We start from the raw sequence: 227,392 nt of genomic DNA on the forward strand, positions 1-227,392 counted from the left end.
GCGGCACGGGATGACGACGGTTCCGGTCAGGCACTTGGTGCGCACGGCGGAGTCGTCGGTGACGAGCTTGGCCTCGCCGACCAGCTGGCCGCGGCCCCGGAAGCGGGTGATGGTGGGCACGTTCTCGCCCGCGCCCAGCGGGAAGCGGTCCTGGCGTACGACGCCGTCCCAGATGATGTACACGTCCTGGTCGGCCGGTCCGATGGGCAGGTGCTCGTCGCGCGCGAAGGCACGGGGGCGCAGGCCGGCCCGCAGCAGCGCGCGCCACTCCTTGTCCGCCAGCCAGCGCAGGAAGCTTCCCTCGGGCTGGTCCCCGTGCTCCAGGAGGAGGTCGGGAGGGCGGGCGGTGTCGACGGTCGAGGACACGTTCACTCCCCCGCTCCGGCGTGCGGGCCCTGCGGTACGCGCGCTCCGGCGTACACGCGCCGCGTTGCACGCCGCGGTACGCGCTGGTGACGAGGTATCACGGTACGCATGGGGTCTGAAATCCCTTTCCCTGTTTCTCTGTTCTGTCGGGACTCCGGAACGCCGCTGGTCGGCGAGGTTCCGGAGTGACGGGTCCGGCCTCCCTCTCCGGGAGGTGCGGCAATCGCCCGGTTGGTGAGGCCGGGCGGAGCGGAAACAGCAGCCGGACAGACCGTACCGCTCGTCGCGAGAGATAAGCCAGTCGCGATTCCGAAGGCACCGGGACGGTTAGCGATCATGGTCGAAACTCCCTCGCAACGGGGTTTTCCGACGGGAGAACACACTCAATCCGAGGGGAAAAGCCGCCGAAAAGTGGCCACCCATTGCGCAATTACCAAACCGCTTATCCCCGTTGTCCGCGTCCCGCCGAAGACGCGGCGGGGAGCTTCTCCGGCGAGCGCCATATGGCGTCCGCACAAACGGGCGGCAAAGACGAGAGGCCCCGGGGCACCACCCCCAGGACCTCCCGGAAAGGTCCGGACCCGTCAGGATCAGACCGCTGCCCAGTAAACACCACGGACCCACTTTGGGTCACTCCCCATCAGGCGGAAAGCCGCCGTCGACGCCGGACGGCGGACCCACATCCCCCATCGCGGGGACGTCACCGACAGCGCACCGCCCCGCACGCGCCGTCGAGACATCTCACCCGGCCGCACTCTTTATCCCTTTTGCCGGTGCGCGAGCGAGTCCGCCCCTATCCCGACCGGGACGGGACGTCCCACTAATCCGACAGCAACCGATCAGGACCAAACAGATTCCGCCAACACACCCCGGCCCGACCGACACTCGAATCGGCCGCGGGCGCGACCGCCGAATAAACCGGACAGCCTCTCGGCAATTGATTTCCGAGAGGCTGTACCGGCTATACCTGGCGGCGATGAATGTCGTACATCCGGGCCGGAAACGGATTCCGGGTCGTGATCTTCCACGGCCGTTCACGGGAATTCATGGCCGTTCATGAATCAACGGTTCACCACAGCACATCGCCAAACATCGACTAATGGACACGGGCATCACTTCTCGACTCGCGTCGCGCCACCCCTCCCCCGCTCCTCCTCGTCCGGCCCCGCCCCGCTCCGCCGCGAAAACGGAGTGTCCAGTACAGAAGTGGTGATTACGTCACACTTCCCCGCCCCGCTCCGACGCCGTCCGCCCCGGCAGCGCGAACATCAGCAGGAAGATCACGCCCAGCACCGCGGCCACCCAACCCAGCGCGTTCTGGAAGGCGTTGACGAACGCCGGGCCCACCTCGGCCAGGGTCAGCCGGTCGCCGATCGAGCCGAAGAAGACCACCGAGACCAGCCCGAGCCCCAGCGCGTTGCCCATCTGCTGCACGGTGTTGATGAGCCCGGACGCCGAACCCGCGTACTCGCGCGGCACCTCGGAGAGGATCGTGTCGGTCAGCGGGGCGAAGATCAGGCCCATGCCGGCGCCCATCACGGCCAGCGGGAGCGCCATCTGCCAGGAGGCGATGGCCAGTTGGTACCGGTCGGCCTCCCAGAGGTAGAGCAGCACGCCCACCACCATCACCAGCGCACCGGCCTGGAGCACATTGCGTCCGCCGAGACGCGGCACCAGTTTCTGCACGGACATGCCGGCCGCCGCCGAGCAGGCGATCGAGAACGGTACGCCGGTCAGCCCCGCCCGCAGCGGGCTCCAGCCCAGGCCGATCTGCATGTACAGCGTCCAGACCAGGAAGAAGATGCCGAGCCCGACGCCGAAGACGGTCTGCACGGCGATGCCGGCCGCGAAGCTCTTCACCTTGAACAGGGAGAGTTCGACCAGCGGCGAACCGTCCCGCTCGGTCTTCCGCTTCTCGTGGGCCACGAGTGCGCAGAAGACGCCGATCGAACCGGACATCGACACGAACCCCCAGGCGGGCCAGCCCAGTTCGTCGCCCCGGGTGAGCGGGTAGAGCAGCATCAGCAGTCCGAGGGTGACCAGGGCGACGCCGACGAGGTCCAGCTTCAGGGCGCGCGGGGCCTTCGACTCGGTGATGAAGCGGCTGCCGAGGATCAGGCCGGCGATGCCGACGGGCAGGTTGATCAGGAAGATCGGGCGCCATTCGAGGCCGAAGAGGTTCCACTCGGTGAGCAGGGCGCCGAGCAGCGGTCCGGAGACCGCGCCGAGGCCGACGATCGCGCCGAACAGCCCGAAGACCTTGCCGCGTTCGTGCGCCGGGAAGGTGGCGTGCACGATCGACAGCACCTGCGGCACCATCATCGCGGCCATCCCGCCCTGGAGGACGCGCGAGGCGACCAGCATCTCCGGGTCGGCGGCGAAACCGCACAGCGCGGAGGCGAGCGTGAAGCCGCCGATCCCGAGCAGGAACAGCCGCTTGCGGCCGTAGATGTCGCCGAGCCGTCCGCCGGTGATGAGTCCGGCGGCGAAGGCGAGCGCGTAACCGGCCGTTATCCACTGGATCTGGCTGAACGAGGCGCCCGCGTCCCGCTGGATCGAGGGGATCGCGACATTGACGATCGTGACGTCGACGAGGTCCATGAAGGCCGCCGTCATCACGATCGCGAGGGCGAACCAGCGCCGCCGGTCGGCCGCCGCGGAGGCGGCGGGGGCCGGGCTTTCCACAAGGGTTTCGGTGGAGGTCATGTCCTGAAAGCTATGCCCCCACTAGGTCAGATCGTGTCCTAGTTCTACGGCATCCTCGAACTCATGACGACGACCGAGAACCCATGACGGGAACCGAGAACTCATGACCACGGACACTCCTGCCCGGCTGCTCCAGCTGCTCTCCCTCCTCCAGACGCCCCGCGAGTGGCCCGGCGGCGAGCTGGCCGACCGGCTCGGGGTCTCCCGGCGCACGGTCCGGCGGGACATCGACCGGCTGCGCGAGCTGGGCTACCCGGTGCAGGCGACCCTGGGCGCCGACGGCGGCTACCGGCTCGTCGCGGGCAAGGCGATGCCGCCACTCGTCCTCGACGACGAGGAGGCGGTCGCCATCGCGGTCGGGCTGCGCGCGGGCGCCGGCCACGCGGTCGAGGGCGTGGACGAGGCCTCCGTACGGGCCCTGGCCAAGCTCGAACAGGTCCTGCCCGCGCGGCTACGGCACCGGGTCGCCACCCTCCAGGCCGCCACCACCCCGCTGACCAGTGGCGACGGGGCGAGCATCGCGCCCGAGACGCTGACCGTGATGGCCTCGACGGTGGCCGGCCACGAGCGGCTGCGGTTCGCCTACCGCGCGGGCGACGGCACCGAGTCGCGCCGCCTGACGGAGCCGTACCGGCTCGTCTCGACCGGCCGGCGCTGGTACCTCGTGGCCTACGACCTCGACCGCGCCGACTGGCGGACGTTCCGGGTCGACCGGGTGAGCGAGCCGTTCGCCACCGGGGCGCGGTTCGCGCCGCGCGAGCTGCCGACGGGGAGTGCGGCGGAGTATCTGCGGCAGTCGATGTACCGGCGGCAGGAGGCCTACGAGTACACCGTGACCTTCGCCGCGCCCGCCGACGTCGTCGCCGCCCGCATCCCGGCCTGGCTGGGCGCACCCGAACCGCTCGACGGGCACAGCTGCCGCCTGCGCGCCACGACCGGCGACGAGGTGCGCTGGCTGGCCGCCCGGCTGGCCCTGCTGGAGTTCGAGTTCACGGTCCAGGAACCGGAGGAACTGGTGCGCTGCGTAAGGGAGTTGGGGGAACGCCTGACCAGGGCGGCAACGGGCGGCCCGCCACGGCGGGAGTGAACCGACCGCAGGCCACCCACCCCTTGGCCTCCGGCGTGCCTCACCCCACCCCCCGAGCCGCCCCGATCTCCCCCCAGGGAAAGTCCCGCAGCGCCCGCAGATTCCGCAGCGCCGACTCCGCCGGACCGGCGCCCGTACCCGGGTGCTCCGTTCCGTGCGCCCACCCCTCTACGGCCGTCCGTACGGCGGCGCTCGCGACGGCCGCGGCGAAGCGCAGCTCCGGGGACGTCACGCCCGGGACGGGCGCGGCGAGGGACGGGTCGGCGTACCGGGGGTCGGCGGGCCGGGGATCGGCGGGCCCAAGGCCGACCGTCGTCGCGGGCTCGGCGGTCGTGCGGACGCCGTAGGTGACACGTTCCAACAGGACCTCGCCCAGGGTCCGTTCCGATGTCTGGCAGACCTCCGCCCATACCCTGCGCAGGCCGGGGCTGGACTCCGCCATGCCGATCAGGGTGCGCGCCAGGGTCCAGGAGCTCAGGGAGACACCGGCCCCTGGGGTCAGGGTGTGGCGCACCCCGTGTTCCAGGGCCTGGGGCACCGACAGTGCGGGTGGGGCCGCGCGTACCGCGTCCGCCCAGCGTTGGGCGCCGGCCGCGTAGAGCGGGGCGACGGCCTCCTCCTTGGTGGCGAAGTAGCGGTAGAAGGTGCGCGGTGCGACACCGGCGCGCTGGGCGATGTCCTCGGCGCGGGTGGCCCGCAGCCCGTGCCGGGCGAAGAGTCCGGCCGCCGCCCGGGCGATCTGCATCCGGGTCTCGGCCTTGCGCCGCTCGGTCAGCGAGAGCGGTTCGGCGGGAGGGGCGGGGCGGCGATCCGGCGCCGGGGTGGGGCTGCTCACACCGGCAGGCTATGCCGCTGTGGCACAATCTGCCATTCGGCGGGCCACCCCGGAGTTCAGGTACGGGGTGCCCCGCCGTCCCGGCGTATCCGCAGCTCATCCGCGCCGCACCCGCACTTCGCCCGCCGTGCCGCGCGCGATTGAGGACACGGGACGGCAGGAGATGACGTGGCGTGACGTGACATGCCGTGAGATGACGTGAGACGGCAGAAGAAGAGCCGGGCTCCGGTGCCTGGGGGGACAGGCACCGGAGCCCGGCTCGGGAGAGTCCCGGCGCCGGGGGGGATGTGCGTCGGGACTTGGCTCGGGGGTCACGGGAGGGCGCCCAGGGCCCGAACTCCTGGGCCCTGAAGTCTTGTTCCCACGACCTCGCAGGTTGAAGCGGCGTCGTACGGCCATGTTTGCGCGGTCTCCCGCCACCCGGCGTACGCGGCCGGGCGCGCGCCGTGGTCGTCCGCGCCCCGGTGTCGCCGGGCCGGGTGCCGGAGGCTCGCGCCTCCGGCTCGACTCCCGTCGCGCTCGCGGCGGTTGGGCCGTCGCGCCGTTACGCCGCCGCGTCGAAGCCGGTCTGGCTGGCCAGCTTCTTCAGTTCCAGCAGGGCGTGCTTCTCGATCTGGCGGATGCGCTCGCGGGTGAGGCCGTGCTCCTTGCCGACCTCGGTGAGCGTGCGCTCCCGGCCGTCCTCCATGCCGTACCGCATCTTGATGATGGAGGCCGTGCGCTGGTCGAGGCGGCCGATCAGGTCGTCCAGTTCCTCGCTGCGCAGCAGGGTCATCACGGACTGCTCGGGCGAGACCGCGGAGGTGTCCTCCAGGAGGTCACCGAACTGGGTGTCGCCGTCGTCGTCCACCGACATGTTCAGCGAGACCGGGTCGCGCGCCCAGTCCAGGACGTTCGTCACGCGCTCGGGCGTCGAGTCCAGCTCGGCGGCGATCTCCTCGTGCTCGGGGTCCCGGCCGTTCTTCCGGTTGAACTCGCGCTGCACGCGGCGGATCCGGCCCAGCTCCTCCACGAGGTGGACGGGGAGCCGGATGGTGCGGGACTGGTCGGCGATCGAGCGGGTGATGGCCTGGCGGATCCACCAGGTCGCGTACGTCGAGAACTTGAAGCCCTTGCGGTAGTCGAACTTCTCGACCGCGCGGACCAGGCCCGCGTTGCCCTCCTGGATCAGGTCCAGCAGGGGCAGGCCGCTACGGGGGTAGCGGCGGGCCACGGCCACGACCAGGCGGAGGTTGGACCGGATGAAGACGTCCTTGGCACGCTCCCCCTCGGCGACCAGGGCCTCCAGCTCTTCGCGGGTGGCGTCCGCCTGGGACTCCTCCTCGCCGTCGAGGACCTGGCGCGCGAACACGCCCGCTTCGATGGTCTGTGACAGCTCGACTTCCTTGGCGGCGTCGAGCAGCGGTGTGCGCGCGATTTCGTCGAGGTACATGCCGACCAGGTCGCGGTCGGCGATCTCGCCGCCATGGGCGCGAACACTGCGTGCCGCGTCGGAGGTCTCGCCGGTGGCGGACGTACGACGGGCGACGGCACGGGTTGCCATGCGTGCTCCCTTGCGATGGTGGGTCAGCAGGTGTTCGTCGGATGCTTGGCGCTCTTCGTATGTCGCTGTTCTCGCGACTCTTCTCGTGTGCCCTGCATCTGATGGAAACAACGACTGGAATCCGGACAGAATTCCCGACCCGCTCCCCTATTTTTCTGATCTTGCAGTACCCTGTCCGGCCACAAGGGAGGCATGATGCCGTCGGAACGTACAGAGGTGCAGGTCAGGCCGGGAGTCGAGGACGACCTCGATGCCCTCACCGACATCTACAACCACTACGTACGCGAGACCCCGATCACCTTCGACACCGCCGCCTTCACGCCGGAGGAGCGCCGCTCTTGGCTGCTCTCCCACCCTGAAGACGGTCCATACCGGCTGAAGGTTGCCGCGGACGGGATCTTCCAAGGAAACTCACAGCGAATCCTCGGCTACGCCACATCCAGCCCTTACCGGGCGAAGCCCGCCTACTCGACCTCGGTCGAGGTCACGGTCTATCTCGCCCCGGACGCCGGGGGCCGCGGGATCGGCACGCTGCTCTACAAGGCCCTGTTCGCGGACCTGGCGGCCGAGGACGTGCACCGGGCGTACGCGGGCATCGCACAGCCCAACGAAGCGTCCACGCGGCTGCATGAACGCTTCGGTTTCCGGCCGGTGGGGGTCTACCGGGAGGTGGGCCGCAAGTTCGGCCGCTACTGGGATGTCGCCTGGTACGAGAAGGAGTTGTAGACCGCGCGAGGAGCGGCCGCAGTCCGCGCGGGGACCATGCCGGTCAGCCGAACTGCACCGACCGCTTCGCCATCCCCATCCAGAACCCGTCGATCACCGAGTGCTGCGCGTCCAGTTCGCCGGCGGCCTCGGCCGCGCCCATGGTGACGAACAGCGGGGCGAAGTGCTCGGTGCGCGGGTGGGCGTAGCGCCCGGCCGGCGCCTTGTGCAGGAAGTCGAGCAGGCCGTCCCAGTCCCGTGCCTCCAGTGCCCGGCGGCCCCAGTCGTCGAACTCGGAGGACCAGGTGGGCACTCCGCCGCCGGTGTGGCGCAGGGCGGCGAGGTTGTGGGTGAAGAAGCCGGAGCCGACGATCAGGACGCCCTCGTCGCGCAGCGGGGCCAGCTTGCGCCCGATGTCCATCAGCTTCGCCGGGTCGAGGGTCGGCATGGACACCTGGAGGACGGGGATGTCGGCGGCCGGGAACATCTCGACGAGCGGGACGTACGCCCCGTGGTCGAGGCCGCGGTCGGGGACGTCCTGCACGGGGATGCCCGGGGCGCGCAGCAACTTCCGTACGGACTCGGCGAGTTCGGGGGCGCCGGGAGCGTCGTAGCGGACCTGGTAGTAGTGCTCGGGGAAGCCCCAGAAGTCGTAGACGAGGGGGACGGGGTCGGTGGCGCCGAGGGCGAGGGGGGCCTCCTCCCAGTGGGCGGAGACCATGAGGATCGCCTTGGGGCGGGGGAGGTCGGCGGACCAGGCGGCGAGTTCGCCGGGCCAGATCGGGTCGTCCGCGAGGGGTGGCGCGCCGTGGCTGAGATAGAGGGCGGGCATGCGCTCCGGTGCGGCGGTGGACATGACGGTCACTCCCCAGGGTCGTACTCGATGCTTGAAGTCTCAACGTGTCCTGGTACGAGCTTACGCCTCACTTGTTTAACATTCAAGGAGACCTCTCGTAGACTGGAGCCCATGAACACGGCATCCGCATCCCCGGAACCCCGCTGGCTCACCCCCGAGGAGCAGCGCGTCTGGCGCTTCTACATGCAGGCCAGCACCCTCCTGGAGGACCATCTCGACCGCCAGCTCCAGCGGGACGCGGGCATGCCGCACATCTACTACGGCCTCCTCGTCAAGCTCGCCGACGCCCCGGAGAGCCGGCTGCGGATGACCGAGCTGGCCATGTACGCGAAGATCACCCGCTCCCGGCTCTCGCACGCGGTCGCGCGGCTGGAGAAGAACGGGTGGGTGCGCCGCGAGGACTGCCCCTCCGACAAGCGCGGCCAGTTCGCGGTGCTGACCGAGGAGGGCCACGCGGTGCTCCGCCGGACCGCGCCGGGTCATGTGAGCGCCGTACGGCAGGCGCTGTTCGAGCGGCTGAGCCCGGAACAGCAGAAGTCCCTCGGCGAGATCATGGAGATCGTCGCCGAGGGACTTCAGCCGACCGGAGCGGGCGCGGATCTGCCCTGGCTCCGCTGAGCCGCTCGACTCACGCGGAGGCCAGGGCAGTTCCTGGGAGTCGTACGTACGGGGCGTCCCCTTCCCCGTACGTACGGATGGTGCGAAGGGGGTACGACCGGGTCGGGTGCCGTCAGTGGGCGACGACCGGGACCCTGAACTCGTCCTCGACCCCGTCACCGTCGCCGGAGGCCACCGGGTCGGAACCCTGCTTGCCCGCGTTGACGAGGACCCCGACGATGACCGCGGCCGTCACCAGCATGCCGACGGCGAACCAGATGGCGTTGGTGTAGCCGTGCACCTGGCCCTGGAGCTGGATCAGCTGCTGCTGGGTCTTGGAGGTGCCCGCGGCGGCGATGTGGTCCTTGATGTACGCGGTCGTCGCGGACGCGGCGATCGTGTTCAGCAGGGCCGTACCGATGGCGCCGCCCACCTGCTGCGAGGTGTTGACCATCGCGGAGGCGACCCCCGCGTCCCGGGGCTCGACGCCCAGGGTGGCCAGGGACATGGCCGGCATGAACGCCGTACCCATGCCGAGGCCGAGCAGCAGCATCGCGGGCAGGATGATCGAGGCGTACGACGAGCCGATCTCCAGCTGGGTCATCAGCAGCATGCCGACCGCGGCGACCAGGAAGCCGGGGCCCATCAGCAGGCGGGCCGGCAGGCGGGTCATCAGGCGGGTGCCGATCTGGGTCGAGCCGACCATCATGCCGACGATCATCGGCATGAAGGCGAAGCCGGTCTTGATCGGCGAGAAGCCCTTGACGACCTGGAGGTAGTAGGTGAGGAAGAGGAACGTGCCGAACATCGCGATGATGGCGATGCCGAGCGAGAGGTAGATACCGCCGCGGTTGCGGTCGGTGACCACGCGCAGCGGCAGCAGCGGCGCCTTGACCCTGGACTCGACGACGACGAACGAGACCAGCAGGACGGCCGACGCGATGAACAGCGCGATGGTCGAGGAGTCGCCCCAGCCGTCGGACTCGGCGCGGGTGAAGCCGTAGACGAGCGAGACCAGGCCGAGGGTGGAGAGCAGGACGCCGGGGATGTCGAGCGGGTTGCGGTTGCGTCCGCCCTCCGGCTCCCGGATGACGAAGTACGCGCCGAGCGCGGCGACGATCGCGAACGGGATGTTCACGAAGAACGTCCAGCGCCAGTCGAGGTACTCGGTGAGCACACCGCCGAGGATGAAGCCGACGGCGCCGCCGCCACCGGCGATCGCGCCGTAGATGCCGAACGCCTTGGCGCGCTCCTTGGCGTCCGTGAACATCACGGCGAGCAGGGAGAGCGCGGCGGGCGCGAGCAGCGCGCCGAAGGCGCCCTGGAGGGCGCGGGCGCCGAACATCATGGCGCCGGTGGTGGCCACACCGCCGAGCGCGGACGCGGCGGCGAAGCCGGTCAGGCCGACGACGAAGGCGCGCTTGCGGCCCCACAGGTCGGCTATCCGGCCGCCGAAGAGGAGGAGTCCGCCGAAGGCCAGCGCGTAGGCCGTGACGACCCACTGCCGGTTGCCGTCGGAGATGCCCAGGTCGGTCTGGGCGGACGGGAGGGCGATGTTCACGATGGTCGCGTCCAGCACGACCATCAGCTGGGCGAGCGCGATGAACGCGAGCGCCTTCCAGCGGTTGGAATGGGCCTCGTGCTCGGCGGCGGCGGCCTCGGCCGCCTTGTCGCCCTTGTCGAGAGCGCCGGGGGCGCTTCGAGCTGTTTCAGACATGGTGGTACCCACTTCGGGACTTCGTGACGGAAAAATTCGGAAGAAGGACGTGATCGGGGACGGCTCGTCGGCGCGCGACACTCCGTGGTCGCCACGGCGGCGAGAGCCGGACGGCTTGCTGTTGAGACGGGCGTGGCGCCCCGGACTGATCGGTCAGGGCTGCCGGAGATCCTCCATCGTCGCGGCGGTGCCGGGCAGGACCGAGCGGGCCGGGGCCCGCAGTCCGTCCAGGAACAGTTGCAGGTGTCGGTGTACGAAGCGGTCGGCGCTGAGGCAGCCGGTGCCGGCCGGGGGCCTGCTGAGCTGGGCCACGGCGACCATCACGTCGCCGACGCCCACGTCGGTGCGGAGCTGTCCGGAGCGCCGCGCCCGGTCCATGACCTCGTCGATCAGCTGCTCGACCCGCTCCCGCGCGGCTTCCAGATCCGGGTGGAACTGGTCGAACGTGCTGGAGATCATCGGGCAGAGCGCGCCGATCCGCTCGTCGGCGGCCACGTGCACGAAGCGCTCCAGCGCGGCGAAGGCGTCGCCGGTCTCCTTGAGCGCCCCTTCGGCGGCCTCGGACGTACTGTCCATGACCGAGACGACCACCTCGCGAACGAGGGCGTCACGGTCGGGGAAGTTGCGGTACAGCGTGGCGTTGCCGACGCCGGCCCGGCGGGCGATCTCGTCGAGCGGCACCTCGGCGCCGAACTCGACGAACATCTCGCGGGCGGCGGTGACGATCCGCTCCCGGTTGCGCAAAGCGTCGGCGCGCGGCCGGGGCACCTTTCGCTCTACGGGGGTCGCGGTCGTCACGGCGTGCTCCTGAGGTTCTGAGGGTCCTGGACCGGAGGTCCCGGACTGCGGTGGCGATCCGGGGAAGCACTCCCCGTTTCGCTCGGACACATGACCAAACGGGGAAACGGTCCCCGGTTATTTCCCACTCACTGGGACTTTTCCTGTGACCTGGGTCACATCCCGTTTGGGTCCGTTTTCCCGCCGCACCACACGGTCGGTCTCCTCCAGCGCGCGCCCGCGCACCGCACGACACAGGGTGATCGAAAGGGTGCAGCCGGAGACCGGCGGCTGCCGTGGCGCGAAGGGTCTCCCTGTATGCAGCCCAGCCGTCGGATACGCCCGCGCCGCGTGGCCGCCCTAGCGTCCGTGACCGTCCTGACCCTCGCGGTCAGCACCTCGGCCGGCACCGGACACCTCACCCCGGGCGCCACGACGGCGGCGGGCCCGGTCGCGCTCGCCCGCACCTCCGCACTCGGCGCCTGCATGATCAACGGCCCCCTCGACACCCAGATGTCCGAGGGCATCCCCACCCCGGGCGGCTACTCCCGCTCCACCGGCACGGTCCACGCCCTGACCCTGATGGTCGACTTCTCCGACGCCCCCGGCCAGGGCACCGCCATGGACCGTTACCACGAGTTCTTCCCGCAGACCCAGGAGTGGTTCCGCACCAGTTCCTACGGCCGCCTCGACTACCGCCCCGAGACCCCGGTCGACCACTGGCTGCGCATGCCCAAGCCCTTCAGGTCCTACGGCATAGAGCGCGGCGCGCCCTTCGACCCCGGGTACCGGCAGCTCGTCCAGGACATCGTGGCCGCGGCCGACCCGACCGTGGACTTCCGCGCCTACGACCTCCTGAACGTCCTGGTCACCCCGAACGCGGGCCCCTCCGCCCTGGACACGGTCCTGTCGGTGACGTTCGCCGGCAACACGGAGGCCCCGGTCGCGGACGGCGTCCCGGTCTCCAACGCGTCCTTCGTCTACTCCCGCCAGGACGACGGCTCCGGCTCCTACGCCCGCACCGGCTACCGCGTCCTGCCGCACGAGAACGGCCATGTCTTCGGCCTGCCGGACCTCTACACCCAGGAGGGCGGGGGCGCGGTCGGACACTGGGACATCATGAGCGAGGACTGGGGCGCCGACAACGACCTCCTGGGCTGGCACAAGTGGAAGCTCGGCTGGCTCGACCCCTCCCAGGTCGACTGCGCGATGAACAAGGGCACTGCGGAGTACACCCTGACCCCGCTGGAACGACCGGGCCTCGACGGCACTCGCCTGGTCTTCGTCCCGCTCTCCCGGCGCACGGGCTACGCCCTGGAACTGCGCACCCGCGAGGGCAACGACGAGGCGGTGTGCCGCCCCGGGATCCTCATCTACAAGGTGGAGGCGGACGTCGACACCGGGATGGGGCCGGTGAAGGTGTACGACGCGCATCGGGACAGCGGGGGGTGCACCCGGAGCCCCAATGTGCACGCCGAGCTGTCGGACGCGCCGTTCGGCGCGGGGGAATCGTTCAACGATCCTCGCCGGGGGGTTCGGGTGACGGTCGCGGGGGCGGACGCGGCGGGCAACTACCGGGTGACGGTCACCCGGACGCGGTAGGGACGCGACGGAACCACGGGACCGCGACAGGGACGACGGAACCACGGGACGACGGAACGACGGGACGACGGGACGGCGACAGGGACCGCGTCACCGGCGACGGGGACGTGGCTCAGGACATGGACTGCGCTACGGCTCGGCGCTCGGCCCCGGCTCGCGCGGGCTTACCGTAGGGCTGCCGAGACCGCCGTACCGGAGAGCCGATGCCCGCTGAGACCACGCTGGACGACCGTGCCGGAGCCGTGCCCGCCGAGGCGGTCGCGCCGTTGATCCGGGGCGTCGCCGTGGTGCGGCAACTCACCGAGGCGGGCGGCACGTTGAGCCTCAGCGCGCTGGAGCGGGCCACCGGCCTGGCCCGCTCCACGGTCGACCGGATCACCGCGACCCTCGCCCGCATGGGATACGTCCGTCTCGACGGCCGGGACACGGTTCTCACCCCTCGGATCATGGAACTGGGCAACGCCTACCTCGCCGCCCTGCGCCTGCCGTCCCTCCTGGACGCCCGCGCGGACGCCCTCGCCGACGAGTTGGACGAGTCCGTGTCGTTGGCGGTCGCCGACCGGGACGGCATCCGTTTCATCCACCAGGCGACCCGCCGCCGCGCGATGTCCCTGAGCTTCCGCATCGGCGACCTGCTGCCGGCCGAACGCACCGCCCCGGGACCGCTGTTCGCGGCCGAGTGGACCGAAGAGGACTGGACGCGCTGGCGCGAGCGCCGGGCCGCGGACCCGGAGGACCGCGGTTTCCCCGCCGTGCCCCCGCGCGGGCCGTCGTCCCCGGGTCCCGACCTCGAACGGTCGGCGGACCTGGCCCGCGAGAACGGCTGGGCACTGGACGACCAGTTGATCGAACCCGGGCTGGTGGCGATGTCCGTGCCGGTGCGCGACCCCCGTACCGGGACGATCGCGTGCGTGGCGAGCGTCGTGAGCCACACGAGCCGGCACACCGCGGCGGACCTGCGGGACACGCTGCTGCCCCGGCTGCGGGTGGCGGTCGAGGCGATGGAGGACGACCTGCGCGCGGCGCCCCAGGGCGACCCGGTGGCCGCGCCCTCGGGCCTGGCGACCTGGACGGGCGCCTCCAAGCAGGAACTGGGCCGGGAGTTCGTCGAGTCCCTGGCCCGCGGACTGACGGTCCTGACGGCCTTCGGCGAGGGCCGCGCCGAACTGACCCTCACGGAGGTCGCCCAGGCGACCGGACTGCCCCGTGCCACCGCCCGCCGGGCACTCATCACCTACGAACACCTCGGCCTGGTGGCACCGTCCGGCGACCGCCGTTTCACACTGACGCCCCGGGTGCTGTCGCTGGGCTTCCCGCCCCTGTCCCGCACCACCCTGCCGTCCCTCGCGACCCCGCACCTGACCGCCCTCGCCGCCCGCATCCACGAGTCGGCGTCCCTGGCGATCCTCGTGGGCCACGACATCCAGTACACCGCCCGGGTCGCGACCAGCCGCGTGATGAGCGTCAACATCGCGGTCGGCACTCGTTTCCCGGCCTACGCGACGGCCCTGGGCCGCGTGCTCCTGGCCGACGCCCCACCGGCGACCGTACGAGACGCCCTGTCCGCCGCACGTCCCCTGACCCCACGCACACTGACCGACCCCGGCGCGCTGTCGGCCGCCCTGGAGCGGGTCGGGTCCCAGGGATACGCCCTGGTGGACGAGGAGTTGGAGGCGGGCCTGCGCGCACTCGCCGTCCCCGTCCGCGACCGCACCGGCCGGGTGGTCGCCGCGCTGAACACGGCGACCCATGTGGCCCGCCGCCCGGCCGCCGAGTACGTCGCGGCCGTCCTGCCCGAACTGCTGGAGACGGCGGGCCGCATCGAGGCGGACCTGCGGGTGGCGGGGCGGTTCACGCGGGTTCCGGGGGCGTAGAGGTCGGAGGGGGCGTGGCGGGTGTAGGGGACGTAGCGGGTGTAGGGGACGTAGGAGGCGCGGGAGGACTCGTGAGCGCGGGGGCCGCGCCGGCTACGCCTCGACGGCCCGTTCCCGCGCCCCGCGCAGTCGTACGGCCCAGACCACCCAGACGACGATCGCGGCGAGGGTGATCGAGACGACCGCGGTGGCCATGCCCGCCCGGATCCCGCTGGATACCGTGACGGCGCTCGCGACCAGCGCGCCGAGCGGGACGCCCAGGCCGGAGGAGAGCATGCGGCGGGTGGTGTTGACCCGGCCCTGGAGTTCGGCCGGGGTCACCTCCTGGGAGTAGGTCATCGTGTTGACCAGCACGACCAGGTAGGCGCTCCCCCAGGCCGCCAGCGCGACCAGCGCGAGCCGCCAGTCGGTGGAGAGCACGACGACGAGTCCGAGCAGCGCGCCGACCGGCAGCACCACGAGCAGCAGCGGGAAGGCGTCGTAGCGGCGGCGCAGTCGGGGCAGCAGCAGGGAGCCGCCGATGCCGCCGGCGCTCCACGCCATGTAGAGCAGGCCGATACGGCCGTCCGTGCCGTGGATGCCGAGGACGCGGTCGGCGAAGACGACGAGTTGGCCGACGATGGCTCCGCCGGAGAACGACTGGAGGGTGCCGACCACGGTCATGACCCGCAGCGTCGGATGCCCGGCCAGGAACCGCACCCCTTCACGGACGGATTCCCGTAGACCCGGCCGCGGACCCGAACCGGCCGCACGGGCAGGGGAGTTGACCACGGCCCGAAGGAAGAGCGCGGAGCCGGCGAAGCTCAGCGCGTCGAGAGTGAGCGTGCCCACGGGGTGGAGCAGGGCGATGAGGACGCCCGCGACACCATTGCCGATGATCCGGACGACGGTGTCGGCGCCGTAGAGCGCGCTGTTGGCCGCGGGGAGCCTGTCCTTGCCGACGAGGGCGGGGACGAAGCCGTAGCCTCCGGCGTCGAAGAAGAGGGACAGACTGGAGCTGAGAAAGGCCACGACGACGACATGTCCCACGGTCAGCGCGTGCAGGGCCTGGGCGAGCGGGACGGAACCGAGGCACAGGGCGCTGAGGAGGTCGGTGACGATCATCAGGGTGCGCCGGTCCACACGGTCGGCGACCGCGCCCGCGATCAAGCCGAACGCGAGGTAGGGCAGCGTCCCGGCCGCCGCGACCAGGGACACCAGCAACGGCGACCGGCTCTGCTGGAACACCAGGACGGGCAGCGCGACGGCGGTCACGGCGGACCCGAGACCGGACACGGCACGGGAGAGCCAGAAATTCCGGAACCCCGAGTCCCGCCGCAGGGGCGGGAGTTGGGGCGCGGGCAGGGCGGCGGTGTCTGTCATCTGCGGAACTCCATGACGAAGGACCGACGGGCACGGTGGCACGTCGGTGCGGAGTGGTGGGGTGTGACTACTGCGGGGCGCGCTGCGGGGCTGCCGGACTTCTCGACTTCTGAACGCGGAGCCGACGCAGGGCATCAAAAAAGGGTCGGCACCCGGTCCGGCTGTTCGATGACCGGAGGTGTCGACCCGAAGGAAGGAACTGGCGGAATTCTAGCAAGCACGGACGGTGGGACGCCCCGGAACAACCAACTCTCGCTCCCGCCGACCGGTACCCGCACCCCCGGCTCCCCCGGCCCCCGACCCCCCACCGAGACGCCGACCGCCGACCCGCCACGCGCTACACTGACGCCGGTGGCGCGGCCGTACGTCGACTGCACCGCCGCCCCGCCTTCGTAGCTCAGGGGATAGAGCACCGCTCTCCTAAAGCGGGTGTCGCAGGTTCGAATCCTGCCGGGGGCACAGCCACTGACCAGCGCGTCTACCTCTCGGGTAGGCGCGCTGTCCGCTGTGGCGAGGGGCCTTGCCCGGCTGTCAGCGCCGCCCCAGTGGATACGGCTCCCCCGTCACCGCCCGCCACGCCTCGCGTACTCGGCGCGGGCTTCCCGCGGCGAGATCGCGCAGGGCTTCGCGGACCACGTCCTCCAGCGCGTCGTCCTCCGCCGAGAGCGCCGCGTGCCAGGCGCGGACCAGGTCTGCGACCGCGGAGTCGAGAGCCGGGTCGGGGGCGGACGGGGTGTTCGCTCCGGCCCGTAGGGTCGCCCGGGTCGTGAGGGTGTGTACCAGCAGTTCTCCGTAGTCCTCGCCGTCCTCGTTGTCCTCGTCGTCCTCGTCGTCATGGGCTCGGAGGACGGCGGCCAGGTCCACCGCCTCGTCCGCCCGGACGAGTGCTTCCGCGTGGCGTTCCAGGTCGCCGAGTGTGTCCGCCAGGTTGTTCAGCGACTGGCACAGGGCGATGCGGTGGGCGGGGACGGTCTGGTCCAGGTCGCGGCGGAGGCGTACGGCTTCCTCGACGCGGGCGAGCGCCTCCTCGTGGCGGCCGAGTGAACTGAGGCTGATGGCATGGTCGTTGAGCACTCCGCCCAGCAAGTCGCGGTAGCCGTGGTGGTCTTGGTCGTCGTGGCCGGTGGCTTCGTCCGTGTCCTGGATCAGTGTGCGCAGTACCTCCGTCGCCCGTGCGAACGGTTCGACGGCGCGGTCCGGCCGGTCGTTCTCGTCGAGCACGCGGCCGTAGGTGAACAGTGCGGTCGCCCATTCGTCGCGCAGGTCGAAGAGGTCTTCCGGTTCGGCCGCGACCAGTTCGCCCAGGTGCTCGGCCGCGCTCGCCGCGCAGGCGACGGCTTCCGGGCCCTGGCCCAGGTCGGCGTGGATCAGCGCCAGCAGATGCAGCGCCTTCGCGAGCTTGCGGCGCAGTACCGCCGCGCCGGTCTCGGCCAGTCGCCGCAGGATCTCGGCGGCTTCCGCGGCGAGGGTCAACGCCTCCTCGTACTCCCCCAGTTCGTGCAGGACGTCGGCCTGGGCGAGGAGGGATTCGGCGAGGTCGGGCTCGGTGGCGTCGGGTCGGGGGTCGACGAGTTTGCGGTAGATGTCGATCGACTCGTCGTAGACGTCGTGCGCCTTGTAGAGCTGTCTGGTGTCGAGGAGGCAGTCGCCCAGGTTGTGGAGCGCGGCGGCGAGGGCGGGCAGTTCGTTGGCGGGGGAGACGGCCGCCAGGGTCCGGTACAGCGCCACGGCCTCGGTGAGGTGCGCGACGGCCTCCTCGTGGCGGCCGAGCCGGCGCAGGGCGGCCCCGCTGTTGTTCAACACGTCGGCCATGAAGTGGAGATGACCCTCCCCGTGGCGCTCCACCAGGTCGCGGGCCAGGTCTACGGCCGTTGCCGCGACGTCGGCCGCCTCCTGGGGCCGGCGCAGTTCGGAGTGGGCTGCGCTGAGGTTGCCCAGGGCCCGTACGAGGGCGTCCCGGAACCGGTCGGTGTCGGCGGCGTCGAGCTGCCGGAAGATCCGTACCGCTTCCTCGGCGGCGGTCAGCGCGCCGCCGTGCAGGCCGGCTCCGGCGCGGATCGCGGACAGGTTGTGCTGGGCGTTCGCCAGCCGGTACAGGCCCTCCATCCGGTCCTTCTCCGGCGCATCGGAGGGGAGTTGGAGTGCCGTCGTCAGTTCCAGCGCGTGTTCCGCGGCGGCGACGGCTTCGGTGTGACGGCTCAAGTCGCCCAGTGTGTTGCCGTAGTTGGTGAGCGCGGTGGCGTAAAGCTGCTGGTGCTGGGGCGAGTTGTCGGCGGCCCGGCTCAGGATCTCGCAGCTGCGGACCGCCGCGTCGAGGCTGTCCTCGGGGAAGCCGGAGTGGGAGTAGGCGCCGGCGAGGGTGTTGAGCGCGGAGCCCAGTTCCGGTGCGAACTCCTCGTCCTCGTCGGCCAGTCGCGCGTAGATCTCGACGGCCTCGGCCGCGTGCACGAGGGCTGTGTCGTGCTGGTTCACGGCGGTGAGCCGCAGGGACAGGTTGTGCGTCAACTGGGCGAGCGTCTCCGCGTCGGGCCGCTCCTCGCGCCGTTCCGCTTCGAGGGCGGCGCGGGTGCTGACCACCATGAACGCGGCCAACGCCAGGCTGCTGTCCGGCAGATGGCCCAGCACGGACTCCGCGAGATCGAAGCCGGGCCCGGCGGCCTTGTCGCTCACCTCGCCCAACACCCCGACCAACGTGGTGTCCTGCAACTGCGTGGCGACGGCGATGGCCAACGGCAGCCTGGCGGCCGGGTCCGCGTCGAGCAGCGCGGTCATCGCCCTCCCGACGTGCGGGTGGCGCGGCGCGGCCCGTCCCAGCACCGTCAGCGCCCGCGTGACCTGCACCTCCCCCACGACGGGCGCCGCCCACTCCACGAACTCCGGCTGGTCCAGGAGCGTGCCCGCCACCAGGTCCTCGCCGAGCCGGTCCGGACGCAGCGGGTTGAGGGCGTCGGGACCGGGATACAGGGCGTAGAACCAGCGCAGGTGACGCTCCACGGTGTCGCGCCCCGCGCCGTCGAACGTGGGCAGCGCGCCGAACAGCGTCCGGGCCTCCTCGGTACCGCGCGCCGTGAACAGCGTTGCCGCCGCGACCACTTGGTCGTACCGCAGGCTCCCGGGCCCCGGCAGCTCGTACGGCACGGCCGTCGCCGCCCAGTGGCGCCGCTCGTGGTCGAGGACCCGCAGCAACGGATCGCGCCGCGCGGGCACGCCGCCCGGTCCCGGTACGGGTACCGCGTCCCGTGCGTCGTCCGCCGCGGCCTCGTCGAGGAGCGCCGCCAACGCGGCGGCATGCACATCCAGCACCCGGTCGTACCGCGCCGAACCGAGCCCGTCGGGCACCGCACTCACCGGCGCGGGCCGCTCCAGCCGGGCCGCGAAGGCGTGCAGCGCGCGCTCGTACTCGGCGGGGCGGTCCTCCGGCGCGGCGACGACCGAGGGCAGCGGACGCTCGGCCAGATCGGTGAAGAGGAGGGAGACACGGTCGTCTCGGTGACGGCGCAGCAGCTGCGGCCACACACCGGCGGACCGGGCGAGCAACAGCAGCCGGGCCGAACCCTGTCCGGCGGGCCGGGCGATCAACTCCGAAGCGACGGCGGCGATCTGCTCGGTACGGCCCTCCGCGTAGTCGACCACGACCAGCAGGGGCCCCCGGAACTCGTGGACGCGGTCGAGCACCCGCTCCGGCACCTGCTCGGCGAGCAGCCCCGCCGTCCACCCCTCAGCCCTCGCCGCTTCGACGAGCTGGTGCGCCAGCCGGGTCTTGCCCTGCCCGCCGGCCCCGGTCACCAGCCGCGCGGCAAGCGGATCCGGTCCCGCCAACCAGTCCGCCAGGCGCGGCAGTTCATCGTCGGCCCGCGCAAAAGGCACCACACCGTAGTCGGCTTGCAGCAACATGCTGGGCAACGGCGCGGCGGGCAGCTCCCGTTGCGGCGGAAACAGATCGGGCAGCAACAGCTCCGGCACCAACCCGGTGATCCCGTCCACCAGCCGCCGCACATCGTCCCCGAGCGCCCGATGACTGACCCGCACCGCCTGACAGGACGCCAACCGCGCGATGTCCGTGGGCAGTTCGTCCGCCACGACGACCGGAGCGCCGTCGAGCGACACCTGCACCACCGGAATGTCCCGCTCGAAGGCCCGCCGGATCTCCCGGCGCACCCAGTCCTCCTCCCGGTCCACCAGCCGCCTGCCACCGCCCGGTTCCTCGGCGAACCAGTCCGGCCCGATCAGCACCAGCAGGACCCGGGTCTCCTCCAAGGCCTCCCGGATCGCCCGCGGGTAGAGCTCGCCGGGCAGCATCGACACACAGTCCCGAAAGACCCGCTCGGCCCCGAAGACCCGCGCCAGCAACTCGTAGCAGGCCGCCGCGCCGTAACCGGTGTCGGCGGTCCGGTAGTTGACGAAGACATCGACGGTGCCGTGACTCAACGGGGGCAACTCCGTTCACCGAGGGGCGAAGTCCGCCTGCCCGTTCAGTGTGCCGGAGTTCGTCCCGCTCTACGGCACCCTCGCCGCCCCCGCCCCCTCAGCGGCCCCGGTCCCCTCCCCCTCCCCCGTCTCCGCGAGGGAGTTGTTCCGGCGTACCGAGGACCAGAAGGACCAGCCGATCAGGAGGACGCCCACCAGGCCGGTGATGACCTCGTTGATCTGGTACTGGATGGTCACCATGAGGATCACGGCGAGGGCGCCGATCGCGTAGTGGGCGCCGTGCTCCAGGTAGACGTAGTCGTCGAGCGTGCCCTGGCGGACCAGGTAGACCGTCAGCGAGCGGACGTACATCGCGCCGATGCCCAGGCCCAGTGCCATCAGGACGATGTCGTTGGTGATCGCGAACGCGCCGATCACGCCGTCGAAGGAGAAGGAGGCGTCCAGGACCTCCAGGTACAGGAACATGAAGAACGCGGCCCGGCCCGCGAGGGCCACCGCCGAGCGTCCGCCCTGGCGTTCCCGTTCCGCCGCAGCCTCCTCCTCCGCTTCCTCCGCTTCCTCCTCCGCCTCCAGGCGGTTCTCGAAGAAGCCGGAGAGGCCGCCGACGATCATGTACGTGATCAGGCCGGCGATGCCGGAGATCAGGACCGTCTGCGCCTTGTCCGCGTGGCCGCCGCCGTGCTGGTGGGCGTGGGTCGCGAAGGTGAAGGACGTGATCAGCAGGACGATCAGGGCGAGGCAGACCGAGAGCATGTCGACCTTGCCGAGCTTGGCGAGCGGGCGTTCCAGCCAGCCGAGCCACTGGATGTCCCGGTCCTCGAAGACGAAGTCGAGGAAGATCATCAGCAGGAACATGCCGCCGAAGGCCGCGATGGCCGGGTGCGCGTCGGTGACCAGTTGTTCGTAGCGGTCCTTGTCGGTCAGGGCGAGGTTGACCGCGTCGATCGGGCTCTTCTTCGCCGTGACGGCGACGATGACGACCGGGAACGCCAGGCGCATGCCGAACACCGCGATCAGGACGCCCACCGTCAGGAAGATCTTCTGCCAGAACGTGGACATCGATTTCAGGATCCCGGCGTTGACCACCGCGTTGTCGAAGGACAGCGAGATCTCCAGGACGGCCAGGATCGCGATGACGCCGAACGCCGTCCAGCCGCCGTACCAGACTCCCAGGGCCAGGCCGAGCGCGGTGACCGCGAACGACCAGCGGAAGGTCTTCAGAAGCACGGGTGGCCCCCTCCTGTTGTCGCGCGGTCGCCCGCGGGCCGGGGGTCCGTCAACAGCCCCGACCGTCATCGGCGTTGTCTACCACGGCCGCCTGTCGCGCGGGTGACGGGACGGAGGAAGAGCCCGGGGAAGAGCGCGGAAGAGGAGCGTCAAGGAATGAAGAAGGAATGAAGGGCGTGAGCGATGTGGGGGCAGCGGCACGCGGAGCGTGTCGTCACCCCTTGCGGGTCGTCCGGCCCGATGTCCGCAGTGAGCCGACCGTCTTCAGGAGGCGGTCCGCCGGGTCGCGCAGGGACTGGTGGGCCAGGACCGTGTTGCGCAGGCCGCGGACCGGGCGGCGCCACAGGCGGTGGGCCGTGGCCACCGGGTGGGGGCGGGTGGCGAAACCTTCCCCCACGCGCAGTTCGCGGGTCTTGAGCCAGTCCTTCCACTCCTTGTCGCCGCGGCCCAGGTCCATCAGGCGCACACCGTGCCGGCCCGCCTCCTCGGCCATCCTGAGGTGCATGATCAACCCCGGGGAGTAGTACCGGAGTTCGGGGTCGTACGCCGTGAACCAGGCCGCGAACAGCGTGCGGGAGGTCGGTCCGAAGTGGGCCGCCACCGGGCGGTCGCCCGCGTAGAGGACCGACAGGACGCCGGTGAAGTGCTCCTCGCGGACCCGGAACAGATGGTCCACCAGGTCTACGATCCAGGGGCGGGCGAAGCGGTCCATGCGGCCGGTCCTGCGGTACTGGGCGGACTTCCAGCGCATCAGCGTGCGCAGCACCTCGGGGTCGCGGTCGTCGTAGACGAAGCGCATCTCGCCGAGGTCGCGGGCCAGTCGGCGTTCCTTCTTCAACGTCGTCTTGGCGATGCCCGGGTAGGCGCCGCGCAGCCACTCGGGGTAGGGGACCTCGCCGTCGCCGTCCTTCAGGTCGATCACCGGGGAGGCGAAGGTGCCGGTGACATGGCGGCCGAACGGCTGCTGTTCCTCGACGAGATGGTCGAACTCGAAGACCGACAGGCCGCAGGCGCGCAGGAGTTGCTGGACGTCCCAGGTGACACCGGGCCGGTGCACCAGGGCCTGGCAGTCGGAGAGTCCGAGGCCGATGGCCCGGCCGACACCGACGGCGTTGCGCTCGTACGGGAGGAAGCCGACCGGCTCGCCGCCCTCGTGCAGCACCGCCACCTGCGCGCCGCCGCGGTGGCGGCCGACACCGTCCGCGAACTCCGGTGCCAGGAAAGGGTTCGCGTAGTCCGGCGACTCGTCCATCGCCTTGTGCCAGGCCTGGCGGAGCGCGGTGGTCAACTCCTCCGGTCTGTGGATCGTGATGTCCGCCTTGCCGTTGGATCGCATGGATCGCATGGGCGATCGTCCCCCCACATTTCCCCCACGACGCGTCGTGCGCGCCCTTGCCTGCTCTTTCCACGGTACGACGAGACACGAACAGTTCGGCAGGTCTCAAACGTCGCGAAACAGTACGGACGCTGTCAAGGATGCCTGTGGACACGGAAAAGTACGGATCGCCCGAGCCGTGCCGATCAGGACGCACCGACAGAGAGCGTCAGTTGTCGGTTCTGCCGGGCGCATACCGCCAACACCCCTGTGACCGACGCCGATACGGTCGCCATCAGGGTCATCGCCGTTGCCGGGGAGGTCAGTTGGGCCGCCTTGCCCGCGAGGGCCGCGCCGACGCCCTGCATGGTGAGCAGACCGGCCGAGCGCAACCCGAGCGCGTGGCCCGCGAGTTCGCCGGGGGTGAGCGCCATCAGGCGTTCCTGGAGGACGAGGCTCGCGCCGTAGCCGACGGAGCCGACGCACACCGCGACGGCCGCCCACGGCAGGCCAGGGCGCAGCACGAAGAACAGGTACGGCGCGGCCAGCAGGAGCCGCAGCGGGACGTCGAGGCGGGCGCGCAGGGCGGCGGGTACGAAGCGGCCCAGGGTCAGGTCGCCGACGAACATGCCGAGCGCCGCGCTCGCGAACAGCGTGCCCGCGGACCCGGAGTCGTAGGAGACGTAGAGGGATTCGCAGCCGACCACCAGGCCGTTGGGGACCCACAGGGCGAGGTAGGTGAGGCGGCGGGGGCGGGCGGACCACAGGAGGGCGTTGGTGCGCCAGGTGGCCGCGACGGACGGGCGGCCGGCGGCGCGCGGCGGACGGGCCGTGAGGCCGAGGCGGACGACGAGGGCCGTGACGGCGTAGAGGGCCGCCGCCAGCAGCAGGCAGGCGCGCGGGGGGAGCAGAGCCAGCAGGGCGCCGCCCGTCGCGAAACCGGTGACCTGGGTGAGGCCGGAGGCCATGTTGAAGACCGAACGCCCCAGCACGAAGCCGTTCTTGGGCAGGATCTCGGTCAGCAGGCCTCCGCTCACTCCGCCGCCCAGCGAGGCGATCAGGCCCTGCGCGAAGACGATGCCGAAGGCCGCCCCGACCGGCAGGCCGGGCAGCGCCAGCAGGGCCGTACAGACGGCGAAGGCGGTGTTGAGGCCGGCCAGGGTGGCGCGCGGGGGCAGCCGGTCGGCTCCGGAGAGGAAGAAGGTCGCGCCGACCATCTGCGCGAGCTGCGGCCCGAACATGCTCACCGCCGACAGCAGCGGCGACCGCGTCGCCCCGTACACCAGGGTGGCCAGCGCCAGCCCGCTGATCGTCTGGGCCGCGGTCTGGGCGACGTAGGAGAGGAAGAACGGCCGATACTCGGGGATGCGGAATAGCTCGCGGTAGCTGCGCATGCACGGAGTCTGCGGGGGTGCGCCCGGGGGCCCTATTCTTTCGCGCGGACGCGAAACACGAGGGGTGCGGACGGGGGCGCGGATGGGGTGGTGGCAGCTCAACGCCGACACCCTGGCCCGGAGCCGGTTCGTGCTGTCGTCGTTCGCCGAGACCTTCGCCGCGCTGGGACTGCTGCACACGGGGGTCGGCGCGCACCCCGGTGAGCAGCAGTGGCTGCGGGATCATCTGCCGGGCTACCGGGCGCTGTTGGCGGACGACCCGGTCACCGGACCGCTGGTGCGGGCGGCCCTCGGACGGTCCTGGATCGCCGACTTCTGCTGCCCGACGCAGACGGACCGGGAGTCGTTCGCGGAGACCGTCGCCCGGGTGCGGCAGACCCCCGCGGCGCGCGCCCGCGCCGACCTCGCGGTCTCCCTCGCCGGACCGCTCCCCGCCGTCCTGGAGCGCGACGACCTGCCCGAGCGGACGGCCCGACTCCTGGAGTACGTCTGGGAGGAGACCGTACGGCCGTACTGGGCGCGGCGGCGGCGCGTGCTGGAGGCCGATGTCGTGGCCCGGACCGCGCAGGTGGGCCGGGGCGGCTGGGCGGCCGTGCTGGACGCCCTGAAACCGGGGCGGACGCGGTGGCTCGGGGAGAACCGGTTGCAGATCAACCTGTACGCCAATCCGCCGCGCGAGATCTCCGGCGCGGAGCTGCTGTTCATGCCGGTCACCCCGAGGGCGGGGTGGGTGTCGTGGGAGGAACCGCACCGGTACGCCGTGGTCTATCCGTGCGCGGGTGTCCTCGCCGACCACGGCGGGCGGCGGGTGCCCGAGAGTCTGGGGACGCTGCTGGGCGCCTCGCGGGCGGAGGTCCTGACGCTCCTCGGATCGCCGATGAGCACCAGCCAGTTGACCGCCGTGACCGGGCAGGCGCTCGGTTCGGTGGGCCGGCATCTGCGGGTGCTGCTGGACGCGGGGCTGGTTCAGCGGCGGCGGGCGGGGCGTTCGGTGCTGTACTCGCGGACGGCGGCCGGGGAGATCGTGGTGCGGGCCGCGGGCCGGTGAGGTCGTGGTGCAGGCGGCGGGCCGGTGGGTGCGGAGGGTGGTGGGTGCGGAGGGTGGTGGGGCCGTGGGGAGAACGACATTTACCGGAGTTAGCATCCGGTTATGACGACTACAGAGAACACGGGTCCCCTCGCCGTCGAGATCGAGTCGCTCACCGGCGGCTCGGCGGACCTCTCGCAGTACGCGGGCAAGGCCGTCCTCGTGGTGAACGTGGCCTCCAAGTGCGGGCTGACCCCCCAGTACACCGGCCTCGAACGACTTCAGGAGCGGTACGCGGCACAGGGCTTCACCGTGCTGGGCGTGCCCTGCAACCAGTTCCTCGGGCAGGAGCCCGGCAGCGCCGAGGAGATCGCCGAGTTCTGCTCGGCGACCTACGGCGTGACCTTCCCGCTGACCGAGAAGATCGAGGTCAACGGGGACGGCCGGCACGAGCTGTACGAGCGCCTCGTCGGTTTCGCGGACGCGGAGGGCCACACCGGCGACATCCGCTGGAACTTCGAGAAGTTCCTCATCGGCCGCGACGGCACGGTCGTCGCCCGCTTCTCCCCGCAGACCGAGCCGGAGTCGGCGGAGGTCGTGGCGGCGGTGGAGGGCGCGGTCGCCTAGCACCACCGCCGTACGTACTCTCGTACGACCTGTCGTGCGTACTGTCGTGCGTACTGTCGTAGAAGAGTGTTGACCTTGCCCCTGGGGCAGGGCTGAGCGTCCTTGTCACCGGGCGGACGGATACCGCCCGGTGACGGAGGATGCGAGGGTGGACGACGAGGTGGACGACGAGCTGCTGACCATCGGCGCGTTCGCGGCGCGGGCACGGCTTTCGGCCAAAGCGCTGCGGCTGTACGACCGCCTCGGGCTGCTGCCGCCGGCGCGTGTCGACGCGGTCAGCGGCTACCGCCACTACCGCGCCGACCAGGTCGAGCGGGCCCGACTCGTGGCGCTGCTACGGCAGTTGGACATGCCGCTGGCCCGGATCGCCGAGGTGATCGAGGCGGACGGGGCGCGGGCGGCGGAACTCCTCGCCGCGTACTGGGCGGACGTCGAGATCCGGGTCGCCGGGCAGCGCACGCTCGCGGAGTACCTCCGTGCACGGCTTTCGGGGAGGAGCTCCGAGATGTACGGAACGTTCGTGGTCGAGACCGTCGAGGTACCGGAACAGGTGCTGATCACCGAGACCCGGCACACCCTCGCGGACGAGTTGCCGGCCTGGATCGAGGCCTCGCTGGGGCGCCTGGAGGCGGCGGCGGAGGAGTGCGGGGGCGTGAGCGGCGCGCCGTTCGTCGTCTACCACTCCGAGGTGTCGATGGAGAGCGACGGCCCCGCCGAGTCCTGCGTGCCCGTCGCGGACGAGGCGGCGGCCCGGGCGTGGGCCGCGCGGCAGGGCCGGGCCCGCCAGACGACGGTCCGGGTGGAACCGGCCCGACGGCTGGCCTACACCCGCATCACCAAGGCACAGGTGGCCCATCCGCAGATCCTGGCGGCCTTCGAGGCGGTGGAGCGCTGGATCGCCGAACAGGGGCTGCGGTACGCCGGTCCGTGCCGCGAGGTGTACTTCGCGGACTGGACGGCCGCGGGCCCCGAGGACGCGGTGTGCGATGTGGCGTTTCCGGTGGAGGGGGGCGGGTGGAGTAGGTGGTAGGTGGGGGGTGCTGGGGCGGAGTAGGCAGGGGCTGGGGCTGGGGATCGTGACGGGGGTTTGGGGCGGGGGTCCGTGAGGGGTCCCTGGCTGCTGTGGCGGGGGTCCGTGACGGGTGGCGGTGACGGGGGTCCTGGCGGCTGTGGCAGGGGGCTGCTGGGCGGGGCCGGGGGCTCGCGGGGCGGGCGTCTGTGATGGGGGTTCCCGGCGGCTGCGGCAGGGAGCTGGCGAATGGGGTCGGGGGCCGGCGGGCGTGGCCCGGCGCGGACGGGTGGGCGGGGTGGCGCGGGTGCGGTCGCCGTGGCGGGGACCGGTGGACCCTAAGCGCGGACGGAAAAGCATCCGTGGCACCAGCTCGGTCACCGTGGTGGGAACCAGTGAGCGCGGTACCAGCCAGTGAGCCACCGTGGCCCGGACGAGCGGGCGACCGTAGCACCGGCGTCACCACGGCACGCACCGGTCGGCCCCCGCAGAACGGGCGGAAAAGCGTCCGTGGCACCAGCCAAGTCCGTGGCGGGGACCAGTGAGCGCGGCACCAGCCACTGGGGCACCGTGGCCCGGACGGGTCGGCGACCGTGGCACCGGCCCCGTCGCCCCGGCACGCACCGGTCCGCCCCCGTAGCGCGGACGGGAACGCATCCGTGGCACCAACCCCGTCACCGTGACAGGGGCCAATGAGCGTCGCACGAGACATGGGGCCGCCGTTGGGTCGGCCCGGTGGGCTTTGGTGGGTGGGCATGGCCGAGCCCCCTCGGCCGGGACGGCGGGCCAGTCGAGAGGGCTCTTTCGGTGGGGCTATGAAGTTGGAGTGATCATCCGTCACGCGAGGCCGACAGCCCCCCTGCCGACCTCGGCCACGAAGGCGTTCCACGCGTCGACGGGGAACGCCAGCGTGGGGCCGTCGAGGGTCTTGGAGTCCCGTACGGCCAACGCCGCGAGAGCTGGGGACTTGACCTCGACACACGCGCCGTTCCCGGCCGAGTACGAGGACTTGATCCAGTTGTCGTTGGCGCCTTGCTGAATTGCCATTTTTGCTCCGGTTACGCCAGTTGATGAGTCGCTGTCACCGCGTCACATCCGGCCACGAACACTCCGGAGGTGACAACACGGTTTGCGCCAAAGCCAGTTGCTCGATGGCGTGATCGACGCTACTCGCCAACATCGGTAGGCGAAGCGGCCATTCACTCGACCGGGTGGCATATTCCCCTGGTGCTTCCATCTCGACCGGCGGAAGGTGTACAGTGCGACCCCTTCCGCCGGGCGGGGCGACTCAGCGCGCGTACTCCTTCGCGATGTCCGCGATGAACTGGTGCGACTGGTCCACGTTCAGCGCCTGGGCGCGCAGATGCTCGTACATGACGCTGTACTTCTGGACGTCGGCCGCCTTCTCCAGGTACAGGTCACTGGTGACGCCCTCGATGTACACGACGCTGGAGTCCGCCGCGTCGGGGAACTCCAGGATCGCGTACTGACCGTTGAGGCCAGGGTGCGCGCCCACCTCGTACGGCAGCACCTGCACGGTGACGTGCGGGAGTTGGGACATCTCGGCGAGGTTCTCCAGCTGCTCGCGCATCACCTGGCGGCCCCCGACCACCCGGCGCAGGGCCGCCTCGTCCAGCACCGTCCACAGCCTCAGCGGGGACTCCGCGGCGGAGACCCGTTCCTGTCGGCGCAGCCGCACTTCGACGCGCTTCTGGATGTCGCTCGGCGAGGTCTCGGGCAACGCCCCCCGGATGAGCGCCTCGGCGTAGGGCCGGGTCTGCAACAGGCCCGGGATGATCTGGGGTTCGTAGGCCCGCAGCGACGCCGCGTCCGTCTCCAGACCGATGTAGACGCTGTACGGGATGTCTCCGAAGGAGTGCCACCAGCCCTGCTGGCGCGAGTCCTTGGCCATCTGCATCAGCGAGTCGACGATCCGGACGTCCTCGACCTCGTAGACCCCGCACAGATCGCGGACGTCACGCTGGCTGATGCTGCGCCGGCCGTTCTCCAGCCGGCTGATCTTCGACTGCGACACCAGCAGCCGCTCGGCGACCTCTTCGGCCGTCATGCCCTTGAGCTCTCGGAGCCTACGCAGCTCCTGGCCCAACCGGCGTCGCCTGACGGTGGGATTGACACTTGACGCCACGGGAACGTGCACCTCCGGCTGGATGCCTCGAAATTGCCACTTTGCGTATCTGCTGTTGAGCAGACTGCCACCAAGGTGGTTTCTACCGCTGGGAAACGGTGGATATGCGGCAGGTACCAGTCAGGTTGCGGTTGCCCACGGCGTCCGTAGATGCGGCCGAGCGGGGTGGAGTGACGTTACGTCTACTCCACCCCGCTCGGACCAGCGGCTCCCGAACCGGGTCTTGGGGACTGGCGGTGCGGCGATACTGCGGGTGATTCAGGTGTTGCGCGTGGTGCGTGTACTGCTGTCCTGCCGTGATCGATGCGGGCGTGTGCCGTGGGACTGCGGCTCAGTGAGCCACGGCGCGCGCCATGGTGCCGCGGTGCGGCTGCATCGGAACACCACGAGCCGGTTCCGGTGGCCTTGATCCGGGCGCGGCCTGGCGGCCGGCCGGGGCCGGGCTGCGGCGCGGCTGGGCGGCCACACCGTTCTGGACGTCCATCACGGCGTGCGCCACGAGTCCGCCCATGGGGTCGTGCCTGATCAGGTCCCGCAGCCGGGAGCGGGACGAGCGTCCCTCATTACCCGGATACAGGTGCTTGCCCAGACCCACCGCGTGCGCCAGTGCGGCGAGCGCGGCCGTCCGCGGATCCGGCGGTACGCCGGTGCGGATCGCGGAATCGAGTCGCGCCCTGATCTCACGGCTGATCTCGTTGTCCGTCGCCTGATAGCGAGTCGTGGGCAACACCCCGCACATCTGACCCGCCACGGCATGCACCATGCCGCACCGCTCCAGATGCGAGAGGTAGGTCTGGCGAAGTCCCAGTCGGGGCCCGCCAATCCAGTTCACTGCACGCACGGGAGCGCCACGCCTTCGCAGCAACTCCAACGCGCAGTCCAAAGTTGGATCTCCAGTCGGCCGTGGCACGACCACGGCGATACGATCCCCGTCTGGGGCTATCCGTCCGGCCAGCGCCAGCTCCACTAGCTGTGCTCCGGCCAGACCGAGGTCGAGCGACTGCGGCTGCGCAGTGGTACCCGTGGTCGGGTCCAATGCCAGCAGCAGAAGCTCCTCCGGAAGTGTTCTGCGGCTCCTGCCCATCCATGCCTCCCCGCGTGGATGAATGACAGGGTGACCCCTCTCACATTGGTCTGTCGAGGGTGCGTGACCGCTTCGTAGTGGAACCGGTAGGTATGTCGTTCTCGTCTACCGCAGCGGTTAAGCCCGCACACAGGACACTGGTACATCGTTCGGACAACGGTGTTGGATGCGTTGTCCGGCTGCGGGCAGGAGATTTACCGGCCGTTTTCAGCTGTTTTTGTGGCTGTCACGGCTGTCTCGGTCGGTTCGGTTGACGCACGGTGGGCGTGCGGCTCATGGAGGAGGCATCGGTGGCGGGCGAGTCCCCCGACAGGTCGAAGCAGCGCGAGTCGTCGGCAGAACCGACGCCGGGGAGCGCGAGTCCGGTTCCCGAGGCGAGGTCCGAACGCGACCCGCGCATGGCGGTGGCCCGGGAGGCCACGTCGACGTCATCCCAGCGCGGGGGTGTGGACACGGCGACGAAGATCTTCTCGATCCGGGAACCTCGGCCGGAGCCGGAGCCGGAGCCGGCGGCTGCCGGGACGGGAGGCGGGGCGCCTGGGGCTTCCGGGGCTTCCGGGAGTGGCTCGGGTTCGGGCGACGACGGTTCGCGTAAGTCCGACGGGGCCGACGGCACCGACGAGCGCGCCGAGGTCGACGACGTGAGTGCTGTCGGCGAGGACGCCGAAGCCACCGGGGACTCCGATGCGCAGAACCCTTCCGCCAAGGGCGGTCCGGCGGGCGATGCCCGGCTGCGGGCGGCCGTGGCGGCTTGGGTGGCGGGACCGGATGAGTCGGATGTTTCCGACGAGTCGGACGAGTCGGATGATTCAGATGGTTCGGGCGCTTCGGACGCCGAGGAACCTGCCGGTGCCGATGCCGGTGCCGATGCCGAGGACGCGGTGAAGGCCGCCGAGAGCGCGGAGACCGTGCTCGTGGCGACCCGCCCCGCGAAGGACCGCGCCGAGGACGACGCCGAGACCGCGACCGAGGACGGCCCGCAGGACGCGGTTCCCGGGACCGTGGAGGCCGACGACACCTCGGAGGCCGACGAGCCCGCGGACGCACGCCCGGAGGCCACCGGCACAGCCTCGGGCGACGACACCCCGGACGACACCCCCGAGGACGCGGTACGCGACGCGGCCGAGGCCTCACAGGCCGACGAGGAACCCCAGGACGCCGCACCCGACTCCCCCGCAGCGGAACCGGAGGACGCGGCACCCACCACACCCGAGGACGCGTCGGACGAGCCGGAGGACACCACCCCCGGCGCAGCCACCCCCGAACCGCAAGCCGCCGACGCAGCCGATGCCCCACAGGCTGCACCCGCACCCGACGACGCGTCCCGCACGGGTGGTGCGGGTGGGAAGACCGAGGCGGCCGACGGCGGAGCCGAGGCCGTCGATCAGCCCACCGACCACCCCACCACCGTGTTCAAGGCCCTACGGCCGCCCAAGCCCGAGGTCGATCAACCGACGACCATGCTCAAGGCCCCCTCCATCCCGGAGGCCGAGTCCAAGCCCGAGGCGCCGGCCGAGCGGACCAGCAGGTTCGTCGCGCTCAAGCCGCTCGACGAGCCCCGCACGCCCGCCGCGCCCCGCCCGGACGCGCCTCGCGCCGACGCCACCCGTCCCGTCGCCCAGGTCGGGCCCGAGCGCACCACCCAGCAGCCGCTTCCGCCGAAGCCGCCGCTGGACCTCCTCGCCGAGCTGACCAACACCCCGCCGCCCCCGCAGACCCCGGTCCGCACCGCGATCCGCAGAGTCAAGATCTGGACCCCGCTGGTCGTTCTGCTGGCGATAGTGTTTGCAGTAGCGCAGTCCCTGAGGCCGCTGCCGACGCCGTCTCTCACCCTCACCGCCGACGACTCGTACACCTTCGACGGCAGCAAGACCGACCTGCCGTGGCCGAGCGAGGGCCAGGGCTGGATGGACGTCAACGGCATCGGCACGATGGGGAACTTCGGCAAGCAGACGCCGGTCGCCATCGGCTCGGTCGCCAAGGCGATGACGGCGTACATCGTCCTCAAGGACCACCCGTTGAAGCCGGGCGCGGAGGGCGAGAAGATCACCGTGGACGCGACCGCCGAGAAGGAGGGCGGTTACGACAAGGACGGCGAGTCCACGCTCAACACCGTCAAGGCGGGCGACGTCCTCACCGAGAAGCAGGCGCTGTCGGCGATCATGATCCCGTCGGCGAACAACATCGCGCGCCTGCTGGCCCGTTGGGACGCGGGCTCCGAGGCGGCGTTCATCAAGAAGATGAACGACACCGCCAAGGCGCTGGGGATGACGAACACGACGTACACGGACGCCTCGGGCCTGAAGGAGAGCACGGTCTCCACCGCCGAGGACCAGGTCAAGCTGGGCAACCAACTGGTCAAGATCCAGGCGCTGATGGACATCACCAGGCTGCCGAGCTGGATCGACCCGTCGGGTCACAAGTGGACCAACTACAACCGTCTGGTGCCGTACAACAACTCGCTGGGCATCAAGACCGGCACCACCACCGCGGCCGGCGGCAACCTGCTGTTCGCCGCCACCAAGGAGGTCGGCGGCCAGACGGCGGTCATCGTGGGCGCGATCCTCGGCCAGCACACCGCGCCGATCATCGACACCGTCAACGCGGTCAGCAAGACGGCGATGCTCGCGGCCCAGGACGCGATGAAGTCGGCGAAGATCCTGAAGAAGGGTGATGTCGTCGGGTACGTCGACGATCAGCTCGGCGGGCACACGCCGGTCGTCGTCACCAAGGACGTCGCGGCGGTCGGCTGGGCAGGCCTCAAGGTGAAGCTGTCCTTCGCCTCCGACGCCGTACCGCACACCGCGAAGGCCGGCACCAAGGTGGGCACGCTCACCGTGGGCGACGGTTCGGGCGGCGCGGTCAAGGTGCCGGTCGCCCTGGAGAAGGATCTCGCGGAACCGGCCCTGACCGCGAAGCTGACCCGTCTCGGCTGACCCACGAGGCGCTGTACGCCACCGCACCCCGCCGGCCGGTGACCCGCACGGGAGCCGACCGGCGGGGTGCGTGCTAGCGTCGCGAATCGGGGCACGTCGCCGGTCCGGTGGGCGCGGCGTCGAACAGGCCGGGAACGGGACGGGACGCGGCCGGGAACAGAAGACGGGACACGGGGAGTGCCTTCAGGTGGCCACAGCGGAGCCGACACGCGCCGACGATGCCGATCCGGGCCCGGGAGCCGGCCCGCGAATACACCTGCCCGTGCGCCACGCGGACCACGACGGGTCGTCCGGTACCGGTAGCACCCGGTGGGCGGGTCTGGTCGACCGGCTGCGCGCCCCCTTCCTGCGGCACCCGGTGATCGGTTTCACGCTGCTCTCCGGGGTCCTGCACATCGTCTGGTTCTTCACGTTCGCGAACAGTGGCGGCGACCTCGCGGCGCAGGACGCCTGGGCGGAGTTCGTCGGCCGGCACCCGGACTCGGCGTACAACCTCGCCTGGTACGGCGGTATGCACCCGGTGTCGTACAGCGTGGTCTCGCCGTATCTGATGTCGGTCCTCGGGGTCCGTACGACGATGATGATCGCCGGGACGGTCTCGGCGGGTCTGCTCACCCTGATCCTGATCCGCAGCCGCTCGGTGAAGAACCCGCTGTGGGCCTCGCTCGCCGGTGTCTTCGCGCTGCTGTGCAACGCGGCGTCGGGCCGGGTGACGTACGGCCTGGGCATGGTGTTCGGGCTCGGCGCGGTGGCCGTCGTCTTCTGCTGGCCGTACCGCTGGCGCTACAAACGGTGGGCGAAGGCGCTGTGCGCGGCCCCGCTCGCCGCGCTCGCGACGATGTCGTCACCGGTGGCCGGGCTCTTCGTCGGGCTGGTCGCCGTGGCCCTGTTCCTTCAGAAGCGCCGTCCGGGCGCCTGGGCTCTCGGTCTCGCCCCGGCGGCCGTGGTGGCCGTCTCCGCCTGGCTGTTCCCGTTCTCCGGTACGCAGCCGATGCTGTTCGGCTCGATGGTCCTGCCGCTGGCGTCCGGGGTCCTCGTCCACTTCCTGGTGCCGCGCGAGTGGACGACCGTCCGGATCACGGCGGCGGTGTACAGCATCGGCGTCATCCTGGTCTGGCTGGTCAGTTCGCAGATCGGCTCGAACATCAGCCGGCTGGCGATGCTGTTCGCCGGGGTGGCCCTGATCTCCGCGCTGCCGTTCGCGGTGCCGCGCTCGCGCAAGTGGTACGCGATCGTGCTGGCCTTCGTCGGCTTCACCGGCTGGATCGGCTTCAAGTCGGTCGACGACGTCGTCAACACCGCGCCCGCCGCGTCCTGGTCGCACGAGCTGGCCCCGCTGGTCAACGAACTCCAGGAGGTCGGCGCCGAGCGCGGCCGGGTCGAGGTCGTGCCGGCCGCCTCCCACATCGAGGCCTCCGCGCTCGCGCCCTATGTCAACCTGGCCCGGGGCTGGAACCGCCAGGCCGACATGGAGCGCAACCCCCTCTTCTACGACGACACCCTCAACTCGGCGAACTACCACGAGTGGCTCCAGCGTTGGGCCGTCCACTACGTCGTCCTGCCGAAGGACAAGCTGGACGGTGACGGCGGCGAGCGCGAACGGGACCTGGTGCAGCGCGGGATGCCGTATCTGAAGCAGGTGTGGGGCGACGCGAACTGGCAGCTGTTCCAGGTCACCGACCCGACCCCGCTCGCCGAGCCGAACGCGGTCGTCGACCGGGCCGAGCAGGGCGAGCTGACCATCGAGGTGAAGAAGAAGGGCCGGATCCTCATCCGCATCCCGTACTCGCCCTGGCTGAGCGTGGTCGACGCGAAGGGCAAGAGCCTGAAGGCGCCGCAGGAGACGGAGGCGTCCAAGCACCGTGCCGAGGGCACCCCGAAGACGTACGACAACCTCAACGGCTGTCTGACGGAGACCGAGGAGGACTCCAAGGGCGACAAGTGGACGATGCTGCTGGCGCCGAAGGCGGGGACGTACCGGCTGGCGGCGCCCTACCAGCTGCCGCGCGGTACGCCCTGCCCCGACGAGCTGAAGTAGTCAGCGCAGCAGGTCCACGTACTTGTCCGTCCCCGGCACGGTGGGGATGAAGGGCGCCACCAACTCGACCGTGCCGAGGCCCGATTCGGCCACCGGCGACTCCAGGTCGGCGAAGTACTCCGCCCAGCAGTCGCGCGGGTCCGCCTCCAGGAACCACAGCAGCGTCAGCCGGGTGTCCACCCCCTCGACCTGCTTGACGTAGGTCATGCGGTCGCCCGGCAGCGGGGTCGGGCGGAACACGGTCACCATGGCGGCCGGGGAGCCCGCGAGCCGCCCGGGGAGGTGGCGGGCGCGCAGCCACTCCAGCAACTCGGCGCGCTGCTCGGCCGATTCGCTGTCGACGACCTCCAACACCAGCCCGGCGTACGGGTGGTCGAGGGCGTGGAAGTCCCTCGGCCCGGCCGCGCCGTCGCGGTACACGGTGGCCTCGTGGTCCTGGAACGCGGTGAAGACGTGTGTACGGTCCTGATAGACGCGGCCGTCGCGATTGAGCCGTTTGTTGATGCCGACGGTCCACTTCATGTGCTCGTCGTAGCGGCCTTCGGTGACCCAGTAGGTGGAGAGGTAGCAGCCGGCGGTGACGGGCTGGGCGATCGCCGACTTCTCGGGGGTGCGCAGGAGTTGGAGGTCGCGGGTGGCGACCCAGCGGCGGCCGGCGTACATCCAGGGCATGGCCATCGCGCCGGCGTAGTAGTGGTCGTCCTCGTACCAGCGGTTGTAGGCGTACTCGTGGCCGGGGCGCGGTTCGACCATGGTGATCAGCGCGTGCCCCGGCCGCACTCCGTAGGGTCCTACGGCGGCCAGCTCGGCGTACACGTCGCTCCGGGTGTCCTCGCTCACGTCGCTCCCCTTCCGTCCTCCGCCGGTCGCCCATACTCTGACGCCCCGTCAGATAAACCGCCAGACCCCGGGAGGGATCGGATGTCGCTGCTCGCGGGCAAGACCGTCGTCGTCTCGGGGGTCGGGGCCGGACTCGGCCACCAGGTCGCCGCCGCCGTCGTAAGGGACGGGGGGAACGCCGTGCTCGGCGCGCGCACGGAGGCGAATCTGGCCAAGTCGGCCGCCGAGATCGATCCGGACGGGTCGCACACCGCCCACCGGGGAACCGACATCACGGACGAGGGGCAGTGCGAGGCGCTCGCGGAGCTGGCGCGCGAGCGGTTCGGGCGGATCGACGCGGTGGTCCATGTGGCCGCGTGGGACAGCTACTTCGGCGGGATCGAGGACGCGGACTTCGCCACCTGGCAGTCGGTGCTCGACGTGAACCTGCTGGGGACGCTGCGGATGACGCGGGCGTGTCTGCCGGCGCTGAAGGAGGCGGGCGGCGGCTCGGTCGTCATCATCGGGACGCAGTCCTCGGTGGCCGCGCCCTCGCAGGTGCGGCAGGCGGCGTACGCGGCGTCGAAGGGGGCGCTGACGAGCGCGATGTACTCGCTGGCAAGGGAGTTGGGCCCGTACCGGATCCGGGTGAACACGGTGCTGCCGGGGTGGATGTGGGGGCCGCCGGTGGAGGCGTACGTGCAGTTCACCGCGCACACCGAGCAGCTGCCGGAGGCGGAGGTGCTCAAACGGCTGTCGGACCGGATGGCGCTGCCGGAGCTGGCGACGGACGGGGATGTGGCGGACGCGGCGGTGTTCCTGGCGTCGGACCGGGCGCGGGCGATCACGGGACAGTCGTTGCTGGTCAACGCCGGTGAGCTGATGCGGTGAGTTCATGTAGGTGAACGGAGAACATCAACACGAACGATTTTACGCCCCCTTGACCGTTCGCTTACTTGTCGTGCTCACGCGCAAACGCCCACGATGAGCCCCGGGCTGAACCGGCTCAACCGTGGGAGGGCGCACATGAACGGGCTCGACTGGGCCGTGCTCATCGGCTATTTCGGCGTCATGGTGGCGATCGGCGTGTGGTCGCACCGGCGCGTCGACAATGTGAGCGACTTCTTCACCGCGGGCGGCAAGATGCCCTGGTGGCTGTCCGGCATCTCGCACCACATGTCGGGCTACAGCGCGGTGATGTTCACCGGTTACGCGGGCATCGCCTACACCTACGGCGTCACCTCCTTCATCACCTGGTCGTTCCCGATCGCGCTGGGCATCGCCATCGGCTCCAAGCTGTTCGCGCCGCGCATCAACCGGCTGCGCTCACGGCTCCATGTGGCGTCCCCGCTGGAGTACTTGAAGAACCGCTACAACCTCAAGACCCAACAGGCGCTGGCCTGGTCGGGCATGCTGCTGAAGATCGTGGACGTGGCCGCCAAGTGGGCCGCCATCGCCACCCTGTTGTCCGTCTTCACCGGTGTCTCCCTGAACCAGGGCATCCTCATCACCGGCGGGATCACCGCGGTCTACTGCACGATCGGCGGCCTGTGGGCGGACGCGCTGACCGAACTCGGCCAGTTCGTCATCCAGTTGCTGGCGGGCATCTCCATGTTCGTCGCCGTCGTACTGAAGCTGAACGACAAGGGCATCGGCTTCTTCGGAGCCTGGGACGAACCGGCGCTCCAGGGCCACGGCAAACCGCTGGTGGGCCCCTACGGCACCGTCTTCCTCCTGGCGTTCCTCTTCATCAAGCTCTTCGAGTACAACGGCGGCATGCTCAACCAGGCGCAGCGCTACATGGCCACCAGCAGCCCGCGGGCGGCCGAGCGGTCGGCGCGGCTGTCGGCGGCACTGTGGCTGATCTGGCCGACGATCCTGTTCTTCCCCATGTGGATGTCCCCGCTGCTCGTCCACGCGCAGAAGCCGGACGGCTCCGACTCCTACGGCCTGATGACCGAACAGCTGCTGCCGCACGGCCTGTTGGGCCTGGTGGTGGTCGGCTTCTTCTCCCACACGATGGCGATGTGCTCCTCCGACGCGAACGCCATCGCGGCCGTCTTCACACGGGACGTGGCACCCGTCGTATCGGCCAAGGCCCGTGCGTGGAACGACCGTTCGGGGCTCATCGCGGCCCGCGTGACGACGGTCGTCTTCCTCGGCCTGTCGATGTCGGTGGCGACCCAGATCAACTCGCCCACGTTCAAGGACATCATCACCGTGGTCATCAAATGGGTCGCGGGTCTCATGGGCCCGATCGCGATCCCGATGATGCTGGGTCTGCTGCGCCCCTTCCGCAGGTCCGGTCCCACCGCGGCCCTGACCAGCTGGGCGGCCGGCCTGCTGGCCTTCTGGCTGGTCAACTACCCCATCAACTGGGAGGTGGACGGCGGTGTCCCGCTCCAGTACCAGGTGTCCGTCCCGCTCGCGGTCTCGCTGGTCCTCTACATCCTGATCGGCTACGTGAAGCCCGAGGACACCCCCGAACGCGACGCGCTGATCGAGAAGATCAACGGCGGCGGGGACGACGACGGCGAGGCGGCGGCGGTCGCGGTACCGGCCCAGGCGGGAGCGGGCGACGACGTGGTGGGCAGCAGCCAGCCGTAGGACCCGTCGGCTGCGTCCCCCGCTGCGTCCCCCTCTACATCCCCCTCGGATACCGGGCGATCCAGCCCGGAGAGGCACCGGCGGGACCGTGCAGCGCGGGGCCCTGGGTCATCTCCACCGCGAAGTCGTCCGCCAGCACCAGCAGTGTGGGACGGCCCTCCAGTTCGGCCAGCCAGGCCGGCGGGAGGGCCGTCTCGCCGTACAGCGCACCGAGCAGCCCACCGGTGAGCGCGCCCGCGACCCCGGAGGGCCCGCCGTGATTCACCGCGAGACACAGACCGTGCCGGACGTCCTCGCCGACGAGCGCGCAGTAGACGGCCGCCGAGAGCACGCCCTCCGCGCCGCCCTCCCCCACCAGCTCCTCCAGCCGCCCCGAGGTCGGCATTCCCTGCCGTACCGCACCGAGGGCGCGCTGCAACGCGTCGGACACCGGCTGGTGGCCGGGCCGGGCGGCGAGCAGCGCGAGAGCCCGCTGCACAGCCGCGTCGAGACTCTCCCCCCGCGCGAGCCCGTGCACCACCACGGCATACGCGCCGGCCGCCAGATAGCCGACCGGATGCCCATGGGTCTGCACCGCGCACTCCACCGCCAGCTGCATCACCAGCTGCGGGTCCCAGCCCACGAGCAGCCCGAACGGCGCGGAGCGGGCAGCCGCCTCTCCCCCCACCTCACCGGGGCCCTTCGGAGCGTCGAGGGTCCCCATCCGCTCGTCCCCGAACCCCAGCAGACAGGCCCGGGTCGGATCCCGCCGCGCGTAGAGCCACTCCTCGCGCGCCAGCCACCCGTCCTCCTTGCGGCGCTCGTCCGGCCCCCAGTCGTGCTGGGTGGCGGCCCAGCGCAGATACGCCCGGTGCAGATCGGTGGGCGGATGCCAGGCGCCGGTGTCCCGCCGCACCTGCGCGCGGATCAGCCCGTCGACGGTGAAGAGCGTGAGCTGCGTGAGATGTGTGACCGCGCCGCGCCGCCCGTACCCGAACACGAGATCCACGACGCCCTGGGCGCCGTAGGCCTCCCGGATCTCGTCCATCGCCAGCAGGTCGACGGGCGAGCCGAGCGAGTCCCCCACGGCGGCCCCGAGCAACGTCCCGCGCACCCGGCTGCGGAAGTCCTGCTGCTCGCCCCGCCCCCAGACGGCCCCGGCCGCGGCTGCGACACTCACCAAGACCTCCCCGGGCTCCGTCCGTACGTACGAGTCAGCTCAGCACTGTAATCGAACGGGGACGGTGGGTTGAGGGGGCTCGGGCCGGAGCGGGCCCGCGGCTACTTGACGACGTTCACCTTGGTGCTGGTCGTGCCGAACGCCCACAGCGCGGCCCCGTCCGCCTTGGCCATCCGGACGCCGCCCGTCTCCTTGCCGGCGGCGGGCGGCGGGGACGAGCCGTCGACGGCGTTGGAGAAGGCGATGTTGAGGCCGGACTTGGTGGCGAAGTAGACGATGTTCTCGATCTGTACGCCGTCGGAGCCGGTCGTGGCCTCCTTGCGGACCGAGACCGTGTAGGTGCCGGGGTCGGGGCTGACCGTGCCGGGCCAGACCGGGAACGTCCGGCCGGCCTTGTCGTTCGCGTCGACCAGCCAGACGCGCTTCTGGCCCACGGAGTAGACGATGCGCCGCCCGGTGCCGGACGCGGCGGGTACCGCGGCGGCGGTCGTGACGTGCGGCTTGGGGGATGTGGAGGCGTGCGCGGACGCCGAGGCGCTGGGGCGGGCGGCGGACGCCTTCGGGTGCGGCCCCTTGTCGGCCTGCACGGCCAGGACCGTGACCGCGGCGATCGCTCCCACCGTCAGACCGGTCACCCAGACCCTTGAGGCAGGCACGGGCACGCATCTCCTCAGCTACTCACAGCCCCCGCATCCCGATCGAACAGGGGTCGGATCATCGTACCGGCCCCCGTCCGACCACCCTGACCCTCAGTCCAGCACCGGCAGCAGCTCCGGCAGATGCCCGTCCGACACCGCCGCGGCCCGCTGCCGCTCCTCGGGCACCTCGCCGTACAGCGTGGTGCGCGGCCGGGCCGGCCGGCCGGCGAGTTCCGCCACGGCGACCAGGTCGCGCACCGACTTGTAGGAGCCGTAGGAGGAGCCCGCCATCCTGGAGATCGTCTCCTCCATCAGCGTGCCGCCGAGGTCGTTCGCGCCGGAGCGCAGCATCTCCGCCGCGCCCTCGGAGCCGAGCTTCACCCAGCTCGTCTGGATGTTGGGGATGTACGGGTGCAGGAGCAGTCTCGCCATCGCCACCACCGCGCGGTTGTCCCGCGTCGTCGGGCCGGGGCGCGCGATGCCCGCCAGGTACACCGGCGCGTTGGTGTGGATGAACGGGAGCGTCACGAACTCCGTGAATCCGCCGGTGCGTTGCTGGATCCCGGCCAGGGTGCGCAGATGGCCGAGCCAGTGCCTGGGCTGGTCGACATGGCCGTACATCATCGTCGAGGACGAGCGGATGCCCAACTCGTGTGCCGTGGTGATGACTTCGATCCAGGTCGCGGTCGGCAGCTTGCCCTTCGTCAGGACCCAGCGGACCTCGTCGTCGAGGATCTCCGCCGCCGTGCCGGGGATGGAATCGAGTCCCGCCTCCTTGGCGGCCGTCAGCCACTCGCGGATCGAAAGGCCGGTCCTCGTCGCGCCGTTGACGACCTCCATGGGGGAGAAGGCGTGGACGTGCATGCCGGGGACGCGTTCCTTGACCGCCTTCGCGATGTCGAAGTACGCCGTGCCGGGCAGGTCGGGATGGATGCCGCCCTGCATGCAGACCTCCACCGCCCCCACCTCCCAGGCCTGTTGGGCACGGTCGGCCACCTGGTCCAGGGAGAGCGTGTACGCGTCCGCGTCCGTACGGCGCTGCGCGAAGGCGCAGAAACGGCAGCCGGTGTAGCAGACGTTGGTGAAGTTGATGTTGCGGGTGACGATGTAGGTGACGTCGTCGCCGACCGCCGACCTGCGCACGTCGTCCGCGATCCGGGTCAGCGCGTCCAGCGCCGGGCCGTCCGCGTGCAGCAGGGCCAGCGCCTCCGCGTCGGTGAGCCGGGTGGGATCGTCGGCCGCCGTCGCCAGCGCCTGCCGTACGTCCGTGTCGATGCGCTCGGGCACCATGCCGGGCGCCGCCGCCTCGCGCAGCGCGGCCCAGTCGCCGTAGACCTCGTCGAAGTCGTCACGGCGGTCGGAGGTACGGCCCTGTGTGTCGATCGTGGTGTGCAGGTCCGTGCGGCCGGACGACACGAACGCCTCCTCGGGCTCCTGCCAGGCGTGACCCTCCACGACCGCGTCGGGCAGGGCGAGGCCCGTCTCCGGGTCGGCCAGTGCCCGGACGTGCGGCAACAGGCGCGGGTCCAGCCAGGGTTCGCCGCGGCCCACGAACTCCGGGTAGACACAGAGCCGTTCGCGGAGTTCGAAGCCCGCCTGCGCGGACCGCTCGCGCAGCGACTCGATCTGCGGCCAGGGGCGTTCGGGGTTCACGTGGTCGATGGTGAGCGGGGACACCCCGCCCCAGTCGTCGATGCCCGCGCCGATCAGCCGCTCGTACTCGGAGTCGACGAGGTTGGGCGGCGCCTGGAGGCAGGCGGCGGGGCCCATGATGTGGCGGGCGACCGCGACGGTCGCCACGAGTTCGTCGAGTTCGGCGTCCGGCATGCCGCGCATCGCCGTGTCCGGCTTGGCGCGGAAGTTCTGGATGATCAGTTCCTGGATGCCGTGGTAGGACCGGGAGATCTTCCGCAGCGCGAACAGGGACTCCGCGCGCTCCTCGTACGTCTCGCCGATGCCGATCAGAATGCCTGAGGTGAAGGGGACGGACGAGCGGCCCGCGTCCTCCAACACCCGCAGCCGTACGGCGGGTTCCTTGTCCGGAGAGCCGTAGTGCGGGGCGCCGGGTTCGGACCAGAGCCGGGCCGCCGTGGTCTCCAGCATCATGCCCATGCTGGGCGCCACCGGCTTCAGGCGCTGGAAGTCCGTCCAGGACATCACGCCCGGGTTGAGGTGGGGCAGCAGGCCCGTCTCCTCCAGGATGCGGACGGAGATGGCGCGGACGTAGGCGATCGTGTCGTCGTAGCCGTGCGCGTCGAGCCACTCGCGCGCCTCGGGCCAGCGCTCCTCGGGCTTGTCGCCGAGGGTGATGAGGGCTTCCTTGCAGCCGAGGGCCGCGCCCTTGCGGGCGATGTCGAGGACCTCGTCCGGGGACATGAACATGCCGTGGCCGGCGCGGCGCAGCTTGCCGGGGACGGTGACGAAGGTGCAGTAGTGGCACTTGTCGCGGCACAGGCGGGTGAGGGGGATGAAAACGCTCTTCGAGTACGTGATCACGCCGGGGCGGCCGGCCGCCTCCAGGCCCGCGTCGCGCACCCGGGCGGCGGACGCGGTGAGGTCGTCCAGGGCCTCGCCGCGGGCCTGGAGCAGCACCGCCGCTTCCGCCACGTCGAGGGCGACGCCGTCACGGGCTCGTTTGAGGGCGCGACGCATGGAGTTCTCGGTGGGACCGGTTCCGGAGCTCGCGGGAGTCGTCATCCTCCGAGCATACGATCGGCCTGATCAGGCCAAAGAGGGACGCCCGATTCGTTCCGGCCGGGCAGATCGTTACACGGTGTCACTGGTGTCACCGGCGACGGGACCGCTCCGCCCGCCCCCGTACCGGCTCCGGTTTTCCGACACCCGCCGATTCCCCTCCCTTGCCCGGGAGTTCACAGCGGGCCCGCAGAGTCGTACACATCACCTCTGCACCGTCCCCGTCACTCACGACACCCCGGGAGCAGCAGCATGTGCGACGACGATCACGGAAACGGCCTCGGCCGGCGTGCGCTGTTCGTGACGGGCGCCACCGCCGCGCTTACGTTGGGAGGTGTGACCTTCGCCGACGGTGCGGTGAATCCCGCGAGCGGTGCCCAGGAGACGCGGACGGTCCGGGGCACCCTCCCCACCGGCTCGCCCGACTACGTGTACGTCCCAGTCGAGGTCCCGGCGGGCGTCCGCGAGCTGAAGGTGGCGTACACCTACGACCGGCCGGCCGTCCCGGCCGGCACCCAGGGCAACGCCCTCGACATCGGCGTCTTCGACCAGCACGGCACCGGGCTCGGCGGGCAGGGCTTCCGGGGCTGGTCGGGCGGGGCGCGCACGGAGTTCTTCGTCCGCGCGGACGATGCGACACCCGGCTACCTCCCCGGCCCGGTGCGCCCCGGCACCTGGTACATCGCGCTGGGCCCCTACACGGTGGCCCCGCAGGGCCTGTCGTACGAGCTCACGATCACGCTCACCTACGGCGAACCGGGCGCCGCCCCGCGGCCGGTGTACCCGCCGGAGCGGGCGAAGGGGCGGGGCCGGGCCTGGTACCGGGGCGACTGCCATCTGCACTCCTGGTACTCGGACGGGCGCCGCACCCCCGCCGAGATCGCGGCCCTGGCGCGGGCGGCGGGCCTGGACTTCATCAACTCCTCGGACCACAACACCCACTCCGCGCACCCGCATTGGGCCGCGGAGGCGGGCGAGGACCTGCTCGTCCTGCTCGGCGAGGAGGTCACCACCCGCAACGGTCACGTGGTCGCCCTCGGCACCGAGCCCGGCACCTTCGTCGACTGGCGCTACCGGGCCCGCGACAACCGCTTCGGCCGGTTCGCCCGCGAGATCCGCCGCTCCGGCGGCCTGGTCGTACCCGCGCATCCGCACGCCACCTGCATCGGCTGCGCCTGGAAGTTCGGCTTCGGCGAGGCGGACGCGGTCGAGGTGTGGAACGGCCCTTACACGCCCGACGACGAGGTGGCCCTCGCCTCCTGGGACGCGACGCTCGTGGCATCGGTCCGCGAGAACCGGCAGTGGCTCCCCGCGATGGGCAACAGCGACGCGCACCGCGACCCCGACGTGGTCGGCCTGCCCCAGACCGTCGTCCTGGCCGAGGACCTGACGCGCGAGGCGATCCAGGAGGGCCTTCGGGCGGGGCGTTCCTACGTCGCCGAGTCGAAGGACGTCTCGCTGGCGTTCACGGCGACCGGGCCGAAGGGCGAACACGCCGGTATCGGGGGGCGGTTGGCGGTCGCCCGGGACGCGCCCGTCTCGCTCCGGCTGGAGGTGACCGGCGCCCCCGGCTGCACCGTCCGCCTGGTCACCGACCAAGGCGTGCTGCGCACCGGCGATCCGCTGCCGGCCGAGGGTTCGGGCACCGTGGAATGGCGGACGACCCCGGCCAACGCGGCGTACGTACGGGCCGAGTTGAGGCACGCGGCGACGGCGGGACCGCTTCCCGGGGCGCTGGCCGCGTTCACCAATCCGATCTTCCTGGGCACGGCCGGACGGTGAGGGGCGGAGCCGGACGGTGAGGGGGCGGGGCGGGCGCGGACACCGGGGACGGCATGATGGAAGTCCCCGCGGAGACGGCCGGCCAGAAGGAGATCCGGAAAGCGATGCCGAGCACCCCCGAGTCCAAGTACCGCACGATCAGCCGCGTCCAGCGCGTGCTGAACGCGGTCACCCGCCGGCTCCCCACCCAGACCGTCCTGGAGACCACCGGCCGGGTCTCCGGCCTGCCGCGCCGCACCCCGCTCGGCGGGCGCCGGGTCGGCGACACGTTCTGGCTGGTGTCGGAGTTCGGCGAACTCTCGCACTACGTCCGCAACATCAAGGCGGACCCGAAGGTGCGGGTGCGGATCATGGGCCGCTGGCACAGCGGCACGGCCCATCTCCTCCCCGACGACGACCCCCGCGCCCGCCTGCGCGAGCTGCCCCGCTTCAACAGCGCGGCGGTGAAGGCGATGGGGTCGAGCCTGCTGACGGTGCGGGTGGATCTGCGCGACTGAGCCCGCGGGGCGGACTCAGCCCGGCCAGACGATCGCCTGCACCTCGCTGTAGGCGTGCAAGGCATACGACCCCACGTCCCGGCCGACCCCGCTCTTCTTGAAGCCGCCGAACGGCGCCTCCATGTTGCGGCCCACCGTGTTGACGCCCACCCCGCCGGCCCGCAGCCGCCGGGCCACCCGGAACGCGCGCGCCACATCCCCCGACCACACGTAGTCGATGAGGCCGTAGTCGCTGTCGTTGGCGAGGGCGATGCCCTCCTCCTCGTCGTCGAAGGGGACGACCACGACGACCGGGCCGAAGATCTCCTCGCGGACGACCCTCATCCCGGGCCCGCAGTCGGCCAGGACGGTGGGGGCGACCAGGAACCCCGGTCCGTCGGCGGGCCGTTCACCGCCCGCGACCACCACCGCGCCCTCCTTGCGGCCGAGTTCGACGTACGACTCGACACGCTCCCGGTGCTCCGCCGAGATCACCGGCCCGACCACCGTCTCCGGCGAGCGCGGGTCCCCGACCTTCAACCGGCCCGCGTAGGCGGCGAGTTGCTCGACCACCCTGTCGTACACGCCCCGTTGGGCCAGCACCCGTGTCGGTGCCGTGCAGATCTGCCCGCTGTAGAAGGAGAAGGTCGTACCGATCCCGGCGACGGCGGAGCCGAGGTCGGCGTCGTCGAAGACGACCGCCGCGCCCTTCCCGCCCAGCTCCATCAACTGCCGTTTCATACCGCGCCCGCACACCTCGGCGATCCGCTGTCCGACCGCCGTGGACCCGGTGAAGCTGACCATGTCGACGTCCGGCGACTCCACGGCCGCCTCACCGACCTGCACCGACTGCCCGTTGACGACGTTCACGACCCCGCGCGGCACCCCGGCCGCCTCCAGCGCCTCCGCCATGCGGTAGACGGACAGCGGGTCCTGCGGGGCCGGTTTCACGACGACCGTGTTGCCCATGGCGAGGGCGGGGGCGATCTTCCCGGCGGGGTTGGCCCACGGGTTGTTGTACGACGTCACGCAGGTGACGACACCCACCGGCTGCCGTACCGCGAGCGCCCCCATGACGGCGGCCCGCCCGAACGGCCCGGCCTCGTTGACCTGCGGCGCGATGGCCCACTCGGCCGGTTCCACGGTCGCGTAGCGGCGGAACCGGGCGGCGGCCACACCCACCTGCATGCCCCGCGCGGTACCGGTCGTGGCGCCGGTCTCCGCCTGGGCGAGTTCGGCGTACGGCACCAGCGCGCCCCGCACGAGGTCCGCCGCCCGCCCGAGGATCGCCGCGCGTTCCTCGGGCGGGGTGCGCGACCACGGCCCGAATGCCTCCCGGGCCGCGGCGGCGGCGGCGAACACCTGCTCCCGGGAGGCCTCGGGTGCCCAGCCCACGGTCTCCTCGGTCGCAGGATCGACGACGGCGTAGTGCCCACCGTCCGGCTCGACCCACTCCCCGCCGACGAACAGCCGCTGCCCGTCGGCAATTTGAGCACTTCGGGCACTTCCGTCACTTCGGGCACTCACCTGGTGCTCACCGTCCTGGTGTCCCGCCCCGACCGCAGCACCCGCCCCGGCACGGAACCGCTGACCACGTCGTCCCGGATCGCCTCGACCCCGTTGACCCACACGGCCCTCACCCCGATCGCCTTGGAGTCCAGGCGCGGACTGTCACCCGGCAGGTCGTGCACCAGGGTGGCCTTGCCGGCGTCGATCCGCTCCGGGTCGAAGAGCACCAGGTCCGCATGCCAGCCCTCCCGCAGCTGCCCGCGCTCCCGCAGCCCGAACAGCCGCGCCGGATCGTCGGTCAGCATCTGCACGGCCCGCTCCAGCCCGACCAGCTTCCGGCCGCGCAGACAGTCCCCGATGAACCTCGTCGTGTACGGCGCACCGCACATCCGGTCCAGATGCGCCCCCGCGTCGGACCCGCCGAGCAGCACGTCCTCGTGCTGCCAGGTCTCGGCGCGCAGCGCCCAGGAGGCCGGGTCGTTGTCGGAGGGCATCGGCCACAGCACGGTCCGCAGTTCGTCGGCGGCGCAGATCTCGACCAGGCACTCGAAGGGCTCCTGCCCCCGCTCCGCGGCGATGTCCTTGACCACCCGCCCGGTCAGCCCCTCGTTGGCGGCGCTGTAGGTGTCGCCGATGACGTACCGCCCGAAGTTCGCGAGCCGCCGGAAGACCCCGGCCTCCTTGCTGTCCGCCCGCGCCAGCATCTCGGCCCGCACCTCGGGCTCGCGCAGTTTGGCGATCCGCTCGGGCACGGGCAGGCCCAGGATGGGCCCCCAGCCGGGTATCAGGTTCAGCGCGCAGAAGGTGCCCAGGGACATGTTCATCGGAGTGAGGATCGGCATGGTCAGCGCGACGACCCGGCCGCCGGCCTTGCGCGCCCGCTCGCTGGCGGACAACTGCCGGGGCACGCGCTCGGGCACGGCGGCGTCCACGGTCAGCACGTTCCAGTTCAACGGCCGCCCGGCCGCCGCGCTCATCTCGACGAACAGATCGATCTCCGCGTCACTGAACTGATCCAGGCACCCGGCGACGATCGCCTCGATCTGCGTCCCCTCGTGCTCCCCCACGGCCCGGGACAGCGCGAGCAGTTCCTCCGGCCGGGCGTGCCGGGAGGCGACCGGCTGCCCGTCGCCGTCCGAGTGGGTGGCGGACTGGGTGGTGGAGAAACCCCAGGCACCCGCGTCCATGGCCTCGTGCAACAGCCCCACGATCCGGGCGAGTTGCTCCTCACTGGGCTGCCCGCCGACCGCGTCGGGCCCCATCACGTACCGGCGCAGGGCGCAATGCCCCACCATGAACCCGGCGTTGACGGCGATCCGTCCTTCGAGCGCGTCCAGATACTCCCCGAACCCGCGCCAGCTCCAGGGCGCCCCCTCCTCCAGCGCGACCAGCGACATCCCCTCGACCTTGGACATCATGCGGCGCGTGTAGTCGGCGTCCTCGGCCTTGAGCGGCGCGAGCGTGAACCCGCAGTTCCCGGCGGCGACGGTCGTCACTCCGTGATTGAGGGAGGGCGTGGCGTAGGGATCCCAGAAGAGCTGGGCGTCGTAGTGGGTGTGGGGGTCGACGAACCCGGGCGCGAGGACGAGCCCGGCCGCGTCCTCACGGGTCCGGGACTCCTCCTCGATGGTCCCGATCCGGGCGATCCGCCCGTCCCGGATACCGACATCAGCAACAAACGCGGCCGCCCCCGTCCCATCGACGACGGTGACACCTTGGATGACGTGATCAAGCACGAGGCTCAGCTCCTCAAACTCCGGCCGGGGATACCCACCCAGGGGCGCGGGGCTGTGCCGACATGCGGCTCCGCCGCGTGGGCGCGCCCAGCCACAGCCCACCCGCACCCGCCGACGCGCACTCAGGCCCCTTGGCGGAACCGCGTGGTCCGGTGAACAGGGTCCGTGTCGATCTTCGGAATCACGTGCTCCCCGATCAACCGGATCGTCTGCAACGTCTCCTCCTTGGGCACCCCCACCGGCAGCCCGAAACTCAGCTGATCCGCCCCGGCCTGCTCCCACCGCTTGCACTGCGTGAGCACCTCGTCCGGATCCCCGCAGATCAACAGCTCTTCCTCCACGAGGAGTTCGACGAACTCCGGCGTGTACTCCGGCAGCGTCTCCGGCCACACCGGGAACCCCTCGGGCCGGGGGAACGTGTCGTGGTAGCGGAACACCAGCGAGGGCAGATAGTGCAGCCCCCCGCTCGTGGCGATACGGATCGCCTCGTCGTGCGTGGGCGCGCAGATCGCGGTCGTCGTCACCATCACGTTGTCGTTGACGAACGCCCCCACCGGTTCGGCGTTCACGATCGCCGTCTTGTACTGCTCCAGCACCCACTCCATGTCGGAGACCTTCTGGATGCTGAACCCGAGGACCCCGAGCCCCTTGTGGGCGGCCATGGCGTACGACGGCGGGGACCCGGCGGCGTACCACATCGCGGGGTGCGCCTTGCCGTACGGCTTGGGCAGGACCTTCCGCGGCGGCAGCTGCCAGTGCTTGCCCTGGAAGCCGACGTACTCGTCCTGGAGCCACATCTTGGGGAACTCGGCGATGGTCTCCTCCCAGATCTCCTTGGTGTAGTTCATGTCGGTGACGCCCGGTATGAACCCGAGGATCTCGTGCGAGCCGGCCCCCCTTCCGCTCCCGAACTCGAAGCGGTTGCCGGAGAGATGGTCGAGCATGGCGACCTTCTCGGCGACCTTCACCGGGTGGTTGACCTGGGCGAGGGGGTTGAAGATCCCCGATCCCAGGTGGATGCGTTCCGTGGCGTGGGCGAGGTAGCCGAGGTAGACGTCGTTCGCCGAGAGGTGCGAGTACTCCTCCAGGAAGTGGTGCTCGGACGCCCAGGCGTACTTGAACCCGGACTTGTCCGCCTGGATGACGTACTCGGTCTCCTCCATCAGCGCCTTGTGCTCGGCCAGCGGGTCGGTTTCGGCACGCTTGCCCACGTATCCCTGTACAAAGAGCCCGAATTCCAAGGAGGTTCACCGTCCCAAGTCCAGATGGTGCCTATGAGTGCTACGACTTTCTGACGTAGCGTCAGATTCGTCAATAGATGACGCCCCGTCAGATGACACTGACTCCCGCGAGCCAGCCCCCGTCGATCACGAACGGCTGCCCGGTGATGTACGACGAGTCCTCGCAGCTGAGGAAGAGCGCCAGCCGGGCCACCTCGTCGGCCCGCCCGATCCGCCCCAGCGGCACCAGCTTGCGGTACAGCTCGTCCAGCGCCCGGGTCATCTCCTCCGGGTCCGCGTCCGGATCGAGCCGCGCCGGATTGGACATCGCGGTGTCGACGGCCCCGGGGCAGACGGCGTTGACCCGTATCCGCCGGCCGGCCAGCTCCAGCGCGGCCACCCGGGTGAGCCCGAGAATCGCGTGCTTGGTGGCGGTGTACGTGCCGACCGCCGCCATGCCCGTGACGGCCGTGTACGAGGCCGTGTTGACGATCGTGCCGCCGTCCTCCATGGCCGCCGCCACGGTCTTGATCCCGAGGAAGCACCCGACCTGATTGACCCGCACGACCTGCATGAACTCGTCGAGGGGCGTGTCCACGAGGGAGTTGAACCGCAGGATCCCGGCGTTGTTCACCAGCCCGTCGATCCGCCCGTACGTCTCCTTCGCCGCCCGCACGGCGGCGATCCAGTCCGCCTCCTCGCCGACGTCGAGATGCACATAGGACGCGCCCAGCTCGGCGGCCAGCGCCTCCCCCTGCCCGTCCAGCACATCCGCCACGACGACCTTCGCGCCCTCGGCCGCGAACAGCCGTGCCTCCTGCTCCCCCTGCCCGCGCGCCGCCCCGGTGACGATGACGACACGTCCGTCCAGCTTGCCCATGGAAACCCCCACGGCATCGATGCATCCCGGTATCGACGGGCATCGTAGCGCCGAATCTGACGAGGCGTCAGATAGCCGGGGAGCATTGCACAAGCACACATCAAGTGACCCGGAAGTAGGGATATTTGACCCTGGGCACGGGCCATGACCGACACCAATAATCCTTCACGACCGAGTAAAGCCCAGCCCAAGGAACGGAGTTCTTCGTGGCCAGAAGGAGACTGCGGAACAGGAAAGTCAGGTTCGTGGCGATCGGCGCCGCCCTGGCGACCGGCGGGGCCGTGGTCGCACTGCTGCCGTCGGCGAACGCGGCCGAGGAGAAGACTCCCGCGCAGATCATGACGATGTGCAACCGGTCAGCGGTCCTCAACGGCAAGCAGCAGTCGGTGAGCGATTTCGGGGGCGGATTCGCGGACGGCTTCATGGCCGACAACTGCGATTTCGTCGAGACGAAGTTCGAGACGTTCAACGGGCCCACCGAGAAGGCCTCCATCGACTTCCCCAACTGCGAGCCCGACGCCACCGCGCCGGCCAAGGTGTCGATCGCCTGGGAGTCCGAGGTGGCCCAGGGCAAGGGCCGCCAGATCGCCGTCGTGCAGGGCGGGTCGGGCGGGCTGTTCGGTGTCCTGAGCGGGGCGTGGTCGGTGCACAAGAGCACCCTCGACATGACGACGAACACCGCCAAGGCCGGCAGCAAGGACACCTTCGAGGTGCCCGTCGGCAAGGTCGTCGCCATCGAGTTCACGCCCAAGATGCAGCGGATGACGGGCGAATGGCGGGTGCGTATCGACGCGGACCCCGGCAGCTTCGCGGTGAACCCCAGCCCCGAGCAGAACTTCGTCCTGGAGGACGTCGTCGAGGGCCCCGTCATGCTGCCCGGCGCGGCCGGCGCGCCCGGTGTGGTGGACGGGATCGCCAAGCCCGTCTTCACCGACTGCTGAACCCCCCTACCTTGGAGAACCCCATGTCACGCTCCAGAAGTCACCGCGGTCGCAAGAAGCGCGTCACCCTCGTCCTCGCCCCCCTGGCCGCCGTGGCCGCCGGGGTCTCGCTGATGAGCCAGGCCGGCGCGGCCACGCCCTCGGAGGTGTCGGCCGACTGCCGTGCGGACTCGGACAAGCTGAGCGACTGCGAGTTCGTCGACGTCCAGTTCAAGCAGAACAGCCTCGGGCCCAACGAGCGGGTCTCCGCGGTCTCCGACAACTGCGGTGTGGCGTCCACGGCTTCGAAGACGTTCAGCGTGAGCGCCTCGGTGACCCGCACCGTCCAGCTGGAGGAGGGCTTCATCACCGACAGCTCCATCAAGCTGGCCGGGTCCATCTTCGAGATCGGCGCGAAGTTCCAGACCAAGGACGTCAACATCACCCGGGACGACACGAAGACCACGCTGGCCTTCGAGCGGACCGACACCGTACAGGCGGACCATGTCGCCTACTTCATGTGGTCGCACAAGCGGACCGATGTGAGCGGATTCCTCAAGGCGACCTACAAAGAGCCGCAGGACGGACAGACGGTGTTCTTCGCGCCGAGCGAGGGCGCGGCGACCGTGCACGTCTTCTATCCGCAGCTCCTGAAGAACGGGACGCCCGACGGCCGCCTCTGGCTGCGGAATGTGCAGTGCGGTACGCCCGAGGCGAATTCCGTGCTGAACGCGGGCGGAGACCGGGTGCTGGCCGTCCGTTCGGAGCCCGGATTCGGTGAGGGCGGGGACGCGGTGACCGATGTGGAGATTCCGCTGTCGGAGATTTCCGCGCCCTGAACGGGAATTGACGGATTCTCAGCTGTGAAGCACGGGAGTGGTGCCGGTGGCCCCCAGCCAGCGCAGCACCGCCTCCGTGCCGCCCCGGGCGCCGAGCTTGGCGTAGATGTTGCTGAGGTTGTTGCGGACGGTCTTCTCGCTCAGTCTCAGCCGCAGTCCGATCTCCTGGGCGCCGAGGCCGGTCGACAGCAGTTCGATGATCTGGGTCTCGCGCGGTGAGAGCAGGGACCGCAGCCGCTCCGGGGCGTCACCGGCGGCCGACTGCCGGCCGGCCGCCTCGCGCACCGCGGCGCAGGCCGCCGGGGAGAGATAGGTGTGGCCGACGGTGGCCGCCAGCACCGCCGAGGACAGCATGTGGGTGCAGTGGTCGCCCTCGACCAGATAGCCGGCGCCGCTGCGGAAGGCCTCCACCACCACGTCGGTGTCCCGGTGCGGGCTGACGACGATCACCGGGACGCTCCGCCCGTCCAGCGCCTTGAGCAGCTCCGGCAGGGCCGCGCCGGGATCGGCGCAGCTGAGGACGGTGACGTCCACCCCCGGGTAGGGCCGCGGATACGGCGGCCGGACCCGCACCAGCCGGGCCACGTGCGGGTCTTCGGGCTCGGGCCAGTCCTGGTGCGGCCAGTCGCCCCCGGCGCGGGCGAGGGCGACGGACAGTCGCTGGGAGGATCGCACTCGGGGGTCCTTCCGCCGGGGCCATCACGTCCGTACGTCCTTACCTACGCGGGTCGGCGTGGACATGTTCAAATCTTCAAGGAGAGCTCGGGGCGGCCCGGTTCAGGAATCCTGGTCCAGAAGCGGTCCCACCTCCGTCCCGAACGCCGTGATCTGGTCGGTGAGTTCGGCGCGGTCGCGGCAGCGGAACCGCACCTGGATCTGGTCCACGCCCATCGCGCCGTAGGCACGCAGGGATTCGGCGAGGGCCTCGGGCGATCCGCTGAGCGTGCGCCGCCCGACCTCCCAGCCCGGGTCGCCCACGTACAGCGGCTCGGTGATGGCTCCGAACATGAACTTGCCCTGGAGGGCGGCCTCTTCGCGCAGGCGCCGGATCCGGGCGATCTGCGCGGGCAGCCGGTCGCGCGGGTCGCCCTGCGGCAGCCAGCCGTCCGCCTTGAGGGCGGCCCGGCGTACGGCGGCGGGCGAGGAGCCGCCGACCCAGAGCGGGACGTGCTCCTGCGCGGGCCTGGGCCGCTGCCCCAGCCCTTCGAAGTCGTACGACTTGCCGTGGTGCTCGGGGAATTCGTCCGGGCCCAGGGCCGCGCGCAGGGCGTCGATCGCCTCGTCGAGGACGGGCCCGCGGCGGTCGAAGTCGACGCCCAGCGCCTCGAACTCCTCCCGTACGTGCCCGGCGCCGACCCCGAGGAGCAGCCGGCCGCCGCTGAGGTGGTCGAGGGTGGCGTACTGCTTGGCGGTGATCAGCGGGTGGCGCAGCCCGACGACCGCCACATGGCTGAGCAGCCGGACCCGCTCGGTCACGCCGGCCAGGAAGGAGAGGGTGGCGACGGGGTCGTACCAGATGGTGCTCATCGCGGCGGCGAGGCGGCGCGGGACGCCGACGTGGTCGCAGCCCGCGATGTAGTCGAAGCCGGACCCGTCGGCGGCGCGGGCGATCGCGACGAGGTCGGCGGGGCCCGCGTCGGCCTCCCAGGGTTCGGCGTAGATGGTGCTCTGCGACTGGACGGGCAGCTGGATGCCGTAGGCGAGGCGGCTCATGCGGGTCCGCCCCACAGGCCGTCCGGTGTCAGGCCCAGCAGGTCGATCGCGTTGCCCCGGACGATCCGCTCGACCACGTCCGGCGGCAGATGCCCCATCTGCGCCTCGCCGACCTCGCGGGACTTGGGCCAGGTGGAGTCGGAGTGCGGGTAGTCGGTCTCGTACAGCACATTGCCGACGCCGATGGAGTCCAGATTGCGCAGCCCGAACGCGTCGTCGAAGAAGCAGCCGTAGACGTGCTCGGTGAAGAGTTCGGACGGCGGGCGGTGGACCTTGTCGGCGACGCCGCCCCAGGCGCGGTTCTCCTCCCAGACGACGTCGGCGCGCTCCAGGATGTAGGGGATCCAGCCGATCTGCCCCTCGGCGTACATGACCTTGAGGTCGGGGAAGCGTTCGAACTTGCCGCTCATCAGCCAATCCACCATGGAATAGCAGCAGTTGGCGAAGGTGATGGTGGAGCCGACGGCGGGCGGGGCGTCCGCGGAGGTGGAGGGCATCCGGCTGCTGGAGCCGATGTGCATCGCGATGACCGTGCGGGTCTCGGCGCAGGCCGCCAGGAAAGGGTCCCACTCGTCGGTGTGGATCGAGGGCAGGCCCAGGTGCGGGGGTATCTCGGAGAACGCGACGGCACGGACCCCGCGGGCCGCGTTGCGGCGCACCTCGGCGGCGGCCAACTCGGCGTCCCACAAAGGGATCAGGGGCAGCGGGATCAGCCGGCCGGCCGCCTGCGGGCCGCACCACTCCTCCACCATCCAGTCGTTGTAGGCGCGCACGCACAGCAACCCCAGCTCGCGGTCGGCGGCCTCGGTGAACGTCTGGCCGCAGAAGCGCGGGAAGGTGGGGAAACACAGCGCGGACTGGACGTGGTTGACGTCCATGTCGGCGAGCCTGGACGGGACGTCGTACGAACCGGGCCGCATCTGCTCGTAAGTGATGACTTCGAGCTTGATCTCGTCCCTGCTGTAGCCGACCGCGGTGTCCAGGCGGGTGAGCGGGCGGTGCAGATCCTCGTACACCCACCAGTCGCCGATGGGCCCGTCGTCGCCCGGCTCGCCCATGACGGGCTTGAACCGGCCGCCGAGGAAGGTCATTTCCTTCAGCGGGGCGCGCACCACGCGCGGGCCGGTGTCCAGGTACTTCTTGGGCAGCCGGTGCTGCCAGACGTCGGCGGGCTCCACGGTGTGGTCGTCGACGGAGATGATCGGCGGCAGGGGTGTCCCGGGGGCGGCGGGGGTGCTGGTCTGGGTGTCCATGGCGCCCACGGTAGCGCCGATCTGACGACCCGTCAGTAAGCTGGATCGGGGTTCGGGGTGCTCGGTTCTGTGCGGAACTGTGCGCGGGCCGTGTGAGAGCCTTGTGATATGCCGCGTGGCGACCTGTGAGCGCTGTCTCCGAGTGCTGACGCGACCGCCGCCGACAAGGCAAACTGGCGTAGTTGTCAGGCATGTCTAGGGGGAACGGCGATGGACGGTGGACCGCGAGTACCGGAGCAGCGGCGCCCCGACTCCGGCTCGGAGGAGTCGACGGCGCTGCGCTTCGGCGTGCTCGGTCCGGTACGCGCCTGGCGGGGCCCCGATCCCCTCGCCACCGGCTCGCCGCAGCAACGCGCCCTGCTGGCCGCGCTGTTGCTGCGCGAGGGCCGGACGGCGACCGCCGCCGAGCTGATCGACGCCCTGTGGGGCGAGGACCCGCCCTCGCAGGCGCTGGCCGCGGTGCGGACGTACGCGTCGCGGCTGCGCAAGGCGCTGGACGCCGGGGTGCTGGTCAGCGAGTCCGGCGGCTACGCCGTACGCGGCCTGCCCGAGGGCGCGTTGGACGCGGCGGTGGCGCAGGACCTGGCGACGGAGGCGGAGAAGGCGAGGTCGGCGGGCGACCTGTGCCGGGCGCGGGACCTGCTCGGCCGCGCGCTCGCGCTGTGGGACGGGGAGGCGCTGGCCGGCGTACCCGGCCCCTACGCCGAGGCGCAGCGCGTCCGGTTGGAGGAGTGGCGCCTGCAACTCCTCGAATCCCGCCTGGACATGGACCTGGAACAGGGCTGCCACGCGGAGGCCGTCAGCGAGTTGACGGCCCTCACGGCCGCGCACCCGCTCCGCGAACGCCTCCGCGAACTGCTGATGCTCGCGCTCTACCGCTCCGGCCGGCAGGCGGAGGCGCTGGCCGTCTACGCCGACACCCGGCGCCTGCTCGCCGACGAACTCGGCGTCGACCCGCGCCCCGGCCTGCGCGAACTCCAGCAGCGCATCCTCCAGGCCGACCCCGGCCTCGCGGAACCGTCCGCCCCGGCCGCGGAGACCGCCCCGGCACCGGTCCGCCCGCACCAACTCCCGGCGACGGTCCCGGACTTCACCGGCCGCGCCGCCTTCGTCTCCGAACTGAGCGAGGTGCTGGCCTCGGCCGAGGGCCGCGTCATGGCGGTGTCGGCGCTGGCCGGCATCGGCGGCGTCGGCAAGACGACCCTCGCGGTGCACGTCGCCCACCAGGCCCGTTCCGCCTTCCCCGACGGCCAGTTGTACGTCGATCTCCAGGGCGCGCGGTCCCGCTCGGCGGAACCGGAGACCGTACTCGGCGCGTTCCTGCGGGCGTTGGGCACCGCGGACTCCGCGATACCGGACACGCTGGAGGAGCGCTCGGCGCTCTACCGCTCCGTCCTGGACGGCCGCCGGGTCCTGGTCCTGCTCGACAACGCGCGGGACGCGGCCCAGGTCAGGCCGCTGCTGCCGGGCACGGAAGGCTGCGCGGCACTGGTGACGTCACGGGTGCGGATGGTGGACCTGGCCGGGGCCCATCTCATCGACCTCGACGTGATGTCCCCCGAGGAGGCACTCCAGCTCTTCACCAAGATCGTCGGCGCCGAACGCGTCGCCGCCGAACGGGAGTCGGCCCTCGACGTGGTCGCGGCCTGCGGCTTCCTGCCCCTGGCCATCCGCATCGCCGCCTCCCGGCTGGCGGCCCGCCGCACCTGGACCGTCTCGGTCCTCGCGGCGAAACTCGCCGACGAGCGCCGCCGCCTGGACGAACTCCAGGCCGGCGACCTCGCCGTGAAGGCCACCTTCGAGCTGGGCTACGGCCAGTTGGAGCCGGCCCAGGCACGCGCCTTCCGCCTGCTGGGCCTCGCGGACGGCCCGGACATCTCCCTCGCGGCGGCGGCGGCCGTACTGGACCTGCCCGCCGAGGAGACCGAGGACCTGCTGGAGTCCCTCGTCGACACCTCCCTGGTGGAATCGGCGGCGCCCGGCCGGTACCGGTACCACGATCTGGTGCGGCTCTACGCGCGTGCGTGCGCGGAGCGCGACGAGTCGCCGCCCAGCGGGCGGGACGCGGCGCTCTCGCGCTTGCTGGACTTCTATCTGGCCACGGCGGCGGAGGTCTACTCGATCGAGCGGCCGGGCGACCGGCTGGTGCACCACCTCGAAGCCACCCGGCATCCCGGGCTGACCTTCGCCGAGGGCAAGAGCGCCGTCGACTGGCTCTACTCCGAGGCCAACTGCCTGCTGGCCTGCATACGCCAGAGCGCCGGGAACGGCATGCTCCGGCGCGCGGTCGACCTGCTGTGGGTCGCCAAGGACCTCGCGGAGTCCGGCGCCAACTCCTACCAGTACGAGACAACCGCCGTGGCCCTGCGCGACCTCGCCCGCGAGGCGGGCGACCGCCGGGCCGAGGGACGGGCGGGCACCGCGCTGACCAACGCCCTGCTGGTCTCCGACAGGTTCGCGCAGGCCGACGAGGAGGCCCGGCTCGCCACGCTCCTGGCCCAGGAGGCGGGCGACCTCGCCCCGTGCTGCTGGCTGCCCAACGACCGGGGCATCATCGCCTTCTACCAGGGCCGCAACGCCGACGGCGAGAAGTACCTCCAGGAGGCGATCGACAACTACCGCGCCGACGGGAACCTGCCGGGCGAGGGCAGCGCCCTGTGCAATCTCTCGCGGATCCGCGTCCGCCTCGGGCGCACCAAGAGCGCCATCGAACTGGCGCGCCGCGGAGTCGCCATCTACGACCAGCTCGGCATGACCGTCCGCCTCGCCAACAGCCGCCTCGCGCTCGGCATCGCCCTCAGCGCGGCCGGACTGCACAGCGAGGCCCTGGAGGAACTCCACGAGGCGCTGCGGCTCTTCCGGACCAACCGCCAGCGGCTCTGGGAGGGGTCGGCGAACTTCCGTATCTCCGAGGCCCATCTCGCCGGCGGCCACCCGGCGCTCGCCGCGCAGCACGCGGAACAGGCGCTGGCCCTCCGTGTCATCGGCGGCGACTGGATGCGCGCCAACGTGCTCACCACGCTGGGGCTGGCGCTCGACCGGCTCGGGCAGACCGACCGGGCCAGGGCCTGCTGGACCGAGGCGCTCAGCATCCACGAGGAGCACGGCGCCGCCGAGGCCGAGCAGGTGCGGGCGCTGCTCGTGCCGGCCGCGGCCGCCTGACCGGGGCGCCGGGTCGCCGTTCATTGTTTGTTTATCGCCTGCCGCCATGCTCATGAGTGCTGATCCGCCGCCTCGGGGGGCAAGCGGCTCAGCGCCTGGCCCCACCACTAAGGTGAACGGCCTTGCGGTGCCCGCCCGGCGACCCTCGGGGGAGTCTCCGGGCGGGCCCTTTCATTCAGGACGTTCGACAGGAAGTTGCCGACGATGAGCGATAGCTCGAAGCAGCAGAACACCACGACGCTGGAGAACCACGCGGGGATCCCGGACGACGGGTCGACCGTCGAGCCGCTGGAGAACCACGCGGGCAGCGTCACCGAGAGCGAGATCATCAAGCCGCTCGAAAACCACGCCGGCCTCATCGCAGAAACGATCCTCACCCCTCAGGAGAACCACGCCGGTTCCGAAGAGGCGTAGCAGGGATCAAGCACACGGGGGATCGACCGCGGCGACACCGAGGGGGAGTCGTCGCGGTCGATGTGTGTGTGGGGGGGGCTACAGGCCTCTGACCATCACGCGCGCCGAGCACAACCGATTCATGTCGTCCACGTCGGACGTGTACAGCACGACACCGCCCGGCTGCCGTCCGGCGATGACCGCGAGGGCGGCGTCGATCGCGTATTTGTGGCCGTGCAGGCCGGTGTCCTTCAGAAGTGCGATCGCCGCGTCGGCCACGTCCCGCGTCACGGGCTCGACCACGACCCGGGACATCGCCCAGCCCCACGCCGCGAGATTCACCTGTCCGTGGTACGCCTCGATGAGGGTCATCGAGCTGGTCAGCACGCGGATGCCGGCCCGATGGGCGTCCTTGAGCCTGGCGAGCATCAGGCGCTCGCCGCGCACCGCCCGGGACAAGCCCTCACTGTCCAGCACATAGCTGCTCGGCCCCATCAGCTCGCCTTCGGGTAGTCGACGTCGTCGACTCCATGCTGACCGGTGAAATGGCGCTCGTTCTCCCTGCGCTCGGCCTCGGCCGCGGCGAGTTCGGCCTCCGTGACGGCACCGTGCTCCTTCTCCAGCCGGTCCACCAGCTCACCCAGCCGATCCCGCTCACGCTGACGCTCTATCGCCCTGGTCACATACGCGCTGAACCCGCCGCTCCCGACCTCCCGCCGGATCTCCTCGGCGAGCTCCTCCGGCAGCGTGACGGTGTACTTCTTCGTTGCCATACCCATCACCATACCGCGCGTCACGACCCCCGCAATTCCCCCTTGACCACCTTCCCGCTCGCGTTCCGGGGCAGCTCCCCCACGAACTCCACGACCCTCGGCACCTTGTAGTTCGCCATCTCGCGGCGGGCCCAGGCGATGAGGTCGTCGGAGGTGAGGGTGACCCCCGGCCGTCGGACGACGTACGCCTTCCCGACCTCCCCGAGCCGCCCGTCCGGTACGCCGATCACCGCCACGTCCGCCACATCGGGATGGACGCCCAGCAGCTGCTCGATCTCCGCGGGGTACGCGTTGAAGCCGCCGACGATGAACATGTCCTTGATCCGGTCGGTGATGCGGAGGTTGCCCAGGTCGTCGAGCACGCCCACGTCGCCGGTGCGCAGCCAGCCGGACCCGTCCAGGACCTCCGCCGTCGCCGCCGGGTCCCGGTAGTAGCCGCGCATCACGTTGAAGCCGCGCACCAGCACCTCGCCGGGGGTGCCGACGGGTGCCTCCACCCGGACCTCCGTGCCGGGGATCGCGCGGCCCGACGTCGACGCGATGACCCTCGGGTCGTCCCCGCGCCGGCACATCGTGACGATGCCGCTGGCCTCCGAGAGGCCGTACGCCGTCAGGACCGTGTCGACGCCCAGTTCGCCCCGCAGCCGCTCGACCAGCCGCAGCGGCACCACCGCCGCGCCGGTGACCACGAGCCGCAGCGCGGAGAGGTCGTGGGCGTCGCGGGCCGGGTGGTCGAGCAGGGACTGGTGGAGGGTGGGCGGGCCGGGCAGGACCGAGACCCGTTCCGCCGCGATGTTCGCCAGCGCCGTGTCCACGTTGAACACCGGCTGCGGGATCATCGTGGCGCCCCGCATCAGACAGGCGATGACGCCCGCCTTGTAGCCGAAGGTGTGGAAGAGCGGGTTCACGATCAGATAGCGGTCGCCGTGCCGCAGCCCGGCCAGGTCGCTCCAGATCTCGTAGCCGCGGAGGGTCTGCGCGTGGGTGATCACCGCGCCCTTGGGGCGGCCGGTCGTGCCGGACGTGAAGATGATGTCCGAGACCGTCGAGCCGTCCAACTCGCCTTCCCGCGCCCGCACTTCCGCCTCGCCGACCCCCTCCCCGCCGGCCAGGAAGTCCTTCCAGGTGCGGAAGTCGGCCGGTGCGTCGTCGGCCAGGACGACGACCTGTTCCAGCGCGGGGAGTCCGGGCAGCGGGCCCCCGCCCGGCCCCTCCCCCGCCGCCCGGCGCAGCGAGGCCACGTACGAGGTGCCCAGGAACGTCCCGGTCACGAACAGCAGCCGGGCCCCGCTGCCGCGCAGCACGTACGACGCCTCGGTCCCCTTGAAGCGCGTGTTCAGCGGCACCAGTACCGCGCCCGCCGACACCGCGCCGAGCGCCGAGACGATCCAGTCCAGCGAGTTCGGCGCCCAGATGCCGACCCGGTCGCCGACCTCGACACCGGCGGCGAGGCAGGCCGCCGCAGCGCGTTCCACCCGGGCGCCGAGTTCGGCGTACGAGATCCGGGTGCGGCCGTCCACGACCGCCTCGGTGTCCGCGTACCGCTCGGCGGCCGACCGGACCAGGCCCGGGATGCTGCCCCACTCCATGTCTGCGCGCATGAACGGCCTCCCTGTACGCGGTAGCTGACTGTCCGTCAGATTAGCTGTAGTCTGACGCCCTGTCAGCTGCCCCGGTGTCACGCGGAGGTGCACGGAGAATGGCCGGACAGCGCATGGCGGGACTGAAGGACGCGACCGCGATCGTCGGCATCGGACAGACCTCCTTCGCCAAACAACTCCCCGAGGACGAACGGACCTTGGCCTGTCGGGCGGTGCTCGCCGCGCTCGACGACGCGGGCATCGCCCCGAGTGAGGTCGACGCCCTCGCCTCCTACACGATGGAGGAGACCGACGAGGTCGAACTCGCGAAGGCGGTCGGCTTCGGCGACCTCACCTTCTTCAGCAAGATCGGCTACGGCGGCGGCGGTTCCTGCGCGACCGTCGCCCACCTCGCCACCGCCATCGCCGCCGGACAGGCGACGGTGGGCGTCGCGTGGCGGTCGCGGAAACGGGGCAGCGGGGTGCGGCCGTGGACCAACACGACCCGCCAACTCCCCACCCCCGCCCAGTGGACCCGCCCCTTCGGGCTGCTGCGGCCGGCCGACGAGATAGCCATGCTGACGCGTCGCTACATGTACGAGTACGGGGCGACCCGCGACCACCTGTTCAACGTCGCCCTCGCCTGCCGCAACCGCGCCAACCAGAACCCGGCCGCGATCATGTACGACCGCCCGCTCACCCGCGAGATGTACATGACCTCCCGGTGGATCAGCGAACCCCTCTGCCTCTTCGACAACTGCCTTGAGACAGATGGGGCGTTGGCCTGTGTCGTCGTCTCGCGCGAACGCGCCCGCGACTGCCGGCGCACCCCCGTCCACATCCACTCCGCCGCCCAGGGCCTCCCCGCCCAGCACCACGGCATGGTCAACTACTGGAACGACGACCCGCTCACCGGCCCCGCCTGGACCACCGCCCGGCACCTGTGGAAGCACGCCGACCTCACCCCGCAGGACGTCGATGTCGCCCAGATCTACGACGCGTTCACCGCCCTGGTCCCGCTCTCCCTGGAGGGCTACGGCTTCTGCGGCCGGGGCGAGGGCGGCGCCTTCACCGAGGGGGGCGCGCTCGAAATCGGCGGGCGGCTGCCCGTCAACACCAGCGGCGGCGGGCTCTCCGAGGCGTACGTCCACGGCTTCAACCTGATCAACGAGGGCGTACGGCAGTTGCGCGGCACCAGCACCGCCCAGATCCCGGACGCCGCCACCTGCCTGGTGACGGCGGGCGAGGGCGTCCCCACCTCCGCCCTGCTGCTCACCAAGTGAACCCGAGGAGTCGACCACCATGCTCTCCCCCGTCACCGACGCCGACGGCGCCCCCTTCTGGCAGTACGCCCGCGCGGGCGAACTCCGCGTCCAGACCTGCGCCGACTGCGCCGAACCCCGCTTCCCGCCCCGCCCCTGCTGCCCCCACTGCCAGTCCTTCGCCGGCGAGTGGCGGCAGCTGAGCGGGCGCGGGCGGATCTGGTCGTACGTCTTCCCGCACCCACCGCTGCTGCCGGACTACGCCGCCGTCGCGCCGTACAACGTGATCGTCGTCGAACTGGTCGACGCGCCGCGGATCCGGCTGGTCGGGAATCTCGTGAGCGGGCCGGGGGCGGCCCTCGACTCCGTCGCGCGCGAACGGGTCCGGATCGGGGCGCGGGTGCAGGTCGTGTTCGACGCGGACGGGCTTCCGCAGTGGGTCCTGGAGCGGTCATGACGCTGCGGACCACCGCCGACAAGGACACCGGGGTCGCCGTCGTCACCCTCGACCGGCCGCACCGGCACAACGCCGTGGACCTCCCGACGGCCGCCGAACTGGCCGCCGTATGGCGGGAGTTGCGCTTCGACGACACTGTACGGGCGGTCGTCCTCACCGGGGCCGGGGAGCGGGCCTTCTGCACCGGCCTGGACCGGGACGCGGTGGTGCCGCAGCCCGACTCGCCCTACATGCAGGACGATCCGCTGCTGCGCATCGGGCCGAAGGCCAACGACCTGTGGAAACCGGTGATCTCCGCCGTGTCCGGGATGGCCTGCGGCGGGGCCTTCTATCTGCTGGGCGAGAGCGAGTTCGTCGTCGCCGACCCGAGCGCCGTGTTCTTCGACCCGCACACCACCTACGGCATGGTCAGCGCCTACGAGTCGGTGCTGATGGCCCACCGGATGCCGTACGGCGAGGTGGCGCGGATGATGCTCATGGGGACGGCCGAGCGGATCACCGCGCAGCGCGCCTACGACATCGGGCTGGTGTCCGAACTCGCGCCGCCCGGCGGGGCGTTGGCAGCCGCCGTGGCCTGCGCGACCGTCATCGCCGGCTATCCGACCGAGGGGGTCCAGGGCACCGTACGGGCGCTGTGGTCGGCGAAGGAGGCGGCGCGGGCGCAGGCCTACGCGCAGGCGCCACCGCTGATCGCCCTCGGAAACCTGCCCGCCGAACGCCAGGCGGAACTGTTCGCCGGACGGCAGCGGGAGTACCGGCTGCGCTAGGTCGTGACGGACGCCTCCGAGTCCGCCTCGCAGTGGTCGACCGGGGTGGTGGTGGCGCGCACGGGGACGCGGACCGTCGCCCTGCCCCCGGCCGGGACCCGGACGCTCGCGCGGCCCTGGTCGAGTTCGTCGCCCCGTGCGTCCAGGAAGGTGACGTGGACGGAGAAGACGGCCCCGCCGCTGTTCGGATTGGCGACCTCGACGCTCGCGTACCGCCGCTGCGCGGTCGCGCAGCTCACCAGCCTCGCCGTGCCGTCCATGAGACCGGCGCTTGCGGAGGAGGCCGTGGAGTGGGGTGAGGAGCGGTACGCGGACCGCCGGTGGGTCGAGGTGTCGTGGTCCTGGCTCGAACTGCTGCACCCGCCACCGCCACCGCCGCCGCTCCGGTGCCGGCTGCCGCTGTGGTGCCGTCCGGTGGAGAAGCCGGTGAGGGTGAGAACCGTCAGTGCCAGTACCGCCGTGAATCTGACCTTGCGCCCCCGCGTCCGCATCCGATCATGCTACCGACCCCGACGGGCACCCCTCACGCGGTCCTCGCGGTGCCCGTCCCCTTCTCCGCGTCGAGGGCGTACACGCAGCGGTCCTTGCTGCACGCGTACACGACACCGTCCCTGACGACGGGCGCCCCGGTGATCTCGCCGCCGGTGGCGAGCTTCCAGCGCAGCCGGCCGTCGTCGGCCTTGAGGGTGTAGAGGAGGTGGTCGGTGGAGCCGAAGTGGATCCGGCCCTCGGCGACGGCGGGGGCGCCCACGATGTCGCCGCCCGCCTGGAAGCGCCACTTGGGGGTGCCGGTGACCGCGTCGAGCGTGTAGAGGCCCTTGCCGCTGCCGACGTGCACGTGCCCGGCGGCGACCAGGACCGGTTCGATGGAGGCGCGCGGCTCGGTCGCGATGCGCCAGCGGTCGCGGCCGTCGGCGGCGTCGAGGGCGTAGACCGTGCCGAGGTAGTCGGCGAGGTAGACACCGCCGCCGGTGACCGCCGGGCCGGGCGCGAAGGTGGGGGCGCAGAGGAAGACGGCGGGGGCCTCGAAGTGCCAGCGGACCCGGCCGCTCGCCACCTCGACGGAGAGCACGCGGGTGCCGGCGGCGACGTAGACCTGACCGTCCGGGGCGGCGGTGACCCGGACGGGCACGCCCCCGCAGGAGGCCGCGTCGCCGATCGGGTACGACCAGCGCTCCTCGCCCGTGCGGGCGTCGAGGGCGCGCAGCCGGGCGTCCTGCCACACGTACACGGTGCCGTCGTGCAGCGCCGGGCCCGCCTCCGGGGACTCGAAGTCGGTCTGCGCGCCGGTCAGCTGCCACAGCTGCTGCCCGGTGGCCGCCTCCCAGGCCTGCACCCCGCCGCCGCGCGTACCGGTGACGACGGTGCCGCGCTCGGCCTTGAGGGAGTACACCCAGGCGTCGGTGGACAGCCGCCACAGGTCACCGCCCTCGCGGGCGTCCAGGGCGAAGAGGGTGGGGCCGTCCGAGGCGTGGATACGGCCGTCCGCGACCGCCATCGACCAGGCGACGTCACGGGTCTTGAAGGAGCGGCGGCCGGTCTGCACGTCGAGTGCGTGCACCTCGAAGGAGGTGACGTAGACGAGGTCGCCCGCGACGGTCGGGGTGCCCCAGACGTCGTTCGACATGCGGAAGCGCCAGGGGCGCCAGCCGGAGGCGGTCTCCGGGGGCAGCGGCGGCGGCGCGGGCACGGCGGGTCCCACGGCGGCGTCGGTGCCGTTGACGCCGGGGCGCGGCCGGGACCAGGAGGCGACGAGACCGGCCTCCGGAGGGGGCGCCTTGACGGCGGCGGCGCGGGCGTCGGCGACCCGGGGCCCGGGGCCGATGGGCACGGGCGCGCCGGCCAGCCGTACGGGCCCGGTGTCGGGGGCGCCGACCGGGACCGGCACCACCGGGTCGTGGGAGGGCGGCGGCGGTACGGCCACGCGCCCGCCGCCGCTGCGGCCGGCGGTGGGCGTCGGTTTCACGGGCGGGCGTCCGCCTCTGCGGCTCTCGATCAGGCCGACCGCGCGCTCGGGCAGCCAGGCCGAGGCGGTGCCGCTGTCGTCGGAACCGGAGCCGAAGAGGTGCGGGGCGAGCTGGGCCTGGAGGTCGGCCGGGTTGGGCCGGCCGGTGGCCTCCATCTGCATACAGGACTCGATGAGGGGGCGCAGCTCGTCCGGGAGGCCGGTGAGGTCGGGACCCTCGCGCAGCAGCATGAAGACGGTCTCGACCGGGTTGGCACCGTGGAACGGAGGGTGTCCGGTGGCGGCGAAGACGAGCATCGAGCCGAGCGAGAACACATCGCTCGCGCCGGTGACGCTGCGGGAGTCCTTGGCCTGCTCCGGGGACATGTAGGCGGGGGTGCCCACCGCCACGTTCGTCATCGTCAGCCGGGTGTTGGAAACACCGGAGGCGATGCCGAAGTCGATGACCCGGGGGCCGTCCTCGACCACGAGGACGTTGGACGGTTTGAGGTCGCGGTGGACCAGGCCCGCCCCGTGGATGGACTGGAGCGCCTCGGCGACCCCCGCCGCGAGCCAACGCACCGCCTGGGCCGGCATCGGCCCGCACTCGTTCACTATCTCTTCCAGCGAGGGCGCCGGCACGTACGCGGTGGCCAGCCACGGCACGGCCGCCCGCGGATCGGCGTCGACCACGGCGGCCGTGTAGAACCCGGAGACGGCCCGCGCGGCTTCCACCTCGCGGGTGAAACGGACCCGGAAGAGCTGGTCCTCGGCGAGTTCCGTCCGCACGGTCTTGATCGCCACCCGCCGGCCGGACGCCGAGCGCGCGAGATAGACCAGCCCCATGCCGCCCGCGCCCAGCCGTCCCAGCACCTCGAACGGCCCGATCCGCCGCGGATCGTGCTGCGTCAGCTGATCCACCACTTGCCTGCCACCTCCCCGTACGGGCCACGCCACCCACATATGTACGCGACCCCGTGCAGCGTCTCACCACCGCACCGCCATGGCGGCACGCACCCTGATTCTTCCTGGCCCGGCCACAGGTTGCGAACCCGGCGACTAATCGGGGTGTCTCGGCATATCTCCGGACAAACGTCCAGGTGTCAGCGTTGCTGTAGCGCGAACGACGCCCCTTGATTGTCGGTGACGACGGCCACATTTCCGTACGACGTCTCGAAGGGCGGGACCTGGACCCGCCCGCCGAGCCGCCGCACGGCCCCCAGAACAGCGGCGATGTCCTCGACCCGGAAGTGCACGAGGAAGTGCGGCGGCATCTCCACCGGGAAGACCTCCGAGACGGGCGCGCGCCCGAAGTCGGGGGCGGCCTCCGGGCCGAAGAGGGCGTCTGTGAAAAGTCCGCCGTAGAACGTGTTCGCGGTCTCCGTGTCGCGGGCGTACAGCTCGGCCCAGCCGAAGGTGCCCGCCTTGTGCCGGACGCCGAAACCGGGATGCCGGGCCGCCTGCCACAGCCCGAAGACGGCGCCCTCCGGATCGGCGGCCAGGGCGGCCGTCCCCAGCTCCCCCACGGGCAGCGGGGCCATGAAGACCTGCCCGCCTGCGTCCCGGATCCGCCCGGTCAGCCGCACCACGTCCGGCGTCGCGAAATACACCGTCCACACAGTCGGCAGCCGCCCGTCCGCCTTGTGGGCGAGCGCGGCGACCGGCTCGCCCTCCTTGCGGGCCCAGACGGAGCCGCCGTACGCCTCCTCGAAGGTCCACCCGAAGAGCTCACCGTAGAACCGCCTGCCCGCAGCCAGGTCCGGCAGCTGCGCGTCCACCCAGCAGGGGACGCCCTCTCCGTACGTGGATGCCCTGTTTTCGGCCATAGCGTCAAAGTAACGGCGCCGCACGCACCCCGCAGACCAGGCACACCACCCTCTGGACCCTCGTGCACCCCATTTGCAGTCGGCCGAATCGCGCTCCGATCACCCCTCGGTAAGCTGACGGCATGACAGGACAAGTGCGTACCGTCGACGGCCGCGTGGCCGGCCGGCGTGGGCAGGCGACCCGGCAGAAGCTGCTCGACTGCCTAAGCGAGATGCTCAGCTCCTCCCCCTACCGGGACGTCAAAGTCATCGATGTCGCCCGGAAGGCGGGGACTTCACCCGCGACCTTCTACCAGTACTTCCCGGACGTCGAAGGCGCCGTCCTGGAAATCGCCGAGCAAATGGCAACGGAGGGCGGGCAGTTGACCGAACTGCTGGCCGGCCGGTCATGGGTCGGCAAGGCAGGCTGGCAGACCGCGCAGGAACTCGTGGAGGGATTCCTTGAGTTCTGGCGCAGGAACGAAGCGATCCTGCGGGTCGTCGACCTCGGAGCGGCCGAGGGCGACAAACGCTTCTACAAGATCCGCATGAAGATCCTCAACTCCGTGAACAACTCCCTCTCGGACGCGGTCGCCGAACTCCAGTCCAAGGGCAGGGTCGACAAGGACGTGAACCCGGCGGCGGTCGCCGGTTCACTGGTCGCGATGCTCGCGGCGGTCGCCTCGCACCAGAAGGGTTTCCAGACGTGGGGCGTCAAGCAGGCTGAACTCAAGCCGAACCTGGCGCTGTTGGTCCACCTGGGCGTGACCGGCAAGAAGCCGACGAAGTAGCGGTTCCTGCTTCCAGGTCCCAAGTCCTGTCTCGCGGGCGGCGGTTCACCCAGGTGGACCGTCGCCTGCCCTGCGTGTGATCCGGAACAGCCGGATCTCCCGCTCCACCCGCGCCTGATAGGTGGCGTACGGCGGCCAGAACACCAGCGCCGCCTGCCACACCTCGGCCCGTTCGTCCCCCGCCAACAGCCGTGCCGTGACCGGGATCTCGGTCCCCTTCCAGCTGATCTCCGCGTCCGGATGGGCGATCAGGTTGCCCGTCCAGGCCGGATGCCCGGTGCGCCCGAAGTTGGACCCGATCAGAATCCACCCGTCCGCCACCGGCATACAGGCCAGCGGCGTACTGCGCGCCTGCCCGCTGCGCGCACCCTTCGCGGTCAGGATCACCCCCGGCAGCATCTGGGCGCTGAGCAGCACCTTCCCGCGCGTCAGCCGGTGCACGGCCCGGTCGAGGGCGGGCACCACATGCGGGGCGACCCTCGCGAACGCGGGCGTCGAGGACACCTTCTGCACCAGCCGGACACCGATCACACCGTCACCTCACGGCTCTCGAAGAGACGCGCTCCCTCGGCGGCGTACGCCCGCAGCCGGTGCACCGGCCCGAAGAGCAGTTCGTCACCGGCGGCCCGCTTGAAATAGAGATGGGCCTCGTGCTCCCAGGTGAAGCCGATCCCCCCGTGCAACTGGATGCCCTCACCCGCGGCCACCCGCAGGGCCTCCAGCGCCTGCGCGAGCGCGAGCCCGCCCACCCGCTCCCCGTGCGCGGCGCCCCAAGCCGCGTAGTAGGCGGCCGACTTGGCCGCCTGGACCTGCACATACACATCGGCCAGCCGGTGCTTCACCGCCTGGAAGGACCCGATCGCCCGCCCGAACTGCTCACGCTGCTTGACGTGTCGGACGGTCCGCTCCAGCACCCGGTCGGCGGCCCCGACGGCCTCGGCGGCGAGCACGGTGGCGGCACCGTCACCGAGCGCGGAAAGCTCCCGCAGCAGCCGCGGGCTGTCGTCGTCGCCCAGCAACTCCCCTTCCACGTCGCGCAGTTCCAGCCGCGCCTGCGGCCGGGTCGCGTCGAGGGAGGTCTGCCGGATCCGCACCAGCCCGGCCGCGTCCCCCGCGACCAGGAACAGCAGAGTCCGTGACCTGGCGAAGCCCCCGGCGTGCGCGGCCACCAGCAGCACCTGGGCACTGTGCCCGTCGAGCACCTGCCCGACCTGCCCGTACAACCGCCAGCCGCCGTCCGCCCGTTGCCGCGCCTGCACCCCGCCCGCCCGCCCGCCGCCGGCCCACTCGCCGCCGTTGGGGCCGGTGAGGGCGAGCGCGGTGGTGAGCGCGGTGCCGGGCACGGCGAGCGCGGCGGTCAGCGAACCGGCGGCGACACGCGGCAGCAGCGCCGCGCGCTGGGCCTCGCTCCCGAGCGCGAGGACGAGCGGCGCGGCGAGCACGGCGGTGGCGAGCAACGGCGACGGAGCCAGCGCGCGCCCCGTCTCCTCGCAGGCCAGGGCGAGTTCGGTGGTCGTACAGCCGACACCGCCGTACGCCGCCGGAAGCGCGAGCCCCGGCAGCCCCAACTGCGCGGCGAGGGCGGCCCACAGGGCGGGATCGTGCCCGGCCGGACTGTCGACGGCGGCCCGCAGCCGCTCCACCCCACAGCGCTTGGCCAGGAGTTCGCGGAGGGTACGGCGGATCTCGTCCTGCTCGGCGGTGAAGCTGGCGTCCATGACACTTCCCTCCAGATCTGACGGTCCGTCATATTAGGAGTCCGGGCACGATATGCACAGAGGGAGGAGGCCCCTCATGACACCGGGGAGCCGCAAGGTCGCCGTGGTGGGCGTGGCCCTGTCCGACTGCGGACGGGTCGACGACACGACCCCCTACGCCCTGCACGCCCAGGCCGCCCGCCGCGCACTCGCCGACGCGGGCCTGGACCGGGCCGTGGTGGACGGCTTCGCGTCGGCGGGCCTGGGCACCCTGCCACCGGTGGAGGTCGCCGAATACCTCGGCCTGCGCCCCACCTGGGTCGACTCAACGGCGGTCGGCGGCTCCACCTGGGAGGTCATGGCGGCGCACGCGGCGGACGCGATAGCGGCGGGCCACGCGAACGCCGTACTCCTGGTCTACGGCTCGACGGCCCGCGCCGACATCAGAGCGGGCCGCAGAACCGGGAACCTCTCCTTCGGCGCCCGCGGCCCGCTCCAGTTCGAGGTCCCCTACGGCCACACCCTGATCGCCAAGTACGCGATGGCCGCGCGCCGCCACATGCTCGAATTCGGCACTACCGTCGAGCAGTTGGCGGAGGTGGCGGTACAGGCCCGCGCCAACGCGGCCCTGAACCCCGAGGCCATGTTCCGCGACCCGATCACCGTGGACGAGGTCCTCGCCGGCCCGATGATCGCGGACCCCTTCACCAAACTGCACTGCTGCATACGGTCGGACGGCGGGGCGGCGGTACTCCTGGCGGCGGAGGAGTACGTACGCGACTGCCGCACGGCACCGGTCTGGATCCTCGGCACCGGAGAACACATCTCACACGCGACGATGTCCGAATGGCCCGACTTCACGGTGTCCCCGGCGGCGGTGAGCGGCAGGCTGGCCTTCGAGCGGGCGGGGCTGCGGCCGGAGGAGATCGACTTCGCCGAGATCTACGACGCGTTCACCTACATGACCCTGGTGACCCTGGAGGACCTGGGCTTCTGCGCGAAGGGTGAGGGCGGCGCCTTCGTCGAGAAGGGACGCCTACGGGTGGAGGGCGGCGAGCTACCGGTGAACACCGACGGCGGCGGCCTCTCGGCCCAACACCCGGGCATGCGGGGCCTGTTCCTACTGGTGGAGGCGGTACACCAACTGCGAGGAGAGGCAGGCGACCGTCAAGTACGCGCCCGAGACGGGGAGTTGCCACGACTCGGGGTCGCCTCGGGGACGGGCGGGTGGTTCTGCTCTTCGGGGACGGTGGTGATGGGGCGGGGGTGAGGGGGTCACGCATACGGAACCGTCACCCCGCCGCACACGTCTCTCAGGCGAGCTTGCCGGCCTGCGCGGTCACCAGGTCGGCGGGGAAGGTGAAGTCCTTGCCGGAAACCATGGAGCCCGCGTTGCTCACGACGAAGTGGGCGAGAGTGGCGCCCTTGCGGAAGACGACGACCTTCCACGGCGCGGAGACACCGTCGACGGGCGTCACGGCGCTGAACGCGGCCGGAGCCCTGCTCCTTTACAAGGGCACCACCACCGCCATCGGCTCCGCCACCACGCTCAAATCGAACGGCTGGGACACGGTCAAGCGGCTGGGCTGACCCCCTGCGGTACCCCGCACGGGGCTCAGGGCCAGAGGAGTTCTCTGGTCCAGCCCCGTTCCTCCCGCGCGTACCTCAGCCGGACGTGTCGTCGTAGCGCGTCGCCCTGGAAGAACTCGGCCTCGTCGGGGAGGACGCGGTACAGGGTCCAGGAGGGGACCGGGGTGCGCGGCTCGCGGAGGGCGAGGTCCCAGGCCGCCTCCGAGGCGTGGGTCAACTCGTCCAGGGACGGGAGGACTTCGCTCTGGTGGCCGGTCAGGGCCGCCGCGAGGGCTCCGGCCGAGCGGGCGTGCAGGTCGGTGCGGGACTCGTCGGGGGTCGCCGGGAGAACCGGGCCGCGCAGCCGGATCTGGCGGCCGAGGCGGGGCCAGTAGAAGGAGAGGGCGGCGTACGCGCAGTGGTCCAGCTGGTGGCCCTTGCGGCTGGTGGCGTGGGTCGCGAAGGACCAGCCGTCCGTGTCCGCGCCGTGCAGCATCAGCACGCGTACGTCGGGCAGGCCCGCGTCGTCCCGTGTCGCGAGGGACATGACGTGGGGTTCGGGCTCGCCCGCCGCCACGGCCTCGGCGAACCAGGCGGTGAACAGGGCGAGGGGGGTGTCGGGTGCTGTCGCCGGGTCGAACGGGCGCAGTTCGGTCGCCCCGGGCGCCCATACCCGCAGGGAGGTCAGGAGGTCGTGGAGGTCCGGTCCCGTTTCCGTTGCCATGGGTCGAGTATCACCTTCCGGCGGTGCCGGGGCCGAAGTCGTACGCGGTGAAGTCCGCGACGGGGCGGTAGCCGATCCGCTGGTAGAGGGCGTTGCTGGTCGGGTTCGCGAGGTCGGTGAAGAGGAGTACCTCGTCCGCGCCCGCCGCCCGCGCGGCCCGGCTGACCTCGGCCGTGGCGGCGCCGGCGTAGCCCCGGCCGCGCAGTTCCGCCGGTGTGTAGACGGGAGCCACGCGGATCTGCCCGGCCACCTTCGCGGTGACTCCCGCCATCGACACGGGGGTTCCCTCCGCGGTCTCCCAGAGCGTGACGCCGCCGTAGGAGATGCGGGCGTCGGCCCAGTCGGCGGAGCCGATCATGGCTCCGTGCTCGCCGACCTCCGTGACGAACTCGCCGTGCCAGCGGATGAGTTGTTCGCGGTCCTTCGCCGTCGCGACTCTGGGGCGGCCGGGCGGGACCGGTCTCGGGATCGTCAACTCGCCGAGGCGGTAGAGGCGTTGGCGGACGTTGACGTCGGGTACGGCTCCCGTGCGGTGTCGCCATGCCTCCGCGAAGGCGCTCGCCGTGTCCTGTTCGGCCATGAAGCCGGGCAACTCGGTTCCCCGGTCGGCCAGTTCGGCGGCCAGCGCTTCTGTCTCGGCGGGGGTGAGGCGGGTCGACATGAGGCGGCCTGGGGGTGTGCGGAAGAACGCGGCCGTGACGGTGCCGTCGTGTTCCAGGAGGCCGAACTCCGGTTCGCCGTCGCCGTAGACGTGCCGCCCGCGTCGGCGCAGGGTGTCCGTGACCGTCAGCTGGATCGTGTGATGGGCGGGCCGGGACCGGAGGAAGTCCCCCGCCAGGCGCAGGAATCGGTCGAGGTCCGCGGTGAGGTGCCAGGTGGGGATCGTCGTCACAGTTGGGTCTCCGGGTCGGTCGCCAGACGGCCGTGCAGGTGGACGTCGCGGAACGCGTCGCGGCGGCCCGCCTCGAACATCGCCCCGCGCAGTGTTCCCTCGGCGGGGAAGCCGCAGCGTTCGGCGATCCGGCAGGAGGCGTGGTGGCCGAGGGCGTGGCCCAGTTCGAGGCGGTGCAGGCCGAGGTCGGTGAGGGACCAGCGGGCGACGAGGGTGAGCGCGCGGGTCGCCACGTGCCGGCCGCGGGCCTCGGGGAGCGTCCAGTAGCCGACGCGGGCGACTCGGACGACGTGGTCGATGTCGTTGATGCCGATGTGTCCGAGGGTCGTACCGTCGGCGGCGTCCACGACGCGGAACGAGGCGCTGACCCCGTCCTCGGCGCCCTCCGCGCGGGCGCGCAGCGCGTTGCGGGCGCTGGTGAGGTCCGTGACCGGGCGGAGCGGGGTGTTCCAGCGCTGGAAGTCGGGGTCGGACACTCCGCGCAGCCAGTCCGCGACTTCCGTGTCGTCGTCGGGGTCCCAGGGGCGCAGCCGCAGTCCGTGGCCGTTCAGCTCGGGCAGGGGGCGCTGAACGGACCGCTCGCGTATGTGGGCCATCGCGCCATTGAACCAAGTGTCACGTGCACCGGGTACGTCATTTTTCCCCGGCCCGTGTCCGGAACACCGGGACTCCCTCCCGGAACACCGCCTCGACCGGCGTCCCGGCCCGCAGGGCGGCCGGGTCGGAGTCGACCAGTTCGGTCATCATGCGCGGGCCCTCCGCGAGGTCGACGACCGCGGCGACGTACGGCACCCGCTGTCCGAAGGGCGGCAGGTCGTTGCGGTGGACGACGGACCAGGTGTAGAGGGTGGCGTGGCCGCTCGCGGTCTCCCAGGTGACGTGCTCGCTCCAGCAGTGCGGGCAGAACTCGCGTGGGTAGTGGTGGGGCCGGCCGCAGTCGGCGCAGCGGCGGATCAGGAGTCTGCCCTGACCGGCGGCCTCCCAGTAGGTCCGGGTGAACGCGTCCGCCTCCGGGAGGTCGAAGCGCGGGTCCGGGGCCATCAGAACCACCCCGCCGCCGCGTCCAGCGACCAGACCTGCCAGGACATCGCGAACAGGGCGACGACCGAGATGAGCGCCATCATCGCGTTCTGCCCCTGCTCCGCCCAGTCGTGGATCATGAGGGTGAAGTAGAGGACGTTGAGGAGCAGGCCCCCGACCAGGGCGACCGGGGTGAGGAAGCCCGCGACCAGGCCGAGGCCGACCGCGAGTTCGGCGTAGACGACGACGTACGCCATCGTGCGCGGGCGTGGCGCGACCATCACGTCGAAGCCCGAACGGACCGCGGTCCAGCGGTGTTTGGCGGCGACGTCGGCGGCCCAGGCGATGCCGGTGCCGCGTTCGAACCAGGCCTTCTTGTCCTTGTGCCGCCAGCTCTCCAGCCACCACAGGCCGAGTCCTATGCGGAGGACCGCGAGCCATTCCGCTCCGTCGAGCCAGATCGCATCCATGAATCTGACGGTACGTCAGAACCTGAAGAAAGCCGAGAGGGGGCCATGAAAATCCTGTGCCCGGACCGCGCGGCTGTGGGCCCGCCATGAATCCCGGACGGATTGTTGACGATTTTGTTGGCCGCCGATTACGTTCGCAAGCGCAAGGCGTCGAAGTCGGGAAACGAGAGGCAGCACCGTGAAGCACAGGGCAGTGAAGCGCAGGACAGTGGTCATGGGCATCGGCGCCACCGCCGGTGTCGCGGCGATCGGCGGAGTCGCGCTCACCGCGAACGCGTCGAGCGACTCCGGCTCCTCGTCCTCGTCCTCCTCGGACTCCCTGGTCTTCGACCCGGACGCCTATACCAAGCTGACGACGACCGTCACGGACACGAACGACAAGGACCACACGGTCGTCTACCACTTCTGGAAGGCGATCACCTACGTCGCCGAGCCGGTCGACGCCACCTACCAGTCGCTGGTCGTGAGCGTCCCGGTGGAGATCGACGGCAAGGCGGTCGACGCGAGCGACGCGCCGATCCTGCTCGCCAACTCCGTCGGCGGCTACATGCCGTCCTCCGTGGCGACCGCCACCGGTGTCGGCGCCGGGGGCATGTCCGGCGGCGGCGCGGCCCCCAGCGGCGCGCCCACCGGCGGCGCGGCCCCCAGCGCCTCGGCCTCCACCGCCTCGAACGCGAACGGCAACACCAACGCCACCGGCGGCGCGACCGCCGGCAACCAGCTCCTCGCGCTGGCCGCCGGGTACGTCGTGATCGAGCCCGGCGCCCGCGGCCGTACCCTCAAGAACTCCGACGGCGAGTACTACGGCACCGCGCCCGCCGCGATCGTCGACCTGAAGGCCGCCGTCCGGTACATCCGGTCCAACAAGGGCCGTATCCCCGGCGACGTCGAGCGGATCGTCTCGGCGGGCACGAGTGCCGGTGGCGCCCTCTCCTCCCTGCTCGGCGCGTCCGGTGACAGCCCCGCCTACGACAAGTACCTCAAGGAGATCGGCGCGGCCGACGCCTCCGACGCGATCTTCGCGACCGGTGCCTGGTGCCCGATCACCGACCTGGAGCACGCGGACGGCGCCTACGAGTGGAACTGGGGCGGCAACGACCTGAGCACCGGCAAGCTCGTCGACCAGACCGTCTCCAAGGCGCTCCAGGCGCAGTTCGCCGAGTACCAGGCCGGGTTGAAGCTGCGCGGCCTCGGCGGCTTCGGTCCGCTCAACGCCCGCAACCTCGACACCTACCTGGTCAAGCAGTATCTGGAGCCGTCGGCGACCACGTATCTCGCCGCCCTCTCCGACTCCGCCCGCGCGACCTATCTGAAGGCCAACACCTTCATCACCTGGTCCGGCGGAAAGGCCACCTTCACCTGGGCCGACTTCCTCACCCACGTCGGCGCCCGCAAGAAGGACGCCCCGGCCTTCGACGCCTTCGACCTGTCGGCCGGCGAGAACAACGAGTTCGGCGCGGGCACCACCCTGGCCCGCCACTTCACGGCGTACGGCGCGAAGAACGACTCGACGGGCCTGACCACCAAGCGCGTCGCCAGCGACATCCCCGCCAAGCTCGACCTGATGAACCCGATGCACCACCTGGTCGGCAAGGCGAACCCGAACCGCTCCAAGCACTGGTGGATCCGGCTCGGCACCAAGGACTCGGACACCTCGCTGACGGTCGCCGCCAACCTCGCCGCGCGCCTCGGCGACCTGGGCGACGACGTGAACCACCTCTACTACTGGGACGAGGGCCACGGCGCCAACACCGACCCGGGCGACTTCATCACCTGGATCGCCCAGGTCACCAACCACCGGGGCCCGAAGAACAAGTAGGCCCCCAAGAACGCGGTACCGGTTTCCCGTCATGCATTCCGGTCACCGCCGCACGACGCCGAGCCCCCGCGCACACCTCGCGGGCTCGGCGTCGTGGTTTTTCCCGGACGTCCGCGCCACGGCCACGGCCCGCACAACCAGACGCCCTACGTCACCGGCCGCACGCGGTCCTCCACACCCGTGATCAATCCGCAACCAATTCCGGTCTTGACCGAGACCCATCAACGTGGGGCGTGATTACGCTCGCGCTCATGGCCGACTCCACAGCGTCCGCGCAGCCCGCGGTGCAGAACCACGCAGACCGCCCCGTGTACGTCATCGGCGGCGGCCCCGGCGGACTCGCCGCCGCGTACGCGCTGCGCGCGCGGGGCATCCGTGCCGTCGTACTGGAGCGGTCGGACCGGGTCGGGGCGTCCTGGCGCGGCCACTACGACCGGCTCCACCTGCACACCACCCGGCGGCTCTCGGGCCTGCCGGGACTCGCGATACCGCGCCGTTTCGGGCGCTGGGTGGCGCGCGACGACGTGGTGCGCTACCTGGAGAAGTACGCCGAGGTCCACGAGCTGGAGATCGTCACCGGTGTCGAGGTCTCGCGCGTCGAGCGCTCGGCGGACGGCGCGGGCTGGCTGCTGCACGCCACCGGCGGGCGGGAGCTGACCGGCCGCGCGGTCGTCGTCGCGACCGGCACCAACCACACCCCCCGGCTGCCCGACTGGCCCGGCCGCGACACCTACACCGGCGAACTCCTGCACGCCGCCGACTACCGCAACCCGGCGCCCTACGCGGGCCGGGACGTCCTGGTCGTCGGCGTCGGCAACACGGGCGCGGAGATCGCGGTCGACCTGGTGGAGGGCGGCGCCTCGCGCGTGCGGCTCGCCGTGCGCACCACCCCGCACATCGTGCGCCGCTCGACCGCGGGCTGGGCGGCCCAGTACACGGGCATCGTCGTACGACGGCTGCCGGTGCGTCTCGTGGACCGGCTCGCGGGGCCGATGGCCAAGCTCAGCGTGCCGGATCTGTCGGAGCAGGGGCTGCCGCGGCCCGACACCGGGCTGTACAGCCGGGTCAAGGACGGGTCGATCCCGGTGCAGGACGTCGGTCTGATCGACGCGGTGCGCAAGGGGCGGGTGGAGGTCGTGGCGGCGGTGGAGGCGTTCGAGGACGGCAAGGTGGTGCTGGCCGGCGGCGAGCGGATCGAGCCGGACGCCGTCGTGGCGGCCACGGGGTACGTCCGCTCGCTGGAGGGTCTCGTCGGTCATCTCGGTGTGCTGGACGCGCGCGGCAGGCCGGTCGTGCACGGCGCCCGCTCCCCGAAGGACGCGCCCGGTCTGTACTTCACCGGCTTCACCAACCCCATCAGCGGCATGTTCCGCGAGCTGGCCATGGACGCGGAGAAGATCGCGAAGGCGCTCGCCAGGAACCTCGCGAAGACCCGCCCGGTGTCGGGGGCGTAGGGGCAGCCGCGTTCTTTTGCGTGCACGACAGTTCCTGACGCACTGTCAGTTCAGTAATCTGACAGTGCGTCAGTTCAATATGCTGTCACACAGGAGCGGGCGGACCGATGCTTGGATCAACCCACGGCACCCTCACCACCGACTCCCGCCGGGCCCGGGTCATCGCCTGCGGTGAGCAACCCGGCCCCGCCGTCCACGGAAGGCCCGCCGACGTCGACGATCTCGATGTCGGCGGGCGGCCGTTGTACGCCGGCGTGCCCGACCTCGACCGTTTCTTCCGCCCCGAGTCGGTCGCCGTGATCGGCGCCTCGGACGCGGAGGGACGCCCCAACACCGGCATCACCCGCCAACTCACCGCCTGGGCGAGCCGGGTGGGGGCACGTCTGTACCCGGTGCATCCCACCCGTACGACGGTCTTCGACGTGCCCTGCTTCCCCTCCGTCGCCGATCTCCCCGAACAGGTCGACCTGGCCGTGGTGCTGGTCGCCGACCCGCTGCCCGTGATCGAGCAACTGGCCGAGGCCAAGGTGAGGTTCGCGGTCGCCTTCGCGTCCGGCTTCGCGGAGACCGGCGAGGAGGGCGCGCTCGCGCAGGCCCGACTGGCCGCCGCCGTGGGCCGATCCGGACTCCGCCTGCTCGGCCCGAACACCAACCTCAACGCCTTCGAGAAGTTCCGCGAGGACCTGGACGGCCCGGCGATCGCCCTCATCACCCAGTCCGGCCACCAGGGCCGCCCGGTCTTCGCACTCCAGGAACTCGGCATCCGCCTCTCCCACTGGGCGCCCACCGGCAACGAGGCCGACCTGGAGACGTCCGACTTCATCTCCTACTTCGCCGAACGGCCCGAAGTGGGCGCCATCGCCTGCTACTTGGAGGGCATCAAGGACGGCCGCGCCTTCCTCCTCGCCGTCGACCGGGCCGCCCGCCGCAAGGTGCCCGTCGTCGCGGTGAAGGTCGGCCGCACCGAGACCGGCGCCCGGACGGCCGCCTCGCACACCGGCAAACTCACCGGCGCGGACACGGTGGTGGACGCGGCGATGCGCCAGTACGGCGTGCTGCGCGTCGACGGTCTCGACGAACTCCAGGACACCGCGAGCCTGTTGGCGCGGGCGAGGCCCCCGGTCGCCGACGGGGTCGTCGTGTACTCGATCTCCGGCGGCACCGGCGCCCACTTCGCCGACCTGGCGAGCGAGGCGGGGCTGCACCTGCCCCGGCTGTCGACCGCCAAGCAGGCCGAGCTGCACGAGTGGATACCGCCGTACCTGAGCGTGGCCAACCCGGTCGACAACGGCGGTCACCCGGTGGGCGACTGGCGCGGCCGGAAGATCATCGACGCGATCCTCGACGACCCCGAGGTGGGCGTCCTGGTGTGTCCGATCACGGGCCCGTTCCCGCCGCTGAGCGACAAGCTGGTCGAGGACCTGGTCGCGGCGGCCGAGCGCACCGACAAGCTGGTGTGCGTGGTGTGGGGTTCACCGGTCGGCACCGAACCGGCGTACCGGGACGTCCTGTTGGGCTCCTCGCGGGTGGCCACCTTCCGGACGGTCGGCAACTGCATCACGGCCCTGCGCGCCTACTTCTCCCACCACCGCTTCGTCCACGCCTACCGCTCCCCCTTCGACGAGGCCCCCCGCACCCTCTCCCCCTCCTTCCGCAAGGCCCAGGCCCTGATGCGTCCGGGCCAGCAGCTGAGCGAGCACGCGGCCAAGCAACTGCTGCGGGCCTACGGCATCCGGGTGCCCCGCGAGCAGCTGGTCACCAGCGCGGCGGCGGCCGTACGGGCGGCGGGGCTGGTCGGCTACCCGGTGGTGATGAAGGCGTCGGGCGGCCAGATAGCGCACAAGACGGAACTGGGCCTGGTGAAGGTCGGCCTGACCTCGGCCAGCCAAGTCCGGGACGCCTACCGCGAGTTGACGGACATCGCACGCTACGAGGACGTGACCCTCGACGGCGTCCTGGTCTGCCAGATGGTCGAGCGGGGCGTCGAGATGGTCGTGGGCGTCACCCAGGACGACCTGTTCGGACCCACCGTGACGGTCGGGCTGGGCGGGGTGCTGGTCGAGGTGCTGCGGGACGTGGCGGTCCGGGTGCCGCCGTTCGGCGAGGACCAGGCGGCCGACATGCTCGGCGAACTGCGCGGCCGGCCACTGCTGGACGGAGTACGCGGGCGACCGCCCGCCGACCTGGACGCGCTGGTGGAGGTGATCCTCCGCGTGCAGCGCATGGCTCTCGAACTGGGGGATGTGCTCTCGGAGTTGGACATCAACCCGCTGATGGTGCTGCCGAGGGGCCAGGGCGCGGTGGCCCTGGACGCGCTGGCGGTGTGCCGATGAGCGGGCAGCCGGCCGATCTCGTCCACACGGTCACGGACGGCGTCGCCCACCTCACCCTCAACCGCCCCGAGACCCTGAACGCCCTCACCCCGCCGCAACGCGACCGCCTGATAGGCCTGTTGGCGGAGTGCTCGGCCGACGCGTCGGTCCGGGCGGTGGTCCTCACCGGCACCGGACGCGGCTTCTGCGCGGGCGCGGACCTGAGGGGCGGCGCGGCGGGCGGCGAGCGGGTGGCCGGGGACGTCGCCCGCACGATCCGGCTGGGCGCGCAGCGGCTGATCGCGGCCGTCCTGGACTGCGAGAAACCGGTGATCGCCGCGGTGAACGGCACGGCGGCGGGCCTGGGTGCTCAGCTGGCCCTGGCCTGCGACCTCGTACTGGCCGCCGAGTCGGCCCGCTTCATCGAGGTCTTCGTGCGCCGCGGCCTGGTCCCGGACGGCGGCGGCGCCTATCTGCTGCCCCGGCTGATCGGGCCCCAGCGCGCCAAGGAGCTGATGTTCTTCGGCGACGCGCTGAGCGCCGCGGACGCGGAGCGCCTCGGCCTCGTCAACCGGGTCGTACCGGACGGTGACCTGGCGAAGACGGCCGACGCGTGGGCACAACGCCTGGCCACCGGCCCCACCCGGGCCCTCGCGCTCACCAAGCAGCTCGTCAACGCGTCCCTGGACAGCGACCGTTCGACCGCGTTCGCGGCGGAGGCCACGGCCCAGGAGATCAACATGACGACGTCGGACGCCCAGGAGGGCGTGGCGAGTTTCGTGGAGCGCCGGAGTCCCGAGTTCCGGGGCCGGTGACCTTGGGCCGGTGGCCGGTGGCCTCGGGACGTCAGTCCAACAGGCCGTCGTAGTCGGGCAGCTTGTACGTGGTGTCGGCGTAACCGCCGCTCAGGTCGGTCGTGTTGTTGCCGATGTTGGCGATGATGTCGTAGCCGTTCGCCTCGATCGCCTTGCGCTGGGAGGTCTTGAAGTCGGCGATGGACTCGGTCAGCAGCTGGGCGACCGTGCGGGCGTAGAGGCCGTCGACCGTGTAACCGACCTTCGTCAGGTTGGACTTGGTGACCGAGTTGAACAGGTTGCTGCGGGCGCTGATGAAGAACACGCTGATGCCCTTGGCGTGCGCGTCCTGGGCGAGCGCGAGCACCGGCGCGGTGGCGGGGATGCTGGTGCTGTAGCCCTCGAAGTAGGTCTCCAGCGAGGTGTTGTCGATGTCGAGGACGATCGCCTGCTTGGCGCCCGAGGTGTTGGCGGCGGCGCGGCCGTCGATGTAGGTCTGCGCCGGGGTGGTGACGGCGGCGACGTCGGTCAGCCACTGCGCCTCGGTGACGGTGGCGGCCTGCGCGGGCAGGGCGGCGGCGAGGGTCAGGGCGAGGCCGGCCACGGCGGCAACTGCCGTACCGCGTGCGGTGAGACGGTTCATCGGGTGGGTGCTCCTCGGGAGGTCACGGCGGCCACCGGTTCCGTACCGGCGGCGGTCGTTGCGCAACTCTGCTGCGGACGGGTGTGCGGGGAGTGACTCGCGGAGGTCCGTGCGGCGACGTAACTCCCATGTTCTGCCCGGGAGTCTGTGAATGGGCCGTCAGCGCACACGGCGCCGCGACGCCCCTTCCTATCTGATGAGGCGTCAGCTTCAATGGTGGTGTGATGGGACAAGCTGGAGCGGCTGCCGCCGCCGTCCGCTACCTCAGGTCGTCCGCGAGCGCTCCGGCCGCGCGACCGGTCGAGGCGCTGCCGCGACCGGAGCTCAGGTGTGTCGCGGACGACGAGCGCGCGCCGGTCGACCAGCGCGAATTCCGGCGCGTACTGGGCCACTTCGCGACCGGCGTGACAGTGATCACCGCCCCCGCGGCGGCCGGTGAGCCCGGCCCCGCCGGCTTCGCCTGTCAGTCGTTCTCCGCGCTCTCCCTCGACCCGCCGCTGGTCGTCTTCATGGTCGGCCGTACGTCCGGGACCTGGCCGCGCATCGCCCGCGCCGGTGTCTTCTGCGTCAACGTACTCGGCGCCGAGCAGGGCGAGTTGTGCCGCGGCTTCGCGGTCAGCGGCACCGACAAGTTCGCCGGCGTGTCCTACGACGCCTCCCCGGTCTCCGGCGCCCCGCGCCTGACCGGCGCCGCCGCGTGGATCGACTGCACGATCCACGCGGTGCACACCGGGGGCGACCATCTGATCGTGGTGGGACGGGTGGACGCGCTGGGCAGCGAGGACCCGGACGGGGCGCCGCTGCTGTTCCACCGGGGCCGGTTCCTCTGAGTTTCCCTGAGTAACCCGCGCGCCGGTTCTGAGCCCGCGTACTCATGAGGGCGCGCCCCTCCTCCGCCAGGCTTGCTCCCAGACCGATACGAGCAACCGACCGGGGGGCCACGACCATGAGCAAGTTCACCCGAACCATCAGCGGGCGCGCACGGGCCGCCGTTCTCACCGCCGCCCTCATCTCGGGCGCCGGGCTGCTGTCCGCCTGCTCGTTCACCACGGCGGACGCCATGTGCAGTTCGGGCGAGTACCCCGTCCTGGCCGTGGACAGCACCACGGGCGGCGCCTGCGTGAAGGACGGCGACAACCCGCCCAGCGGCTACGCGCGCTACCCGAAGGGCAAGACGCCCCAGCACGTCGACGACAAGTGGGACACCTACTGGCGGACCCACACCATCGACGCGCAGGGCAACGTCAGCTCCGCGCCGTAGCCCTCAGGCCACCGCCACCGGCCGCATCGCCGCCATCGGCCGCCGCCGGATGACCAGCGCCATCAGCGCGGCCACCGCGCACAGCGCCCCGGACACGTACCAGACCATGTCGTACGACCCGAACGCGTCCCGGGCGACCCCGCCGAGGAAGGCCACCAGCGCCGCTCCGACCTGGTGCGAGGCGAGCACCCAGCCGAAGACGATCGCGCTGTCCTCGCCGTACTGCTCGCGGCACAGGGCGAGGGTCGGCGGGACGGTGGCGACCCAGTCGAGGCCGTAGAAGACGATGAAGAAGATCATCGGCGGGTGGACGGCGGGGGCCAGCAGCATGGGGAGGAAGAGGAGGGAGACGCCGCGCAGGGCGTAGTAGACGGCGAGCAGCCGGCGGGGTTCGAAGCGGTCCGTGAACCAGCCGGAGGCGATCGTGCCGACGACGTCGAAGACCCCGATCACGGCGAGCAGCGAGGCCGCCGCCGTGATGGGCATGCCGTGGTCGTGGGCGGCGGGCACGAAGTGGGTCTGGATCAGGCCGTTGGTGGAGGCCCCGCAGATCGCGAAGGTGCCGGCCAGCAGCCAGAAGGGCCCGGTGCGGACCGCCTTGGACAGGACGGAGACCGTGCGGCGGGCCGCGCCCGGCACGGGGGCCGGCTTCGGTACGAACTCGGCCGCGCCGTACGGCTTCACGCCCACGTCCGCCGGGTGGTCGCGCAGCAGCAGCCACACGAAGGGGACGACCGCGAGGGCGGCGAGGGCCACGGTCACCGCCGCCGGGCGCCAGCTGTGCTCCTCGACGATCCAGGACAGCAGCGGCAGGAAGATCAGCTGCCCGGACGCCGAGGCGGCGGTGAGGATGCCGGTGACCAGGCCCTTGCGCTCGGTGAACCAGCGGTTGGTGACGGTCGCGGCGAACGCCAGCGCCATCGAACCACTGCCCAGACCCACCAACAGGCCCCAGCACAGCAGCAGTTGCCACGGCGCGGTCATCCACACCGTCAGCCCGGACCCGAGCGCGATCACGGTCAGCGCGACCGCGACGACGCGCCGGATGCCGAAGCGGTCCATGAGGGCGGCGGCGAAGGGGGCCGTCAGCCCGTACAGCGCGAGGTTGATGGAGACCGCGGCCCCGATCGTCCCGCGCGACCAGCCGAACTCCTGGTGCAGCGGATCGATCAGCAGCCCCGGCAGCGACCGGAAGGCCGCCGCGCCGATGATCGTCACGAAGGTGACCCCCGCGACGAACCAGGCCCGGTGCGGCGCCGTCATACGGCTCCGCCACGGGCGCGGGCGGCTACGGGGCACGGGGTCGGGTCGTTCCTGGGCGGAGCCGGGCGCGGCATCGCTTGTCTGCGTCACGTCAACGAGCTTCCGCCATCCCCTCACTCCCGGACCACTGGCCCGAAGGACAGCGTTCGGTAGGATCGGGCCATGGCCGCCACCGACACCCCCTCCCACCCTCACCCCCGCCCCCACCGCGTCGTGGTCCTCGCCCTCGACGGGCTTCTCCCCTTCGAGCTGGGCATCCCGCACCGGATCTTCGGGCGGCCCAAGGACCCCGGGACCGGCCGGCCGCTGTACGAGGTCGTGACCTGCTCGGTCCGGCCGCCGGGTCCGGTCGACACCGACGCCGACTTCGCGATCGACGTCCCGAACGGGCCGGAGATCCTCGCCACCGCCGACACGGTGATCGTCCCGGCGTCGTACGAACTGGGCCCGGTCTTCGAGCAGGGCGTCCTCACCCCCGAACTCGCCGCCGCCTTCGCCCGCATCCGTCCCGGCACCCGCCTCGCGTCCATCTGCACGGGTGTCTACGTCCTCGCCGCCGCCGGTCTCCTCGACGGGCGCCCGGCGACCACGCACTGGGCGGACGCCGAACGCTTCCAGCGGCTCTTCCCGCGGATCGAGGTCGACGCGGACGTCCTGTTCATCGACGACGGCGACGTCCTGACCTCGGCGGGTGTCGCGGCCGGCATCGACCTGTGCCTGCACATGGTGCGCCGCGACCACGGCACGGCGGTCGCCAACGACGTGGCCCGCCGCACGGTCGTCCCGCCGCACCGCGACGGCGGCCAGGCGCAGTACATCCAACGCCCGCTCCCCGAAGCGCAGTTGGCGACCACGACGGCGGCCCGCGCCTGGGCGCTGGCCCGGCTCCACGAACCCATCCAGCTGCGGGACATGGCCGAGCAGGAGGCCATGTCGGTGCGCACCTTCACCCGCCGCTTCCGCGAGGAGGTCGGAGTCAGCCCCGGCCAGTGGCTCACCCAGCAGCGCGTCGAACGCGCCCGGCACCTCCTTGAGTCCACCGACCTCTCCATGGACCAGATCGCCACGGACGCCGGCTTCGGCACGGCCCAGTCGATGCGCCAGCATCTACAGACGGCGCTGGGGGTCACTCCGACCTCGTATCGCCGCACCTTCCGGACCGGCGGCGGCAGGGCCTCCGAGAACCACGGGAGGTACGACGCCGTCGGCGCCCCGCGCTGAACGGGCCGCGCGCCGCACCTCCCCCCACCACCCGACGCCGGTCAGCGCCACGGTCAGGCCGACCCCCGCCAGCATCGCCGTCGACGGGGCCACCAGCCTGAGCAGGCCACCGGCCAGGGAGCCCGTCGCCGCGTAACCGACGCCCGCCGCCGCGTACATGACCGAGTAGCCGGCGGCCAGCGCGTCCGGCGGCAGCACCTCGCGCAGGGAGAGGTTGCGGGTGAGCATCGCGCCCGACTGGAGCGTGCCGCCCATGACCAGCGCGACCGCGATGCCCGCCGTGTTCGGTATCAGCGCGGCCAGCGTCACGCACAACGAGGTCCCGGCCATCAGCACGACACTGCGGGTGCGCAGCAGCCCCGGCCAGCCGCGCAGGCCGTAGACGAAGGCGCCCAGGCCGCCGCCGACCGCCATTCCGGTCAGCAGCGGGCCGGACCAGCCGACGCCGACGCCACGCTGTTCGAGCAGGGCGGGCAGGACGAGTTCGGACAGCCCCAGCAGGGCGAGGCTGGCCGCGCCCACGACATACACCGGCCAGGCGCCGACGAGTACGCGCAGCAGCGAAGGACCGGCCTCGCCCCGGGTCCCGCCGCCCGCGCCCCAGACGGCCGGCAGCAGCCAAAGCCCCGCGACCGACCACGCCATCAGCCCGGCCGCGAGCAGCAGCGGAGCGCGCGGCGCGACACCGAGCGCCAGCCCGGCGACCGCGGCCGGGGACACCGCCCACACGCCCGCCGTGAGGATCGACTCGACGGACAGCGCCTGTGCCACGGACCGGGCGGGCACCAACTCGCTGAGCATCGTGCGCAGTCCGCCGGTCGCGGCGGACGGCGCGCCCCCGGCGACGCAGGCGAACCCGGCGAGCACGGCGGGATGCGCCCCCGGAAACAGTCCGAGCCCCAGATATCCCGCCGTCCCGATCGCGAGCCCGGCCGCCAGCTGTCCCCGGGCCCGCTCCGGCCGCAGCCGCATCCCGAGCACCGGGGCGCCGACGATCTCCCCGAGGACGTAGGCCGCCGCGATGATCGCGCCCAGCGAGTAGCCGCCGGGCCGCTCGCGCACCAGGAAGACCAGGGCGAGCGGAGCCATGGCCACCGGCATACGGGCGCCGACGGCGGTGCAGGCCCAGGTCAGGACCTGTCGGGAGACGACATCGCGGTAGGTCATGCCAGCACGCTACGGGCCGTCGCCGACAACATCCCACGGGATTTTCCCCGCCTGTGGACAACTCCCGCCATGCCCGCGTCAGGCGGCGCCCCGGGCGGTCGTCAGAACGTCAGCACCCCCCGCGCCACCCGCCCCGCCTCCAGATCCCCGGCCGCCTTCTCGAAGTCCTCCACCGGATACGTCCTGGTGACCAACTCGTCGAGCAGCAGGCGGCCTTGGCGGTAGAGCTGGGCGTACAGCGGGATGTCGTGCTGGGGCCGGGACGAGCCGTAGCGGCAGCCGAGGATCGACTTGTCCAGGAACATCGACGAGACCAGGAAGGACGCCTCCGCCGTCGCCGGTGCCGTGCCGAGCAGGATCGCCTGGCCGTGGCGGTCGAGGAGGTCGACGGCCTGCCGGACCAGTTCGACCCGCCCGACGCACTCGAAGACGTGGTCCGCCCCCGTGGGCAGCAACTCCCGCACCCCTTCCGTGGACGTGAGGAAGTCCGTCGCCCCGAACCGCCGTGCCGCCTCCTCCTTCGCCGGGTTCGCGTCGACCGCGACGATCGTCGACGCCCCCGCGATCCGCGCCCCCTGGAGGACGTTGAGCCCGATCCCCCCGGTCCCGATCACGACGACGCTCTCCCCGCGGTCGACCCGCGCCCGGTTCAGCACCGCGCCGACCCCGGTCAGCACCCCGCACCCGATCAGCGCGGCGGACGGCATGGGGATGTCCTTGGGTATGCGTACGGCCTGCACGGCCTTGACCACGGTCCGTTCGGCGAAGGCCGAGTTGGCGGCGAACTGGTAGAGCGGCTGCCCGCCCGCCCGCGTGAACGGCTTCCCCGGCCGCCCGATGGCCTGCCGGCACATGGTCGGCCGCCCCCGGTCGCACTCGGCGCAGGTCCCGCAGTTGGCGAGGGTGGACAGGGCGACATGGTCCCCGGGCGCGACATGGCCGACGCCCGCGCCCACGGCCTCCACCACCCCGGCCCCCTCGTGCCCCAGCACCACGGGGACGGGGAAGGGGATGGTCCCGTCCACCACGGACAGATCGCTGTGGCACAGCCCGGCGGCCGAGATGGCGACCAGCACCTCGCCCGCGCCCGGTTCGCGCACCTCCAGATCGTCCGCGACCTGGATCTGCTTGCCGTCGAAGACCACACCGCGCATCAGACGACCCCCTTGGGTTCCCTGGGCAGACCGAGCACCCGCTCGGCGATGATCGTGCGCTGAACCTGGTCCGAGCCGCCGTAGATCGTGTCGGCCCGCGAGAAGAGGAACAGGTGCTGGAACAGGTCGAGTTCGTACGACGGCGACAGCGACAGCGCCTGCGCCTGCGTCGGCGATGGCGACGGCGATAGTGGCTGTGACTGTGGCTGCGGCTGCGGCTGCGGCTGCGGCTGCGGCTGTGACCAGTCCACCGGCCCCACCGTCGCCGCCGCGCCCCGCACCGACATCGCCAGTTCCCCCAGCCGCTGGTGCCAGCCGCCCCACAGCAGCTTGGCCACACTGGGTGCCCCGGCGTCCCCGGCCCGGCCCAGCGTCCGCAGGGCGTTCCACCGCATGGTCCGCAACTCGGCCCACTGGCGCACGAGTCGCTCGCGCACGACGGGATCACGCACCGCGCCCGAGGCGACGGCCGCCTCGATCACCCGCCCCAACTCACCGGCGAACCCGATCTGTTGGGCCAGCGTCGACACCCCCCGCTCGAATCCGAGCAGGCTCATCGCGACCGACCACCCCGCGCCCTCACCGCCCACCAGGTGCTCGGCCCGCGCCAACGCCCCGTCGAAGAACACCTCGTTGAACTCGCTGGTGCCGGTCAACTGGCGGATGGGCCGCACCTCGACGCGCCCCGGCTGGTCCATCGGCACCAGCAGGAAACTCAGCCCGTGATGCCGCCGCGATCCCGCCTCGGTGCGCGCCAGCACGAAACACCAGTCGGCCTCGTGCGCGAGCGAGGTCCAGATCTTCTGCCCGGTGATCCGATAGCCGTCCCCCTCCCGTACGGCCGCGGTCCGCACCCCGGCCAGATCGGACCCGGCGCCCGGCTCGCTGTACCCCTGGCACCACAGTTCGTCGCCGGCGGCGACGGCGGGCAGGAAACGGGACTTCTGGGCGTCGGTGCCGTGCGCGATGAGGGTGGGGGCGAGCAGGTTCTCGCCGATGTGCCCGGACCGGGGCGGTGCGGCCGACCGCGCGTACTCCTCCGCCCAGGCGACCTGCTGGGTGAGCGTCGCGGTGCGATTCCCGTAGCCGCCTTCGGGCCAACCCAGCCCTATCCAGCCGCTTTTGCCGAGCGTGCGTTCCCAGACCCGCCGGTCCTGACCGGCTTCGGCGTGCTCAGCGAGCCAGGCCCGGGCCTCGGCCCGGAACCCTTCGTCCGCGTCGGTGAATCCATAGTCCACAGGGCTCCCCTAACAACACCGTCGAGTCCACCCGCACCCGCACCCGCCCCACGACCGACCCGCGCCCCACTAGGCGTTGGGCCGGCTCCCTTCCCGCGCCGCCCGTTCCATCTCCTGCAACCGGGACAGCATCGGCATCGGGTCCACGCCCACGGACCCCGGCAGAAACTCCGCGATCCGTTCGGCCGTCCAGCCGCCGGAGGAGGGTGCGTACGCCGACCGCAGCTCCCGGGGCTGTGCCCACACCGCGATCTTCGGTCCGGCGACCGTGTAGACCTGACCGGTGATCCCGGCCTCCCGCGCAGCGTCCGACAGCAGATAGACGACCATCGCCGCCACGTCCTCCGGCGACCCGATCTCCGCCAGCTCCATGGGGACGTTCGCCGACATCCGCGTACGGGCGACGGGCGCCACCGCGTTGGCGGTCACCCCGTACTTGTTCAGGCCCAGCGCGGCGCTGCGCACCAGCGAGATGATCCCGCCCTTGGCCGCGCTGTAGTTGGCCTGTGAGACGGACCCCTGGTGGTTGCCGCTGGTGAAGCCGATCAGCGTCCCGGCCCGCTGCTTCCGCATGACCGCCGAGGCCGCCCGGAAGACGGTGAACGTGCCTTTCAGATGGGTCGCGACGACCGGGTCCCACTCCTCCTCGGACATGTTGAAGAGCATCCGCTCCCGCAGGATCCCGGCGACGCACACCACCCCGTCGAGCCGTCCGTAGGTGGAGAGCGCGACATCGACGACCCGCTGTCCACCGGCCATCGTGGAGATGTCGACGGCGACGGCGACGGCCTCGCCGCCCGCCGCCTCGATCTCCTTGACGACCCCCTCGGCGATCTCGCTCGTCGGCGAGGCGCCGTCCATGGAGACGCCGTAGTCGTTGACGACGACCCGCGCCCCCTCGGCCGCCGCGGCGAGCGCGGCGGCCCGGCCGATGCCCCGGCCCGCGCCCGTGACGGCGACGACCTTGCCTGCCAAGAAGTTCGCCATGTCCGGCCCCTCCCGCAGTTTCTGACGGTCCGTTAGATTCGACTCAGATTCTACGACCCGTCAGATGCCTGAGGACAAGCCCCGGGGAGGCCCCGATGTCACTGCCGACGTCACCGCCGGCACTCGGTCCGGAGTTCCACGAGATCGCCAAGCGCGTGAACAACTGGGGCCGTTGGGGGCCGGACGACGAGATCGGCACCCTGAACCTGATCACCGACGAGGTGGTCGGCCGGGCCGCATCCGAGATCAGGACCGGGCGTCGCGTCCCCCTCGCCCTCCCCCTCCAGGCGGACGGCGTGCAGACGGGGATGATCCCCGGCCGGGTCAATCCGCTGCACGCGATGGTGCAGATCAACCAGGAGCTGTTCGGCCCGGGGACGGTCGCGTGCAGCGACGACGCGGTGACCATGGGGTTGCAGGCGGGCACCCACTGGGACGCGCTGACCCATGTCTCGCACTCGGGGCGGCTCTACAACGGCCGCCCGGCCGGCACCGTGACACCGCACGGGGGCGCCGAGTTCAGCGGGATCGACAAGGCGCGGCACATCGTCTCGCGCGGGGTGCTGCTGGACGTGGCACGCGCGCGGGGCGTCGACCGGCTCGACGGCGGTCACGCGGTGACCCCGGAGGACCTGGAGGCCGCAGAGCAGCTCGCCGGGACCCGGGTGCGGCCGGGAGACATCGTGCTCGTACGGACCGGTCAGGTGCAGGTGTACCTGTCCGGCGACAAGCACGGTTACGGCTACCCCTCGCCCGGTCTGTCCGTGCGGACGCCGGAGTGGTTCCACGCGCGCGATGTCGCGGCGGTCGCCAACGACACCCTCACCTTCGAGATTTTCCCGCCGGAGATCGAGGATCTGTGGCTGCCGGTGCACGCCCTCGACCTGGTCGAGATGGGGATGCTGCAAGGGCAGAACTGGAATCTCGAAGAGTTGTCCACAGCTTGTGGACAAGAGCGCCGCTACACGTTCTTCCTGTCGGCGATGCCCGAACCGTTCGTGGGCGCCACGGGAACCCCGGTCGCCCCCGTCGCCATCTTCTAGCCCGGTCCGGACGGCGCGGTCCGGGCTGACGGCCGGATGGCGGCGCGCTGCTGCCCGCCCCGAGCACGGCACCGCGCTGCCGCCATCCGACTCCGGCGTACCCGTCCCGGCTCCCGACCCCGAGGGAACCCACGCCGAACGCGACCCACACTCGGCGAGGACCCCCGTCACCGAAGCCCTCGTCGTCCCCTCGCGGCGAATCGCTGCCCACAAGCGTGACCACACGGTCACGTCGCGTCAACGCCCGTCCGGGGATTTGCGCCTTAAGCACCCTTTGCCACAGGGCGCGCACGGAAGCACGGCCCGGCGCATCTCCGCCCGGCACTTGCAGAGGACATCTACACGGCTTCGTACGCGAAGCCCTCGAACCCTCCGTACGCCGTGACACCGCCCCCGAACTCGGCGGCGGCCTCCCGGGGTTGACTGCCCCGGTCCAGCTCGCACCAGATGCGCTTGCCGGTGCCCTCGGCGCTCCAGCCCCAGCGGTCGGCCAGGCCGTCCACCAGCGCCAGTCCGCGACCGCCGGTCTCCTCGCCGTCCGCGCACCGCGGCGCCGGAGCCGTACAGCTGGTGTCGGCGACCTCGACGCGGACCGTGGCCGACTCGGTCGCCTCGTCCGGCAGGGAGAGCCGCAGCACGGCCGGACAGCCGGTGTGCACCACCGCGTTGGTGACCAGCTCGGAGACGAGCAGGATCAGCGTCTCCGCGAGCGGTTCGTCCGCTTCTATCCCGGACCCGGCGAGCCGGGAGCGCGCCCATCTCCTGGCCCGCCCCACCTCCGCGGGGTCGGGCCGGATCTCCAGCTGCACTTGAAGCACCTGCACCGCTCACACCATCCGAACCGGCGGACACATAGCCTCGCGCCTCACGAGGGCCACGATCGTAGCCATTCTCTGCATGGCCAGAACAACGACCGCAGCCAGGGTCACGGAACGTGAATCCCTTGCGAGACAGCATGATTGACGTTCCGTCACCCCAACAAGCGCTTCGGGCATATTCCAGCGCGAAGGAGTACGCGTGCGGGATACTGTGCGACGCTCATTCCGGGGAGTCGAACAGGCTGGGGTGAAAGCCCGTTCTGCCATACGAACTGCGGAGCGCACCGCCCGATCCGGAGCCGCCTCACAGGCAACACCGGCATGGCTCGTACCTTGAACCACTCGCATCCCACACAAGGTACCGGAGCCCCGAGTCGACTCCGGGCCGTGACGAGTCACGCATAGGACACAACCCGATATCAACGCTGCGTGATTCCGCCGTGCCACGATCCGTGACACCGTTGTCGAAGCGGCTCCGGGAACCGCAGGCAGGCACGTCACTACACCGCTCCGGCCACCAGATCGGCCGCGAGCAGCTCCTCACTCTCCGTGCCGCCGCCGCCACGCCGGGCCCGCACCCATGTCCGCTTCAGATGCAGGTGGACCTCGGACTCCCAGGTGAAGCCCATCCCGCCGTGCACCTGGAGACAGTCCCGGGCCCCACGCACGGCCGCCTCGTCGGCCAGCAGCCGGGCCGCCGCGATGTCCGCCGGGTCGCCGGTGACGGCCGCCGCGTACACGGCGGCCCGCGCGACCTCGGCCCGCACCAGCAGCCCGGCGCACAGATGCTTTACGGCCTGGAAGGCCCCGATGGGCTGCCCGAACTGCTCGCGGGTCCGGGCGTGTTGCACCGCCAGCTCGCACACGCGCGTGGCGGTGCCGAGCTGCTCGGCGGCGGTGAGCAGCACGGCCACGGGGTCGGTGCGCGCGGGCGCCGGCACCCGGTGCAGCGGGGTCAGCGGATCCACCGACCGCAACGCCACGGCGCCCTCGGCACCCGGCAGCACGACATCGGCCTCGGCCAGCCACTCCACGAGCCTGCCGTCGGCGGCGGCGACGACCGTCTCGCCCGTGGCCGCTCCCGGCACGGTCCCGGCGGCGAGGTGGGTGGCCACCAACGGCCCGCACACCAGGGCCCGCCCGGTCTCCTCGAACGCCAACGCGGCCTCGGGCAGCCCGAGTCCGGCGCCGCCCTCGGCTTCGGGCAGCCGCAGCGAGAACAGCCCGAGGTCGCCGAGGGCCCGCCACAGCCCCCGGTCGAGCCCGCGTCCACCAGGCCGGCGGCCCACCACGTCCCGCACGGCGGCCCGCAACGCCTTCTGTTCCGGCGTCAGTTGAAATCGCACCGTTCACCGCCCCTTCGGCAGCCCGAGAATCCGCTCGGCCACGATGTTCCGCTGGATCTGCGAGGTCCCCGCCGCGATGGTGTACGACAGCGACGAGAGCCGGTCCAGCACCCAGGGCCGGTCCAGATCGAGGGACTCCACGCCCAGCACCTCCGCCGCCACGTCGTACAGCTCCTGGCGGGCGTGCGAGTAGCGGAGTTTGAAGACCGAGCCGCCCACCCCCGGAACACCGCCGGAGGCCTCCGCCTCGCTCACGTTCCACTGCGTCAGCCGCCACAGCGCCCGGAACTCGGCGTTCAGCCTGCCCAGTTGCCGCCGCAGCACGGGATCGTCCCACCGGCCGGTGCGCCGGGCCTCGCCGGCCAGTTCGCCCAGCACCCGCCGGCAGGCGACGACCTCGCCCACGAAGGCCGTGCCCCGCTCGAACGACAGCGTCACCATCGTCACGCGCCAGCCGTCGTTCTCCTCGCCCACCCGGTTGCCGGCCGGCACCCGCACCTCGTCGAGGAACATCTCGGCGAACTCCGCCGACCCGGCGAGCGTCCGCAGCGGCCGTACGGTGATGCCGGGGGCGTCCATCGGCATGGCGAGCCAGGTGATGCCCCGGTGCTTGGGCGCCGAGGGGTCCGTCCGCACCAACAGCTCGCACCAGTCGGCGACTTCGGCGTGCGAGGTCCAGATCTTGGAGCCGGTCACCACGTAGTCGTCGCCGTCCCGGCGCGCGCGGGTGCGCAGGGACGCGAGGTCGGAGCCGGCGTCCGGTTCGCTGAAGCCCTGGCACCACACCTCGTCGCCGCGCAGCACGGGCGGCAGCCAGCGCTCCCGCTGCTCGGGCGTGCCCTCGGCGGCGATCGTCGGGCCCGCGTGCAGCAGCCCCACGAAATTGGCGCCCACGTAGGGCGCGCCCGCCTTCTCGGTCTCCTCCAGGAAGATCAGCCGGGTGGTCGGGGACGCGTCCCAGTGCACATCGGCGTACCCGGCGTCGTAGAGCATCCGCTGCCAGTCGAGGTCGTAGCCGCGTCGGCCCGGCCAGTCGTCCGGGGACGGCTTCGCGGGCAGGGTGGGGAGGATCTTGGCGAGCCACTCGCGCAGCCGGGCCCGGTACTCGTCCTCCTCGGCCGTGTAGGACAGGTCCATTACCGGTCGAGGTCCAGGCCCAGCATGCGGATCGCGTTGCCCCGCATGAGCTTGTAGACGGTCTCGTCGTCGAGGCCCTTGACGTGGTCGAGGGCGACCTCCTTGGTGTGCGGGAAGGTCGAGTCGACGTGCGGGTAGTCGGTCTCGAAGGTGGCGTTGTCGCGCCCGACCACGTCCAGCGAGGCGACGCCGTGCTTGTCGCGGAAGAAGCAGCAGAACATCTGGCGGTAGTAGTACGTGGACGGCGGGTCCGGGATCAGGTCCCGCACGCCGCCCCAGGCGCGGTGTTCCTCCCAGACGTCGTCGGCGCGTTCCAGGGCGTACGGGATCCAGCCCATCTGCCCTTCGCTGTAGGCGAGTTTGAGGGTCGGGAACTTCACCAGGACGCCGCTGAAGAGGAAGTCCATCATCGAGGCCATCGCGTTGTTGAAGGAGAGCGAGGCCTGGACGGCGGGGGGTGCGTCCGGGGAGGCGGCGGGCATCTGGGAGCTGCTGCCGATGTGCATGTTGACGACCGTCCCCGTCTCCTGGCAGACGGCGAAGAACGGGTCCCAGTAGCCGGAGTGGATGGACGGCAGCCCGAGGTAGGTGGGGATCTCGGAGAAGGTCACCGCGCGCACTCCGCGTGCCGCGTTCCGTCGGATCTCCGCGACCGCCAACTCCACGTCCCACAAGGGGATCAGGCACAGCGGGATGAGCCGGCCGCCGCTGTCGCCGCACCACTCCTCGACCATCCAGTCGTTGTAGGCGCGGACGCAGGCGAGCGCGACCTCCTTGTCGTGCGCCTCGGCGAAGGTCTGGCCGCAGAAGCGCGGGAAGGTCGGGAAGCAGAGCGAGCCCTCGACATGGTTGAGGTCCATGTCCGCGAGCCGGGCCTTGGGGTCCCAGCAGCCGCGCCGCATCTGCTCGCGGGTGATGCCCTCCAGGGTCATCTCGTCGCGGTCGAAGCCGACGGCGGCGATGTTGCGCTTGTACGGGAACTTGAGGTCCTCGTAGATCCACCAGTCGGTGGGCGGGCCGTCCGGGTCCATCGTGATCTGGTACTTGCCCGCCACGTAGGCGAGTTCGCCGATCCCCGCGGTGAGGGGCTGCGGGCCGCGCTCGCGGTATTTCGCCGGCAGCCAGGTCTCGAAGAGGTGCGCGGGTTCGATCACGTGGTCGTCGACGCTGATGATGCGGGGCAGTTCGGTGGCCATGGGTTCCCCTCCGCCGGACGGTACTTATCTGATGACCCGTCAGATAGCATGTCACCTGACGAGTCGTCAGCCAAGCAGGGGGCACCATGAACGAGACGCCGCACTCCCTGAGTTCCGCCCCCACGCTGTGGGAACTGGTCGTCCGCCGGGCCGACCTGACCCCCGACCGCCCGGTCCTGCTCCAGGACGACCGCGCCCTGACCTTCGGCGGGTTGCGGGACCGGGCCGAGCGGGTGGCGGCGGGCCTGTACGGCATGGGCGTACGGCCCGGCACGGTGGTCGCCTGGCAGCTGCCCACCCGGATCGAGACCGCCCTCCTCTCCTTCGCGCTGGCCCGCCTGGGCGCCGTACAGACACCGGTGATCCCCTTCTACCGGGACCGCGAAGTCGGCTTCGCGCTGCGGGAGTCGAAGGCGGAGTACTTCGCGGTGCCGGGCACCTGGCGCGGCTTCGACCACACCGGGATGGCCCGGCGGCTCGGCGCGCGGGGGATCTTCGAGGCGTACGACGACGCCCGACTCCCGGACGGGGACCCGGCGTTGCTCCCGCCGCCGCCCGCCGACGGCACCTCGGTGCGCTGGATCTACTGGACCTCCGGCACCACCTCCGACCCCAAGGGCGTGCTGCACACGGACCGTTCGCTGATCGCGGGCGGCTCCTGCCTCGCGCACGCGCTGCGGCTGAGCGCGGACGACGTGGGCTCGATGGCCTTCCCGTACGCGCACATCGCGGGACCCGACTACACGGTGATGCTGCTGCTGTACGGCTTCCCGGCGGTGATGTTCGAGCAGTTCGCGCTGCCGGACGCGCTGGAGGGCTACCGCAGGCACGGGGTGACGGTGGCCGGCGGCTCGACCGCCTTCTACTCCATGTTCCTCACCGAGCAGCGCAAGCAGCCGGGGACCAAGGTCATTCCCTCGCTACGGCTGCTCGCGGGCGGCGGGGCGCCCAAGCCGCCGGAGGTCTACCACTCCGTCGTACGGGAGATGGGCGTCCAGCTCACCCACGGCTACGGCATGACCGAGGTGCCGATGATCACCATGGGCGACCCGGAGGACACCACCGAGAACCTCGCCACGACCGAGGGCCGGCCGCCGGAGGGGATGGAGATACGGATCGCCGAGGGCGGGGAGGTGCGGTTGCGCGGCGAGGCCGTGTGCCAGGGGTACCTGGACCCGGCGCAGACGGCGGAGGCCTTCGACGCGGACGGCTTCCTGCGCACCGGCGATCTGGGGACCGTGACCGACAGCGGGCATCTGATCCTCACCGGGCGGCTCAAGGACGTGATCATCCGCAAGGGCGAGAACATCTCCGCGAAGGAGATCGAGGACCTGCTCGCCGCGCATCCGGACGTCGGGGACGTCGCCGTCGTGGGACTGCCGGACGCGGAGCGCGGGGAGCGGGTCTGCGCGGTGGTCGAACAGCCGCCGGGGGCCGGGGAGTTGACCCTGTCGGCGGTGACCGGCTATCTGCGCGCGGAAGGGCTGTCCGTGCACAAGCTGCCGGAGCAGCTGGAGATCGTGGACGCCCTTCCGCGCAACGAGACCCTGCGCAAGGTGCTCAAGTACAAGCTGCGGGAGCGCTTCGCGGATACCGGGGCTACTCGGGGACGGTGAAGTAGCGGGCGAAGGCGGAGACGATCTCCGCCTCGCCGACCTTGCCGTCGCTGTCCGTGTCGAGGGCGTCGGCGGCCATCGCGGCGATGTCGTCGGGCACCCCGAGGGCCTTGAGGACGCGCACGGTGTCCGCGATGGTGGCCGAGCCGTCGCCGTCCGGGTCCGCGACGTCGAGGGCCGCGTGCAGGAAGGGGCGGCCGATCTCGGCGAAGCGCTCCGGGTTGTCGCGCAGCCGCTTGACCGCGCCGTTCACGAACTCCTCGCGGCTGACCCGCTGGTCTCCGTCCCGGTCCGCTATCCCCGCCATGCCCTGCCAGAACGCCTCCGCGCCGATGTACAGGGCCTGTCCCTTGTCGGAGCGGGCCGCCGTGCCGAACTCCGCGAGCAGCGCCTTGGCCGCCGAGCTGAAGTCCTCGCGGTCGATGAAGCCGTTGCCGTCCTGGTCGAAGGTGGCGAACCGGGCGGCGATCCGTCGCTCGTACTCGGTGCTGACCATGTCTTTCGGGCCGCCTTACTCATGTGGGGGTGCACTTGGCAGGGAGCGTACGACGCCGGGGCGGGTCCGGGAGCGGAAAACGACGCTTGTACCAAGACCGGGGAAATTCCGAAACAACGGCGTCACGCCGCAACCCCACAGCGTCACGCCGGAACCCCGCGGTGTCACGCCGAGAGAGGGTCCGCCTCGTCCTCCGCGTCGTCCTCTGTGGCCGTCATCACATCGGGGTAGACGTCGAACAGGCGACGCACGCCGAGGGCGCCGAGGACCCGGTTGACGTGCGAGCCGTCGACCGCGCCCTCGGCCGGCAGGATCAGCCGCAGACGCCCCTGGCAGGAGCGGATGAGGCGGCGGGCGGCTATCAGCACACCGATCCCGCTGGAGTCGCAGAACAGCACCTCGGAGAGGTCCACGACCAGGCTGTGGCGGCCCTCCGCCACCACGTCGTGCACCCGCTGGCGCAGCACCGGCGAGGTCATCAGGTCCAGTTCGCCGGACACGAGGAGCACGGACCAGCCGCCGCGCTCGCCGTCGTTCACTTTGAAGGCCACCGTCGCGCCTTTCGCTAGCCGGAACTCCCGGAAACCGTCCGGAAACGGAAGCCGTACCTACGCTTCCTTGCAGCGCGGCTGCCCAGCGGCCGTTCCCTGAAACACGGGGACAGAAACGGAAAGCGGTCCGAAGAGGCTTGTTTTAGTCACCTTCGATCCTGTTCGATCAGTTGTGAACCGGGTAGGCACTCGTCCGCTACCACCCGCTCCTCCTCGGGGGCGTGCAATTGCAGGAAGGGGCGTGCGCTGTCCGAGGTGCCGACTACATTCGAAGAGACGGTGGGCGCACGCTTGACTCGGGCACGGACACGGTGAGGGGGCCGCATGGCGACGAAGGACGCACCGCCCCGATGGGACCGCAAGATGCAGCAGCGGCTGGCCCGCGGCGAGGCGGCGGCCCTCGGTGAGCTGTACGACCGCTTCGCCTCCCTCGTGCACGCCCTCGCCCACCGCGTCCTCGGGGACGAGCGCGCCGCCGACGGCATCACCCGCGAGGTCTTCGCCCACGTCTGGGAACACCCCGACGCCTACGACCCCAAACAGGGCCCGCTGCGCTCCTGGGTGGCCGCGCTGACCGCCCGCCTCGCCGTGCAGCGGCTGCGCGCCACCGAGACCGCCGCACTCGCCCGGGGCGGCCAGGGCTCCACCGAGGAACTGGAGCGCAAGGTCCGCCGCGCCTCCGTCGCCGCCCGCGCCGACTACATCGTCACGTCCATGCCCGCCCCGCTGCGGGCCGCCCTGGAACTGGCCTACTTCCAGCGCCGCGACTACCGCCAGACCGCCGTGGACCTCGGCGTCACCGAGGACGAGGCCCGCCGCCGGCTGCGCCTGGGCCTGCAACTCCTGTCCACCGCCCACGACACCGGCGCACCGCCACAGCCGGCGGGACCAGGGGGTGCGGTGTGAGCGACGCGAACGACGAGCACGAGGCGTACGAGGAGCCTGCCGTGCCGCCCCGAATCCCCATGCCCCGGGCCTCCGTCGAGGACGGCGGGCAGCCGTTGCCCGAGCCGGCCGAGGGCGCGTCCCGGCCCGTGCCGCTGGTGCTGGAGCACCCGGTGCTGAAGGCACTGCTCGGCGCGTGGGCGCTGGCCGCGTGCTCGGCGGCGGAGACGGCCGCCGTGGAGGAGCACCTCGGCGAGTGCGGGGCCTGCGCGGACGAGGCGCTGCGACTGCGCGGGGCGGTCGGCCTGCTGCACCCCGTCGAACCCCTCGACCTCGACCCCGGCCTGCGCACCCGCGTCCTGACCGGCTCCTTCGACCGCCGGCCACCGCGCATCCCGGTGCCCGAGTGGGCGACGCCGTACGACGCCGAGACCGCGCGCCTGGACGCCCTGCTCCAGGACATAGGCGACGCCGAGTGGCACGCGCCCGTGCGGCTGCGCTGGTTCGACGGCCTGGCCCCGACGAGCCGCCGTACGACCGTCGCCGGGGTGATCGCGCATCTGCTGACCGTCGACGGGCTGGTCGCCGCGGCACTGGGGCTCGACGACCCGCTCACCGGGGAGGACGCCGCCAAGGCCACGAACCCCGCCGCGCGCACCGAGGCGTACTGGCGCGCCTCGTACTTCCCGCCCACCCGCTCCATCCGCGCACCCTGGCGCGAGCAGAGCCACACCATCGTCCGCACGGTCTCCTTCACCGGCACCACCACCGGCAAACGGGCCGTGTCCTACGGCGACTTCGAGCTGCCGCTGCACGACGCGATGCTCGACCGGGCCTTCGAGTGCTGGGTGCACGCGGAGGACATCGCGGAGGCGGTCGACTATCCGTACGAGCCGCCGTCGCCGCGCAGCCTGAACCGGATGATCGACCTCGCGGCCCGCATGCTGCCGGTGGCCCTGGCCGAGCGAAGGCGCCACGGGTTGGCCGCGCCGGCCGAGGGACGGCACCTGGTCCCGGCCGGACATCCCGGCCGCAGCCTGCGGCTGGAGATCGAGGGACACGGCGGCGGCGAGTGGATGATTCCGCTCGACTCCCCCGGAGCGGTGGGCTCCGCCGAGCGCGAGGTCGCCCATATCGCCCTGGACGGCGTGGAGTTCTGCCACCTGGCCGCGGGCCACGTGCCGCCGGAGGAGGCGGCTGCCGGGCAGGTGGGGGATCGGGGGGCGATCAGGGATGTGCTGTTCGCGACGGCGAGCCTGAGCCGGATGTAGCCGCCCGCCCGGCCCGGCCCCCGAGTCCCCGGGTCCTACGCGAACACGACCGTCCGGCGGCCGTTGAGCAGGATCCGGCGTTCCGCGTGCCACTTCACGGCCCGGGCCAGCGCCTGGCATTCGACGTCCCGGCCGATCGCCACCAGCTGGTCCGGGGTGACGTCGTGGCCCACCCGCTCGACCTCCTGCTCGATGATCGGGCCCTCGTCGAGGTCGGCGGTCACGTAGTGGGCCGTCGCGCCGATCAGCTTGACGCCCCGCGCATGCGCCTGGTGATACGGCTTCGCGCCCTTGAAGCTCGGCAGGAACGAGTGATGGATGTTGATGATCCGGCCGCTGAGCGCCTTGCAGAGGTCGTCGGAGAGGACCTGCATGTAGCGGGCGAGGACGACGAGTTCGACGTTCTCCTCGCGCACCAGGTCCAGGACCCGCGCCTCCGCCTCGGCCTTGTTGTCCTTCGTCACCGGGATGTGGTGGAAGGGGATGTGGTACGACTCCACGAGCTCGGCGAAGTCGGTGTGGTTGGACACCACGGCGGCGATCTCCACCGGCAGCGCCCCGATGCGCGCCCGGAACAGCAGGTCGTTGAGACAGTGCCCGAACCTGCTGACCATGAGGACGATGCGCATCTTCTCGTCGGCCCGGTTGATCTGCCAGTCCATGTGGAAGGAGTCGCCGATCGCCGCGAAGCTCGCGCGCAGCTTGTCCACGGTCACCGGGGGCTCCGCCGAGAAGTGGACGCGCATGAAGAACAGTCCCGTGTCGCGGTCGCCGAACTGCTGGCTGTCCTCGATGTTGCAGCCGGTCATGAAGAGGTAGCTCGACACGGCGTGCACGATGCCCTGTTTGTCGGGGCAGGACAGGGTCAGGACGTACTGGTCGGCGGGCGCCGCGGCTCGGGTGGACTGCGCGTTCATGCGGAACAGGGTCCCATATCCCCCCGAGCCGGGAGACCGGCGTCCGCCACCCGGACCGGCCCGCTAAGCGGAGCGCGTCATGATCTGAAGCAGCTCCAGCGTGCGCGGCGGCGCGTCCGGGTCCTCACCGTCGCTCGACGCCATCCGCACGTGCGCGTCACGGGCCGCCCGTACCGCCTCCGGCCACGCCTGGTGGTCGACGTACGCGGAGACCGGGGCGTCGGGCCCGACCTGGTGCATGATCCGCAGCACCCGCAGGACGGCGGAGTCGACGAGGGCCGCCTCCTGGGAGTCGCGGAAGATCGTGCCGACGTACTTCTCGGCGGACCAGTTGTCCAGCCAGGTGTCCTCGACCAGGCGGTAGACGGCGTCGGTGACGTCCCCGTACCCGTCGACCCCGGCCAGCCAGACGTCTCTCTGGAACGCCGGATCGGAGAGCATGTGCAGCGCGGAACGCACGTTGCTGCGCCAGCGCCACCACGGCATGTCGTTCAGTGGCATGCCGCCCATGGTGAAGGAGCGACGGGGGCGACGGGAAGAGTTCTCCGGAGCTTGCACGGTCATCGATCGTACGTTCCCTGTCACACTCACAGGAACGCCCCCCGCAATTCACCTCCGCGTCACCACTTGTTGACCACCAGTCACTTCCCGGTTAGCGGTGTGGCGGAAGCGTGTGTGTACATGACCGGCAGGCGACGCAACCGCAGCACCTTCCTCCCCACGATCACCCGGCCCGTCAGAGCCACCGCCGGCTCGGCGGCGGCGCTGCTGGCGTGCGCGGCGCTCACGGCCGGCTGCGGGGTCATCCCCGGCACCGCGGGCTCCACGGACACCGCGATCACCGTCATGACCTGGGCACCCTGGGACACCAACGCGACCAACAAACCCGGCATGCCCGCCATGGCGACGGCGTACGCGAAGTGGATCAACAAGCACGGCGGTCTCAACGGCCGCAAGCTCAAGGTCCTCACCTGCAACGACCACAACACCAGCGTCGCCGCGGCACAGTGCGCCCGGCAGGCCGTCAAGGAGAACGTCGTCGCGGTCGTCGGCTCCTACAGCGAGTTCAGCGACTCGTTCTTCGCCCCGCTGGAGGGCGCCGGCATCCCGTACATCGGCGGCTACGGCGTGACGAGCGACGAGTTCACCCGCGCCCTGTCCTACCCCGTCAACGGCGGCCAGCCCGCGCTGCTGGCGGGCCTCGGCAAGGAACTCGCCCCCGGCTGCGGCACGGTCACCCTGGTGCGGCCCGACTCCATCGCCGGCGACGACCTGCCCCCGCTGCTGAACGCGGGGCTCAAGGCGGGCGGGCACGGACCGGCCGCCGACCAGCTCGCGGCCGACAACGCCACCGAGTACTCCAGCCAGGCCGCGGACGCCCTGAAGAGCGCGTCCGGCGGCAGCTCCGCGAAGGAGGGCTGTGTGGTGCCCTCGCTCGGGGACCGCACCGACACCTTCATGGACTCCTTCCGGCGCCAGCGCCAGGACTATCCCGCGGTGCGCACCGCGACGGTGCTCGGCAGCGTCGACCAGACCGAGATCAACTCGACGGGCGGGCAGTCCGGGCCCTACGAGGGCTCGTACATCACCGGCTGGTACCCGGTCGCGGGCGACGCGCGCTGGGACCCGATGAAGAAGGCCGTCAACGAGGTGGCCTTCGGGGACAACCGCATCGACCCGGCGGACGCGGGGGTGGAGACGACCTGGATCGCCTACACCGCGTTCAAGACGGTCGTGAACTCGCTCGGCAACGGCGAGGTGAGCGCCGACACCGTGCGGCGCGCCCTGGACGACGGCGTCAAGGTCACCACGGGCGGGCTCACGCCGACGCTCCAGTGGAGCTCGACCGACGACGACGATCTCGCCTCGGTCGGCCTGTCCCGTCTGGTCAACGCCTCGGTGACGCTTCAGGTCGTACGCAAGGGCGTTCTGGTGTCGGCGAAGAAAGGCTTCTTCGACATGACCGGCACATTGGAGAGCGCGGACCTCGACTGAGGTCCGCGCCCCTCCGCGCCCGTCGGCGCCGTCCGGTCCCGCCCGCTCAGAGCTGGGTCGGCTGCCGCTGGGTCAGACCGTAGGTCTTCGCGATCGTGTTCCAGAGCGCGGCGGCCTTGGTCTTCTGGTTGCTGGCGGTGCCGCTCGCCGCGTTGCCGGCCGCGGTCTGGCCGGTGGTGCGGGCCTGGCCCTTCTTGCAGCCGTGCTTGCCCGCGGCCTGGTCGGCCCAGGCCGCGTAGTGGTTGTCGGCCGCCGCGGACGCCTTCCACGCATTGGTGAGCGCGGTCGTCAGGGCCGCGTGCTCCGGCAGCTTGTCCACCGTCAACTGCGAGAGTTTCGTGACCAGTTCGGTGCGCTGCCGGGCCGCGTCCCGCAGGTCGGAGGCGGAGTCGCCGAGGTTGTCGCAAGCCTTCACATTGCCCACGGCCCGGATCACCGAGGCGCGGCTGCTGCCGCTGTCGGCGAGCAACTTGTCCAGGGCGACGGCCTGTTGCTCGGCCGCGTCGGTGCCCGCCGACGCGGAACCGCCGGTCGCGGGCGAGGTGGCGGCCACCGTCCGATCGCCGTCGCTCTTGCTCCCGCCACCGCTGAGCAGCGCCCCGGCACCGACCCCGAGGACCGCGAGGACGACCCCGACCCCGGCGATCAACGGCACCCGCGAACGGCGCCCGCCCCGGTCGCCGTCGTCGTCCTGCCCGGGCGGGGCGTACGAGGGCTGCGCGTAGCCCTGCTGCCCGTACCCCTGCTGCTGCCCGTAGCCCTGCGGCCCCTGGCCCTGACCCTGGTGGCCGTAGCCCGGCTGCTCGGCCTGCGGCGGCGGCTGTTGGAAGCGCGGCAGCTGCTGTGTGGAGCCGGCCGGTGTCTCGCCCCGGCCCGCGTCGCTGCGGAAGAGGTTGTCGAACTCGGCGGGCGGCTGCCGGTCCTCCGCCCCGCCCCCGTACCCGGGAGCGGCGCCCTGCGCGGGCACCGGCGGGAGGAACTGCGTGGGCTGCGCGTCGGGATGCGCGGCCGACGGCATCGGCCCCGCGCCGCCGGACACCTCCGGCGGCAGCGCCCCCGGCAGCACCGGCGGCAGGAACTGCGTCGCGCCCTCGTCACCGGGAAGGTTGACCACCGGCGGGATGAACTGTGTCGCGCCCTCGTCGGCCGGCGGCAGCGGGGCACTCGGGAACGCGGACACGGACGGCGCGGAGGAGGAGACGGGCGGCAGGGGCGCGCCGCCGCCCGCACCGGAAGCGCCGTATCCGTAGCCGTAGTCCGGTGCGCCGGAGCCGTAGCCCGGTGCGCCCGCCGGGTACCCGGCGGGCTGCTGCTCCGGGGCGTATCCCGGATTCGGCGTGTACTCCTGGGCGTACGACTGCTGCTGCACGCCGTAGGCCGCGTGCTGGGCGCTCTCCTGGGGCAGCGCGCCCGGCTGGCCGGGGACGCCGTCGTGGGCGCCCCACGGGGAGGTCTGCCCGGGGGCGGTGTCCCACTGCTGCGGCTGCTGGGTGTCGCCCCAGCCCTGGCCCGGCGGCGGGGCCGGGCTCCGGTGCTGGGGATCGTGCTGCTGGTCCGGGCCCCAGGACCCGCCCCAGGCCTGGCCGGCCGGGGGTGTGCTCGGCGGCTGCCCCGCCGACTGGAGGCCACCGCGTCCGCCCGTCATACCCGGCAGGAGGGGTTCGCCTCCGTCGGAGGGCAGCACGATGCCTTCGCGCGCGGGTCGCGCCGAGGGCTCCTCGCCCTGTCCACTCTGCGTCACCGGGACTCCTACGAATGGGGGACCTTCGGGATCGTCGGTTCACGCTACCGGGTACCCCGAGCCCGGTGCCACGCAGCACTGGACTGGACCTCTCCACTTGTGACGCCGATAACAGTCCCGGCCCCTCCTCCGCTCCAAATCCCGCCGTACGCCCCCCTTTCGCCCCGGTGGGCGGCACCGGGAACTCCCGTCACTCCCTGTTCACGCGGCGGCCTGCAAGTCCATCCGGGCCCCGAACTCCCGCACCACCGGCTCGTCCCGGTACGGCTCCAGGCGCTGCTGGAAGTCCTCCAGGTACTCGGCGCCCCGGTTGGAGCGCAGCGAACCGAGCAACTCCACCGCTTTCAGGCCCGTGTTGCAGGCCTGCTCGACCTCGCGCTGCTGCACCTGCGCGCTCGCCAGCAGGACATAGCCGATGGCCCGGCGGCGGGCCCGCGACTCCGGGTGCCCGTCCAGGGACTCCTGCGCGCACCTGGCCGCCGCCTCGGCCTGCCCCAGATCGCGGTGGCAGTGCGCCAACTCGTCGGCGAGATACGCCTCGTCGAAGTGCCCGATCCACGCCGGGTCGTCCCCCGACGAGGGATCGGCCGCGTCCAGCGCGCTCACCGCGCGCCCCGACGCCAGCTGCGCCGAGCGCGCGTCACCCATCAGGGCGTGCCCGCGCGCCTCCGCCGCGTGGAACATCGCCTCCGCCCGCGGGGTGACCCGGCCGCGTGCGCCCTCCTGCGCCGCGCGCGCCAACTGGGCGATCTCCCGCGGGTTTCCGAGCTGCGCGGCGAGATGACTCATCGAGGCCGCCAGGACGTACCCGCCGTACCCGCGGTCGCCCGCCGCCTGCGCGAGGCGCAGCGCCTGGATGTAGTACCGCTGGGCCAGGCCGGGTTGGCCGGTGTCGACGGCCATGTAGCCGGCGAGTTCCGTCAACCGGGCGACGGCGGCGAACAGTTCACGCCCCACGGCCTCCCGGTAGGACCCCGCCAGCAGTCCGGAGACGACACTGTTGAGGTAGTGCACGACGACCGGGCGGACATGCCCGCTGCCGTACTGGTGGTCCAGTTCGCTCAGCGCCTGCGTCATCGCGCGCACGGCCGCCACGTCGGACTGCCCCACCCGCGGTCCGGCCGCGCGCGCGACCTGCGAGTCCGGCGAGGAGATCAGCCAGTCACGGCTCGGCTCGACCAGCGCGGACGCGGCGACCGACGACCCGGACAGGAAGTCCCGGCGCCCCACGTCACTGCGCCACAGCTCGCAGACCTGCTCGATCGCCCCGAGGACGGTCGGCGAGAACTGGAGACCCACGCCCGACGCGAGGTTCTTGCCGTTGGCCATGCCGATCTCGTCGATCGTGACCGTACGGCCCAGCTTGCGGCCCAGCGCCTCGGCGATGATCGCCGGAGCGCGCCCGCGCGGCTGCTGCCCGCGCAGCCAGCGTGCCACGGACGTCTTGTCGTAGCGCAGGTCGAGACCGTGCTCGGCGCCGCACATGTTGACCCGGCGGGCCAGCCCGGCGTTCGAGCACCCCGCCTCCTGGATGAGCGCCTGCAACCGTTCGTTCGGCTGCCGCGCGACAAGTGGCCTTGCGGCCATGGCGTACCCCCTGGGAACAACCCCTGAAGCGAAAAGATCCGGCCGAGAAGATCAATGCCCAGCGAACCCGGCGAAAATGCGAAGCATGCGAGGAATGCCGGGGTGAAGGCTCGCACCCGCCCCTCACCTGGCTACCCAGCTCCCGCCCTCGGTCCTCCCGCGCGCCCCCGCACATGCATCCATGCGCCCCAGTTGCGGAATCGATGCTCCTCCCCCGCGCGCGCTACAGCCGTAACCCGAGGTGGGTGCGGGAGTTGTGTTGGGCGTGGAAGAGACGATCGCGGGCACCGAAGCCGCTCAGATTCCGAAGCAGCGCGGGGAATCGCTGCTGGAGACAGCCGTACGCTACGCCGAGGAGCGCCACTGGGACGTCTTTCCCGGCACCTGGCTGGAAGCCGTCGACGGGGTGCAGCACTGCTCCTGCGGCGACCGCGCGTGCGCCGCACCCGGCGCGCACCCGGCGCGCGAGGACTGGGCGACGCAGGCGACGGGCAGTGCGACGGTCGCGCGACGGATGTGGCAGAAGCAGCCAGGGGCATCGATTCTGCTGCCGACCGGGCGGACGTTCGACGCGATCTCCGTGCCGGAGACCGCGGGGTTCCTCGCGCTGGCGCGCATGGAGCGCATGGAGTTGACGCTCGGTCCTGTCATGTTGACGCCCGCGCGGCGGATGGAGTTCTTCGTCCTGCCGGGGGCCTCGGTGAAGGTGCCGGACCTGGTGCGGAGGATCGGCTGGTCCCCCGCCACTCTCGATCTCGTCGTGCTCGGTGAGGGCGGGTATGTGGCCACGCCTCCGACGCGGTTCGGGTCCCGGGGGGCTGTGCAGTGGGCCTGCCGGCCGACCGCCGCCAACCGCTGGCTGCCGGACGCGGAGGAGTTGATCTCGCCGCTCGCCTACGCGTGCGGGAGGGATCGGTAGCGTTGTCGGGAGCGGGTCCGGTGGGGGCCGGTCGGGCCGTTCCCCGCGCCTCTCGGGCGGGTCACCTGACCGTAGGCTTGATTCATGACGTCAGCCGCTGTGCGCGTACACGGACTCTGGAAGCGGTTCGGGCAGCAGGTCGCTGTCGCCGGGATCGATCTGGAGTTGCCCTCGGGGAAGTTCATCGGGCTGGTCGGACCCAATGGCGCGGGGAAGACCACGACCCTCTCCATGGTGACCGGGCTGCTGCGACCCGATCAGGGCACCGTCGAGGTCGTCGGGCACGACGTGTGGCGCGACCCGGTGGCGGTGAAGGCGCGGATCGGGGTACTGCCCGAGGGTCTACGGCTCTTCGAACGGCTCTCCGGGCGTGAACTCCTCGGCTACAGCGGGCGGTTGCGGGGGCTGCCCGGGGCCGAGGTCGACAAGCGGGCCACACAGCTGCTGGACGTGCTCGACCTGGCCGGGGCGCAGCACAAGCTCGTCGTCGACTACTCCACCGGTATGCGCAAGAAGATCGGGCTCGCCGCCGCTCTCCTCCACAATCCCGAAGTCCTGTTCCTGGACGAGCCGTTCGAGGGCGTCGACCCGGTCTCCGCGCAGACCATCCGGGGCGTCCTGGAGCGCTACACCGCCTCCGGCGCGACCGTCGTCTTCTCCTCCCACGTCATGGAACTCGTCGAGTCGCTCTGCGACTGGGTGGCCGTGATGGCCGCCGGCCGGATCCGCGCCCAGGGCACCCTGGCCGAGGTGCGCGGCGAAGCCCCCACGCTCCAGCAGGCGTTCCTCGAACTCGTCGGGGCGAGCGCCCGCGACCACGCCACCGACCTCGACTGGCTGGGCGGCGGCGCCCGATGAGCGGCCCCGGCACGTCCCCGGCCTCGATCACCCCCGTCGTCGTACGGCTGAAGCTGTCGTTGTTGCGCAACGGTCTGCGGCAGTCCGGTGGCCGGCGGGCCGCGTATGTCGCGTCGGCGGTCGTGGCGCTGCTGTTCGCGGCGCTCCAGCTGCTCGGGCTGATCGCCCTGCGCGGGGACGCGCACGCCGACTCCGTGGTCGTCGTCCTGGTGTCGGTGCTGGGGCTGGGCTGGGCGGTGATGCCGCTGTTCTTCCCGACCGGCGACGAGACCCTCGACCCGACCCGCCTGGTGATGCTGCCGCTGCGGCCACCGGCTCTGGTACGGGCGCTGCTGGCGGCCTCCCTGGTCGGCATCGGCCCGCTGTTCACGCTGGCGCTGCTGCTCGGTTCGGTGCTCGCGGTGGCGCACGGCGCCGCCGCGTACGTCACGGCCGTCCTGGCCCTCGCCCTGTCGCTGCTGGTCTGTGTGGCCCTCGCGCGGGCCGTCGCCGCCGCCAACATCCGCCTGCTGACCAGCCGCAAGGGCCGGGACCTGGCGGTGCTGAGCGGGCTGGTGATCGCGATCGGCGCGCAGTTGGTCAACTTCGGTGCGCAGCGCCTCGGTTCGTCCGGGCTGGCCCAACTCGACCCGGCGGCCGAGGTGTTGCGCTGGGTGCCGCCCGCGTCGGCGATCGGCGCGGTGGACTCGGCGAGCCGGGGTTCCTACGGCCCGGCGGCCGACCAACTGGCCCTGTCCCTGGGCGCTTTGGCGGCCCTGCTCGTCCTCTGGTCGCGCAGCCTCACCAAGCTGATGACCACGCCCGACGGCTCCACGCTCCCGTCCGCCGAACCGGCCGCGAAGGACAGGGCGGCCACCGGCGGCATGGCCCGGTTCCTCCCGGGCGGGCGCACCGGGACGGTCATGGAACGCAGCCTGCGCTATGTGTGGCGCGACCCCAAGACCAAGGCCGCGTGGGTGACTTCACTGGCGATCGGCCTGATCGTGCCGGTGTTCAACGCGCTCCAGGGCACCGGCTCGGTCTACTTCGCGTGCTTCGCCGCCGGGATGCTCGGCATCCAGATGTACAACCAGTTCGGGCAGGACACCTCCGCGTTCTGGATGGTCGCGACGACGATCTCCACGACCCGGGACGCCTACGTCGAACTCCGCGCCCGCGCACTGGCGTTGCTGCTCATCACCGTCCCGTACGCGGCGCTGGTGACCGTCCTGACGACGGCGATGCTCGGCGACTGGCACCGGCTCCCGGAGGTCCTCGGGCTCTCCTTCGCGCTCCTCGGCGCGATGCTGGCGACCGGCGCCTGGACCTCGGCCCGCTTCCCCTACTCCATCCCCCAGGGCGGCCACAAGAACGTCGCCCCCGGGCAGGCGGGCCTGGCCTGGATCTCCATCTTCGGCGGCATGGTCTCGGCGGCCCTGCTCTGCTCCCCCGTCATCGTCCTCACGATCTGGTCCAACGTGAGCGCGCAGGGCGACGACTGGCGCTGGCTGCTGCTGCCGGTGGGCGCGGGGTACGGGGCGGCGGTCACGTATGCGGGGCTGCGGCTGGCGGCGCCGGGCACGGCGCGGCGCCTGCCGGAGATCCTGGCCGCGGTGAGCAAGGGCTGACGCGCGGCTTTCTCTCTCGGGGGCGCGAACTCCCCGCCCCCGCAGGCGATCTCAGACCAGCACCCCGTCGAGGAACGGCTCGATGGCCGCCCGCCAGGCCTCCGGCTGGTCGTAGAAGACGAGATGCCCGGCGTCCCCCACCTCCGCGTACTCCCCCCTGGGCAGGACCCGCACCATCTCCTGCGCCTCGGCCCGCCCCAGCTCCCCGTCGAGCCCCCGCACCACCAGCGCGGGGCACCGCACCTGGGCCAGCTCCTCCCAGTGCGCGTCGTACACCCAGGTCTCCCGCGACTTCAGCATCTGCTCCGGCTCGAACACCGGCCGCCAGCCGTCGGGGGACTCGTGCATGACCTCGGCGTAGAACTCGCCCCGGGACGGGTTGGGCCGCTCCACCCACGGATCGTCCTCGCCGAACCACTTGCGGACGTCCGCGAGGGTGGCGAAGGGCGCGGGCCAGGACTTGAACCAGTCGGACCACTCCCGCTGCGAGGCCGCGCCCAGCGCGGACGCCCGCATGTCGCAGATGATCAGTCCCCGGACGAGATCGGGCCGCTTCGCGGCGAGCTGCCACGCGGTCAGCGCGCCCATCGCGTGGCCGATGAGGACGACCGGGGCGAGCCCCAGCTGCTCCAGCGCGGCCTCCGCGTCCTCGACGTAGGCCTCGCGGGTGAACGCCGCCTGCGCCGGCTTGTCGCTCTGGCCGTGGCCGCGCTGGTCGAGCGCGACGGCGCGATGCCGTGCGGAGAGCCAGCGGGCGGTGGACGCCCAGTGCGAGGCGCGGCCCATCAGGCCGTGCAGCAGGAGAACTCCGGGTGCCCGCTCGATCTCCGCCGACTTGGGCGGGTCCGCGAACTCCCATGCGGCCAGGCGTACGCCGCCTGCTCCGGTCACGTCGATGCGTCGCGCCATTGGTCCTGGCACCCCCCTAGCCACGCTCTGCCGCTTGTGCCGTTCCTTCTTGCTGCTGTCTCTTCTCTTGCTCGTCTCTTCCTACAGGTCACGCCCCGCGCGTTTCACCACCCCCAGGTTATCGAATGCAGATTCGAAAATGCCGTTCCGGGCCGTAACACCCCTCGTTCGAGTGACCCGGCTCAAGGAATGATCGCCGCCGCCGAGGGGAGATCTTCAGCGGGAGGCGGACCGATCGGGGAAACCGGTCCGAGGGGAATGACCCTGAGAGCTCGGGGCTCCGGGTCAGCACAGGGGAGGACAGGCCCCGGCGCCGCACGGCGCCGGGGCCCTCCCCACGTTTGCGGCACATCCTCCCGCCCCCTCACGGTCATATGCCTCACGCGACAGCCTGGCACGCGAAGCGTCCCGGCGCTGCGATTCAGCGCACTGAATCTTGGAATCTCCGCGACCGGCGGAACGCCACAACTCCCTCTCCAGCCCCACGAGTTGACCGCCCCACAGGGCGAAAGACACGGTCAGCGCTTGGCGACGAACACATGCGAGGCGATGTCCGAGTCCAGCTCGGCCGCCTCGCCACCGCTGCCCACCAGCACCCCGCCCGCCGACTCCGTCACACTCACCACCGAGCCGGGCTGCACGCCCGCCCGCCGCAGCGTGTACATCAGCTGGGCGTCCGTCTGGATGGGCTCGCCGATCCGGCGCACCACGACCGTCTTGCCGTCCAGGCCCGGATCCAGCTCCGCCAGCGACACCATGCCCTCGTCGAGGAACGGGTCGGCGCCGTCCTTCTCGCCCAGCTCCTCAAGACCGGGGATCGGGTTGCCGTACGGCGACTCCGTGGGGTGGCGCAGCAGCTCAAGGACGCGCCGCTCCACGGCCTCGCTCATCACGTGCTCCCAGCGACAGGCCTCGGCGTGCACCTGCTCCCACTCCAGGCCGATCACGTCGACGAGCAGGCACTCGGCGAGCCGGTGCTTGCGCATCACGCGGGTGGCCAGGCGGCGGCCCTCGTCGGTCAGCTCCAGATGGCGGTCGCTGGCCACGGCCACCAGGCCGTCGCGCTCCATGCGGGCCACCGTCTGGCTCACCGTCGGGCCGCTCTGGTCCAGCCGCTCGGCGATGCGGGCGCGCATGGGGACCACACCTTCCTCCTCCAGCTCAAGGATGGTGCGGAGATACATCTCCGTGGTGTCGATCAGTCCGGACATACGTGCCCCTCGATTACCTCTGCCCGAAGCTCGGCGGCTCCGCGGCGCGTGCGCTGGCCCTGCACCCAATTCTGACGCATCGCACTGACAACCGTGCCGCGCCGTTGAAACCAGCCGGTTACGGCGGCCCGCGAAGCCCCCTCTCCGCCCGCTCCCCGCCCGCTCCCCGGCGGACCCGATCGCCCTCGACGCCGTATTGACATCCCCTTGGTCCAGACCGCACGGTGATCCGCGACACCACTCACCGAGGGGGCTCCCGCATGAGCGACCGTACGCCGGCCGGCCAGTTCTTCGACGCCGCGATCACCCTGCTCCAGCGGGTCAGCGACGAAGAGGCCGACTCCGTCGGGGCGGCCGGCACGCTCCTCGCGGACACCGTGGCCGACGGCGGGCGCCTCTTCGCGTTCGGCGCCGGACACTCCTCGCTCGCCGCGCAGGACCTCGTCTACCGCGCGGGGGGCCTCGCCCTGATGAACCTCCTCGTGGTGCCCGGAGTCCTCGGCGTCGACGTCCGGCCGGCCACGCTGGGCTCCGCCCTGGAGCGCGTCGACGGCCTCGCGGGCGTGGTCCTGGAGACGTCACCGCTGCGCGCCGGCGACGCCCTGGTGATCATCTCGCTGTCCGGGCGCAACGCCCTGCCCGTGGAGATGGCCATGAAGTCCCGCGCCCTCGGCGTCCGCGTCATCGGCGTGACCTCGGTGGCGTACGCCTCGGAGACGACGTCACGGCACACCTCGGGGACGTACCTCAAGGACCACTGCGACGTCGTGCTCGACTCGAAGATCGCGATCGGCGACGCGGAACTGGTCCACGACGGCATCCCGGCCCCCTTCGCCCCCGCCTCCACGGTCGTCACCGCGGCCCTCCTCCAGGCCGTCATGGCGACGGCGGCGGCGACCCTGGCCGACCGCGGCATCGAGCCGCCGCTGCTGCGCTCGGGGAACGTGGACGGCGGCCACGAGTGGAACGGCCGGGTGTTCGAGGAGTACCGGGACCGGATCTTCTACCAGCACTGAGGCATCCCAGCACTGAGGCATCCCGGCACTGAGACGCCCCGGCGCCGACGCGGTCCTACGGCTTCTCGCCCGCCTCCGCCGCCAGGTCGAGCGCCGCCGCGATCCGTACGGCCACGTCCTCGGCGTAGATCGAGTCGGACCGTTCGAACTGGCTGCGGCCCGCGCCGCGCAGGAACGTCACCACGCCCAGCGTCCGCCCCCGGCTGCGCAGCACCGCGCACAGCGCGTGCACGGCGTCCTGGGGCCACTGGCGGGCCCTGGCCCACTCACGGGCCTGTTCGGGCGAGGCCGTGCCGATACTGGCCCGCACCGAGCCGACGCGTTCGACGCACTGGAGGGCGGGATGCCCCTCCCCGTAGCGCACGGGCAGCCCGGCCGCGCCGGTGAGCAGGCTGGGGCCCGGTGCCCCCGTGGGCGTGGCGGCGACCCGGACGAGCCGTACGACCACGGACCGGGCCACGTCGGAATCGTTCAACGATCCACCCACGACCCGGTCGACAAGGGCGTGGTCGGCGAAGCCCGCGAGAGCGAAGTCGAGGTGCACGGTGGCCGCGTCGCGCGGGTCCTCGCACTCGGCGGCGGCGCGCGCGGCCCGGTGCAGCTGCTGGGCGCGGAACCGCAGCAGCGACGCCTCCTGCTCGACCTGCTTGGCCTCGGTGACGTCCTGGAAGAGCCAGCCGACACCGAGCGGCACCGGCTCCTCGGTGAGCGGCGAGGACAGCCGCAGGAACCCGCTGCGCCAGCAGCGGCGCAGCTGGCCCTCCGGTGTCCGTACGCTCACCCAGATCTCGGCGGGCGCGGGCGGCGCGCCTTCCGCGAGGACGTGCGTGAGCGCGGCCTCCAACTCCTCGACGCCCTGGGCCAGCAGTTCGCCGAGAGGCCGCCCGAGGACGGAGGTGCGGCCGGTGCCGAGGGCCCGCGCGGCATGCGCGTTGACGACGGCGGGCCGTAGGTCGGCGTCCACGAGCACAACGCCCCAGGAGGCGTTCTCGAAGAGGGCCTCGCTGAGGGCGATGGACCGTTCCAGGTCGATCTGGGCGTGCACCTCGCTGAAGGCGCAGTAGACGCCGGCGGGCTTGCCGTCCGAGCCGCGCACGGCGGCGGACTGCGTCCGCACCAGCACCCGCCCGCCGTCCTTCGTGAGGAGGGCGAACTCGTTGACCTGCCGCCCGGGAGCCCGCATCGCGGACATGAGCCGCCCCTCGACCTCCTCGGCGTCCGCGCTGCGTACGGCCCACCCGGCGAGCCCCTGCCGCCCCACGGCCTCGGCCGCGGTCCAGCCGAGAATGCGTTCCGCCTCGCGGTTCCAGTGGGTCAGCACGCCGTCGGCGTCGAAGGCGCACAGGGCCGCGTCCATCCCGTCCAGCAACGCGGCCAGCAGATCGGACCCGCCGACCGCCTCGGGACCACCGTCCCGCTCGGGCTCGTCGGGACCCAACTCGTCGGTGGTCCCACTACGCCGGGAAGCACTCACCTGGACCCCCTGCAGGCTGCGTCCGCGGACACGGAGCGTCGGTTCACTCACTCACCATCATTCAACTCGAACGTGACGCAGCACACACCGCGTTCCCCCAAGATTGAGGGAATCGTTGTACGCCACCGGTTCCGGTCCCGGCACACTCGACCGATGCCCGCCCGCCTGCCCCTGGACGAACAGCTCACCGCGCTGCGGACGACGCTGTCCCGCAACCACATCCTCCTGGAGGTCCTCGCCCGCACAGCGGCCCTGGACCTCCCGAACTGGTACCTGACCGCGGGCTGCCTCTTCCAAACGATCTGGAACACGACCACCGGCCGCCCGCCGACCCACGGCATCAAGGACTACGACGTCTTCTACTACGACGCCACGGACCTCTCCTGGGAGGCGGAGGACAGGGCGATCCGCGCGGGCCGCGAGGCCTTCGCCGGCCTTCCCGCGACGGTGGAGATCCGCAACGAGGCCCGCGTCCACCTCTGGTACGAGCAGAAGTTCGGCACCCCGTGCCCGCCGCACGACTGCGTGGAGTCCGCGATCGACTCCTTCGCGTCGACCACCTGCTGCCTCGCCGTACGCCTCAAGGAGGACGGCGACTGGCGCGTCTACGCCCCGCACGGCCTCTCCGACATCTTCAACCTCGTCGTACGACCGAACCCGGCCCTGGCCCCCCAGGAGGTCTACGAGACGAAGGCGGCGCGCTGGCGGCGGGTGTGGCCGGAGCTGACGGTACTGCCGTGGCCCATGCCGTCCGCGAAAAACGGTTGATCCCTCGGGCGTGGGTTCTTAGGGTGGCGAGTACTTCGGAAAGGAGGTGGTTCGGCAGATGTATGGATACCGGACGGAAGAGGTGGCTGCGGGCTAGTGGCCCGCCGTCGTACTCGGTTCGGCGCCGGGCCCGCGTGTGCGTGTCGCACGCAACCGGCCTAACCCAACGCAGTCACCCGACCCGCGAGCTCGCCGGTACGTCCGGCCGGCTCCCCCGCCGTGAGGCGGAGGGACCTGAGCTCGCGGGTCGCCTGCGTCCACGGCCCGTGGCCCATGCCGGTCAGGGGCTCAGTCGGTCCAGGCGCCAGCCGCCGTCCGGCTCGGCGGTGTAGCGGAGGCGGTCGTGGAGGCGGTTCTCGCGGCCCTGCCAGAACTCGACCGTGCGGGGCGCGACGCGGAAGCCGCCCCAGTGGGGTGGGACCGGGACCTGTTCGCCCTCGGGGTAGCGGGCGGCCAACTCGCTGTACGAGGACTCCAGTTCGGTCCGGGAGGCGATCACCGAGGACTGGGCGCTGGCCCACGCGCCGAGCTGGGAACCGTGCGGGCGGGTGCGGAAGTACGCGGCGGTCTCGTCGCGGCCGGTGCGCCGGGCGGTGCCGGTGACCAGGACCTGGCGGGCCATCGGGTGCCACGGGAAGAGCAGCGAGACATGCGGGTTCGCGGCCAGTTCGCGGGCCTTGCGGGACTCGTAGTTCGTGTAGAAGACGAAGCCCTGGTCGTCGTAGTCCTTGAGGAGGACCGTGCGGGAACTGGGGCGGCCCTCGGCGTCGGCCGTGGAGAGGACCATGGCGTTCGGCTCGTAGACCAGTTCCTGGAGCACCGCCTCCTCGAACCAGCGGGCGAACTGGGCCATGGGGTCGGCGGCCAGGCCGTGCTCGTCGAGGCCCGCCACCCGGTACTGCCGGCGCATCGCGGCCGGGTCGAGGCGGGGATCACGGTCGGTGGGATCGCGGTCGGTCACGGCCGTCATCCTGCCGTACGGCGGGCGCGGCCACGAGTTCGGGTGGCACTCAGTGCCGCTCACCCTCCCGTCCGATGGCACTCGGCGCTATGGTGCTGATGTCTCTATCTTCGGCCCGCGAGTCGCGCGAGCGACCGTGGAGCCACAGCATGAGGAGCCGCCTGATGTCCGATGTCGACCCCACCTTCGTACCCGGACTCGAAGGAATCGTCGCGTTCGAGACGGAGATCGCCGAACCGGACAAGGAAGGCGGCGCCCTGCGGTACCGGGGCGTCGACATCGAGGACCTGGTCGGTCATGTCTCGTTCGGCAACGTCTGGGGGCTGCTCGTCGACGGCGCCTTCGACCCCGGACTGCCGCCCGCCGAGCCGTTCCCGATCCCGGTGCACTCCGGGGACATCCGCGTCGACGTACAGTCCGCGCTGGCCATGCTCGCACCCGTGTGGGGCCTCAAACCGCTGCTCGACATCGACGAGGAGCGGGCCCGCGACGACCTCGCCCGCGCGGCCGTCATGGCCCTGTCCTACGTCGCCCAGTCCGCGCGCGGGCAGGGCAACGCGATGGTGCCGCAGCGCGAGATCGACAAGGCGCAGTCCGTCGTCGAACGGTTCATGATCCGGTGGCGGGGCGAGCCCGACCCGAAGCACGTCGCCGCCGTGGACGCGTACTGGACGTCCGCCGCCGAGCACGGCATGAACGCGTCGACCTTCACCGCCCGGGTCATCGCCTCCACCGGCGCCGATGTCGCCGCCGCCCTGTCGGGGGCCGTGGGCGCGATGTCGGGGCCGCTGCACGGCGGTGCGCCGTCCCGTGTGCTCGGCATGATCGAGGAGATCGAGCGGACGGGCGACGCGGAGGCCTACGTCAGGCAGGCCCTCGACAAGGGTGAGCGGCTCATGGGTTTCGGGCACCGGGTGTACCGGGCCGAGGACCCCCGGGCACGTGTACTGCGGCGTACGGCACGGGAGTTGGGCGCACCGCGGTTCGAGATCGCGGAGGCCTTGGAGAAGGCGGCGCTGGCGGAGCTGCACGCCCGGCGGCCCGACCGGGTGCTCGCGACCAACGTCGAGTTCTGGGCGGCGATCGTGCTGGACTTCGCGGAGGTGCCGGCGCACATGTTCACCTCGATGTTCACGTGCGCGCGGACCGCGGGATGGTCGGCGCACATCCTTGAGCAGAAGCGGACGGGGCGGCTGGTGCGGCCCTCCGCCCGGTACGTGGGACCGGCGAGTCGCGGTCCGCAGGAGATCCGCGGGTTCGGGGACATCGCCCACTGACGGCCCCGCGCCCCTCAGGACACGGGCCTCAGCCCAAGGTGTCGTCCAGCAGGACCGCCCACTGGGCCACCACCCTCGCCCGTCTGTTCCCGTCGTCCGTGAGCAGGTTCGCCAGGCCCAGGCCTCTCGCCATGTCCAGGAGGCCCTGGACCGTCTCCCGCACGCCCGCTCTCGACTCGTCCGCGTCGAGCAGATCCACCGCGATGCGGTGGGTCTCCCGGCCCACCCGCGCCTCCAACTCGGTCACCCGGGGGCCGAGTTGGTCCTCGTTCGAGGCGGCCACCCACAGGTGCAGGGCCGCGCGGAACAGCGGGCCGGTGTAGAGGTCGACCAGGGCCTGCACCACCGCGCGCCGGTCCGTGGCGCCCTCCGGGAACAGGGCGCGGAGGGCGGTGGAGCGTTCCTCCGCCACGTATTCGACGGCCGCCGTGAAGAGGTCCTCGCGGGTGGGGAAGTGGTGCTGGGCGGCGCCCCGGGAGACCCCGGCGCGTTCGGCCACGACGGAGACCGTGGAGCCCGCCCAGCCGTGTTCGGCCAGGCAGGACACGGCGGCTTCCAGGAGGCGCTGCCGGGTGGCCCGGCTGCGGTCCTGCTTGGGCCTGCGGTCGGCCGTGCCCGGCTCGGGCGCCGCGCTCACACCAGCCATGCGGGATCCCGTCGTTCGAGGAAGGCCGTCATCCCCTCGCGGGCCTGCTCGGAGGCGAACAGCCGGGCCGAGAGCGCGGTCAGGCCGGCCGCGTCCCGGTCGAAGGTCTCCAGCACCCTAGCCGTGAGCAGCCGTTTCGTCTCGGCCAGGGCCTCGGGGGCGGAGCGGCGCAGTCCGTCGAGGATGGGGGCCAGGGTCTCGTCGACGTCCTCGCCCGCCGCCGTCAGCAGGCCGAGGCGGGCGGCTTCCGGTGCGTCGAAGCGTTCGCCGGTGAGGTAGTAGCGGGCGAGGGCGCGGGGGTCCGTGCGGGGCAGGAGCGGGAGGGAGATCACCGCGGGGGCGACCCCGATCCGTACCTCCGTGAACGCGAAGGTGGACTCCCCCGACGCCGCCGCGATGTCGCAGGCCGCGACGAGGCCCAGGCCGCCCGCCCGTACGTGGCCCGTCACCCGGGCGACGACCGGCTTGGGCAGTTCGACGATCTGCCGGAGCAGGGACACCAGCGCGTCCGGGTGCGGCGGGTCGCGCAGGTCCGCGCCCGCGCAGAACGTGTTCCCGGTGTGCGTCAGGACGAGTGCCCGTACGTCGGTGTCCTTGGCGCAGTCGGTCAGCGCGTCCGCCAACTCGGCCACCAGGGGCGCCGACAGCGCGTTGCGGGTGGCCGGCGAGTCCAGGCTCAGGGTCTCGACGCCCCGTGTGCGGGTCCGACCGATCGACGTCATGCGCGGCCTCGCAGTTCGCGGCGCAGGATCTTGCCGGAGGCGGCGCGCGGGACGGCGTCGATGAAGGTGATCCGGCGGATCCGCTTGTAGGGGGCGACCCGTTCGGCCACGTACGTCATGACCTCGTCCTCGGTCGGTCCGGGGTGGTCCGCGGCCGCCGCGCCGTGGCGGACCACGTAGGCGTGCGGGACCTCGTTGTTGTCCTCGTCGTACTCGCCCACCACGGCCGCGTCGGCGATGCCGGGGTGGGTGAGCAGGAGGGCCTCCAGTTCGGCCGGGGCCACCTGGAAGCCCTTGTACTTGATGAGCTCCTTGACCCGGTCGACGACGAACGTCCAGCCCTCGGCGTCCACTTGGCCGACGTCCCCGGTGTGCAGCCAGCCGTCCTCGTCGATCATCGCGGCGGTGTCGTCGGGGCGGCCCAGGTAGCCCTTCATCACCTGGGGGCCGCGGATGAGGAGTTCACCGGCCTCGCCGGTGCCGAGGTCCTTGGCCGGGTCGTCGAGGGACACGATCCGCATCTCGGTGCCGGCGATGAGCCGGCCGACCGTGCCGGGCGGTGCCGTGGCCATCTCCCCCACGGGGACCACGTGGGTGCCCGGGGACAGTTCCGTCATGCCGTAGGCCTGGCCCACCGGCGGCAGGCCCAGGCGCTGCGAGCAGGCGACGGCCAGCTTCGCGTCGAGGGGGGCGGCGGCGCTGATGATGTACTTCAGGGACGAGAGGTCGTACTGCGCGACCGCCGGGTGCTTGGCGAGGGCCAGGACGATCGGCGGGGCGACGTAGAGGCCGGTGATGCGGTGGTTCTCGATCGCCGCGAGGAAGGTCTCCAGCTCGAAGCGCGGGAGGACGACGACCGCGGCGCCCTTGCGCAGGGGTGCGTTCATCAGGGCGGTGAGGCCGTAGATGTGGGTCAGTGGCTCTAAAGGACACGCGAGCATCGGGCCCCCTCTCCGTGCGCTGAAGTGCGACGTTCAGAGAGTGGCAGCAGGCACGGAAACAATCAAGCGTGCTTGCATTTTGCGCTCTAGCGGTCGGCCCATGGGTCAGGCTCCCACACGGGATGGAACTCGTACGAGCGGTTGAGGCTCCATTTCGCGCCCTGGTCGCTCTTGGTGCTGGTGACCACGAAGCGGCGTAGGACCTGCCGCAAAATGGCGTTCTTCTCTACGGGGTTGATGGTCTCCCATTCGGCGAGCAGGCCAACGACCAGCGGGCGGAAGTCGGCGCGGTCCGGAGTGGCCTCGTCGTCGGCGACCGCTTGCAGATCTTTGACCAACTCGCCTTTACGGCCTAGCAGTTGGTCGCGAACCCGCGCGAAGGTGTCGGCCGGATACTTGTCCGGTTCGAGAACGTGATCGGTGGTGAGCCGATCGAGTGCGTCATCGATCTTGGCGAGTTCGGCCTGTAAACGCGCGCGAGCCTCGGCGGCCTGCTGGCGTGGGTCTGGCGGCGCGGTGCGCAGTTCGGGGACGGTGGCCGGCGCGTTGTCGATGCCGTCGGCGACGTCGCGCGTGAGCCAATCGCGTATCTCCTGTTCCACCTCATCCCGGCGTACGTACATGCCGAGCTGGCATTCGGAGTTGCCCTTGTTCTTGTGGTTGTAACAGGTGAGGGTGTCACCGCGTCCGTAGCGGCTGGAGCGGGCGACGGCCGACCCTCGGCAGTTTCCGCAGCTTCCGATGCCGGTCGTCGCGTACGTGGCGCGGCGGGCCCGTGGGGGCGTCGCCTTCACTTCCTTACGGTGCTGTTGGTACTCCTCCCACTGGTCGGGCGCGATCAGCGCGGGTTGGGCGCCCGCGATGTAGATCATGCGGTCGGCTTTGCAGCCGTCGAAGTAATCGCGGCCCAGGCCGCATGTGCACTCAGGGTCATGAACACGGAGCAGACCGGCCCCGAATCCTGAGTCGAGGTACCGCTGAACTGTGTTGGGCGCCCATCGGTTCCCGCGCGTGGTCGGAATGCTCATCTCGTCGTTGAGCCAGTGAGCGAGCATGGAGAACCCCTCGCGGGCGATCTTCCGCTCGTACAGTTCCGTTCCGACTGGTCCGAGGTCGGGGTGTCGCTCGTACCGTTCTTCTTGCAGGCGGATTCCGCCCTGTGCCGTGGGGTCGGGCACTCGTCTTGGGTGCCAGATGTACCCGAAGCGCGGCCGACCGGTGGCGGGGAGTTTCAGCGCGCGCCGGTGTGCGTGTGTCTCCTTCCACTGCTCACCGGCGCGGTCGCTCTCGAATACGGCGAGGTCAAAGAGGATGGCGCGGTTGAAGCGCCCTACGGCGGTTCGCGCGTCCACATCTTCGGTGGCCGAGGCGAGTTGACCGCCGGCGTGTTCGAGTCGGGCGAGGTTGACGGCGATGCCTAGATCGTTGCGGCCGAATCGACTGAACTTCCAGACGGCGATGCCGACGGGGTCGCCGCGCTCGACCTGCTCTATGCCTTGCATGATCTTGCGTTTGAAGTTTCGGCCGGTGGCGTCGAGGTCGACAATCCAGCCGATGATGCGGCGCCCAGTTCGCTTGGCCCATGTGTTGATGGCCGTTTCTTGCAGCTCAGGGCTGATCTTCTCTTCTTTCCACGTCGAAACGCGGATGTACCCGAGCCAGGGTTCGCCTATGTGCGGCGTTGCCTGAAAGGTGGGCGGTATCAGGAGGTCGGTCACTGCGCCTTCCGTTCGGAGTGTCGAACACGGTTCGGGTTCAACGTGATCACGTTGCCCGCGCCCTGCTCGGCGCGGCCCTCCCGACTGCCCGGCGCGGGCGGGGTGGGTGCGTCGAGCAGGCCGCGCGCGACATGATCAAGGGCGCGGTTGTAACCGGCGCGGTCGGCGTCGGCGAGTTGGTCGTCGGTGGCGCGCTGGGAGTTCTGCACGGTGCGGATGATGGTCAGGGGAACGGCGGCGAGGACGGCGAACAGGCCGGTCCCGAACAGGTCGTCGTTGTTGCCGAGTAAGCCGACAGCGCCCGCGCCGATCCCCACCGTGAGCAGGGCGAAGGCGAATACGGGCATGTATCGGTGGGTCACTGTGCTGCCTTTCCGTGCGGTTAGTTCTCGACGGTGCGCCCCTCGCCGCTCTCGGCGCGCTGCTCTCGCAGGGTCTCGGTCATGTTGACGAACACTCGGCGTGACTGCGGGTCGGTGATGCCTAGTTCATCTGCTGCGGTTTCGGGGGTCAGTGGGTCGGTGCGGGTGGGGTTGCGGACGTCGTGCAGTTCGCGTGCGCTGAGCACGCCGGCGGCGACGAGCACCTCGGCGAGGGGCAGACGGAGGGCGGCGGCAAGCGTCTGAAGTGTGCGGGTCTCCGTGACGGCCTGACCGCGCAGCATGCGGCTGACGGTGCCGCCGCCGAGGCCGGAGTCTGCGGCGAACCTGGTTTGGCCGCCACCCCTGGGCTTCAGGTCGTAGCCGCGTTCCTCAAGCTGACGCCTGAGCCAGGCGGCGAACTGCTCCGGCGTCGCGAGATCGCCCTCGGCCGGGTTCATATGTTCCATGGATGGAACATACCGCCCATGGAACATAGGCATTACGCGACCGCCGGAACACGTCCGAAACATGCAGGTTTAGCACGGTTCACCCCCAATGAACTGCGGCGATGCACTCGAACAGGTGACTGATTGTTGTTAGGCATATGCTGATTGTCAACAGCATTCGGCATATGCCTTACCGAATACATGTTCGACTCACCCGTCGCATCAACATGTTAACGTTCCATCCATGGAAGGAAGCAATCCATCCATGGAAGGAGATTGACTGTGTATGACCGCGCCGCCTTGATCACCGCCGCCCGACGGGCGGGAGACCGCACTTCGTCAGATACGGCGAGACGGTTGAAGGTTGCACGCAGCACCGCATGGCGCCTGTGGAACGGGCGCACGGCCCCAAGTGCCAACGTAGCGGCGGCAGTTGAAACGCACTACGGCGTTTCCGCCGGGCAGTTGATCAAGCGGTCCGCCGCGTGAGCGGCGACGTGATCCCCCGCGAGCAGGCACTCGCCAATGCCCGCCGGGTCCTCGACGCCGCCCGCTACCGCCGCGACAGCGACCGCGCCGCCGGCCGTCTCGCCCCCGAGACCGAACTCGTCTTGCGCCGCCTCGAACGCCAGCAGCGCCGGCAGGCGCCCGCCGTCGAGCACCGCGCCGCCGCCTGAAAACGCGGAGGGCCGCCCGGATTGCGCCCGGACGGCCCTCCCGACCGAACCCCGAGAGGTACCGATCGTGAACACCCCTGAGCGTACCGCCGCCGCACCGAGCGCGGACGCCGAGAAGCACGCCACCCGCACGGCTGTGATCGCCCGGCAGCTCGACCAGATCGCCCCCGGCACCGTGCGCGTGCGGAGCGCCCCCGTGCCGACCGACCGCGACGGCGAGCAGCGGCTCACGACGTGGATCGTCCTTGCCGACGCCCTCGACGGGCCGGTCAAGGCCGACCGCGACGCGCACCGCGCCGCCCGCGGCCTGCTGCTGCGGATGTTCCCCGCCGCCGACTGGACCCGTCCGCAGGTCTACGACGCGATCACGGGCGCCCTCGCCGTCGACATCCCGGTCATGCCCGAGGAGCTGCACAGGTGATCCGCCCGACGCTCACCGCCGACGGCCTCGCCGTACGTCTGCCGATCGCCGACCGTGCCGAGAAGCTGCTCGACGCCCTCGCCGTCGCGTACGCCGCCGACCCCGACACCGTAGACCAACTGCTCACGCACCACGGGGCGAACGTCGTCCGCCTCGATCACGCCGTCGTGAGCGAGGACATGCCCGAGCACGAGCGCGCCATGCGCGCCGCCGAGGCCGACGGGAGCCGCGAGGCCCTGCTCGCCGAGGCGCCGCCCGCCGACAACCTCGACGACCTGCTCGGCCCCGACGACGCGTTCACCCTCGCCGGCCGCATCACCAACCTCGCCGACTACATCCGCAACACGACTGCCCCCGGCAGAGGTGAGGCCGCGTGAGTCTCACACTCGACGTGGTCGGGAAGATGCTTACCGAGCGGGCCGTCGAGATGGTGCCGGGACAGCTCGCCATCGATGCCTGCGACGTACCCACGCCGGTTCCCTCTGCACCGCGACCGAATCGCCGAGCGGTTCGGACTGGCCGCACCAGCACCGCGCCCGTACGGGGCGTCTCCGTCGACCTCGCCCTCGCGTTCCTCAAGCGCACCCGCGAGACCGAGAACGGACACCGCGAGTGGACCGGCACCCCTGCCAAGGGCGGGGGCCGGTTCCAGCACAAGGGCACGTCGTACACCGCGTTTCAGGCCGCGTTCATCCTGTGGCACGGACGGGCACCGGTCGGCAGCGCCTCGCCGTCCTGCGACGTGCCGACGTGCTGCTCGCCCGCCCATGTCGACGACCAAGAGACCCGGAAGCGCGAGCGCGCGGCCCTCGCCGACGTCAAGGGCATGCGGCACCGGCGGCCCAGGTGCAAGCACGGCCAGGCCGTACACGGCCGCCACCGCGCGGACGGCCGGAAGTACTGCGCGGAGTGCAACCGGCTTGCCAGCAAGCCGAGTTGCGGGCACGGCAACCCGACGTGCCACGACTCCGAGGTACGGCCGTACCCGTGCGGGCCGCGGTGCGAGGAGCACCAGCCGGCCCGGACCCGCCCTTACGTGACCGCCGCCGCCTGATCTGCCCCGGGGCGAGGACGAGCCGCCGACGCCCCTCGCCCCGGGCGCACCATCCCGAGGAGCACAACCCCTGTGACCTGGTTCAAAGTCGACGACACGTTTTACGGGCACCCCAAGACACTCAAGGCCGGTAACGCCGCCGTCGGCCTGTGGACCAAAGCGGGCGCGTACGCCGCCCAGCACCTCACCGAGGGCATGGTTCCGGGCGTCGTCGCCCAGCTGTACGGCACTGCCCCGCAGGCCCGGAAGCTGGTCGCGGCCGGCCTGTGGCACGAGCACGGGCACACGTGCCCGCACCCGAAGTGCCAGCAGCCGGCACCCGGCGACTACTACATGCACGACTTCCTGATCTACAACCCGAGCCGGGCGCGCGTCGAGACCGAGCGCGCGCGGGCCGCCGAGCGGCAGCAGCGGGCCCGCGAACGTGCCGACGAGCAGCGGAACCAGGAGCGTAATCCGCCCGTTCCGTCGGCAAATCGTGTCGGAACCGAGGGCGATCCGTCGGACGGAAATCGCGAACCGGCCGCGAATCAGATCGAGTTTCCGCAAGACATCGCAGGTCAGAGGGGACCGTCACAGCGTGACGGTACCGACCCGTCACGGTCCCCCCGTCCCGACCCGTCCCATCCCGCTGTACCTCCTTCGGAGGTACAGCCAGCTAGCTACGGCTCGACGCCCGCCGTCCCGCCGAACCTTCGGCCGTTGCGTGACGCGCTCACCGCCGCCGGCGTCGTCGTCGAGTGGTCCCTCGCGGAAGCCGACTGGTTCCGGCTTGAGGCGATCGTGCAGCGGACCGCCGTCCCCGTCCTGGTCGACCATGCCCGTGAGCAGTGGCACCGGGCCCGAAGCCGGCCGCGCTCGGTGCGGTACTTCCTGCCCGGCTGGAGTGCGCTCCCGCCCGTGCCCGCGGGCGCCCCGACGGCGCCGGGCGCCGACGTGATCCCCCTCGCCGCCGCCCGTCCCGGACGCGTCGCCCGCGCCGCCGACATGTTCGCCGCGGCCCTCAACTCTCCCCAGGAGCAAGCCAGATGACCCGCGAAGAAGTCGCGGCCCTGCTCGCCTACGCCGTACGCCTCGACCCACGCAGCGCACCTGCCGACCAGGCCGCCGCCGAGGAAACCCTCGACCAGTGGGCCGACCTGCTCGCCGACGTCGCCGCGCGCGCCCCGCACCCCAACGGCCGCCACTGGGACGCCGCACAGGTCGTGCGCCACCACATCGCGACCTCGCCGTACCCGGTCCGGCCGTCGGACGTGTCGCGCCCGTGGCACAGCTTCCGCCGCGACGTCGTCGACCGCCACCACGACCCCGTTCCCGCCGCCGACCCGGACGACCCCGAGGCGTACCGCGCCGAACTGGTCGGCACCCGCACCGCCGTGGCGACCGGCGCCTCGACCGCCGCGACGTACCACGAACTGACCGGCGGCACCCGCGAGGAGCGCGACCGACTCGCCGCCGAACGCCTCGCCGCCCTCGGCGACTACGTCCCGCGCACCGTCGCCGACGCCCTCGCCGAGTTCCGGCCCCGTCGCGCCGAGCGCGACCGACTCGCCGCCGAGGGACTGCCCGACCCGCTCGACGTTCCGTGTCCGTACCAGCAGTGCCGCGCCGCCGTGGGTGATCCCTGCCTCAACTACCGCCGCAATCCCCGCAGTTTGGCGCACCCCTCGCGCCTCGACCTCGCCGCCGCCCGTCACTACGCCCCGAAGGAGCCGGCCGCATGACCAGCCGCAGGAAGCACCCCGAGCGCGCCCCGCACCGCCGCCGCGCGAGCGCGACCGACCGCACAAAAAACAACAGCGGGTACCGCATCACGGGATCGTGGGACCGGCATCCGGACCGCCCGGCGATCAGACCGACGCAGGACCGCAAGGCCGCCCGCCGCATCGCCCGGAACATGGCCGAGCAGGGCGCGTACGTGATCGTCGAGGCGCACCACGGACACGGCCGGTGGTCGACCTGGTTCGAGGTCGACGGCCCCGCCCTGCTCGCCGAGCGTCGCGCCATCGAGGAGGAGCAGCACCGCCGCGCCGCCGAGGAGCGGCAGCGCGCCAAGCAGGAAGAGTCCGCCCGCCTCGCTACCGCTGAGAAGTCCGAGCGTGAGCGCGCCGCCCTCGCGCGGCTCATGGTGCGCCCGCCGGTTGCCCGCGAGCAGCGCGGACGGCGCGAGGCACGACACGTCACCGGGGCACAGCGATGATCCCCGCCGCCGCCCTCGCCGTCGTACGCGCCGGCGTCGAGAACGCCCGAAGGAACGGCCTCGACACCGCCGGAGATGTGGCCTCGCAGGTCGTCGAGGAACTGGTCGCCATGGGATGGACGATCGTCCTCGCCGGGCCCGACGGCCACCCCTCAGCTACCTAAAGCCGTGCCGGGGGGCGGAAATCGGAGTGCCCAGGGCCGCCCCCTGTGAACTATGTTCCAACCATGGATGGAACGTGCCAGCCATGGAAGAACATTCGGAACGACTTCCCGTCGGAGGTAGCCCCCATGGACCGGCCCACACCGGCCGAGCGGTTCGCCGACAAGGTGAACACCGCCGGCCCCTGGTCACTCCGCCGGGACTGCCCCGGCCTCTGCCACCTGTGGGACGGATCGCAGAACGAGAAGGGCTACGGCACCTTTTGGGCCCACGGCCGCACGGTCAAGGCCCATCGCTACGCGTACGAGCAGGCCAACGGCCCGATACCCGTCGGCCTTGAGGTCGACCACCGGTGCCGCCGCCGCGAATGCGTCGCTCCCGGCCACCTCGACGCCGTCACGCACCGTACGAACATCCTCCGCTCGACGAACCACGTCGCGGCCCGCGCCGCCGTCACACACTGCCCGGCCGGCCACGCCTACGACCAGGCGAACACGATCCGCGCGAAGAACGGAACGCGGAAGTGCCGGAAGTGCAAGAACGCGTCCGCCCGTGCCAAGCGGGCCGAGCAGCGCGAGGCACGTCTCGCGCCCGTCGCACACCTCCGACGCCGCGCCGACCGCGCCCTCGCACAGGCCGCGTGACCGGCCGCGCGTCCGGACGCGAGCCCGCCCGCGCGCGCGAGCAGGACCTCGGCCAACCCGATACGAGACAGGAGCCCCACCCCATGACCCGCGTTCCCGACGCCGTCGCCGTCGCCTCGCTCGACACACACCGCCTGATCGTCACCGTGCCGAACGAGGGACCGGCCGACATCGCGACCAACCTCCCCCGGCAGACCGCCGCCGACGTGCTGCGGCAGCTCGCCGACGGCCTCGACAGCCCGGCCGGACTGTGCGCGACCGCCCGTGCGACCAGCCGCCCGTGCCCGATCCACGACGCACCCGCCCCGCCCTCGGCTGTTCTGCTCGCCCGCGGCACCGGCCAGGCGCAGCGTCCCGACGGCCTCGACCGCCTGCTCGCCGCCGTCGCCGACCAGCTGCCCGCCGACGACGCCGACCGCGCCGCCGACGGCCTCGCCGCTATGGCCACCCCCGCGGGCCGGGCCGTCGAGGAAACCCGCCGGTCGCTCGATTTCAACGACGACCAGCCGTCGCCCGCCCTCGCCTCGCTGCGCGACGCCCTGCTCGACCCCGAGCAGCGCACCCCCGCCGCCGCCCTCGCGACCGCCTACGCCCTGTTCGCCGCACACACCCGCGAACTGTCCGGCCTCGCCCGGCAGCACACCGACGCCACCCGTCGGCAGTGGGGCGTGACCCGCAGCTCGCGCGGCCTGCTCACCGGCAAGGACAGCATCCGGAAACTGCTCGACACCGTCGCCGCTCACCTCGACGAGCAGGCGCAGCGGTGAGCGCCGCCCAGCAGCTCGCCGCCGATGCCCTGGTCGTCACGGCGACCGTGATCGTGGCGGGCGCCCCGCTCGGATGGTGGACCGCCCGCCGCGACCCCGGCCCCCTCGCCGGCCGCGACCGCACATCGAGCCGGGCCCGCGCCGGCACGCAGGCCGACCGCGACCTGTTGCGCCTCGCCCGCAACGCCAACCGCCGTAAGGAGCAGCAGTCATGACCACCCGCCGCCGGCACTCCCGGACCAAGCCGCGCGACCACAAGCGCGCCGACCGGCGAGGGGCCCTCGACGTCCTGCTCGCCCGCGCCGAACGCGGCCGGCTCAGCGCCGCCGAGGCCCGGCTGTTGCACGAGTACGTCGAGCAGGAACGGCGCAGCGCCGACGAATCCCGCGAGGCCAACGAGGGCACCACACGCACCCTCGCCCACCACCGCACCGCCGCCGACGCCGTCGTACGCGAGTTGGAGAGGGACCGTTCCGAGGCCGAGCAGCGCGCCGCGGATGCCGAGGAGCAACTACGGGCATACCGGGCCGTGTTCGGGCCCGGCGCCCTCGACACCTTCCGGACCGCCGTTCGCCAGACCGACGCCGTGCGGGCCCTGCTGCCCACCACGCCCCGGCCCCGCCTCGGCCTCCCCAACGGCCTCGCGTACTCCAACGGCCTGTACGACGCGTACGACGCCGTCCGCGCCGCCCTCGCCCAGCACTGAACCCCAGGAGCAGCCACACATGACGACCCCCCTCGATCACGCCGCGCCGCCGGTCGCCCGCCGCGCCGCCGTCGACCTCGCCGCCGTACGCGAGCAGTGGGGCGACCTGCTCGCCGCCATCGAGCAGCCCCCGGCCACAGAGTGGCCGCCGCGCGAGTGCGCCGGATTCCTCGACCAACTCGCCGCCACGCAGGCCGCCGACGACCCCATGCCGACCGAACCGGCCATCGGTCGCGTGCCGTTGGTACTGCGCGAGCACCCCGCCCCGCTCAACCTCAGCGCCTTCGACGCCGCCCTGTCCGTCGAGCGTGATCTGTTCGACCTCGCCGACGCCGTGGCCGAGCAGGTACAGCGCCCCGCCGTCGACGAGGACGACCGCGCCGACCTCGCCCGATGGAACCTGCCCACCTCCCGCGACATAGGCCCGGCCGCCGCCGCTTCGGCCGGTTCCCGCGCGTACGGACTGCATTGGGCCGCCGTATGGCTGGAAGGCCGCGCCCTCGACGAGCCGGCCGGCGAACTGTTCCTCCCTCTGCCCGCCCTGCTCGCCGAACACGTCGCCACCGTTGCCGGTCGCGCACGCCGAACCATTGAGCGGGCCCTGAACCGAGACAGCAGGTCGACCACACTCGACTACCCGTGCCCCTGGTGTGGCGGACCGCTTACTGGGGTCACGCAGGCCGGTGACATCCCGGCCGTGTTTTGCGTCCGTGGCGAGCAGTGCCCGGCGCCGGCCGTCCTCGAAAGCCGGCGCCGCGCATGGAGAGGCGCCGAGTTGGCTGGCCTTTGGGCGGCACTGAATCGCCAACCAAGCTAGTGGAGTTGGACGAACGGTGTGGGCGAGGAGGGGGCACTCGCCCACACCGGAGCGGCTAGCTGTGGTGAAGGAATAGTTCCGCGATCACCGCCCACAGAGCGCGCACGCTCAAGCCGATGGCAAACCGCTGAGCAATTTCCTTCTTCAACTCCGCTTTCTTGGTCGACGGGTCGTCGGCCATGTCACACCTCATTTCTTTCAGAGGACGCCGACCAACCCGACTGGTTGGCCGTGCGGACCCTCGGGGCTTCCCCTTGGGCCCCAGGGCTCCTCTGCGAACGAGGTGTGATAACTCCCAATGTAGCGCCCTTACTTGATCATTTCAGTCACTCGCCAACTCCCGGAATGGACAAGGTCCTGAACCAGGTTGTGAACTTGGTACTGAACTAGGTACAGTGATGCTCTCGCCGGCGTCACCCGGCGGACCACAGACCGACCAACCCAAGGGAGCAACCCCCATGGAGACCCTGTTCCGCTACGCCAGCAACACCCGCCGCGGCGCCTTCCACTACGTCCAAGAGATCGCCGGCGGAGTACTGGTTGCACTGTGCGGCCGGCGGGCCGAGGGCATGCACCCCATCCCGTCCACCGTCCGACACACCGAGTGCCGCAAGTGCGCGGCCAAGCACGCAGCCCGAGCCGAGCAGGCCGCGCCCGTCGAGGCGCCCGCCACCGTCGAGGAGCAGACCGAGGCCGCCACGCTCTACCGGCCCGCCGCGCCCCGTAGCCGCGGAGTCGGTCACTACCGCCGCCCTGGCACGATCGCGAGCTACTGCGGTCGGACCGTCGAGGCCCAGCCCAGCAACGACGCTCTGTTCACCGGCACGTGCAAGCCGTGCGCCAAGGCCGAGCGTGCCGACCGTGTGGCCGCCGAGCAGCGCGCCGCCGCGTTTTCGGTGGACACCCCGCCCATCACCGAGCGCGCCGGCGTCCGCTGCTGCACCGTGGGCGCCGGCCGCCGCGTCCACCTGTCCAACAACGACGAGACCCTGTGCGGGCGCGAGGTCACCGAGTACGACGACGGAGCCCTGTTGGTCAAGGGGTCCGAACTCTGCACTCTGTGCTACCGCGCCGCCGAGGAGCGCGCCTACACGCGAGCCCTCGCCGCCGCCTCGCCCCTCGCCGCCGCCGCGGTCGAGTTGGCCGAGACCGTCGAGCAGGCCACCGCCCTGGTCACCGAGGCCGAAGCGGGCGAGGGCACGTGGCGGGGCGACTGGATCGGCGAGCAGCCGGCCGGCGACACCCTGTTCGACGTCGAACCGGCCGCGGAACAAGGCGCCCTGTTCACCAAGGGCGACCAGCCCACCCGCGAGGCCGTCAAGGTGCGCATGCCCCCGGAGCCGTCCGGCCTCGCCAGCATTCGCGCCAAGGCCGCCGCCGACCGCGAGGACTTCCGCGCCAAGATGGACGAGCGACAGGCCGCCGACCACCTCGCACACGGCGTCCCCGTGCCGGCCGCCCTACAGGCCCGTATCGACGCCCGCCGCACCGCCGAGACCGACCCCGAGCAGGTCGAGCAGGTGCCCGCTCGCCGCGTGATCGAGGGCGTCATCGTCGAGCACAACGGCACCGCCGAGGGCAGCACCCCCGGAGACGCCGGGCACCCGAACGTGATCGCCGCCCGCGCCGTCCTCAACCACCTCGCCGCCGCCCGCATGACCGAAGACACCGACGTCAGCCGCTACGCCGAGGCCGTCGACCCGACCGTCCGCGGGTACCTGATCGAGCCGCGCGAGGGCGCCCGAGTCGCTGTGTACTGGCTGGAAGAGGGGCGCATCGTCCGCCGCGACACCCCCATCAATGGCGCCTCCCTCGACTGCCTCGCTTACACCCTCGCCCGCCGCGGCTGGACCGTCGAGAAGATGTTGAAGTCCTCGCAGTGCGTCTTTGCCCACCGGCCCACGAACCCGGCAGACCGGCCCGTGTGGTGCGACGCGCACGAGGGACAGCACGCCGAGACCCCCGAGTGCCAGCACCCGCACGAGGTAGCGCCAGCCGGCCCCGAGCCGACCGTCGGGCACCCTTACCAGATCACCGACTGATCACCCGCCGGCCCGCCCTCAAGCGAGGGCGGGCCCGTACCCGACAGGAGCACCGCACATGCCCAACGATCAGCAGCCGGACGACGAGCAGAGCGCGACCGAATACCAACGGGCAGATCAGACGAAGTTCCCCACGTCGCCCGCCGGGCAACAGGCCTCCGTCGAGGGCATGGCCGCCGCCGAAGGCATGGAAGAGGTGCGTTCGTGGACACCCGGCGACCTCCGCCGCGCCATGAAGAAGCCCGGACCCCTCGAACCCACCCCGGCCCTACGCCGCTACACCGCACAGTTCCTCGCCCTCACTGCACAGTTCGAGCAGGACCGCCGCGCCGAGATCGCCGCAGCCGGCGGAGACCCCGACGAGGACCGCAACCCCTTCGAGTACGTACACGCCATCGCCGACGAATGGGCCGACAGCGAGAAGGACCCGGACCGCCGCGCCGCCCTGCTCGACGACCTCGCCGACCGCCTCGACACCAGCGAGGTACGCGCGCTACGCCTCGCCGCCGAGGCCGCCGCCGCCATCACCCCTCGGCTCATCTACGCGGACGCCGACCAAGGCGTAAGCCCCGCGATCACAGCCGACGACCTCGGCATGACCGAGTCCTACGTCTACCGGATCTTGCGCAAGCGCCCCACCGGCGACCAGTAACCCCGCACACAGATGCGGCCCGCACGCGGTGCGTCACCACCGGGCGGGCCGACTAACCGATGGGAGCAACCCCCATGGCCACCACAGAGACTACCGGCGCCCGCACGCTCGACCAGCGCCGCGCCACCGTGCGCCGCCTCGCAGCCGAGCACCTGTCCAACCGCGAGATAGGGCGCCGTCTCGGTATCCATCACCGCACCGTGGCGCGCGACCTCGAAGTACCAGTCGCGCCAACCGAAGCGCCACAGCCCGCGCCACCGGCCCCCACCAGCGGCGCACCCGTTGCGCCATCGCTGCTGTACGACCTCGAACCGGCACTCATCCAAGATCTGAACGTGCTGCACGACGCGCGCACCGGCGCAATGATCGGGCCCGTGCGGCGATACATTCGCGCCGCCGCCAACGCCCGCCGCGCCGACCTGCTCAGGGTGGCGCAGCCCGTCGGCACCGAGGGCGAGTAGACGCGAAAGCGCCCCACCCTGGGAAAAGGGTGGGGCGCTCCACGCGGGGACCGGTCGCGAGGCCGGCCGCGCGCGTTACCGCTTACGCCACTCGTTCTGGACGCGGCGAATCGCACGGATAGCGTCGATCACCTTGTCGGCGAGCGGCGGAACCTGCTCAGCGATGCGTCCCAGCGTGACGAACACGGCACTAACGATCAGGAGGGCAACAGCCCCCCAACCGAGGTTATTCACTTTGTTACTGCTTCCACGTGGTGCCCCGATGTTCCCGTGGCACGGTGTCGGAGTCGAGCGTTACAGCCTCACGACACCTACACCGAGCGGGACTTGCTTCGTTATCAATCCGTGATCTAAAGTTGGACCCGTCCTCGGCGTGCCCGGAAACAGACGCCTTCCCCGAACACCCCCCCCGCGGCGGGGCGTTCGCATGCACCCTGCAACCATCCCCACGGTTCACACGTCCCTCTTACGTAACGCTTACCAACCCGTGGGGGGACCACCCGTGAAGCACCGCGCCACCGCCTTAACCCTCGCCACCGTCGCCGCCCTCGCAGCGCTCACCGCGTGCAGCAGCACCGACGACGCCACGGCGAAGAAGTCGGCACCGCCGGCCACGCCCGAATCCGTGAGCGCCAGTGACGCCGCCGCCGCGCTGCACGATGCCGGCATTCCTGCCAAGCCGACTGGCCAGATGCGCGCCGCCCTACTCGCCGCACTGCGCGAGGTCAGTGCCGACCTGGTCGCGGACGAAGACAAGGCAATCGACAACAGCCGTAATCAGTGCTCCGCCATCAACGGCAAGTCGGCGAAGGTCGATTGGGCAGCGCAACAGCGGTTCGGCACCAGCTCGCACGAGGTGAGCGACGCCGAGGCGAAGCAGATCAACACCGCGTTGGCGACGTTCTGCAAGACCGCCTGACCCGACCCCCGAAGGCCCGGCACACCCTTGGGTGCCGGGTCGTTCGCATGCCCGCGGGAGGTGACCGCCCGTGGGACGCCCCATCGACGACGACGACCGCGAGCAGGTACGCCGACTGCATGCCGAGGGCAGGAGCCGGAACGACATTGCCCGCGCGATCGAACGGTCGCCGTCGACCGTGTCGAAGATCGCCGCAGCGTGCGACCCACCGCTCACGTTCGACCGCGCCGCCGAGGTCGAGACCGCCACCCGCGTACGCCGGGCCGACCTCGCCGCGCGCCGCGCCGACCTCGCGCTCACCCTGCACGACGTCGCCGAGCGCGAAATCGGCCGGATGACCGAGCCACACCTCTACTTCGAGTGGGGCGGGAAGGATCACACCTACGCCCAGAAGTGGCAGGACGAGCCGACCCCCGTCGACCGGCGCACCATGATGGCCACCGCCGGCGCCGCCCTCGACCGCTCCCTCAAGCTCGCCCCGCCGCGCGACGAGGTCGGCGAGCGCTCCCGCTCCGTGATCGGGCGCCTCATGGAAGGACTTGCCCGCAACTACGCCGAGCGGCACGGCAGTTCACCGGACGCCCCGGACGGCGACGATGACGGGTGACCTCGGTCTGTCGCCGAAGCAGGTCGATTCGATCGTCGAGGCCGCCGCGTTCCTCAACCTGTGGGAAGGCTCCGTTCGGTCCGGGAAGACCATCGCAAGCCTGCTCCGGTGGTTGGGGTACGTGGCCGACCCGCCGACCAGCGGCGAGCTGGTCATGGTCGGGCGCACCCGCGACAGCCTCGCCCGGAACGTGTTCGGCCCGCTCACGAACCCGGACGTGTTCGGCGAGGTCGCGCAAGACGTCCAGTACACCGCCGGCGCCGCGACGGCGACCGTCCTCGGCCGCACTGTGCACGCCCTCGGCGCCAACGACGCCCAGGCCGAACCGAAGGTACGGGGTCTGACGTGCGCAGGCGCGTACGTGGACGAGGCGACCACGCTCCCCAAGTCGTTCTTTGACCAGCTCACCGCACGGTGCAGCGTGCCGGGGTCGAAGATCTTCGCGACCACGAACCCGGACAACCCGAATCACTGGCTACGCCGCAACTACCTGCTCAGGCCGCAAGAGGCCCAGCTCAGGTCGTGGCACTTCCAGTTGGACGACAATCCCGGCCTTGACGACGAGTACAAGGCCCGGATCAAGTCGACGCACACCGGCCTGTTCTACAAGCGCAACGTGTTGGGTCTGTGGGTCCAGGCCGAGGGCGCCATCTACGACATGTTCGACGAGTCCGAGCACGTGGTCGACACCCTGCCGGCCATGCGCCGGTACTGGATCGGCATCGATTACGGCACGGTGAACGCCACGTCGGCGATCCTGCTCGGCGAGGGAGTCGACGGCCGGCTGTACGCATGCGCCGAGTGGCGCCACGACTCCCGTACCGCGCACCGGCAGATGACCGACGCCCAGTACAGCGCCGCACTGCGCAGGTGGGTTGCCGAGCAGGGCGTCGCCCCCGAGTGGACGTTCGTCGACCCGAGCGCGGCGAGCTTCATCACGCAGTTGTGGGCCGACTCCTACGAGGGCGTTGCCCGCGCCTCCAACGAAGTGGTGGACGGCATCCGGTCCGTGGCGAGCCTGCTCGGCGCCGGCCTGCTGCGGATACACCGCTCGTGCGAGGGACTGCTCGACGAACTGCCTGGCTACGTATGGGACACGGCCGCCGCCGACAAGGGCGAGGACAAGCCCGTCAAGGTCGCCGACCACTCGTGCGACGCACTGCGCTACGCCGTGCACTCCACCGCCCACGAATGGCGGCACCTGCTCGCCCTCGCCGCCTAAATGATATTGGACGCTGCTAAACGATTCCAGGTGGCCCTTTTGGGGTACCGCCCTCCGGAGATCGGATTACTCAGGGGAAGTATCAGTGCCATACCGTGAGGTTTACCTTCGCATTTTTGTCCTCTCCCGCAGAGGTCACCGAAAGCCCCGCGATAGCTCCACGACCAGACATCACACAGAAGTGATCACCTGGCTTGGCATCAATGTTTGCCACACCGGAGCTCTGAAGCTGAACTTGGCAGGTACTCAGGTTTGGCGTATCTGGCGCATCAATGGCAACAATCTTTCCAGAGCCAGAAGCAAACATGGTCACTGCGCCTTCCGTATTGCTCAGGCCTTGGCTTAGATCGATACTTTCGTCCATATTATCGTTCACCGAAACGGGACCACTCTGATCGATGTCCAACCCACCCACCCAAGGGATCACAGCGGAACCGCTGTATACCTGCGAGAGCTGCACGGTGGTTGGAGCATCCGAGGGTGCATCATCCGCCCCAGCCGGGTTACCTGGAGCTGCACTTACCCGAGATACAGGTTTCCCTCCCCCTGACGAAGAGGACCAGGGTCCGCTGTAGGTGATCATCGCTGCAATGATCGCACCGATGGCCCCGATTACTGCGGCGGCGATGATGAACCCTCCGCCGCTGCCTCCGCCCCCGTAGTCCTTCACGCGCCCTCCCTGCGTACCGAGTTCAGATATCACAATAGGACGGCGTGAACCTGCTCGCGGTTGCTTCATCCATACACTTACGGCCTTTCGTTTATATGTGCTAGAGGCTGTCTCGTAACCGGTGGGGCGGCTGGTGCGCTGACTGAGCCGCTCGGCATCGCCCGGCTCCACGACCTGTCTCTTCACTCATACGAATCGAATGCATCCTCGATTTCCTTACTCTTCGCAATCAAGGGTCTGTTATGCCGGACGCTTCGGGCACTGTCGGGCTTGCCGCCAATTACGAACGTCGGGAGGTGATCGGCGATGCCGCTCCCTGCGGACAACGCCCCGTGGCCGCCCCCAGCGTGGGCCCCGTACTACGACGCGATGCGCATCGACGACGCGTGGTACAGCGGCGACCGGAAACGCCTCGCCCGGATCTACACCAACCACCCGCGCCACACCGAGCGGCGCCGCCTGTGGGGGCGCCGGTCGTTCGACCACCGCCTCGACCGGCGCGACCACCGGCTACACGTCCCCCTTCCCGGTGACATCGCGAGCATGTCGGCCGACTTGCTGTTCGCGGACATGCCGACGGTCACCGTCGAGGACACCAACACACAGGCCCGCCTCGACCAGCTGCTCGACGAGGGCCGCGCGCAACAGGTGTTCCTCGGCGCCGCCGAGCAGGCCGCCGCCCTGTCCGGGGTGTTCCTGCGGGTGACGTGGGACCGCGACCTAGTACCGCGCCCCCTGCTCACCGTCATGCAGCCCGACGGCGCCGTACCCGAGTGGCGGTTCGGCCTGCTGCGCGCCGTGAATTTCTGGCGCGAACTGGAAGGCTCGACGACCTCGACGGTATGGCGGCACTTCGAGCGGCACGAGCCCGGCCGCATCGTGCACGCCCTGTATCAGGGGACCGCCGACAACGTCGGCCGCCGGGTGCCGCTCACCGAGCACCCCGACACCGCCGACCTGGTCGACAGCCTCGACGCCGACGGCGACACCATCACCACCGGCATACAGCAGCTCACCGCGGCCTACGTCCCCAACATGCTGCCCAACCGGCTGCACCGCGGCTCACCGGTCGGACGCTCGGACTACGCGGCACCGGTCTACGACCTGTTCGACAGCCTCGACGAAACGTGGACGTCGTGGATGCGCGACATCCGCCTCGCCCGCGCCCGGCTGATCGTCCCGGACGGGTACATGCGCAACGAGGGAGCCGGCCGCGGGGCGTCGTTCGACGACGACCGCGAGGTCTGGCACTCATTGCGGATGCCGCCGAACGAGGGCAACGGGATCACGCTGAACCAGTTCGACATCAGGGTCGAGGAGCACCGCAGCACCACCGAGGCAATCACACGGGAGGCCGCCCAGTCAGCCGGCTACTCCCCCCAGTCGTTCGGCCTCGACGGCGACGGAGCGCCGGTCACCGCGACCGAGGTCGACAGCCGCGACGCCCGGAGCATGGTCACCCGCCGCAAGAAGGCCGGCTATTGGCGGCACGCCGTCGCCGACATGCTTCATGTCCTGCTGCTGCTCGACGTGAAGCTGTTCGGCAGCAGGATCACGCCCGACCGGCCACGCGTCGAGTTCGGCGACGGCGTCGCCGAGTCCGCCGAGCAGACGGCGACCACACTCGACCTGCTCAACCGCGCCGGAGCCGTCAGCACAGCAACCAAGGTCAAGATCCTGAATCCGACGTGGGACGACACCGCCGTACAAGCCGAGGTACGGGCGATTCTCGCCGAGACCGGCGCCGCCGCGCCCGACCCTGTCGGCACGTTTCCGGCCTGACGCAGCGTCACTTAAAGCATTGCAGTACTTGCTGACGTTGCCACGGCCCGCATCGCGTACAGCGGCAATGTCATTGCTGACAGTCAGCAATGAGGCTGACTCTTATAACTTCCACGGTTCGTGGAGTTCAAGTATGCTGCACTTAATACGCCATCTTTCCGTTGTGCTCAGGCACGACAGAGGGCCCGAGATCCGGTTCGTACCCGGAAGTCAGGCCCTCCGACGTGGCGTACAGCTTGTGAGCCCGGCCGTCTGAGATTCGGCCGGGCTCATTGCTGAGATCCTGCCGTACGTCCGGGGTCACGTCAGGGACGCTCGCGCGAGCCCTACCGCAGCAGCCATTCGATGATGAGCCTGATCACCGGCAGCCAGTCGATCAGCATCAGCCGCTTGTCCGGCTTCCGCTTCCCGCTCTGCCTGCCGCGTTTGTCGCGACGCGTCATCGTGCCACCTCCAGTGACCCCAAAGTGCCCTGGAGTCCAGAGCCTTCACCGGGAGTCCCGACGAAGCACGTGAGGGGTCACGTGGAGCTGTGCCAGCAACTCTAACGCCTCATCAGGGGCGCCGCGGGATTCGGCGTACCACAACTACTCTCCGAAGTCACATAACTGGCAATCCGCTACGAACAGTTCGCGCACGCCTTCCATGTGTCCCAATTCGCGCGGTCGTTGGGGGGCACATGCCGATCCATCCGGGCATGGTCGAAGACCTCGCCGACGCCACCCGCGACCTGTACGCCGCCGCGGAGGAACGGCTGTTGGGCATCATCGCCCGGCAGCTCGCCGACGGCCTCGACGCGCCCGGTTGGGTCGAGCGCAAGCTCGCCGCCGTTCAGGCCGTGCGCCGCGCCGCACAGGGCGTTGTCGACGAACTCGGCAAGGCCGTCAGCCTCGACGTGTTCGACGCCGTCGCCGAGGCGTACAACACCGGTCACCGCGCCGCCGTCGCCGAACTCGGCGCCCTGTCCGACGACGGCCGCCGCCTGGTCGACGAGGTCACCCCGAACGCGCAGGCCGTCGACCGCCTCGCACAGGAAACCGTCGACCGGCTCACCGCGACGCACCGCTCGATTCTTAGGGCGGTCGACGACCAGTACCGCACGGTCGTCGCCGAGGTCACCGCCACGCCCCTACTCGGCACCGGCACCCGCCGTCAGGCCACGCAGGACGCCATGCGCCGATTCGCCGACCGCGGCATCGCATCGTTCACGGACCGCGCCGGGCGCCGTTGGCAGCTCACCTCTTACGCGGAGATGGCCGTACGGACGTCCGTCGGCCGCGCCGCGACCGAGGCTCATACGCGCACGCTCGCCGAAGCCGGCGTCGACCTGGTCATCGTCTCCGACTCCCCACGCGAGTGCCCGCTCTGCCGCCCGTGGGAGCGCAAGGTGTTGACCGTGGGCGGACCGGACGGCGAACACACGGTCGGAGCCGAGCACGCCACCGAGGACGGCCGCACGGTCCGGGTCGAGGTCGCCGGGTCACTCGACGAAGCCCGTCGCGCGGGACTGCAACACCCCAACTGCCGCCATTCCGTGAGCGCTTACTCGCCCGGCATCACACCCGTGGGGGACGCGACCAGCGACCCCGCCGGGTACGAGGCAGGGCAGCGACAGCGGAAGATCGAGCGGAACATCCGGCGATGGAAGAACCGCGAGGCCGCCGCCGTCACCCCCGAGGCGCAGCGCACCGCCCGCGCGAAAACGCGGCAGTGGCAGGGCGCCATGCGCGATCACCTCGCCGCGCACCCCGACTTGCGCCGGCTGCGGCACCGCGAGCAGCCGGGCGCCTCGAACCTCCCCGCCCCGCGCACTGAGCCGACCGCGCAGCAGGTCGACGCCGCACGGGTGTGGTCGGGCGACGACCGGTCCATGCGGGAGATGAGCGACGACCAGCTCGCCGCCGCCGAGGGGTCCCGCCTGCTCGACGACCGCGCCCGCGCGAGGATCGCGGCCGAGGCCGACCGGCGCGACCTCGACGACCTGCTCGACCGGGTGCGGCCCGGCGGGCACCTCGCCGACGATCTGCTCGCGTTCGGCGACAACGACCTCGCCCGCGCGTTCCCGCACCTCGACGACGGCGACGCGCTGCGCGTCATGGCGGAGATGGACCGCCGCGACATCGCGAGCCGGCTACCGGGCGTGCGGCGCGACCTGGTCGGCCTGTCCGACCACGACCTCGCCGCCCGCGCCCGTACCGCCGGGCCCGACGACCGCGCCGCCCTCGACGCCGAGGCCAACCGCCGCGCCCTGCTCGCGACGTACTTCCCCGGTGGGAACCTCGCCGTCGACCTCACGGCCGCCGGCGACAACGCCCTCGCGTGGTGCATGCAGTACGCCACCAACGATGAACTACTGCGGATCGCCGCCGAGATGGACCGCCGCGACGCCGTCGAACGGCCGCCGCCCGCCGCGACCGGCAACGCGGTCGACGACCTACTCGCCGACCGCGACGCCCTCGCCGAAGCGATGGACCCCGCCCCGGACCCGGAGACATGGGGCGCCCTCGCCGACGACCAGTCGTTCGCCGAGGAGTTGGCCGCCGCCATCGCGTCCGACGCCGCCAAGGGCGTGACCGAGGAGACCGCCCGCAAGGTCACCCGCGCCGAGGCCCGCGCCCTGTACGAGGAGTACGTCTACCGGCAGTTGCTCGCCGCCGAGGACGCCACGAACGGCTACCTCCTCAACAAGAAGGCCCAGGCCGCCGGGGTCAATCCGGCTGAACTGTTCACCGGTCCGGCTCGAATCGCATACGCGCGCGCGTCGGACGAACTGAAAGAGTGGTGGGCCAAGCACGGCCGGCTGACGCAGGCCGAGTTCATCGAGCAAGTCACCGGCCGCGAACAGCAATGGGCGACCGGGGCGCGCAAGAACGAGTCCGACCAGCAGAACAAGAGGTGAGCACGTGGGAACGCGTGAGGACATCGTGCGGGCCGTCACGGAAGGCGCCGAGGCTGGCCGCCGCGGCGACGACGTGAGGACGTGCCCGTACCCCGGTGACTCCCTGCTGCGCACGGGATGGATCAAGGGCTACGCCCGCGAGCGCCCCGCCACGGCCACCACCGAGTAATCCACCCCAGCACCACCCCCGAAGGGGGGCCCGCCACCGGCGGGCCTCCCTTTTTTCATGCCCGGACGCCCGTCCCATCGGGCCCAACCGCACCAGGAGTGCACCCATGACGACCCCGGCCCCGTCCTCGACCGCGCCGAGCGGTCAGCCGCAGGGCGACCCCGGCACTCAGCCGAGCGGACAGCCGACCGGCACACCCGCGCCCGTACCCGCGCCCACCCCGACCGCGCCGCCGGCGCCCGCCGCCGTACCGCCGTCCGCCCCCGCGCCGGCACCGCAGCCGGTACCTGTCACCCCGCCCGTACCGCCCGCGCCCGCACCGGTCCCCGCCGAGCTGCCGGCACCGGTCCCGCCGGTCGCCCAGGCCGCGCCGGCGGTCGAGGGTGACGTCAGCCGTCTGCCGCAGTGGGCACAGCGCGCCATCACCGAGAGCCAGAGCGCCGCACGCACGGCCGCCGTACAGACCGCCGTTCTCCAGACCGCGCCCGCGGCGGGCGCCGACCCGCTCGCACTGCTCGACTCCGTGTCGTTCCGCGCCGCGGCCGAGGCGATCGATCCGAACGACACCGTCGCGCTCACGGCCGCGATCACCGCCGCCGTCACGGCGAACCCCCGCCTCGGCGCCGCCACGGCGCAGGGACCGGCCCGCGGGGGCGCCGAGTTCAACGGGCCCCCGGCAGGCGACAAGCGCCCGGCCACCCTCGCGGACGCCATCGCCGCCCGCTTCAGCAGCTAACCGCAGACAGGAGCAGCCCCCATGCCCGTAACGCTCGACGAGGCGAAGAACAACGCCACCGATGACGTGGACGTGCAGGTCATCGACGAGTTCCGCAAGGAATCCGTCCTACTCGACTCGCTCGTCTTCAACGACGTCGTCAACCCCGCCGGCGACGGCGACACCCTCACCTACACGTACCGCCGGCTGATCACCCAGCCCACGGCCAGCTTCCGCAAGCTGAACACCGAGTACACCCCGAGCGAGGTCAAGACGCAGCGGTACAGCGTCGACCTCGCCGTACTCGGCGGATCGTTCGAGGTCGACCGGGTCATCGCCCGTATCGGCCCGGCCGCCTCGAACGCGGTCACGCTGAACATGACGCAGAAGATCAAGGCCGCCCGGACCACCTTCCAGGACGCCGTGATCAACGGCGACCAGGCGACCGACGAGGACTCGTTCGACGGCCTCGACAAGGCACTCGCCGGATCGTCCACCGAGTTCCGCCTCGGCACGGTGACCGACTGGACCGACTTCGACACCGACCCTCGCGCCGAACAGAAGGCCCTCGACATCCTCGACGAGTGGCTGTCACTGCTCGACGGCGCCCCGTCCCTGGTGATCGGCAACAGCACCGCGCTTGCCCGCGTGCGCGCCCTCGCCCGCCGCGCCGGCCAGTACACCCGCGACCCGGTCGACGGCTTGATCGGCGCCAACGGCCGCCCGATCGTGCGGGAGAACTACGGCGGGATCACCTTCGTGGACCCCGGGGAGAAGGCGGGCAGTTCCGCGCCGATCATCCCCATCGAGAACCGTACCGTGGGCGGCACCGCCGCGACCGGCCTCACGGACCTGTATGCGGTGCGGATCGGCCTCGACGGCTTCCACGGCGTGGCGTGCGTGGGCGGGCAGCTGGTGAACACGTGGCTTCCCGACTTCTCCGCCGCCGGCGCCGTGAAGAAAGGCGAGGTTGAAATGGGCCCGATCGGCGTCGTCCTCAAGGCCACCAAGGCCGCATCCGTCTTCCGCAACATCAAGGTCAGGTGACCCCGTGTACCAGGTGACCACTCCCGTGAAGGAGTTCAACGGCCAGGTGGCTGGCGTGTGGTTCGTCAACGGCGAGGCCACCACCGACAGCGAGGGCGCCGTCGCCTACTTCCGGCGCCACGGCTACAACGTGACCCCGCTCCGCAGCGAGCACAAAAGCGACGCCCCACAGACAACCAAGCCCGCGGGTCGCTCCCCTTCCAAGGAGTGAACAAACGGCTCACACCTGCCCGCGAGACAAAAGGAAGAATGCATTCTTAGCCCCCCGTGTCCCACGAAATGGCGTCAACCTTGATGGAGCGATCTCCAATTTCGAGAACTCGAATGAAGACAACGACCCCACCTCCGAATGTATCGAAACAGAACGCGTCGCCCTTGCGATAGCGCACCCCTGATACTTCTTCTGCGGAAAGCGGATTGGTGCCGATAACCTCGGTGCACTGGTCGCGGCTAGGCGTTCCAGCGCCCTCCCACCGGCCAACCTTCTCCACGGTCAGCCAGGCCAATTTTCCCGGGTCGTCCACGTCGAGTTCAACAGTTCCCCACGCCCCATCTGCACCAGATGTAGGCGGATTATTGTCGAAGTTCGTCATGCGGTCAGTGATACGCAGTGGACCTTGCCAGCGAACGGAGCGATCAGCCTCCTGACTCGCATCTCCGCCACTGGCCGTTTGCGCCCCGCCGCCGGCCACCGTTTTCGCTCCCGTGGCGTGACCGCCCCCGGTGTCAATGTTGTTGCCGCCACCATTGGTACATACACCACCACTGCACTTGTTGGTAGTGCACCCGGGAACGGAAAGCATCAACAGCAGCGCCAGAGTACCCACCATTCCAGAACGCCCGAACAAACGATCTCTCTGAATGAGCGACCTTAAATTCACCCACCCACCCCCAAAAAATATCGCAGTTGTGAACTGGATCGCACCTACCGAGGCGTACCGCTACCACTGGGCAATCCAATAACACTAGGCGATCCAGTACCGCCACTGTTGATCGAGTTGTTGTCTCCGTTCGTGCAGGCGGCACCACCAGAACAGTTGTTCTCATTTGAGATGGCGCTCTGGACGAGCAAACCGATGATCGCCGCAATGATCACAGCAGCGGCACCAATTAGAGCCGCCTTGATCGCAGTGTCCATGTCCCCCCCCCACGGTTGACCAATGTCATACCGCGCGCCTCATCCGATCACACCGAACGAGAGATTTCGTTCCGAACCGTTACAGATCATTACGAGTAAGGAGGTACTTAGTGCCCAGCCGCGTCTACGCCACCCCCGAGCAGGTGTGGACCGGCCCGCCCCCGCCGGACGCCGACCGGCTGCTCGCGCTGGCGTCCGAGGACATCGACGATGCCCTGTTGACAGCCGTCTACCGCACCGACAGCGCGGGCAGGCCGACCGATCCCAAGGTCGTGACCGCCCTCGCCGAGGCCGTGCGCGCACAGATCGAGTATTGGGCCGCGACCGGCGACGACGGCACGGGCGCGGCCGGCCGGTGGGATTCCGTGAGCATCGGCCCCGTGTCCCTGTCCGGCCGCAAGGACCCGCCCGCCGCCGCGGGCGACGTCGACCTCGCGCCGCGCACGCACCGCGCCCTCACGCGCGCCGGACTGCTGCCGGGGGTGATCTGGTGAACGTCCCCGAGTGGCTGCTCGTCCACCAGATCACCATCGAGCCGTACCGCGGCGACAGCGCGTACGGCCCGACGTACGGCCCGCCGGTCGCCGACGTCCGCGCCCTGGTCGCCGAGACCATCAAGACCGTGCGCGACCCCCAGGGGCGCGAGGTCACATCCACCGCGCAGATCATCGCCGCCCCCGACCTCGACTGTCCCGCCGAGTCCCGGATCACGCTCCCCACCGGCCGCACCACCAAGGCGATCAGCATCGCCCGCCACACCGCGCCCGGTCTGCCCGTGCCCGCCTGTACGGAGGTGAGTTGCGAGTGAACGCACTGCACTCAGCAACGCCGAACATGTTGCCGCCCATAGTGGCAACCTGAAGGGCGTTGAGTTGGAGCACACTGGCGCAGAAGGCGAAGCGTGCACGTGAGCCGTCCCGAAACGACGCGTAAAACTTGTCGCCGTTGCTATGGTTGAGGACAACTAGTAGGCCTACTTCAAGTTGGCCTACAAGTGAGATCCGTAGAGGGCAAGGGTGGGGCCTTGGCGTGACTGAGGCCCGGTTGGTGAGTTCTGGCGGGAACCAGGTCTCACAACAACTACGGCGGGAACCGCGCCCCTCTCCTCTGTTGATCTACAAAAGCAGAAGCCATACACAAGGAGACTGATCCTCCACGTGCCAGGACTCGGCGTGAGCCACGGTCTGGCCGCAGTTCACCCTGTGTACTGGTCTGCAACCGAGAGCCGCATACGAGAGAGCCGAGCCCCGGCGGGAACCGGGACTCGGCATATGAGACCCGGCGGGAACCGGGACTCAGCTTGTGTGTGCGATTGGGTGGGTCCGGCTGACTAGTCACCAGCCGGACCAGACTCAAGATCTGGTCCGTTCAGCCGCATTCACCCTGGCACGCCAGCGAGCTAGCGCATCAGCATCACCACAAGCCCCGTGAACGGGACGAGCGCACCCAAGATCGCAACCAGTGAGCGAACCCACATTGGTAGATCCTCTGGTTCTCGGCCGCCCTGTTCATCTTGCACGTGCCCGCTCCTCTCGCTGGAAGGCACCCCGCAGCGCGGGAACTTCGACCGCACGACACGGCCGAATGTGTGTGTGCGAGAGAGATCAGACGCCTCACAGGGTACAGCGCGTGTTCACCCCGTATGCCGGAACAAGGTTTATTCGGAGGTGAGTTGCCAGTGACCGCACGCGCACGCCTCACATGGAACGGCGCCGCCGCACTGCGCGGCACCCGCGCCGGCGCCGTCCGGGGTCTGCGCCTCGCCGCCGAACACGTCCTCGAACGCGCCCGCGCCCGCGTACCGATCGAAGAAGGCACCCTCGAACGATCCGGCGTCGCCTCGGTCGACGAGGAAGCGCTCACGTCCGCGGTCAGCTTCGACACCCCGTACGCGGTCCGGCAGCACGAAAACCTGAACTACCGGCACGACAGCGGCCGGTCGGCGAAGTACCTCGAAGGGCCGTTGACCGAGCAGGCCGACGCGGTCGCCGCGATCATCGCCGCCCAGGTGCGGAGGTCACTCCGTGGCTGATCTGCTCGACGGCCTCGCGCGCCACCTCGACGGCCTCGGCCTGGTCGACTACGACCCGACCGGCACGGTCGGCGATCTGTTCGTCGAGACGATGCCGCCCGCGCCCGACGCCGCCGTGTCCCTTGCGCTGTACGACGGGCCCGCACCGGAGTCCCGCGACGACGCCGAGCAGCGCCGGCTACAGGTGCGCGTGCGCGGCGGGCCCGACCCGCGTGTCTCCCGCAACCGCGCCGAGGCCCTGTACCGCGCGTTGCACGGCCTCGCCGGCGTGCAGTTGCCCGACGGGACATGGCTCACGCTCGCCGCCGCTCGCGGCACCCCCGCCCCGATGGGCGCCGACAGCAACGGCCGTCATGAGCACGTCGTGAACTTCGACCTCGACGTCTCCGGCCCCGCACCCACGTAAGGAGTTCCCGCATGGCAGGCAGCAGCCGGCCCATTGACGCCCGCGGATGGCTGTTCGAGGTCGAGGACGCGAACGCGACCACGAACACGTGGCTTCCCCTCGCCGGCCTCAGCACCTTCACTCACTCGCCCGGGGAGAACGAGGAGAGCGTCGACACGACCGTGTTCGAGTCCGACGGCCAGTACGAACAGGACGTCATGCAGCGCGGCGCGTCCCTGTCCGTCGAGGGGCAGTACCGCATCGACAAGACCACCAAGGCCCAGGACCCCGGACAGGCGTACATCGACCACGAGTGGACGAACCGCCTCGGGTTCGAGTCCCGCAACAGGATCAGGTGGCGGCACGAGACACAGACGCAGTGGGTCGTGTGGGACGCCACCGTGACGCCCGGCGAGCAGGGCGGAGGCAACAACGACAAGACGTCATGGTCGGCGACCATGACCAGGTGTGGCGCCGCGACCACGGAACCGGTGGTGACCACGTGAGCGAGCACGACCTCGACCTCGACGACGAGCAGCAGCTCGCCGACGCCGAGGGCACGGCGGACTTCGACGCGTTTTTCGCCGAGGAGTCCGCCACCCGCCCCCGGCAGTCCCTCACCCTGTACGGCACCGGCTACCAGCTGCCCGAGTCCCTGCCGCTCATGTTCACGTTGCAGATGGAGCGCGTACAGCACTCCAGCGACGCCGACGACGTACGGAAGATGCTCGCCACCCTCTACGGTGCCGACGTCCTCGACACTTGGGCCGAGCGCGGTATGACCGACCGGCAGCTCGGCGTCGTGCTGATCTACTCGGCCGCCAACATCCGCCGCCCCGGCAGCTGCACCATGCAGCGCGCCGCCCAGCTGTACGAGCGGCAGGAAGCGGGAAAAGCAGCCGCGCCGAACAGGGCGCAGCGCAGGGCGACCCCGAAGAAGACGAAGAAGAAGGGGCGGAGTTCTGGCACGCGGTCCTGACGCACTGGACCGCCGTCGAGGGCGACCTCGCCCGCGAGTACGGCCTCGCCGCCCGTGACCTCGCCGCCCTGTCCACCCGCCGGTTCCTCGCCCTGGTCGCCGGTCTGCCGGGCGAGTCCCGGTTCGCCCGCGCATGGTCGCGCACCCCCCGCAAGGTGACCAGCGCCGCCGAGATCGCCGCTATCACCGGCATCCCCGCCGCGTAGCCGGTCCGCCCGGCGACCGCGCCGGATGACCCCCTGACGGGAGGTGATCCGGCGTGGCACTGACCGTCGGCGAACTGCTCGCCACGATCGAGGTCGACGACCGCCCGGCCGCCGCGGGCATGCAGCGCACCGAGGACCGGATGCGCGCGACCGGCCTACGGCTGGTCACCGACGCCGACAGCGCCGGCCAGCAGGCCGGCGACGCGATCGGCGACGGCATGGCCGACGGAAGCGACGACGCCGCCGGCGCGGGCGCCGGGGCGTTGAAGGCGTTCGGATGGGCCGCCGTCGGCGCCGGTATCGGCGCCGCCCTGATGACCGGCGTGGGGCAGGCCCTCGAACAGGGCAAGATCCCCGGCACGCTGCGGGCCCAACTCGGCACCACTGGCCCTATTGCGAAGAAGTACGGCGAGGCCGCCGGCGACCTGTACGGCGGGGCGATCGTCGACTCGGTCGAGGAAGGCGTCGAGGCCATCAAGGGCATCGCCCGAAACGGCCTGCTACCCCCGGAAGCGACACAGACCCAGGTCGAGACCCTGGGAAAGCAGGTCGCCGACACGGCCGCCGTCATGGGCGAGGACGTCGGCAAGGTAACCCGCGCCGTCGGCACGATGCTGAAGACCGGCATTGCCGATTCGGCCGAGGAAGCCCTCGACGTATTGGTCAAGGGCACGCAGAACGGCGTGAACGTCGCCGAGGATCTGCTCGACACATACGCGGAATACCCGACGCAGTTCCGTGACCTTGGCCTCGACGCGAAAACGTCCATGGGCATTCTGCAACAGGGGTTGCAGGGCGGCGCGCGCGACGCCGATATCGTCGCCGACGCGCTTAAAGAACTGAATATCAGGGTCAAGGACGGAAGCGGCGCCGAGGGACTTAAGGCACTCGGTCTGAACGCCGACCAGATGGCCGTGGCATTCGCCAAGGGCGGGCCGCAGGCAAAGGCGGCACTGGACACCATCACCGACCGGCTACGGGCGGTGAAGGACCCCACCGAGCGTTTCCGGCTGGCACAGCAGCTGCTCGGCACGCAGTCCGAAGACCTGTCGCGCGCCCTGATGAACATCGACCCGAGCGGCGCGGTAAACGCCCTCGGCAAGGTCAAGGGCGCCACCGACGCCGCAGGCGACGCGATGCGCGACAACGCGGCGACCAAGTTCGAGATGTTCAAGCGCGGCGCCATGCAGACGCTCGTCAACGTCATGGGCACGTACGTGGTGCCGGCCCTGACGACCGGCGCCGACTACGCCCTCAAGTTCGGCAGGGGCGTTGCGACCGCGGCGGGTTTCGTCTCCGACCACTCGACGGAGTTCAAGGCCGCCGCCGTTCTCGTCACCACGTTCTTTCTGCCGACACTGGTCGCCCTCGCGGCACAGGCGTGGACCACGTCGACGGCCGTCGTCGCTGGCTGGATCGCCCAGGGGACCGCCGGAACGGGGGCGGCAGGATCGTTCCTCGCGGCGAACACGGCGATTCTCGCCGGTTGGGTCGCCCAGGGAGCCGCCGCGGTCGCCACCTCGGCGAGCGTGGTCGGCGCCTGGATCGCCATGGGCGTACAGGCCACGATCCAGGCCGCGCGCATGGCCGCAGCGTGGATCGTGTCCATGCTCCCGGTCGCCCTGGTGATCGCCGCCGTTGTCGGTCTGGTCGCGCTGATCGTCGCCAACTGGGATTCGATCGTCAAATACACCACGTTGGCTTGGGATTGGGTCTGGAACAAGGTCAAATCCGTTGGCCAATTCCTGCTGGACCTGTTCCTGAAGTGGACGATAGTCGGCATCGTCATATCGCATTGGGACGCGATAAAGACCGGCACCCTGAGCGTCTGGAATTCCGTCGTTTCATTCGTCAAGAGTCTGCCGCAGAAGCTCATCAGTTTCTTTTTGAACTGGACTCTTCCGGGCCTGATCATCAAGCACTGGCAGAGCATCAAGACCGGCACGGTCAACAAGGCGACGGAACTTCTCAATTGGGTGCGGGGACTCCCGGGGCACATATCGTCTTCGCTCGGCAGTCTTAAGGATCTGCTGTACAGCAAGGGAACCGATCTGGTTCGCGGCCTGTTCAAGGGCGTTCAGTCGATGGGTAGTTGGCTGAAATCGCAGCTGATCTCTTTTGCGAAGAACATGATTCCGGGGCCCATTGCAAAGGCGCTCGGAATCAATTCCCCGTCCAAGGTGATGGCGCGCAAGGTCGGCCGTTGGATTCCCGCCGGCGTCGTCGCCGGTATCCGCTCCGGACAGGGCGCCCTCTCCCGCGTCATGTCCACGCTCGTCACCCCGCCCGCCGTTCCCGCCCTCGCGGGCATGGGCGCGGGCGGGTACGACTCCCCGTTCGCCGCCGCCCAGAGCGGCCCTGCGGTGCACGTCGAGCACTGGCACGCCGCCGAGAACGGCACCCCCGACGACAACGCCCGCGCGCTCGCGTGGCTGGCCAAGGCGAGGGGGTGAGCCGTGGCCGCTGGTGACCAGGTGACCCGGCCGGGGCACGTGCAGTACGGCGAGCTGCTGCTCGGCCCCGGCACCCCCTACGGGTGGCGTTCGCTCGGGGGTTGGGAAGACCTTCCCGCCCTCGACTCCGGGACCGTGGCGCGGTCCGACGCGCACGGCGCGTTCCCCGGCCGACTGCTCGCACAGGCCCGCACGATCACCCTCGACGGCCTGCTCGTGCGGGCCCCCCGCGCCACCATCGGCGCGGTAGTCGCCGCCCTCAACTCCCGCACGGTGCCCGTCGAGGACGAACAGCCGCTCGTCGTCTGGCTCGACGAGCGCGGGCCCCTGCTCGCGTACGCCCGCGCCACCCGCCGGGCGGTCCCCGTCGGCCTCGGGTACCGCCTCGGGACCATCGTCGGCGGGGCGATCGAATGGCAGGCGACCGACCCGCGCCGGTACGAACTCGCCGAGCGCACGGTGTCGGCGACCCTGCCCATGTCCGAGGCCGGTCTGTCGTGGCCGCTTTCGTGGCCGCTCCCGTTCGGCAACCCGGGCAGTACCGGCGCCCTGTCGACGTCAAACGTCGGGGGCGCCGAGACCCATCCCGTTGTGGAGTTCCGGGGCCCGGTGACCCGGCCGTCGTTGACCAACCTCGCGACCGGCGACGCGATCGAGTACGACATCCCGCTCGCCGCCGGCGACGTGCTCGCCGTCGACACCCTCGCCGGGACGGTCGTCCTCAACAGCACGGCCTCGCGGATCTACACCGCGACCTCGCGCAGCGTGCCCGAGCAGACGTTCACGCTCGCCCCCGGCATCACGAACCTGATCTTCCGCGCCGCGCCCGGCAGCAACGACCCGACGGCGTCGGCGACCGTGCGCTACCGCTCGGCCCACTGGTAAGGAGAACCCACCGTGACCGTGCGTTCCGCATGGCTGCTGCCGCTCACGCAGACTCGCGAGGACACCCGCCTTACGCCGGTCGGCACGTTCGCGCCCGAGTCCGAGATGCGCACTCGCGACGGCGTGATCGCCGGCGGGAACCCGTTCGCCGCGACCGGCGCGGGCGCGATGTCCCTACAGATCGGTGTCGGCCGCGCCCAGGTGCAGGGCACCGACGCCCAGGGCGCCTACCCGGTATCGGTCGACGCCCCGGCCGTCCTCACGTTCGCCGACGGCGAGGCGCAGTTCGCCCGTATCGACTCCGTCGCCCTGCGCGTGTACGACCAGCTGTTCGACCAGGCTGGCCAGAACCTCGCCGCCGTCGAGATCATCCGGGGCACGGGGTCGGCGACCCCGGCCGCGCCGACCCTGCCCTCGGCCTGCCTGCGCCTGTGGGACGTGACCGTACCCGCGGGCGCCTCAGCCGGCGTGGGCGGTATCGACTGGAGCAGCGCGCTTGGCGACCGGCGCCGCTTCACCAGTGGCTACGGCGGGATCATCCCGCGCGGGTACGGCCTCGCCTTCAACGGCGCGTACGACGGCCAGTACCGCGACAACGGCACCGGACTGGATCGTTGGAACGCCGCCGCCGGCGCGTGGCAGGCGTACCCGCCCGTCCCGACCCGCCCCCTGGTGACGGAGCAGGCCGCCGACCCGCCGCTCAACCAGACCGGCGCGTTCGTCGACTTCACCGCCGCCGCCTGGCCCCGTATCACCTTCACCGTGCCCCCGTCCGGCGCCGTTTTCATCACCGTCGGGGGACAGGTCTCCAACCGCAACACCACCGCCGCCACGGCATGGATGACGTGGCGGGCGACCGGCGCATACACCGAGGCCCACGGCGGGCGCAACGGGATCAGCGCACAGGCTGGCCGTGTCATCGCCTCGCGCCGTGTCTACCGCTACGGCCTGACCCCGGGCGGACAGGTCACGCTCATTCCCGGCTGGAACATCAGCAGCGGCAGCAGCACCGGCACCGACGTGTTCGTACGCGACGGCCAACTCACCGTCGAATTCGTTCCGTAGCCACTACTGACCACTTCCACCACCCAGCGCCCGGTATATGGCCACCAAGGCGGCACACACGCCCACCGTGCCCCCAAAGCCAATTCCCGCACGCTGAAGGACATCGGACCAGTCGGCCCCTGCCGACCGCGCACCCCATGCAGCAATCGCCCCTATCAGCATCGCCAACAGCACTACGAGACCTATCGCCAACAGGCGCGCGGTCCTTCCGTTACCCATCTTCGACGCTCCCCCACTCGATCGGTCAGCAGTTCTAGTGCCGGGCTAACGACCTAGTACCGGGAGAAGACACTGAGTAGACACGACCGATTCCCATCGCGTTGTGCGCAGTAAGGGGGAAGTCTTGTCATCCCCCTACCGCTTGTTGTTCTGCGATCTGCGTAGCGATCAGCTGCTCGACGCACTGCCCGTACAGGGCGTCGCCCTCGACGACTACATCGGCAAGACCGGCCGCCTGACCGGCACCGTGCCGATCCCCAACCGCGCCGTGGCGGAGCGGGCCCGCCGGGCGATCGTGCCCGGCCGAACGGCCGTGTGGGTCGAGCGGGGGCGCGAAATCTGGTGGGGCGGAATCCTGTGGACGCTCGCCCTCGCCTCGGACGCCCGCGGGTTCCTCGGCGCGCAGATTCAGGCCGGCGGGTGGGAGTCGTACCTGTACCGCCGACTGCTGTACGACACGCAGACCGCCGAGCAGGTCGACCAATTCGACATCGTGCGCGGCCTGGTCGACTACGTGCAGAACACCCCCGGCGGGAACGTCGGGATCACCTACGACACCACGACGTCCGGCATCCTGCGCGACCGCACGTACCTGCGGTACGACCTACCGGCCGTGGGCGACCTGCTCGACGACCTCGCCGCCGTCGAGGACGGGTTCGAGTGGCGTATCGCGAGCTTCCGCGACACCGACGGCCGCCGCGTGAAACAGCTTCAACTCGGACACCCCGTCATCCGCGCGGGCGCGTCCGAGGTCGTCCTCGACCACCCCGGCCCAGTCCTGTCCTACACATGGCCGGTCGACGCCACGGCCAAGGCGAACGCGTGGCAGTCCCGCGGCGCGTCCGTGAACACCAACCAGGCCGCCGACTCCTACCCGCTCACCTCGCCCGTGCTGGTCGACGACGCCGATATCGCCGTCGGCTGGCCGCGCCTCGACGGCTCCAGCGACTACACGACGGTTGACGTACAGGGCACCCTCGACGCCCACGCCCGCGCCGACTGGACCGCTGCCCGCAACCCGGTGCAGATACCCGAGGTCGAGGTCTTGCTCGGCGGGAACATCGCGCCGGCCCTGCTCGGCGCCACGGTCCGGCTCCGTATCCGCGACCTGTGGCACCCCGACACCCTCGACGCCCGGTACCGCGTCGTCGGCCTGTCCATCACACCGCCCGAGCGAGGCCGCCCCGAGACGGCCCGCCTGTACCTGGAGGTTCCCTAGTGGCGTACGTCCCGCAAGACGTGCTGGACCGAATCGCCGCCCTCGAACGCGAGCTACGTCAACTGCGCGGCCGGGCGCAGATGCGGCCCGCCCTCAACCAGGTGTTGAACGGCGACGTCGTGATCGGCGAGGGCGGCCGGTTGATCGCCCTCGCCCCGAACGGCAACCGCATCTTCATGACCGGCCAGACCCCCGCAGGAGACTGGGCCGTCGGCATCGCACGCCCCACGGACGGCACGGCCGCCCTCACCGTCGGCGACGAGAACAACGACAGTGGCGCCGGCCAGATGATCCGCATGTGGAACCGCGACCAGGGCAACCCCGATGTGCTCGTGATGGATGACGCGTTCTCCGAGCGGTTCCTCGGCCGCCCGTGGATGCCCATCGGCCTGTACCCGACCGCGCGCCAGTCCTACACCGGCACCACCTACGACACCGCATGGTGGGGCGCCAGCCCCGCACACAACGCGGTCGCCGTGATCGTCGTGTTCACGTACGCCGGGACCGGCGGGGGACAGGTCAAGGTCTCCGCGACCCCGTCCGGCGGCACCGCGCGGACGCTCGCCGAGTACGACGTCGCCGCGAACACGTGGACACAGCGCACCATCGAGGCCCCCCTCGACGGTGTCGAGTTCCTGCAAACGGTCGTGTGGGACGTCAGCCACCGCGCCAAGACCAGCGGGCAGAACGTCGAGACCCGCATGTACCGCGCGTACACCCGGAACACCTTCACGGCGGACGAGGCACCCGACGTTCCCGTACGGACCGCCGCCACGGTCGCCGCCGCCGGCGCTGTCATCACCGCCGAGGCCGACGAGGGGGTGTGATGTGCTGCCCGAGGGCATCCCCACAGTCCGCGTGACCGGACGGTTCCTGTCCCCCGACGGCCAGCCCCTGTCCGGGCAAGTCGTCTTCCGCGCGCCGGCTTTGATCACGTTCGGTGCGTACGACGTGATCCTCGGCGGGCCCGTCATGGTCCCGCTCGACGCCACGGGCGCGTTCGCCGTCGTACTGCCCTCCACCGACGCCCCCGGCATGAACCCGAGCAGCTGGTCGTACACGGTCGCCGAACAGCTCGCGGGCGTGTCCATGAACCGTGTCTATCAGGTCCTCTTGCCTGCCAACGCGCCCGAGGTCGACCTCGCCGACATCGCGCCGACCGACCCCTCGACCCCGACCTACGTCGCCGTACGCGGCGACAGCGCTTACGAGGTCGCTGTCAAGGCCGGTTTCGTCGGGACCGTGGCCCAGTGGCTCGCGTCCCTGATCGGCTCCGCCGGAGCAGCAGGCGCCACGGGTGCGACCGGAGCGACCGGAGCGACCGGCGCACCCGGAGCGACGGGAGCAGCAGGAGCGACCGGCCAGCAAGGGCCGAAGGGCGACCAGGGCGCGGCGGGCACACCGGGCGTCGTCCAGTCCGTCAACGGCATCTCGTCCGCCGCGATCGTCCTCGCCGCCGCCGACGTGGGGGCAGTCGCCACGACCGCGCTCGGCGCCGCATCCGGGGTCGCCACCCTCGGCACCGACGGCATCCTCACGAGTGCTCAGCGCCCCACCTACACCGCCGCCCAGGTGGGCGCCATCGCCACCGGCACGGCCGTACTCCTCACCGGGGCCCAGACCGTTGCCGGCAACAAGACGTTCAGCGGCAACGTGATCGTGCAGGGCGTCGGCCAGACGCAGGCCGTCACAAAGGCCGCCGACACCTCCCGCACCAGTACCGCCACCGTCGCCGCCGACACGCACCTGACCCTGCCTGTGGTCGCCAGCGCGACCTACATCGTCGAGGCCGTTCTCGTGTGGACCAACGGGGGCGGAGGCTTCCGCGCCAGCTGGACCGCGCCGAGCGGCGCAACGATGGTGTGGACCGACAACGACGGCGCCGGCGCCTCGGCCCTCGGCACCGACCTGACGTTCAGCGCCACTACCGGGACCACCTTCCAAGGCGCGTTGATCGCCGGCACCACGGCCGGAAGCCTCACGCTCCGTTGGGCGCAGAACAGTTCCAACAGCGCCGCAACGGTCCTGCTCGCCGGCTGCTACCTCAAGCTCGAACGCGTCGCCTGACCCTCATCACTCCCGTACGCCCCGCGCACCGCGCCGGGCGTTTTTTCATGTCTGGAGACACCCACCATGACCAGCACCTCGCGCGGCATCGACGTTTCCGCGTACCAGCCCGCCCAGGACTGGAAGGCACTCAAGGCCGACGGCCTCACCTTCGCTTTCGCCAAGGCGAGCGAGGGACAGAAGACCCACGACCCCAAGTTCGCGACCCACATCAAGGGCATCAAGGCCGCCGGTCTGATCGCAGGCGCCTACCACTTCGCGTGGCCGAACCAGTCCGCCGCCACCGAGGCCGAGAACTACATCGCCGCCGTCAAGGCGTACGCCGGCCCCGGCTTCCTGCACTGGCTCGACCTTGAGCGCTACAGCGACGGCCGCAACTACAAGGGCCTGTCGGCCGCCCAGATCAAGGCGTACGCCACGGTGTGGATCGCCGCGGTGAAGAAGGCGTTCCCCGGACAGGTCGTCGGCATCTACACGTCCGCCTCGGACATCGCCGCCGGGCACGTCCCGTCGGGCATTCCCCTGTGGTACCCGGCGTACCCGTGGGGCGCCGCGACCTACGCCCGAGCAGAGGCCGCTACCCGGCCCAAGCCGAGCGGGCGCACCGTCACGTTCTGGCAGTTCACTTCGACCCCCGTCGACCGGAACATCGCGTACTTGTCCCCCTCGGCACTGCGCGAGTGGGCCCAGGGCGACACCGACGACGGCGACGAGCCGAAGACGTACACCCCGCCGAAGTACCCGACCGGCCTCGCCCCGAACAAGGCCAAGCCGTCGGCCGTCACACTTCAGCGCGCGCTCAAGGCCGCCGGCTACATGGCCAAGTCCGTTGCCGAGTCGCCGAACTACGGACCCAGGACTCAGGCCGGGGTCGTCAAGTTCCACAACGCGCACCCGGCCTACCGCGCCAAGGGCAAGACGTCCGACCCGGCCATCGGCCCGAACGGTTGGGCCGCCCTCTTCCGCCTCGCCTACGCCAAGTAGCCACCCCTCGCCCGCTCCGGCACCGCGCCGGGGCGGGCCCCTGTATCCGTGCTCTCAGAAACGAGGAACCCCTCATGACCCCCGCCAGCAAGCGCACCGTCCGCACCGTCATTCAGGGCGTCGTCATGTTCGCCGTCGCCCTCCCCGCCATCGTCAGCGCGTCCGGCATTCCGGAGTCCCTTCCGTGGGTCGCCGGCGCCCTGGTCGTCGCCGCCGGCCTCGCGCGGGTCATGGCGCTGCCCGTCGTAGAGCAGCTGCTCGACCGGGTCGGCCTCGGCCTGGTCGACGACGACCAGGGCGGTAGCGCGTGACCATGCCGCCCACGCCCGAGCAGTCGGTCGCCGTTGAGTTGGAGAAGCTACGCGGCACGATGGCCGAGGGGTTCGCCCGAGTCGACGGTTCCCTCGCCCTGCTCGTACAGCGCGGCGACCAGACCGACCGGCAACTCACGGACCACGACCAGCGCCTCGACGCCCTCGAACACGCCCGTTGGCCCCTGCCGTCGCTCGCCGCCTTGGTCGCCGTCGTCGGCCTCGCAGTATCCCTGTGGCAGCTCGCCCGTCAGTGAGCACCGCCGCCCACATCAGTGCCCCTTCAACCGTAGGCACCAGCCACAATGCCCCCACGCGGCCCGAATGGCCGCGTGGGGGCATTGTGTCGTTTCGCGCCGCCCGCTCGCCGTAGGCTCACACCGCCCCACACACCGACTGGCCGTCGCCTTGGTCCGGCTCTCTACTCAAGACCGCCGAATCGGCCCGTGGCCGCAGCGATAACGAACGGGGTCACCTGCTCGCGGGTGAACAACAGCGCAGGCCCGTGCGGGTTCTTGCTGTCCCGAATGGCGATCGTCTCCTCATCGACTATCCCGCACTCGACGCACTGCGCCCCGCTGTCGGAGAACGAGGACTTCCACCACTCCACTGGGAGGGTGGAGGCGTCGTCAACTTGGCTCATGTGCTCTTCCTTATCTCGGTGATCAGTTCCGCCGAAGCCTCGACCGACTCAGCAGAAGACGAGAGGCGTTGCCACGCATCGCGGTGTGTGGCGACCTTGCCGCGGTCCTCGATGTACAGGGCTGACGTCAGCGACTCGGCGTGTACGACATCGAGGTCAGGGTGTGGACCGAACCCCAGGATGGTGAACGTGCCCATCTGTCCAACGTGCAACCGAGCGTCCGAACGCAGTACCTGAATGTTGACGTTCGGACGCTTCCCCATGGAGAGCAGCCGTCCCAACTGCTCATGCATCAGGCTCGCGTCGTCGGAGGTCGACCGTAGAGCCTGCTCGGCGATGATCGCCCACAGTGCGAGCGGTTCCTCGCGCGTGAGCACGGCCTGACGTGCGAGGCGGACCTCGACCAGAGCGTCGACACGGGCCTCGATTGCTTCCGACATCGCCGTCGCGCGGATGATCTCGCGTGCGTACTCAGCCGTCTGAAGAAGCCCAGGGATCACGCCGAGTTGCCACGTCGAGACCGATTCGGCCTCGGCCTCAAGGCTGATCAGATCCTCGTACACGGGAGTGAGGACGCCCCGGTACGAGTGCCACCAGCCGCGTTGTCCGCCCTCTTTGGTGAGCTTGACCAGGGCCGCGCGCAGTTCGTCGCTGACCTCGCGGCCAAGCTGTACGTACAGGTTGAGCAGATCCTCGACGTCCTTCGCCTTGGCCGCGCTCTTGGCCGTTTCCATCCTTGACAGCTTCGAAGAGATGAACGTCCCCTCGGACCTGTCCGCGACCTCATCAAGAGTGAGGTCGCCGCGCAGAGCACGCAATTTCGCGCCCAGTCGCCGCCGGCGCACGGTAGGCGCACTCACGGTTTCCCCCTCCTGGTCGGTGTCTTGTCCATCAGTCTGCCGTGCCCCTTCATCGCCTGTCACCTGCTGACTTACCACCTTGCCCCCTCTTCCTGGCGTCATATGCAATTTTCTACACGAGCATGTGAGCCCTTGCGATGAGGTGAGTCTGAGGAGCACTCTGGGGGAGAGAAATGCGATTTCACCCACACGCGTGTGACGAAATGCCATGCTCGTGTTGGGACTTGCCCGTGAGGGGACACCATGATCGAGCGACGGCGGGACACCATGCCCGCCATCCATGCAGTCCAACTTGGCCCACCGCCAGTTCTGTTACTGGCAAGTGAGCCCAAGTCAGCCAAAGTTGCACGCGAGTTCGTACGTGAGTACGTCGTACACAACTTCCCGGAAGCGTCCGAGGACTACGTCGAGACGATCGTCTTGGTCACATGCGAGCTGGTCACCAACTCGATTCGATACGGCACCCGGCCCGACGACTCCGTACGCATCGAACTCGACACCGACAACACCCGAACACGCGTCGAGGTACACGACGCCGTACGACGACGCCCCCACCGCCAGCCGGAATCCAACCTCCGGGACCACGGGAGAGGCTTGATCATCCTCGACGCCCTGTGCCCTGGTAACTGGGGAGTCAACGACACCCGGGACGGCAAAGCCGTGTGGGCAGTGGTGAAGGCATCATGACCGGACCCGAAGCAAAGGCACCGCCCGTCGCGGGATTCGTCGCCGGCATCTGCCTGGCAACCGGCGTGCATCAGAAGCACCTGTTCCCCGTCGCCCAACTGATCGCCTATCACGCGGCACCACGCCTCGAAAACGAGAGCGTCGACAGCATCCGTGCGGGCATGCAGGCATTCGCGGATGCTCTCAACCTCGGGCCATACGACGGCCCCCCACCCCACATCGGGCACCGTATCCGCATACGGCAGGGCACTCCGTGGCTCGACTACGGCGACGGCGAGAAACGGCTCGGCCTGTCCGCGGCGCGGTCGTGGCTGGATGTGGTCGAGGCCGGCGGACCAGTCCGAATCGCGGTCGTGTTCGACCCCCTCGGCTCCGATTCTGGGCAAGCCTCAGTCGCCGAGCACGTACTCGTATGCCACGCGCGGGGCGCAATGCGCTGGGGCACGACGTACCACGTCTGACCACCACGCGGCGAACGGGCCGCCCCGGAGTGATGTAGACCCCGGGCCGACCCGCCGCGGTCGAGAGTACAAGCCCGACTGTGTGCCTGCGCTCATTCCCGGACGCACAGCGGATCACCACCACTACGGGAGGAACACGGCATGACCACAGCAACACGCACAGCCATTCAATCCGTCGAGCTTGAGATCACCGGCACATGCCAACTCAGGTGCACGCACTGCTGCACCGAGTCGGGCCCCAAGGCATCCCACGGAGACATGACCCGCGAAGACTGGCAGCGAGTCATCACAGACATCGCCGAACTCGGCATCCCCGCCGTGCAGTTCATCGGCGGCGAGCCGACCCTCGCCCCCTACCTGCCCGAGTACATCGACCACGCCCTCGCCGCCGGCCTCAAGGTCGAGGTGTATTCCAACCTGACCCACATCCGCCCCGGCCTTTGGTCCGCGTTCCAGCGCCCCGGCGTCTGCCTCGCCACCAGCTACTACAGCGACCGCGCCGAAGAACACGAGCAGATCACGAACGGCCCCGGCAGCTACCAGCGCACCCGCGGCAACATCAGCGAGGCCGTAAGCCGCGGCATCCCGCTCCGCGTCGGCATCGTTGAGGTACTGGAAGGACAGCGAGTCGACCAGACACAAGCCGAACTGCGCCAACTCGGCGTGTCAGCGATCAAGGTCGACCACATGCGCAAGGTAGGCCGTGCCGCCGACTCCGCAACGTCGATTCCAAGCACGTCCGAACTGTGCGGCAACTGCTTCCGGCGTCGAGTATCGGTCGACCCGAACGGGGCCGTGTCCGGCTGCATTCTGTCGCGGTTCCTGGTCGCCGGTAACGTCCACGAGCAGCCCCTCGCCGCCATCCTCCACAGCGACCGATGGCAGGACCTCATCAAGGCCGTACCAGCACCCCGCAGCGCATGCGGGCCGGACGATTCAAGCGACTGCGACCCCGCCGGTACCGAAGCGTGCGACCCTGCATACTTCGCCCCCGACCCGACGCCCAGTCTCGGAGGGACCGCGTGATCTGGGAAACCGCCGCCGGAAACCTCGCCAACCGCACCACTCACAGATCGTCACGGTGGCGCGGACCAGTCGCCCGCACGCCGCGGCACCTGTTCGTGCCCCAGTGGTGGGAAGTCGACGAAGGGCAATGGACGCTGCGCGAACCGGTGAACGACGAGGAATGGTTCCGCGCCGCCTACGCCGACCGCTCGCTGATCACGCGCGTCGGCCGGTTACATGCGGACTGCGCCAAATCCGACGATCACCCCGCGGGCCGGCCGACGTCCTCGGCGACACTGCCCAGTCTCATCGTCGGGATGTTCCAGCACGCACGGCTTGAGGACGGCGACGAACTACTCGACATCGGAACCGGCAGCGGCTACGGAACGGCCCTAGCCGCCCAGCGTCTCGGGGCGGACGCGGTCACAAGCGTGGACGTCGACGACTACCTCATCGAGGCCGCACGCGACCGCCTCGACCTGATGGGTCTACGCCCCACCGTCGAAGCCATCGACGCGACCGGCCCCCTGCCCTTCCTTCCGAAGACGTTCGACCGCATCGTCGCAACGGTCGCCGTCCGCAGCATCCCGGCGAGCTGGCTCACGGCCATGTCCAACGGGGGACGACTGGTCACCACCATCGCCGGTACCTCGCTGCTCGTCACCGCGGACAAGCAACCCGACGGGGGCGCATCGGGGCGTGTGGAGTGGGACCGTGCCGGATTCATGCACGCCCGCCACGGCACCGACTACCCGCCCGCCCTGTCTCTTCTGCTCGCCACCGCGAAGGAGCAGGAAGGAGAGGAGGTCACAACGGGCCCCTATCCAGTCGTCGACGTGACGAACGCATGGGATCTGGATTCCATGCTCAGCCTCACGGCCCCGGGTATCGAACACGATTACCGCACGGACGGCGACCAGCGAACCGCCGTCATGGCGCACGCAGATGGATCGTGGGCACGCGCAACGGCAGTCGGGAATGAACAACCGGTCGTCCACCAAGGCGGGCCGCGTCGCCTGTGGGATCTGCTCGACGAGGCTCGCGCCTACTGGCTCAGTCACGGCGAACTGCCCGTACGCGGGGCGCGCGTCATGATCAAACCAGACGGGACGACAATCCTCGCTCGCGGCGGGTGGCATGTGAAACTCACGCCCTGAGTCGGCTTGGCCGCCCCCCTCTCCCAAGGGGGCGGCCAAGTCCCGCAACACAGTCGACCCCGGCACTATGACCACGGGTGCCGGGGTCGACTGCCGCTCGGTGTCCTTTAGACCCACTGACGTGGAAGAACGGCAGGACGGCGAGGATGCGGTCGCCCGGCCCGGCGGGCACGACCGCGTCCAACTGGGCCAGATTCGTGGCTATTTGACTGTGCGTCAGCATGACGCCCTTGGGGACGCCGGTCGTTCCCGAGGAGTACGGGAGGGCCGCGACGTCCGCGACGGGGTCGATGTCGACGACCGGCTCGGGGGCCGTCGAGGCGAGCATGTCGGCCAGCGAGCGGTGTCCGGGCGCGCTGTCGCAGACGAATATCTCCTCGACCCCGCCCGCGAGTTCGGCGGCCCGGCGGGCGGACTCCAGGAACGGCGACACCGTGACGATCCAGCGGGCCGCCGCGTCCCGCAACTGCTTGGCGAACTCCTCCGGCGTGGCGAGCGGGTGCACCGTCGTGACGGCGGCACCCGCGCGCGTGGCCGCGTAGAAGGCCAGCGGGAAGGCGACCGTGTTCGGGCTGTGCAGCGCGAGGACGTCCCCCTTGCGCACCCCCGCCTCCGCGAGCCCCGCCGCGACACTGCGGTGGAACCGGTCCACCTGGGCGTACGTGAGGGTCGTCCCGTCCGTGCCGTCGATCAGCGCGGGCTCCTCCGCGAACGCCGCGGCCCCGCCCAACACCGCGTCGTGGATGGGCAGTTCTACGGCCGGAACGTCTGCGTACTCGCTGCGGAACATGGCTCCTCCTGGCACGAACGGGCGTGGGCCGCCCAGCGGCTAGTACGACTTGGGCAGGCCCAGGGTCTGGTGGGAGACGTAGTTGAGAATCATCTCCCGGCTCACCGGGGCAATACGAGCCACGCGCGAGGCGGTTATCAACGACGCGAGCCCGAACTCGCGCGTGAGACCGTTCCCGCCGAGGGTGTGCACCGACTGGTCCACGGCCCGCACACACGCCTCCCCCGCCGCGTACTTGGCCATGTTCGCCGCCTCGCCCGCGCCGACGTCGTCGCCCGCGTCGTACAGATACGCGGCCTTCTGCATCATCAGACGTGCCAGTTCCAGTTCGATGTGCGCCTGGGCGAGCGGGTGCGCCACCGCCTGGTGGGCGCCGATGGGCGCGTCCCACACGGTGCGTTCCCGCGCGTACTCGATCGCCCGCGCGAGCGCGAAGCGGCCCATGCCGATCGCGAAGGCGGCCGTCATGACGCGTTCGGGGTTGAGCCCGGCGAAGAGCTGGAGCAGCCCGGCGTCCTCGTCCCCGACGAGCGCCTCGGCCGGCAGCCGTACGTCGTCCAGGGTCAGCTCGAACTGCTTCTCCACCGCCTGGAGTTCCATGTCGATCGGGCGGCGCGTGAAGCCCTCCGCGTCGCGCGGGACGATGAACAGGCAGGGCTTGAGACGGCCCGTGCGGGCGTCCTCCGTACGGCCGACGATCAGCGTCGCGTCGGCCAGGTCCACACCGGAGATGAAGACCTTGCGGCCGGTGAGCAGCCAGTCCGCGCCGTCCCTGCGGGCGGTGGTGGTGATGCGGTGGCTGTTGGAACCGGCGTCGGGTTCGGTGATGCCGAAGGCCATGGTGCGGGTGCCGTCCGCCAGCGCGGGCAGCCAGGTCCGCTTCTGCTCCTCCGTGCCGAAGCGGGCGATCACCGTGCCGCAGATCGCCGGTGACACGACCATCATGAGGAGCGGGCAGCCCGCGGCTCCCAACTCCTCCAGGACTATGGAGAGTTCGGAGATGCCGCCGCCTCCACCGCCGTACGCCTCAGGCAGGTTGACGCCGAGATAGCCCAACTTGGCCGCCTCGGACCAGAGTTGCTCCCGGTCGTAGGCCCGGCCGTGGCGTTTGCCGAGGGCGGCGACCGCCGAGCGCAGGGCCTTGTGTTCTTCGGTCTCGGTCGTGGGCATGTGACTCCTTCGTTGTGGCTGGTCGCGCAGTTCCCCGCGCCCCTAGGTGGGGTGCACTACTGCCAGCAGGGAAGCGAGCTGGACCTGTTGGCCAGGTACGGCGTTGAGAGCCGTCAACTGGCCTGTCACCGGTGCTGTGATCTTGTGTTCCATCTTCATCGCCTCCAGCCAGAGGAGGGGGTCTCCGGCCTTCACGGCGGCTCCTACGGCCAGGCCGTCCGCGACCCTCACCACCGTGCCGGGCATGGGGGCGAGGAGGGAGCCGGGCGCGAGTTGGGCCGCCGGGTCCGGGAAGCGGGGCAGGGACGTCAGGGTCGTCGCGTTCACGTACACCTGGTCGTCGCCGTACCGTGCCACCTCGAACTTCCTTCGTACGCCGTCCACTTCGAGTACGACGAGACCGGCGTCGGCGTGGACGACGCGTACCCCTTCCGCGGTCAGGCCGTCCCTCGTGTGGCGGTAGTGGACCTCGTGCTCCTCGCCCGCCATGACGTAGCGCTTCACCTGCGGCTGGGACGGCAGGTTGCGCCAGCCGCCGCCGAACCGGGAGCGGCCGTGGGCGTCGGCGAGGGCCGCGGCCAGCGGAGCGTGCGGGTCGGGGGCCGCGGTGGTGAGGTCGGCGAGGTGGCGGTCGTAGAAGCCGGTGTCCATCGCGGCGGTCGTGAACTCCTCGTGGCGCAGGGAGCGTACGAGGAGGTCGCGGTTGGTCACCGGGCCGTGGACGGTCGCCCGGTCGAGGGCCCCGGCGAGTTTCCGGAGGGCCTGCGCGCGGGTGGGGGCGTGGGCCACGACCTTGGCGAGCATCGGGTCGTAGTGGACGCCGATGTCGTCGCCGCCGGTGTAGCCGGTGTCGAGGCGGACGCCGGCCGGGACGGCGAGATGGTGCAGGGTGCCGGTCTGGGGCGTCCAGTCGTGGGCCGGGTCCTCGGCGTAGAGGCGGGCCTCGACGGCGTGGCCGTGGGGGCGGGGCGGTTCACTGTCGAGGGGGTGGCCTTCGGCGACCTGGAGTTGCAAGGTCACCAGGTCGATGCCGAACACGGCCTCCGTCACCGGGTGTTCGACCTGGAGCCGGGTGTTCATTTCGAGGAAGTGGGGCCTGCCGTCGCGGGAGACGAGGAACTCGACGGTTCCGGCGCCCTCGTAGGCGACGGCGCGGGCGGCGCGGGTGGCCGACTCGTGCAGTTCCCGGGTGAGTTGCTCCGTCAGGCCGGGCGCCGGGGACTCCTCGATCACCTTCTGGTGGCGGCGCTGGAGGGAGCAGTCGCGGGTGCCGAGGGCCCAGACCGTGCCGTGGGTGTCGGCGAGGATCTGCACCTCGACGTGCCGGCCGCCCTCCACATAGGGCTCGACGAAGACCTCGCCGTCACCGAAGGCGCTGACCGCCTCGGCGCGGGCCGCCGTCAACTCGGCCTCCAGATCGGCGAGTTCGCGTACGACGCGCATGCCGCGTCCGCCGCCGCCCGCCGCCGCCTTGACCAGGACGGGAAGGTCGGCCTCGGTGACACGCTCCAGGGAGGCGATCCCCATGAGTTCCTTGGCGCGGGTCTTGGAGGCCATCGCCTCGATCGCCTCGGGGGGCGGCCCGATCCACACCAGGCCGGCGTCCCGCACCGCGCGGGCGAAGTCGGCGTTCTCGGAGAGGAAGCCGTAGCCGGGATGGACGGCGTCGGCGCCCGCCGCGAGGGCCGCCTTCACGATCAAGTCGCCCCGCAGATAGGTGTCCTGGGGCGTCGACCCGGGCAGCCGTACGGTCGTGTCGGCCTCGCGGGTGTGCAGCGCGTGCGCGTCGGCGTCGGAGTGCACGGCCACGGTCCGGATGCCCAGTTCACGGCAGGTGCGGAAGACCCGGCAGGCGATCTCGCCCCGGTTGGCGACCAGTACTGTCGAAATCACGTGATCCCTCACATCCGGAAGACGCCGAAGCCACCGCGCGCGCCCTCGAAGGGCGCGGTGTGGAGGGCGGACAGGCACAGGCCGAGGACGGTGCGGGTGTCGCGCGGGTCGATGACACCGTCGTCGTACAACCGCCCCGACAGGAACATCGGCAGGGACTCGGACTCGATCTGCTGCTCCACCATGGCGCGCAGCGCCGCGTCCGCGTCCTCGTCGTAGGGCCGCCCCTTGGCCGCGGCGGACTGGCGGGCGACGATCGACAGGACACCGGCGAGTTGCTGGGGGCCCATGACGGCCGACTTGGCGCTGGGCCAGGCGAAGAGGAAACGGGGATCGAAGGCGCGCCCGCACATGCCGTAGTGGCCGGCGCCGTACGAGGCGCCCATCAGCACGGACAGATGCGGTACGCGGCTGTTGCTCACCGCGTTGATCATCATCGCGCCGTGCTTGATGATGCCGCCCTGCTCGTACTCCTTGCCGACCATGTAGCCGGTGGTGTTGTGCAGGAACAGCAGGGGGATGTCGCGCTGGTTGGCCAACTGGATGAACTGGGCGGCCTTTTGGGACTCCTGGCTGAACAGGACCCCTTGGGCGTTCGCCAGGACGCCGACCGGATAGCCGTGGAGGGCGGCCCAGCCCGTCACCAGGCTGGTGCCGTAGAGGGGCTTGAACTCGTCGAAGTCGGAGGCGTCGACGAGCCGGGCGACGACCTCGCGCGGATCGAAGGGCGTCCTGAGATCCCCCGGGACGATGCCCAGCAGCTCGTCCTCGTCGTACTTGGGGGGCGCGGCCGGGCCCGGATCGCCGTACGCCTTGCGGTGGTTGAGGCGGGCGACGACACGGCGCGCCTGCCGCAGCGCGTCCTGCTCGTCGACAGCGAAGTGGTCGGCGAGCCCCGACACGCGCGCGTGCATCTCGGCACCGCCGAGCGACTCGTCGTCGCTCTCCTCGCCAATCGCCATCTTCACCAGCGGCGGCCCGCCGAGGAACACCTTCGCGCGCTCCTTGACCATGATCACGTGGTCGGACATGCCGGGGACGTAGGCGCCGCCGGCGGTCGAGTTCCCGAAGACGACCGCGATCGTCGGGATACCGGCGGCCGAAAGGCGGGTCAGATCACGGAAGACGGCGCCGCCCGGGATGAAGATCTCCTTCTGGGACGGCAGATCGGCGCCACCGGACTCCACGAGGCTGATGCAGGGCAGCCGGTTGGCGAGCGCGATGTGGTTGGCCCGCAACGCCTTCTTCAACGACCACGGGTTGCTCGCACCGCCGCGCACCGTCGGGTCGTTGGCGGTGATCAGGCACTCCACGCCCTCCACCACCCCGATCCCGGTGACGAGCGCGGCACCGACCGCGTAGTCGCTGCCCCACGCGGCGAGCGGCGACAGTTCGAGGAACGGCGTGTCGGGGTCGAGGAGCAGCTCGATGCGTTCGCGGGCGAGCAACTTGCCGCGGGCGCGGTGCCGTTCGACATACTTCGGCCCGCCGCCCGCCAGCGCCTTCGCGTGCTCGGCGTCCAGCTCGGCGAGCCTGGTGAGCATCGTCTCGCGGTTGGCCCGGTAGTCGGGACCGTTGAGGTCCAGGGCGGACGGAAGGACGGTCACAGCAGGGCCTCCGGAATGTCCAGTCGACGGGAACGCAGCCACTCCCCCAGGGCCTTGGCCTGCGGATCGAAACGGTGCTGGGCCGCGACACCCTCGCCGAGAATGCCCTCGACGACGAAGTTGAGCGCGCAAAGACCGGGCAGCACATGCCGGACCACCGTGAACTCGGCCGTCTCCGGCAGGAGTTGGCGGAAGCGTTCGACGGTCAGCGCATGGGCGAGCCAGCGCCACGCCTCATCCGTACGCGCCCACACCCCCACGTTGGCGTTTCCTCCCTTGTCACCGCTACGGGCCCCCGCGACCAGACCAAGGGCCGCCCGCGCCGTGGGCCCGTCCGGCGCAGGCCCGGGGAGGGCAGGCTGCGGAACGTCCTCCAGTACGAGGGTGTCGTGGGCCGGGGCCACGGCGACCCGGCGACCGTCGTGGAGGACGGCGACATGCTCGACGGCGCCATGAGGGACATACACATCGTCGAAGACGCCATAGGGCGCTCCCTTTCCAGGTGGGGTCAGCACATGGAAGCCCGGGTAACTGGCCAGCGCGAGTTCGACGGCGGCGGCGCTCAACGCCCGCCCCACGACCTCCTGCTCGGCGTCCCGGACGACCAGCCGCAGCAGCGCACTGGCCGTCTCCTCGGTGGCCGCGTCGGCGTGATCAGTACGGGCGAGATCCCAACGGAGTTCACCGGGACGGGACTTGGCGTCGCCGAACGCGAGATCCAGCTGCTCCCGGACGAGCGCGGCCTTGCGCTCGATGTCGAGCCCGGTGAGGACGAAGGTGACCTCGTTGCGGAAGCCCCCCAGCCGATTGAGCCCGACCTTGAGACGCGGCGGCGGGGCCTCCCCCCGCACCCCGTCGATCCGCACCCGGTCGGGCCCGTCCTCACCGAGCCGGATCGTGTCGAGGCGGGCGGTGACGTCGGGTCCGGCGTACCGGGCGCCCTGCGTCTCGTAGAGCAGCTGGGCGGTGACGGTGCCGATGTCGACGACGCCACCCGTGCCGGGATGCTTGGTGATGACGCAGGAGCCGTCCTCATGGATCTCGGCGAGCGGAAAGCCGGGACGGCGCAGCTTCCCGGCCGGGTGCTCGGTGAAGAAGGCGTAGTTGCCGCCGGTGGCCTGGGTCCCGCACTCCAGGACGTGTCCGGCGACCACGGCACCCGCGAGCCGGTCGTACTCCCCGGCCCCCCACCCGAAGTGGGCGACCGCGGGGCCGGTGACCAGGGCCGCGTCGGTGACCCGCCCGGTGACCACGACGTCCGCGCCGGCGTCGAGACAGGCGGCGATACCGAACCCGCCGAGGTAGGCATGGGCGGCGAGCGCCCCCGGATACCGGTCGACGAGATCGTCCCCCTCGACATGCGCGACCCGCACCGCTATCCCCAGCCGATCGGCCAACTTCCTTACGGCGTCGGCGAGTCCGGCCGGATTGAGCCCGCCCGCGTTGGTGACGATCCGCACCCCGCGCTCGTGGGCGAGGCCGAGGCACTCCTCCAACTGCTTCAGAAAGGTGCGGGCGTACCCGGCGCTCGGGTCCTTGAGCCGATCCCGGCCCAGGATGAGCATGGTGAGTTCGGCGAGGTAGTCACCGGTGAGGACGTCCAGCGGGCCGTCGGTGAGCATCTCCCGCAGGGCGTCGAAGCGGTCGCCGTAGAACCCGGAGGCGTTGCCTATGCGCAGGGGCGCCACGCGGGGGCTCACTGGCCGGCCCCCTTGCTCGGCGGCCGTCCGGCACCGGGCGGCCCGGCGAAGGCCTGCGCGATGTCGAGCCAGCGACCGGCGTCCGGACCCTCGGCCAGCACCGCGAGGTCGTCGCGGTGGGCTCGCTGGGTCACGAGCAGACAGAAGTCGAGGGCGGGACCGGTGACCCGCTGGGGGGCGTCGTCGGGGCCGTAGACCCACAACTCGCCCGAAGGGGCGACGAGTTCGACCCGGAACTCCGCGCCGGGCGGCGTCAGCCCACGCACCCCGAAGGCGAAGTCCCGCGCCCGTACTCCGATGCGCGCCACATGCCGGAGCCGGTCCGTGGGCGGGCGGACCACACCCACGGCGTCCGCCACGTCCTGGCCGTGGGCCCAGGTCTCCATGAGCCGGCCGGTGGCCATGGAGGCGGCCGACATGGGTGGGCCGTACCAGGGGAAGCGGGTGCCGGCCGGTGCGGCGCGCAGGGCGTCGAGCAGCGCGGTCCGCCCGGCCCGCCACCCGGCGAGCAACTGGGCGGGCGGTTGCGCGGCCCCCTCGCTCGCCCCCTGGTCCACGAACGACTCGGGAGCGGCGAGCGCCTTCTCCACCAACCCGTGGAACGCGCGCTCGTCCGTCACGGCGAGCAGCGCCGAGTGGTCGGTCCAGGCCAGGTGGGCGATCTGGTGGGCGACGGTCCAGCGGGCGGCGGGAGTCGCGACCGCCCACCCCTCCGGGCTCAACTCGGCTACCAGCCGGTCGAGTTCCTCGCTCTCCTCACGCAGGTCGTCGAACACGTGCGTCGGATCGGACATGGGGGGAGCATGGCAGGGGTGCTGGAAACAATCAAGCGTGCTTGCATTATTTGGTGGGATGGTGCTTGCGGGCGTTGTGAGGTTGCTGTTGGGCCACTCGCTTCTTTGTCAGAGTCGGGCTTCCACGGACCGAGTAAAGGGCGCTCCCTGCGGTCGCGTCGGCTTCGCCGATGACCCTCCGGGTCACCCTTGACACGGTCCGCTCCAGCCCGGTGGAGAAGCGAGCGAGCGGCCCGGAGGAGCGGGGGGCCTGGGCGAGTCGGCCCCTTACGTGGGCTGCGTACGCGGCCGGTGCTACGGGGCGCATCCGCATCTCGCCAGCACGCCGCGCCGGTTCAGCGGCCAACGGCCAGTGGCAGACCAAACCTCCGGCACGAGAGGAAGAAGAGGAGGGTGGGGGGTGCTGGAAGCCGGGGAGAAATCTAACCACTGACACGCACCATGACCGGTTAGAAATGACCCCGGCTTCTGGAGAGGGCAGGGTCGTCTAGGTGGGTGGGTGGTTGGTTGGTCAGTTGGCCCCCCTCGGGGTTGGCCGCTGAGACGGCCCGGCGTGCTGGCGAGGCGCGGACGCGTTCCTCTTCGCTGGGCGCGTACGCAGCCCAGGTAAGGGGTCCACCCAGCCGGGCCCCCTGCTCCTCCGGGCCGCTCGCTCGCTTCTCCACCGGGCTGGAGCGGACCGTGTCAAGGGTGACCCGGAGGGTCATCGGCGAAGCCGACGCGACCGCAGGGAGCGCCCTTTACTCGGTCCGTGGAAGCCCGACACTGGCAAAGAAGCGAGTGGCCCCACGGCGACCTACGACTGAGGGGCCACTCCAGCGGCCTCCCGCTTCGCCTTCCCCCGCCCCACCTGCGTCCGCACGGCTCCGATACTCGCCCCGATGACCAACCCGATGGCCAGGGACTCGGAGACGGACAGTGACTGGTGAAGGATCAGGAAACCCGCCGTGGCGGCGATGGCGGGCTCCAGGCTCATCAGGATGGCGAAGGTGGAGGCCGGCAGCCGTCGCAACGCCAGGAGTTCGAGCGTGTAGGGAAGAACGGACGAAAGGACCGCCACAGCCGACCCGAGCGCGATGGTCACCGGGTTCAGCAGCCTCGTACCCGACTCCGCGATACCGAGCGGCAGAAACACCACCGCCGCCACGGCCATCGCGAGCGCCAGCCCGTCGGCCTGCGGGAAGCGGCGTCCCGTACGGGCACTGAAGACGATGTACGTCGCCCACATGGCACCGGCGGCCAGTGCGAAGGCCACACCGACCGGGTCCAGATCGCCGAAGCCTCCGCCGCCGAGCAGGAACACGCCGGCCAGGGCGAGCCCGGCCCAGACGGCGTTGATCGCCCGGCGGGAGGTCAGTACGGACAGGGCGAGCGGGCCCAGTACCTCCAGGGTCACCGCCGGGCCCAGCGGGATGCGGGCCAGTGACTGGTAGAAGAGCCCGTTCATGGCAGCCATCGTGATGCCGAAGACGACGACCGTGCCCCAGTCCGTACGGGAGTGACCGCGCGGGCTCGGGCGGCAGACCACGAGCAGCACCACGGCCGCGACCAGCAGGCGGAGCGTGACCACGCCCAGTGATCCGGCCCGGGGAATCATCGTGACCGCGAGCGCTCCACCGAACTGCACCGAGATGCCCCCGGCCAGCACGAGGCCCACCGGACCGAAACGGCTGGGGGCGGCAGCCGGGGTCGCCGTCACGGGGGCGGTCGTCGACGTACTGGGGATGCTCACGGCGCTTCCAGGGGATCAGCTCGGGGTTCGTCCATCACGATGCACTGCTCGGTCCATGGTAATGGACTGAGACAGGTGTGAGAACCCTTTATGCAACTGTCCTGGACTCAGATGCCGCTCCAGGGGACCTCGTCCCGGAACAGCGGCCGACCGTCGGGGAGGGTGGCGGGCATGGGTCCGAAGAGCGGATCGGAGGCGTACTCGGCCTCGACGTAAGCGGGTTGATACGACTGCGACACCTGTTGCACGTAGGGCATCTGCTGCACCTGTGGCGCCTGCTGGACCTGTTGCATCTGCTGTACCTGTTGCATCTGCGGTGCCCAGCTCTCGACGAACAGCGGCAACCGCAGCTCCCCGGTGTCCATCACCGCGTTGTTCTGCGAACGGTGCAGTCGCGCGTACGCCCCGCCCCGCGCCATCAGCTCGTCGTGCCGGCCCGTCTCGACGATCCGTCCCCGGTCGACGACCAGGATGCGGTCGGCGTCGGGGGCGAGGTTGAGGTCATGGGTGATCATGATCGTCGTACGGCCCGCCATCAGTCGCCGCAGCGGCTTCACGACTCGTCGCGCCGCCATCGAGTCGAGCCCGGTCGTCGGTTCGTCGAGGACCAGGACCGGGGCGTCGCGCAGGATCGCCCTCGCGATGGCCAGCCGCTGGAGCTGACCGCCGGACAGGCGGGCCGAGTTGGGGTCGACCTTCGTGTCGTAGCCCTCGGGGAGGCGGAGGATGAACTCGTGGGCGTCGGCCGCGACCGCCGCGTCCATGATCGCCTGTTCGCTCGCGCCGGGCCGGCCGCAGGCGATGTTCGCGCGGACGGTGTCGTGCAGGACGAGGGTCTCCTGCGGGAGCAGGGTGACGTACTCGCGCAGGCGGGCGAGGGGGAGGTCGCGCAACGGGACGCCGTCGAGGAGGAGTTCGCCGGCGTCGGGGTCGTAGAAGCGGAGCAGCATCTTGGAGACCGTGGACTTGCCGGCGCCGCTGGGGCCGGTGACGATCACCAGTTCGCCGGGGTTGACGGTGAAGGAGAGGCCCTCCAGGGCGGGGCGGTCCGCGCCCGGGTAGCCGAAGGAGACGTCGCGGAACTCGACCGTGCCGTCCGGGCGGCCGAACTCCGTGCCGTGGCCGGGGTCGGCGACGGACGGTCGTACGTCGAGGATCTCGATCAGCCGCTCGGCGCCGGCGGTGGCGGCGGTGATGGTGAGGCCGAGTTGGGCGAGGCCGCGCACGGGCGGGTAGAGGTAGCCCAGGAAGGCGGAGAACGCGAGGAGTTGGCCGAGGGTCATGCGGCCGGTGGAGATCTCCCAGGCGCCGATGCCGATGACGGCGAGCACGCAGACGGTCTCGATGACGGTCACGAGCTGGCCGTACGCCTCGTTCAGGCGGGTCGCGCGGACCGAGGCACGGAACCAGGCGCCCGCCTCCTCGTTCAGGCGTCGGCGCTCGGCGTCGCGGCGGCCGTAGGCCTGGGTCAGCACGATGTTGCCGAGGGACTCCTCGACGACCGAGGTGATCGCGCCGTCGGCGACCCGGCCCTCGCGCGAGACGTCCTTGATGGAGCCGGAGAACCTGCGTGCCGCCAGCCAGAAGAGGGGGGCGAGGACGAAGGTCGCGGTGGCGAGGTCCCAGCGCAGCCAGAACGCGGCGGCGGCGTAGAACAGGGCGGAGAAGATCGCGGAGGCGGTGCCGATCACGCCGGAGACGACGAGTGTCTCGATCGCCTCGACGTCGCTGGTGAGGCGGGACAACAGGTCGCCCTGGCGGTGCTGTTGGAAGAAGTGCGGCGGCAACTGCTGTACGTGGTCGAAGACATGCTCACGCAGTCGCATCACGAAGCGTTCGGTCGCCCACGCGGCGAGGGAGTTGCCCGCGTACCCGACGATCGCGCCCACGACGGCCACGCCCAGCCACTTCGCCGCCGGGTTCCAGAACGCGCTCAGCGAGCCCTTGGCGAGGGCGTGGTCGGTCAGCTGGCTGAAGAGCAGGACGGACTCGGTCTCGGCGAGCGCCGCGAGCACCGTGCACACCCACACGATGATCAGCCAGCGTCTGAGACCTCGGGTCAGCGGCCAGAAGCGACGGAAGGCCGTACGGGCGGGAATAGTGGGCGTTTCATCGTCCTCGTATTCGAGGTCTTCGTCGTCCGCAACCATGTCACAATTCCCTTCGCTTTCCGTCGCCAGAATTCTTTGGAATTCAGGAAAGAAAAGAGGGCCGACTGCGTGGGTCGGCCCTCCTTCACCGCGGGATCAGCTGTTGTCGTCGGCGCCGGGGATCGGCTTCGGCGGCGGCGGAACGGGCTTGTGCTTCTTCTTCGGCTTCGGGGGCGGGGGCGGCAGCTGCTGCTTCTTGGGCTTGGGCAGCGGGGCGAGCTTGTTGAGGCCCATTCCGAACTCCTAGGTTGTGCAGTGGAATTTGTGCGTCAAAGTCGGGCGTTTTACCGCCCGGGGAATTCCCGACACCGATGAACTTACACGCCCCCGACACCAGGAATCGGCAAAGTCGGCAAGGGAACGGCAAGCAGGCGCTGTGAATACCTATGCGAATCCTGAGCGAGGTCCACGAACCTGAGAGTTCTCTAATAAACCTGAGAGCAGCCTTAACGAACCTGTGCTTCCGCCCTCAGACGACGGCCGTCATCGCCCGTCCCGGGGGCCGAACGCCTCCAGCGCGTCCGTGTCCGACGCGCGGGCGTTGAGGAAGTAGTCCGCCCAGGCGGCGATGTCCGGGTACGCGGACTCGCGGGTGAGGCGGGTGATCGCCGCCGGGATGTCGTACGGCGTCACGCGCAGGTCCGTGCCGGGGCCGAGGAGGCACCAGTGGGCGCCGGGGCGGCCGTAGGGCATGCCCACGCTGCCGGGGTTGACGATCAGGCGGCCCTGGGCGAGGCGGACGTACGGCATGTGGGTGTTGCCGCAGACCACCGTGCGGACGGAGTCGTCGAGGCCGGCCAGGACCTCGGTCCAGCGGGACGGGCGGGAGTCGACCAGGACGACTTCCTCGTCGTCGCGGGGTGTCGCGTGGCAGAAGAGGACCCTGCCGAGGCCTCGGACCGGGAGGGTCAGGGTCTTGGGGAGGGCGGCGAGGAAGTCGATCTGGTCGGGGCGGAGGGCCGTGGCCGCGAACGGGGCGATCGGGTCGGGGATCCCGGTGCGTTCGCCGCCGCGGTACTCGACCAGTTCGCGGTCCGCGTTGCCGGAGATCCACAGGACTCGGTCGCCCTGTGCGCGCAACAGGTCGACCACTTCCGCCGGTTGGGGGCCGGCCGTGATGTCGCCGGTCAGGACGACGCGGTCGGCGGCGGCCACCTCGGGTTCGGCGAGGACTGCTTCCAGGGCGGGGAGCACGCCGTGGATGTCGGAGAGGACCGCGACCCGGCCCAGCTCGTCTTCCTTTCCGTCGGTCATTTCGCGTCAGCCTCCAACGCCTCCGCCAGGACCTCCGCCAAGTGCCTCCCCTGTACCCCGGCCAGTTGCTCCAGCTGTGTACGGCACGAGAAGCCGTCCGCCAGGAGTACCGCGTCGTCGGGTGCCTGGCGTACGGCCGGGAGCAGTTGTTCCTCCGCGCAGGCCGCCGACACCTCGTAGTGGCCGCGCTCGAAGCCGAAGTTGCCCGCCAACCCGCAGCAGCCGCCGGACAGTTCGCCCGTGAGGCCGGCCGCCGCGCGCAGGCGGCGGTCGGGGGTGTCGCCGAGTACCGCGTGCTGGTGGCAGTGGGTCTGGCCGACCGCGGGGCGGTCGACGCGGGGCGGGGTCCAGTCGGGGGCGAGGCGTTCGAGTGCCTCGGCGAAGGTGAGGACCAGCGCGGCGAGGCGGGCCGCCCGGGGGTCGTCGGGGAGGAGTTCGGGGAGGTCGGTGCGCAGGGCCGCCGCGCAGCTCGGCTCCAGGACCACGACGGGCGGGGCGCCCTCGCGGTCGAGCAGGACGCCCATGCGGTCCAGGGTGGTGCGCATGACCGCGCGGGCGCGGTCCAGTTGGCCCGTCGACACATAGGTCAGTCCGCAGCACACGGGCTTGCCCGCCATCACCGGCGGGACGGGCAGCACGCCCAGTCCCGCCGCCTCCAGAACCCGTACGGCCGCGTGGCCGACGGAGGGTGAGAGGTGCTCCGTGAAGGTGTCCGGCCACAAGTAGGCCTGGCCTCCGGTCGGCGTCTCGGTGTACTCGACTCCGTCGTGCGTGTTCCGCCGGGACTCCGCCATGACCTTGCGCCGCCATGCCCGGGTGAACGGCACTGCCGCCACCCGCGGGATCTCCCGCTCCCCCGCGATCCCGCCCAGCCGCTTCGCGAGCCTCGCCAACACCCCTACGGAGGCGAGGGAGTTGACCAGCCACGCGGTGCGGGTGCGGGCCACCAGCCTGAGCCAGCGCGGCAGCCATCCCATCGTGTAGTGGGACGCGGGCCGGCGCCTGCCCTCGTAGTGGTGGTGCAGGAACTCCGCCTTGTACGTGGCCATGTCGACCCCGACCGGGCAGTCCGTGCGGCAGCCCTTGCAGGACAGGCACAGGTCCAGCGCGTCGCGGACCTCCGTGGACCGCCAGCCTCCGCCGACCAGTTCGCCCGCGAGCATCTCGTGCAGCAGGCGCGCCCGGCCGCGCGTGGAGTGCGCTTCCTCGCCGGTGGCCCGGAACGACGGGCACATCACCGACGATCCCGACACCTCTGTCGTACGGCACTTGGCGACCCCCACGCAGCGCCGGACCGCGGCCGAGAAGTCGCCGCCGTCGGACGGGTAGCCGAAGACCACGTCGACGGGTTCGCGGGGCAGGACGGAGAAGCGCAGGTTCGTGTCGAGGGGCGCGGGCCGCACCAGCATCCCGGGGTTCAGCAGGCCGTCCGGGTCCCACACCGCCTTCGCGCGCTCGAAGAGGGCCACCGTCTCGGCGCCGTACATCCTCGGCAGCAGTTCCGCGCGGGCCTGGCCGTCGCCGTGTTCGCCGGAGAGGGAGCCGCCGTGGGCCACCACCAGGTCGGCCAGGTCCTCGGAGAAGCCGCGGAAGCGGGCCACGCCCGGCTCCGTCAGCAGGTCGAAGTCGATACGGACGTGGATGCAGCCGTCCCCGAAGTGCCCGTAGGGCGTGCCGTGCAGGTCGTAGGACCCGAGGAGCGCCCTGAAGTCCCGCAGGTACGCGCCCAGTCGGGCCGGTGGTACCGCGCAGTCCTCCCAGCCGGGCCATGCCTCCGTACCGTCCGGCATCCTCGTCGCCGTGCCGCTCGCGTCCTCGCGGACGCGCCACAGCGCGCGTTGGGCCGCCGGGTCGGTCACCACGAGGGAGTCGAGGACGTCGGCCGCGCGGGCGATCGTCCCGGCACGCGCGTGCGCCTCCGCCGCCGTGTCGCCGCCGGTCTCCACGAACAGCCAGGCGGTGCCGCGGGGCAGGTCCGCCGTGAAGCGCACCAGGTCGGCGGCCATCCCCTCGACCGTGAGCGGCCCGTGGGCCAGCAGGCCCGCCGCCGCGTCGGCCGCCGCGCTCTCGTCGGCGTAGCCCAGCACGGCGAGGGCCCGCGCGCGGGGTGCCTCGACGAGTCGTACGACCGCTTCCGTGAGGATGCCGAGGGTGCCCTCGCTGCCGCAGAACGAGCGGGCGACGTCGGCGCCCTTCTCGGGGAGGAGGGCGTCCAGGGCGTAGCCGGAGATACGGCGCGGGAGGTCGGGGAAGCCGGTGCGCAGGCGGGCCAACTCGCCCTCCACGAGGGGCCGTAGACCTGTTGGGGCGCCCGCCCAGTCGCGGCCGGGGCGCAGCAGGTCGCCGCGTGCGGTGAGGACCGACAGCTCGCTCACGTTGTCCGCCGTGGTGCCCCAGGCGACCGAGTGGGAGCCGCAGGAGTTGTTGCCGATCATGCCGCCGAGGGTGCAGCGGCTGTGGGTCGAGGGGTCGGGGCCGAAGCGCAACCCGTGCGGGGCGGCGGCCTGTTGGAGGCGGTCGAGGACCAGACCGGGCTGGACCACGGCGGTGCGGGTGGCGGGGTCCAGGGACAGCACGGCGTTCATGTGACGGGTGAAGTCGAGGACGATGCCGGTGCCGGTCGCCTGGCCGGCGATGGAGGTGCCGCCGCCGCGGGCCACGACCGGTACTCCGTGCGCCCGGCAGGCGGCGAGGACGGCCGCCACGTCGTCGGCGTCACGGGGAGCGACGACGCCCAGCGGGACGCGCCGGTAGTTGGACGCGTCCATCGTCGTCAGCGCCCGGGACGTGACGTCGAAACCGACCTCGCCCCGGACGGTTCTCGTCAGCTCCGTCTGAAGATCCAGCATGCCCCCAGCATGGACGGATTCTGTAAACGCATCCAGAACCTCCCCAGTTCGATCACTAACTCTCATATAGTGACCGACAGTTGAGCACCCGGTGTCGCTTCTCGCCCAGGAACCCGACGAGCACCCCCCGAGGACACGACCGAGGACGACAGAGGACCACGACCAAAGACGCCCGAGGACCGACCGAGGACCCCCTTCATGACCGCCCCCATGCTTCCCGGCGAACGGCCCACCTTCCGCGCCCTCGCCCCCGCCCCGCTGCTCACCGCCGTCCTGGCCGGACTCGCGGTCGCCGGCGCGGTCTCCGTGGCACCCCGCTCGCAGCGCCTCGCGGTCGCCTGCGCGGCCGGCGCCGGCGCGCTGCTGCTGTGCGCGGCCGTCGCGGCGGCGGCACACGCCTACCAGACCGCCCGCGTCACCCGCCGCCGGCTGGAGGCCGTCACCCTGGACGCGGGCCGGCTGATGCAGGAACGGGCCCGGCTGAGCACGGAGTTGGACCGCGAACGGGTCCAGCTGACCGAGGAGCTGACCCACGAGCGGGCCCGGCTGACCACGGAACTCACCCAGGAACGCGCCCGGTTGACCTCCGAGTTCTCCCAGGAGCGGCTGCGGCTCACCACGTCCTTCGCGGAGGAACGCACCCGGCTCACGGAGGAAGCCACCCTGGAGCGGGCCCGACTGACCGCCGAGAACAAGCAGTTGTCCGAGCGGGCGCACCGGGACGCCCACGAACGCGCCGCCGCGCTCTCCGCCACCGCCAACGCGGCCGGCCGGATGCAGGCGCTGGCGACCGGCATGCTCGCCGACCTGCGGGTGATGGAGGAACGGCACTCCGACGAGGACGTCCTCGCCGATCTGCTGCACCTCGACCACCGCACCGCGCAGGCGGGCCGCCTCGCCGACTCCGTGGCCGTGCTCACCGGCGCCCGGTCCGGCCGTCGTTGGGCCCGCCCGATCGCCATGGAGTCGATCCTGCGCGGCGCGATGGGCCGGATCAGCGGCTACCAGCGGGTGCGGGTGCACTCCACGAGCGAGGCCGCCGTCGCCGGGCACGCGGCCGAGGGCGTGATGCACGCGCTCGCCGAACTCCTCGACAACGCCGCGAACTTCTCGCCGCCCACCGCCGAAGTGCATGTGTACGTCGAGGAGGTGCCGGCCGGGGTCATCGTGTCCGTGGAGGACAGCGGCCTGGTCATGGGCGACATCCAACTCCGGCGCGCGGAGCGGGCGGTGAGCGGTGACTCCGCCGAGCTGGGCGGTCTCACCGGCACCCGGCTGGGCCTCGCGGTCGTCGGGCGGCTGGCCCGCAAGTACGGGCTGAAGGTGTCGTACCGGCCCTCCGCGCGGGGCGGCACGGGTGTGCTGATGCTCGTGCCGCAGGACATCCTGGTGCCGCAGGACACCCCGGCCGCCCCGCAGGAGGCCGTCGCGCCGGCCGAGCCGGTGACCGCCGCGCCGGCCCCGGAGCCGGTCCGGGAGTCGGTCCGGGAGTCGGTCCGGGAGCCGCAGGCCTCGGCGGAGCCGGTCGTCCCGGGACAGCTGCGGGTGTCGTACGCCTCCGCGCGCGCCGGCTCCGACCTCGACCCGGACCCGGTCCCCACGCACGAGTCGGCGGACCGCGAGGAGTTGTCGGACGCCTTGTCGGAGGTCCTGGCCGAGTCGCGGCCGGACAGCCCGAGCGGGCTCCCTGAGGGCCTGCCGAAGCGGCGCCGGGGGCAGGCGCTGGCGGCGGCCGAGCGTTCCCGCGCGCGGGTGGAGGCCGCGGCTCCGCTGCTGCCGCACCCCGCGCCCACGGCCGACGACACCCTGGCCAGGACCGCCCGCTTCAACAGCTTCCGCCAGGCCGTACGCGGCGCGATGACCGAACAGCTGACGGACGTGACGGAGTCCGACGACGAGACGGCGGCCGAACCGTCGGCCGCCGAACAGCCCGCGTCCGTACGGGAGTCGGAGCCGACGCCCGAGTCGGAGCCGCAGCCGGAGTACGCCGAGTCCACCACGTCCCTCACCCACCCGCACCCGGAAGGCAACCCCACCTCATGACCGGCACGACCACCGCCGACGAGAAGCTCACCTGGCTCATCGAGGGCCTGTTGGAGCGCACCCCGGGCGCGCGCCACGCGCTCGTGCTGTCCCGGGACGGCCTGAAGCTGTGCCGGACGCCCGAACTCTCCGTCGACCAGGCCGACCAGCTCGCCGCCATCGCCGCCGGGATCCAGTCCCTGTCGCACGGCGCGTCGGTGGAGTTCGGCGACGGCAGCGGGGGCGTGCGCTCCGCGATGACGGAGTTCCACGGCGGGGTGCTGTTCATCGTCGAGGCGGGCGAGGGCGCGCATCTGGCCCTGGTCACCGCGGAGGACGCGGACGCGGGTCTGATCGGGCACAACATGAGCGAGCTGGTCGAGCAGCTCGGCGAGCACCTGCGCGCGGAACCCCGTACGTCATGAGCCGCCCCGGCAGGGACGACTCGCCCGACCGCCTCTACACGCTCACCGGGGGCCGCACCCGTTCCGCACCGGACAACCCGTTCGACCTGGTGACCCTGGTGGTCGCCGAGTGCGATCCGGCGACCGGGATGCAGTCGGAGCACGCGGCGATCCTGCGGCTCGCCGAACACCCCACGGCAGTGGTGGAGTTGGCGGCCGAACTGAAGCTCCCGGTGAGCATCACCAAGATCCTCCTCTCCGACCTTCTCGCGGCCGGCCGGGTCAGTGCCCGGCATCCGCGCAAGGCCGTGTCCGATCCCGACGTCCTGGAACAGGTGCTCGTTGGACTCCGCAACCTCTGACGCGGCCGACAAGGCCCGCACCCCGCTGGGTGCCAGCGCCGACAACGGCCTCAAGATCGTGGTCGTCGGCGGCTTCGGCGTCGGCAAGACCACGCTGGTCCGTTCGGTCAGCGAGATACGTCCCCTCAACACCGAGGAGACGATGACGAAGGCCGGCGAGGCCGTCGACGACATCAGCGAGGTGCGCGGCAAGTCCGCGACGACCGTCGCCTTCGACTTCGGCCGCATCACGCTCGACGCCCACAACGTGCTGTACCTGTTCGGCGCGCCCGGCCAGGAACGGTTCTGGTTCCTGTGGGACCGGCTGTTCTCCGGGACGCTCGGCGCGGTCGTCCTCGTCGACACCCGCCGTATCGGCGACTCCTGGTACGCCATCGACCGCCTCGAACACCACGGCACCCCCTTCATCGTGGCCTGCAACGACTTCGGCGGCCCCACGTACACCCCGCGGCAGATCCGCGAGGCCCTCGACCTCGACCCGCACGTCCCCCTCCTGGACTGCGACGCCCGCTCCCGCGCGTCCGCGAAGCAGGTCCTGATCACCCTGGTCGAGCACGTCCGCGGCGGCCACGGCGCCCAGGACCCCGCCCGCCCGCATGTCCCCGTCCCGCACCAGGAGTTGGCTCTGTGACCGCGCCCGTACCGCTGAGTGGACCCAGGTTCCAGACCGAACCGGCGCGGCTGTACCGGGAGATGCGGCGCGAGCACGGCGCCGTGACGCCCGTGGTGCTGGACGGCGACATCCCGGCCTGGCTGGTGCTCGGCTACCGCGAACTGCACCAGGTCACCGGCGATCCGGTCCTGTTCAGCCGTGACTCGGACCTGTGGAGCCAGTGGGACCACATCCCCGACGACTGGCCGCTGCTGCCGATGATCGGCCGCAGGCAGCCGTCGATCCTGTACACGGTCGGCGAACGGCACCGCGAGCGCGTCGGCATGATCAGCGACGCGCTGGAGGCCGTCGACCCGTCCGAACTGCGGTCGTACGCCGAGAAGTTCGCGGACGAGCTGATCGACGGGATCTGCGCCAAGGGGGAGACGGACCTCGTCGGCGACTACGCGATGCTGCTGCCGGTGCGGGTGCTGGCCCGGCTCTACGGCTTCCGGGACGAGCAGGGCCCGGGGCTCGTCACCGCCCTCAACGACATGATCGACGGGCGCGAGCGGGCCATCGCCGGGCAGACTCATCTGGCCGGTTCCATGGGGCAGTTGCTGGCCGACCGGAAGGCCGAGCCGGCCGACGACGTCGTGTCGCGGATGCTCACGCACAGCTCCGGTTTCTCCGATCTGGAGATCGCGCAGGACCTGATGGTGATGATGGCGGCCGGCCACCAGCCGACCGCCGACTGGATCGGCAACTCGCTGCGGCTGATGCTGACGGACGACCGTTTCGCGGCCTCCCTCTTCGGTGGCCGCAACAGTGTCGCCGAGGCGATGAACGAGGTCCTGTGGGAGGACACCCCCACCCAGAACGTGGCCGGGCGCTGGGCCTCCCGGGACACCCAGCTCGGCGGCCGGCGCATCCGCAGCGGCGACCTGCTGCTGCTCGGCCTCCAGGGCGCCAACTCCGACCCCCAGGTCCGCACCGACGGCGCCTCGCTCACCGGCGGCAACAACGCGCACTTCTCCTTCGGGCACGGGGAGCACCGGTGTCCCTTCCCCGCGCAGGAGGTCGCCGAGGTCATCGCGCGGACGGGCATCGAGGTCGTACTGGACCGGCTGCCGGACATCGACCTGGCGGTCCCGGCCGAGTCCCTGACGCGCCGGCCCTCGCCGTGGCTGCGGGGCCTGACCGCGCTGCCGGTGCGTTTCACACCCGTGCCCGCGCTCTGATCCCGCGTACGTCCCGCGCCTGTCACGTCCCGCGTACGCCCCCCGTACGTCACGTCCCGCGCCCGTCACGCCCTTGGAGGCATCCCGTATGACCAGCACGCGCATCGTTCTCGACCCCTTCGTCGGCGACCTGGACGGCGAGAGCGCCAGGCTTCGGGCGGCCGGTCCGCTGGCCGCCGTGGAACTCCCCGGTGGGGTGCCCGTATGGGCCGTGACCCATCACGCGGAGGCGAAACAGCTGCTCACGGATCCGCGGCTGGTGAAGGACATCAACGTCTGGGGGGCCTGGCAGCGCGGGGAGATCCCCGCGGACTGGCCGCTGATCGGGCTGGCGAACCCGGGCCGTTCCATGCTGACCGTGGACGGCGCGGACCACCGCCGGATGCGCACGCTGGTCGCGCAGGCGCTCACCCCGCGCCGGGTGGAGCAGCTGCGGGAGCGGATCGCGAAGCTGACCGAGGGCCTCCTCGACGGCCTCGACGGCCTCGACGGCGACGTGGTCGATCTGAAGGCGGAGTTCGCCTACCCGCTCCCCATGTATGTGATCGCCGACCTGATGGGCATAGCGGAGTCCCGACTCCCGCGCCTGAAGGAGCTGTTCGAGAAGTTCTTCTCGACGCAGACCCCGCCGGCCGAGGTGATCGCGACGCTCACGGAACTCGCGGGCATCATGGCGGCGACGGTCGCGGCCAAGCGCGCCGAGCCGGGCGACGACCTGACGTCGGCCCTGATCGCCGCCTCCGAGGACGGCGACCACCTCACCGACGAGGAGATCGTCTCCACGCTGCAACTGATGGTCGCGGCGGGCCACGAGACGACGATCTCGCTGATCGTCAACGCGGTCGTCAACCTGTCGACGCACCCCGTCCAGCGCGCCCTGGTCCTGGCCGGCGAGGCCGACTGGTCCTCGGTGGTCGAGGAGACCCTGCGCCACTCCACGCCCACCTCGCACGTCCTGATCCGGTTCGCCACGGAGGACGTCCAGGTCGGCGACCAGGTCCTCCCAGCCGGGGACGCGCTGATCGTGTCGTACGCCGCGATCGGCCGCGACGAGCAGGCGCACGGTCCGACGGCGGGCGAGTTCGACATCACCCGCACCAGCGAGAACCGGCACATCTCCTTCGGGCACGGCCCGCACGTCTGCCCCGGCGCGGCGCTGTCCCGGCTGGAGGCGGACGTGGCGCTCCCGGCGCTCTACGAGCGTTTCCCGCAGCTGGACCTGGCGGTCGCGGCGTCCGAGCTGCGCAACAAGCCGGTGGTGACGCAGAACGACATCTTCGAGCTGCCGGTACGCCTGGCACCGTAGCCCGCCCGCCGCCCGCCGTCCGCCGTCCGTCCACGGGCCGGAGGGGTCGCCGCTCCGGCCGTCTCATCGAACGGACGCGTTTCCGTCCGGTTTCGCCGAGGCGATACGCTCCGGCTCGTGGCTGATATCGAGATTCCCGCTGACATCAAGCCCGCCGACGGACGTTTCGGCGCTGGCCCCTCCAAGGTGCGGACGGAGGCGCTGGACGCGCTGGCCGCCACCGGTACGTCCCTGCTCGGCACCTCCCACCGCCAGGCCCCGGTCAAGAACCTGGTCGGCAAGGTGCGCGAGGGCGTCTCCGCGCTGTTCTCGCTCCCCGAGGGCTACGAGGTGATCCTCGGCAACGGCGGCTCGACGGCGTTCTGGGACGTCGCGACCCACGGCCTCATCGAGAACAAGTCGCAGCACCTGAACTTCGGCGAGTTCAGCTCCAAGTTCGCCAAGGCGGCCAAGCTGGCCCCGTGGCTGGCCGAGCCGACCGTCATCGCGTCCGACCCCGGCACGCACCCGGAGCCGGTGGCGGAGGCGGGCGTGGACGTCTACGCCTTCACGCACAACGAGACGTCGACGGGTGTGGCCGCGCCGGTCAAGCGCGTCGCGGGTGCCGACGAGGGCGCGCTGGTCCTGGTGGACGCGACGTCGGGCGCGGGCGGTCTCCCGGTGGACGTGTCCGAGACGGACGTCTACTACTTCGCCCCGCAGAAGTCCTTCGCCTCCGACGGCGGCCTGTGGATCGGCGTGTTCTCCCCCGCGGCGATCGAGCGCGCGGAGCGCGTCCACGCCTCCGGCCGCCACGTCCCGGAGTTCTTCTCGCTCCCGACCGCGATCGACAACTCGCGCAAGAACCAGACGTACAACACCCCGGCCCTGTCCACCCTGTTCCTCCTCAACGAGCAGCTGGAGTGGATCAACGGCCAGGGTGGCCTGGCCTGGTCGACGGCCCGCACGAAGGACTCGTCCGGCCGCCTCTACGGCTGGGCGGAGGAGTCGAAGCACGCGACCCCGTTCGTGTCCGACCCCACCAAGCGCTCGCAGGTCATCGGCACCATCGACTTCGCCGACGAGATCGACGCGGCGGCCGTCGCCAAGGTCCTGCGCGCCAACGGCATCGTCGACACCGAGCCCTACCGCAAGCTCGGCCGCAACCAGCTCCGCGTGGCGATGTTCCCGGCGATCGACCCGGCGGACGTCGAGGCACTGACCAAGTGCATCGACTACGTCATCGAGAAGCTCTGACTTCTCTCCCACGACGAGGAAGGGCGCCCCGCGATCGGCTCGCGGGGCGCCCTTCGGCGTCGTAGGAGGACGGCGGGCCGCTCGCAGCCGACATCGAGGTGAACCCGCAACCGGGACAAATCAACCGCCCGCCACAGCCGCGTAACAGCGACGGCGAACGGAACAACTCCCGCCCCGCTCCACCGGTCGAACCTGCTGCGTCGCACCCTCGCGGCGCAACTCCCGCACTCCCGACCGACGTTGGAGTCGCCCCATGACCAGGAAGCCCCTGCCGACGCGGCTCGCCGCTACCGGCGCGCTGCTGCTGCTCACCACCGGCGCCCTGTCCGCGCCCGCCGCCTCCGCGACGCCCTCGGACGCGTCCCCCGGTGACGCCTACGTGCTGAAGGTGACGACCGACCCGACCGCCACCAGCCACGACAACCGCCATGTCGACGTCATCGGCACGGTCACCGAGGCGGATGGCACGCCCGCGCCGAACATCCCCGTCACGGTCCAGGAAGTCGTCCGTTTCACCACCTGGAACCCGTGGGGCGACCCGATCGACCCCACCTACTACGAGCCGCGCGACCTGGGCACGCCGGTCACCGACGCGAACGGGAGGTTCACCGTCCCCGACGTCGCGATCGACCACACGAGCGGCAGCAGCCTGCTCAACGTCCAGCAGGGGGTGGAGATCACGGCCCTCTACGACGTGGACGGCGACCTCGACACCCCGCAGGACGGCTACTACGCGGACACCACGGTGAACGCCAACGCCCGTACCAGCTCGGTCAGTTACCGGGTCAGCAAGAAGAAGGTGAAGTCCGGCGACATCCTCACGGTCACAGGCCGGGTCACCCTCCCCAAGGGCGTCCAGCCCGCCGGCACCGAGGTCTTCCTCCAGACGTACTGGGAGCAGGAGTACGACGTACGGACGATCGCCACGTACGACGGCTCCTTCGCCCTGTCGGTCCGCGTCACGGGCTACGACGACACGTTCACGCTCCGCACGGCACCGAGGGACATGTACGTGACGGGGGCGCGACAGGCACTGCCGATCACGAACACGTCGTTGCCGCGCGGGTAGCCGTCAGTCCTTTCCGTGTGCTCCGTCCGCGCGCGTCAACGCGTCGATGACCATACGGACGGCGAACTCCGGGTCGTCCGCGACGCGGTTGACGTGTTCCGCGAGGAGGAACACCGTGGCCTCCAGCGGGGTCATCTCCTCCTTGGTCCAGTCGCCGTACTGGCGGCGCCACAGGTTGGGGCTGAGGCCCGTGCCCGCGGCGATGGTCAGGCCGGCCATCATGGGGACGGCCTCGGGCGGGCAGCTCCTCGGCATCATCCGCATCGTGGCGACCAGCGTGGGCACCACGTACTCGACGACGTCCTTGCCCTGGCTCTCGTGGGCCTTCCGCAGCCAGGTCATGAACATATAGATGAGCGTGCAGGCGCCGTTGAGGAGATCGTCGAGTCCGCCCGGGCCCATGGACGCGATCAACTGGTCCATCAGCGCCCGCTCTTCGGGGTCGGTGCCGGACCTGCCGTCGTGGACGGACTTCAGCCGGGAGTCGATCATCATGAGGACCGCTCCGACGTCGCCGACGGGAGCGTACTTGGGGTCGCAGGACGTTGACACGGGCCGCCTCCTCGATCGGCCGCGCTGAGTGACGCGGCGCGTCCGCAGAGTAGTCGGAGGGGGCGGCGAGGTGTGGCGGCTTCGTCGGTTCCATGGCAACCAAGCCGGAAGTTGGATTTACGGCGCCGTGGGCCACAACTGTTCGGCGTGAGCAGACCCGAGCAGAGGGCTGAGCCGAGCTGGGGCGGGTACGTCCCATCCAGGACAACAAGGGCAGTTCGACCGCACAATGACGTCGGGCGAGTGGGGACGAATCGACCCAGAGCCGGATCGGTGAGGCATGCCCAGCAGGCACCTGTATCGAGCGGTGAGCGGACGGAAACCGGGGGAGAGCGGCGTGACGCAGTCTTGGTTGGCACTTCTCGTGGCGCTCGTCGGCGTGGGCGGCACACTGAGCGCGGCGCTGGTCACCCAGGTCAGGGCCGACCGTGTCAAGCGGCTGGAGATCGACACCCTGCGCGGACAGCACGCGGCGGACCGGGCACACGCCGAGCGGATGCGAGCGCTGGAGTTGGCGGACGCCCACGAGCAGCGGGCCGAGGCGCGCCGGGCCGAGGCACACGCCCGGCTGCGCTCCTGTTACGTCTCCTTCAACGCCGCGGCCCGGCAGTATCAGACCACGCAGGTCAATGTCGTGCACGCACTGCGCACCGGCACGGACGTGACCAGTCACGTCGAGGCCATGGACGAGGCTCGCACCGCCTTCCGGGCGAGCTACGCGGAAGCGCAGATGCTGTTGCCGGGCTCGGTCCTCGAAGCGGCGTCGGCGGTGAGCCGCAGGCTGAATGACCACTACGGCGTGCTGAAGAAGTCCCTGTCCGACGTCTCCCGCCCGCCGGCCCCGCCCGAGTGCGGGCAGCGGGTCCAGTCCGCTTGGACGATGCTGACCGAACTACGCCGGACGATGCGCCGGGACCTGCGCATCGACGAAGCGGAGCCCTGAGCCGCCCGGTACGGCTACTGCCCGTGGTGGGCGAAGGCGGACCACACCTCCAGTTCGTCCATGCCGCGCTGCTCCGCCTCCCTGAACACACCCTCGCACGCGGCGAGTTCGTCCGGCACGGTCCGATGCGGGTCGAGCATCCACAGCTGGGCGGCCCGCAACGCGTCTCCGGCCGGGTCTCCGGCGCGCAACCGGTGATGGAGGACGAGCATCAGCGCGGTCGTCCTCGGATCGTCGGCCACGTCCCATCGCGACCCGACCACCGCGGTGGCGCCCGCGCTGAGGAAGGCCGTGGACAGCGTGAGTGCCTCGTCGTGATCACTCACCGTCAGATCGCTGGTGCAGTTGGCCAGGACGACCGTCCCTCCGGGTGTCCCGGGATCCCGGTCGACGGCTCCCGCGAGCACGTCCGCGACCGTGACGCACTGCCCGGCGGTGAGTCGGAGCACCGAGTCCGCGGGCGAAATCCCCGTGTCCGCATGGCAGTTGACATGAAGCACAGCGGTCGGGATCCGACCCTGGCCGGGCAGGAACGCCCTCAGGGACTCCGGGGTGGGAGGCAACGGCGGCCGCGCGGCGGCGGCGTGCTCGCCGAGGCCGCCGACGACCCGTGTCCCCTCGTACAGGGAGCCGACCAACGCCGCCTCCCGGTGCATCCGCCAGGAGCCCTGCGGGTCCGCGACCACAGCCACCGATGCCGCGCCGAGCCGAGCGCGGGGCCGGTCGGCCACCTCCGTGAGCTGGCGGGCTGTGGCACCGTACCGAAGTGCCGCCCGCTGGCACGCGTAGGCCGCACCGGCCCGGCCGTCCGAACAACGGGCCGCATGCCAGGGCACCACACCGAGCGCGCCAACCGGCGCCAGCACCAACCTGGGCGTACGGCCGTACCGAGTGCGGGACGCGGACAGCACGGGACCCATCGCCACCTCGCCCGCCCAGGAGCACAGCGCGTCGAGCGCGTCCCGCCACCGCTGCTCCAGGCGCGCGAGTCGGCGCCGGTGATTGGTGTGCATGACCTCCGGATCGCCCTCGGCTGGCCGGTCGTCAGCGCGGGCGGCGCTGCGGAACGCCTCGGCGGCGCAGTCGTAGGCACCGAGCGGGTTGTCCGCGGATACGACGAGGCCCGGCAATGCGAGTGCCTCCACCACGCCGGTGGCGCTGACGATCACCGCGTGTCCGGAGGTGGACGGGCCGCTGGTGCCCGTGCCCGTCTCCGTGTCCTCGCCGGGCACGAGGTAAACCAGCGCGTCGCGCCCGAGCCGCCGTAACGCCTGGCCGACGCGGCCCGGACTCGGCGCGGACACCAGCCGTCTCTCGGCGGCGCTCCCGGCGAAGGCCTGGAGGACCTGACGGCGCAGCCCGTCGGAGATGACATGCCGTCCGCCGCCGGCCGCCGCTTCCTCCCAGCGGCGGGCCAACTCTCCGTGCCCGTCGTCGCGCAGCAGTTGCGGCACTGTGACGCCGACGGTGGCAGCGTTGAGGACGAGCCCGCGTCCGAGTTCCAGCGCCTCGTACGCCGTGCCGGGCTCCTCGTCCTCCAGACTCCAGCGCACGAGGCGGAGCATGTCGGAGGCGACCGCGCGGGCGGACTCCAGAGCGTGTCCCGTACCGGACTGGAGCAGGACAGCCCGGCCGTGCGCGTGCAGCAACGTCCGGGCCGTGTCCCGTGCGTCCCGGCGGTGTCCGACGTCAGCGGGACCGTGGGCGCGGTGCGCGTCGGCGAGCGCCCGGAGGACCGCCCGGGCCAGCGGATCGCCGGGGGCGGTGTGCAGCACCGCCGACCGGTCGCGCAGCACCCGCAGCGCCCGGCCGAGATCGGCCGTGTCACCGCCGCGTCGGTGGCGGGTCAGCAGCAGGACACCCAGGCCGTACGCGCAGCGGCTGCGGGAACCGTGGTACCCGTGCGAGCCGTGCTCGGTCTCGGTGTCGAGCACGGCGACGGCACGGTCGAGCAGGGCGTCGACAGCATGGTCGTGAATGCGGTGCGGGTCATCGGCTGCGGTGACCCGCGCGCCCTGCGCCTGGTACAGCTCGCAGAGGGTCGCCGCGGCCCTGAGGAGCAGGCTCGGGCGCTGCATGCCCTCGTCCGGACAGTCGGCGGCGACGCCGAGGAGTTCCTCGGCGGCGGCTCGCGCGGATGCCTGGTCTCCTGTGGCGACGGCGTGCTCCGCACGGAGCCGAATGAGCTCGCCGTGCAGGGCTGGGCGCCTAGGGTGCCTCTCCGGGAGCGCGCGGAGTGCGCCCTCCGCGCCCGCGAAACCGTTCGGAGTGAGGTGCCCCAAGGGTCCCGAGAAGACCACCGCGATCAGTTCGGCGCGGAAAGGAGCCGTCCGCTGCTGGGACGTCGGCCGGAAGAGGCGTGCGGTCACCCGCGGGTCACCGGCGGCCACGAGGAGATCGGACAGCGGGGGCAGCACCACGTCCTCGGGCGTGCGTTCGAGAAGTGCGCCGTAGCCGCGGGCGGCGGCGTCGAGGTCGGTGCGGTCGCCGAGAATGAGGTGCCGGTCCAGGAGCAACCTGGCCAGGAATTCGGCGCAGCGGTCCGCGAGGGCGGTCTCGGCGGAGACCGGGACGCCGGCCGAACCGAGGGCGGCCACCGCCCTACGCGCGAGGGCGACAGCGGTCTCCAGGTCCTGGCCGGCACGGTCCCGCAACCAGCGGTGATGGTGCAGCACGGCCAGGGTCGCGGCAGCGGGCGCGCTCAACGGTTCTTCGATGCCGACCAGTTCCGCGACCCGGACGGCCGGAAGCGCGAAGGGGTCGGGAGTACCGTCGCCGAGCAGGACAGCCGCGCCGAGGTCGAGCACCGGGACCGCGGGAAGGGCCGCCGGGCCGCCGAACGCGTCCGGCCCGCTACGGTCGTGTGCCGACTGCCGGTTCTGCGGGGCGTGCGCGCCGGCGGCCGGTGACCGGTCCCTGGCCTCCGGTGTGCCCTCAGCTTCCGGTTCGTCACCTGAAAAGCTCAGGAGGAGCCCGAGCAGCCGCTGTACGTCGCCCGAACCGAGCCGGTTCAGGGCGGCCACCATGGGTGGACGCAGCGGCGATTCCTTCGGGAGCAGGGTGATCGCCTCCTGGAGCGCGAACCGCGTGGCCTTCCGCTCGCCGTCGGTGGCCTCACCCGCCTCCTCGACACGGAGCCCGAGAGCACCCCCGATTCCCAGCATGATCACCCGCAGGCCGGTCGCCTCGGCCTCCAGCCGGGGCGTGCTCCGCAGCAGCCGTTCGGACCAGGCCCGGGAATCGGCAACGGAGGGTGGCATGTTCGGGGATCGCAGCAGCCGCACCATGACGGAGAGGAAGGCGATCAGGGGCTCCTCGTCGCCGGACGAGCTGAGCAACGCGTCGAGCAACTGGACGTCGTCCTCGACCGTCGGGAAACCCGACACATCGGGCAGTACCGGGTCGTTCCGATCGGCCGCCGCGCGCACGAAGGGTTCCGTGTACCAGACCTGATACATCAGGGCGATGAGGAACGCGCCCCTGAAGTCGTCGTCCCCCAGTCCGGCGCGCTCGGGCAGACGTTCCATCGCGACCCGCATGCAGCGCAACGCCTCGCCCAGCACCTTGGGTTCGGCCACGGGCAGCCGGCAGGCGAAGTCCAGCAACAGCGCGACCCCCAGGAATCCCTGTGCGTAGAGGTGGAGTTCGTCGTCGTGCGGGTAGAGCCCCGTCCCGCTGCGCAGGAGGTCGACGGCCTCGCGTACATCCCTCACGACGTCCGGCGCGGTGCGTTCGATGGCGGTGACGGATTCCGGCCGCCCACCCTTGACGGCCTGTTCGGCCACGCCGTAGGCCAAGGGCAGTCCATGTCGTACGGCACGCTGCCCGAGGACGATCGCGGCCTTGAGCACGGCCTCGGCGCGGTCGTCGTCCTCCGGTCCGATGAGGGGTACGAGCTGCCGCGCGCACACCGCGAGCCGGTCGTGCTCGCGGTCGCCCAGCACGCCTTCCGAGAGGTCGAGCCAGAGCAGTTGGACGAGAGTGTCGAAGTACGCGACGAACTCGTCGTCCACCGCCGCGCCAAGGGCCCCGGGCCTGGCCGGGTCCGCCGAGCGCGCTGCGGGGTGCGCCGCCAGCACCGCCTCCACCAGCGCCACGGCGGCCTCACGGTCCTGTGCCGGAGTGGGATCGCCGACCCGCTGCGCGCTCCGGTTCTCCTCGGAGCGCGAGCACAAGGCGTGGACCAGCCCCTTCTTCAGCCCGAGCGCGCTCTCGTCCTTGAGGCCGGGACGAGCGAGCGCCGCCCTGTACCAGTCGACGGCGCAGCCCTGATGGCGCTGGGCGGTGGAGAGTTCGAGCAGCAGGTCACACAGGAGCGTGCCCAGCTCCACGGCACTCTCCGGGTCGTCGCTGTCGAGCAGCTCCGATGTCAGGCCGAGGAGGGTGGCCGCCTCCTCGGCGCCGACCTCGGCCGTGGCCGCGGTGGGGTCGGCGCGGACGCGGTCGTCGAGGTCCAGAACGGAGAGCTGTACGAAGTCGAAGGTCACTACGGGCTCCAGCGAGGTGTCGAGATCGTCGGCCGCCCGCGCGGCTCCGAGCAGGGCGATGGCATTTCGGCGGTCGGCGAGCCGTTCGGGGTTGCGGTGGTCCGCGCAACGCGACCGGTCGGACAGGACGAGGCCGAGGACGGCCCGGCAGCGGGCGGGGTCGGCGACGAAGGGGTGGTCCGGTCCGTCCAGGAGGCCGCCCAACAGCCGCACGATCAGTTCCACGTCCGCCTCGCGCGCCGGGCCGGGCACCGAACGGCTCCAGCGGTCCGCCACGTGGAAGGCCCACGCGCAGGTCAGGTCGACCTTCGCGAGACGCTCGGGTTCCGGCCCGCCGTCGCCGCACACGTCGGCGGCGAGCGTGCACACGGTGGCGAACCGCTCCCGCAGGCGACCGAGCCGAGGGTCGGCCGGTTCCCGCGCGCAGCGCATCGCTGCGGCCTCCAGGGACATCTCGTACAACGCGTAGCGCTGCTCCACGTCCGAGACCGTGTCGCACAGTGAGGCGAGCAGGTTCTCGGCTTCCCGCAGTTCCCCGGGGACCGGCCCTGGGGCCGGCTCCCGTCCGGCCGCTTCCGCCAGGAACCGCTCGGCGGCCTCCAGCAGCCGGGCCACTCGCTCCAGTGGCTCCTCCTGGCCGGTGCCGCCCATTCCGTTCCCCGCCATTCCCCACCCCGATTCGGCATATGCCCATTCCGCACCCTGCCGCCGTGCACGGCCCAGGGCGTTCCCCGCCGGTCTTCCGGGCGCAGCTCCGGGACGAGCTTCTGGAATTCTGTTCGACCGGCCCGACGAATGCTGTCCCAATTATCAAGACCGGTCAATTGCCAAAAGAACGGTACCTCACTACCGTACGGATCCATCCCGATTCCCGAGGGGGGCGCATGGACGAGGACGAGGCACGACTCATCAGCGCGCTGACGAGAGATCGGCAGGGGATACGAGAGAAACTCACCCCGGAAGACCGGAACCAACTCGACGTATTGCTCGACCTGGCCGCCGAAGGGGGCGACGAGCGGCGGCAGCGGGCAGTGGCCCGTGCCGTCGCGGCCCATCTGCGCGCCTCGCTGCCCGAGGACGAGGTCCGAGCGGTCGAGCGGCGGTTCACCGACACGACATCACCCCTGCCGCACGTACTGCTGGCCTCGTTCGCCTCACTCGGCGACCCGTCGACTGGACCGCACGCGACCGGGCCGACCCCGCCGGACGACGCGCGGGCCCAACCCTCTCCGTACGAACGGCTGTTGGCGGCACCCGCGCTCTCCGAGGACGACCTGAGGGAGAACTTCGGTGTGGAGACGACCGCCCCCGAACTGATCAGGCTGCGGCACCACGACGGCACCGAGGGGCTGCCGGCCTTCCAGTTCGACGGCTCAGGCCGGCCCCGGGACGTGGTCGTAGCCGTCAATCGCATGCTGGGCGCCGCAGAGGATCCCTGGGGAGTGGCCGACTGGTGGCTCGGCCCCAACCCCTGGCTGGCCGCGCCCCCGGCGACCCTGCTCGGCAGAGGTCTGGACGGACAACTGCTCGCCGCGGCGAGCGTCGTGGGAGAGGAGGACTGACATGGCCCGAGGCGCACGACTGCCCGATATGGGCACGGCCGAACCGAGGCGGGTCGACTGGGAGGCCGGCCGGATCCTGCACCGGGTGCACTCACGCAAGCGCGAGGCGGTCGAGTTCAACCCCACGCCCCAGGACCACCACTTCGGGGGCGGCCGGTTCGACAGCACCCCCAACGACCACTACTCCTACCTGTACGCGGCGCCCGAACCGACGACGGCGCTGGCCGAGAGGCTGCTGCGCGACATCAGCTTCGACGGCACCAGTCCCACCCGTGTCCTGCCGCGCAGAGAACTGGAGGGCAAGCGGCTCTCTCAGATCCGGCTGGCCCGCGACGTGCCACTGCTGTCGCTGCACAGCCTGTTCGACCTCAATGCCGTGCAGCAGGAGGACGACTGGCTGGTGCGCTCCAAGCCCGCGGAATACGCCTTCACCCGCCGCTGGGCGCACTGGCTTCGTGCCGAGGCCCCCTGGGCGCAGGGCTTCCTCTACGGGTCGCGGCTCTCCTTCCCGGCGATGTCACTGGTGCTGTTCGACCGCTGTGCGCACAGCGATCTGCTGGAGCCCACCGACGAACCCGCACGCGACCTCGACGATCCGGACGGCGTGCGGTGGGTCGATGAGCAACTGAAGGATTTCAAGGTCAGGGTCGGGCCCCCGGACGACACCGGGGCCTGACGCCGCCCCGACGGCCTGTCCGCGAGCGTGCCCCGCAGCGGCAAAAGCCGGGCGCCTTCCGGGCTCTTTCCGGGTATTTGGCCGAAACCGCAGACCGACCACCCGCACACGTGCATACTTTTTCATCAGTAACTGCCCGGGCTACCACAGCCGCACCTTTCGGCATGTTCCATTCCGAATGCAACGGGGTCCATTCGCCTTCGGCGCCGACAACACATTGCTGCGCACATTCGGGCAGTCAAACAGGAATGGAGAAAGCGCGCCGTTCTTGCACGGCGGCACTTCTTGCATTTCCTGCTTTCCCTCCTCGATCACCGAGCCACGTCAGGACAGGAATGTCTGAATTCTCGAACGTCGAACGCCCCGCCGTGTTTCCCGTCTGCCTCTGTATCGATGTCTCGTACTCGATGGCGGGACCGCCGATGGCGGCTGTCAACGAGGCCCTCCCCGAGATCAAGTCGGCGGTCAAGAGCGACCCTGCCACCGGCGAGATCGCACGGCTCGCCGTGGTGACCTTCTCCGACCGGGCCAAGGCCGTCCTGCCCCTGACCGACATCGCGTACGCCGACATGCCCGTGCTCTCACCGGAGGGCGGGACCAACTTCGACGAGGGACTGCGCGCCTCCGGTGACGCGCTGCGCGACGGCATCAAGGGCCTCGGCAAGGGCAGCGCCTACCACCAGCCGGTGATCTTCTTCATCAGCGACGGCGAGCACAACGCGGGCGTCGACTGGACCCACACCCGGAACCAGATCACCTCCAGGGACGACAAGTACGGGGCGCAGATCGTGAGCTTCGGCTTCGGCCAGGCGAACCGGGACGCCATCCAACGGGTCTCGACGGGCTTCGCCTTCTTCACCGACGAGAGCGACCCGGGCACGGCCGTACGCGAGATCCTTCGCACCGTGCTGAGAAGCATTCGGACCACCTCCAGCAGCTTCTCCTCGGCCACGGGCGGCGCGCTCTCGGTGCCGCTCGACGGCACGAAGCTCACGCAACTCCCGCTCGACCAGCGCACGGTGAACTGAGCGTGCCACTGTTCAGCCGGCGCCGGGCCCGGCACGCGGTTCAGGAAGCGGACGACCGCGGCGGCGGGAACCCTGCGGCAGACCATGGTGCCGTCGTCCCGGGCGCGGGACCCACGACGACGGACGCCGGCCCGGCTCGGTCGGACATGACCGAGCCGGGCACGGCGGGCGGGACGCCCATGGCCGTGGACGAGCCTGAGGCCACCGCCGTGGACAGCGGCCCCGCGTCGGACGTCGTGCGCGCGCCCGGCGCGCCCGATGCCGACACCGACGTCCGCGCATCGGCAGGAGCGAGTACTGCGGCCCTCGCGCTTCCGTCCTTCGCCCCACCTCGCACCCTGCCCACCGAGGCGCCTCATGTGGGCGAACACCTGCAACCGCTTCCGTTCCCCCGCCTCGCGCCGCTCACGACGTCGCTCCCTGGGCTGAGGGCCGACGGCGGGCTGCTGGGCGACCGCTGGCTGGGTGCGGCGAGCCTCGCCGGGCAAGCGCACCTGAACGGGGGCACCACAGCACAGGACGCCTACCAGTTCACCCTCTCCGACGACGGCTCACTGCTCGCCGCCGCTGTCTGTGACGGCCTGGGCTCGCGTCCGTCGACCTCGCAGATCGGCGCGACCCTCCTGGCGTCCCTGCTGTGCGAGATGGCCCGTACGGTCACCGTCGGACAACTCGCGGCCGACCCGCAAGCCGTCCTGGGCGGTGTCCTCGGCGCGGCGTGCGCGCGGGTGGCGGAGTTGCGCGCGGCCGGGATGCCCGACGTGACGGACCGAGACCTGTCCTGCACGGCCGTCCTGGTACTGCTCCCGGCCACGGGCACCGGCTGGGCCGTCCGGGTCGGGGACTGTGCGGTGATGCGGCTGGCCAAGGAGGAGTGGGAGACCGTGTTCCCCCGCGACGGCGGACCCGTCAACCGGGTCTCCGCCGCGCTGCCCCACCCCGCCGCGGCGGAGATCGCCGAGTACGCCCCGCTGGCCGAGGAGGGTCCCGGCGACCGTCTGATCCTGGCATCGGACGGGTTGGCGGAGGACGCCTTCGGCTCGCCCGCGGTGCGCGCCTGGCTCGCCGAACGCTGGGCACGGCCCTGCGACGCCGTCGCGATGGCCGACTCACTGCGCTACCGGCGCCGTGGTTCGCACGACGACCGGACCGCTCTCGTGGTGTGGTCACGGCAGTCGCGGGACGGATGACCGATGCGCGCCATCACCAGCAGGCTCGGCCGCAGATACCAGGTCGAGTCGCAGCCCTTCAACAAAGACGGCGGCCAGGGGCTGCTGTACCGCTGCACGGACCAGGACGGGGTGAAGCGCGTCTACAAGGAGTACAAGGCTCCCGTGTCCTCGTCGTCCGAGGTCCACCGGCTGCACGAGTTGGCCCTGCTCGGCCTGGAGGCCGTGCGTCGGGCCGAGAACGGCCGTGGGTCAGGGGCGCGCGGCGGCCTCGCCACGACCGCCGAATCCTCCATCAATTGGCCCATCGACGTGATCCACGGCAGGAACGGTGATGTGGCGGGCGTCGTGCTGCCCCTCATCCCGCCATCCTTCATGTTCACGGACCCGGCCGGCCGTTCGGCGGCCCGTACGCTCGACTTCCTCTATCTGGCCCGGGCCGAGCCGCCGCCGCCCGCGGCATGGGTACGCCTCGGTGTACTGCTGCGCGTGTGCGACATCTTCAAGGAGTTGGAGGATCTCAAGCTCACCCACGGGGACTTGTCCGCGAAGAACCTGGTGTGGCGCGAACAGGACACACACGCCTATCTGATCGACTGCGACGGGCTGACCTCGTGGAGCACGCCGGCCACACACGGGGTCGCCACACAGGAATGGACGGATCCCCGTCGCATGGCCGACACGATCCCGGCGCACGACCGGTTCAGCGACCGGTTCGCCCTCGCCCTGGTGCTGTACCGCGGCCTGTTCCTCAACCCCGGTGGTCCTCGTTGGCCGGAAGGACACCGGAAGGGGCGGTGGATCAAGCCCTCGGGGTTCCCTGCTCGGCTGGACCCGACGCTACGTCAGCTGTTCAGCCGCGCGCTCGACGACCCGTTCGCGACGAACACGCGTCCCAGCGCGGCCGAGTGGCACGGCGCCCTGCACAGAGCCTTCCTCACCACCGGCCGCACGCCGTCCTACCGTGACGACGCGCTGCGCGTCCTGGACGATTACGCCGCCCAGCATCGGCGGGGGGTCCAGCACCAGCGGGCGACCTCCGGACCAAGACAGACCCCGGCGAACCACGGCCTGCCGCTCCAGACGCCCCGCCCCCACCCTCAGCCGCACATCACGCCGCCCGCGCAACCGGTACCACCGGCGACCCGCCGACCGCAGCCGCCCGCGCGTCCCCGCCGAAGCGGCGCCACACCGTGGGTGGCCGGGGTGCTGGTGACAGCGCTGGCACTGATCGGCGGTGGCGTGTACTGGTTCAAGAACAACCACACCGACCCGTCCACCGCGCTCCCGCTCCGGGCAGGGCCCCCCTGCCCCACCACCGTGGCCGCCCGCATTCCTGACGGCAGCGGAGCGACACTGCTGCACACCTACACGACCGAGTGGAACCTCATCCGGTTGTGCGAGACCACGAGCGGAAAGATCTACTACGACGGCTCCTGGCTTCACCCGGACGCCCGCCACAAGAAGTCCGAGGAGATCACCATCCCCGCCGAGACCACCACGGACGGCTACCAGGCACGCAACCACGGGTACCTGTACGTCATCAAGGACGGGTCGGTCATCATCCACCAGCCCAAGGGCGGGACGAAGAAGTACCGCCTCACGGAGGCCGACTGAGCGCACGGTGCCCGGCCGTCGTCACCGTCGCCGTCGCGCCGTCCGGGCTCACCGCTGTCGCGCGGCGAGTGCGTCCAGTACGGCAGCCGCGCTGACGGGATTGCGTGTCACCAGGTGCACCGACCAGTCGGGGTCGGCCGCGAGGGCGATCTCCAGCGCCCCGAGAACCGCCTCCACGCTCTGGCGGGCGGCAAGGCCGCCGCGCCCGGCGCCGAACAGGGGCAGGGCGACGGACCGCAGCGGGAGTCCGCCGGAATCCCGCTCCTCGCCCGCCAGCCTGAAGACACGTACGACCGCCTCGGCGACGGCTTCCGGTGCTGTCTCGTAACCGTTCCCGGTCGCGCAGGGGGTGGTGACCGCCGCGTGGAAGATTCGGCGCACGCCACGCGCCGCCAGTGCGCCCGGCGGGGTCACCGCCACGGTGCCGAGGGCCACGGGCAGTCCGGACGGCACCGAGGTCTCGGTCCAGGTCCGGAGCTGATGCGCGATCACATCGTCCACGATCCTCCCACCGGCGTCCTTGGTCGCACCGGCCCGTCGTAAGCTCCCCGAGACCGTGCGGCGGAACGTCTTGGACATCTCGAAGTAGATGTTCTCCGACGACACCAGCACGTCGACGTCCTCGATCAGTTCGATGGGCGCGACATGCAGGGTGACGGTCACCTCTCCATGCGGAAAGCGCGTGAGCACCGGATGCCGACCCGCCCGCACGGGCTCGGGCGGGCATGACGGCACGGGCCCCGGGCCCGTCTCACGTGTTTCAGCGGCCGGCCCCGGCGTCGGGTCGAGCAGGACGGTTTCAGGTTCGGCTCCCGCCAGGATCGCCTCGGCGACCTGACGGATGAGCAGCTTCTCGTGGTGTTTGCGGAACCTGTCGAAGCCGATGCCCGCCATGCCGACAGCCTTGTCCCGGCGCGCCTTGCCCGCCAGGGCACGTGTGCCCGGCAGGAGACCGAAGGTGATCAGGCCCACCTCGCGCTGTTCGGGGTCGAGCCCTTCGACCGCGTGAAGCAGTGCCTGTTCCACCGCGGCCGTGTCGACCTCGCCGTGCCTCGGTACCGGCCGTGTGTCCGCGCCAGCGGACCGTGCGAGCACTCGCGGCAGTTCGACGAGTGCCGCCTCGTGCAACCGCAGCAGCCCGAGCGCGCGAATCCTGTGCAGTTCCTGGCACAACGTGTCCACCGTCGCCGCGTACCGCCCCGGCACGTCCCCCAGATCCATGTCCGAAAGCATGGTGGTACGGCTCCCGCCCGGCAACGGAATCCGCCGAACTCACGCCCCGGGAAAGGACGCGGAGGAACATCTACCGGCTGAGCCTGCGGAACCTCCGTACCGCCAACGGCAGGAACACCAGTGTCAGCGCCGCCGGCCACGCCCCGGCGAGCAGCAGCGCGTGCCGCTCCGGCCAGGACGTGCCCTGGCCGGTCGGTGCGCCGAAGAGGGCGCGGGTGGCGCCCGCCGTGGAGGAGAGCGGGTTCCACAGGGCGGCCCGGCCCAGCCAGTGGGGCATCTGCTGGGGGGAGACGTAGATGCTGGAGATCATCGTCAGCGGGAAGACGATCGCGAACAGGCCGCCGACCTGTTCGGGGCCGGGCAGGAGGAGGCCCAGCCAGACTCCGACCCAGATGAGCGCGAAGCGCAGGGCGAGCAGCAGGAGCACCGCCCTGGCGAAGCCGAAGCCGTGGCCGAAGAGGGGGCCCGTGCCGAAGTCCGGGCGCCAGCCCATGCCGTAGGCGGTGGACATCATGATGCCCAACTCCGCGCAGGACACGATGAGATCGGTCGCGCCGCGGCCCGCCACCACCGCGGACGGCGCCATCGGCATCGAGCGGAACCGGTCGATGACGCCCTTCTTGGCGTCGTTGACGAAGATGGTCGCCGTGGAGACGAACCCCATGGCGACGGTCATCACGAACATCCCGGGCATCAGGAACGCCTTGTAGTCGCCGCCGCCCGGCACCTGGATGGCCTTGCCGAAGACGTATCCGTACAGCAGCACGGACAGGATGGGGAAGCCCAACTGCCAGAGGATGCTGACGGGTTGGCGCCGGTAGTGGGTCAGGCCGCGCCGGACGACGTTCCAGCAGTCGGCGACCGTCCAGAAGAGACGGCCGTGCTGCGGTCGTCTGCGGTAGGTGCGTCCGGTGCCCTCGGACGCCGTCGTGACACCGCCGCTCATACCGCGGCCCCCTCGATCTCCGGTTCCGGCGCCGGTTCCGCTTCGGTACGGCGGCCCGTCAGCCGGAGGAACACGTCGTCCAGGCTCGGTCGGCGCAGGCCGATGTCCTCCACCGGGATGCCGTAGTGCTGGAGGAAGCGGGCGACTTCGGTGAGGGAGCCCACCCGGTCGGCGACCGGTGCGTGGACCTTCAACTCCGCGATGTCCGCCTCCGGTTCACCGCCGTGGGCGACCCTGGCCACGGCCTGCAACGCGTAGGGGACGTGGGCGGGTTCGCGGACGACGACCTCGACGCGGTCGCCGCCGACGCGGTTCTTGAGGCCGTCGGGGGTGTCGTCGGCGATGGCCCGGCCCTGGTCGATGACGGTGATGCGGGAGGCCAGCCGGTCGGCCTCCTCCAGGTACTGGGTGGTGAGGAGGACCGTGGTGCCGTCGGCCACCAACTGCCGTACCGCTTCCCAGACTTCGCCCCGGCTGCGCGGATCGAGGCCGGTGGTCGGTTCGTCCAGGAAGAGGACGGCCGGAGCGAGGATCATCGACGCGGCGAGGTCCAGCCGGCGCCGCATGCCGCCGCTGTAGCCGCCGGCGCCCTTGTCGGCGGCGGCCTCCAGATCGAACTGGCGCAGGAGTTGGGTCGCCCTCAACTTGGCCCGCCTACGGCCCAGATGGAAGAGACGGCCGAACATCTCCAGGTTCTGGCGGCCGGTGAGGATCTCGTCGATCGCCGCGTACTGGCCGGTCAGGCCGATCCGGGAGCGCACCTGGCGCGGCTGCCGGGCCACGTCGAGACCGGCGACGGTCGCCCGGCCGCCGTCGAGCCGGACGAGGGTGGAGAGGATGCGCACGGCGGTGGTCTTGCCGGCGCCGTTCGGGCCGAGCAGACCGTGCACGGTGCCCTCGCGGACGGCGAGGTCGAAGCCGTCGAGGGCGCGCTTGTCGCCGTAGCGCTTCTCCAGCGCCTCGGCCTCCACGACGTGTCCGTGGCTCATGGGTCCCTCCCTCCCTGGCGGCCTGCGTGCACCGTATCCGATTGCGCGTACGGTGTACTCGGTTTCGGTTCAGGGGCCCGCACTCCGGACCTACACTCCCCCCATGACGAGCGGGCCGGTGAGCGGCGGTCAGGAATCCAGCGGCGGCGGTGACATCGGCCGCACCCTCGAACTGCTGTGGGACACCGGCCCGCGCCCCAGCCGCGGCCCCAAGCCGGGCCTGAGCGTCGACCGGATCGTGGACGCGGCCATCCGCGTCGCGGACGGGGAGGGGCTCGACGCGGTCTCCATGCGGCGCGTGGCCACCGACCTGGGCACGGGCGCGATGTCGCTGTACCGCTACGTCCCCGGCAAGGCCGAACTCCTCGACCTGATGCTCGACCGCGTCCGCTTCCCCGCGCCCTCGGCGGACGGACCGGTCACCGGCGGCTGGCGCGCCGCCCTGGAGACCGCGGCCCGCGACGCCCTCGCCGTCCACCGCCGCCACCCCTGGCTGCTGCGCGTCAACCAGTCCCGGCCGCTGCTGGGCCCGCGCGCCCTCGCCACCCTGGAGCACCTGCTCGGCCGGATCCGCCCCATGGGCCTGACCGACCCGGAACTCGTCTCGACGGTCGTCATGATCGACGGCTATGTCGTCGGCGCCGCCCGCACCCAGGTCCACCAGGAGGAGGCGGCCCGCTCCACCGGCCTGAGCGACGCGGAGTTCTACGGCGCCCAGGTCCCGGCGCTGGAGAAGGCCATGGCGACCGGCGCCTATCCCACCCTCGCGTCCCTCTCCCCCGACACCTTCGCCGCCGGCTTCGACCACTTCGAGTTCGGACTCGGCCGCATCCTGGACGGCCTGGAGGTCCTGGTCCGGCAGCGGTCCGCGCGGTAGGGATTCAGCCGCGCCGGGTCAGTCGCCGCAGCCCGATCACGGCCCCGCAGACGATCAGGACGGCGACGGCGCCCACCTTCAGGTTCTTTCCCGAGCCGCCGCCGTCGTCCCCGCTGGCCGAACTCCCGCTTCCGGACGGCGACTTGGACGCCGACGAGGCTCCGTCCGGCGCGTCCTCGGCCTGCACCGGGCTGTCGGTGCCCTCGCTGCCGTACATCAGCTTGGTGCCGTCCGCGGAGTAGCTGATGGACTCGCCCTGGCCCTGCAACGGCACGTCGAGGCGGCCCTCGCGCTTGATCCTGCCGCCGTTCCAGTCGTAGTAGATGCCGCCGAAGTAGCCGCGTACGGCGAGCTGTTCTCCGTTCGGCGAGAAGGCCGCGTCGGTGGCCCAGAGGTCGACGGCGGCGACGGGCTTGAAGTAGTTGGTGCCCGAGGTGGAGAGCTTGGCCGGGCCCTCGAAGAGATGCCCGCCGTCCTCCTTCTTGTCGATGATGTAGACGCGCCCCGTCTTGGGGTGCACGACCAGCGACTCGGCGTTGCGCGCCCCGTTCGAGTACTTCACGACGTACTGCGTGGCGCGGATCGTCTGGTCCTTGAGCACCTTCGGCTCGGGCAGCTGGTAGATCCAGACGTGCGGCCAGGTCCCGTCGAGGTTGTCGCCGATGTCGCCGACGTAGATCTGGTTGTCCGGCCCGATGGAGATGGCCTCGACGTCACGCGGCTTGCCGACGCCGCTGAAGGTGACGGTGGCGACCGTCCTGCCGGTGGCGCTGTCGACGGCGTAGATGTACGGGCCGTCGTCGCTGTCGTTGTGCGTCCAGTAGATGCCCGGGTGGAGATGGGAGGCGGCGAGGCCGCTGGACTCGGTGATCCGGGAGTCGGTGATCGTGAACCCCTTGTCGCCCTTGCCGCCGTCGGCGGAGGGTGCTGCTGCTGCGGGCAGGGCGAGCGCGCCGACGAGGAAGCCGGCGCCGAGGAACGCGAGGAAGCGACGCATGCCCCCAAGCCTGCCATCGTGGCGGGCCTCACACTCCACCGGCTCCGGCGATCGGCCGTTGATCGTCCATCATGAGCGGATGCTCAGGTTCATGCCCGTAGGCGACTCCATGACGATCGGGAGCGCGGGCGAACACACATGGCGCTACCGGATCTGGCAGCATCTGCGCGCGACCTACGGCGGCCCGTTCGCCGTGGTCGGCCCGCGCGAGACGCTGTACGACAAGGCGACGGACACCCCCACGTCGTACGAGTACGCCGACCCCGACTTCCCGCACTTCCACCTCGCCGGCTGGGGCGAGGGCTGGCTGCACATGGTCCCGCTGATCGGCGGGGCGGTGCGCGCGCACCGGGCGGACGTGCTGCTGGTCTCCCTGGGCCTGATCGACCTGGGCTTCTACACGAACGCGGCCCAGACCGCCGAGAACCTGCGCGCCTTCGTGGCGGAGGCCCGCGCCGCGAGGCCCTCCGTCCGCATGGTGTTCCTGCCGGTGATCCCGAACGTCCGCGCCCGCACCGACGCCCCCTTCGCCGCCGAGGTCGCCCTCTTCAACGAACTCCAGGCCAAGGCCGTCGCCGACCTGGACGACCCGCGCTCCCCGCTCCTGCTGGCCTCCGTCCCGGAGGCGTACGACATCAACCACGACACCTACGACGGCACCCACCCCAACACCTCCGGCGAGCACCGGATCGCGGGGGCGTTCGCGGCGGCGATGCATCAGGCGTGGGGGATGGGCGGGGAGTACGGCGAGGACAGTGCGGACGGCGGGGACGGCGGGGAGGACGACTGGGACTCCTCGTCCGGCGCGGCCGACGGTCACAGGGGCGGGGGCGGCAGCCGGTACCGGGCGGCCCACTCCTCGTTGAGGCGGTCGGCCTGGCGCTGATGGCTGGGGGTGATGCGGCGGCCCGCGGGGAGCGTGAGCCCTAGGTGGTCGAGGACGCGGAGGGTGACGGCCTCCGGGTCCGCCGAGAGGTCCTCGTAGCGGACGCGGTACGGCTCGACGCCGTGGCTCTCGAACCAGCGCCGCCAGCCGGCGTCGTGCTCCTCCACGGTGCGCAGGATGCGGGTGACGGCGTCGCGGTCGTAGGAGGGCCGACCGGCGGCCGAGGCGGACCGGGCGCCGCCGATCTCGCCCCTCCCGCCGACGAACCAGACGCCGGTCTGCTCGGCGCGCAGCCAGGACACGGCCTGCGCGAGGGTGTCGTCCCGGCGCAGATGCACGAACCGGAGGCGTCTGCCGAACTCCCGTTCCAGCAGCCCGACTTCGTCCCCGGCCAGGTCAGGGTGCAGGTCCGCGAGGCGACTTGTGAGTTCGGCGTGCGTGCCCCACATGAGCTTGGCCCCGAAGACCCCGTTGCCGGTACGACCCGCCGCGAGCGCGGCCCGCACGAAGTCGCCGTAGTCCAGGGCGTGTTGGGGGGTGTGGGCGACTCCCCAGCGCTCGGCCCACGCCGCCTCGTCCGGCGACCGGAAGTAGGCCTGCGGGTGTCCGGCGACCCCGGTGGAGTCGAGGAGGCCGAGGAGGAGGGAGCTGCCGGTTCGGGGGGTGGCGCAGATGAAGTACGCGTCTGTGTCGATGTCCTTGTCCGTCGGTCGGGTCACGGGGACAGGGTCGGGGGCCGGCACCGAGGGGGCAACCGGATATCGACGGCCGATGGCGTGATCACTCCGTATCCCGGTCACCGTGCGTATCGTTGTACCGCGCGGCTGCACTTGTGTGGAGGGCGGCCGGGGAGGAGCGCCACGATGACCGTCCTCGAAGACAGGATCGCGATGGCCAAGAGCGACGACGAGATCACGCTCGACGAGTGGTTCGAGCGGATCGAGAAGATGCCCGCCCCCGAGGGATACAAGGTCGAGATCGTCGAGGGGACCGTCTTCATGTCGCCACAGCGGGACACGCACTGGGAGATCATCCTGGACATCGTCGAGCAGCTACGGGCCAAGTACCCCCGGAAGCGTGTGAAGTCCGATGTCCGTATCGACTACCCGGGCCACCTCAACGGATTCGCGACCGACGTGACGGTGATGACCGAGGGTGCCGAGAAGACGGAGGGCGGGGGCTGGCGCCACCAGGACGTCGAGTTCGTCGCCGAGGTCATCTCCAAGGGCACCGCCGCCAACGACTACGGTCCGAAGAAGGCCGCGTACGCCCTCGCCGAGGTCCCCGTCTACGTCATCGCCGACCCCTATCAGGGCCGCTGCCACATCTACACCCATCCCAAGGGCGACGACTACACGACCGAGACGAAAGTGGCGTTCGGGGACGACATGGATCTCACCGACACCGTGGTCGGCCTCACCCTCAAGACCGACGAGTTCCCCCGCGACTGACCCCCCTTGCATAGAGCGCACTCCAAGACGTTGGCTGGGTGCTCATGAAGTACACGCAGCTCGGACGCACAGGCCTCAAGGTCAGCCGACTGGTCCTCGGCACGATGAACTTCGGACCGCAGACGAACGAGGCGGACAGCCACGCGATCATGGACGCGGCGCTGGACGCGGGCATCAACTACTTCGACACCGCCAATGTCTACGGCTGGGGCGAGAACAAGGGCCGCACCGAGGAAATCATCGGCAGCTGGTTCGCCAAGAGCCCCGCCCACCGCGACAAGACAGTCCTCGCCACCAAGGTCTACGGCAACATGGCCGCCGAGGGCGACGCCTGGCCCAACCACGACAAGCTCTCCGCCGTGAACATCCGGCGCGCCGTGGACGCCAGCCTCAAGCGGCTCCAGACGGACTACATCGACATCTACCAGTTCCACCACATCGACCGGGCGACGCCCTTCGAGGAGATCTGGCAGGCGATCGACACCCTGATCCAGCAGGGCAAGATCCTCTACGTCGGGTCCTCCAACTTCCCCGGCTACAAGATCGCCCAGGCCAACGAGGTCGCCGCGCGGCGCGGCGGCACCATCGGGCTGGTCAGCGAACAGTGCCTCTACAACCTCGCCGAGCGCCGCGCCGAGATGGAGGTCATACCGGCCGCGCAGGAGTACGGCCTCGGGGTCATCCCCTGGTCGCCGCTGCACGGCGGGCTGCTCGGCGGTGTGATCAAGAAGGAGGTCGAGGGCGGGCGCCGGGCCGGTGGCCGGGCCGCCGACTCCCTCGCCAACACCACCATCCGCGCCCAGATCCAGGCCTACGAGGACCTCCTCGACAAGCACGGCCTGGAGCCCGGGGAAGCCGCCCTGGCCTGGCTGCTGACCCGCCCCGGCGTCACCGGCCCGATCGTCGGACCGCGCACCGCCGAACAGCTCGACTCCGCGCTGCGCGCCGTGGAGCTGGAACTGAGCGGGGAGCTGCTGGCCTCACTGGACGAGATCTTCCCCGGTCCGGGGCCCTCGCCGGAGGCCTTCGCCTGGTAGTCGGCGCCAGGGCAAGCGCCCCTTCAGGGGCGCGGGGAACTGCGCGGCCAGCCCCCGCGGACGCGCACCCGGCATCGAGCGCGCAGTCCCCCGCGCCCCGCCCTCATTTACCGAGCGCCGCGGCGAGCCCCACGACAACGAACAGCAGCACAAGCACACCGGCCATGATCCGGTTCCGGGTTTTCGGGTCCACGGACCCGAGCCTAACCGGCCGCGCCCAGCGGCCGGCGGGCGACCGCCTCGTACCGCGGCTGCTCCCCCGGAACACCGGACCCCGGCAGGTTGCTGCGCACGAGTACCAGTTCGTCCACCGTCCACTCCCGTCCCGCGAAGTCGTCGAGGCGGTCGAGATACGGGCGGACGTCCCGCGCGTCCCGGCTGCGGGCCAGGGTCAGGTGCGGGCGGTAGCGGCGGTGCTCGCCCGTCGTGGCCGCCTCCTCGCAACCGTCCGCCAGCAGGCCCAGGGCCGTGACGTCCCCCGCCGCTCCGGCCCACAGCGCCCGTCCCTGCCCGAACTGCCCGCCCCCGCGCAGCGCGAGAGGGAAGGGTGCGCTGCGGCGCGCGGTCCGCTCCAGGGCGGCCGACAGTTCCGGTACGGCGTCGTCGTCGACCTCGCCGTAGAACGCGAGGGTGAGGTGCCAGCCCGGGCGGCCGGTCCAGCGCAGTTCGTCCGCGCCCGGCAGGCGTCTCAACTCATCGACCCGTGCGGCGAGTTCGGCGGTGATGTGCTCCGGTGGCAGCACGGCGGCGAAGAGTCTCATGGGGCTCAGCCTGCCACCATGGACGGATGACCATCAGCATCAGGGACGGCGGTCCCGAGGACGTTCCCGCGATACTCGGCATGCTCGACAGCGCCGTGGCGTGGCTCGTGGCGCAGGGGCGGACCGGGCAGTGGGGCAGTACGCCGTGGTCGGAGAACCCGAAGGCGGTGGCGATGGTGCAGCGGTACGTCGAGGAGGGCTCGCCGTTCCTCGCCGAGATCGACGGGGTTCCGGTCGGCACGCTCACCCTCACCGAGGCACCGGGGTCGTACGTCGAAGCCGTCGACGAGCCCGAGCGGTATGTGCATCTGCTGGCCTCCGACCGCCGGTTCAAGGGGTACGGCGTCGGCAGCGCGCTGCTGGCGCACGCGGCGGAGGTGACCCGGGCGGCCGGGATCTCGCTGCTGCGGGTGGACTGCTACGCGGGCGACGACCGCAAGCTCGTCGCCTACTACGAGGCCAACGGGTTCACGGCGACGGAGGCATTCGTCGTCGGCCCGGACGACTGGCCGGGGCAGGTGCTGGCCCGCAGGCTGTAGCACCTGCCCCAAGTGTCAGGCCGCCGCGGTCAGTCGCTCCCGCTGCCTGGGGACGAAGGCGAGGCTCGGGTGGCCGTGGTTCCAGCCGAACGACAGGCGCAGGTCGCCGATCCGGGCCAGGACCAGGCCGATCGTGGCGGCGGCCAGGGCCGCGACCGCGCCGCCGAGCGCGAAGCTCACCCGCGGGCCGTAGGCGTCCGTGATCCAGCCGACGATCGGTGCGCCCAGGGGCGTGCCGCCCATGAAGACCATCATGAACAGGGCCATCACCCGGCCGCGCATGGCCGGGTCGGTGCCCATCTGGACGGCGGTGTTGGCCGTGACGTTGACCGTCAGGCCCGCGATGCCGATCGGGACCATCAGCAGGGCGAACAGCCAGTAGGAGGGGGCGACCGCGGCCACGATCTCCAGCAGGCCGAAGGCCGCCGCCGCCGCGATCAGGACGCGGAGGCGGGTGGTGCCGCGGCGGGCCGCGAGCAGCGCGCCGATCAGGGAGCCCACCGCCATCAGGGTGTTGAAGAGGCTGTAGGCGCCGGCGCCCGCGTGGAAGATGTCGTCGGCGTAGGCCGACAGCCACACCGGGAAGTTGAAGCCGAAGGTGCCGATGAAGCCGACGAGGACGATCGGCCAGATCAGGTCGGGGCGGCCGGCCACGTAGTGCAGGCCCTCGCGGAGCTGGCCCTTGCCGCGCGGGGCACGCTGTACGGCCGTCAGTTCACGGCCGCGCATGAGGAGCAGGCCGGCCAGCGGGGCGACGAAGGACAGGCCGTTGAAGAGGAACGCCCAGCCGGTGCCGACGCCGGTGATCAGGACGCCCGCGACGGCGGGGCCGACCAGGCGGGCGGACTGGAAGTTCGCCGAGTTGAGGCTGACCGCGTTCTGCAACTGCTCGGGGCCGACCATCTCGGAGACGAAGGACTGGCGGGCCGGGTTGTCGACAACCGTGGCGAGGCCGACGGCGAAGGCGGCGACGTAGACGTGCCAGACCTGGACATGGCCGGAGAGGGTCAGGAAGGCGAGGGCGAGACCGGTCAGGGCCATCGCGGACTGGGTGACGAGGAGGGTGGGGCGCTTGGGCAGCCGGTCGACGAGGACACCGCCGTAGAGCCCGAAGAGGAGCATCGGCAGGAACTGGAGGGCGGTCGTGATGCCCACGGCGGCGGAGGAGCCGGTGAGGCTGAGGACCAGCCAGTCCTGGGCGATGCGCTGCATCCAGGTGCCGGTGTTGGAGACGACCTGGCCGATGAAGAAGAGGCGGTAGTTGCGGATCTTCAGCGAGCTGAACATCGAGGACTTGCGGGGGGTGTCGGGTGCGGGCGGGGAGTCGGGGGTGGCTGGCGCGGGGACGGAATCTGCTCCGGGTCCCGAACTCAAAGGTCGCCTCCTATGCAGCGCGTACGAACAGCGGGCGTGGGGCCCGCTCACAGATGTGCGAGTTTCTCCAGTACGGGGGCGGCGGCGACGATCTTCGCCCACTCGTCCTCGTCGAGGCCGTCGACCAGGCCGGCCAGGAACGCGTTGCGCTTGCGGCGGCTCTCTTCGAGCATGGCCTCCGCCTGGGGGGTCTTGGTGACGACCTTCTGGCGCCGGTCCTCGGGGTGCGGCTCCAGCTGCACCAGGCCCTTGGCTTCGAGCAGCGCGACGATGCGGGTCATCGAGGGCGGCTGCACATGCTCCTTGCGAGCGAGCTCGCCAGGGGTCGCGCTGCCGCAGTTGGACAGGGTGCCCAGCACCGACATCTCGGTGGGGCTCAGTGACTCGTCGACCCGCTGGTGCTTGAGTCGGCGGGACAACCGCATCACGGCTGATCGCAGGGAGTTCACGGCGGCAGCGTCGTCGCCATGGTTAAGGTCCGGCATGTTCTTTAGCGTAACTCATTACTCTCGCTAAAGACCAACTGGACACGGATACGACACGCCGAGATGCCCGTGACTCTGGCCACTGAACCCTTCCGTCACCCATATGGGTGATACCGGAGCGGAACGTGACACGGTGGCCGGGGCCGCCCCTGACCCTCGTTCCATGGGGACCAGCGTGCTCAGCCTGCGGATAGACGGGGAGCTGCTCGAACGGCTCCGACACCATGCGGCGAAAAGGGGAATGAGCGTCCAGGACTATGTGGTCCGGACGCTCGTTCGCGACGACTTCGACGAGCGGTTCCAGACCGCGGTCGAGGAGACAGAGAAGTTCTACGGGGTCAACGGGGTCACGTGAGACCCAGGGCCGGCATCAGGTAGTAGAAGCCGAAGACCGCCGCCACGACGTACATCGGCACCGGGACCTCCCGGCCCCGGCCCGCCACCAGGCGCAGCACCACGAAGGTGATGAAGCCCATGCCGATGCCGTTGGTGATCGAGTAGGTGAACGGCATCATCACCATCGTGACGAAGGCCGGGATCGCGATCGTGTGGTCGGCCCAGTCGATCTCCTTGACGGAGCCCGCCAGGATCAGGAAGCCCACCGCGAGCAGCGCGGGGGTGGCCGCCTGGGAGGGGACCATCGTGGCGACGGGCGTGAGGAACAGCGCCACGGCGAACAGGGCGCCCGTGACGACGTTCGCGAAGCCCGTGCGGGCGCCCTCGCCGACTCCGGCCGTGGACTCCACGAAGCAGGTGGTCGCGGACGAGGAGCTGGCGCCGCCGGCCGCGACGGCGATGCCGTCGACGAAGAGGACCTTGTTGATGCCGGGCATGTTGCCCTCGCCGTCGGTCAGCTTGGCCTCGTCGCTGATGCCCATGATCGTGCCCATCGCGTCGAAGAAGCACGACAGCAGGACCGTGAAGACGAACAGGACGCCGGTCAGCACGCCGACCTTGGAGAAGCCGCCGAACAGGCTGAACTGGCCGATCAGGCCGAAGTCGGGGGTGGCGACCGGGTTGCCGGGCCACTTGGGTGCCGTCAGGCCCCAGCTCGGGATCGTCGCGACCGCGTTCACGATCACCGCGAGGACGGTCATCGCGACGATGGAGATCAGGATCGCGCCGGAGACCTTGCGGACGATCAGCCCGAGGGTGAGCAGCACGCCCAGGACGAAGATCAGGACCGGCCAGCCGTTGAGGTGACCGTCCGCGCCGAGCTGGAGCGGGACGGTGGTCTGGGCGGCGTCCGGGATGCGGGTGATGAACCCGGAGTCCACGAGCCCGATCAGCATGATGAACAGGCCGATACCGATGGCGATCGCCTTGCGCAGGCCGTAGGGCACCGCGTTCATCACGCGCTCGCGCAGTCCGGTGGCGACCAGCAGCATCACGACGAGGCCGGCCAGGACGACCATGCCCATCGCGTCCGGCCACGACATGCGGGGCGCGAGCTGGAGGGCGACCACGGAGTTCACGCCGAGTCCGGCGGCCAGCGCGATCGGGACGTTGCCGATGACCCCCATGAGGAGGGTGGTGAAGGCGGCGGTGACGGCGGTGGCGGTGACCAGCTGGCCGTTGTCGAGGTGGTGGCCGTACATGTCCTTGGCGCTGCCGAGGATGATCGGGTTCAGCACGATGATGTACGCCATCGCGAAGAAGGTGGCGAACCCGCCCCGGATCTCGCGGGGGAGGGTGCTGCCCCGTTCGGAGATCTTGAAGTAGCGGTCGAGGGCGGTCTGCATTGGAGGTTCCTACGAGCAGAAGTGGACAGTGGGAAGCGGTTTCAGTATGAACATATGAAGACGTCAGGCGCTATCTCCGCGCGTAGACCACGCGCCCGTCCGGGCTCCCCGTGTCGCCTCGTAAGCTGTGGGCATGGCGAAGTGGACACCGACACACGAGGCACCGGAGCCCCTGGAGGGCCCGATCGTCCCGACCATCATCGGCGGCACGATCCTCTGGTTCGTCCTCTTCCTGGTACAGCTCCCCTTCTACGGCTGGTTCGACGACCACGGCCATCTGTGGTGGCTGTGGACCTGCCTGGCCGGGGCCGGGCTCGGACTGATCGGCATCTGGTACGTCCGGGGACGGGACGCGGCGATCAGGCGCGCGGCGGCACCGGAGGCGGAGTCCGCCGGATAGCCCGTACTACCCACGCACTACCCGGCTCCTCCCCTGGTCGGATCTTCCGGGCACTCGGCGGGTGAAGCCGTAAATCCGCACGTACCGTCGAATGCATGACGCACACCGACGCGGGCGCCGAACTCGACCCTGTGCACCCCGTGCCCGTTCCGGCACGGCGGGCCCATGGACTCAGCACCGCCGAGGTCGCCGACCGGGTGGCGCGCGGGGAGGTCAACGACGTCCCGGTGCGCAGCAGCCGCTCCCTCGGCGAGATCGTCCGCGCCAACGTCTTCACCCGGTTCAACGCGATCATCGGCGTGCTCTGGCTGATCATGCTGTTCGTGGCGCCGCTCCAGGACAGCCTGTTCGGGTACGTGATCATCGCCAACACCGGGATCGGGATCATCCAGGAGTGGCGGGCCAAGCAGACCCTCGACTCCCTCGCGGTGATCGGCGAGGCGAAGCCGACCGTACGGCGGGACGGGGCCGCCGTGGAGGTCAGCACCTCCGCGATCGTGCTCGGCGACCTCATCGAGATCGGGCCGGGCGACAAGGTCGTGGTCGACGGGGAGTGCGTCGAGGCGGACGGGCTGGAGATCGACGAGTCGCTGCTCACCGGCGAGGCCGACCCGGTCGTCAAACGGCCCGGGGACGCGGTGATGTCCGGGAGCTTCGTGGTCGCCGGCGGTGGCGCGTTCGAGGCGACGAAGGTGGGGCGCGAGGCCTACGCCGCCCAACTCGCCGAGGAGGCCTCGCGGTTCACGCTCGTCCACTCCGAGCTGCGCACCGGTATCTCCACGATCCTCAAGTACGTGACGTGGATGATGATCCCGACCGCGATCGGCCTGGTCATCAGCCAACTCGTCGTGAAGCAGCACGGGTTCAAGGACTCGATCGCCCGGACGGTCGGCGGGATCGTGCCCATGGTCCCGGAAGGGCTCGTCCTGCTCACCTCGGTGGCCTTCGCGATCGGCGTCATCCGGCTCGGCCGGAAACAGTGCCTCGTCCAGGAACTTCCGGCCATCGAGGGGCTCGCCCGCGTCGACACGGTCTGCCTCGACAAGACCGGCACGCTCACCGAGGGCGGCATGGACGTCACCGAACTGCGTCCGCTCGGCGGGGCGGACGAGGCGTACGTACGCAAAGTCCTCGGCGCGCTCGGCGAGTCGGACCCGCGGCCCAACGCGTCGCTCCAGGCGATCATCGCCGCCTACCCGGACAGCGAGGAGTGGCGGTGCGTGGAGTCGCTGCCGTTCTCCTCCGCGCGCAAGTACAGCGGGGCGTCCTTCAGCGAGGGCGACGGGGAGGCGAGCACCTGGCTGCTCGGGGCGCCGGACGTGCTGCTGGCCGAGGACGATCCCGCCCTGGCCGAGACGGGACGGCTCAACGAACAGGGTCTACGGGTGCTGCTGCTGGCCCGGGTCGCGGGCGAACTGGACGATCCCGAGGTGGCCCGCAGCGCCCGGCCGACCGCGCTGGTCGTCCTGGAGCAGCGGTTGCGGCCCGACGCGGCCAGGACGCTGCGCTACTTCGCCGAGCAGGACGTACGGGCCAAGGTCATCTCCGGGGACAACGCGGTGTCCGTCGGGGCGGTGGCCGGGAAGCTCGGGCTCACCGGGCAGGTCGTGGACGCGCGCCAACTCCCGGCCGAACAGGAGGAGATGGCGAAGTCTCTGGACGAGGGCACGGTGTTCGGGCGGGTCTCCCCGCAGCAGAAGCGGGACATGGTGGGGGCCTTGCAGTCGCGCGGGCACACGGTCGCGATGACCGGGGACGGCGTCAACGACGTGCTCGCCCTCAAGGACGCCGACATCGGGGTGTCGATGGGCTCGGGGTCCGAGGCGACCCGGGCGGTCGCGCAGATCGTGCTGCTCGACAACAGCTTCGCGACGCTGCCCTCGGTCGTCGCCGAGGGGCGACGGGTCATCGGGAACATCACCCGGGTGGCGACGCTGTTCCTCGTCAAGACCGTCTACTCGGTGCTGCTGGCGGTGCTGGTGGTCTGCTGGCGGGTGGAATACCCGTTCCTGCCACGGCACTTGACGCTGCTGTCGACCCTGACGATCGGTGTCCCCGCGTTCTTCCTGGCACTGGCGCCCAACACGGAGCGGGCACGGCCACACTTCGTGCGGCGGGTGATGCGGTACTCGATCCCGGGCGGGGTGATCGCCGCGGTGGCGACCTTCGTGACGTATCTGATCGCCCGTCACTACTACACCGGGAAGGGGTCGTTGGGGGCGGAGACCAGTGCGGCGACCCTGACGCTGTTCCTGATCTCGATGTGGGTGCTGGCGATCATCGCGCGGCCGTACACCTGGTGGCGGATCACCCTGGTGGCCTCGATGGGGGCCGCGTTCGTGGTGGTGCTGGTCGTGCCGTGGCTCCAGCACTTCTTCGCGCTGAAGCTGGTGGGCGTGACGATGCCGTGGGTCGCGGTGGGGATCGCGGCGGTGGCGGCGGTCGCCCTGGAGCTCGTGTGGAGACTGGTCGACCGCCGCGTACCGGATCAGTGACGCCGCTGCTTACTTCACGTCGACGAAGTCACCCGTGGCGTTGACCGCCGGGGTGGTCGAGGTGCCCGCGAAGCTGTAGCGGAAGTAGCCGTCGACGGTCGCCTTGACGGTGGTCTTCAGGGCGCCGGTGGTGCTGGTCTTGATGGTCTTGACCGTGGTGTAGGTGCTGGCGCTCTTCTTGCGGAACTGGAGCTTGACCGGCTGGGTCGCGTAGCCGGAGTACGTGCCGGCGTCCCAGTTCGCGCGGGAGAGCTTGCCGGTGACCGTGATGGTCTTGCCCTTCTTCACGGGCTCCGGGGTGGCGTCGACCGTGAGCTTGGACAGGCGCTGGACCTGGAAGGACTTCGCGTTGTCCTTCTGGACGTAGTCGTTGTCCTTGCCCGTGGCGATGGCCCAGACCTTCCAGCCGCCGGCCGCGAAGTTGAACACGTTGGTGCCCGGCTCCAGGTCGAAGGTCGACTTGCAGGTCGACGTCGTGGCGTTGACCGTGGTGCAGGTGGCGCGGTTGTTGCTGCTGTTGGCGACGGCGCCGGTGTCGGAGGAGTCGATGTCGGCACCGTGGTACAGGATGGCCTGCGCCCAGCCGACGCCCGAGGCGTCCTTCACCGTGAAGCTGACCGTGATGGTCTTCTTGGCGGTCGCGCCGACGACGACCGCCTTCCCGCCGTTCACCACGACCCCCGAGATCGTGGTGTCGCCCTGGACCTCGTCGGCCTGCGCGGCAGGCACGGCGAGGACGGACAGGGCCAGGGCGCCGGTGACGACGCCGAGGGTGGCACGCATGCGCATGGGTTCCCCAGTTACAGAAGTGATCGTGGGGCCAGTTGGCCCGGCAGAACAGACCTGTGACGGATGGGAATGGTTGTACGACTCGGGAAGGTTTTTCCGTCGAACCAATGGTTGTACGACTCGGCAAGGTTTTCTCAGTCGAACCAGCGGTCCCTGGCCAGTTCCTCGGTGCGTGACGGGTCCTCCAGGAGGGCGGCCACCTCGAAGCGGCGCGGCCACTGGCCCGCCGCCCAGGCGAGGGCGGCGGCGACGCCTTCCAGCGTCGAGGCGTGCAGCACCCCGTCCCGTGTCCGACGCCAGTCGATCTCGACGCCGTCGACGACGAGTTCCTCGTGCTCGACGTAGGTCGCGGGGGTGCGGGGGCCCAGCAGGACACGGACGGAGTCCGGCACGTCGTGCTCGGTGCCCTCGGAGTCCACCGAGCCCGTCACCGACTCGCTGAGCCGGCGGACCTGGAAGAGTTCGGCCAACTCGGCCGCCCGGGACGGGCGTACGGGCAGGAGCGGGATGCCGGCGGTGAACGGGAGCAGGTCGGGCGAGTCGACCACCATCGCGTCCGCCGCGTCCACGACCGTGACCTCGCCGTCGACCACGGCCCGTACGTCGTCGGGGAGGGTGACCTGTTCGGGGTCCAGGTCGGCCAACGCTCCGTAGAGGGCGTGCAGTTGGGCTCCGGTGACCTCGCGGTCCGGGTCGGCCAGGCGGTCCAGGAGTTCGGCGGCGCCGCCGGGTTCGTCGAGGAGGGCGGCCACCGAGGTGCGCACGCCCAGGGCGCGCAGCACCTGTTCGTCGTCGAAGCCGGTCGCGTCGGCCTCGTCGTAGAGGCCGCGCAGCAGCGGGTCGCCGCCGGACGCCAGGAGGCCGGCCGGGCGGCGGCCGTCGAGCACCGGGTGCCCCCGCAACCACCAGGCGGTGTAGGGCCGTACGGCCTCGTAGGAGCCGTCGGGGAGCAGGACGCGGACCTGCTGGGTGATCGCGTCGCGCAGGGGCGGCTGGGCGAGGAGGGCGAGGGCCTGGGGCCAGCGGTCGTCGTCCACCAGGTCCAGGTCGCGGACCGCCACCAGTTCCGTCGCGACGGGCGGTACGGGGGTGTCGGGGAAGCGGTCGAGGACGTCCTCGGACCACACGTCCACCGAGTCCAGCAGGCCGGGGTCGTCGGGTTCGGCGAAGTCGCTGTCGCGGGGCTCCAGTTCGTCCGGGTCGAGGACCACGTCGGTGGCCCGGACGAGGGCGAAGGTGGCGAGGACCCCGCAGGCGGCCAGCGGCTGTTCGCCCCAGCGTTCGGCCAACTCCGCGTCCACGAAGGCGAGTTCGTCCTCCCGCATCACTTCGGCGAACGGGCTGCCGGGCAGGACGAGTTCGCCCGCCGGCACGAGTTCGCCCTCCTCGTCGGGCAGGGCGAGCGCGCCGAGCCAGGGCTCGTCGCCGGGCGCCAGGTCCGCGTCCCGGACGAGGGCGAGGACCGTGTCGGCCAACTCCTCGGCGTCCAGGGACGGTTCGTCCCACACGGCGCCGCCCTCGTCGTCGAGGGAGGCGGCCACGGCGGCCCGGACCTGCGGGGTGGTGAGGACCGCGCGGGGCGTGGCGGGCAGCGCGCCGAGCTTCTCCAGCAGGGGGTGCGCGGCGTCCGGGTGGACGACCTTGAGGCCGAGCCGGGCCAGGACCTCGGGGGCGACCTGCGCGGAGTCCGGGGTGGGCAGGAGGACCTGCCGGGGTCCGATGGTCGTACGTGTTCCCGTGGCTCCGAACGCCTGGGGGGTGCCCCCGGCGAGCGGTACCGGCAGGCCGGACAGCCGGTCGGGGTCGACGCCCGCGAGGCTGTCGTAGAGCCGTCGCCACCAGGTGGGGTCCTTCTCCAGGCCCGCCAGGCGGTCGACGGCGTCGGCGAGCGGGAGCCGGGCGACGCCCAACGTCCGCAGTTCCACGCGGCGTTCGAGGCCGGCGGGCAGGAGCGTGGGGAGCACCTCGGCGAGGACGCGCACGGTGTCGGCGCCCGCGCCCTCGACGATCTCGGCGTCCCGGGGCCGTAGCGCCTCGGGCAACTCCGGGTCGTCGGTGGCGGGTTCGACGGCGGGCGGGAGGAAGGCGGTGCGCGGCAGCCGCTCCAGGACGGCCTGGCGCAGGGTGCCGTCCAGCTCGCCCTTGGCCAGCGGGCCGGGGACGAGATCGATGACGCCTGCGGTCACCGGGCGCCAGGCGGCGAGGAGTTCGACGTAGGCGTCCGCCGCGCGCTCCACCACGAAGTCGGTCAGCGGGCCGGGGGCCGCGTGGCGGCGGGTGGTGTCCAGCGGGAGCGACGCGATCAGCAGCGCGGGGACGCCGAGGGGTTCGTCGCTGGGCGTCGGCGCGTGCACGACGGGGCTGGTGCGGGGGCGGGCCGGGGTGCCGTCGGCGTCCACGGGGACGGCCCAGGTGACGGACCACTGGGGCCGCAGCCGCTCCTCGACCGGGCGGTCGGCGAGGAGTTCCTGGGCGAGTTCGCCGTGCGCGTCGATCGTCCGCCAACGGGTGGTTCCCTCGCGGCTGTCGTCCACGACGGTGTCGGCGCCGACCGTGCGGCGGGTCAGGCTGCGCGGGGCCTGGTCCCCCACCTCGATCACGACCTCCACCAGCCCCGGCAGAGCCAGCAGCAGGGCGTCGTCGACTGCGCCCAGGAGGCGTTCGGCGAGGTCCTCGGCGGCGGTGTCGCGCAGCGGGAGGATGACGACCGTGTCGTAGGAGTCGGGGGCGCTGCCCACGGCGGCGAACGGGAGCCGCAGGAGCGGGATGTGGCCGTCGCGGCGGCGGATCTCGGTGCCGAGGCCCGGGCTGTGCCGGGCGGTCTCCTCGGCCAGGTCGCGGGCCTCGGCGAGGGACCAGCGGACACCGCCGTGCCGTCCCACGAGGGCGGGTTCGTCGGTCACGGCGACGACGGCCGCGAACCCGACGCCGAAGCGTCCTACGGCGCTGTCGCCCGCGTCGCGTTTCGCGGAGGCGCGGAGGGTGGAGAGCGATTCGACACCGGCGGCGTCGAGGGGGGCGCCGGTGTTGGCGGCGCACAGGACGCCGTCGCGGAGGGTGAGCCGGAGGCGGCCGGCCACGCCGGCTCGGGCGGCGGCGTCGGCGGCGTTCTGCGCGAGCTCCACGACCAGGCGGTCGCGGTAGCCGCCGAGGACGAGGTCCTCCTCGGCGTTGGCGTCCTCCCGGAACCGCGCCGGGCTGGTCGCCCAGGCGTCGAGCACCCCGCGCCGCAGACGGGCGGTCCCGAACGGATCGGCACCCTCGGCGGCGGGCCGCACGAACTTGCTCACGTACGTTCACTCTCCTCATCGGCGTCGCGATGAAGGTACCGCGCGGACGTGGCTGCCGTGTTTTCGGCCGCGAGCGGTGGGGGTCGGGCGGGGCGGTGGGGGTGTCGGGGTCGTGGCGGTACGGCGAGCCCGCCGCGGTCGCGCCCCTCTGTCGGTTGTCGGGTGGACGGCGTGGGGACCAGCTAAGCGGCGGGCTCGCCGTACCGCCACGACCCGCTCCCGTCCGTCGTGCGGCTGCGGGTGCATGGTGCTTCTCGTGCTGCGTTGCTACGGGTGGAATCTCCAGCGGCCTTCGGAGACCACGTCTGTTTCGTCGCCCCTTACGCGGATGGCTGTGTCGTCGTCGATGAAGTAGAGCGGGAAGTCGGCGCGTTCGGTGATGCGGTCGGCCCAGGCGTCGTCCCGCTCGGGGAAGTCCGGTGAGTGGAGGTGGGGTTTGAGGTACCAGTCGAAGAGGGCGAACGGCGGCTGCACTGTGGTCGCGCCGAGGAGGTGGAGGTCGGCGGTGTCGCCGATGACGTCGGCGGAGTGCTCGGTGAGGTTGCGGCTGAAGATCATCGATCCGGCGCTGACGCCGACGTAGACCCGGCTCTCCAGTGCCTTCAGGAAGCCCTCGGCCAGGCCGTTGCCGGTGATGCTGCGGGCGAGGTGGTAGTGGTTGCCGCCCTCGACGTAGACGACGTCGGCGTGGAGCAGCCGGTCCAGCACCAGCTGCCTGGGCAGGCCGTTGAGCTCCAGGACGTCGAACTCCCGCCAGCCCAGGCCGTGCAGCCGGTTCATGTCGTCGACCAGCCAGGTGTGGTCGCCGGGTTCGGCGAGGGACGCCGTGGGGACGAACACGACGTTCGCCGCCCCGAACGGCTTGCCCAGCATGTCCCGGAGGGCTTCCCGCAGCGTCTCGTTGCGCAGGCCGCTCGCCGTGAGCAGAAGATTCAACTCGTTCAACTCGTTCAACTCGTTCAACTCGTTCATCGGGCGAGCCAAGCATGGGGGCTACCCGCGCGCTGCACGGGTAGGGCCCGGAGCGTTACGAATGCCCCAGCTCCGCCGTTTCCTCGTCCGCGCCCGCCGGGACCGAACCCGAGTCCGCCGGGGGGCGGAGCGGGAAGGGGTCGACTTTCGTCTCGTCGATCACCGGGGCCGGGGGCTGGGGCGGTTTGGGCATGACGGCTGCCTCCGAGTGGCCGCCGCAGCCGTAGGACAAGGACACCACGTGGCCGTCGGCCGGGGAGAACTCGTTGGCGCAGACGCCGAAGGCCTGGCCCAGGGAGCCGCCCACGGCGACCAGGAAGCCGCAGCTGACGCAGGCCGCGGGGGCCGCCTGGGCCATGGGGGTCTTGGAGCCGTAGCCGTCCTCCCAGCGGTCGGCGGCGACGTGCAGGCCGTAGCGGGAGAGGACCCGGGCGCGGCGGATGCCCAGTTCCTCCGCCACCGCGGCGATCGAGCCCCGGGAGGGGGCCGGCGGGAGGGCGGCGGGGGCGCCCGCCGTCACCTCCGCGTCCTCCGCCTCGGCCAGTTCCGCCATCTCCTCGGAGACCGCCGAGTTCGGCGGCGGCTCGTCCTCGCCGCTGTAGCCGGGCTCCAGGCGCAGATCCTCGGCGTCCGTGGGGAGAAGGTCGCCGGGGCCCATGTCGCCGGGGCGCAGGCGTTCGCTCCACGGGACCCACTCGGGGGCGAGGAGCGAGTCGGGGCCGGGCAGGAGGACGACCTCGTCCAGGGTGACGAGCTTCGCGCGGGACGCCCTCGCGACCGTCACCGCCCAGCGCCAGCCCCGGTAGCCGAACTCCTTGCACTCGAAGAAGTGCGTGACCACACGGTCGCCCTCGGATTCGAAGCCCGCGTGCTCGCCGACCACGCCGGGCGCGGCGGCCTCCTCGGCTGCGGCACGGGCGAGGTCGACGGCCTCGGCGCACAGGCGGTCGGGGGTGCGGCTTCGCGTGGTCGCTGCGCTCACAGGTATCGCTTCTCTCCTACGCCGTCTCACGGGTGCGCCTGTCGTGGCGAAGGGAGCGGACGGAGCGGCTGGAAGACATGTACCAAACCCTTGGGGGCACTGGTTGAGGGCCGCGTCGACGTCCGCGCCCGATCGCGCTCGGGCGCGCCTACACCATCCATTCTGCGGGATGGCCGAGAGGCGCGCGGCCGAGAACAATCGCCACGGCGCGCTACGCACGCTACCTGCTCCCGGGCCGTGCGCCCACACCGACGTTCTCCCGGGCGGTGCGCGGCGGCCGTCCGGAGACCTGTGGAAGGGCCGTCCGGAGACCTGTGCAACGGCACTGAATCCATCTCAGGAGGCCGCCATACGTGCGGTAACGGCACTACTCGCGCCATTCTCGGGGCACTATGACGGGGTGGCAGCCGCGAGGTCGCCCCAAGGTGCCACCGGTGTCGGTGGCGCCAAGGGGAACATCCGAGGTGGCGGTTCGGGCCGGGTCGGCGGTTCCGTCCGTGCGATGGGTCGTGCCCTGCACTTCCCCGTCACCGGTACCGCCCGGGGCATCCGCAAGGCGACCCACGCGCACGGCGCGGGCGAGTCGGGCCTCGGCCGGCTGATCGAGCTGCACGCGGTCAACGGCGCCGGCGACGTCATGATCACCGTCGCCCTCGCGTCGACCGTCTTCTTCTCCGTACCGACCGACGAGGCGCGGGGCCGGGTCGCCCTGTACCTCGCGATCACCATGGCGCCCTTCACGGTCCTGGCCCCGGTGATCGGGCCCCTCCTCGACAAGCTCCCGCACGGCCGCCGCGCGGCGATGGCCGCCGCGATGCTGGCCCGCGCCCTCCTCGCGCTGATCATCTCCGGCGCGGTCGCCAGCGGCAGCCTGGAGCTGTATCCGGCCGCCCTGGGTGCCCTGGTCGCCTCGAAGGCGTACGGCGTCGTCAGAAGCGCCGTGGTGCCCCGGCTGCTGCCGCCCCGCATCTCGCTGGTGAAGGCGAATTCGCGGGTCACCCTCGCCGGGCTCCTCGCCACCGGTGTGGCCGCCCCGATCGCGGGCGGGCTGCATGCCATCGGTGACCCCTGGCCGCTCTACGGCGCCTTCGTGATCTTCGTGGCGGGTACGGTCCTGTGCTTCTTCCTGGACCCCAAGGTCGACTCGGCCAAGGGCGAGGACACGGCGCTGCTCGCCGCCGACGAGAACCATCTGCACGGGCCGCATCCCAAGGAGGTCAAGCGTCCCGGGCTGCGCACGGTCGGCATCGCCGTCACGCACGCGCTCGGCGCCAACGCGGCGCTGCGCTGGCTGTCCGGCTTCCTGACCTTCTTCCTCGCGTTCCTGCTGCGCGAGCATCCGATGACCGGGCAGAGCGCGGCCGTGTCGCTGGGCATAGTCGCCGTCTCGGCGGGCGTCGGCAACGCGCTCGGTACGGCGGTCGGGTCCTGGCTGCGGCAGCGGGCACCGGAGATCATCATCGTGACGGTGGTCGCGCTGGTGCTCGGTGCGGCGATCACGGCCGCGATCTTCTTCGGCGCCGTGCTGGTGGCGTGCCTCGCGGCCACGGCCGGGTTCTGCCAGGCCCTGGCCAAGCTGTCGCTGGACGCCCTGATCCAGCGGGACGTGCCCGAGCTGGTGCGGACCTCGGCGTTCGCGCGCTCGGAGACGATGCTCCAGATGGCCTGGGTGCTGGGCGGCGCGATCGGCATCGTGATGCCCCTGAACGGCGCCCTCGGCCTCACCCTGGCCGCCGCGGTCATCGCCCTGGGCTGGCTGACCACCCTGCGCGGACTGCTCGCCTCGGCCCGGCACGGGAGCGGCGGACGCCCCCGGGTGGCCTGACCCGTGTCACCCCGGCCCGGCGGCGGACGCCCGCGAGTGGCCTAACCCGCGCCCCCCGGCCCGGCACGCCGCACCCCACGTGGGGGGAGGACTGGACGGGCCCGATAGCCTTCGCCCCATGACCATGCAATCCGCTGTGCGACGCCGCCGCGCCGTCGCCGCCGCCGGCGCCGTTTCCGCCGGACTGCTCGTCCTGTCGGCGTGCGACAAGCCGACGCCGATCTCGACGATCACCGTCGGGAGGAACTCGGTCCACACGGAGGCCACCTGCTACAACGACGGCGACGCGGTGAAGACCGCGGACCTGCCGAAGTGCCTCAAGGCCTCCACCTCGATCTCGGTCGACCCGGACGAGACGGTGCGCTTCGGTGTCGACCCGAAGATCGCCGACAACGGCTGGACGATCCTGATGAACGGTCAGCCGCTGACCGACTCCAGCAAGAAGACCTACCGGACCATCCCGGGCAGCGTGTTCTTCAACACCCAGTACGGCGCGACCGGCAACTCGACCGTCGTCTCCATCAAGGAGGGCGACAAGACGGTCAAGGGCATCTGGTCCTTCAAGTTCAAGAAGGACTCCTGACCACGTCGTCCCCCCGCGTCCTCGTCGCCACCGCCGTCCCGGCCGAACGGGACGCGGTGGCGCGGGCGTTGACCGGTGACCGGATCACCGTCACCGCCGTAGGGGTGGGTCCGGCCGCCGCTGCCGCCGGCACCGCGACCGCGCTCGCCCGCGTCCCCTACGACCTCGTCGTGTCGGCCGGGATCGGCGGCGGCTTCCAGCCCGAGGCGCCCGTCGCCTCCCTGGTGGTCGCCGACGAGATCACCGTCGCCGACCTGGGCGCCCAGACCCCCGAAGGGTTCCTCCCGGTCACCGAACTCGGCTTCGGCGCGGTCACCCACCGCCCGCCCGCCGCACTCGTACGAGCAATCGCGACCGCGAGCGGCGCCCGCCCCGGCACCGTACTGACCGTGTCCACGGTGACCGGTACGGCCGCCCGTGCCGCCGAACTCCGCGCCCGCCACCCCCGGGCCCTCGCGGAGGCGATGGAGGGCTTCGGCGTCGCCGAGGCCGCCGCCGTCCACGGCGTCCCCGTCCTGGAACTGCGCGCGGTCTCCAACCCCGTGGGCCCGCGCGACCGCGCCGCCTGGCGCATCGGCGACGCGCTCGCCGCCCTGACCGAGGGCTTCGGGAAGTGCGCGCCCGTACTGGAGAGTTGGAACCCGCATGACCACTGAGCAGCCGCTGCGCATCGCCTACTCCCCCTGCCCCAACGACACCTTCGTCTTCGACGCCCTCGCGCACGGCCGGGTGCCGGGCGCGCCCGCGCTGGACGTGACCTTCGCGGACATCGACATCACCAACGGCATGGCCGAGCGAGGCGAGCTGGACGTCCTGAAGGTGTCGTACGCCGTGCTGCCGTACGTCCTCGACACGTACGCGCTGCTGCCCTGCGGGGGCGCGCTGGGGCGGGGCTGCGGGCCGCTGGTCCTCACCCGGGACGCGGACACGGACCTCACCGGCCGTACGGTCGCGGTGCCGGGCGAGCGGTCGACGGCGTATCTGCTGTTCCGGCTCTGGGCGGCGGACACGGTCCCGGGCGGGGTGGGCGAGATCGTCGTCATGCCGTTCCACGAGATCATGCCGGCCGTGCGGGACGGGAAGGTCGACGCGGGGCTCGTCATCCACGAGGCCCGCTTCACCTATCAGAACTACGGGCTGCACAAGCTCGCGGACATGGGCGAGCACTGGGAGGCGACCACCGGTCTGCCGATCCCGCTGGGCGCGATCATCGCCAAACGGTCCCTGGGCGCCGAGCGGTTGACCCTGCTCGCCGACTCCATCCGCACGTCCGTGCGCGCCGCCTGGGACGACCCGGAGGCCTCCCGCCCGTACGTCATGGCCCACGCCCAGGAGATGGACCCGTCCGTCGCCGACCAGCACATCGGCCTCTACGTCAACGAGTTCACCGCCGACCTCGGCGTGGACGGACTTGCCGCGATCCGGGGGCTGTTGACGCGTGCGGCGGCCGAGGGGCTGGTGCCGCCCCTCGGACCGGATTCGCTCGAATTCCCGTAGCCGGAAGGGGCGGTGGGATGCGGTGCGGAGTCGTGCGGTGCGATGTCGTGCGGTGCGCCGTCGTGCGGTGTCGCGGCTATACGTCCAACTGGTCGGCGACCGCGCGCAGCAGGCCCGCGATCTTGCCGCCGGAGGCCTTGTCGGGGTAGCGGCCCTTCTCCAGCATCGGGGTGATGTTTTCGAGAAGGGTCGTCAAATCCTGGACGATGGAGGCCAGTTCGTCCGGCTTCTTGCGCTGCGCCGCCGCGACCGAGGGGGTCGGGTCGAGCAGCGTGACCGAAAGTGCCTGGTCACCGCGCTGACCGGCGACGACCCCGAACTCCACGCGCTGTCCGGGCTTCAGCACGTCAACTCCGGCGGGCAGTACCGAGGAATGGACGAAGACGTCGCCGCCGTCGTCGCGGGAGAGAAAGCCGAAGCCCTTCTCGCTGTTGAACCACTTGACCTTGCCGGTGGGCACGTCTGTCCTCGTCCTCGTACTCGTCGGAAAACTGCTCGGAAAACACTGGGGAACTGCCGGTACCAAGGCTAATGGTCTTCAGGCCGGTGACAAGACGTCGCCGGACTGTTCCTGTGCGCAGGGAACTACCCTGGTCGAGTGCGTGACAAAACCCAAACGAATTCCGCCGTGGCCGGTGACCGACTGATCCGTGCCGGTGCCATCGTCTTCTTCGTCGGTGCGGTGGCCACACTCGTCACCGTGGTACCGCTGCTGCTCCATACGACGCCTTTTCCGACATACATGTACCTCTTGAGCATGCTCATGGGCGTCGGATTCCTGCTCGCCGCCGCCGGAGTACTGCGGTCCGTGGCCGCCGGCCGCCGTCAGGCGCGTGTCACGAGGTAGTCCGAAAGCCATCGCGGGAACTCGGTGAGAGCGCCGAGCACGACATCCGCACCGGCCGTCCGCAACTCCTCCTCGTCGCACGGCCCGGTCGCCACCGCGACCGACAGGGCACCGGCGGCCCGCGCGCCGCGCACGTCCCCGACGTGGTCGCCGACGTAGACGCTCGCGCCCTCCTCGCGCAGCGCCTCCGCCTTCTGTTCGGCCCACAGGTCGCCGATCACCGCGTCGGCGTCGATGCCGAGGTGCGCGAGGTGCAGCTTGGCGTTGGGCTCGTACTTCGCGGTGACGACGACCGCCCGCCCACCGGCCGCCCGCACGGCCGCCATCGCCTCGCGGGCACCGGGCATCGCGGGGGTCGCGGCGACGGCGATCGACGGGTACATCTCGCGGTACAGGTCGGACATGGCGGGCACCCGGTCCGCCGGGAACCAGTTGATCAGCTCGTCGGCGAGCGGTGGGCCGAGCCGGGTGACCGCCAGATCGGCGTCGATGTACGTGCCCGTCCGCTCCGCCAGTGCCAGGTAGCAGGCGTGGATACCGGGCCGGGAGTCGATGAGGGTCATGTCGAGGTCGAAACCGACCGTCGGGGCGGGCGGAGTGGGCGGAGTGTGCGGAGTGGGCGAAGCCTGCGGGGCGGGGTGCTGAGCGCGCGAGGTCATATGGGCCATTGTGCCCAGGGCCCAGGCCACAGGTTCCAGGGACCAGGGCCCGCGACCGTCACCGTCGTCGCTGTGAGCGCCACACCAGGAACAGCGCCGACGCGACGGCCGCGCCCCGCACCACCCACGGCCAGGTCTGGGAGATCGCGTCGTTCATGTGGCCCTGGGCGACGGGGGTGCCCCAGCGGCCGTCGTTGCGGCCCCAGAGCCAGACGATCCCGGCCACGACGGCCGCCGTAGGCATCCCGATCACCGCCCACTTCGTCTCCGCGTCGGTCAGCCGCCGCGAGGCGTACGCGATGAGCCAACCCAGCAGCAGCGCGAACCAGTTGCCGAGCACCGCGCCGACGACGAGGAGTGCGGCGGCGATCAGGAGGAGCGGGTTGGACCAGCCTCCGGTGGGCAGGCGGGGGACCACTCGGCGGCGGCGGGCGGGGGCTTCGGGCGCCTGCTCGACGGCCGGTGCGGCCACCGGCTCCTCCGGCGTCTCCTTGGGAACCTCTTTGGAAGTCTCCTTGGGCGGCGGGGGCTTGAGGAGTTCGGGGATCTCCACGCCACCGGTGAAACCGGGCACGCTGTCGCCGAGCGCGAACCCGTTGCCGTTGCCGTCGCCGCCGCTCTCCACCCGCCACCAGTCGGGCCGCAGCACGCTGTCCCCGAGTTCGGCCGCGCTCGCGAGGTGCGGCGGGGCGGCGCCGCTGTCGGGTTCCGGCGCGGGCGCGGCCTTGGCGGGCCGCGGACGCGGTACGACCCGGCGCAGGCCCTTGGGCCGCAGGTCGTCCTCGTGGTCGCGCTGCACGGGGACGGACGCGGACGGCGCGAGGGGGACACCGGCGCCGGTACCGGCCGCGGCGACGACCTCGTCCGGGGTGCCGAGGGCCTTCAGGATGCGCTGGACGGCGGCGGGGGTGTCGGCGGCGGCTCCGGCACGGCGCCGGTCGATCTCGTTGCGCAGCTCCGACACCAGCCGCATCCGGGCGACCGAGGGCAGCTGGCGTTGCTGCGCCACGTCGCCGACGCGGCTCAGATACTCGTAGACGACCTGGTCGCTCTCGATACCCACGAAGTCCCCTCCGGGGCGGGTGCGTTGGATACCCCGTGGTGACAGACGTTACCGCCAGCGGGCCCGGTGCCGGGAACCTCACGTCGTCCGCGCTCCCCCACCGTCGCACCCACCCGCTACCGTGGGTCGGATGAGCACTCCGGCCACACCGCCCCGTTCGCTCGCGGAGGCACTCCGAACCAGGGACGACGCCTCCCTGGCCGCGCTGCTGCGCAGCCGCCCCGACCTCATCACGCCCGTGCCGACCGACCTCACCCAGCTCGCGACCAGGGCCGGCACGCGCGCTTCGGTGGTGCGGGCGCTGGAGCGGCTGGACCGTTTCACGTTGCAGGCGGCGCAGGCGCTGGCCGTGGCGGCGGACCCGGCGTCGTACGACGAGTTGCTGGGGCTGATGGCGGGCGACGCGCGCGATCCGGCGGTGGTGAACGCGCTGCCGCGCGCCGTCGCGGTACTGCGCGAGCAGGCGCTGGTGTGGGGTGCGGAGGACCGGCTGCGGCTGGTGCGGACGGCCCGTGAGCTGCT

Annotated in this window: 210 protein-coding genes, 1 tRNA gene and 3 pseudogenes (2 of these 214 cut by a window edge); 114 read left to right on the forward strand and 100 right to left on the reverse strand. The window is 71.1% G+C overall.

What is annotated here, in order from left to right; all coding sequences use genetic code 11:
- A protein-coding gene (locus tag ACIQPR_RS04550; protein WP_403641771.1) for a Crp/Fnr family transcriptional regulator crosses the window boundary here: on the reverse strand, positions 1-366 show its start. 366 nt of this gene lie to the left of the window's left edge; only the first 366 of its 732 coding nucleotides appear in the window; its start codon is at positions 364-366; its stop codon lies off the left edge, out of view.
- 1,218 nt (positions 367-1,584) lie between these two features.
- Positions 1,585-3,072: an MFS transporter gene (locus ACIQPR_RS04555; RefSeq protein WP_403641774.1), complete on the reverse strand. Its 1,488-nt coding sequence runs from the start codon at positions 3,070-3,072 to the stop codon at positions 1,585-1,587.
- A 103-nt stretch (positions 3,073-3,175) separates the two neighbouring features.
- On the opposite strand from ACIQPR_RS04555, the gene ACIQPR_RS04560 reads away from it, so the two are divergent.
- Entirely contained in the window at positions 3,176-4,159 is a 984-nt protein-coding gene (locus ACIQPR_RS04560) for a helix-turn-helix transcriptional regulator (protein WP_403641777.1), read from the forward strand.
- 40 nt (positions 4,160-4,199) lie between these two features.
- On the opposite strand, the gene ACIQPR_RS04565 is transcribed toward ACIQPR_RS04560, so the two are convergent.
- Positions 4,200-4,994, reverse strand: coding sequence for a TetR/AcrR family transcriptional regulator (locus ACIQPR_RS04565; RefSeq protein ID WP_403641780.1), 795 nt, complete (start codon positions 4,992-4,994; stop codon positions 4,200-4,202).
- A gap of 544 nt (positions 4,995-5,538) precedes the next feature.
- Positions 5,539-6,537 (reverse strand): RNA polymerase sigma factor RpoD/SigA, encoded by a 999-nt coding sequence (locus ACIQPR_RS04570; RefSeq protein ID WP_403641783.1) that lies wholly within the window; start codon positions 6,535-6,537, stop codon positions 5,539-5,541.
- Positions 6,538-6,732: 195 nt separating this feature from the next.
- Here ACIQPR_RS04570 and ACIQPR_RS04575 point away from each other — a divergent pair, with 195 nt between their 5' ends.
- The gene (locus ACIQPR_RS04575; RefSeq protein WP_403641786.1) at positions 6,733-7,263 is read left to right on the forward strand and encodes a GNAT family N-acetyltransferase; all 531 of its coding nucleotides are present in this window, start codon (positions 6,733-6,735) and stop codon (positions 7,261-7,263) included.
- 43 nt (positions 7,264-7,306) lie between these two features.
- On the opposite strand, the gene ACIQPR_RS04580 is transcribed toward ACIQPR_RS04575, so the two are convergent.
- On the reverse strand, positions 7,307-8,098 hold the full coding sequence (locus tag ACIQPR_RS04580; RefSeq protein ID WP_403641789.1) for a dioxygenase: 792 nt from the start codon (positions 8,096-8,098) through the stop codon (positions 7,307-7,309).
- 111 nt (positions 8,099-8,209) lie between these two features.
- Here ACIQPR_RS04580 and ACIQPR_RS04585 point away from each other — a divergent pair, with 111 nt between their 5' ends.
- Positions 8,210-8,716: a MarR family winged helix-turn-helix transcriptional regulator gene (locus tag ACIQPR_RS04585; RefSeq protein WP_403641792.1), complete on the forward strand. Its 507-nt coding sequence runs from the start codon at positions 8,210-8,212 to the stop codon at positions 8,714-8,716.
- A gap of 112 nt (positions 8,717-8,828) precedes the next feature.
- Here the strand turns inward: ACIQPR_RS04585 and ACIQPR_RS04590 are convergent, their stop codons facing one another.
- Both ACIQPR_RS04590 and ACIQPR_RS04595 read right to left on the reverse strand, forming a co-directional pair.
- Positions 8,829-10,412 (reverse strand): MFS transporter, encoded by a 1,584-nt coding sequence (locus ACIQPR_RS04590; RefSeq protein WP_403641795.1) that lies wholly within the window; start codon positions 10,410-10,412, stop codon positions 8,829-8,831.
- A 153-nt stretch (positions 10,413-10,565) separates the two neighbouring features.
- Entirely contained in the window at positions 10,566-11,210 is a 645-nt protein-coding gene (locus ACIQPR_RS04595) for a TetR/AcrR family transcriptional regulator (protein ID WP_403641798.1), read from the reverse strand.
- 297 nt (positions 11,211-11,507) lie between these two features.
- Here ACIQPR_RS04595 and ACIQPR_RS04600 point away from each other — a divergent pair, with 297 nt between their 5' ends.
- Together ACIQPR_RS04600 and ACIQPR_RS04605 are read left to right on the forward strand one after the other, a co-directional pair.
- Positions 11,508-12,791, forward strand: a complete 1,284-nt coding sequence (locus ACIQPR_RS04600) for a M6 family metalloprotease domain-containing protein (RefSeq protein WP_403641801.1) — start codon at positions 11,508-11,510, stop codon at positions 12,789-12,791.
- Between the two features lie 203 nt (positions 12,792-12,994).
- Positions 12,995-14,665, forward strand: coding sequence for an IclR family transcriptional regulator C-terminal domain-containing protein (locus ACIQPR_RS04605; protein WP_403641803.1), 1,671 nt, complete (start codon positions 12,995-12,997; stop codon positions 14,663-14,665).
- Between the two features lie 93 nt (positions 14,666-14,758).
- On the opposite strand, the gene ACIQPR_RS04610 is transcribed toward ACIQPR_RS04605, so the two are convergent.
- Complete coding sequence (locus ACIQPR_RS04610) at positions 14,759-16,027, reverse strand: MFS transporter (protein ID WP_403641806.1); 1,269 nt, start codon at positions 16,025-16,027, stop codon at positions 14,759-14,761.
- A gap of 386 nt (positions 16,028-16,413) precedes the next feature.
- On the opposite strand from ACIQPR_RS04610, the gene ACIQPR_RS04615 reads away from it, so the two are divergent.
- Positions 16,414-16,486: transfer RNA gene (locus ACIQPR_RS04615), tRNA-Arg, on the forward strand.
- 72 nt (positions 16,487-16,558) lie between these two features.
- Here the strand turns inward: ACIQPR_RS04615 and ACIQPR_RS04620 are convergent.
- The 4 genes from ACIQPR_RS04620 to ACIQPR_RS04635 all read right to left on the reverse strand — a co-directional run bounded on the left by ACIQPR_RS04620 (position 16,559) and on the right by ACIQPR_RS04635 (position 24,391).
- Entirely contained in the window at positions 16,559-20,455 is a 3,897-nt protein-coding gene (locus tag ACIQPR_RS04620) for a tetratricopeptide repeat protein (RefSeq protein WP_403641809.1), read from the reverse strand.
- A 69-nt stretch (positions 20,456-20,524) separates the two neighbouring features.
- Entirely contained in the window at positions 20,525-21,682 is a 1,158-nt protein-coding gene (locus ACIQPR_RS04625; RefSeq protein ID WP_403641812.1) for a DUF475 domain-containing protein, read from the reverse strand.
- A gap of 214 nt (positions 21,683-21,896) precedes the next feature.
- Entirely contained in the window at positions 21,897-23,027 is a 1,131-nt protein-coding gene (locus ACIQPR_RS04630) for a GNAT family N-acetyltransferase (RefSeq protein WP_403641816.1), read from the reverse strand.
- Between the two features lie 176 nt (positions 23,028-23,203).
- Positions 23,204-24,391 (reverse strand): MFS transporter, encoded by a 1,188-nt coding sequence (locus ACIQPR_RS04635; protein ID WP_403641818.1) that lies wholly within the window; start codon positions 24,389-24,391, stop codon positions 23,204-23,206.
- Between the two features lie 82 nt (positions 24,392-24,473).
- Here ACIQPR_RS04635 and ACIQPR_RS04640 point away from each other — a divergent pair, with 82 nt between their 5' ends.
- The 3 genes from ACIQPR_RS04640 to ACIQPR_RS04650 all read left to right on the forward strand — a co-directional run bounded on the left by ACIQPR_RS04640 (position 24,474) and on the right by ACIQPR_RS04650 (position 27,075).
- Positions 24,474-25,439: a helix-turn-helix domain-containing protein gene (locus tag ACIQPR_RS04640; protein ID WP_403641821.1), complete on the forward strand. Its 966-nt coding sequence runs from the start codon at positions 24,474-24,476 to the stop codon at positions 25,437-25,439.
- Positions 25,440-25,541: 102 nt separating this feature from the next.
- Positions 25,542-26,045, forward strand: a complete 504-nt coding sequence (locus tag ACIQPR_RS04645; protein WP_403641824.1) for a glutathione peroxidase — start codon at positions 25,542-25,544, stop codon at positions 26,043-26,045.
- A 130-nt stretch (positions 26,046-26,175) separates the two neighbouring features.
- Positions 26,176-27,075, forward strand: coding sequence for a MerR family transcriptional regulator (locus tag ACIQPR_RS04650; protein WP_403641827.1), 900 nt, complete (start codon positions 26,176-26,178; stop codon positions 27,073-27,075).
- Positions 27,076-27,891: 816 nt separating this feature from the next.
- Here ACIQPR_RS04650 and ACIQPR_RS04655 read toward each other — a convergent pair.
- From ACIQPR_RS04655 to ACIQPR_RS04665, 3 genes are all read right to left on the reverse strand, one after another.
- Positions 27,892-28,101, reverse strand: a complete 210-nt coding sequence (locus ACIQPR_RS04655; RefSeq protein ID WP_093628465.1) for a DUF397 domain-containing protein — start codon at positions 28,099-28,101, stop codon at positions 27,892-27,894.
- A gap of 241 nt (positions 28,102-28,342) precedes the next feature.
- Positions 28,343-29,200 (reverse strand): helix-turn-helix transcriptional regulator, encoded by an 858-nt coding sequence (locus tag ACIQPR_RS04660; RefSeq protein ID WP_262062656.1) that lies wholly within the window; start codon positions 29,198-29,200, stop codon positions 28,343-28,345.
- Between the two features lie 331 nt (positions 29,201-29,531).
- Positions 29,532-30,284 (reverse strand): GPP34 family phosphoprotein, encoded by a 753-nt coding sequence (locus ACIQPR_RS04665; protein WP_403641831.1) that lies wholly within the window; start codon positions 30,282-30,284, stop codon positions 29,532-29,534.
- Between the two features lie 398 nt (positions 30,285-30,682).
- Here ACIQPR_RS04665 and ACIQPR_RS04670 point away from each other — a divergent pair, with 398 nt between their 5' ends.
- Positions 30,683-33,220 (forward strand): D-alanyl-D-alanine carboxypeptidase, encoded by a 2,538-nt coding sequence (locus tag ACIQPR_RS04670; RefSeq protein WP_403642921.1) that lies wholly within the window; start codon positions 30,683-30,685, stop codon positions 33,218-33,220.
- 187 nt (positions 33,221-33,407) lie between these two features.
- Positions 33,408-35,258 carry an MFS transporter gene (locus ACIQPR_RS04675; RefSeq protein WP_403641834.1) on the forward strand — a complete coding sequence of 617 codons (1,851 nt, stop codon included), beginning with the start codon at positions 33,408-33,410 and terminating at the stop codon, positions 35,256-35,258.
- Here the strand turns inward: ACIQPR_RS04675 and ACIQPR_RS04680 are convergent, their stop codons facing one another.
- Positions 35,259-36,098 (reverse strand): hypothetical protein, encoded by an 840-nt coding sequence (locus ACIQPR_RS04680; RefSeq protein ID WP_403641837.1) that lies wholly within the window; start codon positions 36,096-36,098, stop codon positions 35,259-35,261. It lies immediately after the preceding gene.
- Positions 36,099-36,179: 81 nt separating this feature from the next.
- Here ACIQPR_RS04680 and ACIQPR_RS04685 point away from each other — a divergent pair, with 81 nt between their 5' ends.
- Positions 36,180-36,968, forward strand: coding sequence for an SDR family oxidoreductase (locus tag ACIQPR_RS04685; RefSeq protein ID WP_403641840.1), 789 nt, complete (start codon positions 36,180-36,182; stop codon positions 36,966-36,968).
- A gap of 135 nt (positions 36,969-37,103) precedes the next feature.
- Positions 37,104-38,684: a sodium:solute symporter family protein gene (locus ACIQPR_RS04690; RefSeq protein WP_403641843.1), complete on the forward strand. Its 1,581-nt coding sequence runs from the start codon at positions 37,104-37,106 to the stop codon at positions 38,682-38,684.
- A 34-nt stretch (positions 38,685-38,718) separates the two neighbouring features.
- Here ACIQPR_RS04690 and ACIQPR_RS04695 read toward each other — a convergent pair whose 3' ends face one another.
- The 3 genes from ACIQPR_RS04695 to ACIQPR_RS04705 all read right to left on the reverse strand — a co-directional run bounded on the left by ACIQPR_RS04695 (position 38,719) and on the right by ACIQPR_RS04705 (position 43,178).
- Positions 38,719-39,843, reverse strand: a complete 1,125-nt coding sequence (locus ACIQPR_RS04695) for an ADP-ribosylglycohydrolase family protein (protein ID WP_403641846.1) — start codon at positions 39,841-39,843, stop codon at positions 38,719-38,721.
- Positions 39,844-39,944: 101 nt separating this feature from the next.
- Complete coding sequence (locus ACIQPR_RS04700; protein ID WP_403641848.1) at positions 39,945-40,499, reverse strand: hypothetical protein; 555 nt, start codon at positions 40,497-40,499, stop codon at positions 39,945-39,947.
- A gap of 93 nt (positions 40,500-40,592) precedes the next feature.
- Positions 40,593-43,178 (reverse strand): bifunctional FO biosynthesis protein CofGH, encoded by a 2,586-nt coding sequence (locus ACIQPR_RS04705; protein ID WP_403641851.1) that lies wholly within the window; start codon positions 43,176-43,178, stop codon positions 40,593-40,595.
- A gap of 249 nt (positions 43,179-43,427) precedes the next feature.
- Here ACIQPR_RS04705 and ACIQPR_RS04710 point away from each other — a divergent pair, with 249 nt between their 5' ends.
- Complete coding sequence (locus tag ACIQPR_RS04710) at positions 43,428-44,957, forward strand: CehA/McbA family metallohydrolase (protein WP_403641854.1); 1,530 nt, start codon at positions 43,428-43,430, stop codon at positions 44,955-44,957.
- Positions 44,958-45,061: 104 nt separating this feature from the next.
- Positions 45,062-45,454: a nitroreductase/quinone reductase family protein gene (locus ACIQPR_RS04715; protein ID WP_403642924.1), complete on the forward strand. Its 393-nt coding sequence runs from the start codon at positions 45,062-45,064 to the stop codon at positions 45,452-45,454.
- A gap of 15 nt (positions 45,455-45,469) precedes the next feature.
- Here the strand turns inward: ACIQPR_RS04715 and ACIQPR_RS04720 are convergent, their stop codons facing one another.
- From ACIQPR_RS04720 to ACIQPR_RS04735, 4 genes are all read right to left on the reverse strand, one after another.
- Complete coding sequence (locus ACIQPR_RS04720) at positions 45,470-46,960, reverse strand: aldehyde dehydrogenase family protein (protein WP_403641857.1); 1,491 nt, start codon at positions 46,958-46,960, stop codon at positions 45,470-45,472.
- Positions 46,957-48,678 carry an amidohydrolase family protein gene (locus ACIQPR_RS04725; RefSeq protein WP_403641860.1) on the reverse strand — a complete coding sequence of 574 codons (1,722 nt, stop codon included), beginning with the start codon at positions 48,676-48,678 and terminating at the stop codon, positions 46,957-46,959. The genes ACIQPR_RS04720 and ACIQPR_RS04725 overlap by 4 nt, the downstream gene beginning before the upstream one ends.
- 122 nt (positions 48,679-48,800) lie before the next feature.
- Entirely contained in the window at positions 48,801-49,919 is a 1,119-nt protein-coding gene (locus ACIQPR_RS04730) for an LLM class flavin-dependent oxidoreductase (RefSeq protein WP_403641863.1), read from the reverse strand.
- A gap of 88 nt (positions 49,920-50,007) precedes the next feature.
- A complete protein-coding gene (locus ACIQPR_RS04735; protein WP_403641866.1) occupies positions 50,008-50,778 on the reverse strand; it encodes an SDR family NAD(P)-dependent oxidoreductase in 771 nt (256 codons plus the stop codon).
- 245 nt (positions 50,779-51,023) lie between these two features.
- Here ACIQPR_RS04735 and ACIQPR_RS04740 point away from each other — a divergent pair, with 245 nt between their 5' ends.
- Together ACIQPR_RS04740 and ACIQPR_RS04745 are read left to right on the forward strand one after the other, a co-directional pair.
- Positions 51,024-51,719 carry a hypothetical protein gene (locus ACIQPR_RS04740; RefSeq protein WP_403641868.1) on the forward strand — a complete coding sequence of 232 codons (696 nt, stop codon included), beginning with the start codon at positions 51,024-51,026 and terminating at the stop codon, positions 51,717-51,719.
- 23 nt (positions 51,720-51,742) lie between these two features.
- Complete coding sequence (locus ACIQPR_RS04745) at positions 51,743-52,537, forward strand: hypothetical protein (protein WP_403641871.1); 795 nt, start codon at positions 51,743-51,745, stop codon at positions 52,535-52,537.
- An 18-nt stretch (positions 52,538-52,555) separates the two neighbouring features.
- Here the strand turns inward: ACIQPR_RS04745 and ACIQPR_RS04750 are convergent, their stop codons facing one another.
- From ACIQPR_RS04750 to ACIQPR_RS04760, 3 genes are all read right to left on the reverse strand, one after another.
- The gene (locus ACIQPR_RS04750; protein WP_403641874.1) at positions 52,556-53,212 is read right to left on the reverse strand and encodes a LuxR C-terminal-related transcriptional regulator; all 657 of its coding nucleotides are present in this window, start codon (positions 53,210-53,212) and stop codon (positions 52,556-52,558) included.
- 102 nt (positions 53,213-53,314) lie between these two features.
- The gene (locus ACIQPR_RS04755; protein WP_403641877.1) at positions 53,315-54,250 is read right to left on the reverse strand and encodes an LLM class F420-dependent oxidoreductase; all 936 of its coding nucleotides are present in this window, start codon (positions 54,248-54,250) and stop codon (positions 53,315-53,317) included.
- The gene (locus ACIQPR_RS04760) at positions 54,247-55,503 is read right to left on the reverse strand and encodes an amidohydrolase family protein (protein ID WP_403641880.1); all 1,257 of its coding nucleotides are present in this window, start codon (positions 55,501-55,503) and stop codon (positions 54,247-54,249) included. The genes ACIQPR_RS04755 and ACIQPR_RS04760 overlap by 4 nt, the downstream gene beginning before the upstream one ends.
- Before the next feature lie 210 nt (positions 55,504-55,713).
- Here ACIQPR_RS04760 and ACIQPR_RS04765 point away from each other — a divergent pair, with 210 nt between their 5' ends.
- Together ACIQPR_RS04765 and ACIQPR_RS04770 are read left to right on the forward strand one after the other, a co-directional pair.
- Positions 55,714-58,665: a BTAD domain-containing putative transcriptional regulator gene (locus ACIQPR_RS04765; protein ID WP_403641883.1), complete on the forward strand. Its 2,952-nt coding sequence runs from the start codon at positions 55,714-55,716 to the stop codon at positions 58,663-58,665.
- 204 nt (positions 58,666-58,869) lie between these two features.
- Complete coding sequence (locus tag ACIQPR_RS04770; RefSeq protein WP_403641884.1) at positions 58,870-59,079, forward strand: hypothetical protein; 210 nt, start codon at positions 58,870-58,872, stop codon at positions 59,077-59,079.
- A gap of 78 nt (positions 59,080-59,157) precedes the next feature.
- Here the strand turns inward: ACIQPR_RS04770 and ACIQPR_RS04775 are convergent, their stop codons facing one another.
- The 3 genes from ACIQPR_RS04775 to ACIQPR_RS04785 are packed head-to-tail and all read right to left on the reverse strand — an operon-like array spanning position 59,158 to position 61,432.
- Entirely contained in the window at positions 59,158-59,553 is a 396-nt protein-coding gene (locus tag ACIQPR_RS04775; protein ID WP_403641887.1) for a hypothetical protein, read from the reverse strand.
- Entirely contained in the window at positions 59,553-59,831 is a 279-nt protein-coding gene (locus ACIQPR_RS04780) for a hypothetical protein (protein WP_403641890.1), read from the reverse strand. The genes ACIQPR_RS04775 and ACIQPR_RS04780 overlap by 1 nt, the downstream gene beginning before the upstream one ends.
- Before the next feature lie 20 nt (positions 59,832-59,851).
- Complete coding sequence (locus tag ACIQPR_RS04785; protein WP_403641892.1) at positions 59,852-61,432, reverse strand: FadD3 family acyl-CoA ligase; 1,581 nt, start codon at positions 61,430-61,432, stop codon at positions 59,852-59,854.
- A gap of 113 nt (positions 61,433-61,545) precedes the next feature.
- On the opposite strand from ACIQPR_RS04785, the gene ACIQPR_RS04790 reads away from it, so the two are divergent.
- From ACIQPR_RS04790 to ACIQPR_RS04800, 3 genes are read left to right on the forward strand one after another with little or no spacing between them, the layout of a single operon-like run.
- The gene (locus ACIQPR_RS04790) at positions 61,546-62,694 is read left to right on the forward strand and encodes a lipid-transfer protein (protein WP_403642926.1); all 1,149 of its coding nucleotides are present in this window, start codon (positions 61,546-61,548) and stop codon (positions 62,692-62,694) included.
- Positions 62,695-62,713: 19 nt separating this feature from the next.
- Positions 62,714-63,130, forward strand: coding sequence for a Zn-ribbon domain-containing OB-fold protein (locus ACIQPR_RS04795; RefSeq protein ID WP_403641895.1), 417 nt, complete (start codon positions 62,714-62,716; stop codon positions 63,128-63,130).
- Positions 63,127-63,897, forward strand: a complete 771-nt coding sequence (locus ACIQPR_RS04800; protein ID WP_403641898.1) for an enoyl-CoA hydratase/isomerase family protein — start codon at positions 63,127-63,129, stop codon at positions 63,895-63,897. The genes ACIQPR_RS04795 and ACIQPR_RS04800 overlap by 4 nt, the downstream gene beginning before the upstream one ends.
- Here the strand turns inward: ACIQPR_RS04800 and ACIQPR_RS04805 are convergent.
- The 3 genes from ACIQPR_RS04805 to ACIQPR_RS04815 form a co-directional block, all read right to left on the reverse strand.
- Positions 63,894-64,388: a hypothetical protein gene (locus tag ACIQPR_RS04805; protein ID WP_403641900.1), complete on the reverse strand. Its 495-nt coding sequence runs from the start codon at positions 64,386-64,388 to the stop codon at positions 63,894-63,896. The two genes, ACIQPR_RS04800 and ACIQPR_RS04805, sit on opposite strands and share 4 nt — an antisense overlap.
- A 32-nt stretch (positions 64,389-64,420) precedes the next feature.
- Complete coding sequence (locus ACIQPR_RS04810; protein ID WP_403641903.1) at positions 64,421-66,766, reverse strand: PQQ-binding-like beta-propeller repeat protein; 2,346 nt, start codon at positions 66,764-66,766, stop codon at positions 64,421-64,423.
- A gap of 179 nt (positions 66,767-66,945) precedes the next feature.
- On the reverse strand, positions 66,946-67,668 hold the full coding sequence (locus ACIQPR_RS04815) for a VOC family protein (RefSeq protein ID WP_403641905.1): 723 nt from the start codon (positions 67,666-67,668) through the stop codon (positions 66,946-66,948).
- Between the two features lie 134 nt (positions 67,669-67,802).
- Between ACIQPR_RS04815 and ACIQPR_RS04820 the strand changes: the two genes are divergently transcribed.
- Positions 67,803-68,438 (forward strand): TetR family transcriptional regulator, encoded by a 636-nt coding sequence (locus ACIQPR_RS04820; protein ID WP_403642929.1) that lies wholly within the window; start codon positions 67,803-67,805, stop codon positions 68,436-68,438.
- Positions 68,439-68,483: 45 nt separating this feature from the next.
- Here the strand turns inward: ACIQPR_RS04820 and ACIQPR_RS04825 are convergent, their stop codons facing one another.
- Together ACIQPR_RS04825 and ACIQPR_RS04830 are read right to left on the reverse strand one after the other, a co-directional pair.
- Positions 68,484-68,969, reverse strand: coding sequence for a nitroreductase family deazaflavin-dependent oxidoreductase (locus tag ACIQPR_RS04825; RefSeq protein WP_403641907.1), 486 nt, complete (start codon positions 68,967-68,969; stop codon positions 68,484-68,486).
- Entirely contained in the window at positions 68,966-70,156 is a 1,191-nt protein-coding gene (locus tag ACIQPR_RS04830) for an acyl-CoA dehydrogenase family protein (RefSeq protein ID WP_403641910.1), read from the reverse strand. The genes ACIQPR_RS04825 and ACIQPR_RS04830 overlap by 4 nt, the downstream gene beginning before the upstream one ends.
- A gap of 76 nt (positions 70,157-70,232) precedes the next feature.
- Here ACIQPR_RS04830 and ACIQPR_RS04835 point away from each other — a divergent pair, with 76 nt between their 5' ends.
- A complete protein-coding gene (locus ACIQPR_RS04835) occupies positions 70,233-71,405 on the forward strand; it encodes a thiolase C-terminal domain-containing protein (protein WP_403641912.1) in 1,173 nt (390 codons plus the stop codon).
- A gap of 43 nt (positions 71,406-71,448) precedes the next feature.
- Here ACIQPR_RS04835 and ACIQPR_RS04840 read toward each other — a convergent pair whose 3' ends face one another.
- From ACIQPR_RS04840 to ACIQPR_RS04865, 6 genes are all read right to left on the reverse strand, one after another.
- On the reverse strand, positions 71,449-71,613 hold the full coding sequence (locus ACIQPR_RS04840; protein ID WP_403641915.1) for a hypothetical protein: 165 nt from the start codon (positions 71,611-71,613) through the stop codon (positions 71,449-71,451).
- Positions 71,614-71,750: 137 nt separating this feature from the next.
- Positions 71,751-72,428: a pyridoxal 5'-phosphate synthase gene (locus tag ACIQPR_RS04845; RefSeq protein WP_403641918.1), complete on the reverse strand. Its 678-nt coding sequence runs from the start codon at positions 72,426-72,428 to the stop codon at positions 71,751-71,753.
- 10 nt (positions 72,429-72,438) lie between these two features.
- A complete protein-coding gene (locus ACIQPR_RS04850; RefSeq protein WP_403641921.1) occupies positions 72,439-73,320 on the reverse strand; it encodes a GNAT family N-acetyltransferase in 882 nt (293 codons plus the stop codon).
- On the reverse strand, positions 73,317-73,916 hold the full coding sequence (locus ACIQPR_RS04855) for a GNAT family N-acetyltransferase (RefSeq protein WP_403641924.1): 600 nt from the start codon (positions 73,914-73,916) through the stop codon (positions 73,317-73,319). The genes ACIQPR_RS04850 and ACIQPR_RS04855 overlap by 4 nt, the downstream gene beginning before the upstream one ends.
- 37 nt (positions 73,917-73,953) lie before the next feature.
- Positions 73,954-74,361 carry a Zn-ribbon domain-containing OB-fold protein gene (locus ACIQPR_RS04860; RefSeq protein WP_403641926.1) on the reverse strand — a complete coding sequence of 136 codons (408 nt, stop codon included), beginning with the start codon at positions 74,359-74,361 and terminating at the stop codon, positions 73,954-73,956.
- Positions 74,361-74,810 carry a DoxX family protein gene (locus ACIQPR_RS04865; protein WP_403641928.1) on the reverse strand — a complete coding sequence of 150 codons (450 nt, stop codon included), beginning with the start codon at positions 74,808-74,810 and terminating at the stop codon, positions 74,361-74,363. Before ACIQPR_RS04865 ends, ACIQPR_RS04860 begins: the two co-directional genes overlap by 1 nt.
- 214 nt (positions 74,811-75,024) lie before the next feature.
- On the opposite strand from ACIQPR_RS04865, the gene ACIQPR_RS04870 reads away from it, so the two are divergent.
- The 4 genes from ACIQPR_RS04870 (at position 75,025) to ACIQPR_RS04885 (ending at position 81,210) form a co-directional block, all read left to right on the forward strand.
- Positions 75,025-76,629: a subtype B tannase gene (locus ACIQPR_RS04870; protein ID WP_403642932.1), complete on the forward strand. Its 1,605-nt coding sequence runs from the start codon at positions 75,025-75,027 to the stop codon at positions 76,627-76,629.
- Between the two features lie 251 nt (positions 76,630-76,880).
- On the forward strand, positions 76,881-78,083 hold the full coding sequence (locus ACIQPR_RS04875) for a flavin-containing monooxygenase (protein WP_403641931.1): 1,203 nt from the start codon (positions 76,881-76,883) through the stop codon (positions 78,081-78,083).
- Positions 78,084-78,190: 107 nt separating this feature from the next.
- Positions 78,191-80,416 carry an acetate--CoA ligase family protein gene (locus tag ACIQPR_RS04880; RefSeq protein WP_403641933.1) on the forward strand — a complete coding sequence of 742 codons (2,226 nt, stop codon included), beginning with the start codon at positions 78,191-78,193 and terminating at the stop codon, positions 80,414-80,416.
- Positions 80,413-81,210, forward strand: coding sequence for an enoyl-CoA hydratase/isomerase family protein (locus ACIQPR_RS04885; protein ID WP_403641936.1), 798 nt, complete (start codon positions 80,413-80,415; stop codon positions 81,208-81,210). Before ACIQPR_RS04880 ends, ACIQPR_RS04885 begins: the two co-directional genes overlap by 4 nt.
- 31 nt (positions 81,211-81,241) lie before the next feature.
- Here the strand turns inward: ACIQPR_RS04885 and ACIQPR_RS04890 are convergent, their stop codons facing one another.
- Positions 81,242-81,832 carry an HAD family acid phosphatase gene (locus ACIQPR_RS04890; RefSeq protein WP_403641939.1) on the reverse strand — a complete coding sequence of 197 codons (591 nt, stop codon included), beginning with the start codon at positions 81,830-81,832 and terminating at the stop codon, positions 81,242-81,244.
- 224 nt (positions 81,833-82,056) lie between these two features.
- Between ACIQPR_RS04890 and ACIQPR_RS04895 the strand changes: the two genes are divergently transcribed.
- Positions 82,057-82,662: a flavin reductase family protein gene (locus tag ACIQPR_RS04895; RefSeq protein WP_403641942.1), complete on the forward strand. Its 606-nt coding sequence runs from the start codon at positions 82,057-82,059 to the stop codon at positions 82,660-82,662.
- Positions 82,663-82,778: 116 nt separating this feature from the next.
- Entirely contained in the window at positions 82,779-83,093 is a 315-nt protein-coding gene (locus tag ACIQPR_RS04900; protein ID WP_403641944.1) for an SCO0607 family lipoprotein, read from the forward strand.
- A gap of 3 nt (positions 83,094-83,096) precedes the next feature.
- Here the strand turns inward: ACIQPR_RS04900 and ACIQPR_RS04905 are convergent, their stop codons facing one another.
- Positions 83,097-84,446, reverse strand: a complete 1,350-nt coding sequence (locus tag ACIQPR_RS04905; protein ID WP_403641947.1) for an MFS transporter — start codon at positions 84,444-84,446, stop codon at positions 83,097-83,099.
- A gap of 72 nt (positions 84,447-84,518) precedes the next feature.
- On the opposite strand from ACIQPR_RS04905, the gene ACIQPR_RS04910 reads away from it, so the two are divergent.
- Complete coding sequence (locus tag ACIQPR_RS04910; protein WP_403641950.1) at positions 84,519-85,577, forward strand: GlxA family transcriptional regulator; 1,059 nt, start codon at positions 84,519-84,521, stop codon at positions 85,575-85,577.
- Here the strand turns inward: ACIQPR_RS04910 and ACIQPR_RS04915 are convergent.
- The 4 genes from ACIQPR_RS04915 to ACIQPR_RS04930 all read right to left on the reverse strand — a co-directional run bounded on the left by ACIQPR_RS04915 (position 85,464) and on the right by ACIQPR_RS04930 (position 90,123).
- The gene (locus ACIQPR_RS04915) at positions 85,464-86,744 is read right to left on the reverse strand and encodes an MFS transporter (protein WP_403641953.1); all 1,281 of its coding nucleotides are present in this window, start codon (positions 86,742-86,744) and stop codon (positions 85,464-85,466) included. The two genes, ACIQPR_RS04910 and ACIQPR_RS04915, sit on opposite strands and share 114 nt — an antisense overlap.
- Positions 86,745-86,845: 101 nt before the next feature.
- The gene (locus tag ACIQPR_RS04920) at positions 86,846-87,898 is read right to left on the reverse strand and encodes a Zn-dependent alcohol dehydrogenase (protein WP_403641956.1); all 1,053 of its coding nucleotides are present in this window, start codon (positions 87,896-87,898) and stop codon (positions 86,846-86,848) included.
- Positions 87,898-89,136, reverse strand: a complete 1,239-nt coding sequence (locus ACIQPR_RS04925; RefSeq protein ID WP_403641959.1) for an acyl-CoA dehydrogenase family protein — start codon at positions 89,134-89,136, stop codon at positions 87,898-87,900. The genes ACIQPR_RS04920 and ACIQPR_RS04925 overlap by 1 nt, the downstream gene beginning before the upstream one ends.
- Before the next feature lie 69 nt (positions 89,137-89,205).
- Entirely contained in the window at positions 89,206-90,123 is a 918-nt protein-coding gene (locus ACIQPR_RS04930; RefSeq protein ID WP_403641962.1) for an SDR family oxidoreductase, read from the reverse strand.
- A gap of 95 nt (positions 90,124-90,218) precedes the next feature.
- On the opposite strand from ACIQPR_RS04930, the gene ACIQPR_RS04935 reads away from it, so the two are divergent.
- Entirely contained in the window at positions 90,219-91,166 is a 948-nt protein-coding gene (locus ACIQPR_RS04935) for a cyclase family protein (RefSeq protein ID WP_403641965.1), read from the forward strand.
- 338 nt (positions 91,167-91,504) lie between these two features.
- Here ACIQPR_RS04935 and ACIQPR_RS04940 read toward each other — a convergent pair whose 3' ends face one another.
- From ACIQPR_RS04940 to ACIQPR_RS04955, 4 genes are all read right to left on the reverse strand, one after another.
- A complete protein-coding gene (locus ACIQPR_RS04940; RefSeq protein ID WP_403641967.1) occupies positions 91,505-91,990 on the reverse strand; it encodes an ATP-binding protein in 486 nt (161 codons plus the stop codon).
- A 494-nt stretch (positions 91,991-92,484) separates the two neighbouring features.
- Positions 92,485-93,330 (reverse strand): acyl-CoA dehydrogenase family protein, encoded by an 846-nt coding sequence (locus ACIQPR_RS04945; RefSeq protein WP_403641970.1) that lies wholly within the window; start codon positions 93,328-93,330, stop codon positions 92,485-92,487.
- 3 nt (positions 93,331-93,333) lie between these two features.
- On the reverse strand, positions 93,334-94,467 hold the full coding sequence (locus ACIQPR_RS04950) for an acyl-CoA dehydrogenase family protein (RefSeq protein WP_403641973.1): 1,134 nt from the start codon (positions 94,465-94,467) through the stop codon (positions 93,334-93,336).
- Positions 94,467-95,663: an amidohydrolase family protein gene (locus ACIQPR_RS04955; RefSeq protein ID WP_403641975.1), complete on the reverse strand. Its 1,197-nt coding sequence runs from the start codon at positions 95,661-95,663 to the stop codon at positions 94,467-94,469. The genes ACIQPR_RS04950 and ACIQPR_RS04955 overlap by 1 nt, the downstream gene beginning before the upstream one ends.
- 86 nt (positions 95,664-95,749) lie before the next feature.
- On the opposite strand from ACIQPR_RS04955, the gene ACIQPR_RS04960 reads away from it, so the two are divergent.
- Positions 95,750-97,279 (forward strand): class I adenylate-forming enzyme family protein, encoded by a 1,530-nt coding sequence (locus ACIQPR_RS04960; RefSeq protein WP_403641978.1) that lies wholly within the window; start codon positions 95,750-95,752, stop codon positions 97,277-97,279.
- On the opposite strand, the gene ACIQPR_RS04965 is transcribed toward ACIQPR_RS04960, so the two are convergent.
- Positions 97,263-97,775 carry an EF-hand domain-containing protein gene (locus ACIQPR_RS04965; protein WP_403641981.1) on the reverse strand — a complete coding sequence of 171 codons (513 nt, stop codon included), beginning with the start codon at positions 97,773-97,775 and terminating at the stop codon, positions 97,263-97,265. The genes ACIQPR_RS04960 and ACIQPR_RS04965 overlap by 17 nt on opposite strands.
- Positions 97,776-97,939: 164 nt before the next feature.
- A complete protein-coding gene (locus ACIQPR_RS04970) occupies positions 97,940-98,326 on the reverse strand; it encodes an STAS domain-containing protein (protein ID WP_403641983.1) in 387 nt (128 codons plus the stop codon).
- A gap of 324 nt (positions 98,327-98,650) precedes the next feature.
- Here ACIQPR_RS04970 and ACIQPR_RS04975 point away from each other — a divergent pair, with 324 nt between their 5' ends.
- The gene (locus tag ACIQPR_RS04975; RefSeq protein WP_403641986.1) at positions 98,651-99,232 is read left to right on the forward strand and encodes a sigma-70 family RNA polymerase sigma factor; all 582 of its coding nucleotides are present in this window, start codon (positions 98,651-98,653) and stop codon (positions 99,230-99,232) included.
- 59 nt (positions 99,233-99,291) lie between these two features.
- Positions 99,292-100,482, forward strand: coding sequence for a maleylpyruvate isomerase N-terminal domain-containing protein (locus tag ACIQPR_RS04980; protein ID WP_403642934.1), 1,191 nt, complete (start codon positions 99,292-99,294; stop codon positions 100,480-100,482).
- 35 nt (positions 100,483-100,517) lie between these two features.
- On the opposite strand, the gene purU is transcribed toward ACIQPR_RS04980, so the two are convergent.
- Together purU and ACIQPR_RS04990 are read right to left on the reverse strand one after the other, a co-directional pair.
- Positions 100,518-101,399, reverse strand: a complete 882-nt coding sequence (purU, locus tag ACIQPR_RS04985) for a formyltetrahydrofolate deformylase (protein WP_403641988.1) — start codon at positions 101,397-101,399, stop codon at positions 100,518-100,520.
- Positions 101,400-101,462: 63 nt separating this feature from the next.
- Entirely contained in the window at positions 101,463-101,963 is a 501-nt protein-coding gene (locus ACIQPR_RS04990) for a hypothetical protein (protein ID WP_403641991.1), read from the reverse strand.
- Positions 101,964-102,080: 117 nt separating this feature from the next.
- Between ACIQPR_RS04990 and ACIQPR_RS04995 the strand changes: the two genes are divergently transcribed.
- Positions 102,081-103,394, forward strand: a complete 1,314-nt coding sequence (locus ACIQPR_RS04995) for an ABC transporter substrate-binding protein (protein WP_403641994.1) — start codon at positions 102,081-102,083, stop codon at positions 103,392-103,394.
- A 46-nt stretch (positions 103,395-103,440) separates the two neighbouring features.
- On the opposite strand, the gene ACIQPR_RS05000 is transcribed toward ACIQPR_RS04995, so the two are convergent.
- Positions 103,441-105,135, reverse strand: coding sequence for a hypothetical protein (locus ACIQPR_RS05000; protein ID WP_403641997.1), 1,695 nt, complete (start codon positions 105,133-105,135; stop codon positions 103,441-103,443).
- 201 nt (positions 105,136-105,336) lie between these two features.
- Positions 105,337-106,722: a transcriptional regulator gene (locus tag ACIQPR_RS05005; RefSeq protein ID WP_403642000.1), complete on the reverse strand. Its 1,386-nt coding sequence runs from the start codon at positions 106,720-106,722 to the stop codon at positions 105,337-105,339.
- Positions 106,723-106,978: 256 nt separating this feature from the next.
- Between ACIQPR_RS05005 and ACIQPR_RS05010 the strand changes: the two genes are divergently transcribed.
- The 3 genes from ACIQPR_RS05010 to ACIQPR_RS05020 all read left to right on the forward strand — a co-directional run bounded on the left by ACIQPR_RS05010 (position 106,979) and on the right by ACIQPR_RS05020 (position 110,106).
- The gene (locus ACIQPR_RS05010) at positions 106,979-107,641 is read left to right on the forward strand and encodes a bifunctional DNA primase/polymerase (protein ID WP_403642003.1); all 663 of its coding nucleotides are present in this window, start codon (positions 106,979-106,981) and stop codon (positions 107,639-107,641) included.
- Positions 107,642-107,725: 84 nt separating this feature from the next.
- Complete coding sequence (locus ACIQPR_RS05015) at positions 107,726-108,499, forward strand: ABC transporter ATP-binding protein (RefSeq protein WP_403642006.1); 774 nt, start codon at positions 107,726-107,728, stop codon at positions 108,497-108,499.
- Complete coding sequence (locus ACIQPR_RS05020) at positions 108,496-110,106, forward strand: transporter (protein ID WP_403642008.1); 1,611 nt, start codon at positions 108,496-108,498, stop codon at positions 110,104-110,106. The genes ACIQPR_RS05015 and ACIQPR_RS05020 overlap by 4 nt, the downstream gene beginning before the upstream one ends.
- Before the next feature lie 51 nt (positions 110,107-110,157).
- Here the strand turns inward: ACIQPR_RS05020 and ACIQPR_RS05025 are convergent, their stop codons facing one another.
- Complete coding sequence (locus ACIQPR_RS05025; RefSeq protein WP_403642011.1) at positions 110,158-111,015, reverse strand: alpha/beta fold hydrolase; 858 nt, start codon at positions 111,013-111,015, stop codon at positions 110,158-110,160.
- A gap of 518 nt (positions 111,016-111,533) precedes the next feature.
- Complete coding sequence (locus ACIQPR_RS05030; RefSeq protein WP_019075666.1) at positions 111,534-112,226, reverse strand: metal-dependent transcriptional regulator; 693 nt, start codon at positions 112,224-112,226, stop codon at positions 111,534-111,536.
- Between the two features lie 260 nt (positions 112,227-112,486).
- Here ACIQPR_RS05030 and ACIQPR_RS05035 point away from each other — a divergent pair, with 260 nt between their 5' ends.
- Entirely contained in the window at positions 112,487-113,242 is a 756-nt protein-coding gene (locus ACIQPR_RS05035) for an SIS domain-containing protein (RefSeq protein WP_403642014.1), read from the forward strand.
- Positions 113,243-113,297: 55 nt separating this feature from the next.
- On the opposite strand, the gene ACIQPR_RS05040 is transcribed toward ACIQPR_RS05035, so the two are convergent.
- Positions 113,298-114,716 (reverse strand): PAS domain-containing protein, encoded by a 1,419-nt coding sequence (locus tag ACIQPR_RS05040; protein WP_403642017.1) that lies wholly within the window; start codon positions 114,714-114,716, stop codon positions 113,298-113,300.
- Between the two features lie 153 nt (positions 114,717-114,869).
- Here ACIQPR_RS05040 and ACIQPR_RS05045 point away from each other — a divergent pair, with 153 nt between their 5' ends.
- Entirely contained in the window at positions 114,870-115,484 is a 615-nt protein-coding gene (locus ACIQPR_RS05045; protein ID WP_403642020.1) for a nucleotidyltransferase family protein, read from the forward strand.
- A 280-nt stretch (positions 115,485-115,764) separates the two neighbouring features.
- Here ACIQPR_RS05045 and pdxH read toward each other — a convergent pair whose 3' ends face one another.
- Entirely contained in the window at positions 115,765-116,454 is a 690-nt protein-coding gene (pdxH, locus tag ACIQPR_RS05050; protein WP_403642937.1) for a pyridoxamine 5'-phosphate oxidase, read from the reverse strand.
- Between the two features lie 155 nt (positions 116,455-116,609).
- Here pdxH and ACIQPR_RS05055 point away from each other — a divergent pair, with 155 nt between their 5' ends.
- Positions 116,610-117,722, forward strand: coding sequence for a citrate synthase 2 (locus ACIQPR_RS05055; protein ID WP_403642023.1), 1,113 nt, complete (start codon positions 116,610-116,612; stop codon positions 117,720-117,722).
- A gap of 28 nt (positions 117,723-117,750) precedes the next feature.
- Here ACIQPR_RS05055 and ACIQPR_RS05060 read toward each other — a convergent pair whose 3' ends face one another.
- The 6 genes and pseudogenes from ACIQPR_RS05060 to ACIQPR_RS05085 all read right to left on the reverse strand — a co-directional run bounded on the left by ACIQPR_RS05060 (position 117,751) and on the right by ACIQPR_RS05085 (position 122,578).
- On the reverse strand, positions 117,751-118,368 hold the full coding sequence (locus tag ACIQPR_RS05060; protein ID WP_403642025.1) for a TetR/AcrR family transcriptional regulator: 618 nt from the start codon (positions 118,366-118,368) through the stop codon (positions 117,751-117,753).
- Entirely contained in the window at positions 118,356-119,090 is a 735-nt protein-coding gene (locus ACIQPR_RS05065) for an enoyl-CoA hydratase family protein (RefSeq protein ID WP_403642028.1), read from the reverse strand. The genes ACIQPR_RS05060 and ACIQPR_RS05065 overlap by 13 nt, the downstream gene beginning before the upstream one ends.
- Positions 119,087-120,010 (reverse strand): annotated as a pseudogene (locus tag ACIQPR_RS05070) (AMP-binding protein); the annotation flags it as partial. The pseudogene ACIQPR_RS05070 and the gene ACIQPR_RS05065, both read right to left, overlap by 4 nt.
- 107 nt (positions 120,011-120,117) lie before the next feature.
- On the reverse strand, positions 120,118-121,749 hold the full coding sequence (locus tag ACIQPR_RS05075; RefSeq protein WP_403642031.1) for a recombinase family protein: 1,632 nt from the start codon (positions 121,747-121,749) through the stop codon (positions 120,118-120,120).
- Complete coding sequence (locus ACIQPR_RS05080) at positions 121,746-122,096, reverse strand: hypothetical protein (RefSeq protein WP_403642034.1); 351 nt, start codon at positions 122,094-122,096, stop codon at positions 121,746-121,748. The genes ACIQPR_RS05075 and ACIQPR_RS05080 overlap by 4 nt, the downstream gene beginning before the upstream one ends.
- Before the next feature lie 35 nt (positions 122,097-122,131).
- Positions 122,132-122,578: an XRE family transcriptional regulator gene (locus ACIQPR_RS05085; protein ID WP_403642036.1), complete on the reverse strand. Its 447-nt coding sequence runs from the start codon at positions 122,576-122,578 to the stop codon at positions 122,132-122,134.
- 464 nt (positions 122,579-123,042) lie between these two features.
- Between ACIQPR_RS05085 and ACIQPR_RS05090 the strand changes: the two genes are divergently transcribed.
- From ACIQPR_RS05090 to ACIQPR_RS05150, 13 genes are all read left to right on the forward strand, one after another.
- Positions 123,043-123,234: a hypothetical protein gene (locus ACIQPR_RS05090; protein WP_403642037.1), complete on the forward strand. Its 192-nt coding sequence runs from the start codon at positions 123,043-123,045 to the stop codon at positions 123,232-123,234.
- Between the two features lie 67 nt (positions 123,235-123,301).
- Positions 123,302-123,655, forward strand: a complete 354-nt coding sequence (locus ACIQPR_RS05095) for a hypothetical protein (RefSeq protein ID WP_403642039.1) — start codon at positions 123,302-123,304, stop codon at positions 123,653-123,655.
- Entirely contained in the window at positions 123,652-124,032 is a 381-nt protein-coding gene (locus ACIQPR_RS05100; RefSeq protein WP_403642042.1) for a hypothetical protein, read from the forward strand. Before ACIQPR_RS05095 ends, ACIQPR_RS05100 begins: the two co-directional genes overlap by 4 nt.
- On the forward strand, positions 124,029-124,709 hold the full coding sequence (locus tag ACIQPR_RS05105; protein WP_403642045.1) for a hypothetical protein: 681 nt from the start codon (positions 124,029-124,031) through the stop codon (positions 124,707-124,709). Before ACIQPR_RS05100 ends, ACIQPR_RS05105 begins: the two co-directional genes overlap by 4 nt.
- A 72-nt stretch (positions 124,710-124,781) precedes the next feature.
- Positions 124,782-125,741 (forward strand): mucin-2, encoded by a 960-nt coding sequence (locus tag ACIQPR_RS05110; protein ID WP_403642047.1) that lies wholly within the window; start codon positions 124,782-124,784, stop codon positions 125,739-125,741.
- Complete coding sequence (locus tag ACIQPR_RS05115; protein WP_403642050.1) at positions 125,738-126,433, forward strand: cell surface glycoprotein; 696 nt, start codon at positions 125,738-125,740, stop codon at positions 126,431-126,433. The genes ACIQPR_RS05110 and ACIQPR_RS05115 overlap by 4 nt, the downstream gene beginning before the upstream one ends.
- The gene (locus ACIQPR_RS05120; protein WP_403642053.1) at positions 126,430-126,909 is read left to right on the forward strand and encodes a hypothetical protein; all 480 of its coding nucleotides are present in this window, start codon (positions 126,430-126,432) and stop codon (positions 126,907-126,909) included. The genes ACIQPR_RS05115 and ACIQPR_RS05120 overlap by 4 nt, the downstream gene beginning before the upstream one ends.
- The gene (locus ACIQPR_RS05125; protein WP_403642056.1) at positions 126,906-127,073 is read left to right on the forward strand and encodes a hypothetical protein; all 168 of its coding nucleotides are present in this window, start codon (positions 126,906-126,908) and stop codon (positions 127,071-127,073) included. The genes ACIQPR_RS05120 and ACIQPR_RS05125 overlap by 4 nt, the downstream gene beginning before the upstream one ends.
- A gap of 126 nt (positions 127,074-127,199) precedes the next feature.
- Positions 127,200-127,715 (forward strand): HNH endonuclease signature motif containing protein, encoded by a 516-nt coding sequence (locus ACIQPR_RS05130; protein WP_403642059.1) that lies wholly within the window; start codon positions 127,200-127,202, stop codon positions 127,713-127,715.
- A gap of 83 nt (positions 127,716-127,798) precedes the next feature.
- Entirely contained in the window at positions 127,799-128,482 is a 684-nt protein-coding gene (locus ACIQPR_RS05135; protein ID WP_403642062.1) for a hypothetical protein, read from the forward strand.
- The gene (locus ACIQPR_RS05140) at positions 128,479-128,697 is read left to right on the forward strand and encodes a hypothetical protein (RefSeq protein ID WP_403642065.1); all 219 of its coding nucleotides are present in this window, start codon (positions 128,479-128,481) and stop codon (positions 128,695-128,697) included. The genes ACIQPR_RS05135 and ACIQPR_RS05140 overlap by 4 nt, the downstream gene beginning before the upstream one ends.
- Positions 128,694-129,188, forward strand: coding sequence for a hypothetical protein (locus ACIQPR_RS05145; protein ID WP_403642068.1), 495 nt, complete (start codon positions 128,694-128,696; stop codon positions 129,186-129,188). Before ACIQPR_RS05140 ends, ACIQPR_RS05145 begins: the two co-directional genes overlap by 4 nt.
- Before the next feature lie 19 nt (positions 129,189-129,207).
- Complete coding sequence (locus tag ACIQPR_RS05150) at positions 129,208-130,005, forward strand: hypothetical protein (RefSeq protein ID WP_403642070.1); 798 nt, start codon at positions 129,208-129,210, stop codon at positions 130,003-130,005.
- A 55-nt stretch (positions 130,006-130,060) separates the two neighbouring features.
- Here ACIQPR_RS05150 and ACIQPR_RS05155 read toward each other — a convergent pair whose 3' ends face one another.
- Positions 130,061-130,186 (reverse strand): hypothetical protein, encoded by a 126-nt coding sequence (locus ACIQPR_RS05155; RefSeq protein WP_403642073.1) that lies wholly within the window; start codon positions 130,184-130,186, stop codon positions 130,061-130,063.
- A 277-nt stretch (positions 130,187-130,463) separates the two neighbouring features.
- On the opposite strand from ACIQPR_RS05155, the gene ACIQPR_RS05160 reads away from it, so the two are divergent.
- The 6 genes from ACIQPR_RS05160 to ACIQPR_RS05185 all read left to right on the forward strand — a co-directional run bounded on the left by ACIQPR_RS05160 (position 130,464) and on the right by ACIQPR_RS05185 (position 135,908).
- Entirely contained in the window at positions 130,464-132,047 is a 1,584-nt protein-coding gene (locus ACIQPR_RS05160; RefSeq protein WP_403642076.1) for a hypothetical protein, read from the forward strand.
- A 58-nt stretch (positions 132,048-132,105) separates the two neighbouring features.
- Positions 132,106-132,699 (forward strand): hypothetical protein, encoded by a 594-nt coding sequence (locus tag ACIQPR_RS05165; RefSeq protein WP_403642079.1) that lies wholly within the window; start codon positions 132,106-132,108, stop codon positions 132,697-132,699.
- A 74-nt stretch (positions 132,700-132,773) separates the two neighbouring features.
- The gene (locus ACIQPR_RS05170) at positions 132,774-133,160 is read left to right on the forward strand and encodes a hypothetical protein (protein ID WP_403642082.1); all 387 of its coding nucleotides are present in this window, start codon (positions 132,774-132,776) and stop codon (positions 133,158-133,160) included.
- Between the two features lie 502 nt (positions 133,161-133,662).
- Positions 133,663-134,079 carry a hypothetical protein gene (locus ACIQPR_RS05175; protein WP_403642083.1) on the forward strand — a complete coding sequence of 139 codons (417 nt, stop codon included), beginning with the start codon at positions 133,663-133,665 and terminating at the stop codon, positions 134,077-134,079.
- Between the two features lie 70 nt (positions 134,080-134,149).
- Positions 134,150-134,686 carry a helix-turn-helix domain-containing protein gene (locus ACIQPR_RS05180; RefSeq protein ID WP_403642086.1) on the forward strand — a complete coding sequence of 179 codons (537 nt, stop codon included), beginning with the start codon at positions 134,150-134,152 and terminating at the stop codon, positions 134,684-134,686.
- Positions 134,676-135,908 carry a PBSX family phage terminase large subunit gene (locus tag ACIQPR_RS05185; RefSeq protein WP_403642089.1) on the forward strand — a complete coding sequence of 411 codons (1,233 nt, stop codon included), beginning with the start codon at positions 134,676-134,678 and terminating at the stop codon, positions 135,906-135,908. Before ACIQPR_RS05180 ends, ACIQPR_RS05185 begins: the two co-directional genes overlap by 11 nt.
- A gap of 82 nt (positions 135,909-135,990) precedes the next feature.
- Here ACIQPR_RS05185 and ACIQPR_RS05190 read toward each other — a convergent pair whose 3' ends face one another.
- Complete coding sequence (locus tag ACIQPR_RS05190) at positions 135,991-136,578, reverse strand: hypothetical protein (RefSeq protein ID WP_403642092.1); 588 nt, start codon at positions 136,576-136,578, stop codon at positions 135,991-135,993.
- Positions 136,579-136,884: 306 nt separating this feature from the next.
- Here ACIQPR_RS05190 and ACIQPR_RS05195 point away from each other — a divergent pair, with 306 nt between their 5' ends.
- From ACIQPR_RS05195 to ACIQPR_RS05220, 6 genes are all read left to right on the forward strand, one after another.
- Complete coding sequence (locus tag ACIQPR_RS05195) at positions 136,885-138,360, forward strand: phage portal protein (RefSeq protein WP_403642095.1); 1,476 nt, start codon at positions 136,885-136,887, stop codon at positions 138,358-138,360.
- Positions 138,361-139,039: 679 nt separating this feature from the next.
- Positions 139,040-141,259: a phage minor capsid protein gene (locus tag ACIQPR_RS05200; RefSeq protein WP_403642098.1), complete on the forward strand. Its 2,220-nt coding sequence runs from the start codon at positions 139,040-139,042 to the stop codon at positions 141,257-141,259.
- 4 nt (positions 141,260-141,263) lie between these two features.
- Positions 141,264-141,428 carry an Rmf/CrpP fold protein gene (locus ACIQPR_RS05205; protein WP_403642100.1) on the forward strand — a complete coding sequence of 55 codons (165 nt, stop codon included), beginning with the start codon at positions 141,264-141,266 and terminating at the stop codon, positions 141,426-141,428.
- Positions 141,429-141,534: 106 nt separating this feature from the next.
- The gene (locus ACIQPR_RS05210) at positions 141,535-142,164 is read left to right on the forward strand and encodes a hypothetical protein (RefSeq protein WP_403642103.1); all 630 of its coding nucleotides are present in this window, start codon (positions 141,535-141,537) and stop codon (positions 142,162-142,164) included.
- A gap of 21 nt (positions 142,165-142,185) precedes the next feature.
- Positions 142,186-143,190: a major capsid protein gene (locus tag ACIQPR_RS05215; RefSeq protein WP_403642105.1), complete on the forward strand. Its 1,005-nt coding sequence runs from the start codon at positions 142,186-142,188 to the stop codon at positions 143,188-143,190.
- A 4-nt stretch (positions 143,191-143,194) separates the two neighbouring features.
- Entirely contained in the window at positions 143,195-143,401 is a 207-nt protein-coding gene (locus tag ACIQPR_RS05220; RefSeq protein WP_403642108.1) for a hypothetical protein, read from the forward strand.
- 46 nt (positions 143,402-143,447) lie between these two features.
- Here the strand turns inward: ACIQPR_RS05220 and ACIQPR_RS05225 are convergent, their stop codons facing one another.
- Positions 143,448-143,783 carry a hypothetical protein gene (locus ACIQPR_RS05225; RefSeq protein ID WP_403642111.1) on the reverse strand — a complete coding sequence of 112 codons (336 nt, stop codon included), beginning with the start codon at positions 143,781-143,783 and terminating at the stop codon, positions 143,448-143,450.
- A gap of 655 nt (positions 143,784-144,438) precedes the next feature.
- Between ACIQPR_RS05225 and ACIQPR_RS05230 the strand changes: the two genes are divergently transcribed.
- The 15 genes from ACIQPR_RS05230 to ACIQPR_RS05300 all read left to right on the forward strand — a co-directional run bounded on the left by ACIQPR_RS05230 (position 144,439) and on the right by ACIQPR_RS05300 (position 157,390).
- On the forward strand, positions 144,439-144,822 hold the full coding sequence (locus ACIQPR_RS05230) for a hypothetical protein (RefSeq protein WP_403642116.1): 384 nt from the start codon (positions 144,439-144,441) through the stop codon (positions 144,820-144,822).
- The gene (locus ACIQPR_RS05235) at positions 144,819-145,136 is read left to right on the forward strand and encodes a hypothetical protein (protein ID WP_403642119.1); all 318 of its coding nucleotides are present in this window, start codon (positions 144,819-144,821) and stop codon (positions 145,134-145,136) included. The genes ACIQPR_RS05230 and ACIQPR_RS05235 overlap by 4 nt, the downstream gene beginning before the upstream one ends.
- 870 nt (positions 145,137-146,006) lie before the next feature.
- A complete protein-coding gene (locus ACIQPR_RS05240) occupies positions 146,007-146,360 on the forward strand; it encodes a hypothetical protein (protein WP_403642122.1) in 354 nt (117 codons plus the stop codon).
- Complete coding sequence (locus ACIQPR_RS05245) at positions 146,353-146,766, forward strand: minor capsid protein (protein WP_403642124.1); 414 nt, start codon at positions 146,353-146,355, stop codon at positions 146,764-146,766. Before ACIQPR_RS05240 ends, ACIQPR_RS05245 begins: the two co-directional genes overlap by 8 nt.
- A gap of 11 nt (positions 146,767-146,777) precedes the next feature.
- Entirely contained in the window at positions 146,778-147,251 is a 474-nt protein-coding gene (locus ACIQPR_RS05250) for a phage tail tube protein (RefSeq protein ID WP_403642127.1), read from the forward strand.
- Complete coding sequence (locus tag ACIQPR_RS05255) at positions 147,248-147,724, forward strand: hypothetical protein (protein WP_403642129.1); 477 nt, start codon at positions 147,248-147,250, stop codon at positions 147,722-147,724. The genes ACIQPR_RS05250 and ACIQPR_RS05255 overlap by 4 nt, the downstream gene beginning before the upstream one ends.
- Positions 147,725-147,983: 259 nt before the next feature.
- On the forward strand, positions 147,984-150,383 hold the full coding sequence (locus tag ACIQPR_RS05260; protein ID WP_403642131.1) for a phage tail tape measure protein: 2,400 nt from the start codon (positions 147,984-147,986) through the stop codon (positions 150,381-150,383).
- 3 nt (positions 150,384-150,386) lie between these two features.
- Positions 150,387-151,268: a phage distal tail protein gene (locus ACIQPR_RS05265; RefSeq protein ID WP_403642133.1), complete on the forward strand. Its 882-nt coding sequence runs from the start codon at positions 150,387-150,389 to the stop codon at positions 151,266-151,268.
- Between the two features lie 12 nt (positions 151,269-151,280).
- Positions 151,281-152,333 carry a hypothetical protein gene (locus ACIQPR_RS05270; RefSeq protein ID WP_403642135.1) on the forward strand — a complete coding sequence of 351 codons (1,053 nt, stop codon included), beginning with the start codon at positions 151,281-151,283 and terminating at the stop codon, positions 152,331-152,333.
- Between the two features lie 343 nt (positions 152,334-152,676).
- Positions 152,677-153,771, forward strand: a complete 1,095-nt coding sequence (locus ACIQPR_RS05275; RefSeq protein WP_403642138.1) for a hypothetical protein — start codon at positions 152,677-152,679, stop codon at positions 153,769-153,771.
- Between the two features lie 20 nt (positions 153,772-153,791).
- Complete coding sequence (locus ACIQPR_RS05280) at positions 153,792-154,598, forward strand: hypothetical protein (RefSeq protein ID WP_403642139.1); 807 nt, start codon at positions 153,792-153,794, stop codon at positions 154,596-154,598.
- Positions 154,599-154,629: 31 nt separating this feature from the next.
- Positions 154,630-155,838, forward strand: a complete 1,209-nt coding sequence (locus ACIQPR_RS05285) for a hypothetical protein (protein ID WP_403642142.1) — start codon at positions 154,630-154,632, stop codon at positions 155,836-155,838.
- 66 nt (positions 155,839-155,904) lie between these two features.
- The gene (locus ACIQPR_RS05290) at positions 155,905-156,822 is read left to right on the forward strand and encodes a GH25 family lysozyme (protein ID WP_403642144.1); all 918 of its coding nucleotides are present in this window, start codon (positions 155,905-155,907) and stop codon (positions 156,820-156,822) included.
- 74 nt (positions 156,823-156,896) lie between these two features.
- Positions 156,897-157,133, forward strand: a complete 237-nt coding sequence (locus ACIQPR_RS05295) for a hypothetical protein (protein WP_403642147.1) — start codon at positions 156,897-156,899, stop codon at positions 157,131-157,133.
- Between the two features lie 2 nt (positions 157,134-157,135).
- The gene (locus tag ACIQPR_RS05300; RefSeq protein WP_403642940.1) at positions 157,136-157,390 is read left to right on the forward strand and encodes a hypothetical protein; all 255 of its coding nucleotides are present in this window, start codon (positions 157,136-157,138) and stop codon (positions 157,388-157,390) included.
- A gap of 164 nt (positions 157,391-157,554) precedes the next feature.
- On the opposite strand, the gene ACIQPR_RS05305 is transcribed toward ACIQPR_RS05300, so the two are convergent.
- Together ACIQPR_RS05305 and ACIQPR_RS05310 are read right to left on the reverse strand one after the other, a co-directional pair.
- On the reverse strand, positions 157,555-157,776 hold the full coding sequence (locus ACIQPR_RS05305) for a DUF397 domain-containing protein (RefSeq protein WP_403642150.1): 222 nt from the start codon (positions 157,774-157,776) through the stop codon (positions 157,555-157,557).
- The gene (locus tag ACIQPR_RS05310; protein WP_403642153.1) at positions 157,773-158,636 is read right to left on the reverse strand and encodes a DUF5753 domain-containing protein; all 864 of its coding nucleotides are present in this window, start codon (positions 158,634-158,636) and stop codon (positions 157,773-157,775) included. The genes ACIQPR_RS05305 and ACIQPR_RS05310 overlap by 4 nt, the downstream gene beginning before the upstream one ends.
- A gap of 243 nt (positions 158,637-158,879) precedes the next feature.
- Between ACIQPR_RS05310 and ACIQPR_RS05315 the strand changes: the two genes are divergently transcribed.
- From ACIQPR_RS05315 to ACIQPR_RS05330, 4 genes are all read left to right on the forward strand, one after another.
- Positions 158,880-159,323: an ATP-binding protein gene (locus ACIQPR_RS05315; protein ID WP_403642156.1), complete on the forward strand. Its 444-nt coding sequence runs from the start codon at positions 158,880-158,882 to the stop codon at positions 159,321-159,323.
- Positions 159,320-159,784, forward strand: a complete 465-nt coding sequence (locus tag ACIQPR_RS05320; RefSeq protein ID WP_403642159.1) for a hypothetical protein — start codon at positions 159,320-159,322, stop codon at positions 159,782-159,784. Before ACIQPR_RS05315 ends, ACIQPR_RS05320 begins: the two co-directional genes overlap by 4 nt.
- Positions 159,785-159,925: 141 nt before the next feature.
- The gene (locus ACIQPR_RS05325) at positions 159,926-160,810 is read left to right on the forward strand and encodes a radical SAM protein (protein ID WP_403642161.1); all 885 of its coding nucleotides are present in this window, start codon (positions 159,926-159,928) and stop codon (positions 160,808-160,810) included.
- Entirely contained in the window at positions 160,807-161,946 is a 1,140-nt protein-coding gene (locus ACIQPR_RS05330) for a methyltransferase domain-containing protein (protein WP_403642164.1), read from the forward strand. The genes ACIQPR_RS05325 and ACIQPR_RS05330 overlap by 4 nt, the downstream gene beginning before the upstream one ends.
- A 112-nt stretch (positions 161,947-162,058) precedes the next feature.
- Here ACIQPR_RS05330 and ACIQPR_RS05335 read toward each other — a convergent pair.
- From ACIQPR_RS05335 to ACIQPR_RS05385, 11 genes and pseudogenes are all read right to left on the reverse strand, one after another.
- Positions 162,059-162,736: pseudogene (locus tag ACIQPR_RS05335) on the reverse strand (AMP-binding protein); the annotation flags it as partial.
- A gap of 39 nt (positions 162,737-162,775) precedes the next feature.
- The gene (locus tag ACIQPR_RS05340) at positions 162,776-163,906 is read right to left on the reverse strand and encodes an acyl-CoA dehydrogenase family protein (RefSeq protein WP_403642167.1); all 1,131 of its coding nucleotides are present in this window, start codon (positions 163,904-163,906) and stop codon (positions 162,776-162,778) included.
- Between the two features lie 42 nt (positions 163,907-163,948).
- A complete protein-coding gene (locus tag ACIQPR_RS05345) occupies positions 163,949-165,799 on the reverse strand; it encodes an acetyl/propionyl/methylcrotonyl-CoA carboxylase subunit alpha (RefSeq protein ID WP_403642170.1) in 1,851 nt (616 codons plus the stop codon).
- An 8-nt stretch (positions 165,800-165,807) separates the two neighbouring features.
- Positions 165,808-167,406: an acyl-CoA carboxylase subunit beta gene (locus ACIQPR_RS05350; protein ID WP_403642173.1), complete on the reverse strand. Its 1,599-nt coding sequence runs from the start codon at positions 167,404-167,406 to the stop codon at positions 165,808-165,810.
- Positions 167,403-169,106 carry an acyclic terpene utilization AtuA family protein gene (locus tag ACIQPR_RS05355; RefSeq protein ID WP_403642176.1) on the reverse strand — a complete coding sequence of 568 codons (1,704 nt, stop codon included), beginning with the start codon at positions 169,104-169,106 and terminating at the stop codon, positions 167,403-167,405. The genes ACIQPR_RS05350 and ACIQPR_RS05355 overlap by 4 nt, the downstream gene beginning before the upstream one ends.
- Entirely contained in the window at positions 169,103-169,900 is a 798-nt protein-coding gene (locus tag ACIQPR_RS05360) for a TIGR03084 family metal-binding protein (protein WP_403642179.1), read from the reverse strand. Before ACIQPR_RS05360 ends, ACIQPR_RS05355 begins: the two co-directional genes overlap by 4 nt.
- A gap of 796 nt (positions 169,901-170,696) precedes the next feature.
- Entirely contained in the window at positions 170,697-171,626 is a 930-nt protein-coding gene (locus ACIQPR_RS05365) for an EamA family transporter (RefSeq protein ID WP_403642943.1), read from the reverse strand.
- A 113-nt stretch (positions 171,627-171,739) separates the two neighbouring features.
- Complete coding sequence (locus ACIQPR_RS05370) at positions 171,740-173,782, reverse strand: ABC transporter ATP-binding protein (RefSeq protein ID WP_403642182.1); 2,043 nt, start codon at positions 173,780-173,782, stop codon at positions 171,740-171,742.
- A gap of 96 nt (positions 173,783-173,878) precedes the next feature.
- Positions 173,879-174,016: a hypothetical protein gene (locus ACIQPR_RS05375; RefSeq protein WP_403642185.1), complete on the reverse strand. Its 138-nt coding sequence runs from the start codon at positions 174,014-174,016 to the stop codon at positions 173,879-173,881.
- A gap of 249 nt (positions 174,017-174,265) precedes the next feature.
- On the reverse strand, positions 174,266-175,036 hold the full coding sequence (locus ACIQPR_RS05380) for a metallophosphoesterase family protein (RefSeq protein WP_403642187.1): 771 nt from the start codon (positions 175,034-175,036) through the stop codon (positions 174,266-174,268).
- Positions 175,033-177,885, reverse strand: a complete 2,853-nt coding sequence (locus ACIQPR_RS05385; protein ID WP_403642190.1) for an FAD-binding and (Fe-S)-binding domain-containing protein — start codon at positions 177,883-177,885, stop codon at positions 175,033-175,035. The genes ACIQPR_RS05380 and ACIQPR_RS05385 overlap by 4 nt, the downstream gene beginning before the upstream one ends.
- Positions 177,886-178,083: 198 nt before the next feature.
- Between ACIQPR_RS05385 and ACIQPR_RS05390 the strand changes: the two genes are divergently transcribed.
- From ACIQPR_RS05390 to ACIQPR_RS05425, 8 genes are all read left to right on the forward strand, one after another.
- The gene (locus tag ACIQPR_RS05390; RefSeq protein ID WP_403642193.1) at positions 178,084-179,928 is read left to right on the forward strand and encodes an ATP-binding protein; all 1,845 of its coding nucleotides are present in this window, start codon (positions 178,084-178,086) and stop codon (positions 179,926-179,928) included.
- Positions 179,925-180,332: a roadblock/LC7 domain-containing protein gene (locus ACIQPR_RS05395; protein ID WP_403642196.1), complete on the forward strand. Its 408-nt coding sequence runs from the start codon at positions 179,925-179,927 to the stop codon at positions 180,330-180,332. The genes ACIQPR_RS05390 and ACIQPR_RS05395 overlap by 4 nt, the downstream gene beginning before the upstream one ends.
- On the forward strand, positions 180,329-180,673 hold the full coding sequence (locus ACIQPR_RS05400) for a DUF742 domain-containing protein (RefSeq protein ID WP_403642199.1): 345 nt from the start codon (positions 180,329-180,331) through the stop codon (positions 180,671-180,673). The genes ACIQPR_RS05395 and ACIQPR_RS05400 overlap by 4 nt, the downstream gene beginning before the upstream one ends.
- On the forward strand, positions 180,654-181,304 hold the full coding sequence (locus ACIQPR_RS05405; RefSeq protein WP_403642202.1) for a GTP-binding protein: 651 nt from the start codon (positions 180,654-180,656) through the stop codon (positions 181,302-181,304). Before ACIQPR_RS05400 ends, ACIQPR_RS05405 begins: the two co-directional genes overlap by 20 nt.
- Positions 181,301-182,506 (forward strand): cytochrome P450, encoded by a 1,206-nt coding sequence (locus ACIQPR_RS05410; RefSeq protein WP_403642204.1) that lies wholly within the window; start codon positions 181,301-181,303, stop codon positions 182,504-182,506. The genes ACIQPR_RS05405 and ACIQPR_RS05410 overlap by 4 nt, the downstream gene beginning before the upstream one ends.
- Positions 182,507-182,594: 88 nt before the next feature.
- Positions 182,595-183,812 (forward strand): cytochrome P450, encoded by a 1,218-nt coding sequence (locus ACIQPR_RS05415; protein WP_403642206.1) that lies wholly within the window; start codon positions 182,595-182,597, stop codon positions 183,810-183,812.
- 117 nt (positions 183,813-183,929) lie between these two features.
- On the forward strand, positions 183,930-185,048 hold the full coding sequence (gene serC, locus ACIQPR_RS05420; RefSeq protein ID WP_403642208.1) for a phosphoserine transaminase: 1,119 nt from the start codon (positions 183,930-183,932) through the stop codon (positions 185,046-185,048).
- Positions 185,049-185,301: 253 nt separating this feature from the next.
- On the forward strand, positions 185,302-186,117 hold the full coding sequence (locus tag ACIQPR_RS05425) for an acyl carrier protein (protein ID WP_403642209.1): 816 nt from the start codon (positions 185,302-185,304) through the stop codon (positions 186,115-186,117).
- A gap of 3 nt (positions 186,118-186,120) precedes the next feature.
- Here ACIQPR_RS05425 and ACIQPR_RS05430 read toward each other — a convergent pair whose 3' ends face one another.
- Positions 186,121-186,669 carry a hypothetical protein gene (locus ACIQPR_RS05430; protein ID WP_403642212.1) on the reverse strand — a complete coding sequence of 183 codons (549 nt, stop codon included), beginning with the start codon at positions 186,667-186,669 and terminating at the stop codon, positions 186,121-186,123.
- Between the two features lie 337 nt (positions 186,670-187,006).
- Between ACIQPR_RS05430 and ACIQPR_RS05435 the strand changes: the two genes are divergently transcribed.
- On the forward strand, positions 187,007-187,612 hold the full coding sequence (locus tag ACIQPR_RS05435; RefSeq protein WP_403642215.1) for a hypothetical protein: 606 nt from the start codon (positions 187,007-187,009) through the stop codon (positions 187,610-187,612).
- A 14-nt stretch (positions 187,613-187,626) separates the two neighbouring features.
- On the opposite strand, the gene ACIQPR_RS05440 is transcribed toward ACIQPR_RS05435, so the two are convergent.
- A complete protein-coding gene (locus ACIQPR_RS05440) occupies positions 187,627-192,765 on the reverse strand; it encodes a CHAT domain-containing protein (protein ID WP_403642217.1) in 5,139 nt (1,712 codons plus the stop codon).
- 218 nt (positions 192,766-192,983) lie between these two features.
- Here ACIQPR_RS05440 and ACIQPR_RS05445 point away from each other — a divergent pair, with 218 nt between their 5' ends.
- From ACIQPR_RS05445 to ACIQPR_RS05465, 5 genes are all read left to right on the forward strand, one after another.
- Positions 192,984-193,661 carry a DUF3168 domain-containing protein gene (locus ACIQPR_RS05445; protein WP_403642219.1) on the forward strand — a complete coding sequence of 226 codons (678 nt, stop codon included), beginning with the start codon at positions 192,984-192,986 and terminating at the stop codon, positions 193,659-193,661.
- A gap of 1 nt (position 193,662) precedes the next feature.
- Positions 193,663-194,337, forward strand: coding sequence for an RES family NAD+ phosphorylase (locus ACIQPR_RS05450; protein WP_403642222.1), 675 nt, complete (start codon positions 193,663-193,665; stop codon positions 194,335-194,337).
- A 335-nt stretch (positions 194,338-194,672) separates the two neighbouring features.
- Complete coding sequence (locus ACIQPR_RS05455) at positions 194,673-195,365, forward strand: VWA domain-containing protein (RefSeq protein WP_403642225.1); 693 nt, start codon at positions 194,673-194,675, stop codon at positions 195,363-195,365.
- Between the two features lie 2 nt (positions 195,366-195,367).
- Positions 195,368-196,555 (forward strand): protein phosphatase 2C domain-containing protein, encoded by a 1,188-nt coding sequence (locus ACIQPR_RS05460; RefSeq protein WP_403642228.1) that lies wholly within the window; start codon positions 195,368-195,370, stop codon positions 196,553-196,555.
- 3 nt (positions 196,556-196,558) lie between these two features.
- Complete coding sequence (locus ACIQPR_RS05465; protein WP_403642230.1) at positions 196,559-198,151, forward strand: hypothetical protein; 1,593 nt, start codon at positions 196,559-196,561, stop codon at positions 198,149-198,151.
- 48 nt (positions 198,152-198,199) lie between these two features.
- Here ACIQPR_RS05465 and ACIQPR_RS05470 read toward each other — a convergent pair whose 3' ends face one another.
- From ACIQPR_RS05470 to ACIQPR_RS05480, 3 genes are all read right to left on the reverse strand, one after another.
- Entirely contained in the window at positions 198,200-199,372 is a 1,173-nt protein-coding gene (locus ACIQPR_RS05470) for a hypothetical protein (protein ID WP_403642232.1), read from the reverse strand.
- Positions 199,373-199,454: 82 nt separating this feature from the next.
- Positions 199,455-200,330: an ABC transporter permease gene (locus ACIQPR_RS05475; protein WP_403642235.1), complete on the reverse strand. Its 876-nt coding sequence runs from the start codon at positions 200,328-200,330 to the stop codon at positions 199,455-199,457.
- Positions 200,327-201,319, reverse strand: coding sequence for an ATP-binding cassette domain-containing protein (locus ACIQPR_RS05480; RefSeq protein WP_403642238.1), 993 nt, complete (start codon positions 201,317-201,319; stop codon positions 200,327-200,329). The genes ACIQPR_RS05475 and ACIQPR_RS05480 overlap by 4 nt, the downstream gene beginning before the upstream one ends.
- Positions 201,320-201,422: 103 nt before the next feature.
- Here ACIQPR_RS05480 and ACIQPR_RS05485 point away from each other — a divergent pair, with 103 nt between their 5' ends.
- The gene (locus tag ACIQPR_RS05485; RefSeq protein ID WP_403642241.1) at positions 201,423-202,196 is read left to right on the forward strand and encodes a TetR/AcrR family transcriptional regulator; all 774 of its coding nucleotides are present in this window, start codon (positions 201,423-201,425) and stop codon (positions 202,194-202,196) included.
- 4 nt (positions 202,197-202,200) lie between these two features.
- Here the strand turns inward: ACIQPR_RS05485 and ACIQPR_RS05490 are convergent, their stop codons facing one another.
- On the reverse strand, positions 202,201-203,193 hold the full coding sequence (locus ACIQPR_RS05490; RefSeq protein WP_403642244.1) for a WD40 repeat domain-containing protein: 993 nt from the start codon (positions 203,191-203,193) through the stop codon (positions 202,201-202,203).
- Positions 203,194-203,272: 79 nt separating this feature from the next.
- Here ACIQPR_RS05490 and ACIQPR_RS05495 point away from each other — a divergent pair.
- Positions 203,273-203,938 (forward strand): annotated as a pseudogene (locus ACIQPR_RS05495) (SGNH/GDSL hydrolase family protein); the annotation flags it as partial.
- 71 nt (positions 203,939-204,009) lie between these two features.
- On the opposite strand, the gene ACIQPR_RS05500 reads toward ACIQPR_RS05495, so the two are convergent.
- Positions 204,010-204,798 (reverse strand): Stf0 family sulfotransferase, encoded by a 789-nt coding sequence (locus tag ACIQPR_RS05500; RefSeq protein WP_403642246.1) that lies wholly within the window; start codon positions 204,796-204,798, stop codon positions 204,010-204,012.
- A 144-nt stretch (positions 204,799-204,942) separates the two neighbouring features.
- On the opposite strand from ACIQPR_RS05500, the gene ACIQPR_RS05505 reads away from it, so the two are divergent.
- Together ACIQPR_RS05505 and ACIQPR_RS05510 are read left to right on the forward strand one after the other, a co-directional pair.
- Positions 204,943-205,530: a Uma2 family endonuclease gene (locus tag ACIQPR_RS05505; RefSeq protein WP_403642249.1), complete on the forward strand. Its 588-nt coding sequence runs from the start codon at positions 204,943-204,945 to the stop codon at positions 205,528-205,530.
- 44 nt (positions 205,531-205,574) lie between these two features.
- Positions 205,575-206,567 carry an aldo/keto reductase gene (locus ACIQPR_RS05510; protein ID WP_403642252.1) on the forward strand — a complete coding sequence of 331 codons (993 nt, stop codon included), beginning with the start codon at positions 205,575-205,577 and terminating at the stop codon, positions 206,565-206,567.
- A gap of 203 nt (positions 206,568-206,770) precedes the next feature.
- On the opposite strand, the gene thpR is transcribed toward ACIQPR_RS05510, so the two are convergent.
- Positions 206,771-207,328, reverse strand: a complete 558-nt coding sequence (thpR, locus tag ACIQPR_RS05515) for an RNA 2',3'-cyclic phosphodiesterase (RefSeq protein WP_403642253.1) — start codon at positions 207,326-207,328, stop codon at positions 206,771-206,773.
- 26 nt (positions 207,329-207,354) lie between these two features.
- On the opposite strand from thpR, the gene ACIQPR_RS05520 reads away from it, so the two are divergent.
- On the forward strand, positions 207,355-207,867 hold the full coding sequence (locus ACIQPR_RS05520) for a GNAT family N-acetyltransferase (protein ID WP_403642255.1): 513 nt from the start codon (positions 207,355-207,357) through the stop codon (positions 207,865-207,867).
- A gap of 15 nt (positions 207,868-207,882) precedes the next feature.
- Here the strand turns inward: ACIQPR_RS05520 and ACIQPR_RS05525 are convergent, their stop codons facing one another.
- Positions 207,883-209,154: an MFS transporter gene (locus ACIQPR_RS05525; protein WP_403642946.1), complete on the reverse strand. Its 1,272-nt coding sequence runs from the start codon at positions 209,152-209,154 to the stop codon at positions 207,883-207,885.
- Between the two features lie 134 nt (positions 209,155-209,288).
- Complete coding sequence (locus tag ACIQPR_RS05530; RefSeq protein WP_403642257.1) at positions 209,289-209,726, reverse strand: MarR family winged helix-turn-helix transcriptional regulator; 438 nt, start codon at positions 209,724-209,726, stop codon at positions 209,289-209,291.
- 163 nt (positions 209,727-209,889) lie between these two features.
- Here ACIQPR_RS05530 and ACIQPR_RS05535 point away from each other — a divergent pair, with 163 nt between their 5' ends.
- Positions 209,890-210,081: a ribbon-helix-helix protein, CopG family gene (locus tag ACIQPR_RS05535; protein WP_403642259.1), complete on the forward strand. Its 192-nt coding sequence runs from the start codon at positions 209,890-209,892 to the stop codon at positions 210,079-210,081.
- Here ACIQPR_RS05535 and ACIQPR_RS05540 read toward each other — a convergent pair.
- Positions 210,074-211,468, reverse strand: a complete 1,395-nt coding sequence (locus tag ACIQPR_RS05540; RefSeq protein ID WP_403642262.1) for an NCS2 family permease — start codon at positions 211,466-211,468, stop codon at positions 210,074-210,076. The genes ACIQPR_RS05535 and ACIQPR_RS05540 overlap by 8 nt on opposite strands.
- 133 nt (positions 211,469-211,601) lie before the next feature.
- Between ACIQPR_RS05540 and ACIQPR_RS05545 the strand changes: the two genes are divergently transcribed.
- Together ACIQPR_RS05545 and ACIQPR_RS05550 are read left to right on the forward strand one after the other, a co-directional pair.
- Entirely contained in the window at positions 211,602-211,868 is a 267-nt protein-coding gene (locus ACIQPR_RS05545; RefSeq protein WP_403642264.1) for a DUF2530 domain-containing protein, read from the forward strand.
- A gap of 95 nt (positions 211,869-211,963) precedes the next feature.
- Positions 211,964-214,363, forward strand: a complete 2,400-nt coding sequence (locus ACIQPR_RS05550; protein ID WP_403642267.1) for an HAD-IC family P-type ATPase — start codon at positions 211,964-211,966, stop codon at positions 214,361-214,363.
- Between the two features lie 9 nt (positions 214,364-214,372).
- Here the strand turns inward: ACIQPR_RS05550 and ACIQPR_RS05555 are convergent, their stop codons facing one another.
- The 4 genes from ACIQPR_RS05555 to ACIQPR_RS05570 form a co-directional block, all read right to left on the reverse strand.
- Complete coding sequence (locus ACIQPR_RS05555) at positions 214,373-215,152, reverse strand: calcium-binding protein (RefSeq protein WP_403642269.1); 780 nt, start codon at positions 215,150-215,152, stop codon at positions 214,373-214,375.
- Between the two features lie 134 nt (positions 215,153-215,286).
- On the reverse strand, positions 215,287-218,442 hold the full coding sequence (locus tag ACIQPR_RS05560) for a sacsin N-terminal ATP-binding-like domain-containing protein (protein WP_403642271.1): 3,156 nt from the start codon (positions 218,440-218,442) through the stop codon (positions 215,287-215,289).
- A 267-nt stretch (positions 218,443-218,709) separates the two neighbouring features.
- The gene (locus tag ACIQPR_RS05565) at positions 218,710-219,378 is read right to left on the reverse strand and encodes a Type 1 glutamine amidotransferase-like domain-containing protein (RefSeq protein WP_403642949.1); all 669 of its coding nucleotides are present in this window, start codon (positions 219,376-219,378) and stop codon (positions 218,710-218,712) included.
- 91 nt (positions 219,379-219,469) lie between these two features.
- Positions 219,470-220,396 (reverse strand): DUF3027 domain-containing protein, encoded by a 927-nt coding sequence (locus ACIQPR_RS05570; protein WP_403642273.1) that lies wholly within the window; start codon positions 220,394-220,396, stop codon positions 219,470-219,472.
- A gap of 400 nt (positions 220,397-220,796) precedes the next feature.
- On the opposite strand from ACIQPR_RS05570, the gene ACIQPR_RS05575 reads away from it, so the two are divergent.
- The 4 genes from ACIQPR_RS05575 (at position 220,797) to ACIQPR_RS05590 (ending at position 224,301) form a co-directional block, all read left to right on the forward strand.
- Positions 220,797-222,221: an MFS transporter gene (locus tag ACIQPR_RS05575; RefSeq protein ID WP_403642275.1), complete on the forward strand. Its 1,425-nt coding sequence runs from the start codon at positions 220,797-220,799 to the stop codon at positions 222,219-222,221.
- A 118-nt stretch (positions 222,222-222,339) separates the two neighbouring features.
- A complete protein-coding gene (locus tag ACIQPR_RS05580; RefSeq protein ID WP_403642278.1) occupies positions 222,340-222,804 on the forward strand; it encodes a DUF2771 domain-containing protein in 465 nt (154 codons plus the stop codon).
- Positions 222,774-223,460 carry a futalosine hydrolase gene (locus tag ACIQPR_RS05585; protein ID WP_403642952.1) on the forward strand — a complete coding sequence of 229 codons (687 nt, stop codon included), beginning with the start codon at positions 222,774-222,776 and terminating at the stop codon, positions 223,458-223,460. The genes ACIQPR_RS05580 and ACIQPR_RS05585 overlap by 31 nt, the downstream gene beginning before the upstream one ends.
- Positions 223,450-224,301, forward strand: a complete 852-nt coding sequence (locus tag ACIQPR_RS05590) for a 1,4-dihydroxy-6-naphthoate synthase (RefSeq protein ID WP_403642281.1) — start codon at positions 223,450-223,452, stop codon at positions 224,299-224,301. The genes ACIQPR_RS05585 and ACIQPR_RS05590 overlap by 11 nt, the downstream gene beginning before the upstream one ends.
- A 76-nt stretch (positions 224,302-224,377) precedes the next feature.
- Here ACIQPR_RS05590 and ACIQPR_RS05595 read toward each other — a convergent pair whose 3' ends face one another.
- A complete protein-coding gene (locus tag ACIQPR_RS05595) occupies positions 224,378-224,761 on the reverse strand; it encodes a cold-shock protein (RefSeq protein WP_355905913.1) in 384 nt (127 codons plus the stop codon).
- A 138-nt stretch (positions 224,762-224,899) separates the two neighbouring features.
- Between ACIQPR_RS05595 and ACIQPR_RS05600 the strand changes: the two genes are divergently transcribed.
- The gene (locus ACIQPR_RS05600; RefSeq protein ID WP_399115492.1) at positions 224,900-225,148 is read left to right on the forward strand and encodes a hypothetical protein; all 249 of its coding nucleotides are present in this window, start codon (positions 224,900-224,902) and stop codon (positions 225,146-225,148) included.
- Here ACIQPR_RS05600 and ACIQPR_RS05605 read toward each other — a convergent pair.
- Together ACIQPR_RS05605 and ACIQPR_RS05610 are read right to left on the reverse strand one after the other, a co-directional pair.
- Positions 225,127-225,807: an HAD family hydrolase gene (locus ACIQPR_RS05605; RefSeq protein ID WP_403642285.1), complete on the reverse strand. Its 681-nt coding sequence runs from the start codon at positions 225,805-225,807 to the stop codon at positions 225,127-225,129. The genes ACIQPR_RS05600 and ACIQPR_RS05605 overlap by 22 nt on opposite strands.
- Before the next feature lie 58 nt (positions 225,808-225,865).
- Positions 225,866-226,870, reverse strand: a complete 1,005-nt coding sequence (locus ACIQPR_RS05610; RefSeq protein WP_403642288.1) for a hypothetical protein — start codon at positions 226,868-226,870, stop codon at positions 225,866-225,868.
- A gap of 130 nt (positions 226,871-227,000) precedes the next feature.
- On the opposite strand from ACIQPR_RS05610, the gene ACIQPR_RS05615 reads away from it, so the two are divergent.
- A protein-coding gene (locus tag ACIQPR_RS05615; protein WP_403642291.1) for a helicase-associated domain-containing protein crosses the window boundary here: on the forward strand, positions 227,001-227,392 show its beginning. Its footprint extends 2,230 nt past the window's final position; 392 of the gene's 2,622 nt are visible here — the first part of the coding sequence; the start codon lies at positions 227,001-227,003; its stop codon lies beyond the right edge, outside the window.

This window comes from Streptomyces sp. NPDC091280 (genome assembly GCF_044768565.1).
Lineage (GTDB): Bacteria > Actinomycetota > Actinomycetes > Streptomycetales > Streptomycetaceae > Streptomyces.

Excerpts from the sequence above, each read along its gene's own strand:
- ACIQPR_RS04555 (WP_403641774.1), bottom strand. The coding sequence starts at position 3,072 with ATGACCTCCACCGAAACCCTTGTGGAAAGCCCGGCCCCCGCCGCCTCC.
- ACIQPR_RS04560 (WP_403641777.1), top strand. The coding sequence starts at position 3,176 with ATGACCACGGACACTCCTGCCCGGCTGCTCCAGCTGCTCTCCCTCCTC.
- ACIQPR_RS04570 (WP_403641783.1), bottom strand. The coding sequence starts at position 6,537 with ATGGCAACCCGTGCCGTCGCCCGTCGTACGTCCGCCACCGGCGAGACC.
- ACIQPR_RS04575 (WP_403641786.1), top strand. The coding sequence starts at position 6,733 with ATGCCGTCGGAACGTACAGAGGTGCAGGTCAGGCCGGGAGTCGAGGAC.
- ACIQPR_RS04580 (WP_403641789.1), bottom strand. The coding sequence starts at position 8,098 with ATGTCCACCGCCGCACCGGAGCGCATGCCCGCCCTCTATCTCAGCCAC.
- ACIQPR_RS04585 (WP_403641792.1), top strand. The coding sequence starts at position 8,210 with ATGAACACGGCATCCGCATCCCCGGAACCCCGCTGGCTCACCCCCGAG.
- ACIQPR_RS04590 (WP_403641795.1), bottom strand. The coding sequence starts at position 10,412 with ATGTCTGAAACAGCTCGAAGCGCCCCCGGCGCTCTCGACAAGGGCGAC.
- ACIQPR_RS04600 (WP_403641801.1), top strand. The coding sequence starts at position 11,508 with ATGCAGCCCAGCCGTCGGATACGCCCGCGCCGCGTGGCCGCCCTAGCG.
- ACIQPR_RS04605 (WP_403641803.1), top strand. The coding sequence starts at position 12,995 with ATGCCCGCTGAGACCACGCTGGACGACCGTGCCGGAGCCGTGCCCGCC.
- ACIQPR_RS04610 (WP_403641806.1), bottom strand. The coding sequence starts at position 16,027 with ATGACAGACACCGCCGCCCTGCCCGCGCCCCAACTCCCGCCCCTGCGG.
- ACIQPR_RS04630 (WP_403641816.1), bottom strand. The coding sequence starts at position 23,027 with ATGCGATCCATGCGATCCAACGGCAAGGCGGACATCACGATCCACAGA.
- ACIQPR_RS04635 (WP_403641818.1), bottom strand. The coding sequence starts at position 24,391 with ATGCGCAGCTACCGCGAGCTATTCCGCATCCCCGAGTATCGGCCGTTC.
- ACIQPR_RS04640 (WP_403641821.1), top strand. The coding sequence starts at position 24,474 with ATGGGGTGGTGGCAGCTCAACGCCGACACCCTGGCCCGGAGCCGGTTC.
- ACIQPR_RS04645 (WP_403641824.1), top strand. The coding sequence starts at position 25,542 with ATGACGACTACAGAGAACACGGGTCCCCTCGCCGTCGAGATCGAGTCG.
- ACIQPR_RS04655 (WP_093628465.1), bottom strand. The coding sequence starts at position 28,101 with ATGGCAATTCAGCAAGGCGCCAACGACAACTGGATCAAGTCCTCGTAC.
- ACIQPR_RS04665 (WP_403641831.1), bottom strand. The coding sequence starts at position 30,284 with ATGGGCAGGAGCCGCAGAACACTTCCGGAGGAGCTTCTGCTGCTGGCA.
- ACIQPR_RS04670 (WP_403642921.1), top strand. The coding sequence starts at position 30,683 with ATGGCGGTGGCCCGGGAGGCCACGTCGACGTCATCCCAGCGCGGGGGT.
- ACIQPR_RS04685 (WP_403641840.1), top strand. The coding sequence starts at position 36,180 with ATGTCGCTGCTCGCGGGCAAGACCGTCGTCGTCTCGGGGGTCGGGGCC.
- ACIQPR_RS04690 (WP_403641843.1), top strand. The coding sequence starts at position 37,104 with ATGAACGGGCTCGACTGGGCCGTGCTCATCGGCTATTTCGGCGTCATG.
- ACIQPR_RS04705 (WP_403641851.1), bottom strand. The coding sequence starts at position 43,178 with ATGACGACTCCCGCGAGCTCCGGAACCGGTCCCACCGAGAACTCCATG.
- ACIQPR_RS04710 (WP_403641854.1), top strand. The coding sequence starts at position 43,428 with ATGTGCGACGACGATCACGGAAACGGCCTCGGCCGGCGTGCGCTGTTC.
- ACIQPR_RS04715 (WP_403642924.1), top strand. The coding sequence starts at position 45,062 with ATGCCGAGCACCCCCGAGTCCAAGTACCGCACGATCAGCCGCGTCCAG.
- ACIQPR_RS04735 (WP_403641866.1), bottom strand. The coding sequence starts at position 50,778 with ATGGGCAAGCTGGACGGACGTGTCGTCATCGTCACCGGGGCGGCGCGC.
- ACIQPR_RS04745 (WP_403641871.1), top strand. The coding sequence starts at position 51,743 with ATGTCACGCTCCAGAAGTCACCGCGGTCGCAAGAAGCGCGTCACCCTC.
- ACIQPR_RS04755 (WP_403641877.1), bottom strand. The coding sequence starts at position 54,250 with ATGAGCCGCCTCGCCTACGGCATCCAGCTGCCCGTCCAGTCGCAGAGC.
- ACIQPR_RS04760 (WP_403641880.1), bottom strand. The coding sequence starts at position 55,503 with ATGGACACCCAGACCAGCACCCCCGCCGCCCCCGGGACACCCCTGCCG.
- ACIQPR_RS04765 (WP_403641883.1), top strand. The coding sequence starts at position 55,714 with ATGGACGGTGGACCGCGAGTACCGGAGCAGCGGCGCCCCGACTCCGGC.
- ACIQPR_RS04770 (WP_403641884.1), top strand. The coding sequence starts at position 58,870 with ATGAGCGATAGCTCGAAGCAGCAGAACACCACGACGCTGGAGAACCAC.
- ACIQPR_RS04775 (WP_403641887.1), bottom strand. The coding sequence starts at position 59,553 with ATGGGGCCGAGCAGCTATGTGCTGGACAGTGAGGGCTTGTCCCGGGCG.
- ACIQPR_RS04780 (WP_403641890.1), bottom strand. The coding sequence starts at position 59,831 with ATGGCAACGAAGAAGTACACCGTCACGCTGCCGGAGGAGCTCGCCGAG.
- ACIQPR_RS04785 (WP_403641892.1), bottom strand. The coding sequence starts at position 61,432 with ATGCGCGCAGACATGGAGTGGGGCAGCATCCCGGGCCTGGTCCGGTCG.
- ACIQPR_RS04790 (WP_403642926.1), top strand. The coding sequence starts at position 61,546 with ATGGCGGGACTGAAGGACGCGACCGCGATCGTCGGCATCGGACAGACC.
- ACIQPR_RS04795 (WP_403641895.1), top strand. The coding sequence starts at position 62,714 with ATGCTCTCCCCCGTCACCGACGCCGACGGCGCCCCCTTCTGGCAGTAC.
- ACIQPR_RS04800 (WP_403641898.1), top strand. The coding sequence starts at position 63,127 with ATGACGCTGCGGACCACCGCCGACAAGGACACCGGGGTCGCCGTCGTC.
- ACIQPR_RS04805 (WP_403641900.1), bottom strand. The coding sequence starts at position 64,388 with ATGCGGACGCGGGGGCGCAAGGTCAGATTCACGGCGGTACTGGCACTG.
- ACIQPR_RS04815 (WP_403641905.1), bottom strand. The coding sequence starts at position 67,668 with ATGGCCGAAAACAGGGCATCCACGTACGGAGAGGGCGTCCCCTGCTGG.
- ACIQPR_RS04830 (WP_403641910.1), bottom strand. The coding sequence starts at position 70,156 with ATGGACGCCAGCTTCACCGCCGAGCAGGACGAGATCCGCCGTACCCTC.
- ACIQPR_RS04835 (WP_403641912.1), top strand. The coding sequence starts at position 70,233 with ATGACACCGGGGAGCCGCAAGGTCGCCGTGGTGGGCGTGGCCCTGTCC.
- ACIQPR_RS04845 (WP_403641918.1), bottom strand. The coding sequence starts at position 72,428 with ATGGCAACGGAAACGGGACCGGACCTCCACGACCTCCTGACCTCCCTG.
- ACIQPR_RS04855 (WP_403641924.1), bottom strand. The coding sequence starts at position 73,916 with ATGGCCCACATACGCGAGCGGTCCGTTCAGCGCCCCCTGCCCGAGCTG.
- ACIQPR_RS04860 (WP_403641926.1), bottom strand. The coding sequence starts at position 74,361 with ATGGCCCCGGACCCGCGCTTCGACCTCCCGGAGGCGGACGCGTTCACC.
- ACIQPR_RS04865 (WP_403641928.1), bottom strand. The coding sequence starts at position 74,810 with ATGGATGCGATCTGGCTCGACGGAGCGGAATGGCTCGCGGTCCTCCGC.
- ACIQPR_RS04870 (WP_403642932.1), top strand. The coding sequence starts at position 75,025 with ATGGGCATCGGCGCCACCGCCGGTGTCGCGGCGATCGGCGGAGTCGCG.
- ACIQPR_RS04875 (WP_403641931.1), top strand. The coding sequence starts at position 76,881 with ATGGCCGACTCCACAGCGTCCGCGCAGCCCGCGGTGCAGAACCACGCA.
- ACIQPR_RS04880 (WP_403641933.1), top strand. The coding sequence starts at position 78,191 with ATGCTTGGATCAACCCACGGCACCCTCACCACCGACTCCCGCCGGGCC.
- ACIQPR_RS04885 (WP_403641936.1), top strand. The coding sequence starts at position 80,413 with ATGAGCGGGCAGCCGGCCGATCTCGTCCACACGGTCACGGACGGCGTC.
- ACIQPR_RS04890 (WP_403641939.1), bottom strand. The coding sequence starts at position 81,832 with ATGAACCGTCTCACCGCACGCGGTACGGCAGTTGCCGCCGTGGCCGGC.
- ACIQPR_RS04895 (WP_403641942.1), top strand. The coding sequence starts at position 82,057 with ATGGGACAAGCTGGAGCGGCTGCCGCCGCCGTCCGCTACCTCAGGTCG.
- ACIQPR_RS04900 (WP_403641944.1), top strand. The coding sequence starts at position 82,779 with ATGAGCAAGTTCACCCGAACCATCAGCGGGCGCGCACGGGCCGCCGTT.
- ACIQPR_RS04910 (WP_403641950.1), top strand. The coding sequence starts at position 84,519 with ATGGCCGCCACCGACACCCCCTCCCACCCTCACCCCCGCCCCCACCGC.
- ACIQPR_RS04915 (WP_403641953.1), bottom strand. The coding sequence starts at position 86,744 with ATGACCTACCGCGATGTCGTCTCCCGACAGGTCCTGACCTGGGCCTGC.
- ACIQPR_RS04920 (WP_403641956.1), bottom strand. The coding sequence starts at position 87,898 with ATGCGCGGTGTGGTCTTCGACGGCAAGCAGATCCAGGTCGCGGACGAT.
- ACIQPR_RS04930 (WP_403641962.1), bottom strand. The coding sequence starts at position 90,123 with ATGGCGAACTTCTTGGCAGGCAAGGTCGTCGCCGTCACGGGCGCGGGC.
- ACIQPR_RS04935 (WP_403641965.1), top strand. The coding sequence starts at position 90,219 with ATGTCACTGCCGACGTCACCGCCGGCACTCGGTCCGGAGTTCCACGAG.
- ACIQPR_RS04950 (WP_403641973.1), bottom strand. The coding sequence starts at position 94,467 with ATGGACCTGTCCTACACGGCCGAGGAGGACGAGTACCGGGCCCGGCTG.
- ACIQPR_RS04955 (WP_403641975.1), bottom strand. The coding sequence starts at position 95,663 with ATGGCCACCGAACTGCCCCGCATCATCAGCGTCGACGACCACGTGATC.
- ACIQPR_RS04960 (WP_403641978.1), top strand. The coding sequence starts at position 95,750 with ATGAACGAGACGCCGCACTCCCTGAGTTCCGCCCCCACGCTGTGGGAA.
- ACIQPR_RS04965 (WP_403641981.1), bottom strand. The coding sequence starts at position 97,775 with ATGGTCAGCACCGAGTACGAGCGACGGATCGCCGCCCGGTTCGCCACC.
- ACIQPR_RS04975 (WP_403641986.1), top strand. The coding sequence starts at position 98,651 with ATGGCGACGAAGGACGCACCGCCCCGATGGGACCGCAAGATGCAGCAG.
- ACIQPR_RS04980 (WP_403642934.1), top strand. The coding sequence starts at position 99,292 with ATGCCCCGGGCCTCCGTCGAGGACGGCGGGCAGCCGTTGCCCGAGCCG.
- purU (WP_403641988.1), bottom strand. The coding sequence starts at position 101,399 with ATGAACGCGCAGTCCACCCGAGCCGCGGCGCCCGCCGACCAGTACGTC.
- ACIQPR_RS04990 (WP_403641991.1), bottom strand. The coding sequence starts at position 101,963 with ATGACCGTGCAAGCTCCGGAGAACTCTTCCCGTCGCCCCCGTCGCTCC.
- ACIQPR_RS04995 (WP_403641994.1), top strand. The coding sequence starts at position 102,081 with ATGACCGGCAGGCGACGCAACCGCAGCACCTTCCTCCCCACGATCACC.
- ACIQPR_RS05005 (WP_403642000.1), bottom strand. The coding sequence starts at position 106,722 with ATGGCCGCAAGGCCACTTGTCGCGCGGCAGCCGAACGAACGGTTGCAG.
- ACIQPR_RS05015 (WP_403642006.1), top strand. The coding sequence starts at position 107,726 with ATGACGTCAGCCGCTGTGCGCGTACACGGACTCTGGAAGCGGTTCGGG.
- ACIQPR_RS05020 (WP_403642008.1), top strand. The coding sequence starts at position 108,496 with ATGAGCGGCCCCGGCACGTCCCCGGCCTCGATCACCCCCGTCGTCGTA.
- ACIQPR_RS05025 (WP_403642011.1), bottom strand. The coding sequence starts at position 111,015 with ATGGCGCGACGCATCGACGTGACCGGAGCAGGCGGCGTACGCCTGGCC.
- ACIQPR_RS05030 (WP_019075666.1), bottom strand. The coding sequence starts at position 112,226 with ATGTCCGGACTGATCGACACCACGGAGATGTATCTCCGCACCATCCTT.
- ACIQPR_RS05035 (WP_403642014.1), top strand. The coding sequence starts at position 112,487 with ATGAGCGACCGTACGCCGGCCGGCCAGTTCTTCGACGCCGCGATCACC.
- ACIQPR_RS05045 (WP_403642020.1), top strand. The coding sequence starts at position 114,870 with ATGCCCGCCCGCCTGCCCCTGGACGAACAGCTCACCGCGCTGCGGACG.
- pdxH (WP_403642937.1), bottom strand. The coding sequence starts at position 116,454 with ATGACGGCCGTGACCGACCGCGATCCCACCGACCGTGATCCCCGCCTC.
- ACIQPR_RS05055 (WP_403642023.1), top strand. The coding sequence starts at position 116,610 with ATGTCCGATGTCGACCCCACCTTCGTACCCGGACTCGAAGGAATCGTC.
- ACIQPR_RS05060 (WP_403642025.1), bottom strand. The coding sequence starts at position 118,368 with ATGGCTGGTGTGAGCGCGGCGCCCGAGCCGGGCACGGCCGACCGCAGG.
- ACIQPR_RS05065 (WP_403642028.1), bottom strand. The coding sequence starts at position 119,090 with ATGACGTCGATCGGTCGGACCCGCACACGGGGCGTCGAGACCCTGAGC.
- ACIQPR_RS05080 (WP_403642034.1), bottom strand. The coding sequence starts at position 122,096 with ATGCCCGTATTCGCCTTCGCCCTGCTCACGGTGGGGATCGGCGCGGGC.
- ACIQPR_RS05085 (WP_403642036.1), bottom strand. The coding sequence starts at position 122,578 with ATGGAACATATGAACCCGGCCGAGGGCGATCTCGCGACGCCGGAGCAG.
- ACIQPR_RS05115 (WP_403642050.1), top strand. The coding sequence starts at position 125,738 with ATGACCCGCGAAGAAGTCGCGGCCCTGCTCGCCTACGCCGTACGCCTC.
- ACIQPR_RS05120 (WP_403642053.1), top strand. The coding sequence starts at position 126,430 with ATGACCAGCCGCAGGAAGCACCCCGAGCGCGCCCCGCACCGCCGCCGC.
- ACIQPR_RS05125 (WP_403642056.1), top strand. The coding sequence starts at position 126,906 with ATGATCCCCGCCGCCGCCCTCGCCGTCGTACGCGCCGGCGTCGAGAAC.
- ACIQPR_RS05130 (WP_403642059.1), top strand. The coding sequence starts at position 127,200 with ATGGACCGGCCCACACCGGCCGAGCGGTTCGCCGACAAGGTGAACACC.
- ACIQPR_RS05135 (WP_403642062.1), top strand. The coding sequence starts at position 127,799 with ATGACCCGCGTTCCCGACGCCGTCGCCGTCGCCTCGCTCGACACACAC.
- ACIQPR_RS05145 (WP_403642068.1), top strand. The coding sequence starts at position 128,694 with ATGACCACCCGCCGCCGGCACTCCCGGACCAAGCCGCGCGACCACAAG.
- ACIQPR_RS05150 (WP_403642070.1), top strand. The coding sequence starts at position 129,208 with ATGACGACCCCCCTCGATCACGCCGCGCCGCCGGTCGCCCGCCGCGCC.
- ACIQPR_RS05155 (WP_403642073.1), bottom strand. The coding sequence starts at position 130,186 with ATGGCCGACGACCCGTCGACCAAGAAAGCGGAGTTGAAGAAGGAAATT.
- ACIQPR_RS05160 (WP_403642076.1), top strand. The coding sequence starts at position 130,464 with ATGGAGACCCTGTTCCGCTACGCCAGCAACACCCGCCGCGGCGCCTTC.
- ACIQPR_RS05165 (WP_403642079.1), top strand. The coding sequence starts at position 132,106 with ATGCCCAACGATCAGCAGCCGGACGACGAGCAGAGCGCGACCGAATAC.
- ACIQPR_RS05170 (WP_403642082.1), top strand. The coding sequence starts at position 132,774 with ATGGCCACCACAGAGACTACCGGCGCCCGCACGCTCGACCAGCGCCGC.
- ACIQPR_RS05185 (WP_403642089.1), top strand. The coding sequence starts at position 134,676 with ATGACGGGTGACCTCGGTCTGTCGCCGAAGCAGGTCGATTCGATCGTC.
- ACIQPR_RS05195 (WP_403642095.1), top strand. The coding sequence starts at position 136,885 with ATGCCGCTCCCTGCGGACAACGCCCCGTGGCCGCCCCCAGCGTGGGCC.
- ACIQPR_RS05200 (WP_403642098.1), top strand. The coding sequence starts at position 139,040 with ATGCCGATCCATCCGGGCATGGTCGAAGACCTCGCCGACGCCACCCGC.
- ACIQPR_RS05210 (WP_403642103.1), top strand. The coding sequence starts at position 141,535 with ATGACGACCCCGGCCCCGTCCTCGACCGCGCCGAGCGGTCAGCCGCAG.
- ACIQPR_RS05215 (WP_403642105.1), top strand. The coding sequence starts at position 142,186 with ATGCCCGTAACGCTCGACGAGGCGAAGAACAACGCCACCGATGACGTG.
- ACIQPR_RS05225 (WP_403642111.1), bottom strand. The coding sequence starts at position 143,783 with ATGACGAACTTCGACAATAATCCGCCTACATCTGGTGCAGATGGGGCG.
- ACIQPR_RS05250 (WP_403642127.1), top strand. The coding sequence starts at position 146,778 with ATGGCAGGCAGCAGCCGGCCCATTGACGCCCGCGGATGGCTGTTCGAG.
- ACIQPR_RS05290 (WP_403642144.1), top strand. The coding sequence starts at position 155,905 with ATGACCAGCACCTCGCGCGGCATCGACGTTTCCGCGTACCAGCCCGCC.
- ACIQPR_RS05295 (WP_403642147.1), top strand. The coding sequence starts at position 156,897 with ATGACCCCCGCCAGCAAGCGCACCGTCCGCACCGTCATTCAGGGCGTC.
- ACIQPR_RS05300 (WP_403642940.1), top strand. The coding sequence starts at position 157,136 with ATGCCGCCCACGCCCGAGCAGTCGGTCGCCGTTGAGTTGGAGAAGCTA.
- ACIQPR_RS05305 (WP_403642150.1), bottom strand. The coding sequence starts at position 157,776 with ATGAGCCAAGTTGACGACGCCTCCACCCTCCCAGTGGAGTGGTGGAAG.
- ACIQPR_RS05315 (WP_403642156.1), top strand. The coding sequence starts at position 158,880 with ATGATCGAGCGACGGCGGGACACCATGCCCGCCATCCATGCAGTCCAA.
- ACIQPR_RS05320 (WP_403642159.1), top strand. The coding sequence starts at position 159,320 with ATGACCGGACCCGAAGCAAAGGCACCGCCCGTCGCGGGATTCGTCGCC.
- ACIQPR_RS05325 (WP_403642161.1), top strand. The coding sequence starts at position 159,926 with ATGACCACAGCAACACGCACAGCCATTCAATCCGTCGAGCTTGAGATC.
- ACIQPR_RS05340 (WP_403642167.1), bottom strand. The coding sequence starts at position 163,906 with ATGCCCACGACCGAGACCGAAGAACACAAGGCCCTGCGCTCGGCGGTC.
- ACIQPR_RS05360 (WP_403642179.1), bottom strand. The coding sequence starts at position 169,900 with ATGTCCGATCCGACGCACGTGTTCGACGACCTGCGTGAGGAGAGCGAG.
- ACIQPR_RS05370 (WP_403642182.1), bottom strand. The coding sequence starts at position 173,782 with ATGGTTGCGGACGACGAAGACCTCGAATACGAGGACGATGAAACGCCC.
- ACIQPR_RS05375 (WP_403642185.1), bottom strand. The coding sequence starts at position 174,016 with ATGGGCCTCAACAAGCTCGCCCCGCTGCCCAAGCCCAAGAAGCAGCAG.
- ACIQPR_RS05380 (WP_403642187.1), bottom strand. The coding sequence starts at position 175,036 with ATGACCGACGGAAAGGAAGACGAGCTGGGCCGGGTCGCGGTCCTCTCC.
- ACIQPR_RS05385 (WP_403642190.1), bottom strand. The coding sequence starts at position 177,885 with ATGCTGGATCTTCAGACGGAGCTGACGAGAACCGTCCGGGGCGAGGTC.
- ACIQPR_RS05390 (WP_403642193.1), top strand. The coding sequence starts at position 178,084 with ATGACCGCCCCCATGCTTCCCGGCGAACGGCCCACCTTCCGCGCCCTC.
- ACIQPR_RS05395 (WP_403642196.1), top strand. The coding sequence starts at position 179,925 with ATGACCGGCACGACCACCGCCGACGAGAAGCTCACCTGGCTCATCGAG.
- ACIQPR_RS05400 (WP_403642199.1), top strand. The coding sequence starts at position 180,329 with ATGAGCCGCCCCGGCAGGGACGACTCGCCCGACCGCCTCTACACGCTC.
- ACIQPR_RS05415 (WP_403642206.1), top strand. The coding sequence starts at position 182,595 with ATGACCAGCACGCGCATCGTTCTCGACCCCTTCGTCGGCGACCTGGAC.
- ACIQPR_RS05425 (WP_403642209.1), top strand. The coding sequence starts at position 185,302 with ATGACCAGGAAGCCCCTGCCGACGCGGCTCGCCGCTACCGGCGCGCTG.
- ACIQPR_RS05440 (WP_403642217.1), bottom strand. The coding sequence starts at position 192,765 with ATGGCGGGGAACGGAATGGGCGGCACCGGCCAGGAGGAGCCACTGGAG.
- ACIQPR_RS05445 (WP_403642219.1), top strand. The coding sequence starts at position 192,984 with ATGGACGAGGACGAGGCACGACTCATCAGCGCGCTGACGAGAGATCGG.
- ACIQPR_RS05450 (WP_403642222.1), top strand. The coding sequence starts at position 193,663 with ATGGCCCGAGGCGCACGACTGCCCGATATGGGCACGGCCGAACCGAGG.
- ACIQPR_RS05455 (WP_403642225.1), top strand. The coding sequence starts at position 194,673 with ATGTCTGAATTCTCGAACGTCGAACGCCCCGCCGTGTTTCCCGTCTGC.
- ACIQPR_RS05465 (WP_403642230.1), top strand. The coding sequence starts at position 196,559 with ATGCGCGCCATCACCAGCAGGCTCGGCCGCAGATACCAGGTCGAGTCG.
- ACIQPR_RS05470 (WP_403642232.1), bottom strand. The coding sequence starts at position 199,372 with ATGGATCTGGGGGACGTGCCGGGGCGGTACGCGGCGACGGTGGACACG.
- ACIQPR_RS05475 (WP_403642235.1), bottom strand. The coding sequence starts at position 200,330 with ATGAGCGGCGGTGTCACGACGGCGTCCGAGGGCACCGGACGCACCTAC.
- ACIQPR_RS05480 (WP_403642238.1), bottom strand. The coding sequence starts at position 201,319 with ATGAGCCACGGACACGTCGTGGAGGCCGAGGCGCTGGAGAAGCGCTAC.
- ACIQPR_RS05485 (WP_403642241.1), top strand. The coding sequence starts at position 201,423 with ATGACGAGCGGGCCGGTGAGCGGCGGTCAGGAATCCAGCGGCGGCGGT.
- ACIQPR_RS05490 (WP_403642244.1), bottom strand. The coding sequence starts at position 203,193 with ATGCGTCGCTTCCTCGCGTTCCTCGGCGCCGGCTTCCTCGTCGGCGCG.
- ACIQPR_RS05505 (WP_403642249.1), top strand. The coding sequence starts at position 204,943 with ATGACCGTCCTCGAAGACAGGATCGCGATGGCCAAGAGCGACGACGAG.
- ACIQPR_RS05510 (WP_403642252.1), top strand. The coding sequence starts at position 205,575 with ATGAAGTACACGCAGCTCGGACGCACAGGCCTCAAGGTCAGCCGACTG.
- thpR (WP_403642253.1), bottom strand. The coding sequence starts at position 207,328 with ATGAGACTCTTCGCCGCCGTGCTGCCACCGGAGCACATCACCGCCGAA.
- ACIQPR_RS05520 (WP_403642255.1), top strand. The coding sequence starts at position 207,355 with ATGACCATCAGCATCAGGGACGGCGGTCCCGAGGACGTTCCCGCGATA.
- ACIQPR_RS05525 (WP_403642946.1), bottom strand. The coding sequence starts at position 209,154 with ATGTTCAGCTCGCTGAAGATCCGCAACTACCGCCTCTTCTTCATCGGC.
- ACIQPR_RS05530 (WP_403642257.1), bottom strand. The coding sequence starts at position 209,726 with ATGCCGGACCTTAACCATGGCGACGACGCTGCCGCCGTGAACTCCCTG.
- ACIQPR_RS05535 (WP_403642259.1), top strand. The coding sequence starts at position 209,890 with ATGGGGACCAGCGTGCTCAGCCTGCGGATAGACGGGGAGCTGCTCGAA.
- ACIQPR_RS05540 (WP_403642262.1), bottom strand. The coding sequence starts at position 211,468 with ATGCAGACCGCCCTCGACCGCTACTTCAAGATCTCCGAACGGGGCAGC.
- ACIQPR_RS05545 (WP_403642264.1), top strand. The coding sequence starts at position 211,602 with ATGGCGAAGTGGACACCGACACACGAGGCACCGGAGCCCCTGGAGGGC.
- ACIQPR_RS05550 (WP_403642267.1), top strand. The coding sequence starts at position 211,964 with ATGACGCACACCGACGCGGGCGCCGAACTCGACCCTGTGCACCCCGTG.
- ACIQPR_RS05555 (WP_403642269.1), bottom strand. The coding sequence starts at position 215,152 with ATGCGCATGCGTGCCACCCTCGGCGTCGTCACCGGCGCCCTGGCCCTG.
- ACIQPR_RS05580 (WP_403642278.1), top strand. The coding sequence starts at position 222,340 with ATGACCATGCAATCCGCTGTGCGACGCCGCCGCGCCGTCGCCGCCGCC.
- ACIQPR_RS05590 (WP_403642281.1), top strand. The coding sequence starts at position 223,450 with ATGACCACTGAGCAGCCGCTGCGCATCGCCTACTCCCCCTGCCCCAAC.
- ACIQPR_RS05605 (WP_403642285.1), bottom strand. The coding sequence starts at position 225,807 with ATGACCTCGCGCGCTCAGCACCCCGCCCCGCAGGCTTCGCCCACTCCG.